Origin of the sequence: Pseudomonas sp. R4-35-07 (assembly GCF_003852235.1) — a bacterium.
In the GTDB taxonomy this organism is placed as follows: domain Bacteria; phylum Pseudomonadota; class Gammaproteobacteria; order Pseudomonadales; family Pseudomonadaceae; genus Aquipseudomonas.
In genome coordinates, this window is record NZ_CP027732.1 from 2218882 (window position 1) to 2449567 (window position 230686).

General features: G+C 57.6%; 202 protein-coding genes and 8 pseudogenes (2 of these 210 running past the window's edge). 113 read left to right on the forward strand and 97 right to left on the reverse strand.

Annotated features, from left to right (window positions below):
* The 5 genes in view from C4J89_RS10320 to C4J89_RS10340 are tightly spaced (at most 58 nt apart) and all read left to right on the forward strand, a layout consistent with a single transcriptional unit that may run on beyond the window.
* Nucleotides 1-18, forward strand: partial view of a tyramine oxidase subunit B gene (locus C4J89_RS10320; protein WP_124403730.1) — the final stretch only. The gene continues 1122 nt to the left of window position 1, outside the view; the window shows 18 of its 1140 coding nt (coding positions 1123-1140); the start codon falls outside the window, past its left edge; the stop codon is at nt 16-18.
* Between the two features lie 33 nt (nt 19-51).
* On the forward strand, nt 52-474 hold the full coding sequence (locus C4J89_RS10325) for a RidA family protein (protein WP_124362241.1): 423 nt from the start codon (nt 52-54) through the stop codon (nt 472-474).
* 58 nt (nt 475-532) lie between these two features.
* Nucleotides 533-1825, forward strand: a complete 1293-nt coding sequence (locus C4J89_RS10330) for an FAD-binding oxidoreductase (RefSeq protein WP_124362242.1) — start codon at nt 533-535, stop codon at nt 1823-1825.
* Nucleotides 1826-1859: 34 nt separating this feature from the next.
* Nucleotides 1860-2705, forward strand: coding sequence for an alpha/beta fold hydrolase (locus tag C4J89_RS10335; RefSeq protein ID WP_124362243.1), 846 nt, complete (start codon nt 1860-1862; stop codon nt 2703-2705).
* Entirely contained in the window at nt 2702-3982 is a 1281-nt protein-coding gene (locus C4J89_RS10340) for a multidrug effflux MFS transporter (protein ID WP_124362244.1), read from the forward strand. Before C4J89_RS10335 ends, C4J89_RS10340 begins: the two co-directional genes overlap by 4 nt.
* Nucleotides 3983-4070: 88 nt before the next feature.
* Here C4J89_RS10340 and C4J89_RS10345 read toward each other — a convergent pair.
* Together C4J89_RS10345 and C4J89_RS10350 are read right to left on the reverse strand one after the other, a co-directional pair.
* Nucleotides 4071-4922: pseudogene (locus C4J89_RS10345) on the reverse strand (MFS transporter); the annotation flags it as partial.
* A gap of 44 nt (nt 4923-4966) precedes the next feature.
* Entirely contained in the window at nt 4967-5887 is a 921-nt protein-coding gene (locus C4J89_RS10350) for an SMP-30/gluconolactonase/LRE family protein (RefSeq protein ID WP_124403731.1), read from the reverse strand.
* 228 nt (nt 5888-6115) lie between these two features.
* On the opposite strand from C4J89_RS10350, the gene C4J89_RS10355 reads away from it, so the two are divergent.
* The 6 genes from C4J89_RS10355 (at nt 6116) to C4J89_RS10380 (ending at nt 12315) form a co-directional block, all read left to right on the forward strand.
* A complete protein-coding gene (locus tag C4J89_RS10355; protein ID WP_164487526.1) occupies nt 6116-7147 on the forward strand; it encodes an ABC transporter substrate-binding protein in 1032 nt (343 codons plus the stop codon).
* A gap of 1 nt (nt 7148) precedes the next feature.
* A complete protein-coding gene (locus C4J89_RS10360; RefSeq protein ID WP_124403733.1) occupies nt 7149-7961 on the forward strand; it encodes an ABC transporter ATP-binding protein in 813 nt (270 codons plus the stop codon).
* Nucleotides 7954-8826: an ABC transporter permease gene (locus tag C4J89_RS10365; RefSeq protein ID WP_124403734.1), complete on the forward strand. Its 873-nt coding sequence runs from the start codon at nt 7954-7956 to the stop codon at nt 8824-8826. The genes C4J89_RS10360 and C4J89_RS10365 overlap by 8 nt, the downstream gene beginning before the upstream one ends.
* A 91-nt stretch (nt 8827-8917) precedes the next feature.
* Complete coding sequence (locus C4J89_RS10370) at nt 8918-10207, forward strand: OprD family porin (RefSeq protein ID WP_372237496.1); 1290 nt, start codon at nt 8918-8920, stop codon at nt 10205-10207.
* A 21-nt stretch (nt 10208-10228) separates the two neighbouring features.
* A complete protein-coding gene (locus C4J89_RS10375; RefSeq protein WP_124403736.1) occupies nt 10229-11254 on the forward strand; it encodes an amidohydrolase in 1026 nt (341 codons plus the stop codon).
* Between the two features lie 329 nt (nt 11255-11583).
* Nucleotides 11584-12315, forward strand: a complete 732-nt coding sequence (locus C4J89_RS10380; RefSeq protein ID WP_124406848.1) for an IclR family transcriptional regulator — start codon at nt 11584-11586, stop codon at nt 12313-12315.
* Here C4J89_RS10380 and C4J89_RS10385 read toward each other — a convergent pair.
* The 3 genes from C4J89_RS10385 to C4J89_RS10395 form a co-directional block, all read right to left on the reverse strand.
* Nucleotides 12298-13215 (reverse strand): amidohydrolase family protein, encoded by a 918-nt coding sequence (locus C4J89_RS10385; RefSeq protein WP_124403737.1) that lies wholly within the window; start codon nt 13213-13215, stop codon nt 12298-12300. The two genes, C4J89_RS10380 and C4J89_RS10385, sit on opposite strands and share 18 nt — an antisense overlap.
* A gap of 87 nt (nt 13216-13302) precedes the next feature.
* Entirely contained in the window at nt 13303-14631 is a 1329-nt protein-coding gene (locus C4J89_RS10390) for an MFS transporter (protein ID WP_124403738.1), read from the reverse strand.
* Nucleotides 14632-14710: 79 nt separating this feature from the next.
* On the reverse strand, nt 14711-15703 hold the full coding sequence (locus C4J89_RS10395; protein WP_124403739.1) for a hydroxyacid dehydrogenase: 993 nt from the start codon (nt 15701-15703) through the stop codon (nt 14711-14713).
* Between the two features lie 244 nt (nt 15704-15947).
* On the opposite strand from C4J89_RS10395, the gene C4J89_RS10400 reads away from it, so the two are divergent.
* The 3 genes and pseudogenes from C4J89_RS10400 to C4J89_RS10410 form a co-directional block, all read left to right on the forward strand.
* Complete coding sequence (locus C4J89_RS10400; RefSeq protein ID WP_124406849.1) at nt 15948-16622, forward strand: RraA family protein; 675 nt, start codon at nt 15948-15950, stop codon at nt 16620-16622.
* Nucleotides 16623-16681: 59 nt separating this feature from the next.
* Nucleotides 16682-17905 carry an MFS transporter gene (locus C4J89_RS10405; protein ID WP_256657472.1) on the forward strand — a complete coding sequence of 408 codons (1224 nt, stop codon included), beginning with the start codon at nt 16682-16684 and terminating at the stop codon, nt 17903-17905.
* A gap of 26 nt (nt 17906-17931) precedes the next feature.
* Nucleotides 17932-18664 (forward strand): annotated as a pseudogene (locus C4J89_RS10410) (LysR substrate-binding domain-containing protein); the annotation flags it as partial.
* Nucleotides 18665-19320: 656 nt separating this feature from the next.
* On the opposite strand, the pseudogene C4J89_RS10415 reads toward C4J89_RS10410, so the two are convergent.
* The 8 genes and pseudogenes from C4J89_RS10415 to C4J89_RS10450 form a co-directional block, all read right to left on the reverse strand.
* A pseudogene (locus C4J89_RS10415) lies at nt 19321-20736 on the reverse strand (amino acid permease).
* 147 nt (nt 20737-20883) lie between these two features.
* Nucleotides 20884-21576, reverse strand: a pseudogene (locus tag C4J89_RS10420) (ornithine cyclodeaminase); the annotation flags it as partial.
* A 91-nt stretch (nt 21577-21667) separates the two neighbouring features.
* Nucleotides 21668-22519: a ParA family protein gene (locus C4J89_RS10425; protein WP_124406850.1), complete on the reverse strand. Its 852-nt coding sequence runs from the start codon at nt 22517-22519 to the stop codon at nt 21668-21670.
* A 12-nt stretch (nt 22520-22531) separates the two neighbouring features.
* Entirely contained in the window at nt 22532-22747 is a 216-nt protein-coding gene (locus C4J89_RS10430) for an AlpA family transcriptional regulator (RefSeq protein WP_124362248.1), read from the reverse strand.
* A gap of 114 nt (nt 22748-22861) precedes the next feature.
* On the reverse strand, nt 22862-23596 hold the full coding sequence (locus C4J89_RS10435) for a hypothetical protein (protein WP_124403742.1): 735 nt from the start codon (nt 23594-23596) through the stop codon (nt 22862-22864).
* Between the two features lie 519 nt (nt 23597-24115).
* Nucleotides 24116-24466, reverse strand: a complete 351-nt coding sequence (locus C4J89_RS10440) for a DUF3085 domain-containing protein (protein ID WP_124403743.1) — start codon at nt 24464-24466, stop codon at nt 24116-24118.
* A 232-nt stretch (nt 24467-24698) separates the two neighbouring features.
* Nucleotides 24699-24884, reverse strand: coding sequence for a hypothetical protein (locus C4J89_RS26900; RefSeq protein WP_124362251.1), 186 nt, complete (start codon nt 24882-24884; stop codon nt 24699-24701).
* A 1325-nt stretch (nt 24885-26209) separates the two neighbouring features.
* Entirely contained in the window at nt 26210-27349 is a 1140-nt protein-coding gene (locus tag C4J89_RS10450; protein WP_124406851.1) for a hypothetical protein, read from the reverse strand.
* Nucleotides 27350-28343: 994 nt separating this feature from the next.
* Between C4J89_RS10450 and C4J89_RS10455 the strand changes: the two genes are divergently transcribed.
* From C4J89_RS10455 to C4J89_RS10600, 30 genes are all read left to right on the forward strand, one after another.
* A complete protein-coding gene (locus tag C4J89_RS10455; RefSeq protein WP_164484526.1) occupies nt 28344-29111 on the forward strand; it encodes a helix-turn-helix domain-containing protein in 768 nt (255 codons plus the stop codon).
* 11 nt (nt 29112-29122) lie between these two features.
* Nucleotides 29123-30748 carry a type III secretion system outer membrane ring subunit SctC gene (sctC, locus tag C4J89_RS10460; protein ID WP_124362254.1) on the forward strand — a complete coding sequence of 542 codons (1626 nt, stop codon included), beginning with the start codon at nt 29123-29125 and terminating at the stop codon, nt 30746-30748.
* Entirely contained in the window at nt 30748-31881 is a 1134-nt protein-coding gene (sctW, locus tag C4J89_RS10465; RefSeq protein WP_256657473.1) for a type III secretion system gatekeeper subunit SctW, read from the forward strand. Before sctC ends, sctW begins: the two co-directional genes overlap by 1 nt.
* Nucleotides 31882-31901: 20 nt before the next feature.
* A complete protein-coding gene (locus C4J89_RS10470) occupies nt 31902-33956 on the forward strand; it encodes an EscV/YscV/HrcV family type III secretion system export apparatus protein (protein ID WP_124403747.1) in 2055 nt (684 codons plus the stop codon).
* A gap of 9 nt (nt 33957-33965) precedes the next feature.
* Nucleotides 33966-34370: a hypothetical protein gene (locus tag C4J89_RS10475; RefSeq protein WP_124403748.1), complete on the forward strand. Its 405-nt coding sequence runs from the start codon at nt 33966-33968 to the stop codon at nt 34368-34370.
* A complete protein-coding gene (gene sctN / locus C4J89_RS10480; RefSeq protein WP_124403749.1) occupies nt 34367-35659 on the forward strand; it encodes a type III secretion system ATPase SctN in 1293 nt (430 codons plus the stop codon). Before C4J89_RS10475 ends, sctN begins: the two co-directional genes overlap by 4 nt.
* Nucleotides 35660-35745: 86 nt before the next feature.
* On the forward strand, nt 35746-36201 hold the full coding sequence (locus C4J89_RS10485) for a hypothetical protein (RefSeq protein WP_124362258.1): 456 nt from the start codon (nt 35746-35748) through the stop codon (nt 36199-36201).
* The gene (locus tag C4J89_RS10490; protein ID WP_124406852.1) at nt 36189-37187 is read left to right on the forward strand and encodes a hypothetical protein; all 999 of its coding nucleotides are present in this window, start codon (nt 36189-36191) and stop codon (nt 37185-37187) included. Before C4J89_RS10485 ends, C4J89_RS10490 begins: the two co-directional genes overlap by 13 nt.
* Nucleotides 37184-38101 carry a FliM/FliN family flagellar motor switch protein gene (locus C4J89_RS10495; RefSeq protein ID WP_124403751.1) on the forward strand — a complete coding sequence of 306 codons (918 nt, stop codon included), beginning with the start codon at nt 37184-37186 and terminating at the stop codon, nt 38099-38101. The genes C4J89_RS10490 and C4J89_RS10495 overlap by 4 nt, the downstream gene beginning before the upstream one ends.
* Nucleotides 38091-38762, forward strand: coding sequence for an EscR/YscR/HrcR family type III secretion system export apparatus protein (locus C4J89_RS10500; RefSeq protein ID WP_124403752.1), 672 nt, complete (start codon nt 38091-38093; stop codon nt 38760-38762). The genes C4J89_RS10495 and C4J89_RS10500 overlap by 11 nt, the downstream gene beginning before the upstream one ends.
* An 11-nt stretch (nt 38763-38773) precedes the next feature.
* Entirely contained in the window at nt 38774-39037 is a 264-nt protein-coding gene (locus C4J89_RS10505) for an EscS/YscS/HrcS family type III secretion system export apparatus protein (protein WP_124362262.1), read from the forward strand.
* 3 nt (nt 39038-39040) lie between these two features.
* The gene (gene sctT, locus C4J89_RS10510) at nt 39041-39817 is read left to right on the forward strand and encodes a type III secretion system export apparatus subunit SctT (RefSeq protein ID WP_124403753.1); all 777 of its coding nucleotides are present in this window, start codon (nt 39041-39043) and stop codon (nt 39815-39817) included.
* Entirely contained in the window at nt 39818-40849 is a 1032-nt protein-coding gene (locus tag C4J89_RS10515; RefSeq protein WP_124403754.1) for an EscU/YscU/HrcU family type III secretion system export apparatus switch protein, read from the forward strand.
* A gap of 89 nt (nt 40850-40938) precedes the next feature.
* Nucleotides 40939-41430: a type III secretion system translocator chaperone SicA gene (sicA, locus tag C4J89_RS10520; protein ID WP_124403755.1), complete on the forward strand. Its 492-nt coding sequence runs from the start codon at nt 40939-40941 to the stop codon at nt 41428-41430.
* Nucleotides 41423-43210, forward strand: a complete 1788-nt coding sequence (gene sctE / locus C4J89_RS10525) for a type III secretion system translocon subunit SctE (RefSeq protein WP_164487527.1) — start codon at nt 41423-41425, stop codon at nt 43208-43210. The genes sicA and sctE overlap by 8 nt, the downstream gene beginning before the upstream one ends.
* A gap of 12 nt (nt 43211-43222) precedes the next feature.
* A complete protein-coding gene (locus tag C4J89_RS10530; protein WP_124403757.1) occupies nt 43223-44434 on the forward strand; it encodes an IpaC/SipC family type III secretion system effector in 1212 nt (403 codons plus the stop codon).
* 44 nt (nt 44435-44478) lie between these two features.
* Nucleotides 44479-45537: an IpaD/SipD/SspD family type III secretion system needle tip protein gene (locus C4J89_RS10535; protein ID WP_164487594.1), complete on the forward strand. Its 1059-nt coding sequence runs from the start codon at nt 44479-44481 to the stop codon at nt 45535-45537.
* A gap of 9 nt (nt 45538-45546) precedes the next feature.
* Nucleotides 45547-47238 carry a hypothetical protein gene (locus C4J89_RS10540; protein ID WP_124403759.1) on the forward strand — a complete coding sequence of 564 codons (1692 nt, stop codon included), beginning with the start codon at nt 45547-45549 and terminating at the stop codon, nt 47236-47238.
* Nucleotides 47239-47288: 50 nt separating this feature from the next.
* Nucleotides 47289-47549: a phosphopantetheine-binding protein gene (locus C4J89_RS10545; protein ID WP_124406854.1), complete on the forward strand. Its 261-nt coding sequence runs from the start codon at nt 47289-47291 to the stop codon at nt 47547-47549.
* Between the two features lie 236 nt (nt 47550-47785).
* Nucleotides 47786-48397 carry a winged helix-turn-helix domain-containing protein gene (locus C4J89_RS10550; RefSeq protein WP_256657474.1) on the forward strand — a complete coding sequence of 204 codons (612 nt, stop codon included), beginning with the start codon at nt 47786-47788 and terminating at the stop codon, nt 48395-48397.
* 148 nt (nt 48398-48545) lie between these two features.
* On the forward strand, nt 48546-49001 hold the full coding sequence (locus tag C4J89_RS10555) for a transglycosylase SLT domain-containing protein (RefSeq protein ID WP_124362271.1): 456 nt from the start codon (nt 48546-48548) through the stop codon (nt 48999-49001).
* Nucleotides 49002-49083: 82 nt separating this feature from the next.
* On the forward strand, nt 49084-50253 hold the full coding sequence (locus C4J89_RS10560) for a PrgH/EprH family type III secretion apparatus protein (protein ID WP_164487529.1): 1170 nt from the start codon (nt 49084-49086) through the stop codon (nt 50251-50253).
* Nucleotides 50254-50273: 20 nt separating this feature from the next.
* Entirely contained in the window at nt 50274-50537 is a 264-nt protein-coding gene (locus tag C4J89_RS10565) for a type III secretion system needle complex protein (protein WP_124406855.1), read from the forward strand.
* A 70-nt stretch (nt 50538-50607) separates the two neighbouring features.
* Nucleotides 50608-50910 (forward strand): type III secretion system inner rod subunit SctI, encoded by a 303-nt coding sequence (gene sctI / locus C4J89_RS10570; protein WP_124403762.1) that lies wholly within the window; start codon nt 50608-50610, stop codon nt 50908-50910.
* Nucleotides 50910-51632, forward strand: a complete 723-nt coding sequence (locus tag C4J89_RS10575) for an EscJ/YscJ/HrcJ family type III secretion inner membrane ring protein (RefSeq protein WP_124405789.1) — start codon at nt 50910-50912, stop codon at nt 51630-51632. Before sctI ends, C4J89_RS10575 begins: the two co-directional genes overlap by 1 nt.
* Entirely contained in the window at nt 51629-52192 is a 564-nt protein-coding gene (locus C4J89_RS10580; protein ID WP_124403763.1) for a secretion system protein, read from the forward strand. Before C4J89_RS10575 ends, C4J89_RS10580 begins: the two co-directional genes overlap by 4 nt.
* Complete coding sequence (locus tag C4J89_RS10585; protein WP_124403764.1) at nt 52164-52865, forward strand: hypothetical protein; 702 nt, start codon at nt 52164-52166, stop codon at nt 52863-52865. Before C4J89_RS10580 ends, C4J89_RS10585 begins: the two co-directional genes overlap by 29 nt.
* Entirely contained in the window at nt 52862-53287 is a 426-nt protein-coding gene (locus tag C4J89_RS10590; RefSeq protein ID WP_124403765.1) for a hypothetical protein, read from the forward strand. Before C4J89_RS10585 ends, C4J89_RS10590 begins: the two co-directional genes overlap by 4 nt.
* An 86-nt stretch (nt 53288-53373) precedes the next feature.
* Entirely contained in the window at nt 53374-54000 is a 627-nt protein-coding gene (locus C4J89_RS10595) for a response regulator transcription factor (protein WP_124362279.1), read from the forward strand.
* Nucleotides 54001-54112: 112 nt separating this feature from the next.
* Nucleotides 54113-55594 carry a hypothetical protein gene (locus C4J89_RS10600; protein ID WP_124406856.1) on the forward strand — a complete coding sequence of 494 codons (1482 nt, stop codon included), beginning with the start codon at nt 54113-54115 and terminating at the stop codon, nt 55592-55594.
* 99 nt (nt 55595-55693) lie between these two features.
* Here the strand turns inward: C4J89_RS10600 and C4J89_RS10605 are convergent, their stop codons facing one another.
* Complete coding sequence (locus C4J89_RS10605; RefSeq protein WP_124403768.1) at nt 55694-56122, reverse strand: response regulator; 429 nt, start codon at nt 56120-56122, stop codon at nt 55694-55696.
* Nucleotides 56123-56388: 266 nt separating this feature from the next.
* A complete protein-coding gene (locus C4J89_RS10610) occupies nt 56389-60066 on the reverse strand; it encodes an ATP-binding protein (protein WP_124414353.1) in 3678 nt (1225 codons plus the stop codon).
* 175 nt (nt 60067-60241) lie between these two features.
* Here C4J89_RS10610 and C4J89_RS10615 point away from each other — a divergent pair, with 175 nt between their 5' ends.
* The 13 genes from C4J89_RS10615 (at nt 60242) to C4J89_RS26905 (ending at nt 77305) form a co-directional block, all read left to right on the forward strand.
* Nucleotides 60242-61111 carry an alpha/beta hydrolase gene (locus C4J89_RS10615; protein ID WP_124406858.1) on the forward strand — a complete coding sequence of 290 codons (870 nt, stop codon included), beginning with the start codon at nt 60242-60244 and terminating at the stop codon, nt 61109-61111.
* Between the two features lie 27 nt (nt 61112-61138).
* On the forward strand, nt 61139-62221 hold the full coding sequence (locus C4J89_RS10620; protein ID WP_124403771.1) for a hypothetical protein: 1083 nt from the start codon (nt 61139-61141) through the stop codon (nt 62219-62221).
* 742 nt (nt 62222-62963) lie between these two features.
* Complete coding sequence (locus tag C4J89_RS27425; protein WP_370881259.1) at nt 62964-63824, forward strand: fimbrial protein; 861 nt, start codon at nt 62964-62966, stop codon at nt 63822-63824.
* 1807 nt (nt 63825-65631) lie between these two features.
* Entirely contained in the window at nt 65632-66165 is a 534-nt protein-coding gene (locus C4J89_RS10625; protein ID WP_124403773.1) for a fimbrial protein, read from the forward strand.
* 48 nt (nt 66166-66213) lie between these two features.
* Nucleotides 66214-66957, forward strand: a complete 744-nt coding sequence (locus tag C4J89_RS10630) for a molecular chaperone (RefSeq protein ID WP_218565847.1) — start codon at nt 66214-66216, stop codon at nt 66955-66957.
* Nucleotides 66958-67015: 58 nt separating this feature from the next.
* On the forward strand, nt 67016-69613 hold the full coding sequence (locus C4J89_RS10635) for a fimbria/pilus outer membrane usher protein (protein ID WP_124403774.1): 2598 nt from the start codon (nt 67016-67018) through the stop codon (nt 69611-69613).
* Nucleotides 69614-70109: 496 nt separating this feature from the next.
* Complete coding sequence (locus tag C4J89_RS10640; RefSeq protein ID WP_124403775.1) at nt 70110-70586, forward strand: fimbrial protein; 477 nt, start codon at nt 70110-70112, stop codon at nt 70584-70586.
* A gap of 98 nt (nt 70587-70684) precedes the next feature.
* The gene (locus tag C4J89_RS10645; protein WP_164485248.1) at nt 70685-71635 is read left to right on the forward strand and encodes a fimbrial protein; all 951 of its coding nucleotides are present in this window, start codon (nt 70685-70687) and stop codon (nt 71633-71635) included.
* Nucleotides 71636-71880: 245 nt separating this feature from the next.
* A complete protein-coding gene (locus C4J89_RS10650; RefSeq protein WP_124403777.1) occupies nt 71881-72465 on the forward strand; it encodes a fimbrial protein in 585 nt (194 codons plus the stop codon).
* 56 nt (nt 72466-72521) lie between these two features.
* Nucleotides 72522-73277 carry a molecular chaperone gene (locus tag C4J89_RS10655; RefSeq protein ID WP_124403778.1) on the forward strand — a complete coding sequence of 252 codons (756 nt, stop codon included), beginning with the start codon at nt 72522-72524 and terminating at the stop codon, nt 73275-73277.
* Nucleotides 73278-73331: 54 nt separating this feature from the next.
* Nucleotides 73332-75902: a fimbria/pilus outer membrane usher protein gene (locus C4J89_RS10660; RefSeq protein WP_124414354.1), complete on the forward strand. Its 2571-nt coding sequence runs from the start codon at nt 73332-73334 to the stop codon at nt 75900-75902.
* Nucleotides 75903-76186: 284 nt separating this feature from the next.
* Nucleotides 76187-77092 (forward strand): cation diffusion facilitator family transporter, encoded by a 906-nt coding sequence (locus C4J89_RS10665; protein WP_124403780.1) that lies wholly within the window; start codon nt 76187-76189, stop codon nt 77090-77092.
* A gap of 63 nt (nt 77093-77155) precedes the next feature.
* Nucleotides 77156-77305: a hypothetical protein gene (locus tag C4J89_RS26905; protein WP_164487595.1), complete on the forward strand. Its 150-nt coding sequence runs from the start codon at nt 77156-77158 to the stop codon at nt 77303-77305.
* A 744-nt stretch (nt 77306-78049) separates the two neighbouring features.
* Here the strand turns inward: C4J89_RS26905 and C4J89_RS10670 are convergent.
* A complete protein-coding gene (locus tag C4J89_RS10670) occupies nt 78050-78703 on the reverse strand; it encodes a beta/gamma crystallin domain-containing protein (RefSeq protein WP_124403781.1) in 654 nt (217 codons plus the stop codon).
* A gap of 49 nt (nt 78704-78752) precedes the next feature.
* Here C4J89_RS10670 and C4J89_RS10675 point away from each other — a divergent pair, with 49 nt between their 5' ends.
* The 4 genes and pseudogenes from C4J89_RS10675 to C4J89_RS10690 all read left to right on the forward strand — a co-directional run.
* Nucleotides 78753-79046 (forward strand): hypothetical protein, encoded by a 294-nt coding sequence (locus tag C4J89_RS10675; protein WP_124403782.1) that lies wholly within the window; start codon nt 78753-78755, stop codon nt 79044-79046.
* A gap of 131 nt (nt 79047-79177) precedes the next feature.
* Nucleotides 79178-80509, forward strand: a complete 1332-nt coding sequence (locus C4J89_RS10680) for an APC family permease (protein WP_256657896.1) — start codon at nt 79178-79180, stop codon at nt 80507-80509.
* Nucleotides 80510-80592: 83 nt separating this feature from the next.
* Nucleotides 80593-81042: pseudogene (locus C4J89_RS10685) on the forward strand (SDR family oxidoreductase); the annotation flags it as partial.
* A gap of 461 nt (nt 81043-81503) precedes the next feature.
* Nucleotides 81504-81764, forward strand: a pseudogene (locus tag C4J89_RS10690) (integrase); the annotation flags it as partial.
* A gap of 192 nt (nt 81765-81956) precedes the next feature.
* Here C4J89_RS10690 and C4J89_RS10695 read toward each other — a convergent pair.
* The 11 genes from C4J89_RS10695 to C4J89_RS10745 all read right to left on the reverse strand — a co-directional run bounded on the left by C4J89_RS10695 (nt 81957) and on the right by C4J89_RS10745 (nt 96151).
* Nucleotides 81957-87170: a dermonecrotic toxin domain-containing protein gene (locus C4J89_RS10695; RefSeq protein WP_124414355.1), complete on the reverse strand. Its 5214-nt coding sequence runs from the start codon at nt 87168-87170 to the stop codon at nt 81957-81959.
* A 2-nt stretch (nt 87171-87172) separates the two neighbouring features.
* Nucleotides 87173-87355, reverse strand: a complete 183-nt coding sequence (locus tag C4J89_RS10700; protein ID WP_124414356.1) for a hypothetical protein — start codon at nt 87353-87355, stop codon at nt 87173-87175.
* A gap of 171 nt (nt 87356-87526) precedes the next feature.
* A complete protein-coding gene (locus C4J89_RS10705) occupies nt 87527-88609 on the reverse strand; it encodes a chemotaxis response regulator protein-glutamate methylesterase (protein ID WP_124362297.1) in 1083 nt (360 codons plus the stop codon).
* On the reverse strand, nt 88572-89105 hold the full coding sequence (gene cheD / locus C4J89_RS10710; protein WP_124406860.1) for a chemoreceptor glutamine deamidase CheD: 534 nt from the start codon (nt 89103-89105) through the stop codon (nt 88572-88574). The genes C4J89_RS10705 and cheD overlap by 38 nt, the downstream gene beginning before the upstream one ends.
* The gene (locus C4J89_RS10715) at nt 89102-89911 is read right to left on the reverse strand and encodes a protein-glutamate O-methyltransferase CheR (protein WP_124362299.1); all 810 of its coding nucleotides are present in this window, start codon (nt 89909-89911) and stop codon (nt 89102-89104) included. The genes cheD and C4J89_RS10715 overlap by 4 nt, the downstream gene beginning before the upstream one ends.
* 9 nt (nt 89912-89920) lie before the next feature.
* Nucleotides 89921-90460, reverse strand: coding sequence for a chemotaxis protein CheW (locus C4J89_RS10720; protein WP_124366576.1), 540 nt, complete (start codon nt 90458-90460; stop codon nt 89921-89923).
* Nucleotides 90461-90496: 36 nt separating this feature from the next.
* A complete protein-coding gene (locus C4J89_RS10725; RefSeq protein ID WP_124414357.1) occupies nt 90497-92152 on the reverse strand; it encodes a methyl-accepting chemotaxis protein in 1656 nt (551 codons plus the stop codon).
* Between the two features lie 29 nt (nt 92153-92181).
* Nucleotides 92182-94212, reverse strand: a complete 2031-nt coding sequence (locus C4J89_RS10730) for a chemotaxis protein CheA (RefSeq protein WP_124414358.1) — start codon at nt 94210-94212, stop codon at nt 92182-92184.
* A gap of 41 nt (nt 94213-94253) precedes the next feature.
* On the reverse strand, nt 94254-94541 hold the full coding sequence (locus C4J89_RS10735) for a lipid asymmetry maintenance protein MlaB (protein WP_124414359.1): 288 nt from the start codon (nt 94539-94541) through the stop codon (nt 94254-94256).
* A gap of 16 nt (nt 94542-94557) precedes the next feature.
* Nucleotides 94558-94926: a response regulator gene (locus C4J89_RS10740; protein ID WP_124366580.1), complete on the reverse strand. Its 369-nt coding sequence runs from the start codon at nt 94924-94926 to the stop codon at nt 94558-94560.
* A 10-nt stretch (nt 94927-94936) separates the two neighbouring features.
* The gene (locus tag C4J89_RS10745; RefSeq protein WP_124414360.1) at nt 94937-96151 is read right to left on the reverse strand and encodes a methyl-accepting chemotaxis protein; all 1215 of its coding nucleotides are present in this window, start codon (nt 96149-96151) and stop codon (nt 94937-94939) included.
* A gap of 782 nt (nt 96152-96933) precedes the next feature.
* Between C4J89_RS10745 and C4J89_RS10750 the strand changes: the two genes are divergently transcribed.
* Nucleotides 96934-98235, forward strand: coding sequence for an Nramp family divalent metal transporter (locus tag C4J89_RS10750; protein WP_124414361.1), 1302 nt, complete (start codon nt 96934-96936; stop codon nt 98233-98235).
* Between the two features lie 36 nt (nt 98236-98271).
* Here the strand turns inward: C4J89_RS10750 and C4J89_RS10755 are convergent, their stop codons facing one another.
* Nucleotides 98272-99759 carry an FAD-dependent oxidoreductase gene (locus tag C4J89_RS10755; protein ID WP_124414362.1) on the reverse strand — a complete coding sequence of 496 codons (1488 nt, stop codon included), beginning with the start codon at nt 99757-99759 and terminating at the stop codon, nt 98272-98274.
* A gap of 48 nt (nt 99760-99807) precedes the next feature.
* Here C4J89_RS10755 and C4J89_RS10760 point away from each other — a divergent pair, with 48 nt between their 5' ends.
* Entirely contained in the window at nt 99808-100293 is a 486-nt protein-coding gene (locus C4J89_RS10760; protein WP_124414363.1) for a MarR family winged helix-turn-helix transcriptional regulator, read from the forward strand.
* 27 nt (nt 100294-100320) lie between these two features.
* Here C4J89_RS10760 and C4J89_RS10765 read toward each other — a convergent pair.
* The 3 genes and pseudogenes from C4J89_RS10765 to C4J89_RS10775 all read right to left on the reverse strand — a co-directional run bounded on the left by C4J89_RS10765 (nt 100321) and on the right by C4J89_RS10775 (nt 103806).
* Nucleotides 100321-101257, reverse strand: a pseudogene (locus tag C4J89_RS10765) (LysR family transcriptional regulator).
* Nucleotides 101258-101367: 110 nt separating this feature from the next.
* A complete protein-coding gene (locus C4J89_RS10770; protein WP_124414364.1) occupies nt 101368-102558 on the reverse strand; it encodes an MFS transporter in 1191 nt (396 codons plus the stop codon).
* A 117-nt stretch (nt 102559-102675) separates the two neighbouring features.
* Nucleotides 102676-103806, reverse strand: a complete 1131-nt coding sequence (locus tag C4J89_RS10775; RefSeq protein WP_372238982.1) for a serine hydrolase domain-containing protein — start codon at nt 103804-103806, stop codon at nt 102676-102678.
* Nucleotides 103807-103988: 182 nt separating this feature from the next.
* Here C4J89_RS10775 and C4J89_RS10780 point away from each other — a divergent pair, with 182 nt between their 5' ends.
* Together C4J89_RS10780 and C4J89_RS10785 are read left to right on the forward strand one after the other, a co-directional pair.
* Nucleotides 103989-104867, forward strand: coding sequence for a LysR family transcriptional regulator (locus tag C4J89_RS10780; RefSeq protein ID WP_124362324.1), 879 nt, complete (start codon nt 103989-103991; stop codon nt 104865-104867).
* Nucleotides 104868-105019: 152 nt separating this feature from the next.
* Complete coding sequence (locus C4J89_RS10785; protein WP_124414366.1) at nt 105020-106531, forward strand: serine protease; 1512 nt, start codon at nt 105020-105022, stop codon at nt 106529-106531.
* Nucleotides 106532-106641: 110 nt separating this feature from the next.
* Here the strand turns inward: C4J89_RS10785 and C4J89_RS10790 are convergent, their stop codons facing one another.
* A complete protein-coding gene (locus tag C4J89_RS10790) occupies nt 106642-107916 on the reverse strand; it encodes a glycoside hydrolase family 68 protein (RefSeq protein ID WP_124414367.1) in 1275 nt (424 codons plus the stop codon).
* A gap of 298 nt (nt 107917-108214) precedes the next feature.
* Here C4J89_RS10790 and gcvA point away from each other — a divergent pair, with 298 nt between their 5' ends.
* The 3 genes from gcvA (at nt 108215) to C4J89_RS10805 (ending at nt 110803) form a co-directional block, all read left to right on the forward strand.
* Nucleotides 108215-109108, forward strand: a complete 894-nt coding sequence (gene gcvA, locus C4J89_RS10795) for a transcriptional regulator GcvA (RefSeq protein ID WP_124414368.1) — start codon at nt 108215-108217, stop codon at nt 109106-109108.
* 77 nt (nt 109109-109185) lie between these two features.
* Nucleotides 109186-110013: a DMT family transporter gene (locus C4J89_RS10800; protein ID WP_124414369.1), complete on the forward strand. Its 828-nt coding sequence runs from the start codon at nt 109186-109188 to the stop codon at nt 110011-110013.
* A 28-nt stretch (nt 110014-110041) separates the two neighbouring features.
* On the forward strand, nt 110042-110803 hold the full coding sequence (locus C4J89_RS10805; protein ID WP_124414370.1) for an SDR family oxidoreductase: 762 nt from the start codon (nt 110042-110044) through the stop codon (nt 110801-110803).
* 231 nt (nt 110804-111034) lie between these two features.
* Here C4J89_RS10805 and C4J89_RS10810 read toward each other — a convergent pair whose 3' ends face one another.
* Nucleotides 111035-111217 carry a general stress protein gene (locus C4J89_RS10810; RefSeq protein ID WP_124366593.1) on the reverse strand — a complete coding sequence of 61 codons (183 nt, stop codon included), beginning with the start codon at nt 111215-111217 and terminating at the stop codon, nt 111035-111037.
* 299 nt (nt 111218-111516) lie between these two features.
* On the opposite strand from C4J89_RS10810, the gene C4J89_RS10815 reads away from it, so the two are divergent.
* The 4 genes from C4J89_RS10815 (at nt 111517) to C4J89_RS10830 (ending at nt 115091) form a co-directional block, all read left to right on the forward strand.
* Entirely contained in the window at nt 111517-111741 is a 225-nt protein-coding gene (locus C4J89_RS10815) for a hypothetical protein (protein WP_124362331.1), read from the forward strand.
* A 159-nt stretch (nt 111742-111900) separates the two neighbouring features.
* Nucleotides 111901-112785 carry a manganese catalase family protein gene (locus C4J89_RS10820; protein WP_124414371.1) on the forward strand — a complete coding sequence of 295 codons (885 nt, stop codon included), beginning with the start codon at nt 111901-111903 and terminating at the stop codon, nt 112783-112785.
* Nucleotides 112786-112848: 63 nt separating this feature from the next.
* Nucleotides 112849-113358, forward strand: coding sequence for a ferritin-like domain-containing protein (locus C4J89_RS10825; protein WP_124414372.1), 510 nt, complete (start codon nt 112849-112851; stop codon nt 113356-113358).
* Between the two features lie 107 nt (nt 113359-113465).
* Nucleotides 113466-115091 (forward strand): histidine kinase famiy protein, encoded by a 1626-nt coding sequence (locus C4J89_RS10830; protein WP_124414373.1) that lies wholly within the window; start codon nt 113466-113468, stop codon nt 115089-115091.
* On the opposite strand, the gene cyoE is transcribed toward C4J89_RS10830, so the two are convergent.
* The 5 genes from cyoE to cyoA are packed head-to-tail and all read right to left on the reverse strand — an operon-like array spanning nt 115063 to nt 119782.
* Nucleotides 115063-115959, reverse strand: coding sequence for a heme o synthase (gene cyoE / locus C4J89_RS10835; protein WP_124414374.1), 897 nt, complete (start codon nt 115957-115959; stop codon nt 115063-115065). The two genes, C4J89_RS10830 and cyoE, sit on opposite strands and share 29 nt — an antisense overlap.
* Complete coding sequence (gene cyoD / locus C4J89_RS10840; protein WP_124366599.1) at nt 115917-116255, reverse strand: cytochrome o ubiquinol oxidase subunit IV; 339 nt, start codon at nt 116253-116255, stop codon at nt 115917-115919. The genes cyoE and cyoD overlap by 43 nt, the downstream gene beginning before the upstream one ends.
* Before the next feature lies 1 nt (nt 116256).
* Entirely contained in the window at nt 116257-116871 is a 615-nt protein-coding gene (gene cyoC, locus C4J89_RS10845) for a cytochrome o ubiquinol oxidase subunit III (protein WP_124414375.1), read from the reverse strand.
* 5 nt (nt 116872-116876) lie between these two features.
* Nucleotides 116877-118856, reverse strand: a complete 1980-nt coding sequence (gene cyoB, locus C4J89_RS10850; protein ID WP_124362338.1) for a cytochrome o ubiquinol oxidase subunit I — start codon at nt 118854-118856, stop codon at nt 116877-116879.
* 2 nt (nt 118857-118858) lie between these two features.
* Nucleotides 118859-119782, reverse strand: a complete 924-nt coding sequence (gene cyoA, locus C4J89_RS10855) for a ubiquinol oxidase subunit II (protein ID WP_124414376.1) — start codon at nt 119780-119782, stop codon at nt 118859-118861.
* A 225-nt stretch (nt 119783-120007) separates the two neighbouring features.
* Here cyoA and C4J89_RS10860 point away from each other — a divergent pair, with 225 nt between their 5' ends.
* Nucleotides 120008-120322, forward strand: a complete 315-nt coding sequence (locus C4J89_RS10860; RefSeq protein ID WP_124362340.1) for a hypothetical protein — start codon at nt 120008-120010, stop codon at nt 120320-120322.
* Nucleotides 120323-120454: 132 nt separating this feature from the next.
* On the forward strand, nt 120455-121795 hold the full coding sequence (locus C4J89_RS10865; RefSeq protein WP_256681676.1) for an APC family permease: 1341 nt from the start codon (nt 120455-120457) through the stop codon (nt 121793-121795).
* Nucleotides 121796-121887: 92 nt separating this feature from the next.
* Here C4J89_RS10865 and C4J89_RS10870 read toward each other — a convergent pair whose 3' ends face one another.
* Both C4J89_RS10870 and C4J89_RS10875 read right to left on the reverse strand, forming a co-directional pair.
* Nucleotides 121888-123057, reverse strand: a complete 1170-nt coding sequence (locus tag C4J89_RS10870) for a zinc-dependent alcohol dehydrogenase (protein ID WP_124414377.1) — start codon at nt 123055-123057, stop codon at nt 121888-121890.
* Nucleotides 123057-123890 (reverse strand): SRPBCC family protein, encoded by an 834-nt coding sequence (locus C4J89_RS10875; RefSeq protein WP_124414378.1) that lies wholly within the window; start codon nt 123888-123890, stop codon nt 123057-123059. Before C4J89_RS10875 ends, C4J89_RS10870 begins: the two co-directional genes overlap by 1 nt.
* A 544-nt stretch (nt 123891-124434) precedes the next feature.
* Between C4J89_RS10875 and C4J89_RS10880 the strand changes: the two genes are divergently transcribed.
* The gene (locus C4J89_RS10880; RefSeq protein WP_124362343.1) at nt 124435-124704 is read left to right on the forward strand and encodes a DUF6555 family protein; all 270 of its coding nucleotides are present in this window, start codon (nt 124435-124437) and stop codon (nt 124702-124704) included.
* A gap of 397 nt (nt 124705-125101) precedes the next feature.
* Here C4J89_RS10880 and C4J89_RS10890 read toward each other — a convergent pair whose 3' ends face one another.
* From C4J89_RS10890 to C4J89_RS10900, 3 genes are all read right to left on the reverse strand, one after another.
* Nucleotides 125102-125653 (reverse strand): ATP-dependent Clp protease proteolytic subunit, encoded by a 552-nt coding sequence (locus C4J89_RS10890; RefSeq protein ID WP_124362345.1) that lies wholly within the window; start codon nt 125651-125653, stop codon nt 125102-125104.
* A 53-nt stretch (nt 125654-125706) separates the two neighbouring features.
* Nucleotides 125707-126057, reverse strand: coding sequence for a general stress protein (locus C4J89_RS10895; RefSeq protein ID WP_124362346.1), 351 nt, complete (start codon nt 126055-126057; stop codon nt 125707-125709).
* Nucleotides 126058-126346: 289 nt separating this feature from the next.
* Complete coding sequence (locus C4J89_RS10900; RefSeq protein ID WP_076954923.1) at nt 126347-126523, reverse strand: general stress protein; 177 nt, start codon at nt 126521-126523, stop codon at nt 126347-126349.
* 447 nt (nt 126524-126970) lie between these two features.
* Here C4J89_RS10900 and C4J89_RS10905 point away from each other — a divergent pair, with 447 nt between their 5' ends.
* Nucleotides 126971-128470: a sensor domain-containing diguanylate cyclase gene (locus tag C4J89_RS10905; RefSeq protein ID WP_124414379.1), complete on the forward strand. Its 1500-nt coding sequence runs from the start codon at nt 126971-126973 to the stop codon at nt 128468-128470.
* Between the two features lie 136 nt (nt 128471-128606).
* Here the strand turns inward: C4J89_RS10905 and C4J89_RS10910 are convergent, their stop codons facing one another.
* Nucleotides 128607-128825 carry a hypothetical protein gene (locus C4J89_RS10910; RefSeq protein WP_124414380.1) on the reverse strand — a complete coding sequence of 73 codons (219 nt, stop codon included), beginning with the start codon at nt 128823-128825 and terminating at the stop codon, nt 128607-128609.
* Nucleotides 128826-129038: 213 nt separating this feature from the next.
* Between C4J89_RS10910 and C4J89_RS10915 the strand changes: the two genes are divergently transcribed.
* The 3 genes from C4J89_RS10915 to C4J89_RS10925 are packed head-to-tail and all read left to right on the forward strand — an operon-like array spanning nt 129039 to nt 130242.
* Entirely contained in the window at nt 129039-129260 is a 222-nt protein-coding gene (locus C4J89_RS10915; protein ID WP_124362349.1) for a PLDc N-terminal domain-containing protein, read from the forward strand.
* Between the two features lie 13 nt (nt 129261-129273).
* On the forward strand, nt 129274-129789 hold the full coding sequence (locus tag C4J89_RS10920) for a hypothetical protein (RefSeq protein WP_124414381.1): 516 nt from the start codon (nt 129274-129276) through the stop codon (nt 129787-129789).
* A 9-nt stretch (nt 129790-129798) separates the two neighbouring features.
* The gene (locus tag C4J89_RS10925; RefSeq protein WP_124362351.1) at nt 129799-130242 is read left to right on the forward strand and encodes a DUF421 domain-containing protein; all 444 of its coding nucleotides are present in this window, start codon (nt 129799-129801) and stop codon (nt 130240-130242) included.
* A gap of 6 nt (nt 130243-130248) precedes the next feature.
* Here C4J89_RS10925 and C4J89_RS10930 read toward each other — a convergent pair whose 3' ends face one another.
* Nucleotides 130249-134394: a CheR family methyltransferase gene (locus C4J89_RS10930; RefSeq protein WP_124414382.1), complete on the reverse strand. Its 4146-nt coding sequence runs from the start codon at nt 134392-134394 to the stop codon at nt 130249-130251.
* Nucleotides 134395-134681: 287 nt separating this feature from the next.
* Here C4J89_RS10930 and C4J89_RS10935 point away from each other — a divergent pair, with 287 nt between their 5' ends.
* Nucleotides 134682-135539, forward strand: coding sequence for an SDR family oxidoreductase (locus C4J89_RS10935; protein ID WP_124362353.1), 858 nt, complete (start codon nt 134682-134684; stop codon nt 135537-135539).
* 183 nt (nt 135540-135722) lie between these two features.
* Here C4J89_RS10935 and C4J89_RS10940 read toward each other — a convergent pair whose 3' ends face one another.
* The 4 genes from C4J89_RS10940 to C4J89_RS10955 form a co-directional block, all read right to left on the reverse strand.
* Nucleotides 135723-135968, reverse strand: coding sequence for a hypothetical protein (locus C4J89_RS10940; protein WP_124362354.1), 246 nt, complete (start codon nt 135966-135968; stop codon nt 135723-135725).
* The gene (locus tag C4J89_RS10945) at nt 135965-136222 is read right to left on the reverse strand and encodes a DUF6555 family protein (RefSeq protein ID WP_124362355.1); all 258 of its coding nucleotides are present in this window, start codon (nt 136220-136222) and stop codon (nt 135965-135967) included. Before C4J89_RS10945 ends, C4J89_RS10940 begins: the two co-directional genes overlap by 4 nt.
* 90 nt (nt 136223-136312) lie before the next feature.
* A complete protein-coding gene (locus C4J89_RS10950; RefSeq protein WP_124414383.1) occupies nt 136313-136594 on the reverse strand; it encodes a hypothetical protein in 282 nt (93 codons plus the stop codon).
* 97 nt (nt 136595-136691) lie between these two features.
* Nucleotides 136692-137456: an OBAP family protein gene (locus C4J89_RS10955; RefSeq protein WP_124414384.1), complete on the reverse strand. Its 765-nt coding sequence runs from the start codon at nt 137454-137456 to the stop codon at nt 136692-136694.
* A gap of 163 nt (nt 137457-137619) precedes the next feature.
* Between C4J89_RS10955 and C4J89_RS10960 the strand changes: the two genes are divergently transcribed.
* Nucleotides 137620-138696: a M42 family peptidase gene (locus tag C4J89_RS10960; RefSeq protein ID WP_124362358.1), complete on the forward strand. Its 1077-nt coding sequence runs from the start codon at nt 137620-137622 to the stop codon at nt 138694-138696.
* An 18-nt stretch (nt 138697-138714) separates the two neighbouring features.
* A complete protein-coding gene (locus tag C4J89_RS10965) occupies nt 138715-139215 on the forward strand; it encodes a CinA family protein (protein WP_124414385.1) in 501 nt (166 codons plus the stop codon).
* Here the strand turns inward: C4J89_RS10965 and C4J89_RS10970 are convergent.
* Both C4J89_RS10970 and C4J89_RS10975 read right to left on the reverse strand, forming a co-directional pair.
* Nucleotides 139212-139514, reverse strand: a complete 303-nt coding sequence (locus tag C4J89_RS10970) for a hypothetical protein (RefSeq protein WP_124414386.1) — start codon at nt 139512-139514, stop codon at nt 139212-139214. The two genes, C4J89_RS10965 and C4J89_RS10970, sit on opposite strands and share 4 nt — an antisense overlap.
* A gap of 29 nt (nt 139515-139543) precedes the next feature.
* Complete coding sequence (locus C4J89_RS10975) at nt 139544-139798, reverse strand: hypothetical protein (RefSeq protein WP_124414387.1); 255 nt, start codon at nt 139796-139798, stop codon at nt 139544-139546.
* Nucleotides 139799-139975: 177 nt separating this feature from the next.
* Between C4J89_RS10975 and C4J89_RS26910 the strand changes: the two genes are divergently transcribed.
* Entirely contained in the window at nt 139976-140125 is a 150-nt protein-coding gene (locus tag C4J89_RS26910) for a hypothetical protein (protein WP_164484531.1), read from the forward strand.
* Nucleotides 140126-140265: 140 nt separating this feature from the next.
* On the opposite strand, the gene C4J89_RS10980 is transcribed toward C4J89_RS26910, so the two are convergent.
* From C4J89_RS10980 to C4J89_RS10995, 4 genes are all read right to left on the reverse strand, one after another.
* Nucleotides 140266-141612: a cytochrome c gene (locus C4J89_RS10980; protein WP_124414388.1), complete on the reverse strand. Its 1347-nt coding sequence runs from the start codon at nt 141610-141612 to the stop codon at nt 140266-140268.
* Between the two features lie 16 nt (nt 141613-141628).
* Nucleotides 141629-143866 carry a molybdopterin cofactor-binding domain-containing protein gene (locus C4J89_RS10985; protein ID WP_124414389.1) on the reverse strand — a complete coding sequence of 746 codons (2238 nt, stop codon included), beginning with the start codon at nt 143864-143866 and terminating at the stop codon, nt 141629-141631.
* A complete protein-coding gene (locus tag C4J89_RS10990; protein ID WP_124366618.1) occupies nt 143866-144324 on the reverse strand; it encodes a (2Fe-2S)-binding protein in 459 nt (152 codons plus the stop codon). The genes C4J89_RS10985 and C4J89_RS10990 overlap by 1 nt, the downstream gene beginning before the upstream one ends.
* Nucleotides 144325-144492: 168 nt before the next feature.
* A complete protein-coding gene (locus C4J89_RS10995; RefSeq protein WP_124414390.1) occupies nt 144493-145401 on the reverse strand; it encodes a LysR family transcriptional regulator in 909 nt (302 codons plus the stop codon).
* A gap of 122 nt (nt 145402-145523) precedes the next feature.
* Here C4J89_RS10995 and C4J89_RS11000 point away from each other — a divergent pair, with 122 nt between their 5' ends.
* Nucleotides 145524-146885 carry an MFS transporter gene (locus C4J89_RS11000; protein ID WP_124414391.1) on the forward strand — a complete coding sequence of 454 codons (1362 nt, stop codon included), beginning with the start codon at nt 145524-145526 and terminating at the stop codon, nt 146883-146885.
* Nucleotides 146882-148156, forward strand: a complete 1275-nt coding sequence (locus C4J89_RS11005) for a glucarate dehydratase family protein (protein ID WP_124414392.1) — start codon at nt 146882-146884, stop codon at nt 148154-148156. The genes C4J89_RS11000 and C4J89_RS11005 overlap by 4 nt, the downstream gene beginning before the upstream one ends.
* Before the next feature lie 66 nt (nt 148157-148222).
* Here C4J89_RS11005 and C4J89_RS11010 read toward each other — a convergent pair whose 3' ends face one another.
* The gene (locus C4J89_RS11010) at nt 148223-149161 is read right to left on the reverse strand and encodes a LysR family transcriptional regulator (RefSeq protein ID WP_124414393.1); all 939 of its coding nucleotides are present in this window, start codon (nt 149159-149161) and stop codon (nt 148223-148225) included.
* A 108-nt stretch (nt 149162-149269) separates the two neighbouring features.
* Between C4J89_RS11010 and C4J89_RS11015 the strand changes: the two genes are divergently transcribed.
* A complete protein-coding gene (locus C4J89_RS11015) occupies nt 149270-150769 on the forward strand; it encodes a CoA-acylating methylmalonate-semialdehyde dehydrogenase (protein ID WP_124414394.1) in 1500 nt (499 codons plus the stop codon).
* A gap of 67 nt (nt 150770-150836) precedes the next feature.
* Here the strand turns inward: C4J89_RS11015 and C4J89_RS11020 are convergent, their stop codons facing one another.
* On the reverse strand, nt 150837-152081 hold the full coding sequence (locus C4J89_RS11020; RefSeq protein ID WP_124414395.1) for a saccharopine dehydrogenase family protein: 1245 nt from the start codon (nt 152079-152081) through the stop codon (nt 150837-150839).
* A gap of 28 nt (nt 152082-152109) precedes the next feature.
* On the reverse strand, nt 152110-153207 hold the full coding sequence (locus C4J89_RS11025; RefSeq protein WP_124409552.1) for a carboxynorspermidine decarboxylase: 1098 nt from the start codon (nt 153205-153207) through the stop codon (nt 152110-152112).
* 352 nt (nt 153208-153559) lie between these two features.
* Here C4J89_RS11025 and C4J89_RS11030 point away from each other — a divergent pair, with 352 nt between their 5' ends.
* The 9 genes from C4J89_RS11030 (at nt 153560) to C4J89_RS11070 (ending at nt 163269) form a co-directional block, all read left to right on the forward strand.
* Nucleotides 153560-154579 carry a LacI family DNA-binding transcriptional regulator gene (locus tag C4J89_RS11030; RefSeq protein WP_124362372.1) on the forward strand — a complete coding sequence of 340 codons (1020 nt, stop codon included), beginning with the start codon at nt 153560-153562 and terminating at the stop codon, nt 154577-154579.
* Nucleotides 154563-155567, forward strand: a complete 1005-nt coding sequence (locus C4J89_RS11035; RefSeq protein WP_124414396.1) for an ABC transporter substrate-binding protein — start codon at nt 154563-154565, stop codon at nt 155565-155567. The genes C4J89_RS11030 and C4J89_RS11035 overlap by 17 nt, the downstream gene beginning before the upstream one ends.
* Nucleotides 155568-156386, forward strand: a complete 819-nt coding sequence (locus C4J89_RS11040) for an iron ABC transporter permease (RefSeq protein WP_124414397.1) — start codon at nt 155568-155570, stop codon at nt 156384-156386.
* A complete protein-coding gene (locus tag C4J89_RS11045; RefSeq protein ID WP_124414398.1) occupies nt 156383-157177 on the forward strand; it encodes an ABC transporter permease in 795 nt (264 codons plus the stop codon). The genes C4J89_RS11040 and C4J89_RS11045 overlap by 4 nt, the downstream gene beginning before the upstream one ends.
* The gene (locus C4J89_RS11050; protein WP_124414399.1) at nt 157174-158205 is read left to right on the forward strand and encodes an ABC transporter ATP-binding protein; all 1032 of its coding nucleotides are present in this window, start codon (nt 157174-157176) and stop codon (nt 158203-158205) included. Before C4J89_RS11045 ends, C4J89_RS11050 begins: the two co-directional genes overlap by 4 nt.
* A 10-nt stretch (nt 158206-158215) precedes the next feature.
* On the forward strand, nt 158216-159049 hold the full coding sequence (locus C4J89_RS11055) for a phosphodiesterase (protein ID WP_124362377.1): 834 nt from the start codon (nt 158216-158218) through the stop codon (nt 159047-159049).
* A 132-nt stretch (nt 159050-159181) separates the two neighbouring features.
* On the forward strand, nt 159182-161470 hold the full coding sequence (gene metE, locus C4J89_RS11060) for a 5-methyltetrahydropteroyltriglutamate--homocysteine S-methyltransferase (RefSeq protein WP_124414400.1): 2289 nt from the start codon (nt 159182-159184) through the stop codon (nt 161468-161470).
* 50 nt (nt 161471-161520) lie between these two features.
* A complete protein-coding gene (gene zapE / locus C4J89_RS11065; RefSeq protein ID WP_124362379.1) occupies nt 161521-162630 on the forward strand; it encodes a cell division protein ZapE in 1110 nt (369 codons plus the stop codon).
* A gap of 147 nt (nt 162631-162777) precedes the next feature.
* Nucleotides 162778-163269 carry a GNAT family N-acetyltransferase gene (locus C4J89_RS11070; RefSeq protein WP_124362380.1) on the forward strand — a complete coding sequence of 164 codons (492 nt, stop codon included), beginning with the start codon at nt 162778-162780 and terminating at the stop codon, nt 163267-163269.
* Between the two features lie 101 nt (nt 163270-163370).
* Here C4J89_RS11070 and C4J89_RS11075 read toward each other — a convergent pair whose 3' ends face one another.
* The 4 genes from C4J89_RS11075 to C4J89_RS26915 all read right to left on the reverse strand — a co-directional run bounded on the left by C4J89_RS11075 (nt 163371) and on the right by C4J89_RS26915 (nt 168148).
* Nucleotides 163371-163583, reverse strand: coding sequence for a hypothetical protein (locus C4J89_RS11075; protein WP_124362381.1), 213 nt, complete (start codon nt 163581-163583; stop codon nt 163371-163373).
* A 140-nt stretch (nt 163584-163723) separates the two neighbouring features.
* Complete coding sequence (locus tag C4J89_RS11080) at nt 163724-165961, reverse strand: TonB-dependent siderophore receptor (RefSeq protein WP_124414401.1); 2238 nt, start codon at nt 165959-165961, stop codon at nt 163724-163726.
* A gap of 128 nt (nt 165962-166089) precedes the next feature.
* Nucleotides 166090-167832: a phosphoethanolamine transferase CptA gene (locus C4J89_RS11085; protein WP_124414402.1), complete on the reverse strand. Its 1743-nt coding sequence runs from the start codon at nt 167830-167832 to the stop codon at nt 166090-166092.
* A 154-nt stretch (nt 167833-167986) separates the two neighbouring features.
* Nucleotides 167987-168148: a DUF6026 family protein gene (locus tag C4J89_RS26915; protein ID WP_163001709.1), complete on the reverse strand. Its 162-nt coding sequence runs from the start codon at nt 168146-168148 to the stop codon at nt 167987-167989.
* 272 nt (nt 168149-168420) lie between these two features.
* Here C4J89_RS26915 and gnd point away from each other — a divergent pair, with 272 nt between their 5' ends.
* The 3 genes from gnd to C4J89_RS11100 are packed head-to-tail and all read left to right on the forward strand — an operon-like array spanning nt 168421 to nt 171745.
* Entirely contained in the window at nt 168421-169404 is a 984-nt protein-coding gene (gene gnd, locus C4J89_RS11090) for a phosphogluconate dehydrogenase (NAD(+)-dependent, decarboxylating) (RefSeq protein WP_124362384.1), read from the forward strand.
* Nucleotides 169401-170924, forward strand: coding sequence for a glucose-6-phosphate dehydrogenase (zwf, locus tag C4J89_RS11095; protein WP_124414403.1), 1524 nt, complete (start codon nt 169401-169403; stop codon nt 170922-170924). Before gnd ends, zwf begins: the two co-directional genes overlap by 4 nt.
* Nucleotides 170921-171745, forward strand: a complete 825-nt coding sequence (locus C4J89_RS11100) for an HAD family hydrolase (protein WP_124362386.1) — start codon at nt 170921-170923, stop codon at nt 171743-171745. Before zwf ends, C4J89_RS11100 begins: the two co-directional genes overlap by 4 nt.
* A 54-nt stretch (nt 171746-171799) precedes the next feature.
* Here C4J89_RS11100 and C4J89_RS11105 read toward each other — a convergent pair whose 3' ends face one another.
* Nucleotides 171800-172060 carry a hypothetical protein gene (locus C4J89_RS11105; protein ID WP_124362387.1) on the reverse strand — a complete coding sequence of 87 codons (261 nt, stop codon included), beginning with the start codon at nt 172058-172060 and terminating at the stop codon, nt 171800-171802.
* Nucleotides 172061-172382: 322 nt separating this feature from the next.
* Between C4J89_RS11105 and C4J89_RS11110 the strand changes: the two genes are divergently transcribed.
* Nucleotides 172383-173708 (forward strand): sigma-54 dependent transcriptional regulator, encoded by a 1326-nt coding sequence (locus tag C4J89_RS11110; RefSeq protein WP_124414404.1) that lies wholly within the window; start codon nt 172383-172385, stop codon nt 173706-173708.
* Nucleotides 173709-174422: 714 nt separating this feature from the next.
* On the opposite strand, the gene C4J89_RS11115 is transcribed toward C4J89_RS11110, so the two are convergent.
* The 8 genes from C4J89_RS11115 to C4J89_RS11150 form a co-directional block, all read right to left on the reverse strand.
* Complete coding sequence (locus C4J89_RS11115; protein ID WP_124414405.1) at nt 174423-175724, reverse strand: autotransporter outer membrane beta-barrel domain-containing protein; 1302 nt, start codon at nt 175722-175724, stop codon at nt 174423-174425.
* 48 nt (nt 175725-175772) lie between these two features.
* Nucleotides 175773-176519, reverse strand: coding sequence for a hypothetical protein (locus C4J89_RS11120; protein WP_124362390.1), 747 nt, complete (start codon nt 176517-176519; stop codon nt 175773-175775).
* Between the two features lie 37 nt (nt 176520-176556).
* Nucleotides 176557-177237 (reverse strand): C39 family peptidase, encoded by a 681-nt coding sequence (locus C4J89_RS11125; protein WP_124366640.1) that lies wholly within the window; start codon nt 177235-177237, stop codon nt 176557-176559.
* Nucleotides 177238-177298: 61 nt separating this feature from the next.
* Entirely contained in the window at nt 177299-178036 is a 738-nt protein-coding gene (locus C4J89_RS11130; protein WP_124362392.1) for a hypothetical protein, read from the reverse strand.
* Nucleotides 178037-178104: 68 nt separating this feature from the next.
* Entirely contained in the window at nt 178105-178653 is a 549-nt protein-coding gene (locus tag C4J89_RS11135) for an adhesin (protein WP_124362393.1), read from the reverse strand.
* Nucleotides 178653-179102: a hypothetical protein gene (locus C4J89_RS11140; protein ID WP_124414406.1), complete on the reverse strand. Its 450-nt coding sequence runs from the start codon at nt 179100-179102 to the stop codon at nt 178653-178655. The genes C4J89_RS11135 and C4J89_RS11140 overlap by 1 nt, the downstream gene beginning before the upstream one ends.
* Before the next feature lie 292 nt (nt 179103-179394).
* Complete coding sequence (locus C4J89_RS11145) at nt 179395-180390, reverse strand: FecR family protein (RefSeq protein WP_124414407.1); 996 nt, start codon at nt 180388-180390, stop codon at nt 179395-179397.
* A gap of 130 nt (nt 180391-180520) precedes the next feature.
* Nucleotides 180521-185680, reverse strand: coding sequence for a dermonecrotic toxin domain-containing protein (locus C4J89_RS11150; protein ID WP_124414408.1), 5160 nt, complete (start codon nt 185678-185680; stop codon nt 180521-180523).
* Between the two features lie 177 nt (nt 185681-185857).
* On the opposite strand from C4J89_RS11150, the gene C4J89_RS11155 reads away from it, so the two are divergent.
* The gene (locus tag C4J89_RS11155; RefSeq protein ID WP_124414409.1) at nt 185858-186895 is read left to right on the forward strand and encodes an Ldh family oxidoreductase; all 1038 of its coding nucleotides are present in this window, start codon (nt 185858-185860) and stop codon (nt 186893-186895) included.
* 32 nt (nt 186896-186927) lie between these two features.
* Here the strand turns inward: C4J89_RS11155 and C4J89_RS11160 are convergent, their stop codons facing one another.
* Nucleotides 186928-187248 carry a YqjD family protein gene (locus C4J89_RS11160; RefSeq protein WP_124362397.1) on the reverse strand — a complete coding sequence of 107 codons (321 nt, stop codon included), beginning with the start codon at nt 187246-187248 and terminating at the stop codon, nt 186928-186930.
* Nucleotides 187249-187409: 161 nt separating this feature from the next.
* Here C4J89_RS11160 and C4J89_RS11165 point away from each other — a divergent pair, with 161 nt between their 5' ends.
* Nucleotides 187410-187664 carry a hypothetical protein gene (locus C4J89_RS11165; protein WP_003190904.1) on the forward strand — a complete coding sequence of 85 codons (255 nt, stop codon included), beginning with the start codon at nt 187410-187412 and terminating at the stop codon, nt 187662-187664.
* Here C4J89_RS11165 and C4J89_RS11170 read toward each other — a convergent pair.
* Entirely contained in the window at nt 187657-188556 is a 900-nt protein-coding gene (locus C4J89_RS11170; protein ID WP_124416014.1) for a LysR family transcriptional regulator, read from the reverse strand. The genes C4J89_RS11165 and C4J89_RS11170 overlap by 8 nt on opposite strands.
* A 93-nt stretch (nt 188557-188649) precedes the next feature.
* Here C4J89_RS11170 and C4J89_RS11175 point away from each other — a divergent pair.
* A pseudogene (locus C4J89_RS11175) lies at nt 188650-189577 on the forward strand (carbon-nitrogen hydrolase family protein).
* A 111-nt stretch (nt 189578-189688) separates the two neighbouring features.
* Here the strand turns inward: C4J89_RS11175 and C4J89_RS11180 are convergent.
* From C4J89_RS11180 to C4J89_RS11190, 3 genes are read right to left on the reverse strand one after another with little or no spacing between them, the layout of a single operon-like run.
* Entirely contained in the window at nt 189689-190240 is a 552-nt protein-coding gene (locus C4J89_RS11180) for a GNAT family N-acetyltransferase (protein ID WP_124414410.1), read from the reverse strand.
* A 5-nt stretch (nt 190241-190245) separates the two neighbouring features.
* Nucleotides 190246-190707: an LEA type 2 family protein gene (locus C4J89_RS11185; protein ID WP_124362399.1), complete on the reverse strand. Its 462-nt coding sequence runs from the start codon at nt 190705-190707 to the stop codon at nt 190246-190248.
* A gap of 12 nt (nt 190708-190719) precedes the next feature.
* The gene (locus tag C4J89_RS11190; RefSeq protein ID WP_124366648.1) at nt 190720-192150 is read right to left on the reverse strand and encodes a nucleobase:cation symporter-2 family protein; all 1431 of its coding nucleotides are present in this window, start codon (nt 192148-192150) and stop codon (nt 190720-190722) included.
* 233 nt (nt 192151-192383) lie between these two features.
* Between C4J89_RS11190 and C4J89_RS11195 the strand changes: the two genes are divergently transcribed.
* Nucleotides 192384-194009 (forward strand): methyl-accepting chemotaxis protein, encoded by a 1626-nt coding sequence (locus C4J89_RS11195; RefSeq protein WP_124414411.1) that lies wholly within the window; start codon nt 192384-192386, stop codon nt 194007-194009.
* Nucleotides 194010-194174: 165 nt separating this feature from the next.
* Here the strand turns inward: C4J89_RS11195 and C4J89_RS11200 are convergent, their stop codons facing one another.
* From C4J89_RS11200 to C4J89_RS11220, 5 genes are all read right to left on the reverse strand, one after another.
* Nucleotides 194175-195149, reverse strand: coding sequence for an NAD(P)-dependent oxidoreductase (locus tag C4J89_RS11200; protein ID WP_124414412.1), 975 nt, complete (start codon nt 195147-195149; stop codon nt 194175-194177).
* A complete protein-coding gene (locus C4J89_RS11205; protein ID WP_124362403.1) occupies nt 195149-196444 on the reverse strand; it encodes an MFS transporter in 1296 nt (431 codons plus the stop codon). The genes C4J89_RS11200 and C4J89_RS11205 overlap by 1 nt, the downstream gene beginning before the upstream one ends.
* 54 nt (nt 196445-196498) lie before the next feature.
* Nucleotides 196499-197440 (reverse strand): sugar kinase, encoded by a 942-nt coding sequence (locus C4J89_RS11210; protein ID WP_124406913.1) that lies wholly within the window; start codon nt 197438-197440, stop codon nt 196499-196501.
* A complete protein-coding gene (locus tag C4J89_RS11215) occupies nt 197433-198215 on the reverse strand; it encodes a sugar phosphate isomerase/epimerase (protein ID WP_124414413.1) in 783 nt (260 codons plus the stop codon). The genes C4J89_RS11210 and C4J89_RS11215 overlap by 8 nt, the downstream gene beginning before the upstream one ends.
* A 90-nt stretch (nt 198216-198305) precedes the next feature.
* Nucleotides 198306-199361, reverse strand: coding sequence for a LacI family DNA-binding transcriptional regulator (locus C4J89_RS11220; protein WP_124414414.1), 1056 nt, complete (start codon nt 199359-199361; stop codon nt 198306-198308).
* Between the two features lie 262 nt (nt 199362-199623).
* On the opposite strand from C4J89_RS11220, the gene C4J89_RS11225 reads away from it, so the two are divergent.
* From C4J89_RS11225 to C4J89_RS11235, 3 genes are all read left to right on the forward strand, one after another.
* Nucleotides 199624-201612 carry a hypothetical protein gene (locus C4J89_RS11225; protein ID WP_124414415.1) on the forward strand — a complete coding sequence of 663 codons (1989 nt, stop codon included), beginning with the start codon at nt 199624-199626 and terminating at the stop codon, nt 201610-201612.
* A 138-nt stretch (nt 201613-201750) separates the two neighbouring features.
* Nucleotides 201751-203787 carry a hypothetical protein gene (locus C4J89_RS11230; RefSeq protein WP_256681793.1) on the forward strand — a complete coding sequence of 679 codons (2037 nt, stop codon included), beginning with the start codon at nt 201751-201753 and terminating at the stop codon, nt 203785-203787.
* 243 nt (nt 203788-204030) lie between these two features.
* Nucleotides 204031-206286: an autotransporter outer membrane beta-barrel domain-containing protein gene (locus C4J89_RS11235; protein WP_124414416.1), complete on the forward strand. Its 2256-nt coding sequence runs from the start codon at nt 204031-204033 to the stop codon at nt 206284-206286.
* Nucleotides 206287-206337: 51 nt separating this feature from the next.
* Here the strand turns inward: C4J89_RS11235 and C4J89_RS11240 are convergent, their stop codons facing one another.
* The 5 genes from C4J89_RS11240 to C4J89_RS11260 all read right to left on the reverse strand — a co-directional run bounded on the left by C4J89_RS11240 (nt 206338) and on the right by C4J89_RS11260 (nt 212920).
* Complete coding sequence (locus C4J89_RS11240; protein WP_124362410.1) at nt 206338-206925, reverse strand: LysE family translocator; 588 nt, start codon at nt 206923-206925, stop codon at nt 206338-206340.
* Between the two features lie 54 nt (nt 206926-206979).
* Nucleotides 206980-207819 (reverse strand): AraC family transcriptional regulator, encoded by an 840-nt coding sequence (locus C4J89_RS11245; protein ID WP_124362411.1) that lies wholly within the window; start codon nt 207817-207819, stop codon nt 206980-206982.
* A 73-nt stretch (nt 207820-207892) separates the two neighbouring features.
* On the reverse strand, nt 207893-208534 hold the full coding sequence (locus tag C4J89_RS11250; RefSeq protein ID WP_124362412.1) for a DUF1345 domain-containing protein: 642 nt from the start codon (nt 208532-208534) through the stop codon (nt 207893-207895).
* A gap of 138 nt (nt 208535-208672) precedes the next feature.
* The gene (locus tag C4J89_RS11255) at nt 208673-211771 is read right to left on the reverse strand and encodes an efflux RND transporter permease subunit (RefSeq protein ID WP_124414417.1); all 3099 of its coding nucleotides are present in this window, start codon (nt 211769-211771) and stop codon (nt 208673-208675) included.
* Between the two features lie 6 nt (nt 211772-211777).
* Nucleotides 211778-212920, reverse strand: coding sequence for an efflux RND transporter periplasmic adaptor subunit (locus C4J89_RS11260; RefSeq protein ID WP_124414418.1), 1143 nt, complete (start codon nt 212918-212920; stop codon nt 211778-211780).
* Between the two features lie 288 nt (nt 212921-213208).
* Between C4J89_RS11260 and C4J89_RS11265 the strand changes: the two genes are divergently transcribed.
* From C4J89_RS11265 to C4J89_RS11280, 4 genes are all read left to right on the forward strand, one after another.
* On the forward strand, nt 213209-213910 hold the full coding sequence (locus C4J89_RS11265; RefSeq protein ID WP_124362415.1) for a response regulator transcription factor: 702 nt from the start codon (nt 213209-213211) through the stop codon (nt 213908-213910).
* A 3-nt stretch (nt 213911-213913) separates the two neighbouring features.
* On the forward strand, nt 213914-215230 hold the full coding sequence (locus tag C4J89_RS11270; RefSeq protein ID WP_124414419.1) for an ATP-binding protein: 1317 nt from the start codon (nt 213914-213916) through the stop codon (nt 215228-215230).
* Nucleotides 215231-215282: 52 nt separating this feature from the next.
* On the forward strand, nt 215283-216062 hold the full coding sequence (locus C4J89_RS11275; protein WP_124414420.1) for a class I SAM-dependent methyltransferase: 780 nt from the start codon (nt 215283-215285) through the stop codon (nt 216060-216062).
* 82 nt (nt 216063-216144) lie between these two features.
* Entirely contained in the window at nt 216145-216930 is a 786-nt protein-coding gene (locus C4J89_RS11280; protein WP_124362418.1) for a sulfite exporter TauE/SafE family protein, read from the forward strand.
* A 202-nt stretch (nt 216931-217132) separates the two neighbouring features.
* Here the strand turns inward: C4J89_RS11280 and C4J89_RS11285 are convergent, their stop codons facing one another.
* Nucleotides 217133-218371, reverse strand: coding sequence for an acyl-CoA dehydrogenase family protein (locus C4J89_RS11285; RefSeq protein WP_124414421.1), 1239 nt, complete (start codon nt 218369-218371; stop codon nt 217133-217135).
* Nucleotides 218372-218639: 268 nt separating this feature from the next.
* Between C4J89_RS11285 and sfnG the strand changes: the two genes are divergently transcribed.
* Complete coding sequence (gene sfnG, locus C4J89_RS11290; RefSeq protein WP_124414422.1) at nt 218640-219725, forward strand: dimethylsulfone monooxygenase SfnG; 1086 nt, start codon at nt 218640-218642, stop codon at nt 219723-219725.
* Nucleotides 219726-219728: 3 nt separating this feature from the next.
* On the opposite strand, the gene map is transcribed toward sfnG, so the two are convergent.
* On the reverse strand, nt 219729-220484 hold the full coding sequence (gene map, locus C4J89_RS11295; protein WP_124414423.1) for a type I methionyl aminopeptidase: 756 nt from the start codon (nt 220482-220484) through the stop codon (nt 219729-219731).
* A complete protein-coding gene (locus tag C4J89_RS11300; protein WP_124362422.1) occupies nt 220481-220684 on the reverse strand; it encodes a ParD-like family protein in 204 nt (67 codons plus the stop codon). Before C4J89_RS11300 ends, map begins: the two co-directional genes overlap by 4 nt.
* A 358-nt stretch (nt 220685-221042) precedes the next feature.
* Here C4J89_RS11300 and C4J89_RS11305 point away from each other — a divergent pair, with 358 nt between their 5' ends.
* Nucleotides 221043-221309 carry a DUF1652 domain-containing protein gene (locus C4J89_RS11305; protein ID WP_124414424.1) on the forward strand — a complete coding sequence of 89 codons (267 nt, stop codon included), beginning with the start codon at nt 221043-221045 and terminating at the stop codon, nt 221307-221309.
* A gap of 213 nt (nt 221310-221522) precedes the next feature.
* Here the strand turns inward: C4J89_RS11305 and C4J89_RS11310 are convergent, their stop codons facing one another.
* From C4J89_RS11310 to C4J89_RS11340, 7 genes are all read right to left on the reverse strand, one after another.
* Nucleotides 221523-222461 (reverse strand): carbohydrate kinase, encoded by a 939-nt coding sequence (locus C4J89_RS11310; RefSeq protein WP_124414425.1) that lies wholly within the window; start codon nt 222459-222461, stop codon nt 221523-221525.
* A gap of 12 nt (nt 222462-222473) precedes the next feature.
* The gene (xylB, locus tag C4J89_RS11315; protein ID WP_124362425.1) at nt 222474-223955 is read right to left on the reverse strand and encodes a xylulokinase; all 1482 of its coding nucleotides are present in this window, start codon (nt 223953-223955) and stop codon (nt 222474-222476) included.
* 138 nt (nt 223956-224093) lie between these two features.
* Entirely contained in the window at nt 224094-225575 is a 1482-nt protein-coding gene (locus tag C4J89_RS11320) for a mannitol dehydrogenase family protein (protein ID WP_124414426.1), read from the reverse strand.
* A gap of 18 nt (nt 225576-225593) precedes the next feature.
* Entirely contained in the window at nt 225594-226697 is a 1104-nt protein-coding gene (locus tag C4J89_RS11325; protein ID WP_124414427.1) for an ABC transporter ATP-binding protein, read from the reverse strand.
* A 23-nt stretch (nt 226698-226720) separates the two neighbouring features.
* Nucleotides 226721-227551 (reverse strand): carbohydrate ABC transporter permease, encoded by an 831-nt coding sequence (locus C4J89_RS11330; RefSeq protein WP_124414428.1) that lies wholly within the window; start codon nt 227549-227551, stop codon nt 226721-226723.
* 10 nt (nt 227552-227561) lie between these two features.
* Nucleotides 227562-228452, reverse strand: a complete 891-nt coding sequence (locus C4J89_RS11335) for a carbohydrate ABC transporter permease (protein ID WP_065952553.1) — start codon at nt 228450-228452, stop codon at nt 227562-227564.
* Nucleotides 228453-228601: 149 nt separating this feature from the next.
* Nucleotides 228602-229885 (reverse strand): sugar ABC transporter substrate-binding protein, encoded by a 1284-nt coding sequence (locus C4J89_RS11340; RefSeq protein ID WP_372237497.1) that lies wholly within the window; start codon nt 229883-229885, stop codon nt 228602-228604.
* Nucleotides 229886-230264: 379 nt separating this feature from the next.
* Here C4J89_RS11340 and C4J89_RS27430 point away from each other — a divergent pair, with 379 nt between their 5' ends.
* Nucleotides 230265-230474 carry a chitin binding peritrophin-A domain-containing protein gene (locus C4J89_RS27430; protein ID WP_372238983.1) on the forward strand — a complete coding sequence of 70 codons (210 nt, stop codon included), beginning with the start codon at nt 230265-230267 and terminating at the stop codon, nt 230472-230474.
* Nucleotides 230475-230558: 84 nt separating this feature from the next.
* Here the strand turns inward: C4J89_RS27430 and C4J89_RS11350 are convergent, their stop codons facing one another.
* On the reverse strand, nt 230559-230686 hold the 3' portion of the coding sequence (locus tag C4J89_RS11350) for a hypothetical protein (RefSeq protein ID WP_124414430.1). 3646 nt of this gene lie beyond the right edge of the window; 128 of the gene's 3774 nt are visible here — the last part of the coding sequence; its start codon lies off the right edge, out of view; the stop codon is at nt 230559-230561.

Here is a 230686-nt window from a genome sequence, read left to right on the forward strand (position 1 = left end):
ACCCCGGAGCTGCGCTGAGCCATTTCCTATACAACTGAAGAGACCTTCGACATGACAAAAATCATCAAGCTCAAGACCGGTTCCCCGTTTGAAGACCAAGCCAGCTATTCGCGCCTGGTGGTGGTGGACAACTGGATCTATGTTTCCAACACCGCCGGCCGTAACCCTCAAACCAAATTGATCCCGGAAGACGTCCTCGAGCAGGCGCACCAGGTCTTCGCCAACATCGAAACCGCGCTGGCCGCCGTCGATGCCAGCCTGGCCGATGTGGTGTGCTCGCGCGTGTTCATCCAAGACCCCAAGGATGTGCCGGCGGTGATGGCCTTGATCGGCGAGAAGTTTCGCGGCGTCGATCCGGCCAGCACCGTTACGTGCCCGCCGCTGGGCTCGACGGTCTACAAGGTGGAATTGGAAGTGACGGCTTATCGCAACGCTTCCAAGGCGCAAGTCGACGTCATTCGCCTGTCGCAGTAACCCGTTACGTGGCTGTGCGCGTGCGCGGCTGACCTTAATTGCTTATCGAGTCTTGATCATGGCCCCGACGATTGCGCCCGTGGATACGTCCACCGTGTTTCCCACTGCGACCTGCGTCGTCATTATCGGCGGCGGCATCATCGGCTTGACGGCTGCACTGACGCTGGCCGAACGCAATATTCCGGTGGTGGTGCTGGAAAAAGGCCGTATTGCCGGCGAGCAGTCCTCGCGAAACCTGGGCTGGGTGCGCAAGACCAGCCGGCACGCGCACGATATACCGCTGGCCCTGGCCGCAGACCGCTTGTGGGCGCAAATGCCCGAGCGGGTGGGCGCGGATGTGGGCTATCGGCAAGAAGGCATCATGTTTGTCGCCCGCAACGACACGCAAATGGCCATGCATGAAGGTTGGCTCAAGTCGGTCGAGCATCTGTCCCTTGATTCTCGATTGCTGAGCAAACGCGAGATCGAACAATTGGTGCCGGGCGGCGAGGGCGACTGGGCCGGCGGGATCTACACGCCGTCCGACGCGCGTGCGGAGCCGACCCTGGCCAGCAGTGCGATTGCCAAGGCGGCCATGGCCCTGGGCGTGGTGATCATCGAGCAATGTGCGGTGCGTACGCTGCAGATGTCTGCCGGCAAAGTCAGTGGCGTGGTTACTGAAAAAGGCGAGATCCGCTGCGATCAGGTATTGCTCGCCGGCGGTATGTGGTCGCGGCGTTTTTTGGGCAACCTCGGTGTGTCCTTGCCGACGCTGGCCTTGACCTGCTCGGTGTTGCGTACCCATCCGATGCAGGGCCCTACTGAAATTGCCGTGGGCGCGCCGGACTTTTCGTTTCGCAAACACAAGGACGGCGGCTTCATCATTACCCAGCGTGGCAAGCTGGACGCCTTCCTGACCCTCGATCACCTGTTGCTTGCCAAGCAATACATGCCGCAATTTCGTGCGCAGCGCAGCGTGTTGAACGTGTCGCTGGGCAAGTATTTTTTCAACGACCTGGCGCTGCCCCGGCGTTGGTCGGCCGACAGCATCAGCCCGTTCGAGCGTGTACGCACGCAAGACCCCGCCGCCAACCCGCGGCTGAACAATGATGCGATGAACAACCTCAAGGCGGCCTGGCCGGTATTCGAGCAAGCCCGGATCGCTCAAGCCTGGGCAGGCACCATCGATGTGACCCCGGATTCCAACCCGGTAATAGGCCCGGTCGCGCAAATTCCCGGCCTGACCGTGGCCACCGGTTTTTCCGGGCACGGCTTTGGTACTTCACCGGCGGCGGGTCACCTGGCGGCGGATATTGTCAGCGGGCACGCGCCCATCATCGATCCCAGCCCTTATCGCTTCGATCGTTTCTAAGTCGATCCAGGCCCTGCACTCACGGAGCAAAATCATGTCCCCAGACAGCCGCTTTTTCACCAATCGCGCCGGCTTGCGTTTGCATTTTTTACGTTGGGGCGACCCGAGCGGCGTGCCGCTGGTGCTGTTGCATGGCTTGCGCGCCTATGCACAGACCTGGGAGTCGTTGGTCGAGGCGTTGGGGGGTGGTTATTGCATCTACGCCCTCGACCAGCGCGGTCGCGGGCTGAGTGACTGGGCCCCGGCCGCGAGCTACCACACGCAGTCTTATGTTGAGGATCTTGAGGACCTGATCGCCCATGTGGATCTGCAGCGTTTTGTCTTGCTGGGGCACTCATTGGGTGGGGCTAACGCTCTCGAGTATGCGCGGCAACATCCGGGTCGTTTGGATGGCTTAATCATCGAGGACATTGGCCCCGGCTCCTCAAGCCAAGGCGATGGCGCTGCGCGTATTCGCCGCGAGATGGGCCAGACGCCGTTGCACTTCGACAGTTGGGAGGCGGCCCGCGCATTCTGGAAGGCTTCACGCCCGGGCTTATCGGAGCAGGGCCTAGCGTCGAGGCTGACATATTCGATGCAAAAGTGTGACGGCGTGATTGCCTGGCGCCATGATCAGCAGGGGATCGCCGAGGCACGGCTGAGTATCGAACCGACGGATTTGTGGCCAGCGGTGCGCGCGCTGGATTGCCCAAGCTTGTTCATTCGCGGCAGCTGCTCGGACTTTCTGCCCCCCACGGCGCTGCAGGCGATGAGGGCCAGCAACTCGCACGTGCGGACGGTGGAGGTCGCCGACGCCAGTCACTATGTTCACGACGATCAAGGTGCTGTATTCAATGCGCTAGTTGCAGACTTTCTTGCAAGCCTTGCGCGCTCCGAATGAAGCCCACTTTGCGCTTGGTTGCTCTGCTGGCCTCGCTGACGGCCTTCGTGCCTTTTTCTATCGATACCTACCTGCCCAGCCTGCCGCGGATTGCTGTTGAACTGTCGAGCAGCACTGCTCACGTGCAATATACGATTAGCATTTTCCTCGCTGGCTTGTGCCTGGGCATGTTGTTTTATGGTCCGCTGTCGGACCGCTATGGGCGGCGCCCGTTGCTGCTGGGAAGCCTGGTGCTGTACGGTCTGGCGACGCTGGGTTGCCTGTTTGCTGCAAACATCGAGCAACTCATCGCCTGGCGCTTTATCCAGGCGCTTGGCGGGGCCGGTGCAATGGTGCTGGCCAGGACTGTGGCCAGAGATCTGTACGGCCTGGCGCAGGCCGCGAAGGTGCTGTCCTGGATGCAAATGCTGACGATGATGGCGACGCTGGTCGCACCAATGGTCGGCACCTGGCTGGTACTGATCGATGGTTGGCGCACCATATTCGCCGTGCTATTCCTACTATGTGGGCTGTGCCTGCTGATGGTCAGCGTGGGCTTAGAAGAGAGCCTGTCGCCGCAGGCTCGAAGCACCTCTGTGAAAGCGGCGTTTGCGGCCTATCCGAGTATTCTCCGTCAACCCCGGGCAGTGGCATTGATCCTATGTATGTCACTGACGTTTGGCGGTGTGTTCGCCTTTATCACCGCTTCGCCCTTTGTGTACGTGGAGTACTTCGGTGTGTCGCCGCGCACGTTCAGTGCGCTGTTTGGCCTAAATATTTTAGGCATCATCATGGTGAGCTTTATCAATGCCCACTGGGTCAATCGCCTGGGGCCACCACGTATGCTGGGGTTTGGCGCAGTTGTGGCGGGTGGAGCGGGGCTAGCGTTAATGGTCGCGGGATACACGCAGTGGGTCGGCCTGACCAGTATCGTGTTGTGCCTAATGCTGTACATGGGTGTCACCGGGTTGCTGGGGGCCAATTGCACGGCAAGCCTGATGAATATGTTCCCGACGCAGGCGGGGGCAAGCGTCGCACTGGGGATCTCAATGCAGTTCGCCTTCGGGGGGCTGGCGAGCCTGTGGGTCAGCCGCATAGCGGACGGCACGCCATGGCCGATGTGCCTGGTGGTGGGCTGTTGCGGGCTTGGCTGCCTTTTGGCATACGGCATTGCGCGGTGCGCGCCGGCGATGCCTGCTGACGCCGCATACCCGTTATCTGATCGTTATTGCCGAGATTGCACGGACGAAACCCGGTGCGTTGCTCATCAACACCGCGCACGTCCCGTTGGTGAATGACAACGCGGTGTCCGACGGCCTTGCAGCTGCCAGCGATTGCGCCTACCACGTAGGGCAGGGCGACGACAAAACCCAGAGCTCCACTGGAGATGCCCAGGCTTTTGATGATTTGCGGGAGCCAGATACCGATACCGACCGAGCCCACGATGCAGCAGAAGTTAATGGCCGCGAGCGTGAATACTTTCGGATTGGTCAGGGCTGCCCGCAACGTGTTGCCATGGGAGGCGCCAATTGCTTTTTGCTCTTCAGACAGGCGATTGTTGAGCCAGGTTTTTTCGCGATCCGATAACCACCGAGCCTTCAAGGGAGTGTCTACCAGCAAAAAGAGGCACGCGATGCCCAGAAGTACAGCGGGCAGCGCTTCGGTAATGAGCAGTAGCTGCCAGTTCTGTAACCCCAAAACGCCGTGTTGTTCGAGCAACCAACCCGACAGCGGTGAACCGACGATGTTCGCCACTGGTATGCCGAGCAGGAATGCGGCGGTCGCCTTGGCGCGCCACTTACCCGGGAACCAGTAGGTGAAGTACAGATAAACCCCTGGGGTGAATCCGGCCTCGGCAACCCCCAGCAGGAAGCGTGCAATGCTGAAGCTGATTGGGCCGGTAGCGAACGCCGTAGCCATGGAAATGAGGCCCCAGGTAATCATGATGCGAGCAATCCATATCCGCGCGCCAAAGCGTTGCATCAGGAGGTTGCTGGGGATTTCAAAAATGAAATAGCCAAAGAAGAATAGACCGGCGGCCCATCCAAACATCGTTGCGGTCAGCCCTAGATCCTTGTTCATGCTGATCGCCGCGAACCCTACGTTTGTGCGGTCGAGATAGCTGATGACATAGCAGATAAAAATGAACGGAACGACGCGCCACAGGATGCGGCGCATCAGGCGCTCACCCTCGGCGTCATCAAGCGGCGCAGAGTTGCTCTGATTGTCGTAAGTCATGTTGTCACGTCTCTTATAGTTGTTGTGTGAACTGCACTGCGGATTCAGGCATGGGAGTACATCGGCAATCCGGGTGCGGCGGTTTCGACTTGCAGAATGCTCCCGGTTTCGGACTCGACAATGAACAGCGTCTGACCGTCCTCGCCACCAAACGCCAGGTTGGTATTGCTGATGCCCGCGCAAGAAACGATGCGTTGCAGCGGTTCTGCCACTTTCGAAAGTTTCCAGACGGAACCGAAGCCCGTGTGCGCAATGTAGAGATTGCTTTCTGCATCAAGCGCCAGCCCATCGGGGCCGCCGAGGCCTCCGTGCAACTGGGCGAAGCCCCCGACCTTGCCAACGATTGATCCGTTGCCAAGCGGGATACGCCAAATCTGTTGGGCGCGAGTGACTGCAATCAGCAGGTGATTCAGGTTGGGGTCGTAGACGATGCCGTTGGGGCTCGGGACGGTATTGAGCAGGCAAGTCAGGTTGCCATTGATGTCGAGTTTGTAAACCCGACCGCTCGCATCCTGCAGGCCGGTTTGGCCTTGATCGGTGAAGTACAGGTCACCATTCGGCGCGAAGACGAGGTCATTCACGCCCTTGAACCCTTCGGACCCCGCCGACGCCAGAAATGGCTGAATATCGCCGGTTGTCGGATCGAGCACCATGATCCCGTGCTTGTAATCCGTGATGAAGATGCGCCCGTCCTGGTGGATTTTCAGGCCGTTCGGCCACCCGTCATAAGTGCATACCAGTTCCCATTCGCCGAGAGGGGAAACCCTGAAGATGCGCCCGTTGGGGATATCGGTCACATACAGGCGACCTTCTCGATCAAACGACGGCCCTTCCAGAAACGAATCTATTGCTCGACCTTGGCGGTTGGCATTCGCCCAGGCCGAGGGACGTGCGTTGCGAAAGTGGTCCGGCAGACGCGTGAACACGCTGGTCTGGAGGGTCGGTGGGGCGGCAAAAAAACTCATTTTCGCTCCTGGCGGCGGGATGGGCGTGGTCGCCCATGAATTGTTATTAATCTTGTTTAATGCAATGTCGTTTCAAAATAAAACAATTTCTGACGAAAGGCGATCTGTCTATGTCTAAAAAATAGAATTTAGATCAGGTAAATCCACGAGCTTGACGACGAGTTCGCTTTGTGTGCCATATAAAAAGAAATGGCATTTCAAAAAAACAAAAATAATGAGGTCGTCCGTATGCTCCGTTCGTTCCGGAAAAAGGGTTGTCGCCCTGCGTTATCCGCTTGCTTCGCCTCCATCACTTGCGCGCTTTTAGCTGGCCCCGCATGCGCTCAAACCGAGCAGGATAAAGTCACGCTCGCCATCCAGTACGGCTATGCCTACCTCCCGGTCACGGTCGCCGACAAGCTGGGTATGTTCCAGGCCCATGCCAAAGCCCATGGTCAAGCGCAAACCACCTTTGAAATCAAACGCATCAGCGGTTCGCCAGCTATCAATGATGCCTTGCTCAGCGGCAATGTGGACATCGGAGGTTATGGCCTTTCAGGGACTCTGGTGGCTTGGAGCAAGACCCGTACTTCACTGGATGTCCGCGTGCTCTGTGGCCTTGTGGCGGGTGACAACGGTCTTTTCGTCAATGATCCTTCTATCAAGTCCATTGCGGACTTCAAGCCCGACGACAAGATCGCGGTCAGCTCTCCAAGCGGTCAGCAGGCACTGTTGCTGCAAATGGCTGCGGAGCGCCAATTCGGCCCCGATGGGGTGCACCGATTGGACAACCTCATGGTAAGTCTGCCGCATCCCGATGCGACCTCGAGCTTGCTTAATAGAACAGGGGTCAAGGCTTACATCGGGCCAAACCCTTATAGCTATCAGCTTTCCCAGGACCCGCGTGTCAGCAAGCTTTTCGACTTTTCCACCGAACTGAACCTGCAAATGACCAGTGGCGTGCTGACCAGCACCGGGCGTTTCGTCAAGAAAAACCCAGAGCTTAGCGCTGCGGTAGTGGCCGCCATCAGCGAGGCCAACGATTACATCCGTAAAGAGCCGCGTAAGGCCGCAGAACTGTTTTTAGCCAGTGAGTCTTCAAGTCTTTCAGTTGACCAAGTGGAGGCGATGCTGCGTCAAGTGAGTGGCGAGTGGTCGGTGCAACCTCACGGCGTCATGGCGCTGGCAGACTTCATGGTGCGTTCGGGGGCGCTCAAAACCGCTCCAAGTGACTGGCGACAGGTGTTCTTCGCGCCAGTATCCGAAGGGGAGGGTAGCTGATATGGGGGCTCTCTCATCCCTTTCTCGTCCTGAGGTCGCGACCCGCGCGCTGCTCACCGTCGAGAACGTAACGTTGCAGTACAAGACGCGCGAACAGTTGATCACGGCTACTCATGGGGTATCTTTTAATGTGCAGCGCAATGATCGTTTTGTGCTGCTGGGACCGTCGGGTTGCGGTAAGTCGAGCCTGCTCAAGAGTGTGGGTGGGTTCATCGAGCCCGCCGCCGGGCAGATCTGCCTGGAGGGACAGGTTGTGCGCGAACCCGGTCCGGATCGGATGATGGTGTTTCAAGAGTTCGATCAACTGATGCCATGGAAGACCGTTCTTGACAACATCATGTTCCCGCTTCGGGTATCCGGCCGCTTTCCACGCAATGAGATTGTCGAGCGCGCCACGCGTGCAGCCATAAAGGTGGGGCTTGAAAAATTCAAGGATGCCTACCCGCATCAGCTCTCCGGAGGCATGAAGCAGCGTGTGGCTATTGCCCGAGCCCTGGCGATGGAGCCCGCCGTCTTGTTGATGGACGAGCCGTTTGCAGCGCTTGATGCGCTCACTCGACGGCGCATGCAGGAGGAACTCTTGGCGTTATGGGAGCAGGCGCCCTTCACGCTGATGTTCGTTACCCATTCCATTGACGAGGCCATCGTGCTGGGTTCGCGGATTCTAGTGCTGACCCCGCATCCCGGACAGGTGCGTGCCGAGCTCGACGCAAGTGCATTCGGCTTTGCCGAGCAGGGGTCGCCAGCCTTCGGGGCATTTCAGCAGCGTATCAATCGAATGCTCTTTGGTCACAGCGAGACTGCTCATGAATAAGCAAGTGATTCAAGCACGTCCAGATATCGAGTATGCCCCTGTCAGAACCGGACAGGTCGGTGATATTGCCCGTCGCCTGGGGCTGGTGGAGCGTCTTTACGCCAATGCTGGCGTGCGACGATCACTGGTATTGGTGGTGCTGGCGTTGATTTGGGAGGTCTATGCACGCTACCTGGGTAATTCCCTCATGTTTCCTACATTCAGCGAGACCGCTGTCGCAATGGCGCAGGATTTGGCCAGTGGGGTGTTGCCCTTGGCGGTGGCCAGTTCGCTCAAAGTACTGTTGATCAGCTACGCATTGGCTATTGCGCTGGCTGCTGTGCTCACCACATTGGCGGTCTCGACTCGGCTGGGTACTGACGTGCTGGCGACATTGACGGCCATGTTCAACCCTTTGCCAGCCATCGCCATTCTTCCATTGGCCATGCTGTGGTTTGGCCTGGGGATTCAAAGCTTGATGTTGGTGATCGTCCACTCCGTTCTCTGGGCCGTCTCACTCAATACGTATTCGGGGTTTCAGTCGGTGAGTCAAACGCAGCGCATGGCTGGGCGAAATTACGGTCTGCGTGGTCTGGGCCTTGTCCTCAGGATTCTGATTCCCGCGGCCGTACCTTCAATCCTTGCAGGCTTGAAGATTGGTTGGGCGTTTGCCTGGCGTACGCTGATTGCCGCGGAATTGGTGTTTGGTGTGTCGGGCAATTCAGGCGGGTTGGGCTGGTATGTTTTCCAGCATCGCAATGCATTGGAAACCCCCAACGTATTCGCGGGTTTACTGATGGTGATTGTCATCGGCCTAGTGGTTGAAGGGTTGGTGTTCCGCAGTATCGAAGTCCTCACCGTGCGTCGTTGGGGCATGCAGGGCTAATCAACAATAACGCCATAATAATTAACTCCGGGCGTCCACCAGGCGCTCGTTGGGAGCATTTGCCTTGAAAACCGTAATCACCTTCTCTCGACTGACGGTAGCCTTGTGTTGGGGTCTTGTTGGCGTGCATGCACATGCTGACTTTCTTAGAGATAGTCACGCCGATATGTCAATGCGTAACTTTTACTTCAACAGCGACAACCGGGACGGACCGGCCAAGCCTTCCATGATTGAGGAATGGGCCCAGGGCTTTCTGCTTGACTATCGCTCCGGTTACACACCTGGCGTTGTAGGGTTCGGTGTGGATGCCATGGGTATGCTCGGCATTACATTGGATAGCGGGCGTGGGCGTCATCCGGGCAGTTCGATGATTCCGTCCGATGGCGACGGGGCTGTAAATGAGTGGAGTCGGTTTGGCGCGACGGCCAAGTTGAAAATGAGCGAAACCGAGCTTCGGTATGGTCAGTTGATGCCAAAGATTCCGGTCCTTGTGGCGTCGGACGGCCGTCTGTTGCCGCAAACGTTCCAGGGCGTACAGATACAGTCCAGGGAGCTCAAGGACTTCACATTGATGGGTGGCGCGCTGGATCGTGCAACGGGGCGAGCCCCTACTGACCGCACCGGGCTGGCTGTGAGTGGGGGTACCCAGCAAAGCAACCGTTTTTACTTCGCCGGGGTCGATTATCGCGTTGATAAATCGCTCACGCTCCAGTACTACACCGGGCAGCTCGAGGACTATTACACGCAGAATTTTCTGGGGCTCAACCACAGTTGGAGTCTTGGCGATGTGGGTTCCCTGGCCACTGACCTGCGCTATTTCCGTACTCGCTCCGACGGGGCCAATGGCACCGCTGCCGGCCGCTCTCAAGGCTACGTGACCAGTGGCTACACGGCGGATGGGGACGGCGAGGTTGATAACAGTTTGTGGAGCGCGGCACTCACCTATCGCCTGGGTGGCCACGCTGTAACGCTGGGCTATCAGGATGTATCCGATAACAGCAATTTCGTTCAGATAAACCAGGGTTCCATCGATAAAGGCGCGGGAGGCAGCAGCCTGTATCTGTGGACCGACAAAATGCTGCTCAGTTTTACGCGTGCGGGTGAGCGCACCGGATTTGCGCAATACGCTTACGACTTTGCGGCTGCTGGTGTTCCAGGACTTAAAGCCTCTGTGATGTACCTCAAGGGGGACCATATTCAAACCGGAAGTGGAGCGGAGCAGTCAGAGTGGGAGCGAGACGTGTCGCTGGACTATGTTGTACAGACGGGCACCTTCAAAGGGGTCGGGTTCGCCTGGCGCAACGGTATGGCGCGCAGCGAGGCCGCGCGTAATGGTGATCAGAATCGCCTGATCGTCAACTACACACTGCCGTTATTCTAAACGTCCAGTCCTGGAGTGATCATGCAATCTCCCCATGCACCTGTACGACCGGATTGGCTTGCGCGGGTGCAAGAACCTATCCTCGACCCTGCTCGTTCTATTGTCGATGCGCACCATCATTTGTGGGAACGACCTGGGCAGCGATACTTGGCCGAAGACTATTTGGCCGATGTAACCGGCGGACATCGAGTGGTTGCGTCGGTTTACATTCAGTGTCGTTCGATGCTGTCCGTCGATGACGCTGAACCTGTTCAGACTTTGGGTGAGGTCGAGTACGCCAATGGCGTTGCGGCGCACAGTGCGAGTGGGCTGATGGGGGATTTACGCATGTGTGCAGCCATTGTCGGCGGTGCAAATCTTTTATTGGGTGATGATGTCGCGCCAGTCCTGGAGCTGATGCGGCACAGAGCAGGAAATCGATTCCGGGGTATACGCAATACCACCGCCTGGCATGCTGATCAGCGGCTTGTATCGAACCCGAAACCTGCGCCTCCCGGCTTGCTGCAAGTGCCGGCGTTTCGGCGGGGAGCCGCTCATTTGGCGCGACACGGTCTCAGCCTCGATGTATGGGCTTATCACACTCAGTTGGACGAGGTCGTAGAGTTGGCGAAGGCTTTCCCTGAACTCATCATTGTTGTGGATCACTTGGGCGGGCCGTTGGGCGCGGGCCCCTATGCTGGAAGACGGGATGAGGTCTTTGTTCATTGGGCTTCTATGCTGGTGCGGCTGGCGCGGTATCCGAACATAAGGATGAAACTCGGCGGTCTGGGCATGAGAGTGGCAGGTTTCGATCTGGATGCGCAGCTTGATCCTCCTGGCTCCTCTGAGCTTGCCCAACTCTGGAGACCCTACCTGATGCATGCGATCGAAACGTTCGGTGTCGAGCGCTGCATGTTCGAAAGCAATTTTCCGGTGGATAAAGGGATGTTCAGCTACCTTGTGTTGTGGAATGCCTTTAAGCGAGTGGTTTTCGACTTCACTGACGACCAGAAGGACAGGTTGTTCAGTGGAACGGCTGGCGAGGTGTACCTGGGGGAGGGCAACTGACGGCGGTATTCCAACTAAACGCTCGGTCATGCGTCCGCGACGCTTCACCATCGCACCGATGACGAAGATCAACCTGGCCCACGCATCACGGCATAGGTATTTACACAGCGTTCAAAGGCTGGAAAATCCCTCTGTGGTCAGCGGAAGGCCCCGCAGAAGTGCGGTGATCAGCAGCAGGGTGTTCTCCCCAAACGACTATTCCAGTACGACCAAACCCACCCTTGGCTACGCAATAGTCACGGGGATGGCGAGGAGACTATCGTTGTAAGATAATGGATTTTCCTGCCCTGACAGTTTTTCAGACGGGCCCAGCAATAGAGGTATATTCGATGGTAAAGGCGCGGCCGCGTCCAGCGGTGAACGGTGTGGCTTCGGCTGACCGAGTCTTGACCGTTCTGTCTGCATTTCGAATCGGCGATTCTGCGTTGAGTCTGGTTGAGCTGGTGGCACGAACGGGGCTCATCAAGAGCACGATCATGCGCTTGATGGTTTCGCTTGAAAACCAAGGCTACATCACGCGGATGACCGACGGGCGTTATCAGTTGGCCAGCGAGGTCATGAGGCTTAACGCGGTGTATCAGGAGTCGCTTGATCTTGAGCGTCATGTGATGCCGCGACTGCTGCACCTCTCCGGTCAAACGGGTGAGACCGTTTCTTTCTATGTTCGCCATGGCGCCTATCGGATGTGTCAGTACCGCGTGAATTCTTCACATCGCCTGCGACTCAATATGCAGCCTGGCGATATGCGTCCCATGGACGAGGCAGCTGGAGCCCAGGCGTTGCGGGCACCTTTTCATGTCGGCATTGCACTGGAAAAGCCTTACTATTCTCGCGGTGCGACGGATCCGCATGCGTCCTCTATCGCGCTGCCGATCTACGGGGGGCAGCAAGAGTTGATGGGCGCGCTCGTCATATCAGGGCCTGCCAGCCGACTGACAGAGGAGTGCGCCGATAACTTGAAGGACATTTTCTTCGAGGCTGCGCGCGACCTGATGCGCAGCCTGGGGCTAAAGCCGGCGGACGGCCAAACCGCCGGAGTGGAGTCAGAAGCCGTAAAGTGAGGTGGGGTTGTCGCGCAGAATCAATTCGCGTGTACCTGCGTCCGGAGCCCAGAACGCCAACAGATCCAGGATATTAGCGTCATCAGGTTTCTGGTCTATTGCAAGTGTCGGGTGGGGCCAGTCGCTCCCCCACAGCATACGTTCGGCGTTATGCTTGATCAGCGCGCTGGCTACCTTGCTGACGTCTTCATACCTCGGCGCCCCTGTCTTTGAACGCAAGTAAGGGGCGGACAGTTTGACCCAGGTTTTTTCATTATTCAGCAGCCGGGTGATCGAGGCGAAGGCGGCAGAGTTCAGTCCATCCGGTTGTGGCACATGTCCCATGTGATCGATGACCACCTTTGCCGCAAGCTTCGCCAATCGGGGCTCCAGATCGACCAGAAGCGGGCCGGGTGCAATCTGAACGTTCCAGCCCAGTTCATTCACGCGCAAGGCAAGCGATTCCAGGTCATTAAGTGCCGCACCGCCAACACTAAGATTAAACCGTATGCCGCGCACGCCGGCGCTGTCCAGGCGCGCCAACTCCCTGTCGGTGATTGAGCCATCGACAACCGCGACCCCGCGTGCATCGCCGCGGCTGCGAAGCAACCCATCGAGCAAAATGCGGTTGTCGGTGCCATACGTGGATGGCGTTACGATAACCATCCTTTTCATGCCCAGGCGTTTTTGCAGTTGACGATAATCTTCCAGTGAAGCATCGGGCGGGAACAAGGTTGCATTGGGTGCAGTGGGATAGTGGCCGTCATACAGGTGCATGTGGCAATCCACGCTGCCGGCCGGTGGCGTAAGCTTCGGCCTTTCATCCCCTTGGCTGAAAGGAACGTTTGCAAAAGCGCCCATGGACGCAGCAGCGCCCAGTGCACTGCCTGCTTGCAGAAAGCGGCGACGAGATAGAAGCATCGCAAAACCTCTTGTTATTATTTTTACATCGCGATACCAACGCTCCGATAGGGAAGCGCTGGCATCGTAGCCTTGATTAAGAAGTATCTACTTGGCGATCATGGACGCGCCCAGCTCGGCTTGTTCGCGCTGACGCTTGCGACCGACCACCAAAACCATGACTCCGGCCAATGTGCAGAGGGCTGCCAGCGGCATGAGCGCCAGGGCATAACTGCCGGTTGCATCGTGGATCGCACCGTAGGCATTCACCATCAGGCCGCCACCGATCAGGTTGGCCATCGCGCCGACTGCCGCGAGCCCTGCGGCGGCGGTGGAGGATGACAGCCAGCCGGAAACCAGTGCCCAGAATGGGCCTTTCATTGAGTATGCCCCGACCAGAACCATGGTGAGCATAATGACGGTCGCGATCAGCGAGGAGGTGAACAGCGTCATGAGCAACCCAGCCGCGATCAGCAACAAGGTCGTTGCCGTGTGCCAGCGACGTTCCCCGGTGCGATCGGAACTGCGTCCCCAAAAGATCATGAGTACCGAGGCGATGCCATAGGGAATGGCGTTCACCAGGCCAATCTCCAGGGAACTCAACCCGAAGGTCTTGAGCAGCTGAGGGGCCCATACGCTCATGGTGCTGCCAGCGGCGGACGCGCCCGAGTAAATCAGTGCGAGCACCCAGATGTCTTTATGGCGCAGCAGCTTCCACAAGGAGATATGCCCGATTGCAGTTTTTTTCGAGGCTTCTTCAGCCAGGCGTTTAGCCAACCAGCTACGCTGTTCATCAGTGAGCCACTTGGCTTGCTCGGGGCGATCCGTCAGCACAAACAGGCAGGCAAGTCCCAGCAATACAGCGGGTATGCCTTCTAGAATGAATAGCCAGTGCCACTCGCGCATCCCCATCCAGCCATCCAGGCTGAGCAAAAGGCCGGACAGTGGCGAGCCAATGAAGTTGGCCGCAGGAATAGCCACCATGAAGATCGCGACCATCCGTGCACGATAAGCGGAGGGCAGCCAGTAGGTGAGGTAAAGAAGTACGCCAGGGAAGAAGCCCGCCTCGGCGGCGCCGAGCAGAAATCGCATCACATACAGCGAATGGGCGCCCTGCACGAACGCTGTACCCGCAGAGATGAGCCCCCACGTGATCATGATCCTGGCGATCCAGATACGCGCGCCATATTTTTGCATGGCCAGGTTACTGGGTACTTCGAGGAGGAAATAAGCAACGAAGAACAAGCTGCTCGCGAAACCAAAAACTTTCGCCGTCAGGCCCAGGTCTCCGTTCATCTGCAGCGAAGCCATGCCGATATTGCCGCGGTCTATGATCGCGATCAAATAGCAGATGATCAGGAAGGGCAGGATTCGCCAGGCGACCCTGTGCATCGTACTGCGCTCTAGCTCGCTTATGGGGGACGTTGCTGTAGTCATGAGGCTCTCCGATTGTTATTTTTTCTGGAGTGTCGCGTTTCATTTTGAGGTTCCCGTTTTTCAGGGAAGACAGTGGGGATCACTCCACAGCTGAACAGACATCGAATAGGTGTCGGTTGACAACGCAGCGAGGATCCAGAGCCTTGCCCGCCCACACATCGAAAATCTGTTGAAGCGCAACGAGGCCTACGCGGTCGCGTGCCTCGGAGGTATTTGCGCCGACGTGTGGCGTGGCCACGAGTGTCGGCAGGCCCCAGAGTGGGCTGTCGGCAGGGGGCGGCTCCGGATTGAAGGTGTCCAGGCCGGCGCCGGCTATCTTGCGTTCGCTCAATGCCTTGACCAGTGCCCCGGTATCAATCAACTCGCCCCGGGCGGTGTTGATCAGGATGCTGCCCGGGCGCATGCGCGCCAGCTGTGCAGCCCCGATCAGATTGTGGCTGGAGTCGGTCAGAGGGCAATGCAGGCTGATGATATCGCTCTCGGCCAGGAGTCGATCGAAATCGTCCTCGCGCTCCACGTGAGCGCGTTGCGGTAGTTGCTTCAAGTAGGGGTCGTAGACCTTTACCTTCATGTTCAAAGGGGCAACCAGGTCCATCAGGATGCTGCCAATCGAGCCCAAGCCAACCAGTCCGAGCGTCTTGCCAAACAATTCAATGCCGTTCGCCGAGGACTTATCCCAGTGACCGTCGCGCATGCGTGCGTCCAGCAATGCGGTCTGGCGCGCCACGCTGAACATCAGCGCGAAGGCGAGTTCGGCCACGGACTGCGCGTTGGCGCCGGCAGCGATGCTGACCGGAATGCGATGGTCTGCGGCCGCCTGAATATCAATGGTGTTGTAACCCACGCCGTGCTTAGCAATAGATTTGAGGTTGGAGGACGCCTCAATCATGGCGCGGGTCAATTGCCCTTGGCGGACAATGATTGCATCGGGTTGCTCCGCACGGATTATCGCTTCCAGCTCTTCAGAAGAAAGGTAGGGTGTTGTGGGGATTACCCTGACGCCTTGGCTCGCGGCCAGGTTCATGGCGTCAGTGGCGAGTTCGGGCCCGGTAAGCAGGATGGTTCGGGTCATGACAGGTACCTTGTTTTTATGGTTGTGGCTGACGGTCGAAAATGATGCATTGCAGTGAGTCAACACTACCATAATGAAATGACGTTGCAATATTGATGATGAAAATACGAAGATGTGCAGATTGCTGGTGCGAATTTGATGTTGATTTTGAATAAATGAAATGTAATTCTGAAATTAAGGTTTGGCTGCTTGGCCAACGACTGCGAATAAATTCAATAAAACAACGTCAATAGAGGTAGGTCGCATGAGCATTGGATTCAGGGTTTTGGAACGTGCGCGCAAGGTCGATGCCGAGTGGGTCGCACGTTACCGGGAAGTTCCAGTGGCGAATGTCAGCGACTCAATGAACCGCATGACCGCCGGTGGCGCCAAGCTTCGTCCTATGCATCGTGCCGGTGTGCTGGCTGGCCCGGCGCTCACGGTCAAAGCCCGTCCGGGCGACAACCTCATGCTGCATTACGCACTGGATATAGCGGAGCCGGGTGATGTGGTGGTCGTCGATGCTGGGGGCGATCTATCCAATGCCTTGATCGGCGAAATGATGGTTGCTTACGCCATCAAGCGCGGTGTCGCGGGTATCGTTATCAATGGCGCGATTCGAGATTCGGCAGTCATCGGCGCGGATGATTTTCCCTTGTTCGCGGCAGGCATTTCACATCGCGGCCCTTACAAGGATGGTCCGGGTGAGATCAACGTGCCCATTGCGATCGATGGTATGGTGATTGAGCCCGGCGATCTGATTATTGGCGATGATGACGGCCTCTTGTGTGTGCCATTCGATCAAGTCGGCGAAGTCTATGAGTGGGCGGCTGCCAAGCATGCCGCCGAGAGCAAGCAGATGGAGCAGATTGCTATAGGCACCAACGACCGTACCTGGGTACTGGAATCGCTGAAGAAAAAAGGTTGCCTGCTGCCGTAATCTGCCATTGATGCGTGCGGGGCGGGCATTACTGTTACTTGTCAATCAGGAGCAATGACTTGCCTGACCCCCACACCACGCACCGTAGTCAGTGGCCTGCATCCGTGAGGGCGCTGGCACATCGCAATTTTCAAATCTATTTTGCAGGGCAAGCCGTTTCCACCCTAGGCAAGTGGGTTCAACAAGTCGCGTTGTCGTGGTTGACCTATCACCTGACAGGCTCGGCGGTGCTGCTCGGCGCTATTACCTTCCTCAGTCTGGCGCCACAGCTGCTGATTGGCCCTTTGGCAGGCGCCTGGACGGATAGGCACGACAAGCGTCGCCTGCTGATTATCGTGCAGACCGTCCTCGCTCTACAGTCCTTGGCACTGGCGATTCTCGCCTATGGGCAATGGATGAACGGCCTGACTATTGCGCTCATGGCTTTGCTGCTCGGATTGCTCAATGCCGTGGAGACTCCGCTCCGTCAGGCGTTGATCACAAGCTTTGTTCCTGATCCGGCCGACCTGCCCAATGCCCTCGTACTTAACGCCATGTTAATCAATGCGGCTCGCTTTGTCGGGCCACCCTTGGCCGGTGCCTTGATTGCCTTGGCGGGGGAGGCAGGCTGCTTTTTACTGACTGCCCTGGCGTTTCTGTGTCTGCTGATCGGGCTCATGAAAGTGCGCGTGACGCCAAGCCCAAGAGCCAGTGGCTCAACAGGTGAAGTGTTTCGAGAAGGGGTGCGTTATCTCTGGAGAACGCTTGAAGTTCGGCGGTTGATGGTCAGTGTCGTGATTATCAACCTCCTCGCGTCCTGCTATACCGCGTTGCTGCCCATTTTAGCCAAGACAGTTTATGAGGGGGATGCTCGCACGCTTGGGTGGCTATGGGGCGCTGCAGGTGCCGGCGCTTTCCTGGCGACCGTCGTGTTAGCGGTAAGCGGTTCAGCGTCGAGGTTGCAGCATTTTATATTGGCTGGAGCGGTGTTATGCGCAATGGGCTTGCTTGGGCTGGCTGTGCCTGGCCATCTACTGCTGGCGTTAGTGTGTTTGGCAGTCCTCGGGTTTGGGATCACCGTGAGTAATGTGAGCAGTAATATGCAACTGCAAAGTGGCGCGCCCAGCGCACTTCGCGGACGAGTCATTGCGTTTTACATCGCATTGCGTTTCGGTTTCGAGGCCATTGGGGGGCTGTTTGCGGGACTAATTGCGGCCCACCTGGGGGCGCCTTTGACGCTTGGCATAGCTGGTGGACTGTTGTTAATGATCGTTATTGGTCGTGAAATCGCCAATCGTGGGTAACGTGCCCTAGGGGCAGTCTGAAATAGAAGCTGGAGCGGGTCTGCGATGACACCCGGCGTATTGCTCAGGGGCAACGGCGCTGGTTGGGGATCGGATTCGCGCCGTCGACGCTGTACGGCGCGCTACCTGAGCTTATCCGACGCCTGCGCAGCGATGGCGGTATCGAGCTGGGCCTGTCGGAAATGGTCATGTTGCAGCAGGTCGAAGCCCTGAAAAGTGGGCGTATCGATATCGGTTTCGGGCGCATCCACATCGACGCCGCCGTGGTGCAAAAAAGTTATACATCAGGATCCCCTGGTCGTGGCGCTGCCCGCCGGGCACCACTTGCTGGGCGCGACGGTAAGCATGGAGCAATTGGCCCTCGAACCCTTTGTACTCTATCCTGGCAATATTCGCCCCAGCTATGCCGATCATGTGCTGCGGCTATCTGCCCGGCATGACTTGAAGGTCCGTGTGGCGCAAATGACCAATGAACTGCAGACCGCCATCGGGCTAGTAGCGGCGGGTATTGGCATTTCCCTGGTACCGGCTTCGGTGCAGCGTTTGCACCGCGACGATATTGGCTACTCGCCCTTGTTGGAACCTTTGGCGACTTCGCCGATTATTGTCAGTTACAGGGCAGGGGATGAGTCGGCGTTGCTGCAGCAGTGCCTGACGTGGATCGCCAAATTAGCTGCATCGATGTCGCTCGCCGCTGAAGTTCAACAGGAGACATCTTCGAGGCACCGGGATGTTGCGCATCAAACATCGGACCTGTAAGAGCGATCTGGAAGTTGGAACGACTTTCATCTGGACTCACATGGAGCGCATGTTCCAGCTCGGGTGCGCTGCTTCTTGGATTACCTTGTCGAACCCTTCCGATACTGAGACAGCGTTGGTTAAGGGGAACTGTTTACAGTGACAGCTAATGAGTACACAATTCAGGCCATAAAGAAACTGTTACATTCTGAAACCCTAAGACTTTCAAGAATTTGGAGGGTGAGTAATGGTCCCGTCCGCTGCGCCATATTTAGCTTCGAGGCCCTTGAACTCCTTGAAGCGAAAGAAAGCGACCTTAACAGGTCGCTTTTTTTGCTCTTTTTTCAGGTGCGGTACCACGGAAATAGCATCCGTGAGCCGCTTTTTTCGTTTTCCGAATTCCACTGAAATCCATCTCCAGCCACGGTTTTCAAGTACGTATTCAAGTACACCGCTGGCACAGCCCTTTACGATTCCTTGTGCATCAACTTTCGGATGGGTCCTTCTACCGCTGGGTTGTATTCCCTTGCTTGATGCGGCCAGGAGTGTTCGGGATTGCGGTGTGTCGCTCAGTCTATCTATTGACCGACACACCGCAATGCTGGGCAAGCAGGCTTATCTGCATTGTCAGTTCGGCGGGTGCTGTTCAGGATTGGCGCAGAGGCCTCGTTAGCAGCTCAACCGAATTGACTTGCCGATTCAACTGCGGTTTTTGGCTTCCTGCTACGTGTCAGCTGATAAGCAATTGCCAGCCATATGAACCACCCCGGCATGACCATCAAGGCAACGCGGGTGTCAGGTCTTAGTGCCAGCAGGCACAGAACGAAGCCCAAAAAAGCCAGTGAGAACCATGCCATCGGGACGCCGCCCGGCATCTTGTAAGACGACTTGGCGTGAAGCTCAGGATGCTTTTTGCGATAGGCAATGTGGGACGCGAGGATGGTCGACCACGTGAAGATCACCAGAATCGCTGACACGGTGGAAACGATGGTGAATGCCGTCATGACTTCCGGAACGATGAACAGCACGAGTACACCCGCCAGCATCAACAGGGTGGTGAAGGCCAGGCTCAGCAGCGGCACACTGTTGCCCGACAGTCGCCGAAAAATACCCGGGGCGTTGTCCTGATTCGCCAGCCCGAACAGCATACGGCTGGAGGAGAATAAGCCACTGTTGGCCGATGACGCGGCGGATGTCAGGACCACGAAGTTAACGATGCCGGCTGCTGCGGGAAAGCCGGCGACGAGGAAAAGTTCGACAAAAGGACTTTTTACAGGTGACACCTGTTGCCAGGACGTCACGGCAATAATGCAGCCCAATGCCAACACGTAGAACAGGATGATTCATAGCGGAATCGAGTTGATTGCCTTGGGTAGGGTCCGCTCCGGAGACCGGGTTTCTGCCGCAGCGGTGCCGATCAGTTCGGTGCGGGCAAAGGAAAATATCGCCATCTGGAAGCCGGCAAAGAAACCCAGCACGCCATGAGGGAATGCAGCCTGCTTATCCACCAGGTGGCCCAGGGACGCGGTAACGCCACTGGGGGATACGAACGAGCTGGCAATCAGCACGATGCTCACGCCGATAAGCGTCACCACGGCGATGATCTTGATGATCGCGAACCAGAATTCGACTTCACCGAAAAGCCTGACCGTCAGCACGTTCAGGGCGAACAGTGTCGCGAGCATCCCGATAGCCGGTATCCAGGCGGGCAGGTGGGGGAACCAGTACTGGAAAAAGCCTCCCACCACGACGGCATCGCCGATCACCGCAACGCTCCAGCTCAGCCAATACGACCAGCCGAGAAAAAATGCGGCGCGGGGCCCCAGGTAGGCGCCGGCGAAATCCGCAAAGGTCTTGAAATTCAAGTTGGAAAGCAGCATTTCGCCCATGGCACGCATGACGAAGTAAACGAACAGGCCAATGATCATGTAGATAAGGATGATCGAGGTGCCGGAGAGGGCGATGATCTTTCCGGAGCTCATGAACAAGCCCGTGCCAATGGCGCCGCCCATGGCCATTAACTGGATGTGACGATTGCTGAGCGTGCGCTGCAGCGCAGGCTGCTCAGCCCGCTCTGATGAATTCGATTTCATTTCAAAACCTCTTGATCTTATGTTTTTGAGTTTTGGCAGAAAAGTGGATATCCAGCGCCATTGTCAGGAGGCAATGGCGGGTGACGGTGTTGTTTTATGTGGACAGTGACGGCCCCCAGTTCAAATGCCGGGGGCGTCACTCGCAGGTCAACTGGCCGTGCGCAGATGGGCGGCTTTGGCCGGCTGCTGATCCGGCATCTGGAACAGGTTCTTTATATTTTCAGGCGTGGGGACCAGGTGGATGTGCCGACCGACCTGATGTTCGTGCGCCATCGCCTGCAGGTAGCGAAGCGACGAGAAATCCTCAAGGGCAAAGCCCACGGAATCGAAGACCGTCACCTGTTCATCGTTCTCGCGTCCCTGGACGTCGCCTTGCACGATTTGGAAAAACTCGACGACGGGCGAGTCAGCCTCCAGTTGCTGAATATCACCTTCAATCCGCGTTTGAGGTTCAAATTCCACGATGACCCGGGCGTTGCGCAGGATGTCGGCGTGCAGTTCGGTCTTGCCCGGGCAGTCGCCGCCGACGGCATTGATATGCATGCCGGGCTCGATCATCTCGGGCGTCAGGATCGTTGCGTAGGCCTTGTCGGCGGTCACGGTGGTGACAATGTGCGCGCCCTTGACCGCCTCCTGTATGGAGTCGACGTGAATCACGTTGATCGTCGGGAAAGCCGCCAGGTTACGCAGCAGCTTGAGTGAGGCATCGCGATCAATATCGAAGATGCGGATTTCGCTGATGCCCAGCATTTCATGGAAGGCAAGCGCCTGAAACTCGCTCTGAGCGCCATTGCCAATGAGCGCGGGTGCCGGTGTGGATCGGCGGGAGGCCGGGCTTGCGCAAGGTCAGTTGCAGGTCGGGGCTGATCCGCACCCACCAGCCCTCGCGCAGCGCCATCAGATCAAGCGGCGCAGGCGGCGCGGCAAACGATTAATGTCCATGCGGGCGTCCTCCACGACCAGTGACCGTGGCGAAACGCTCCATCCAGGCCGGGAACAGTTCACCCGCCAATGCGCGCATTGTTTCCAAAGCAGCGGGGGCAGCGCGGCCTGACGGCTTACGGTATTCGACCCGATGCACCGGCCACTGCTGGGTAGCGGCGCGCGGATAGGCATCAATCGCCGGCACCGCCGTGTGCAGCACCTGGACCCCGCCGCTATGGCCGAACACCTGGCGCAGTGCCCGTTGAATTTGCCGCGCATCGGCCGAGACCGGGTGCACACGGTTGATCAACAACCGCAGCGGCGGCGGCTGGATGCCCAAGTGACGGTAGGGCGCAATATCGTCCAGCAACTGCAAGGTGCCCCGGCGCAGTGCGCGCGCTGCGAGGATCTCCGGGGTCACCGACGACAGCGCCAGGTCTGCCGCCAGCACCGCCATCTCCAGCAGCACACTGCGCGCGCCCTGGGTGTCGATCAGCAGCAGATCGTAATACGCTTCAAAAGTCGGCAACAGGTTGCGCAACCGCAAGCGCCCATCGGGGGCATGCAACAGCAAGGTGCCGAGCTGCCCCAATTCGTCGTTGGAGAGGATCAGATCCAGGCCGGGAATGCTGGTGCGCGACACCAACCGCTGCAGGTCATGCTCGTTCAAGGCCAGCAACTCATAAGCGCCGGCACATGCTTGGCGAGTCAGGGCAAAGTAGCTGGACAGGGTCGGCTGCACATCCAGATCCAGCAGCAACACGCGCAAGCCGGCGTCGGCGACAAAGCCGCCGAGATTAGCCGCCGTGGTGGTCTTGCCGACACCGCCTTTGGTGGAAATCAGGGACACAACACGCATGGTCATCTCCCCTCAGTTGCGCTCGGCGCGGCGTTCGGCGATCCACTGTTCAACCTCCAGCGAATCCCAGCCCACCGCACGGATGCCCAGTGGAATGCTTTTAGGGAAGCGCCCGGTACGCATCAGAGCGTACAAGTGAGCGCGCTTGAGGCCGGTTTTATGCTCGACATCCACCCGGCGCAGTACCCGGCGCTCGGCGTGGGAGGCTATGGAGGTGTTATCAGTCATGGTGATCACTCCGGAAGGCTTGTATAGGGTGATCGGTATTCAATAGCCTGCCTCAGCCGACGGCTACCGCAACTACGGCGCGTCCCACCGCAAGTGCGGCACCGGCCAGCAGGCTCAAGCGGCCAAGCTGCGGCGAGCGGCCGCGAAATGCTTTTGCATCGTGCGCTCGGTAATACTCACCCGCCCGCCGTGGTAGGTCATGACTGTCTGGATGATCGCCGCGTCACTGTCGAACTGGCTGTAACGCTGGCCACCGGGCGAGCTGCCGCGCAGCGCCGTCAGCAGGCCGTCGATGATGTTCAACAGTGCGGAGCGGCCGCGATCACTGAGTTCCTCGCCGGGCGGCGGCAAGCGCCGGATCTCGGCTAAACTACGTTTGAGCAGGGTATTGCGTTCCTTCAACTGCGCGGTTTTATCAGCGCACATGTCGAGCTGCACTTTCAGTGCCGTGTGATTAGCGGACATCTCCTGCAATGCCGCCCAACTCAGGCCACGGCGTTCGGCCGGGCCATACAGGAAACGCGGTTTTTCTTCCGGGTAGTTTTGCTGCATCCACGCCTTCAGATGCACCTCGCATACGCACAGGCCCGGGTCATCGAGTAGGCTCACGTCCCGGCAAATGACGCCGTGTTTGCCGAAGGGCAGATCACCGTTGTGCAGCCCGCAATAAAGCCGCTCGCTATTCAAATACAGGGTTGGCCAGCGTGGAAAGTCGTCCTGGGTCGGGCGCAGACGGTTACCGAGTTGGGCCAGGATCAAGGGTTCGAAGCGGTGCAGGTTGCTCCAGCGGATCGCCGCTTCAATCGGGTGGTAATAGGCTTTGATTAACGGAGTAGGTAGTTTTCGCATGATCAATACCTTGCATGAAAAGTGAAGTCATCAATCAATTCCTAGTTTGGGCGGCCATGCTGACAATGAAATAAACGAGGCGTGTGCCAGCAGCCGTCGCGGGTAGCATCTAACGAAACGGTGGAGTTTGGGGGGCGAAATACCGGCCAACGCCAAATACGCGCCCGGTAGACATGCTCGAAGAGCCGATACCCCTGGCGGCATCTGGAAGTGCAGGTTTTCCACACGGCAGCGCATGGAAAAGTTGCCGTAGGACCACACCGACGCCAACCGCGAATCCGCGCCGATGCGTGTCAGCGGCCGGTCACCTGGCTCGCCACAGCTATCATCCTGCGGGCGTGGCGGTGGCCAGGACGCAACATCGTCTGACGGGGCGCACGGGAATGGGGCAAGAGAATAGGGTGATGACTCCATTCGGCACCCTAGGAGTAGGACGAAAACGGGCGCGGTGCCTGGCTGAACCGCAGCGCCCCCCGTCAGGCAGGGGCTCAAGGTCTGGAGGGACAATCGGTTGTCCGATTAGGGCGTGACGGACCACAGCATCAGGCGGGTCGCTGTTGCGGTCAGTTCAAGATCGTCCTCACCGTTGAGGATGCGTGTGAACGCCCCCCACTGAGGGTCGAAATATTCCCCGAAATCGTCGCCGCCGAGCTCGTTGCGGGCCAACGCCCACCAGTCGTCGAACGCGTCGATATCGGGATTGCAGCCGACCGCGTAGGCAATCACTTTTTGGCGTCCATCGGCTTGGCGCTCGCCCCGCTCGGCGAGCCAGTAGACACCTTGGTCCTTGACCAAAATGATGCAGCATTGATTGGCGATGGCCTCTACCAGCACCGGCTTCAGATCGCTGCCTTTGAAGAACAATGACATGGAGGTCTCCTTGCAACAGCGGGACCTCCTACCGCAAGGGTGGGCGTCCCTTGGGTTGACGGAAGGATGAAGGTATGAGGCGGCCGATACGCCATTGACGCACCGCGGTCTTGAAGGCTTTGACCGCCTGGGACGTTGCTGGCGATGCCAGCGAACATGGCGGCAGCGTGGTCGGGGTGAGTGGCAGCCGGCATCCGTTAAACCGCATGAGGGACGTACCGGTTTATGGCGGTCAGTACTCATCTAGCAGGAACACTTCGGTAAAGTTCCGGGCTGATTCGGTGAAGATACGGAGGTCGAATCCATCGCCGACGGCGTAGGACGACAGCAGGTAGCCGCCGAGGGCCACGGCCGCACCGTTGTAGCGTCGATGCTCTTCGCGCACATCGTCCCAATCACCGCAGATATGTCGGCGCACATAGGGTAGCGGGTCGAGCCGGTCCTGTCGGATCAGGGCGTCCACAGAGCTGGAAAAGCTCAGGCCGTCCAAGGAAAAACGGGGCTTGGGGGAGCGCACATGGCGCTGCGCAAACACTCCGTGGTGCTGGGTCTCGGTACTTTAGCAGGGCAAATATCCCGACGCGGCGGTCAGCGTCACACTCGCGCCGGGGGAGGCCGGCTCTCCGCACGTATCCAATCCAATGGGGACACTTTGTTCGTTGAAGGTAACTGCGCCACTCCTGCTGCGTTGTGCGTTCGGAACGGTTGGTTTCCTTGACCGCAAATAGCAGGTAGCGCACCGCTTCAGGATAACGACGTATTTGGCATGGCGTTTGTTCTTCATGAGGTGCGTGTTGGAACCGTGAGGCTTTTGCCAAAATTATCTAATACATAGCGTTTATCGATGAGGTGATAGCTGCGAAGGCCAACGCTATTTCATCGCGGTCGTGTCTATCAATGCGATACGGCGTGCCGGTAATCGCTTTCAGCGCCGAGAGGACCATTGGCATATTCCGGCATATGCTCGGGTCATCTGCAAATGTCTCAGGCGGGTGAGGATGGCCGTAGGATGTCTGCAACCATGGGGATCCCCTGGGCGCATTGATATCGCCCTTGCTGGCGAATATTGGATCTATGGGCAACGCAGTGGTGCGAGCGATTGCCTGTGGCGATGTAATTATTGTGCGCTACATGCCATGTACGTGCTGGCGAGTTTCCTAGTGCTCTTTTTGGGACTGTCTCGCCGTCAAGACGATTGGTTCAGGGGCTGATCACTGCTGGGGATATATGTCCTAGCGATAATCAGGTTTGTGCATCTGCTTGAGCAGGAGGTAGAACGGCCGGTACGAAAAATCACAGCTCCCGTTATCGTAGATGATCAGGTCCCTTTTATTGTTTGGCTAGGGCAAATGCCTGATGTGAGGCTTTGTTTTAGCCTGGCCCGTACCGAATTGAATCTGCTTCAGCAGTTTTTATCCATTGACCTGTTGCAAATATCTCTAAGCTTAAGTCGAGCGGGGAGAGAAGAATATTTGATTTCAGGTGTGTGATTTCCTGACGGGTAGGAGCATTTTTATACATGACGTCTAGTTAGTTGGCCAGCCGTTCTCAGTTGAGATATTTTGCCTTCAATCTGAGTCCGGCCTGCCGCAGGAGCGTAATGGGTGAGCGCGAACCAGGCTGACGCTAAACGATCTTAATCCTGTGGTATACAGAGCTCAGACTGCTCAGACCTCGACGTGCAATCATTCGGTTTTGTGAGTGAAGAAGATATGCCTCTTCAACTCCAATTCTAGCGAAGGCTTAACTGGCTAGTTCAGCTCGTTTTTTAATTAGATTGCTTGAGGTCGTGTCAGGTTTGTGATTTGGCACGTTCGGTAAGCTCAGCGCTTCTTGTGAGAATACATTAAATTTGTCGCTTGATTTAATGCCGGAAATGGCGATATTTATTTCTTTAGCCTTAGCAAGCTGCGCCTGCATAGTGTTTTCAATATTTGATTTTAATTTTAGAATTTTATTGTTTGTGAGTTCTAGGATCGTATTGGTATCGGTGATAACTTTATTTGTCATATGTAACAGCTGTATATGATCGATTCTATCAGCGAGTTCGACCGCATTCTCACGTTGGTTTTGTAGTTCAATAATACTCTTTTCAATAAGATTGGCTTTATATGGAATAGACTGCAGCTCCGAAAAATTTGATTTATATGAGTTTACCAGTGGCTGGGTATTGTCACTAACGAGATCTTTCCTGCGTTCGGCAACCGTAATAACTGAGAGCGCTAAAACTTCTCGGTGATCTAGCAGGCTACTTTCCAGAGTCTTGATTTCGGTATTTTTCCTTGACATCTTCCCCTCAAGCGCTGAAATGCTTCTATCGGCATTACCCCAGGCTGGCGACAGTGAGCCCCGCTCACCATACATGTCGATTATGTTGCTTTTAGTTTTTTGATGCGAAGCTATTTTTTGCTTAATAGCATATTTATCCCCATTCAAGTTATTGATTTTTTCTTCTAGTTTAAGGATGTTGGAAAAACCACTACCCAACTCATTCAAAACCCCCCCAACTTCAGCTCTGAATTCAATACCTATATTGTTGTGAAGAATAGAATTTGAAATTTTCTGCACATGCTCATGGTGCCCATTCATCATTTTCTGCAGTCCAGTCAGTTCATTTTTCGCTTGGGTTATTCCTTTGTTGTATATTTCTACAGCGCTAAGTGCATGCGTCTTCGCAAGATTTGTATTGACCTCTTGAGGCATAAACTGCTTCAGTTCAGGGTGCTTTCCAACTTTCCTCGAAAGTAACTTTACGATTTTTTCGGGAATGTTTTGTGTTTCTTTCAGGCCCTCAGCAATACGTAACGTTCTGCCTGAAGAAATGTTGCCTCCCGTTATATTGTGAAACTTGATGCTGATACGATCTGTGACACTTAGCGACATAAATTCCCACTTGTTCGATTCGTTAATTGATGAGCCAGGCAAGTACTAAACTATTTAAATTTCTCCAATATTTCAGTAATAGAGTTAAGTCCATATGCTTGGCTGTGGCGAAGCAGCATTAAATTGTGTTTTGGGGCCTGGGTAGAGTATAAAATCGCATAGGTCAGTAAATTCCGTCAGGTATTTTCTATTGTGTCAGCCAAAAAACTTAAAGTTGCATAAAGCGATTCAGCTAGCATTGCTCTTGCGTCTAGTTAAACCTCGGTTTTTAATACCTGCATGAATGATGCGTATGAATGAAATCATCCTTGAGGATGTGGGATTTCTAACGCGGTTCAATTTTTGAGTAGTGCCTTCGCTAAGAGTATGAGACGCTTCTCGATTCAGCAAGGAAATTTCTATATAGTGCATGGAGGTTTCTGTGGGCTCGCATGTTCATAGCAGCACAGGTCTGTGCATAATCACACTTTGGAAAATATGACATCTAACTCCTCGTAACATGTGTCCATTCTAATTTTTTATTCGTGTGCGGAAGGGGTGCGATTGTTCTATTGGTGGAATACGTCCGCTGCAGTTGCAGTTGTGATAACTGCTCCCCTGAGACGTCTGCGTTGAAATTTCTCATGGGGCAAGGGAAATTTCCGAAGCGATTATAGGGGTTTCTCGATAGAGCGGCAGGTATTTGCATGCAATAATTAATGAGCTGGCCGATGGTGTATTGTTAACGTTGCTTATGGCCGCCGTCAGGAGCAACAAGGTGAAAGCTGCCTCTACGGTTAGAGAGCGGTCGAGCAATGATTTAGTAATCTCTTAATTATGTGTTCAGGTTCCCCGGGGAAGAATTGTTTCGTATCTTGCGGATGGGTGGGGGCAGGTTTCAGTGATGGACGAGCTGGGTAGATCATCATACTTTTTTGGTGCCATCATAATCTACTCAAGTTTTATTGCTGATTAATAAGTATGCTTATGTTTGCTTAGGTTGATGGGTATCAATATGTCTATATATGAAGGTTCTTCCGTACGTACGGGAAGCTCATGGCCTACAGATTTCGCATCGGTCAAAGATGGGCTTTTTGCTTGGCGTTTGACTGTCGGGACTGAAGACATATCCCTAATCAATGTTTCATCTGAGGACGCATGCCAAGAGCACTACGATTTTTCCGCCGGGTGGCACGGCTTGCTGGTCGGCACCGGGTTTGAGGTGATTTGCGGTGCAGGCCATGTGCAGTCTGTGAGCCTCGCTACGTTGGCTCGATTGCAGTTGTTCATTGATCAGTCGGGAGTGCTGCCTGGCGAAGATGTAATTACATCGCAGTCGTTTAATTCTATTGCCCTGGAAATTACCAACTGGCAATCAGATATTGAGTCTTGGTACCTAGAGCAAGGTTGGTGTGCTTCGCACAGTTATTTGCGGTTGGCGGCCTACCTGCGCCGAACGGAGGCCTATGGGTTGGTCAGCTTTTTATGGGGTAGTGGCACCGGTGCCGAAAAGTTGCACAGTTTGGCCAAGCGTTATGGGGTGTCAGTGCCTCATTTTCGCCGCTTATGCCGTCGAGTTATTGGGAAAACCACCAAAACCCAATTGCGTGATTGGCGTCTTGCCCGTGCATTAATGGATTTGACAGAAGGTAAACATACGCTTGTCGAGATTGCTTTGAATCACGGCTTTTCTTCTTCCGCACATTTTTCTCGGGAAATGAGTGAGCTGCTTGGGGTGTCACCGCGAGGCTTGTCTGATATCACCAAGTTGGCAGCTAAATGAACAGTGTTATAATGAAGTTACATACTAGATTAGGCTTGGGGTTTTTGTTTTTTCTAACCTCGGTTACCAGTGTATATGCCGCTGACGGGTACGTTGCGCGGCAAGATAATTTGCGAACCTTTTTTGAGGCCTTCTCAGGCGAGCTGGGGAAGCCGGTGGTCGTGAGTAAAGGCGCTGCACGCCGAACAATTACCGGAGAGTTCGTATTCAAGCAGCCTGAGGTTTTGCTAGGAAAGCTGTCTCGACAAATGGGCTTGATCTGGTATGACGATGGTCAATCGATCTATTTGTATGAGGCCTCTGAGGCAAAGAGAGCGGTTGTTTCCTTGCATAATATAACAGTGACGAAGCTCAATGCTTTTCTGCGACGTTCTGGCCTGGATGATGCGCGGTTCCCTTTACGCAGCGATGGCCTACGTACTTTTTATATTTCCGGGCCACCCATTTACGTAGATTTGATTAGCCAAGCTGCCAAGCTGATGGATGAGAACAGCTCGGATCTTGAACTGGGGCGACAGCGTATTGGCGTGATTCGTCTGCAGAATACATTCGTCGGCGACCGCTCGTATGCGCTGCGTGACAACAATGTGGTTATTCCCGGTATGGCAACCGTTATTGAGGGTTTGTTGCGTAATGAACAGCGGGCGGTTGAGGGGGTGGATTCGACCCGACCGGGCTCAACAAAGCTGTCGGATTTTACGCTGAAGGAGCTGGCAGAGAAAGCTCCGCAAGACGCGAGCGAACTGCCCCGTATTATTCCAAGGGAACTAGCGGCCGGGAATATTCGTGTCATGGCTTATCCAGATAATAACAGCCTTTTGGTCAAGGGCTTGCCTGAACAAGTGCGCTTTATAGAAAATCTTGTAGGGGCCCTAGATGAAGAGAAACGCCATGTTGAACTTGCGTTGTGGATTATTGATCTGCAAAAAGAAGATCTTGATCAGTTAGGCGTGAGCTGGCAGGGCTCGGCAAACTTAGGTGGGAATATCTCTGTTTCCCTAAATGGAGGTTCTCTCAGTACCCTAGATGGTCAGAGCTTCGTCGCATCGGTGCTTGCACTGGAGCGAAAAGACCGGGCTCGTGTGGTTTCACGTCCCGTGTTACTTACCCAGGAAAATACGCCGGCCATCTTTGATAATAATCGTACGTTCTATACGCAGCTGATCGGTGAACGCAGTGTGGAGCTGCAGCACATAACGTACGGTACCTTGGTCAGCGTGTTGCCACGGTTCTCTGCTGATAATCAGATCGAAATGTCGTTGAGTATTGAAGACGGCAATGAAGTTAAGCAGGCAGAAAACGGAACCCAAGGTGCTATTTTACCTACAGTAGGGCGCACCCATATCAGTACAGTGGCGCGTGTGCCTGCTGGTAAAAGCCTGTTGGTGGGTGGTTACACTCGAGACGAGAGCGGTGAGCAAATAGGGCGGATCCCTGTGCTCGGTTCTATTCCGTTTATTGGGCGCTTGTTTAGTTATCGGCAGTCCCGGCAAACGAATACTGTTCGGGTCTTTTTGATCGAACCGAAGGAAATCACTTCCCCTCTTGAATCACATGGAGATGTGCTGACTGGGACAGCGAACTCCGGGCGTTGGGGTGCAGAGGATGCCAAGCTTCTGAAGGCGTTAGGCCGCTGATGGTTACCTCTATACCCTCGGCCGGGCGCTCTCCTCAGCATCAACAGCAACTGCATATCAAGCGAGAAAGCCGAGAAGCGAAAGCGCAACAGTCTCAGGCAGCGGCCGAGAATGGAGCTGATTCCCAGATTGAGGACACCTCGCCAGGCGCGCAACTGCAAAAATTTATGCAGAGCGTTGATGAGCTTTCAACAGGGATGCGCAGTTTGTTGAATCGTCGTCGCTTTGAGAGCAAAGGAGAAAGTCTTAGCGATAGTTTTGAGCGTGTACTCGAAGAAGACCTTCTTCCGAGGGTCCAACAGATTTTAAGTATTGCCAAATCGGGCGGGCAGTCGCTTGAACTATTGCTTCAAAAAGCACGTAGCCTGTTCGCTGATGACAGCGACCTGGCGCTGGTTCTGAGTGAATTATTGCGGCGTCGAAATCTGGATAAGGCTCAGCGCAAACAGCTTGAGCAGATGCTGGAAACATTGGTGGTCCAAGCGCCGCCCAAGCGTCTGCGGGCGGGTATCAATTGCGCGTTGAAGGCAAAACTGTTTGGCAAGGCAATGGCTCTCAAGCCGGGTTTTTTGCGCCAAAGCTACCGTGAGTTTCTTGAAAATGAACATGGGCCAGTCTTGGACTATGAAAATTGGATCGCGCTGTATGGTTATACGCAGCGTACCGTCGTGCTGGATTTTATCGAGGCGGCGCTGTTAACCGATATAGATGCTCAGGAACCGAGCTGTTCTAAAACTGAGTTTGGCGAGCTACTGAAGAAGCTGAATCAACTCAAATGCCTACGCTCGGCTGATCTTCTATTCGTGGGACGGATGCTCGGAGACGAAATAACCAGGCGTTACAACGGCTGCGAGTCTGACTGGTTGCTGTTCCTTATTGGCTTGTTGCAGGCGCCCGAAGAGTTGGACGAATTGCTGTATGGAGTGCTAGGGGAGGCGGTGATTCTGGCTGAACCGCATCAACGCGCGGCTTTACTGGGGGCGGTGCGACGCGGATGTTCTCTTTTGCCGCCAGCTTTATACGAGGATGACGAGATACCTGGTTTGCTGCAAGAGCGGTTTGAGGTCTTGATGAGCATCGCTTTTGAAACGGAAGTTTTAGCCCGGCGGCGCTGCTGCCCCGACAGTTTATAACGTGGAAGCACTACGCTCTTATGCTTAATTCTTTGCTACGCAATATTCAGTCGCGTCCGGAATTGTTGATCCTGACATTGATGATCATGATCATCGCCATGTTGATCATTCCATTGCCAACACCGTTGGTGGACTTTCTAATTGGCTTGAATATCGTCATTTCCATTTTGGTGTTCATGGGTTCTTTCTATATTGAGAGGATTCTTAATTACTCGACATTCCCTTCGTTGCTGTTGATTACAACCTTGTTTCGCTTGGCGTTGTCCATCAGCACCAGTCGCTTGATTCTCACGCAGGCTGACGCAGGCGATATCGTTGCGTCGTTCGGCCAGTTTGTGATTGGCGACAGCCTAGTGGTGGGGTTCGTCATTTTCTCAATTGTGACGGTGGTGCAGTTCATCGTCATTACAAAGGGTTCGGAGCGGGTTGCAGAGGTTGCAGCGCGGTTTTCCCTTGATGCGATGCCTGGCAAGCAAATGAGTATCGACGGCGATCTTAAGGCCGGGGCAATCACCTCTGACGAGGCGAGCGAACGAAGAAGTGTGCTGGAGCGTGAAAGTCAGCTGTATGGCTCATTTGACGGCGCCATGAAGTTTATCAAAGGCGATGCTATCGCCGGGATAATCATCATTTTCGTCAACTTCATCGGCGGTATCGCCGTCGGTATGGCGCAGCTGGGGATGGACCTTTCAACCGCGCTTTCGACATTCACCATGCTGACCATCGGCGATGGATTAGTCGCCCAAATACCGGCTTTGCTCATCGCTATCAGCGCTGGCTTTATTGTGACCCGCGTCAATGGTGATGATGCGAATCTAGGCCGAAACATTGTTGCCCAGGTACTTGGCCATCCATTTGTGATCGGCGTAACTGCGGTGTTGGCCCTGGCTGTAGGCTTGCTTCCTGGTTTCCCTACACTGACATTTGCCGTACTGGCACTGGCGCTGGGGTTATTACTTTTTTTCCGTCACAGGGCTACGCTCAAGGCGCAGACCGGTACCTCATCCGATTCGGGTACGGCAGAGGGTAGTGCCAGAGAGGAAGGTGCACTGGGTTTGATCGAAGATTTGGAAGCCACTGCGAGTGAAACCGTTCCTCTTATTCTCTTGGTCGCACCGACGCAAATAGAAGACTTGCGCGTGCACCGCCTTGGAGAGCGCATACGTAGCCAGTTCTTTATCGATTATGGAGTGCGTATCCCCGACTTGAGCCTGCGAAGTGTCGAAAATATGCCCGTTGACCAAGTATGTGTACTGATCAACGAGGTGCGCGCAGATCAGTTCGATATTCATTTTGAGCGGTTGCGCGTCCTTAACCATTCTGATGAGCTTGAAGGTCTGGGGCTGGACCTTACGGTGGGTCAGGACAGTAATAAGCAGGTCTCGATTTGGGCGGGGATGGAAGACAAGACACGTCTCGTCGCGCTGGGTTACGACCTGAGGCCTGCCTACGATGAAACCTATCATTGCCTGGTTGCGCTTTTGGCGCGCAACGTCAACGAGTTCTTTGGCGTGCAGGAAACCAAGACATTACTTGACCAGTTAGAGGCTAAATATCCCGACTTGCTCAAGGAAGTCTATCGGCATGCCAGCGTGCAGAAAATCGCTGAAATCCTACAGCGTTTGCTCTCTGAGCGTATTTCAGTACGCAATATGAAGCTCATTTTGGAAAGCATCGCCCACTGGGCCTCTCGAGAAAAAGATGTATTGACGTTAGTGGAACACGTACGTGGGGCATTGGCGCGTTACATCAGTAATAAATTTACCGTGCAGGGTAAGTTGCGGGCCCTGATGTTATCGGCAGACTTTGAGGATGTAGTGCGTAAGGGCATTCGGCAAACGTCAAATGGTTCTTTCCTAAACTTGGAGCCCACCGACAGTGATGGATTGTTGGATCGCCTTGTGCTGTCCATGGATCGAGTTAAAATTCCGCACAAGGATATGGTGATTCTCTGTTCTGTCGACGTGCGTCGCTATATTAAGCGTCTCGTTGAAGCGCGTTATCGGGAATTAGATGTTATGTCCTTTGGTGAAATTTCCGATAGTGTGTCGGTTGATGTTCTACAACAGATATAAGGATAAGTCATGAATTTAGATATTGGTGTGCTCGTACGAGGAGCATTGGAACATAGTGGCTGTACTGGGGGCCAGATCGGTAATTTTGATGGTTACTCTACTATTGCCTTGGAGCTGGACGGGCTGCCGAGCGTTTATATTGGTTCAGAAAATAATGACTTTTGGATCTGGTCTGAACTGGGTGAGTTTTCTGCTTCCCAGATATCCTACTGTTCGGATGCGCTGCTGACTGAGTTGATGCGTCCTTGCGACTATGCGCGTCCTCGGCAGGCACAGCTGCTGAATCTTGATGGTGTGTTGGAACTGCGAGTATTGCTCGGTGAGATGGCATTGGGCGATCCCCAACATATGGCCGCGGCGCTCGATCAATTCCTAGAAAGTCTTACAAATTGCAGTGAAGCTCTTCGTCAGTGAAGCGTAGGACAATACTGCGCTGCGGCGCTCATCCACAACGAGCCGCGGGGCCGATCCTAGAGGCGCGTTTACGCAATGTGGTTATTGGCGAGCTCTGTGAGGTGCGGCGACACTGGTTGGATGAGACGTCCGTCGCTAAGGCGCAAGTCATAGGCTTTCGCGCGGATACGGTTTTACTGAGCCTGTTGGGTGAAGCGCGAGGTTTATCCCGCGAATCCATCTTATTGCCCACGGGAGGGGGCGCCCAGCTCAATTGCAGCGCGCAATTATTGGGCACGGTCATTGACGCCAGTGGTCAAGTTGTCGAACGTCTGTCGGAGCCGGCAAGCGGCAGGGAGAGCGTGCTTCTACCACTGGATGCTGACCCTCCGCCTTACTTTCAGCGCCGATCAGTGCGTGAACCGCTGATAACCGGCATACGCACGATCGATGGCGTTTTAACCTGCGGTGTCGGGCAACGCGTGGGCATTTTTGCATCCGCCGGTTCGGGTAAGACTTCCTTGATGAATATGTTAATTGAACATTGTCAGGCGGATGTCTTCGTCATCGGTTTGATCGGCGAGCGAGGTCGTGAAGTGACGGAGTTTGTCGAGGCATTGCGCCTTTCACCCAAGCGCAGTCGCTGCATAGTCGTTTATGCAACCTCTGATCAAGCATCCGTTGATCGCTGTAATGCTGCGCTGCTGGCAACCACCGTTGCCGAATACTTTCGCGATCAAGGGGGGAGGGTAGTGTTGTTCCAAGACTCCATGACACGTTATGCCAGGGCTAGGCGAGACCTGGCACTGGCGGCGGGTGAGGCACCCGCTCGGCGGGGTTATCCAGCCTCTGTATTCGATTGTTTACCGCGCCTGCTGGAACGGCCAGGCGTAACAGAGAGCGGTAGCATCACGGCCTTTTGCACGGTACTGCTGGAAAGCGATGACGAACCTGATCCTATTGCTGAGGAGATCCGCTCTATCCTCGACGGTCATATCTACCTCAGCCGTACACTTGCGGAAAAAGGCCAGTACCCCGCGATCGATTTATTACGCAGTGCCAGTCGGGTTGCGGCTCAAGTTACTGATACCGACCATCAGCGCTTGGCAGCGAAATTGCGGGAGATGCTCGGGCGTCTTGACGATCTGCAGATACTGATCGATCTAGGCGAGTACAAGCCTGGGCTCGATGCTAAAAATGATTTCGTCATGGACCGTTCGGAGGCAATACGCGAATGGTTGTCCCAACCTATGGCTGAAGAGTGTGCGTGGAGCGAGACACTGGATAGTTTGCAACGCTTGGTGAGTTGATGTTCCCCAATCAATATCCAATCAAGACTTAAAGCGGCTTGACCCCCCAGTATTAGCTGCCGAGAAAGGCGGATACAGGAGCAGCTGTGAGCCATATTCATGGTATGACCCGCTTGCTGCGAGGTGTGGCGCAGCGCCAACGGCGCCACGAGGCCAACATGGCTCGGATTAGTGAGCGCATAACGCGTCTTTCAAGGCAAGTAGATGAAATGGATGAGCGTGTATGTAGTTTGAAGGCGTTATTAGCTTCTCATGATCCGAGCTCAAAACGGCTGGACAGGGGAGAGCTGTTCGAGGTCCAGCGCCGCCAAGCAGTTATTCGTCGCCAGATGCATGTGCTCGCCTTAGAGCGTTCTCGGTTGCTGGCCGATAAGCAGATAGTAGAACCGGAACTGGCCAACGCCCGTGAAGCGTACCTAGTGTGTGTGAAAAAGCAGCAGAAATACCAACATCGGCTGGTGCAACTTAAGCGTGCGCGTAGGCTCGCCGCATTGTGCCGTGATGAACTAGAACAGGAGGAGCTAACCCCATGGGCGAAGTAAATATCCCCCCGTCCCTCAGCATTAAAGTGGTCCCACTGTCTGTTGAGGATGACGCTATTGCGGATCAGCTCGACCAAGCTCTAGAGTTCGCAGTTAGGGAGGATGACTTGATAAAAGACCAAGTTGATCAACTGCCGGAAACATTGAGAGCGCTGTTGGCGCATGTCCCTGTTGTCTTCGCGGGCGGCGACCAAAATATGCTGGATAAGGCGCAAAAAGTACAGGTGAGTGTCGATGTACAAAAGAGTCCATTGAGCTCGATAAAAGCACCGGCAAATACGCAAGCACTGGAATCAGATGTTCACCACTCAAAGTTCGCAGTAGATTCGTTCCAACAGGTGGAGAGCCCAGCGCCGCGCTTGAAGTTTCATCGGCCAGCGCTTGAAGGTTTTGTAGAGGCGGGCGCTGCCGCCTCTAAGGTGAAAAGGATCGCCGTGGAAAAGCCAGTACATGAGCGAGTTTCGGCAGCGATACCAGTAATGAATGGCCCGGTGGAACGGGCATCGGGTGACCAGGTGGTTATTCACCAAGGCCTCGACGTCTGGAGCTTAGCCACAGCGCAAACCGCGACTAATGACACCCCATCACAACCTGAGCTTGTCCAGTCGATCCCTGCTGCGCGGTCAGGCGCTTACTTGAGTATTGGAAGTACTCCCTCCGAAATCGTCGGGCCTCAGCCGCGTACGCAGCTCCCAGGGGAGCAGCGCATACAAACGGAAGCTGCACCGATCGAAGGGGGGAGCAAACTCGTTTATGAGTTCAACTCTCCAAAAGCGTTTGGCCAAGTGGTGGTGCAACGACAGGAGCATGATTCCGGCATGCGGCTACAGATCAGTAGCAATGATCCAGGGCTTCATCGTGAGCTATTACACCACTTTCCGGCGGCGCGTGAGCCCTCCTGGCGATTGACTCAGGATCAAGGCCAGGGCGGAGGAAACGGGCATCGCTACGAAGAAGAAGAGTCGGCCGAGGAGCAAAGCGGATGAGACAATTGTCCTTGCGTCGTTACGATCCGAAAGAGCGCAACGACGAGCGTCTACTTGCACTTTGGGGTTCTGCTGGTAATGAGTTGAAGGCCGCTTCACTGTGCTCTGCTACGCAGTATTTGCATTTCGAGGCCGAGGCGCTGCAAGGCCGCTGGCGTGGTCTGTTGGAACCCCGTGAATGGCTGGCTGCGGCAGTACCTGGCCTCGCAGGCTATGCGCCGCAGGGGGTAACTAACGAACGTATTGTTGAATTATTTGCTGCATCGCCCCAACCGCTGGACTTGCCGTTTAATGAGTTGGCGATTAAACGTGTTATTTCGTGCGAGATACAAAGAGGAGCGGACTACGGCGTTAAAAAATTACCCAGTATACAGACCCCATTTGGTCAACTTTGGTTATCGGCCTTGCCTGAGATATTCACACCGATGAATAACTCGCTTGAGCGCAGACTAACGAAATTATCTTTTCCTATAAGTGTGGTACTTGGCTATACCGACGTGAGTATGCCCATCCTGCGTCGATTGGCTAAGGGCGGCGTACTGTTACTGGCCGATAAGGCGCAATACTTCACCATGGCGGGCCGTCGCCTTGGCCACTTTGATCTAACCGGAGAGGGAATACACGTGCACACGCTCGAAAAGACACATGAAAAAAACAGGCTTAATTCGGTCGTTGATCTGGGGCATTTACCGGTGCGCCTGGAGTTTGTGCTGCAAGAAAGCGTACTTGACCTCAGCGAGCTGAAAGCACTGAACGAAGGAGGGATTCTGCCCCTCGTGCCAGGTGCTGAGCGGAGTGTTGAGCTGCGAGCCAATGGCCTTCGCTTGGCGCGAGGAGAATTAGTTCAACTCGATGGCAGCCTGGGCGTTGAGTTAATGGAGTTGTTTATTGAAGGTAACGAGCATGTCGAATGACATCTCAATGATTGCACTGCTGTCGTTCGCGACACTGTTGCCATTTCTGATTGCGTCAGGAACCTGCTATATAAAGTTTTCGATCGTTTTCGTCATGCTGCGTAACGCCTTAGGGTTGCAACAAGTACCCTCAAATATGACATTGAACGGCGTCGCGTTGCTGCTCTCGTTTTTCGTAATGATGCCAGTGGTGCATTCAGCTTATAGCTATTACCAGGAGCACCCGGTTAGTTTCAACAGCGTCGACGCAGTCGTCGAGTTCACCGATACCGGTCTGCAGGAATACCGTGTCTATTTGGAAAAACACACCGATCCTGAGTTAACGCAATTTTTTGAACGCGCCCAGCTTGAGCGAGAGGATCGAGTAGAGAGAGAGCAAGGTTATGCCGACGCCGAGGCGCCGCGTGCCTCTTTATTTTCGTTGTTGCCAGCTTATGCGCTAAGCGAAATAAAAAGTGCCTTTAAAATCGGATTTTATTTGTATCTTCCCTTTGTCATTGTTGATCTTGTAATTTCAAGTATCTTGCTGGCATTGGGGATGATGATGATGAGTCCGGTAATTATATCGGTCCCGATAAAGCTCATTCTATTCGTTGCATTGGATGGCTGGACCCTGCTTTCCACAGGGCTAATTGGTCAATATCTTGAATTGACTTTTTAGGGAGACGCCCAATGAACGATTTGGTATTTGTCGGGAACAAAACGCTTTATTTGATCCTCATGCTTTCTGCCCCTCCCGTGATTGCCGCGACGGTGGTGGGGTTGCTGGTTGGTTTGTTCCAGACAGTGACCCAGTTGCAAGAACAGACGCTCCCCTTCGGTTTCAAATTGCTGACGGTCAGTTTATGTATGTTTATGTTGTCTGGCTGGTACGGGCAAACGTTGCTCAACTTTTCTCGTGAAGCGTTCCGCTTGGCGTTGCGCCATACAGGTTAATGTATGGTATTGCCCTTATTCTTCGATTTACATCTCTGGTTGGCCGGGGCGGCCCTTGGGTTTGCACGATTGGCCCCGGTGTTTTTCATGCTGCCATTCCTCAATAGCGGTGTGCTATCCGGTGTGGCTCGTAACGCTGTAATTGTGCTGGTGGCATTTGCGCTTTGGCCGTATTCCGCTGCTGAGTTGCCGGCCATGGATAGCTTGCACTACATGGGGTTGATGCTGCGTGAGGCAGGCGTCGGCGTGCTCCTCGGCTGCTTGCTTTGCTGGCCGTTCTGGGCATTGCATGCCCTCGGTTGTCTGATTGATAACCAGCGCGGGGCCATGCTGAGCAGTACTGTAGACCCCGCTAATGGTGTGGATACCTCAGAACTGGCGAACTTCTTCAATTTATTTGCAGCGGCGGTTTACCTTGAAGGTGGCGGCTTGCTGCTGATGGTTGAAACGTTGAAAGCAAGTTATCAGCTCTGCGATCCTTTGGGGGCATGCCTGCCTGGCCTCCCGCCTGTATTAGGAATGCTTGACGGCTTGGTCACCCGTAGCCTGTTATTGAGTGCACCCGTCGTAACCGTACTATTGCTCAGTGAAGTCGTGCTCGGCTTGTTGTCGCGTTTTGCACCTCAGATGAACGCTTTCTCAGTGTCGCTGACGATTAAAGGCAGTATCGCACTATTGATGGTTCTGTTGTATTTCGGTGCTTACTTGCCAGATGAAATTCTCCGACTCGCTCATAATTCACTTGGGTTTGCTTCTTGGATAGACGCGGGAGTCGATTAAATGTCTGCGTCTTCAAAAACCGAGAAGCCCACAGCAAAACGCCTACGGGACGCGGCAAAGCGCGGCCAGACATTTAAGTCCAAAGACTTGGTGACTACCTGTTTGATGCTGTGCGGCATTGCCTTTTTAGTGGGCAGCGTATCGTTGCTGGAATTAATGGCGCTCTACCGGCGCTATATTCAAAGCGGTTTCAGCCTGGACCCATCGGTCTATATAATGGGGCTTGCTTTACACGCGTTTAAAGTTGTGGCGCCTATCATACTGGTTTGCTTGCTTGCATCCGGCCTGCCGAGTTTATTGCTCAGCGGGTTCCAGTTAGCCTCCGAAGCGCTGAAGTTGAACCTGGGGGCCCTCAACCCAGTAAATGGTTTTAAAAAGCTATTCAGCCTGCGTACCGTCAAGGAAGCGATTAAATCGCTGTTATACCTCATCAGCTTTGTTGTCGCGGTAAGCGTTACTTGGCAGGTTGTACGTGATCGGATTTTTTCGCTCGTCTATGCGCCTATCGGTGGGCTATTTGCCGTATGGGGTAGTCTCTTACTCTCGTTGATGCTGATATGGCTCGCCTGCATTCTGCTGATCGTACTGTTGGATATGCTGATCGAATATTTCCTGTTCATCAAGGAACATCGAATGGATAAGCAGTCGGTAAAAAATGAGCATAAGGAGCAAGAAGGCAGCCCTGAAACGAAAGGTCGGCGCCGGGAACTGCATCGAGAGTTACTGTCCGAGCAGATCAAGTCAGATATACGCAACTCCAAGGTAGTCATTGCTAACCCTACCCATATTGCGGTGGGTATTTATATGAACCCAGAAGTACTGCCCATTCCTTTTATCTCCGTGATGGAAACCAATCAGCGAGCCTTGGCGGTGCGTGGTTATGCTGAAAAAGTGGGGGTGCCAGTGGTGGCTGATGTGGCGTTGGCGCGGCGTATCTTCAAAACGCACACGCGTTACAGCCTGATCAAACTGGACGAGGTCGAGCAAGTGCTGCGGCTGTTGCTGTGGCTTGAGCAGGTGGAAAACGCCTGAGCCCTACGTATGAGTGATTTGTGAATGAACCAAAAGCTAGAGCTTGGCTTAATGAACCTGTCCGGCGAACCGGCAAAGGAGTTACGTAAATGAGTTCGCAGATGTCAGATGATGACGAAGTAGCAGCGGATGTAATGCAAGCCGTTCTGGAGGGCGCAACCCTGCAGGACCTGCATGGTATTTCAGAAGGGCAAATGGAGAGCCTCTACGGCTATGCCTATGATTTTTACTGTCAGGGACGATTGGAAGACGCGGAAAAGTTTTTCCGGTTCCTGTGCATTTATAACTTTAACAATACCGATTACTGGATGGGGCTCGCCGCTGTATACCAAATGCAGAAGCGCTTCGAAAAAGCCTTGGATATGTACACGGTAGTGTTTGCACAAAGCAAAGCTGATTACAGCTCGATGCTGCATGCAGGGCAATGTCAACTTTCCTTGAGAAGAGTGGGCAAGGCTCGACGATGTTTTGAACTGGTCATTGAGCGAGGAACCGCTGAGTTGTGCGCAAAGGCACAGATCTATCTGGACGCGATGCGCCAGGCTGCAGCTACCAGCGCTAACGAGGACGATGATGAATAATATCAATGCGGTGAGAGATACGCGGGTTTTGGGTGCATACCTGAATCAGGAGCAGCGTGTGGACACCGAGAAAGCAAGTTTCGCCAGTCCGGACTTTGTCCGGCGGGCGCAAGACTCGGCGCAGCAATTGGCGACTGTGGTCTTGGGCCAGTCCACGGAGCAAGGCCGATTTGATCCGTCTGCACCGATGCTGCGTATGCCGGTACAAAATGAAAAAAAAGAAGGCATGAGTTCCCAGGAGCATTTCATGCTCGTGCTCGCGGCTGTCATGGAGCTTGTCGAGGGGGTCACCACGGCTACCCTTAAGCGCAATCTGGAAATCCTGCGATCGTTCGCCGCCGCGCACGCAGAAAGTAGCACCAAGCGTTCCGAGGAGTTTCAAGGCGCCGTGGACGCTGCGTCCGAAGCAATAACGGATGCCGAACAAACTGAAAAAAACCTGAACAGCGCACTCGGCGCTCAGAAAACGGCCCAGGGTGCGCTGGATCATGCGCAAGCCGAATTGGATGCAATGGATCCGGATGATCCGCTGTATGCAGCGGCGCAGGCCAAGCGTGATAACGCAGCCAAGCAACTGAGCCAGGCAAGCGGTCAAGTTAAAGCGGCTACCTCTGCGCACAACGATGCTTTGGTGAAGGCAAATGCCAAGCAGGCTGAAGCTGAAGCACTGAAAGAGCAACTGAAAGGAAAGCAAAGCCTGACAGGGCCAGACAGTGCCAACGCTGAAAAAACCTTAAATAATACCGGGCTCTTGCTTAAGTTGATGTTGAGCGTTGCGCAAATCATGTCGGAGGCGATCGAGGCGGACAACCAGGCGCAGTTTGAACTTAACAAATCAATGAGCAAGGCACGCCAAGCCTATCTGGAGAAAAAGTCCGACGAGTACCTGGAAGAGGTACGCAAGGCCGAAGAAATGCAAAAGGCCATGGGGTGCCTGGGGAAAGTCTTGGGTGGGATCCTTACGGCAATTAGTGTCGTGGGCGCGGTATTCACAGGTGGCGCGAGTCTGGCAGTCGCAGCTGTAGGGCTCGCACTCATGGCCGGCGATATGGTGAGCAAGGCACTGTTTGACTTCTCCTTTATGGAGGCCGCACTCAATCCAATCATGGAGCATGTGTTCAACCCTATCGTTCAAGCGTTGGGCAAAGGTATCACCGAGTTATTAAAAGCTGTGGGTGTGGATTCGGCGGCAGCCGAGATGATCGGCATGATTACCGGCGCCATTCTCGCTGCGGCAGCAATGGTGGGCGCTGTCGTCCTGGGCGGCGCTGCTGCCGGCAAAGTAGGGGCGAAGATAGCCCAGAGCAGCATCAAGAAGAGCATTGAGCAAGCCCTTGGCAAATTGATGGATAAGCTGGTACCGGACCTAGTCAAGCAATTCGCGCGTGGGGCCGGGCGTGGCATGGGCCACGCTGTAAGTAAGGTCGGCACCCAGGCGCGTGAGTTTTTTGGGCTCAAGAGTGATGCGGCTTCAATACAGCGATATTCGAAAATACTTGATGGTATGAGCACGGGCGTTCAAACCGTAGGCGCGACCTCTACGGCATCAATGAATGTCGTCAAGGGGCACAGTGAAATGAAGGCTGCTGAAGCCTTGTCTGAAGTTGAGTTGAGTCGCGCGGATATTGAGCAACTTCAACAGATGCTGACTAAATTGATCCAAATGATCCACGAGGCTGTCCAGGACGTGCAGCGTCAGTTTATGAAAGCGATCGATAATCTGGAAAATCAGTTCGCAGTGGCGCACTCAGTCGTTAATAAAATTAACCGTTCGGTTTAATGAGGTTTGTCTATGTCTATTAATATTGGATCCGCCTCTCAAGGGCCCATTGTAAACACCAAAGCGGTTGATGCGAGCCGACATAACGAAAGCCGTCTTGCGATCGCTGAGACGCTTTCTTCCGATGCAGTAGTCTCTGGTGCACAGGTAACTGTCGAAAATCCGCAAATAGAAAAAATACTGAACTTCATCAAGGAAGCCGGACTCGCTGAGCTACCCACACTGGCTGAGCAACAAAAGCTCAGGATTGCATTGTATGAGATGGTGCCTGAGGCTTTACGACTGGCCGACAAGCTCGGCCCTAAAACCGGGAATGTCGGGGAAATCAGCCAGGCAACCGAGGTATCCATCGAGAGCAATTTTGCAGAAGCCGTTCGCGCCGCAACTGAGAAACCGGAAAAAACTGAGGCGTTCCTTGACCCGCTGACGCTGACGGGGCGACAAGCGCTGCTGTATCAACTGTTATTGTTTGTCGAGTTCGAGGCGAGGGCCGCAAAAGGTAAACAAAAATCAGCCTATGCGATCATGTCTTTCGAACAGATGCTGTCAAAGGCAGCGGCCAAAGTTCAAGAAGGTAAACAACTGTTTCATGCCGCCATTGCCAACAGTGCAACGTCGCTTTCGATGACGGTGGGTGGTGCTGTCGCTTCTGCTAAAGCCATTCATACAGAAAGTGTCACACTGAAAAAGAATAAAATGCCCGCGAATGACCTGGGGCTGAAGATTCAAAATAAGAATCTGACCATTGATTCCGGCGGACTTCAAATTAATCCCCAAGATAATCTTAAATCATTAACTCGTCACAAAGGAGCGGGCACCGAAGAAATGCAACTCGCGCCGAGCGGGCACCAGACGACAACGGAAGAGCGAGCAATCATGAAGCGCGACCTGCTGGATGATCAGGCGCGTGTTAATGAACTGGAGCAGATGCACCAGCAAGTCATGCTCAAAGCGGAAAAGCTAAAGCTGGTAGCGCAAACGCTGATGAGTAGTGGGCAAGTGCTGGGTATGACTATGAACAGCGCACTACAGATTGAAGCCATGGCCCTGCAGGCAGATCAGATGATTAAAGAAGCGGCCAGTTCGGTGATGAGCTCGCTGTCGCAGTCGTCTGGTACGGAAGAAGGCTATAGCCGCGATCTGATCAAGAAATTACTTGAACTTTATGACAGTTATCGTAAAGCAGATGTGGCGGCTTTGAATCATATTGCTAGCAAAATCTAAATTTAATTTCGCTATCGGCCGGTATGGTCAAAATTAGGATACGTATGTTTGGTATAGCCGTTGTTACGGGGGCTTCGATACGCCCTTCGAGTGTGTATGGGTTAAGTGAGTCAGGTTCAGTGCGAGAGGATACGGTCAGCGCCAAATTAACGACGGGTGTGGAAAAAGACCGGACTGAGAAGAATCGACACGACCTTCTGCGCAGTGTTCAGCTATGGTCGAATAGCGTCGAAGCACTTCAGCTCAAACTTAGAATGGTCGATATCAATAAGGGCGATGGTTCTCGAAAGCTAAGGGAATTGCTGGAGGAGGCGCTTGTGTCTAAAACCAGCGCGTTGTTAGACGTAAAGAAGGCGTTGTTTTCTGGTGCTTTTGATTTGGTGAGGCTTGAGGGGTGTCTAAGGCCAATAAATACAGCGTTGCAGTTAAATTCTACGGTACCGCCAGATATGAGGCGGAGCGGGGAGGTTGAGAAAAGTTTAGAAGATAAAATTGTAGAACTCATTGAGCAGTTAGATAAAGAATATCAAGCGTCTTATTTTTTTGTTGTTGAGCAATATGCCGCCTTGTATTCCGATTTTAATAAGAATATCACTGCGGAAATGTCTGGTTGGATCGATGCTGATGACAAAACAGTTTATGTCTGGGTTGGTGAGATTGAGGCAGCATTGGAGGACATACTCGCTAAGTACAAGCGCCATCCTACAGGTGTTTTGTATCCGCCTCAGGAAGATGGTCATGTGAGTGTGGTAAGCCGCGAAGAAGCGGAGAAATGGGTCCAAGAACTTGGCTCCGGTGTTATCGTTGAGAATGACGATGGGGGCTGCATCATAATGATGGATTTAAGCCCTATACAAAAAATGATAGACACGTTGCCAGATGATACCGCAGGAAGTGACTACGCCTTTTTGGATCACGCGAAGTATTCAGCTTGGCAAACAGGTTTTGGTAGCCAAGAGGAAGAGCTAAAAAACACGCTTCAACAGTTCACAAACAAACTGGACTCTGCAGCAAGCTTGGTGAGAAGCTTTATTCAAACGTTGTCATCAAGCATTAGCGCAATTGAGCAGACCAATAATCAGATTATGAATAATTTGAAGTAGGCAGCTGATATGAGATCAACTTCTCCTTCAAATATTGCCATACCGTTTCGCAGGGCTAATTCTCTTATCCGAAATCATTTGGATGGAAAGGTGGTTAAAGGAGGTAATGCAGACAAGCAAGTACAATTTTTATCAAGGGCTGACACTGCGGCGCGTCAACATTATTTAAGAAATGCAGTGGGTGCTGGATCATTGGACTCATTACTTGGAAAGCACAATAGTTTGAAGGGTGCTTTGGATGAGTTGGCATCGAACTATAGGGAAGCACATTTTTCCTCCAGAGCCAATAGTTGTTACCAAGAACTTAGCGCTTCGCAATTGCGTGAAATTAATGATTTGCAGCGGGTGGTAATTGTGAGTGCTGCCAATATGCCATCGATCGCCGTGACGTTGTTTGGCGAGCTTAATACCTTTTTGGAGGATAATGCAGGTAAACTAAAAGAAGGAATTTCGCTTATCGCGTCTGACTCAAAGTCTGCCTCGCTGGTTAAAAGTTTTGACGCTTTAAAACAGTCTGTGGCGAAGCAGGTACGTTATGAAGAAGCCTACGGGTTTTATGCTGATGTTAACAAAAATTTTGGTAAGCCTGCTATCTCCGCATATTTGAAAAATAGGGAGGTTTCCATTCCTACTGGTTCCGTATTGCCTGAAGGTAAAATCATGAGCCAGTCGGCCGCTGAGACGATGGCTGATCTGAGAAGAACGAATACAGAGGGTAAAACAGGCGGTGTGCTGGATTTCGTTTCACTTTCTGAGGTGGTAAAGTTCGTAATGACCGAAGTGGATCTTCGCCGTCCACTGATTGAGAAATCGCCGAAAGAGCTGGTGGGCGACGGTGGCTCTGGGACCGATCGCTCGACCTCCGCGCCCGAAAGAAGAGGCCGAAATGCGCCAGGCACACCAGGAATCACGAACTCAAATGTGCAGAACATTAATATTAGCGCAGATTTATTGAGAGCTCTGGCAGGCGCGGCAAATAGCCATGAGCCAACTGCCATAAATAAAAAAACTTCAGAGCAGAGCGTGCCTGATGAATCAATACCTGCTGGAACTGATGCGCTAGACATGCCGCAGGACGTTAACGATAAGTCGAATGTTGCAGAGCTGAATTCGCTACCGCCGCCGCCGCCGCCGTCACAGTCGCCGTTGAATCGTCAAAGTTCAGTTAGTGCGCTGATTAAAAAGTTTGACGGAGATCGAAATGATACCCTTGATCGGGAGACTCTCAACAGCCCTGAACACGATAAAAAAAATGATGATGTTGAACTCCGACATAAACTCAATCCAAACTCGCCAGCGAGTGTATTGAGTTTTGGAAATGTAACATACGTACCTTGGACTGATCGGGACTTTAGTAAACGCGGCAGCATTATGCTCGATGCGCGCGAGAGCCTGGCTGCAATACTCAAGGCTGTGAGTTACTCTTTGCAGGTTTCTAGTGCTGACACGAAGAATCAACGGCATGCTGTTAACCTGCTTAAGCGAGATTTGAGTAATTTTGACGATACCCAAAGTCTTTCCAGTGCCAGTTTTGAGACGTTAAGTCAAATGCTGAACAGCGGCCGCATGAATAAATTTGCATTGGATCTGAAAAGTGGATTGAAGTCATTTGAAAATAACAATATTAAAATGCGACGTAACTATGAAAACGTGAGGCAAACAATGGAAAAACTGCAAGCATTATTCGCGTTCATTGAGTGATCAACTTCACGGCTTGTTCAAGCGCAGTAATATGAGGTGGAGGGCGTGGGGTGAATGAAATTGATCCAGAATTTAGTATGCTACGAGCACTATTAGCCTATCACTTCAGGCTTGCTCAAGAAAAGATAACTAGCAAGACACTAATTATTGAGCAGCTTATGGCGGATTCGTTAGACTTGATTGATATAGGCTTGCAGTTGAATGAGGTATTTAATATTGATTTGAATGTGTCGCTGGTAGCGACTAGTCATAGCGTGGAGGATATGTATTTGCACGTTAGAACAGCGCTCGCGCTGAACGAAAATACGTAAAGTAATGCCGTAAAGCGTCCTAAAAAAATAAAAAATCCAATTATGCAACTTAAGCATCAATCATTCTATGAGCCTGTGCGCTACTAGCGCGTCAGAAATTTCTTGTGTCGTGCTGGATGTTTCCGGCGCTATTGTGGTCGTTTCTTATCCACCCGGCGCCTTTCTTGCCTCTAGTATAGCTCCATCGATTTTGGGTAGTCGTTTTGGCGGCGCATTATACTGGCGAGGTTAGAAAAGTGACTGACATAGTTAATCCTTCTTTTACTGAAGATGTGGCATTTGGAAAGTGGGTTTGGAGAAAAAACAGAGGTCTTTGGTTAGGCAGTGAGTGTGTGCATTTGCCTCCTAAAGAATCCAGGCTCCTTGAACTATTGCTTGCCTCTGAGGGGCGGGAGCTGAGCAAGGATAGGTTGCTGGATAGTATCTGGCCACATCAGGCGGTGGGGGAGGAGTCTCTTAGCCGTTGTATTTATATCTTGCGCAAAATACTGCGCTCTTCAGATAGCAAAAGTTATATCGCAACCATCTATGGCAAAGGCTATCGGTTTGTTCGGCCTGTTATATCCATACCTGAAACCACGCACTCGATCGCGATTGCGCACTCTGTGAAGTTAACCCCGAATGGTGCCAGTAGTGGTCGTTCAGATTCCGCTCACGCGCCGTCTAGTGTCACCGCACTTATCTGCGACACTCAAATGCTGGATGAGCTGGGTGGATTGCAGAACGGTCGACGTATGTGTTTAGAGCTGGTCAACCAATGCGGCACCTTGACACTGCGCCGATTGAATCCCTCCGCTCCAGAGCCTATTGAACGGTTCACTTCTGGGGCGAGTCGGAGTGCTGCCTAAGCATGAGAATATATAAAAAAGTTGAACTTGCAGTCCATTCGAGCGCCGCACCATTGTCCGGTGGATCCAGGTTTTTTGAAGAGTGTCCTGTTTGTCTTGTCAGCCAAAGACGCCTGCGAGAGTCGGCCAGGTTCGCGGGGAGGCTGCTTTGACCCGATATCTCTTGGTCGGCCTGCTACTGTTGACAAGGCCTTCTTGGGCGGATGCTTTCTGCTGGGAACAGGTGGGAGCGTCCTACGATATTGAACCAGAGCTTCTTTTTGCTATAGCACAAGTCGAGTCTTCGCTGCGAACAGATGCGCTGAATCATAACCATGATGGTTCGCGGGATATTGGTTTAATGCAAATCAATAGTCGCCATCTACCGTGGCTCAGTGAGATGGGTATCGACGAAGGCCGACTATTAAATGACCCCTGCTTGAGCATCGCTGTGGGTGCCTCAATACTGAAAGAGTTTATTGGGCGCTTTGGCTATAGCTGGGAAGCTGTCGGCGCTTACAACGCTGGAGGTTCTGCTTCTAGGGCAACGTCACGGCAGCGTTATGCCAAGCGTGTCCAGGAGCGTTATCACATGATGCGCAGTGATTTGAATCTTGATGGATAATACTTCTATCCATCAAGATTTAATATCGAGTTGGCATTAATCTATGTCCATATCGCGCGATGTAAAACGGTGGAAGGGCAATATGTTGTTAGGCGAAAAAGAGCAAGGCACCACGAACTTCGGTTGCGTGCTACGTGTTCTGGATGGGCCGCTGTGCGGCTGTGAGTATGAGTTGCGTGATAAACAAAACCTGTTCGTCGTCGGTATGGAAAGAGAATTTTTCAACGATGAATCAGCCGTTTCCTTTCCTGAGCACTCATTTTATATACCGCTGGAGGGCAGTAGTAGTAATTTTGAAGTGCTTGTTGAAGAAACTGCACAGTCTGGCGTCATGGTGCGTATATTCGGTGAGGAAGTAGTAGAGCGATCTTTAACTTATCAAGTCATTCACCGTGTAGGTAGTTTGCGTATTGCTTTACGTCCGATGGATGCAGACTGGGTTGACGGTTTGTTTGACGAGCCTGCGCCCGAAACGTTTGCACGGACAATTTCTAATAGGCTCTCGGTGAAGAGCGTAATAGCGATGCTACTAAGTGGCGTAGTATTGATCGCCTGCTTCTGGTGGGAAAGCCGGCCAACGCCAGTGGTGAGTGTGAAGTCTGTCGTTGGCGGGGTCAGCAGCCCTTACAGAATTATTAAAGGCCGCGATGACAAGATTTACATGTTTGCTTCAAGCGAGCGCGAGCTGAGCTGGGGGCGACAGGTCATGATGCGAAACAATAGTACTGGCATCGATGTGAGGTCGATACGCGAGGAAGCAAAGCGTGTTGAAGGCGAGTTGCTTCGTCATTACACCGGTTTAGCATTCCATCGACTCGATCTGAATAATCCTGAATTTCCCCGTCTGGTTCTGAGTAAGGAGCGTGCTCACTTAGACCTGGCCGCTGGCGAGGCGCTTAGGACTTTCTTGTTAAAGGACATGCCTTATGTGCAGTCAGTAAAAATCGAGCGACGCAGCGACCTGGAGCTAGAGGCACTGGCAAAAGATGGTTTGCAGCGCTTGGCTGTTCCATTTGAACGAATGCATCACCCGGCTGGCGTCACGTTTAAGGTTAGAGGTGCGTTGAATGACGGTGAACTAAATAACGTACGCGAGCTGGTTGAGTCGTTTTATCAGCAATGGGGAGGACGTTATGTTTCATTTGCGCTAGAACTCGATGACGATTGGTTGAAAGGCAAGTCCTATCAGCTAGGTTCACAAGGTTATATAAAAATGAGTCCGTCTTCTTGGTATTTTCCCGCACCGACTTAATAAATTTGAGGTAATAAAACATGGCAAACACTAATAGCCCTAAACCGGCAGCGCCTAGTGGCTGGTTGACCGAAGTTTCACAAGATTTCGATGAGTCGGTGACGGATCTTAAAAAGGAATTGGATGCTTCATTGGATAAGCTAAAGGGTGATGCTTCAGATCCCTCCCTACTTGCTGATTATCAAGCTCGGTTGTCGGAGTATAATTTGTTTCGTAACGCACAATCGAACACCGTAAAGGTATTCAAAGATATTGATGCTGCGATTATTCAAAACTTCCGTTAGTGCTTAATTGATCTCCTTTTTTCACATCTTGGGGCCCCGTACCGGGGCTGGTTAAGTTTAGAGTGTATTTATGTCCGGCTTAGAACTAATCGCTTCTCCTAGCGCACAGGTGAGCTTTTTAAACAACCCCGCCAGTGATGCGTCAGAATCTTTGGAGGGCCGGCTTATCCAGGCCTTTTCTGAAAAAAGCGTGGAAGCAGAACACTATGTATCCGCAATCAACTCAATTTTGTCGCGTCCGGGAATGCTCAGCGACCCAGAGGTTCTCTTCGAACTGCAACAGCAAACCGCGAATTATAATCTCGATATCTCCATGGTCAGTACACTTACACGTAAGGCCGTGGGGGCCGTTGAGGCATTGATGCGCTCATGATGCTGCGGTGGCTATTACTCGGATTGGTGTTCTTGGGGTTGGTAGGCTGTCGTCAGGCGGATCTGCTGGACGGATTAGATCAGCACCAGATAAATGCTGTTATCGCTGTACTGCAGCGTAACAATATTGAGGCGGTCAAAGTCGATCAGGGCAAGAATGGTTATAGCGTCCACGTCCGCCAGTTGGATTTTACCGCTGCAGTTGACTTGTTACAATTGCATGACCTGCCACCCAAGCCTCGGCTTGAGGTTGCACAAATGTTCCCACAGGATTCGCTGGTTGCTTCGCCCCGAGCAGAGAAAGCCAGATTGTTCTCAGCCTTGGAGCAACGCCTGGAACAAACATTGGCCACACTGGAAAAGATTGTCCGGGCCAGGGTGCACGTCAGTTATGACCTAGATGCCGGGGAAGGAGGCCGTAAGGCTTCGCCCATACATCTTTCTGCCCTGATCGTGCATGAGCGGGGTGTAGACTCACAACTATTGATCGGTGATATCAAGCGGTTTTTGAAAAACAGTTTTTCGGATGTCAGTTACGACGATATTTCAGTTGTGCTTTCACCTAAAAGCGAAATTCAGCACTTTGCGCCTTCAGCGGCACCCACGAATCATAATAAGAATTACCTGCTGGGCGGTCTGATTCTGATGGTCTTATTAGGCGGCCTATCGAGTGCTTATTGGTATTGGTCAGTAAAGCGGCGCCAAACTAAGGCGGACCTATGATGGATTTTGCCCCGCGGTTGAGACATATCATGTTTGATCCTTTGGCCTACCTACATCCAAGTCGTCTGAGCAGGACAATCAATCTTAGTTCTGCGCGGCAACGGAGCGCGCTTAATGGGATTTTTCTTGACGCACTACCCAATGCGATGCCGGCTACGCCGGAGGTTGATTCTGTGTATGCGCATTGGGTGAGATATTGGCACCGCCTGCCTCATATTGCTCTGGCTCTGGGGGCGCAGCAATTGCGTCAATACCTGGCGCAAGGAGGGACTTGGTTATGCCTGCCTGAGCAAGCCCAGGCCTTCGCAGCCTATAAGCTTCGTGAAGCCCGCGAAGAGGAAAAAACGTCTTTGGTGTCTGTGGCCCAAGTCCAGGCATGTGGGCTTTCCGCATTGCTGGCGTGGAGAGAGTGGGTGCCTGAGGCACTGGTAGCACGGCTGCCGCTACTCTTCCCTGAGAAAATAGTCGAGCTGCAGGGAACCCAGCCGATACCTTCTGCTGATCTATTAATTTTTAAATTGGCTCTACAAAATGATCAGAATTATTCCCATTCACGATAACCTTCTGATTGAGGATAGCGTCTGGGTCGCCTCAGTGCATCTGCAGAAGCAAACGCAGGCCGTCGACATTCTTGACCAGGCGATTGCTCAAGCCAATAGCCGTATCCACGCGGCTCAGTGCGAAGCGGATGCAATTCATCAGCATGCTTTTCGCCAAGGGTATGACAAGGGCGTCTGCGTCCTGGCGCAAGATGTCGTGCATGCAGTGGGCCAAGCAAGTGCTCTTCAGAAGCGTCTAGAGGTGATCTTGCATCGTACTGCTGTTGATTTAGTCGCGGACTTGCTGGGCCGGCCTGAGTGTTTGGAGGCCATGTTTGCCAGATGGCTGAAAGAGAGCAGAGCCGACGCCAGCTCGGACCAAGCTATGACCGTGGTATTGCCTCAACGCTTGGATGCGTGTGGTGAGGAGTTTGTGGCTCGTCTACGCTTGCATTGGAGTGGCACAATGAATGTCGAATTCGTCGACGGGGAATATTACCGATTTCGTTGTGACCAACAATTTGCCGAGCTGAATGGTCGGGCTATCGGCGAAGAACTGGCCCCGGAATTGATGGTGAAATTAGGCCTATTGACGGAGCAGTGCGGGCGGATTTCTGGCGAGGTCCGGTCTGCTATTTTGCGGTTTACCGGGTTGGATGAGTCGATTTGTTTGAATAAAGGGATCATGGAATGAACATTGGTGCCATTCGCCCCGCTGGTAGCCAAGCCGTGCTCGCCGCTCAAGAAGCGATCCTTGATCTGGATCAGCGTGTGCTTGAAGTTGGTGCGCTATCCAAAACCTCTTTGGATGATCCTAATTTCGAAGCGTTCTACCAGAGGTTATTGGCTATAGCAGACGATGGTTTGAGCGGCGCAACAGTTTATGAGTGCTTACGCGCGTTTGAGGCTGATGGAGCGCATCCTTATCGCACCACTGAAACCCAGGCTGCAGTTTTGGCCTTGACCCTGCAGCGCCTAAAAGAGGATAGTCTTCAAGATACAGCGCTATATAAGAGTGTCACAGAGGCTCAATCTCGTGTTTTTTCGGCGAAATTTATGGTTCAGGAATATATGCAGCAAATATTCATGGTGGCTGAAGAGCTGCCCGAATGGTGAGCTCACAATGTGGACGACATCGCGCCTGATCACTTCAGAGGTCGCGGGCGCAGTCAATCTTTTAATACCATTATCAGGTGTAGACAGTGGGAAAAATACTGATTGTTGATGATCATCCGATACTACGATTAGCTGTTCGTTTGTTGTTGGAGCGTGACGGGCACGAGGTGGTGGGGGAGGCGGACAATGGGGTCGATGGTGTCAGTTTAGCTCGAGAGCTGAATCCTGGCCTGGTGCTGCTTGATATAGGTATTCCGAACCTCGATGGGTTGGAGGTAATCGCTCGTATCCAGACATTGGCAACGCCGCCAAAAGTCCTGGTACTAAGTGCACAGGAACCTGCTTACCTTGCCCACAGGTGCATGCGGGCTGGGGCTGCCGGTTTTGTGTTTAAGCAGGAGGATCCAGCGGAGCTACTCGCTGGTGTGCGTGCAGTGTTGTCGGGCTACAGTTTTTTTCCTAGCCAAACGCTCAATGACGTTCGCAATGACGCAGGGAAATCTGACGAGGCTACATTGCTAAGTACGCTGACCGATCGAGAGCTCACCGTTCTTCGTTATCTGGCGTTGGGATACACGAATAAACAAATAGCTGATGAGTTACTGATCAGCAACAAAACGATCAGCTCTTATAAAATACGCTTGCTTGAAAAATTGAACGCCTCTAGCCTTGTAAGCTTGGCTGAACTGGCGAAAAGAAATTCACTGGTATGAACGTTTAAACAACCGCTTGCGGTAGAGCACTCTGTCATGAGCGCTATTTGAAAGCCTGCTTCAGACGCTATTGATACTTTCGGGTCTCATTTGGCGTCTTGAGGCAAAATAAATGAATGTTAAAAACGTTGGCGCCGGGTCAGCGCCAGTAGGCGTGTTTCCCAGAACGACTTCAGATCTGCCAGTGCGAACATCGTGCAGTATTCGTAATGTACTAGGGATTTCCAGCCGCCAGCTAGATGAGTTTTGTTCCGAACATTTTGGAAATATTCTTACGTTGTGTGCATCGTATAGGCAAGCATCAGCGATCATGGCGGGCCACTTAGAGAACTTACTGGAACAAGTACGCGAAGTCACGCCCGACCAATGTGATAAACATAAAATTGTCAGCAGCCTCACAAATAATTTGCTGGCCAGTCTGACTCATATCGACTTGGAACAAGCGCAGCGCGCTATAGAAAAAATCCAAAGTCATTTCGATCAGAGCGCATTAGATGGCGCTCTGAATGCGTTGCGTCTGTCTTATCACAAAGCTACCCATTCAAGCGGTCGAATGGCGCACGCACAAGAAATGCAGAGTGACGTACTGCATTTTTTCCAAGGGCATTCTTTCGAGCGTCTAGCCGGTTTTCTCGCATATTTTCATGATCACGTTCAAATACTACAAAAAGATGGCACTGGCATTGGCAATCAACAGCATTGGGGGCTGAATGAGATAGCCACGGCTGCGGCCTTGGGGACCTTGGCCGAAGAGGCAACGGTCGACGTTACGGGGCAAGAAAGTCTTTGCCGGGTTGCGGCTGCGGTTATTCCCAGCGGCACAGCTTTCGATTTTATGCCAAATATAGGTAGAGACGGAAAACCCGGGCTTGGTACTGTCATTGAAGGCCTGTTGAGAAGTGGTGCACTTTCAATTCCGGATAATGCAGCATGCGAGGATATCGTGGCGATGGCGTACACTCTTGCCATTTGCGATACACAGCGTAACAACCTATCCGGTCTCGCTAGGCCCACGAATAAAATTGTGTACACAGTGGCGCCTGCAGTTTATAGGCTGTTGATGGAGTGCGCACAAGAAGATCCCCTGAAATTCGGTACTCTATTTTTTGACAACGGGCGGCTTAGCGAGGCCGGCCTTGCTCTGTGCAGCAAATTGACAACTACGGTTGAAGTGTTTGAAGAGTTTGCGCCTTATACGGATGCCACAGCTAAGAATGAGAAAGGGGGGCCTAACAATCCGCTCAGCGTGATTTATACCGAGGGGACTCTGACTGCGCACGAAAAACAGCGTGCAGTACTTGAACTTTTAGGTGGAAATGGTTTCTTTGGTTCCGCCAATGTGGCAGAGGATATTGAGGGGTTCTCAAAAACATTCCGTCATCCCGTCCTAGAAAAAATAAGAAGACGTTCCATAATGCCCGATCCGCGAGAAAGTTATATATATGGGTACGCAAAGCTCTCAGAAAAGCTTGGAGCTGAATGTCATGCAGGAAGAGTTAAACTGGATGCTGTGCTTGGGGAAATCAAGGCTATGGGCGGGTCTGTGTTAGACCGAGAAAAAACAACTGAGAATATCCTATGCTTGCCCTGCTGATGTAGTCCAAGCAATCCATTACATAATTTCTCGCGTACCTTGTCTTCATGGCATGGGGCGCGAGTAATACCCATCCAGCTCTGTCAACTGAACTCTAGATTATTTCGTTGCTGGGGTTGGACCAAGCTTGACGCTGCCATAATATGGAAAATAATCGTAACCGGCGAAGATTGCTTCGATTGCGTTAAGGAAGTCGCGTATGCCTGCGCGCTTACTGACAAAACCGGAGGCGCCGGCCCGTAAACAATATTCTGCGCAAGGCACTGCGGGATATGTACAAAAAATTAACATGCTAGGAGCATTCGATAACGAAGACATTTGTTTGATAATTGCTAACCCCTCTGTTTGATTTTGGCCAATATCAAAAGTTACAAGATCGGGATGATACAGGTTCGCAAGTCTTAGACCGTCTACTCCGTCGCTGATGTCGGCCAGAACTTTAATGCCTCGTCTTTCTAACACCGCTCTGATTGCCAGTCGCACGATCGGGTGTTTATCAATAATTATCACACTGTTCGAGTCTATCATGCGTCTACACCTTAGTTGGAATAAGAATTCTACAAGAACTCGTAAGACTTAACCATGGCGGAAGGGGCTGAAAGACAGTAGGAAAATTCTAGGCGCGCTAATTGTGTCGCGCGGCGGAAAGATAATAGCGCCAGTTGTAGGCAGGGTTTATACAACGTTTAAGGTGCCTTTAAGCGGTAAGGCGGGCAAACAATTGGCCGCCTATATCCAAGGATCGGCGTTACGGCCGTAATGAGTACATCGCGGGAGAGGGTGCTTCAGTCCACCTACTCAAAGTGTTTTTTTCTCTGGCGAATCAGATCGCGTTCTAATCCTACCATTGCCTGATCAAGGGCTAGGACCACGGCCGGTAAATTAGAATCTGACGGGTCAAGGTGACAGGAAGCTTCCAAAGCTTCACAGTGCTTGATCAGACTGCGAACCTTAACAACGCGAGCACTGCCCTTGATTTTATGAGCAAGCTCGGATAAGCCACGCAGATTGTCGTTTTTATTAAGCCGTCGTAATTCCTCTAAATCATCGGTGATACTATTAATTAATCCATCCAGCACACGCTTTAATATGTTGAGGTCTCCACCGGTAAGGTGCTCAAGGGTATTCAAGTCAAATTTATTGGATTCAGAATAATTAATTTCGTCATGAATGGCTATTGCGGAGCGTTTGATGAAACGCTCTAAGGTATCCAGCTCCACTGGTTTAAATAGGCAGTCATCCATGCCAGCCGATATGCACCGCTCGCGCTCCTCACGTTGAGCATTAGCAGTAAATCCTAAAATGATAGAGCGCACCCGGTTTTGAGCGCTCTCAATCACGCGTATTGCTTTCGCAAGCTCATATCCGCTCATCACTGGCATATTGCAGTCGGTAATGATGACGTCAAATATTTTCTGTTTCCATAATGCAAGGCCTTCAGCACCATTTTCAGCAAGATGCACGGAGTGCCCCAAGTATATTAGCTGTTCACTCAACAGCAATCGATTGGCGTAGTTGTCGTCAACCACTAATACACCTAAAATTGGAGCCGGGTTGGCTGCGGAGCTGTTTAATACTTCGGCCTTCTTTTCCTGCCGTGGTTCGAGCACGTTCAGTGTCAGTCGGCCAATGGCTTGTGTGCCCTGATCGATTTCGCTGTCGAGCTCCAATTGGCCTCCCATCATTTCACATAGATTACGGGAAATCATTAATCCTAATCCTGTACCAGAGCGGGCGTGCTGTCTCGTTCCACCTATCTGGGTAAATGGCTGGAATAAGCGCGCTATATCGTTAGCAGATATACCAATACCGGTGTCATTGACCGAAAATTCGACCTGTAATTGATCATCTGCTAATAAGCAAGAATGAACAACCACATCGACCCCGCCGTTTTCGGTAAACTTAATCGCATTACTGATTAAGTTGGAAAGTACTTGTTTAAAGCGCAGCGGGTCAACCAATACGTCGTAATTTATACTTTCGTTAATGTCTAACTTTAGAGTTAGGTTCTTTTGCTTGGCCAGTCCACTGAATACTCGAATAACAGATTCTACTAGGTCCTTTAGGTTGGCCCGCTCTTGATTCAGACTAAGGTGACCTGTCTCTATACGGGCAATGTCGAGTATATCACCAATTAAATCAAGCAAGCCGCGGGCGGAATGATAGGCGACTTCTATTGATGAGCGGTCATATTTTTCTTTATCGCGTTTCAAGCTTAATTCCAGCAATCCTATGATCGCATTCATAGGTGTTCTGATTTCATGGCTCATAGTCGCAAGGAATGTAGTTTTGGTCCGATTAGCCTCATCAGCATCATTTTTGGCTTGTTTGAGCTCCTCCAGAAGCAAGTGCCGCTCAGTTATATCTATCCAACCTCCGATTAAGCCTTGATTGGCACCTTCAGAGTTAGAGAAAGGTAGCATCCAGTGATAGATAGTTTGATGACGTCCAGCAATGTAAACTTCTCGATCACGCAAAAGAGGTTGGCCTGTCTGCAATACAGTTTGGCAATCCTTTTCATAGGCCGCCGACCTTTCCAATGAGGTTTTTGCTGAACTTAAACCACGAGCAATATCACCCTCGTTTGAAAGCGATTTTACGTAACTGTCATTGCAAATTAATAGGCGATTTTCTAAATCCCGCACGTAAATTGGATGCGGCGTGCCGTTTATCAGGGCTTCCATAAAGTGAAGCTGATTGCTGAGTTCTCTTTCGGCTGCTCTGCGTTGCATGATTTGCCGACGTAAGTAAATTCCCCAACCCAATGCGATAGTCAATAGTGTGATAGTGCTAACTACGGATTTAAATATAATCTGACGATAGTCGCGCCATGATGGGGGCGCAATAACTGCGTTTGTGCGCCACCGGTTGGTAACAGAATCAATAACATCTGGCGGGATGCTTCTTATGGTTTTATCGAGAATTGCGTAAAGCTGACCTTGCCCCTTAAGTACACTGAGCGACGCTGTCGCAGGTGCAGAGTTTATAATCGATGCAATTTTCAGTGAGTTATCGCGGCTACGCAAATTGTAGCTGGCAATAGGTGCAGGTAGGATTGTTGCATCTACTGAGCCATCCTCTACCCAAGCAAGGGCCTCAAAATTATTCTCTGCGTTCTTTAAACGAATGAGCGGGTAATGTTCGCGTAACATCGGCAGAAGCGCATGGCCTGGCGCAACGCTTAACGTCCTGCCTGCCAGAGCCTCCAGCGTATCTGGGTATGCACTTTGATTGCGTACTACAAGTGCATAAGGTGCGATTAAATAAGGACGTCCAAATAAAAAAGATTGCATGTTTTCCTGGTTTTTAGGCAGGTCCGTTGCGATTTGCACTCTTCCCGCTTTTAAGCTTTCCTGCATTTCTCTAATGTTGGGGTGAGGTTGTATGTTGAATTTTAAGCCCGTTTTTCTCTCAATTAACTTAAGCAAGTCTCGTGTAATACCAAAATAATTACCATGGATGTCGAAATATGAAACGGGTGCCAGGTACCGGCTCACTGCTATATTTACCACAGGGTTTTTCTTGATCCAATCTTTCTCGTCTGCACTTAAATCCAGTGGCTGGAGCGTGAATAAGAGTTTTTCGCTCCAGCGTGTTTGTATTTCAGTTTTTACCTGTTCTGGCACGGCCCCTAGGGCGGTATTGATAAGGTTCAGCAAACGCGGGTTATCAGCGTTAATGGCAAAGCTGAAGCCTTCTTGTGCCGGGGGGGCGATATCCAAAATATCGAGATGGCTGGAATAATTTCGCGAAATAAGGTATTGAGAGGATATAGCATCCCCTAAAAATGCATCAGCTTGTCCAAAGGCGACTGCCGCGATAGCATTTTCTGTCGATGTGAACACTTCTATGTTTGCTTGAGGAAACATCCGCCGAGCCGCAGCCTCACTAATATAGTCGGAGTCAATTGCCAAGCGAATACGCGCGACTTTATCGTCGAAAGACAGGCTAATGCCTATGCGGCCGATTAGAGCGAGTCGATCATCGAGGTAGTTGTTGCTCAGTGCCAAATCTATTCTATTTTTTTCTCTTCGATTAGCGCTGCCCAATAAATCTATTTCGCCAGTTTTCAGTGCTTCCACGGCTTCCATATGAGTAGCGTAACGGCGAACGTCCACGGTTACACCAAGATAACCAGAAATTATCTGCATGTAATCTGCTGTGATACCCTCATAGTCACGATTGGAACTTGATATGTCCAACGGCGGATAATCAGGAAGCGACGTACCCAGTACCAAAGTCTTCTTTTTCTTTAGCCAGCGCCAACCGTTGTAGTCTAAATTTAACTTCTGGTGATCTTCATTGGTGTGGCTGAAGAGTTCTAAATTGTCCACACGACTAGCATGGGCTTCTGGCCCGGCGAATAGCGCGATCCAAAGCGCCGCACAGATATTGAGCGACAGCGTCTTCCTGAATATGTATTTTGGTGTTGGTTTTTTTTTAATTTGCACGCTTAGGTGAATCGATTTCATGGTAACCCCTCTACAAATGTAGAACAGTACTTGAATATTTGGATGGTTGAGGCTTTGTTGCAGGATCGCTTTTTGAAATACTACTATAGCCTATTGCTGTAGGTTTTGTGTGTATAGCGATGCCTTTCTTTTGAATTGGGAATTGTAACTTGGCCAGTATTTGAGGAGTAGTGTAATGAGTGGTTTTGAGAGCGTTAGTGTTAGTAGCAGCGGGGAACAATTGGCGGTGCGAATTTATCCTAGCACATCAGTGATCCCGGCACCTGTTCTGGTGCTGTGCCATGGGTTTTGTGGCATCCAGAACGTTGTTCTGCCTGAGTTTGCTTTCGCTTTTGCTCAGGCTGGCTACAATGTCATTACCTTTGACTATCGAGGTTTCGGTGAAAGTGGAGGTGAGCGCGGCAGGCTTCAGACCAAAATGCAGATAGAAGATATTCATGCCGTTGTTAACTGGGTAAGCCAGCAACCGTCATTTGATACGTCACGCATTGGTCTGTGGGGAACATCACTAGGTGGCTGTCATGTCATTACGGTTGGGGCGCAGAACCCGCTGGTCAAATGCATCATCAGCCAAACAGCCTTTGCTGACGGGGAAATATTAATCACTAGCGCAATGAGTATTAAAGAGGAAAGTAAGCTATTTTCGACATTAAATCGGATGCAGGAGAAGAAAGAATCAAGCGGTAGGGAGTTATTTGTGCCTCCGTTAATGGTGCTGGATGATGAGCAGTCTCGAGTGTTTTTCGAAAAGCATCAAAAGTTTAATCCTCAGCTAAATACAAAAATACCCTTTTTAACCGTCCGGGAAATCATAAACTACAAACCGGTTATCATGGCCATGAGCGTTCGTCAGCCTGTATTGGTTGTCGCTGCCGAACACGACATTGTTAATCCCCCGGATCAAGCAGTCCGATTGTATGAAGCGCTGCATGCTGAAAAGACAATCATTATGCTTGAAGGTGCTGGGCATTATGATGTCTATGAAGGTGACACTCATTTTAAAGTTTTAAGACATCAAATTAACTGGCTGGGAATGTATCTTTAACCGCCACACCTACAGCAAGGAAGAACTATGGAACCTGTGGCTGCAATTAATGAGATTTTACTGAGTAACGAGCGGACTGTGATTGGGCGTGAAGATACTCGTAGATTTTTGCGTCTTGTAAGCGATGTGCATAATACCACTGCCGAATTAGTTTTTTCTGGTAAGACGCCGACCGTTGGTGCTACGATTTTTCGATTAGTTACTTTAGCGCTATCCTCAATATCGTTATCAGCAGGCTCTTGGTTAGGTCCGCCCGGAGCGCTTGCCACGCCATTATCGAACCCATTGTCAGACGATTTATTCAAAACACATATCGAATCTTTTGGGTTTGATGTTGTGTCAAAAGGCTTCGAGAGTCTAGAAGGGGCTAAGCGGGAATTTCTCACGCGAACTATTAATAACGGGATCTCTGTGGTTACTTCAGTAATAGAGTCTCTAAAAGGTATTGATGATCCGACATTTGATGCCAAGCTTACTGAGTGGGGAGTGGATCCCAGTATACGTCCGAGACTGTTGGAGAATTACAGAGCGATGCAGTCAATGTTGCTTTGGATGACGGAAGAGGGCGGGCAAGATATTTATCTTGTGGAACCGTATGACAATTCCGATCCCACTGCCGCCATTAACTTGGTTCAAGACGGCGAGCAAAGGATTGCGTTTTCTCTACAATTCTTTAAGAAATGCGCCATTCCCGCTGTTAATGCGCTTTTGCATGAGGTGGCGCATCTCTGCTGTAATAAATTTGATTTCTATTATTTTTCTCGTGAAAAGTCTTGCTTGGATGATCAGTATGCTGAACTGCCTTTGCATAGACAGATAAAAGATTTCGCCAGAGGTTTTGAGCAATCCTCCAAGCTTGTGGCAGAGCATATTGAAGGTGAGGAATTTCTTTCCGCTATTGCTCCCAAAGATAACACAAAGACGCTCACGCAACTTTATAATGAAGATGCTGACACCAAAGTAATGGTGAACTTTATGAATGCCGATTCGGTTAGCGCGTTGGCGATCGTTATTGCAGACTATAATTTACACCATGATGGCAATGTCCCTTTAAAGGAAACGTCATCCTTTAAATCTCCACCGGAAGCGGGTCTATATGTGGAGAGTTGAGATTCGTTTCAATCATTGATTTGTAGGATCTCGCACTGTTTCGTAAGCAGTGCGAGCTGGTTTTGTTGCGGGTGGTACTAAGGATAACGAAGAGTCCGTAATACATCGGAGGTTTGGCTTAAAATAGCATCCGCTTATAGCGAGATATAAAAGTGGCGCCGAATTCCAAACGTCATACAGTTGCAGAGTTTGTATCGGTAGTTATTGTCATACCGCAATAGCTGCATGTGTAACTGGTTATCGAACCATAAAGGGCAAAAAATAGTTTTTTTTCGTGCAGAATCTCAGAGGTAAGAAAGTTCCTCGTCCGACGAGGAAGATTCTTGCCGCTGCATTGAGCGGTCTGATGTTGTGGTGCATCTCGATGTGAAAAAATTATAGACAGTTGGAACGAGCCCGTAGGCTAAAAGTGTGATCCAACCTATTTCTCATCGTGACTGCGTGGTTGTCCCTAACTTTGCCGCCGGAGCAGGTCTGGTTCCGGTTGGAGTAAAGCGTCGGGTAGCTCCCATGTGCCTTCCAGTCATTTAGTGCGTTCTTTAAGGGCATAAAGGAGCAATGCCTGTTTAAAAAGGCGCCCTGAATAATTCAGTAAGAAAATTTACTGTTGATATCTGCCGTTAGTAGTGAGAGAGCACATCAAGCATGTTTTACGAGAGCAATATTATGTGTTGCGATGATATGTTAAGGCTCGGCGATTTTGAGTTTTATAATGGTACATTAAAAGAGGTTTGTTGTGGTGATGCGTTCGATAGTATTAGCAGCGTTGATTTTTTTCTCACATCAGGCCTTAGCAACCTGTAGCATAAGTGGTGCAGGCGAATTTAAACTTGGAAAGGATATAGCGCTTTCGAGTAATGTTCCTGTAGGTACTGTACTAAGTAGTCATCGTCAGGTTATTACATACGGGGGGTGTCGGGCGGACGGGGTTGCATATTTGGAGGTGCCTCAAAAGCTACAAGTCGGAAGTGGACTATCAGTTGTTTTTTATTACGACGAGAAGCCAATAAATGGGACTACTGCAAGGCTGGGATTTTTCAATTCTCGCACCGCTAATCACTACTTTGTGTCTTTTGATTTGGTCCGCAGCGCGGGTCCTGTAGCGGCTGGTGATTTACATGCCGGCGGGATTCGGGCTAAACAGCTAGATTCTGATGGTGTCTCGCTAGGACCAGACCAACCAGGCGCAGTAATTGGTAGTGCTATTCTCGGAACGTGCGTTGTTACAACCCCAAATATACTTGTTCCTTTGCCGGCGGTAACCAGCTCTGAACTTTCTAGCATAGGCGCAACATTTGGTGAGGTATTCTTCACTATGGCTGTCAGCTGTAACAGCTCGAGTAAGGTATACGCCGAATTCACTGACTCGAACAATGTATCTAACAGTGGTGAGTCTTTGGAATTAGGAGCGGGCTCGACGGCAAAAGGGATTAGGTTTCAGATGTTGCTTGACGGCTCTTTGGTAAGGTATAAGCAAAGAAGGGGCTTGGGCGATATTCAGTCGGATGGCCTAATTCCCATGTCAGTTCGTTATATTCGAGACGGTAATCTCATTCCGGGTAGGGCTGTTGCGCAGTCTACTTATATAATCAGTTATGATTAAATTCTTGACTAAGCCATCTTTTTTTCTCCAGGTGTTTCGAGAAAACCGCTGTCGAACAATAATAGAGCCGTTGAATGTGCTCTTTGAATGCGATACTCAGTTGTGGTTGATGATTAAAATTGTAATGCCCCCTACACTCGTGCCTACTGCGATTTGTCAGTAAGCAATGGTGTTGGCGAGCCAATTAAAATTCATATATAAACTAAGCCGCGCTCTTTATTCTGCACTCTGTGTTGCTGCTGCAGTCAGCAAGGATGTTCATGGGGTGTTAGGAGGCGGATTGTAGGAGGGGCATAGGGTTGCTGCCCCGCTGAAATAGTTTCTGCCATGGCGACGGCGGCAACCAGCTTTGGTGGTTAGATGCTTGGCTCCGATCGTTTATTGGGTGAGAGGGCCAAAGGCCCTCTCACCTTGTCCTATTTCCGGCGCTTTGATTTGGATAAATGAAATGGTATCTGCCTCCAATAATACCAGTCCACTTCCTTGCGCGCTAAAGTCTGCTACATTATCCGGACAAGTCATTTCCTTTTGGGGTGAAGTAAGGATAAAGGCGTTCGATATTTCACGAAGTTGTCCATCTGATTCAGCCTAATATACTGCTATTCGAAGCCGGATGCAGCGGTTCTTCAATCCCAGCGGGTCGTCGATTTTAGTGCTGCTGGCATTGATTCGACTGGCGCTCTTGGAATGGGCGGGGCGGGGTAAATAAAATCTAACGGGCTCATTTTGGGTCCATGTTCGCTCGTGTCATTAGGTGTGGGGTTCAGTCTTTCTCGAGTGAGCTTTATATCCTTATCATAAAAAATGCTCTTAGCATGATCATCTTCTCTCATACAGCGTTTGTTCACAGCGCTGTCGTTGGCGGGCAGGGTTTCGATTGCTGGCTTGGATAGTGCCTTTACAGGTTGCTCAGGCCTAGCGCACTTGGAGTGTATAGTATTGTGGTGGTAAACATAATTTTTCTGACCTCTTGCTTGAAGCGCTGACCAGCTGTATTCCCGTTTGAATTTCATCCCTATTAAACAGCTTGTATAATCGGCTGATTTTTCTGCTGGAGTCCGCATCGTTAATGTTTCTAAATCCTTGAGTAGTTCGGTTTTCCTCCTCAATGCCTTAGAATTTTGTGTATAAAGGATTTCGCGGATGTGTTTGACAAATTCTCTTGCTTCGTTTTTTTTCGCGGAGTTGTATAGCTTTATATGGCTGTTCCGTACTATTTTAATGGTTTTTTTTAAGTCCCCGCTTTTGACTCTTTGATTAACTATTGTTTTGGCTGTTAAGCTCGATATTGCATGATGCTGATTTTTCGGATATTTTCATAGAACGTCAAATAGTGATGGTTGTAGTTTGGTTTTCCGTATTTTGGCGTGAGAAAGTTTAGAGTTGCAATTTTCAGGTGTTTTAGGCCTTACAGGTGCGCTCAGTGGACCTTAGTATTGGGCTTGATACTAAATATACAATTTATGTAGGGGGCTTAATTTCAAAAAACGCTCTCAGGGTCTACGCATTTAGGGCCGGCACCGGTCGCCGGCTACCAGGCAATGTGGCCTACAAAACCTTAGAAGCCAGAGCAATTCGGACGGAGAGGGCATGCAGATTTTGGTGGGGAGCTAGAAGCAATTCATCCCGCTCCGAGAAAATTCTGGTCTAGGGCGAGCGAATTCTGACTTGAAATGAGAGCGTGCTGATGTGACGGGCTTACGGCCGAGTTTAAGATTTTCTGCCCTGTCAGGTATCGCAGCACCTAAATATCTGAAGGCTAAAAAACTCAGTTTATTCTAACTTGGCTATTGCGAGACCCGCATAAATGAACTTCAAAGTGTTTTCTGTTGCTGTCTGTTTTGTCAGCCTAAATCTGCCCGTCCTTGCTCTCGCCGCCCAGACTGGACAGATCAACATCACTGGCAGAATTATCGAAACGAGTTGCGTACTTGATGCTTCTTCCACCAATGTCAACGTTGTACTGCCGACCGTGGACAAAAGTCAGCTCGCTGGCGCTCAGAGCGCTACCGGTCGTACCGGCTTCACGCTGCAGGTGACCGACTGCCCGGAGGATGCCAAGGTTTCTGCTGCATTTCTGCCTGATTCCAATGTTAATCCCTACGGCAACTTGGTAAACAACGCTGTAAACAAAGCCTCCAACGTCGAGGTTCAACTGCTCGATCAAAATCATACCGTCATCAATATCAATACCGATGACAATGCTTCCCAGGCTTCACGTGCCGTGGATATCAACGGAAAAGGCAGCTTGCAGTACTTCGCGCAGTACTTCTCCCAAGAGGGGAGCGCGGGTGGCGGTGATGTTTCCGTCATGGCCAATTTCATGCTGACCTACGAGTAATCGACTCGCCCGGGGTGTTCACCTCGGGCACCACTGAGGTACCCCCTGATGTCACCTGTCTCCGCTCGACACTTGCCCTCTTTGATGGCAGGGCTGTTCCTTGCTGCATGCTCGATGTCCAGTGCTGTTGCCGGTGTCATGATCGATGGCACCCGTGTGATCTATTCCGCGAAGGAACGAGAAGTCACCGTAAAGCTGACCAACAAGGGCCAGAGCCCCGGGCTCCTGCAAGTCTGGATTGATCGTGGCGACGCCCAGAGCCGACTTCAAGATGCAGACGCGCCCTTTCTCGTTACGCCACCCATTTTCAGGTTGGACCCACAAAAAGGCCAGAGTGTACGCATTGTGTTCACCGGTGAAACGCTGCCTCAGGACAGGGAAAGCTTGTTTTGGTTCAACGCCCTGGAAATCCCACCTATTCCTCAAGGTGCCAGTGCTGGGGCGAACATGATGCAAATCGCTGTGCGTTCACGCCTGAAGATGTTCTATCGCCCGGTCGCTCTGTCCGGCGATGTTCGTAGCTCCGTGAGTCGGATGAAGTGGTCTGTGCAGCGAGTCGATAAGGGCTATGTCCTGCGCGGTGATAACCCGACGCCTTATCACCTGTCGTTTGGTGAGCTGTCAGTGAAGCAGGGCGACAAACGCTACGAAACCGGCGGCGGCATGATTGCTCCCTTCAGTCAGCAGGATTTTTCTCTCGCCGGTCATACCGGCAGTACTGGTGGCCAGGTGCTCTACCGCTGGATCGGTGATTTTGGCACCACCGCCGAACAGAGCATCACACTGAACTGAAATTGACGAGCTGATGTGCCGACAGGTATCACCTCGATACGCGTGCTCAGGTAATCCCATGTTTTTGACGACTCATGCACCGCATTATGCCGGCCGTTTTTTTGCTGCCCGGCATTGGCTATTTGTTACGACGCTCGGCGCGGTTCTGCCCGACAACCTCGCACAAGCCGAGGAAAGCAATGCTGCTCTCGCGTTGTTTAATCCGGCCTTTCTACAAGGCCAGGAAAGAAGTCTGGATATGTCGCGCTTCGAACGCGGGAACGGGGCCATGCCAGGCTCATATCGCCTCGATGTCTACGTCAACCAGCAGTGGATGGGACGCCAGGACATTCGGGTGCGTGACGGCGGCGATGGGAAACCGTCGCGAATTTGCTTTACTCCCGCGCAGGTCTCCAGCCTGGGCATTGACCTCAAGCGCCTGCCTGAAAGCCACGCCCTTGAAAGCGATGACTGCGCGGATATCGGCCTCTGGGTCCCTGATGCCCATATCGACATGGACCTGGGGGCATTGCGCCTGGACTTGAGCATTGCCCAGACTTACCTGAACCGCGCAGCACGAGGCTACGTTGATCCAGGTGACTGGGACCGGGGCGTGACTGCTGCGTTCGTTGACTACAACAGCAATGCCTTTCATAACGATTCACGCGGCTCCAACAGCACAGAGTTCTACACGGGTATCAATAGCGGTTTGAACCTGGGGGACTGGCGTCTGCGCCACAACGCAAGCTACAACCGCAGCAGTAGTGTTGGCGAATCCCGGAGTAAGTACAGCGCGCTGAGCACCTATGCACAGCGCGACCTGACCACGCTCAAATCACAAATTACCCTGGGGGATTACTACACGCCATCCGAGCTGTTCGACAGCGTATCTTTCACCGGTGTGCAAGTGGCGTCCGATGATCGCATGCTGCCTGATTCCCAGCGTGGATTTGCGCCCTCCATCCGAGGCATGGCGCAAAGCAACTCTCGAGTGACCGTGCGTCAAGCTGGCAACATACTTTACGAAACCAGCGTGGCGCCCGGCCCGTTTGTCATCGACGACCTCTACAGTACTGGCTATTCCGGTGACCTAGATGTCACGGTGACCGAGGCTGACGGCCGTATCCACAGCTTCATTGTGCCCTTTGCTTCGGTGGCACAATTGCTGCGCCCAGGGACCTCGCGCTACAGCGTCTCTGCCGGTCAATACCGTGATGACCGCTTGCGCAAAGTGCCAACATTCGTCCAGGCAACCTATCAGCGTGGCATTTCCAACCAGGCGACGGCCTACACTGGCAGCGTCGTCGCCGACCAGTATCTGGCGGTACAGGGCGGTATGGCGTTGAGTACTTCGGTGGGAGCGTTCGCGTTCGATGTCACACAGTCCAACGCTTCTGGTCTGCAGTCAAGCGATGAGGGTACTGACCCACTCGATAGCACCGCTAGCGGAAGGAGTTATCGACTGAGCTACAGCAAGCTCGTCGATAGCACCAAGACTAACTTCGTCGTGGCAGCTTACCGTTTCTCCAGCGAGGGCTACCTGTCCTTTAGCGATTATGCCCGAGCGCAAGACCTGACTGGTCCGGCACCTAACCGCCAGCGCAGTCGGCTTCAAGTGAACATCAACCAGCCATTGCCTGGCGATGCCGGCAGCCTGTACCTGAGCGGGTCGTCGCAGAATCACTGGAATAACGCCAAGAGCCGCGATACCAGCTTCCAGGCCGGGTATTCCAATAGCTATAGCTGGGGAAACCTGAGTCTTTCAGCCAGCCGTACCCAGGGTAGCAATAACAAGGACGATACCCAGTACATGCTGACGCTCTCGATGCCACTTGGCAGAGATCGCCATACCTCATACCTCACCAGCTCCACGACTTATTCGGGTAAAGGTGATGTGGGGACTCAGGTTGGGCTGTCTGGCTCTGTGGGGGAGCAGAGCGAACTTAGTTATGGGGTGTATGGCTCGCATGATCGTGCCTTCGGAGCCAGCAATAGCTCTACGGGGGCCAATGCCCAATACCGTATGGCCAAGACCAATCTATCGGGAAGTATTGGACAGGGGGAAGAGTACAAGCAAGTCGGTATCGGCCTTTCCGGCAGCATCGTGGCCCATCCTGGCGGCGTGACCTTCAGTCAGTCCAAAGGTGAAACGCGTGTCATTGTGGAGGCCAGGGGGGCACAAGGCGCGAGTCTGCTCAACAGCAATGGAGGCGCAATCAGCAGCAGCGGGTATGGAGTGGTGAGCGGCCTGATACCTTATCGTCATAATGAAGTTGTCATCGACCCGAAAGGTATGGCGGCGGACGTTGAGCTGGAAATGAGTTCGCAGAATATCGCACCGCGTCATGGCGCAATCGTGATGCTGAAATATCCAACCACTCAGGGGGCGCCGGTTCTGCTTAACCTGCGTGACGAGGCGGGTAATGCGTTGCCGACGGGGGCCGAAGTACTGGACGCTGAGGGCAATAGCCTGACCTTGGTTGGGCAAATGAGCCGAGCATTCATTCGTGCAGCGGAGCCGAAAGGTGAGCTGATAGTGCGTTGGGGAGACACGCTCGACGGTCAATGTCGCGTTTTGTACACCCTGTCAGCTGCAGCACGCAAAGATAAAGTGGATTTCGAAAAAGTCGACGCGTTGTGCACTAAACAATCAAGCACTTCCGTGGCGCTTAGGTAATGGCTACCGTTGAACTATAAGGTTAAATATGAGTCGCTGTCTGCTTGTTTTCTATTTCGTCAATTTCCAAGGCCGATGTCGGCATCCCGCTCACAGCGCAATTTTTGCACGGGATAAGGCGATTGGTTCTACCACTAACTGGAAAGAAAACACAAACTCTCAGCGCGTAGGGATGCTATGCCAGTACATGGGCGGGCGTAATGTCGGCATAGTGAATGGCACGCTTGTATCTGGATACTCAGATGCCTATCAGCCCAGTAATCCCGGTATAGGTATCCGTTTCAGAGCAACTACTTGGTATTCAGCTTCACAGCAAAGAGCGCTTCCATTTGATATTCCTGGGAATGGGCCCTCCGACTGCTAACCTTGCGTCACCATAATAAAAAATATGAGGGCTTCTGCACAGCTCGTCGTGGTGGGGCAGGTCTGTGCAGGCATTATTATGTCATTTCCAACCGCCCGCATCAGCTATTATGATTCTTAAGAGAGGGGGCCAATGAACGTGAAAATCAGCACGTTTCCAAGTATTATAGAAGCATCGTCCTGTAACGTAGATGGCGACATTATTGCCACAATGCCCAGGATTGAAATAAATCGACTCCCAAGCGTCGGAGCGGTCGCTGAAAGGACGCCTTTCACTATTGGAATGAATTGCGATTCTTCGATTGCTGTTCATATGGTCATCACTGATGCACTTAATCCGGGTAACATTGGGAATGTGCTGACGCTCAGTTCCGACTCGGAGGCAATGGGTGTGGGGTATCAGATTCTACGCGACAACAGCCCGATCAATTTCGGTCATGCCTCGTCTATTGCGGGCGCTTTAAATCAATTCAAGATTGTAAGTTCTACAGGTGGCACCGGGGGCCGGTTCCTGATTCCGTTTGATATCCAATATCAACGAACGGCGTCTTCGAGGCCGAAAACAGGCACGGCCAATGCCGTTGCGGTGTTTACCATGTCTTATCAGTAGTATTCAAATCGCACAATTAAGCGTCAGTACTGTGCGGTGAAAAGGAATGAATTGACTGAAGTTTCGCTCTAGCGAGGCAAAACCTAAAAGGTTGAATGATGAATCTTTATATACTCCCGCTGGTATTTTTGGGGGCTTTCTCGTCTCTATCAATTGCCGCTGTAAATATTCCCCTCGATAGCGCTGTTTTCGCGCGCGATAGGGAAGTCGGCTCGACCACCAACTGGAAAGCCAGTACTGGTTCTCAGGGCGTATGGGCGAAGTGTTCATACGAGGTGCGCAGCATAGGAACGGTTAATGGCCCTCTTGTTCCAGGCTTTTCGGATGTTTATCAGACTAATAATCCTGGCATTGGCGTGCGTTTTCGGGCGACGTCGTGGGATGCAGTTTCAGTACAGCGTACTCTTCCGTTCGATGTTTCTGGTGTTGGAGCTAGCTGTAAACCCAATCAGGATGTATTAAAACACATGAAAGCGACTGCGCAACTCGTGATAGTCGGCCCCGTCAGCTCTGGAACGATAACTGCATTTCCGTCCGCCAATGTGACCTATATTGATAAGGTTAAGAGAGGCGTAATGGATATCAAGATTAGCACTGCTCCAACCATAAAGGCGTCGACCTGTGATGTTGATGGCAATATTGATGTCAAGATGCCAAACATTGGGCTAAATCGCCTTCTGGAAGTTGGATCGGTTGCCGGCAGAACGCCTTTTAATATTGGAATGAATTGCGATCCTTCGATTTCTGTTCATATGGTTATGACCGACGCACAGAACCCGGGAAACACTAGCAATGTGCTGTCGCTCAGTCCCGGCTCGGATGCAACGGGTGTAGGGTATCAAATTTTACGCGACAACAGCCCAATCAATTTAGGTCCTGCCTCGTCTATCGCGGGCGCTTTAAATCAATTCAAGGTTTTAAGTTCCACAGGCAGCGCCGGAGGTAGGTATCTCATTCCGTTTTATATTCAATATCAACGCACAGCGTCTTCCAAACCGGGATCCGGTACGGCCAATGCAAATGCAGTGTTCACGATGTCTTATCAGTAGCCTCCAGAGTGGTTAGTCCAGACCTCCTAGTCTATTGCGAAACCCCAGGTAAAAAATTAGCCAATTTCTAATCAATCGAGGCCGGCCTGAAATTTCCCAAGGTGCATGGGAAATTTCCAGGGTGATCGCAGGGCTTTCCAATAGGCTCGCACTCGTTCGCGTGTAAAAATTTACATGCTGGCCGGCTGGATGCGGATAACGCTATTTGGTTGATATCAGTCTTATTGGATGCGAGGATCGAAGCTATGAAATTTCTTTGGGGTGTATCTGCGTTAACTTGCGTTCTACTTGGTGGGGTGGGTGTGGCGCATGCAGCAAGTAGTGGAAAAATTGAATTCTCTGGCGAGCTGATTGCGGCAAGCTGTACGGTCGCACCGGGTGCTGGTTCGTCAGGTAGCAATGGCAATATTAACGTAGATCTTGGGAAGGTTTCACTCAGTGATGTTGGTGATCCCGGTGTGGGCGTCACTGCAGCTACTCATATCAACTTGGACATTGATTGTTCATCGGGTGTGGGTGGCTTGAGTACAGTAAAAGTAAAGTTTGACCCGCTTTCTGGCTCTGGAATTGATAGTGCTGACGGTCGCCTGCTTAAACTGCAAAGTAGTGAAAAGGCGGCAAAAGGTGTCGCCATTGCAATTCTCAATGACAACAATCAAGTTCTAAACCTGAGTGCCAACGAAACGATCGATGCAGCGCTGAAGGTTGACGAGGGGAAAGCTACCGCTAACCTGAGCATGCGCGCTGCTTATGCGCTTAATGGGGCATCAGATGATGTTAAAGCTGGTGTTGGGAATGCGACCCTGCCTTTTACCCTGACTTACGAATAAAAAATTGCGATGGGGAGGATGATCTCCCCATTTGTAGCTTCGTGGAGGCGAATCAGGTGTTTAATAAGGCGCTATTTAGTTTTTCATTATTTCTATTAACCTTCTTTGTCAATCATTCGCAGGCAGCCATCTCATTGGGTGCCACTCGAGTGATTTTCGACGCTAAGCATCAAGAAGCTTCGTTGTCTGTGCTAAATCAAGGTGGTGAGGATGTACTGGTCCAGTCTTGGCTAGAGTCTGACTCAGCAGATTTTAACATTTCATCCTTTGCGGTCACTCCACCGTTATCCCGCCTATCGAAAGAGGGTCGTCAACAACTAAGGATACTTTACAGTGGAGAGGGAGTTCCATTGGATCGAGAGTCAATTGCTTGGCTGAACGTACAGGAAATCCCACAAAAAGTTAATGGGGAAAGTGTTCTGCAGCTTGCGGTACGCCAGCGGATTAAAGTGTTTTTTCGACCGCCTGGGTTGCCGGGTAGTGCGGTAGAGGCACCGACTCAGCTTAAATGGACGTTAAATAAACGTTCTCAGACTGCCGTACTGAAGGTTGAGAACCCAAGTCGATTTCATGTGTCGTTGACTGGATTGAGTTTGAGAGGCGCTGGTTACAATGATTTTCTAATGGGGGAGGGGCGTATGGTCGCCCCTAGTGAGAATGTAGAAATACCAGTCAATCCAATGGCTTCGGCTGCCAGTCTCAAATTGAATTTCAACGTCATTAATGATTACGGCGGACAGAACTCATATACGGCTGATCTATATATAGATAAAGTCAGTTCCGCTACGCCGAATACATTGGCTGACAAATAATTTTTATTCGCCAAGTTCTGTTGTACTGTCGAAAGGTTTGTTCTTGTGTTTTTTATGAAAAAAATCAGTGCTGAAAATCGCTCGGGTCTGTCCGCGCGCGTGCAGGAAAGCACGGCGGCACCTCACGACTTGGCGGATAAAGGTTTTAGACTTCGTAAGCTCGCTCTTGCAGTTGCCTTAGCGTTACCGGGGGCGGCCTATGCTAATTCCACGGGGAGCGAAGCAAATATTCCAGAGTTCGACCTTGCCTTTATTCAGGGCGGAGGCGAACAGCTTGACCTAGCCGAGTTTCTCAGGCAGGACAATGTTGCGCCTGGAACCTATCGTGTTGATATTTATGTGAACCGAGCTCTGACTGGGCGCAGAGATATTCGTTTTGATATCATTGATAAGTCAGGTAGGACTAAACCCTGTTTGACTCTGGAAGTGCTCGAAAAACTTGGCGTGGATGTGGAAAAGCTTAAGCGTAATGGTGTGATTGACACGGGCCTGCCGGACCGCTGTTATGACGCGAGTGAGTTAATCGACAAAGCCAGCGTTGAATACGATGCTGCTCGACTTCAACTGCATATTGGCATACCTCAAGCGGCTATGCTGCGAAGTGCCAGGGGCTATGTTGATCCTGCCCTTTGGGACTATGGTGTCAATGCTGGCTTCGTAAACTATCAATTCAGTGGACGTCGCAGTGAAAACTCAGGTAGCACGAGTGACTATTACAGTTTGGGATTGCGTAATGGCTTAAATATCGGTCAGTGGCGTCTGCGTAACGAGTCATCTTTGTCGGATGGCAGTGGAAATAAACGGCGCTTTACCAGCAACCGTATTTTTGCCGAGCGCGACATCACGTCGTTGAAAAGCCAATTGACACTGGGGGAAACTTACACCAGCTCTCAAACATTTGACAGTGTGCGTTTTCTCGGCATCCAACTGAGTTCAGACGAAGCCATGCTTCCCGATAGCCAACGGGGCTATGCGCCCGTTATCCACGGGACTGCGCAAACCAACGCGACCGTTGAAGTGAGCCAGAATGGTTACTTGCTATATAGCACTACGGTTTCCCCCGGGCCATTCGAAATTAGTGATATCTATCCCAGCGGATCAAATGGAGATCTTGAAATCACCGTGATCGAGGCGGATGGGAGTCGCAGTAGTTTCACCCAGGTTTACGCATCTCTACCACAGATGGTACGACGCGGAATGCTGCGCTATAACGCTGCCGCTGGCGAGTATGCGAGTAACAATCCTGATGACGCAGCGCCTTCACTGGCGACCTTAGGGTTTGCCTACGGCCTGACCAACGCCACAACCCTTGTGGGGGGCGTGCAGTGGGCTGAGGACTACAGGGCAACGAATGTTGGCGTCACACAGAACACGCCTCTTGGCGCCTTCGCGATAGATGTCACCCAATCAAATAGTGAAACCCGACAGCAGCGAAACCGAGGGCAAAGCCTCAGGTTGAACTATGCGAAAACACTCGCCGCTACCAATACGACTTTTACCCTAGCTACTTACCGTTATTCGACTGAAGACTATCGGACATTGGGCGACCATGTCACCGACCTGCGATTCATGGACGGTAACCACAGAGGGCGTGCGAAAAACCGTTTTGATATAACGATAAATCAGAGTTTGGGCTCGAGGGGAGGATCGTTTTATCTGAATGGCACTGAACAGCGTTACTGGAATTTACCCGGCAGTTCTCAGCAACTTCGCGTCGGCTATAGCAATAACTGGGGCTCGATCAATTATAATATTGACACCTCCTTTAGCCGTAACGATGCCTCTAATTATAAAAATGATAAAAAGCAGGTTGCTCTGTCGATCTCTATGCCTTTGGGAAGTTCACAGCGATCGTCGCGTGTCAGCTCCAATCTGAATTATGACAATCAAGGGCGTCATTCAACACAGATGGGGCTTAATGGCAATCTTCCGGGGCAAGATGATGCTTATTACAACCTCCAGGCAGGGCATGACAGCAGCGGGGGGGGCTCAGGGTCCGCAAGCCTGAGTGCGGTCACCTCAGTGGCTCGGGTGAATGCTGGTTACAGTCAAGGTCGTGATTATCAGACTTTTAGTGCTGGCGCTTCCGGTTCGGTAGTAGCGCATGCCGGAGGAATTAATCTAGGTCAACCCGTGGGCGACACATTTACCCTTGCAGAGGTGTCTGGGGTATCTAATGCAAAATTTTCCAGCCACGCCGGGGTTATCACCGGAAGGAACGGCTACGCGGTAGTACCCAGCGCTCAGATATATCGGACCAACTGGCTTACTCTGGATGCCCGTGACCTCGGGGCGGATACTGAGCTGCTGACCACCGCCCAACAACTGGTTCCCCGTCGCGGTTCCATAACACTAGCTAGCTTCGCGGCGGAAAGTGGGCGCCGAGTACAATTTGAGTTTCGAAGCGTAGACGGTAGCCCTATACCCTTTGGGGCTAGTGTTCAGGATGAAAATGGCAAAGTGCTAGGCGTTCTAGATCCAAAAGGTATGGCGCTTGCCTTAGTTGACCAGGAAGAATCGACTCTGATTGTAAAATGGAAAAGCGATAGTTGCCAGGCACATTATATTCTAGCACCACGAAAGCTCGATACAAGATTTGATAAAGTTCAGTTAGCATGCAAATGAGGGGAGTAAATTTAGGCGTTATTGCCAGTCTCTATTTTTGTTGAAGGTGTTAATCAGTCATCTCGACAGATATTAAATGTTTAGGGGGTTAATATGGGAAGCGAAATTATCGGTTGCTTAATTTGTGGTGCTATTATTTTGATCGGAGTGCTTATGCACTTCGCAAAGTGGAAGGTATAAGGCACGCCGCTTTATCAGCTCATCTGTCAGGTCGCAGCTAGTTATCAGACTATTGAGCGGTAATCGCAGTCAGCAGTTAATTGGTATTTTACAGAGAGAGTTACTTGAATAACCGAAGTGAGCAGTCGTTGCTCCAACAATCTACCGTCATGATGTTAGCAGTAGCGATCGCTGGGATTGCTACTGGTTTCGTTACGGGCGCTCAATCCGTCCTGTTCGATGGTTTTTTCTCGTTGATTGCAACCTTTATCAAAGTATTAATGCTGATTACAGCCAAACTGATCGCCAAGGAAAGTAATCACCGGTTCCAGTTTGGCTTCTGGCATTTGGAACCCATGGTGTTACTGATCGAAGGCAGCTTTCTGTTTTTGATCGCAATCTATGCATTTCTTAACGGAGTGTCTGGATTCATCAACGGCGGTCGTGAGATTGAATTAGGGATGCTGATCATCTATGCGGCAGTGTTTACAGTCGTCGAGTTCGCCTATTTTTTCTACATCCGTTATCGAAACCGTGAGCTTAAATCAACGCTGATTCAGTTCGATAACATTAGCTGGTTGGTAGATGCGATGTTATCGGTAGGACTGCTTGTCAGCTTTCTCACTGCGTTGTTGCTCACGTCACGGGGCTATGGTCATTTGGCCGTATATGCCGATCCGCTGATTTTGATCTTGCTGGCACTGAGTATATTGCCTCCCGCTTTCAATATACTACGTCCGGCCTTGCGTGATGTGTTGGGCATGGCGCCAGACCAATTGGACAACAAAGTGCGACAGGTGATGGACGCGATTAAAATCGAGTACGGCTTCGAGCATTACGTTTCTTATGTACAGAAGCATGGGCGAGCGCGATTTATCGAGATCCATATTGTGCTCTCGACTGATTATCACGTGGAAGCGGTCGGGAACCTGGATACGTTACGTGACGAAATCTCGGCGAGATTGGGCCACGCAGATTCGGCACGGTGGCTGACGATTTGTTTTACGGGGGACCGGAAGTGGATTGTTTGATCTCTACGTGGTCGTCACTGAAGTGGGCAAGTTGCAAGGTGGACGTAATCAGCGGGAATGCGAGTGAGTTTGAGCGATAGTGCGTTTACCTTCTACGATGTTGCTGGTGACCGGGTCCGCACGGGCAAGCTGTGGTCGGTGCTGTCCGACAAGTTCGATCTGGAGCGGCGGTTATGGGTCATACCGGCGGAGGTGATGAACAACTCCAGTTAGTGGTACGAAAACCAGGTAACTCCCTTTCTGAAGATCTGCGAGGTGCAGGTCATCAGGTGGGGCGTTCCATGGCTCTGAGCTTGATGAAGAAGGTCGGGATCGCCAGCCGCCAACGCAGGCCCCACAAGTCTTCAGACGTCGAGTCTTTGGTGGCTGAGCAGAGCTGGAGCGTGAGGTTTACGTAGCTAATACCGTTCGCGGACGTCACCTATATCCAGCTCGGTAAGCGCTGGATCCGCGCTCGGTAGTTTTGGATCCGTTTGCGGCCGAATGGCGGGATGGGCGTATTCATTGGGCGCCGATGCGGCACTGGCAAATGAGGCGGAGGGCTGTTGAATTGATAGGGCGGCCTGAGGGCGTGCCGTTTCATTCTCACCAAGGCTGTCAGTACAATAGTCAAATAATTCAGGGCTGAACTGCAAGCACATAAGCTGAAGCAGCGCATGTGTCGAAAAGGGCAGTGTTGGGATAACGCATGATTGAGCTTTTTTGGCAGTTTGAAGTCCGAATGGGTACCCTAGAGAGGTTATAGCCCGGAGTATAAGGCCCCGGTAGACATCAACCTATATGTGGTGCACTGCAACAGCGCAAGGCGCTACGGTTACAAGAGCTATCGCTCGCCGATGGTGGCGGAAGAGCTAGCGGTGTGAGAACCGAAAAAACTATCTGCAATTACTGGATCAGTCCAATGCGACAAACCCCTTAATCCGCTGCTCTCTTGCGGGGGATTAAGGGGATTAAGGTTTAACGGACAAATGCGACGCCGTTACTGCTCTCCTTGATATTCTCGATGATAAGTTCGAAGCGATAGTCCTTTCGTTTGACCAGCTTCCAGCCTGCCGGGAAAGTTTCAGGATAAGTGATGAAATTTAGAGAATCTGTCGGCGCATCATACATAAAATAGGCTGCGCCAATTTCCATCGGAACCTTGTTTTTATCAAACAGGATGACAGACGTGACATACATTCTTCCATCATTGGGGATAAGCCCGACAATCTGGAAATCATCATTTACAAGAATATTTACCGGATTATCGATGGTATATGTCTGGACGAAAACATAATCTAGCGCTGTGTTTTCTGAACTGTTCGTTAGTTTAATCGACAGAAGTTGCGTATTTTTCGGTGCCACAACAAATTTGGAAAGTCCCTGAATTTCAGTGATGTCCGATGTGGACTCTGTCCATACTTTATAAATTTGATCAGCTTGTGAGTCCCGAAAGTGTCGCCATCCATGAACCAGACTTTGTTTGCCAATTTTAACAGAGAGAAAAGTATCATTCAGTTCCGATGGAAGCTCATAAACTACTTCCCTTTCTTTATACTCATGCGGCGTACCACTGAAATTTTTTTGTTGATAAAATGTGGCGCCGATTGAGCTATTTTTTTGATCCTTCATATAACGCTCCTTTTTGAGTAAATCTTCCAGATATTAACCTAGCAGGGAATTGGATAAAGCGCAAGAAAAGGCACTGGAAGAAGAGTGCTTTACCCAGGAAGTGGAAAACGGTTGCCATATCGAAGTCAGGGCCCGGGAGCGCGAAGACGCCGATATCGAAGTGTTGGTCAGCGTCTATACCGCGACGGGGCAATGCGTGGTCGAACGCACAAGGCAACTGCCCGGCGCCGAATGGACCGTGCACGACGGGCTCAAACGCGGCATCGATCAGGCGGAACGGATTGCCGGCGGGGAATCGGGACGCTTGCCCTGCGCTGACGCGCATTTGCACGACGACGATTGACGGAGGCGCTGCGCTGGTCTCCCAGCGGAAAACGGAACTTTGGCGGCGCGGGCATTTCCCATTGTAGATAGCCCTGCGTCAGCCGGCCCGCGCCGGATGATCGCTCATTGCAACCCACGCCAGAGCCGCCCATGCCCGTATCCAGCCTGACCCAAGGCGCACCCTCCAAACCGTCCTTGCGCCGCGCCGTGACGGGGCCGATGTTGTTTCTGTTCATCCTCGGCGATGTGCTCGGCGCCGGTGTGTATGCACTGGCCGGCACCATCGCCGGCGAGGTGGGTGGGGCGATCTGGGTGCCGTTGCTGGTGGCGTTGTTTTTTGCCATGCTCACGGCAGGCTCGTACGCGGAACTGGTGACCAAGTACCCCCATGCTGGCGCCGCTTCGGTGTTCGCCGAGAGGGCATTCAAGTCACCGCTGATTTCATTCCTGGTCGGCTTCAGCATGCTTGCGGCCGCCGTCACCAGCGCAGCGGGGCTGTCCCTGGCGTTTGCCGGCGACTACCTGGCGGCGTTCATCGAGGTGTCACCGCACCTGGCCGCGCTGATATTCCTGGCAGTGATAGCGCTTCTGAATGCGCGCGGTATCAAGGAGTCGCTGGGCGCCAACATGGTCATGACCTGCGTCGAACTGTCCGGGCTGCTGTTGGTGGTGGTGGCCGCGGCCTGGTGCATACAGTCCGGCGAAGCCAACCTCGGCCGCGCGCTGGAGTTCAAGGCCGGAGTCAACCCGATGCTTGCCGTACTGGGCGCGGCATTGCTGGCGTTCTATTCGTTCGTCGGTTTTGAAACGTCGGCCAACCTGGCCGAAGAAATACGCGGCGTGCGCAAAGTGTATCCGCGTGCGCTGTTTGCTGCGCTGGTGACGGCGGGCGTCGTATATATGGCGGTCGGTGTCGCCGCTTCGGTGGTGCTGCCGATGGACAAGCTGACGGCCACATCCGCGCCGTTGCTCGAAGTGGTGCGTGCCTCGGGCTTGAGCATCCCGCCCCAGCTCTTCGCCTTCATCGCGCTGGTGGCGGTCGCCAACGGTGCGCTGCTGACCATGGTAATGGCCAGCCGCCTGGCCTATGGCATGGCCCGCATGGGCCTGTTGCCGGAGCCACTTTCGCACGTGCTGCCCAAGCGGCGTACGCCTTGGGTCGCGATCATCGCCAGCACCCTGGTGGCCATCGCCCTGACCTTGACGGGTACCCTCGCGGCGCTGGCCGAGACGGTCGTGCTGTTGCTGCTCTTCGTGTTCCTCAGCACCAACCTGGCGGTGCTGGTACTGCGCCGCGACACCATCACCGAACAGCATTTTCGCGTGCCGACCTGGGTGCCGGTGCTGGCAATTGTTTCGTGCTTGATCCTGCTCAGCCAGCAAAGCCTGGACACCTGGCTGCGCGGTGGCGCGCTGATGCTGCTGGGCATGGCGCTGTACGCATGCAACCGCTTGGCGACACCGGCTGTAGGCCCAGGCTAACCACTCATCTGATCTATATCCCCGGCTGAAAAATCCCTGTAGTGCCCTTAGGGCTTGAACACCGCCAGCAGGCAATTATCGGCCTGGAAGACATCCCTGACGAGGATTGGCTAAAGACCTTTAACGTTAACGTCACTGCGATGTTTCGCATCTGCAAGGCCGCGCTGCCGCACATGGTCCAAGGCAGTTCGATCATCAACACCAGCTCGGTCAATTCCGATGCGCCCAACCCCACGCTGTTGCCGTATGCGGCGACCAAAGGCGCGATCGCCAACTTCACTGCGGGCCTAGCGCAGATGCTCGGCAAGCGCGGTATTCGCGTCAACAGTGTGGCGCCCGGGCCAATCTGGACGCGATTGATCGTATCGACGATGACCGAGGACTCCGTGAAGAGTTTTGGTGGCAATACGCCGCTGGGGCGCCCCGGCCAGCCAGCCGAAGTCTCGCCCATCTATGTGCTGCTGGCGTCGGATGAGGGCAGTTATATCTCCGGTGAACGTTACGGCGTGACAGGTGGCAAGCCTATTCTTTAAATGAAGCGAGGCATTCGATAACGACGACGTAGGCGACTTTCTGGTTGAGCGGCTCAGCCAACGGGGGGGGGCGATGCCGCAGAGGCACTAGCAGCGCTGTTACCGTTGTCCATCACACCATGTACCGTCCGCTTGCTGGTCAGCTTGGATGCTGTCCGCCTGATGGCGATGGACAGGATGAAACGGCACAGCCGGGATCCTGCTTTCTAGGCCTTGATACTCCCAGAAAACAAGTCCAGAATTAAGTCTTTTCCTGCCCAGGAAAGAAAAGAAACCCCTTAGATTTCAATGAGTCGGACGCCAGATACGAGTCTCGTTTCCCGCTCCAAATATCGATCTACAGAGTTCCATGGAATTCTGTAAGTCATTAAAAATAGACGCTTAGGCGTCTTTTTTTGTTCCGCCAAAATCCATCGAAAGCCACGGATATCTGATCTTGAGCGAGGGCTGTGGGCCATTCCGTGCCCCTGTCGACCCAGGCGGTGGAGGTGGTGCGCCAATTATTGAAGAAGGTGCGTCCCGCTCAACGCCACTTGTTGTCCCATCGCAGTAACCTGGGCCAGCGGATCAGTGAAAACACCCTCAATGGCGCCCTGCGTCGGATGGGCTGTATCGATCAACTGACGGGCCACGTATCCGGTGCCACGCTGTCTACCGCGTTGCATGACATTGGCTACCCCAAGCCTTGGATTGACGCCCAGTTGTCCCATGCGGATCCGGACAATCCCTATTCAGAGTTTTCAGCCCAAGTTGCTCTTCGGGTGGAAGGCAAAGCCAGCCAAGAGAAACTTGCGCAGTCCTTTGCGTAGCACACTCTTACGGTCATCATTGAAAAAGACAGCAATATGGTTACTCGCGAGCCGTCGATAAAATTGGCACAACTTGCCATCCGTGCATGCTCTAAAATTTTGGTGCTATGGGGCTGCGTTGCCTTCCAGCGCCCATTCCAAGCTTCCAGTTGGGCTGGGTGGGGTATCCAGCTGGCGACCCAAGCGACTGATCAATAACGCTGTGGAATCGGCATTGCTCAAGATACTGATCACCCTTCGCAGTGGATCAGTGCTAAAAATCTGCCGGGCATCGTCAAGGGTCTGTCCGCCGGTGACCCTTAAAATGTGATGTAGAAGCGAGCCTTCGGGGTCTATCAGGGTCGAGGCTGTTGAGTCGAGGACCTGAAACAACTCATTCGGCGGTGTGTTGCTGGACAGGGGCGCGTTCTGACTCCGCTCCACGAACGCCTTAGCAATTCGGCCTTGTGGCGTGTGGGTATCAATCAGATCTGGATAGGGGTGTACCGACTCTAGATAAGCGATGTCGTGGGTTCCGCTGACATGGTGGGTGAGTTCATGAATGAGGGTGACCGCACGCGCATGGACGTTGACGTAAAACGGTTCTCTCAGCAAGTTGTTGTAATTGAGTGTCGGTTTGAAAAACGCTGCGGTCAGGTAGATGATGTTATGAGTGTCTGGAACCAACGTAAACGCCAACACCTGTTCGGTTCCAGGAGGGGGAGTCATGCGTGACTCCCCCATGACAAAACGGATTGACTGGGCGTTAGTCAATGATGGCTCTGTGAGAGCGTTGTAGATCAGATCAACAGCAAACTGTATGCGTATCAGGTGATCGGTTTCAACCGTCTGGAGTCCGAAGAATTTCTTGATGTGCGTGAGCGAGCGTGTCAGCGCTTGGGGAGCATTGGCCAATAGACGTAAGTTGTCTCTGGCGTTTTTTGCATAGTAGGTGGCCAACGTCAGGGCTTCAGTGATCATCAGCGCTTGTACAGGGTAAAGCGTTCGGATGGCCTGCATGCCGGAGGCCTGGATGTTCATGCTTTGTCGTGCAAAGGGCGATGAGTAGAACCGGTTACTCAGGCGTGATAACGCTCGGCGTGCAGAGCGCAACGGTACCGGGCTGCTGAGCATCCACTGTTCTCGGGTGTTTTTGTACACGTAAGGGCCGATCTCGCGGCCATGACTGATCCGCCACCGTTCACCCTGTTTGGTGACTTGGACGACCTTACCCTCGACGGGAGCGTAATAGTGATTCTGCTCGGATTGGTAGAGTCCAAGGCGGTCAATCTTATTCAGGTCTTGCAGGGCCCTGTCGGTCAATGCATAAGCTTGCAACTCTGTTCGTTCGGGGGCGGTAATATCAAGGGCAGGCCATTTCGCCACAGCTTCGCTTGCGGTGCTTTTGGGGGGAGTGGACAGGATTGTTTCTGGCGAAGAACGGGAAACCTGTTCGCCGGTTTCAGGCATCGATTGGCGCAGCATGGCCAGCTCTGCCACACCACTGATGAAATTATCCATCGCTTCACGCCAATGATGGCCCTGCAAATTCTCGGCAGAAGCCATGAACAGTTTGAAGCTCTGCCAGACGATCCAGGGGTAGGCCAGTTTTCCGGCAAGAAACAGAACCCCTTGGTAAATTGCGCTTTTGAAGATGTCTATTACCCAGTTCCAGTGCGCGTGCGCATTGGTAATAAATTGACAGCCCAATAACATCGTAAGCACTTCAAGATTATCGGTAAACAGGCGGTTGAACAGTGGGCCGGTGATGGGGTTGGAAGTCAAACGCAAAGTGCTTGCTGTATTGGCCGACTGAACGAAAAAGCTAGTCAGCGTCGTTTGGTGTGCGTCCCCAAGCAGCCTGAAAATCCAAGTTTGCAGTTCGCCAGGCCGACTCAGCTCAGTCAGCAGACTCGCTTCGTCCAGGTACTCTTTAAAGTCATGGCTTTGACTGTAGGGGGCATACAGAATATGCGGTCCCTGGCCGGTTGTTGGGCTGATCAGATAGACGCCCGTCACTTTAATCGCAGTACTGGCGGCAGAGGTCAGAAATTCCAGTGGCCGAATAGTAGCGTTGGTATCAATCACGGCGGCACGGGCGATCGCATCCGGCATGTCGAAGACCTGCTGAATAAACCCGAAGGCGGTTTCACTGAGGTTCTTTTGGAGCATTTGCGCATGAGCGTATTGTAAAAGTTGCCAAGGCAGTTGCCTTGCAAATAGTTGCTGGCGTTCTGCTTGTCCTGGAGTTCCGGCGCCCAGCATTGTCTTCAAGTAGGTTTGATAGTCACTACCCAGTGTCAGCGCCTGGAGCTGAATGTTCAGTGTTCTCCCGTCGACCATTGTGGAAAAGAGTTGTGCGCCAGTCGACGTGAAACGTGGGGGAACGATGGCCCTTTGGTCGCGATGGAGCAACGCATAGTTAACTAATGTCACCGTTCGTTGGGCGCCGGCGTTGGAAGTCGTGAACGTTACGTTGATCTGATCAGGGGTCAAGGCGCTTTGAGGGGCGATGCTCCGTAACAGGGTGGAGAGTTTTTTCCGAGTAAAGCTTTGGATGGATTCGATGCCGTGCAGATAATCCTGATTGTCCTGCACATTGTTTCGGTACTGCTCCAGGAGTTCGACGTGGAGCTGTTGGTCTCGCTCAGGGGCCATACCAAGCCATTGAGGCAATGATTGTTGAAAAATCAGGGCTTTGGCAATCGCCATGGCGCGCTTGAGATTGTTCGCCGGTACGCTCTGCGTGATGTGGACTTGCCAAATATTGCGCAGTTGTTGGCTGGACAGTGTTGAACCCAGTATTTGGTTTTGTTCCCATCTCTTTTGATCGGCCCAAGTTTGCTGGTGATGTGCGCCGAGGTTATCTTCAATGAGTTGGAGCGCGCCGAGTGTATAACGATGGCTGGGGAGCTGTAGCGATGGTGCCAGATGCTCTATCAATGCCAAGCGTTCATCAGCGTCAGCCAGGCGTTCAGTCAACTCGGTCTTGGCATGGGCCAATGAGTCGAATGTTTCCAGCCCCAGGGCCGATGTCCACAGGATGGCGCGGCCGGAATACAACACGTCTTGTCCGCCTCGTTCTGTCAGCAAGAAGCAGCCAGTTAATGTCACGGGGGCTGTCAGCTCTTGGCTGTTCAGCGTCAAGGCAAATGCGTCAGGTCTAAAGCCGTTCAGACTGCGGCGCATGTCGCGCTTGTAACTATTCAGAACCTCGAGTATGACCGCCTGGTCAACGGGCAGCAGCGATTGGTTCAGCCCCCTGAGTAGGACTTCCCCCCTCAATCCGCCAGTCAGCGCTGTTTCAAACAGGGTCGAGAGGTCAGGGAAGATATTATGGATGCGCCGCAGATAGTCTGGAAACTGCTTTAAGGCGCTGTCGATCAGTGCGTTAAAGGTTCGTATGTCCAGATTGGAGAGCTTTGTGGCCACACCTGCGGAGATTGCTGTAAATAGCCCGTAATGAGGGGTATTGGGTGCAACCTCCGCCTCTGCACAAAGTCGTTGAAGAAAATACTCCACCATGCTGATGGAAGTCGTCGGTGAGCGCCCCTCAATCTCACTTGGCGGGCCAGGGTACTGGTTTAGAAAAATATTCGAGGCGTGCAGATTACCTCGTTGTGCGTTTGCCATTAGCGAATTGAGCAAGGCTGCGGCGCATTGTTGCAACGTTGGACGGGTTGCGACTTTGCTGTTCACTTCGTTGTCGATACGTTCGAGTTTTTGTAGTTCAGCCTGAGCGGCTGGCAGAACCGAGGGGGGCGGTGACGGGTGCCATGAGGCTGACAATTGAGTGCTCCAGCGACCTTGGGCGTCGAGCTCCAGCAATTGGCGATCAATCATGGCGCGCACATCAAGAAGATTATCGATTGTAGCGTTGATGTCGATTGTGCCCTTGCTTTGGCGGTACAGGTCGAGAGCGAACTCCAGGTTCTGAGCCTGCTTTTCGATGATGCTCTGCGCTAGGCCAGGAAATAGGGCTTCGGTGGTGGGTGCGGTGATGATGGACAATCGGACGAAGTCAATGATGGAGTAGCGTTGTGGTCGAGAGAGGTAGCCCATCCATAGATCCGGCTTTCTCACTGTATTCAACATGTTCAACAAATAAGATTTGAGTCGCGTAAGGTCGTTGAACGTCTGGAAACCCTGGGATTGTGTGTAGAGAAGAATGGCCTGTGGGTTGGAAGTGCTTTCTTGCTGGCTGAACACCAAGGTGCCCGCGAGCTCGACATAGGTCATATCCGAGGACCCCAGCAACGTTTTTTCGATCTTGATGGTAGGCGAGGATGTCATTTTTTCTGTAAGAGGGAGCGCTTGCAGCGCAAGGCGTTGCTGGGGCGACAGATAGTTTTGCTGCTGTTGGTCGAGTAACGCAGCCCGAAATTTGTCGGCCATGGCAATAGCTATCAGGTTCAGCCGTGATAAGCCCGTTTGGCTCTCAGACTTCCAGAATGTGCTGAGTTGTTGGGTGATATGGTATTTCAAGCCGTGGGCAAGTTCTTGTACGGCTCTCTCCCAGTGAAGTTGGTCGTCGGTATGGCTAGCGGTTTGTTCTGTGGAGGTGGGCCATTCTGGATGGCTGTACTGCCTGGTTTCACCCACGGGCCAACTGTTGGCCACAAAATAATCAAGGACAGTCACGCTTAGTGAGCGGCTCGCAATGGGCCGTTTGGTCGATGTCAGCGTGCCGTCCCGAGCCCGTGTGGTTTCGGTGGCGAAGCTGTTTACGCGGGTTTTGCGCTGATCCAGATCTGGAAATCGTATGCGCAATGCTTCGGTTAAATACTGGTCGAGCATTGAAGTAAAACTGGGCAGCATGCCCAGTTCATCGAGCACTTGCTGTGCATTGTCGACCTGATTGTATGCAATGGTACGGTGCAGTGCTTCGAAGACAGCGCCCACGATGGGATGGACGGTGATTGTCAACGCATCATTATTTTTCAGAGTTTGCCGCTGCGCGATGGATAAGTAGCCCGCCAATGCTTCTTGCTGCTCGGAGGGCTTCAACCAGGTACTCAGTTGCGCGAGGACTGTGGCTCGACTCTCAAACTTCTCTAATCCCCGACTAGGCGTGTACAGGAAAACACTGCCATCAGGAGAAGGACTCAACAGACATGCACCTGCGAGCTCAATCGGTGGGGCCCCGAAAGGGGTCACGGCGATAGCTTCGACGTGCATCGGCTGCGGCTGGCCAATACGAGCCGCGTCGTCGGCAAGATAGGCATTGTCAAGCCAGGCCAAGTCCTCCAGCGTAAATTTTCGCGCCCGCTGGCGTTCGGTCAGGTGTTCTCTTGTAGCTAGCGTTTCAGTGAAGAAGTACGGTAAATCGTTGTCGTCCATGGTCATTGGCTCAAAGCAGTAAGGGGCGCGGCTCTTGAACCGTTTCCGTTCGGATGAGCGAGAGATTGTCCACACAACTTTGCGAGCCTGAGCAGTACATATTTAGTCCGAAAACCATAGCGACGGCGTTGACCGGACTGGTCTTCCACCCCCAGATCGGTGATCAGCTTGCCGATGCCGATCATGACCGGGTTTCTGCAAGGTCTTTATCGCCTCGACAATCGGTTGCACGCGCAGCCCAACGGCGGTGCGACAATTCGACAAGCCCGCTCGCCACAATAGCCCTATCTGCCGGGCGTTCAGCGTTCAACCTTGAGCCAAAGTTGTAAAGACACCTATACCTTTGGTGCTCAGGCTCACTTATACAAAATCGCCTGATGAATATTCTCCAACGCCATGATGCGCTGGGCGGCGTTGAGCTTGATGGCTTCCTTGGGCATGCCGAACACCACGCAACTGGCTTCGTCCTGGGCTACCGTGGCGGCGCCGGCTTCGAGCATTTCCTTTAGCCCGCGTGCGCCGTCGTCGCCCATGCCGGTCATGATGATGCCGGTGGCGTTCTTGCCGGCGAATTTGGCTACCGAGCGGAACAGCACGTCCACCGACGGGCGATGGCGGTTGACCAGTGGGCCGTCGATGACCTGGGCGTGATAATAGGCGCCGCTGCGGGTCACCATCAGGTGTTTGCCGCCGGGAGCGATCAGGGCGAGGCCGGGCAGGATGCGGTCGTTGTTGCGCGCCTCGCGCACTTCGATCTGGCACACGCTGTTGAGGCGCTCGGCAAAGGAGGCGGTGAATTTTTCGGGCATGTGCTGCACGATCACCATGCCAGGGCACACCCTCGGTAGAGCAGTCAACACGGCCTCCAAGGCCTGGGTTCCGCCGGTGGAGGTGCCGATGGCGACGATGCGTTCGGTGGTCTGGGCCATGGCGTGGCCGTTGGCGGCGGGCAGGATTGCGTCTGCGCTGAGCTTGCCGGGTGGCGCGAGGGCGGGTGTTGGTTGGACGGTTCGTTTGCCCAGGTTCTTGACGTTGGAGTTCGCCGCCGCGCGGATGGCCGCGACCAGCTCGGCCGCCGATTCGATCAGGAAGTTCTTCAGCCCGGTGGTGGGTTTGGTGATGATTTCCACTGCTCCGGCCGACAATGCCTGCAGGGAGGTTTCGGCGCCTTTCTGGGTCAGCGAGGAACAGATCACCACCGGTGTCGGCCGCTCGCTCATGATTTTGCGCAGGAAGGTGATGCCGTCCATACGCGGCATTTCGACATCCAGCACGATCACGTCTGGCCATTCCCGAGCCAGTTTATCCATGGCGAAAATCGGGTCGGACGCGGCGCCCATCACATGGATGTCCGGCGTGTCGTTGAAGATCGCCAGCAGCACTTGCCGTACTACGGCCGAATCATCGACCAACAGCACGCTGATTTTTTTGGTAGGCATTTTTTTTGAATGTTCCCATTGGTTGGTGCCGGACCCAGACGTTGCCGTTCCACAGGTCGAACACAATAGTGCGATAGCCGGTACTGCCCATGTCCTGAGCGGTCAGGTGTAGGTGATGGCGCTCGGCCAGGGCCAGCGCTGCGCGAATATTTAGGCTGGCCACGTCCTGCGCCGGGAGGGGGCGCGGCTGTTCGGGGAACATCTCGCCGCCGCCGAACAGCTTGACCTGATAGTCCTGGGCCTGCGTGCCGTTGGCATGAGCGTGGCGCAGCAGCAATTCGAGCGCCTCGTCGGCATATTTGCCATCCAGGGGCTGACCTTTGCGCGAGCGCGCCGGCAACATGAAATGGCACATGCCGCCGATCAGCCGTTGCGGATGCCAGAAGGTGATCGCCACACAGGACCCGAGCAAGGTACGCAAGCGTGTCGGCCGCGTCGCAAAACTGACTTGGCCCGGCGCCAGCACCACTTCGACCACATCGGCAGGCTTTTTCATGGCTTGCGATAAATCGATGGCGCGACCAGCTTCAACGTGTCGTTGACGCCGTTGAGGCTTTCGGAGTGGCTGATGATGAAGTAACCGCCGGATTTGAGCAGCGGCAGCAGCCTGGCGACCACCTGGCTTTTGGTCTGCTGGTCGAAATAGATCATCACGTTGCGCAAGAAGATCACATCGAACTCGCCCAGGCCGGGCAGCGGTTCGTTCAGGTTGACCTGGATAAAGTTGACCCGGTTGCGCAGGGCCTTTTCGATCAGGAAAGTCCCGTGCTGGCGCCCTGTTCCCTTGAGGCAATATTTGACCAGCAGCGGCTGGGCCAGGGTGCCGGCGCGCTCCATGGAGTAATGCCCGTTGCGTGCCTTGGCCAGCACCTGGGTGCTGATGTCCGAACCGATGACTTCCCAGGGCGTGGTGCCCAGGTTCTCCGCCAGCGTCATCGCCAGGCTGTAGGGCTCTTCGCCCGAAGAGCTGGCCGCGCTCCACACGCGAAACAGTTTTCCCGGCGGCGCCTTGGGCAGCACCTGCTGGCGCAGGAAGTCGAAGTGCTTGGGCTCGCGGAAAAAGTAGGTCTCGTTGGTGGTCAGCAGGTCCAGCGCAACTTGCAGCTCGCCCTTGCGCTGGTCGCTCATGATCAGCTTGAAGTACTCGCCGTAGCTCTGCAGTTCGTAGTGTTTGAGGCGTTTGAACAGCCGCCCGGCCACCAGGGCTTTCTTGGCGGGCGACAGGTTGATGCCGGCCGCGCGGTACAGCCAGGACTGGAACTGGCCGAATTCACGATCATCGAGTGGGCTGGTGTCTGGCATGATCGAGCCTCAACGCGCGTCGAGGTCGAGAGCCAGCGCCTGGCCAGTCTCGGCCAGGCTGGACATCTCGTCGATGGACAGCACTTTGTCCACCTCAAGCACAATCACGAACTTGCCATCGACCTTGGCCATGCCGCTGATGAAATCCGCGCGGATGCGTGCGCCGAAGTTGGGTGGCGGTTCGATCTGTGTCGCCGGGATTTCCTGCACGGCGGAAACGGTGTCGACCAACAGCCCGATATCCTGCGGCTGGCCGTCTTCGGTGATGGCCTCGATGATGATCACGCACGAACGCCGGGTGATCGACGAGTTCGGCCGGCCAAAGCGCGCCGACAGATCGACCACCGGCACCACGGCGCCGCGCAGGTTGATCACGCCGCGCACGAAGGCGGGCATCATCGGCACCACGGTCAGGCTGCCGTATTCGATAATTTCCTTGATGCCCAGAATGCCGATGGCGAACATCTCGCCACCGAGCATAAAGGTCAGGTATTGCGCATCCTCGCCTGCCGCGACGGCGGTATGGCGGGTAGTCATCACTGCGCCCATGTCATTCTCCCTGTGAGCCCGCATCGATTCTTGCGATCAGAAACGGGTGAATTCCGATTCGTCCGGGGCACTGGCCACGTTATAGGCGAAGGCTTTGCGCGGTGCCTGCTGCTCCGCGCGTGGCGGTTGGCGGTCAGGCTTGCCGGCGCTGTCCACGCCGCGGCCTTGAACCGCGGCCTTGGGGCTGGAGTCCAGCACGAAAAAGCTCATGGCCTGTTGCAGTTGTTCGGCCTGGCTGCTCATTTCTTCGGCGGTGGCGGCCAGTTCCTCGCTGCTCGAGGCATTTTGCTGGGTCACCTGGTTGAGCTGGGTCATTGCGGTGTTGATCTGCGCGACACCGGCGGCCTGTTCCTCGGACGCGGCACTGATTTCCTGCACCAGGTCGGAAGTTTTATTGATGGAGGGCACCATTTCGTCGAGCAACTTGCCGGCTTTCTCGGCCATGTCCACGCTGCTGGAGGACAGTTCGCCGATTTCCTGAGCGGCTACCTGGCTGCGCTCGGCCAGCTTGCGCACCTCGGCGGCCACCACGGCAAACCCCTTGCCGTGCTCGCCGGCCCGGGCGGCCTCGATGGCGGCGTTGAGGGCCAGCAGATTGGTCTGGTAGGCGATGTCATCGATGATGCTGATGCGCTGGGCGATTTTCTTCATCGCCACCACCGTCTGCTGTACCGATTCGCCGCCTTCGGTGGCTTCCTTGGCGGCCTTGCTGGCCATGCCATCGGTGACCTTGGCGTTTTCGGTGTTCTGGTTGATGCTGGCGCTCATCTGTTCGACCGACGCACTGGTTTCCTCGACGCTTGCGGCCTGTTCGCTGGTGGCCTGGCTCATCGATTGCGCGGTGGCGCTGACTTGCTCGGAAGCACTGGCCAGGTTATCGGCGGCGTTGCGCACCTCACCGATGATATGCGCCAGCTTGCCGACCATGTTGCGCATGGCGTTGAGCACCATGCCGGTTTCATCCTTGGCACCCGGTTCGATGTGCGCGTTGAGGTTGCCTTCGGCTAATTGCCCGGCGGCGGTGGCGGCTTGTCGCAACGGGCGGGAAATGATCCGCGCGATGAACAGGGCCAGGCCAATGCCGATCAACAGGGCGACGACCAGCGCCGCAATGATCGACAAGCGTGCGTTTTCATACAGCGACGCGCCCTTGTCACCGGCGACGGTGGCGCCGGCGTCATTGAGTTCGACCATCTTCTGCAGGCGGCTGGTCACCTCATCGAAATGCGTCTTGGACTCCCCCCTGAGCAAACCGCGAGCCTGGGCTTCCTGGTTCTGCCGGGAAAATTCCAGCACCTGCTTGCTGGCTCCCAGGTAGGCGGTCCAGGCACTGTTCACGCTGGCCAGGAGCTGGCGGTCCTCATCATTGGACAGCAATTTTTCGTAGGTGCCCATGCGGGTTTCGAACTGCTGGCGCGCATCGTCGGCTTCCCGTTCGGCCTGCGCCTTCTCCTCGGCGATCTCGGTGCCGATGTGGCGGTTTTCCTTCAAGCGATAGTTGGCGGCAAAAAAGCGCATGCCGGCGGCTGCGCGCATGGAGGGCATCCAGTTGCCCTTGATGTCCTGGGCCGCCTGATTGACTGCACCGAGCTGGTGAATGGCGAAGCCGCCCATGGCCGCGGTAAGCGCCAGGACCACCAGGAATGAGCTGATCAGCTTGGTGGAAATTTTCAAATCGTAGAACCATTTCATCGGGGAACCTCCATGGAATTGCAAATACGTCAGCGAGCAGCGACCGGGGGCGACTGAGGCGCCTGGGCCGTGCGAGCTTCCAGTTGTACGATTTGGTTGAGCAGTGCCGGTATATCCAGGATCAGGGCCACTGCGCCGCTGCCCAAGATGGTCGAACCGCTGATGCCGCGCAGTGCGCCGAACAGCTTGCCCAGGGGTTTGATCACGGTCTGGAACTCACCGAGCAGGTCATCCACCACCAGCCCGGCCTTGTGCTCGGCGTAACGCACCACCACCACATTCTGGCGGCGGGCGGCCGGGCCTTCGTGGCTGAAGTGATGGCGCAGGTCCACCAGCGGCAACACTTCGCCACGCAGGTCCAGATACCCCTGGTCGCGGCTGGAATGGCGCTGGTGATCATCCAGTTCGATGCATTCCTGAACCATGTCCAGCGGAATCACGTAGGTGGATTGGTCGATGCCGACCAAAAAGCCATTGATGATCGCCAGGGTCAGCGGCAAGCGAATGCGCACCACGGTGCCCTGGCCGGGACGGCTGTCCAGGTCGACGGTGCCGCGCAACAACGTGATATTGCGCTTGACCACGTCCATGCCAACACCACGCCCGGACAGATTGGTCACCGCCTCGGCGGTCGAGAAACCGGCTTCGAAGATCAGGTTGTAGATCTCCTGGTCGGTGAGCACCGCGCCGCTGGCCACCAGCCCGCGTTCCTGGGCCTTTGCCAGGATACGTTCGCGGTTGAGCCCGGCGCCGTCGTCGGCGATTTCGATGACGATGCTGCCCGAGTCATGATAGGCATTGAGGCTCAGGTGGCCTCTGGTCAACTTGCCGGCCGCGCGCCGCGCCTCGGCGCTTTCGATACCATGGTCCATGGCGTTGCGCAGCAGGTGCATCAGCGGGTCGCCGATCTTCTCGACCACCGTCTTGTCCAGTTCGGTTTCCGCGCCGCTGATGATCAGGTCGATGTCCTTGCCCAATTCCTGGCTGACATCGCGCACCACGCGGCGAAAGCGGTTGAACGTGTCGCCGATGGGGATCATGCGCAAGTGCAGGGCGCCATCGAGTATCTCTTCCACCAGCCCCGATACCGTCGAGGTGGCCTCTTGCAGCGGGTCGTTATTACAGGAGCGGGCCAGCAGGCTCGCGCCGGCGCTGGCGATAACCAGCTCGCCGACCAGGTTGATCAGTTCGTCGAGCTTGTCGGCGTTGACCCGCACGTAATTGCCATCCCGGTTTTTTTCGCCGGCCGCCGCCACGCGCTGCTGCGCGGGCGGGGCAAATTCAGCGCGGGGGGCCACCTCGGTCGCGGGGCAGGCAGGGGTGTCGACGGGGTCGTCGACGGCGCTGATGCTGACTTCACAGTCGTCACGCACAAAGTCGAACACTTCGTTGAGGGTGGCGTGGCTGGCCGTCGAGCGCAGGTCGATTTCGAACCCCAGGTAGCAGCTTTCCGGGTCCCAGCTGTCCACGGCCGGAATGCCGTCGGTCAGGGTGGTGACCTGCAACAGCGTGCCCAGGGTGTCGAGGTAGCGCAGGAAGGACAACGGGTCCATGCCGTTGCGAAAGACATCCACGCCGAAGCGCAGGGAAATATGCCAAAGCACTGCGTCCGCCGTGGCGTCGTCCACCGCCGCGGTTTCGACGCGGGCAGTCGCGGTCTGCAGCGGCTGATAGGCACTCAGCGCCTCGCGCAATACCTCACCGCGCTCCAGCGCGGCAGGCGTGGGCGCCTCACCGCGGCTGGCGACCACATCGATCAGTTCGAGCATGTGGTCGCCGCACTTGAGCAGCAGCGCGATCAATGCGGAGTCCACCGCTACACTGCCGTCGCGCAGGCGGTCGAGCACATCTTCGACGATATGCGTGAACCCCACGATTGACGCCAGACCGAACAGGCCCGCCGACCCCTTGATGGTGTGCGCGGCGCGGAATATCGCGCCGATGGCATCCTGATCGCCGGGCTCGCTTTCCAGTTGCAGCAGGGATTGCTCCATGGCCTGCAACAGTTCGCGTGCCTCGACGATGAATGTCTGCTGTGCCTGATCGAGATTGATGCTCACCTGGACCTTCCTTGTCGATCAATGAGAGTGGGCAGCGCTGGCTACAACGCGGCGTTGCGACACAGTTCAAGCGCCTGGGTGACCGCCTGGCTCTGGCCGGTCACGCTCAAGGCGGTGCCGGCAATGCCGGCTTCACGCTGGATGACCGCGAGCAACTGCAAGCCGGCGCCATCCATCTCGGTGACCTGTGACAGGTCCAGCTCCAGGCGAGGCGTCGCGCCCGTTTGCGGCAGCAACGCGCTCGCCAGTTCGGCCACGGTGTAAATCGTGAGTTCGCCGTCAACGCCCACGCGGGCGGTGTCGTCGAGTGTTTCGCACGTTATCGGCATGGGGGCCTCCCGGGTGTCAGGGCAGGATCAGTTTGGATACAGCTGCCAGCATTTGCGCCGGCTGGAACGGCTTGACCACCCACGCCTTGGCGCCAGCAGCCTGGCCTTCGGCCTTTTTCGATTCCTGGGACTCGGTGGTCAACATGATGATCGGGGTGAACTTATAGTTGGCCAGCTTCTTGACCTCCTTGACGAAGGTGATGCCGTCCATGTTGGGCATGTTCACGTCGCTGATGATCAGGTGCACTTTCTGCCCGTTGAGCTTGCTCAGGGCATCCCTGCCGTCGCTGGCCTCGATCACGTCGTAACCGGCGCTTTTCAAGGCAATGCCGACCACTTGCCGCACGCTGCTGGAGTCGTCGACCACTAGTACATTCTTCGCCATGAGGGGCTCCTTAAAAAAACGTGATGTCTTGAGAATTCTGTTGCACGGACGCCGCGCCATGGTGCGTGCGCCGTTGTTCATCGGTGGCGTAGGTCGCTTCCATGCGCGCCAGCCACTGCCGGGCGTCGACGGCCACGGCCTGGTCCGGGGACTGGCGGGTCTGCATAAGGTGCTCATGCAAGGCGTGCATGTTGTCTCGCACGTGGCTGAGGATCTGGCTGACCCGGTCCTGGAATTGCAGGTTGACCAGTACTTCGGTCATCTCATCACGAATGCCGTGGCTTTCCTGCTTGAGCAGGTCGGCGGAGTCGGCCAGGCGCCCGGTGATGTTCTGGAAGCGTTCGAGCACCAATTGAATGCTGTTTTCAGAGGCGGCCACCGAGTTGCTGTCCTGGTCGGCACTGCTGGAGGCGGCCTGCACCAACTGGGTGATGGCGTTATTGATGATGTCGACCTTGGCCGACATCTGCTGGCCGGTTTCGCTGGATTTGCTCGACAGGCTGCGCACCGCATCGGCCACCACCGCGAAGCCGCGACCGGCTTCACCGGCCCGCGCCGCCTCGATGGCCGCATTGAGCGCCAGCAGGTTGGTTTGTGCGGCAATCGCGGCCACATCGGCGGCCATGGTGCGCAGTTCGCCGGTATAGGCGGTCAGGCTGCGTACTTGGGCGAGCGTCTGGTCACGGCTGGTTTGAGTGGCCTTGAGTGAGTTGATCACCTGGCTCAGCTCGCTGTCGCTGCGCGCCAGCACCTCCAGCGCGCCGTCGGCGGCCTTGCCGTCCAGTTCGCCGGCAGCCTGCTGCGAGGCTTGTACCGTGTCCTGCAATCGCGCGGCTATCCCGGTAAAACGGTTGGCGAGGCTCACAATTGCGTCTTCGGTCTGCTGGCGCGAGCTTTCCACCTGCTTGGCCCAGATCGGCATGGCGCCCAGCAACACTTCATCGAGCTGTGCCCGCGAGTCCATGCCGCTATGCGCCGCTTGCGCGCCTGACTGATCCGCCAGCGCCCACGCGGTGGCTCGCAGCACTGCGTCACGCTGCGAACCGGCGCTCCAGGCGCACGCACCGAGGCCGATCAGCACCACTACCGCGCAGGCCGCCAGGCTGGCCACAGAGGTTGACTGCAATAGGATCCATATAACGGCGGGCGCCACCGGGATGAAAGCGAACCAAAGAAAGCGCGGATGACCAGGAAGGGGGATGTGGCTGGATTGACGCTGGGCCATGAGTTCGTTCCTTGAACAGTCTTGCGGATATAAACAACATAGGGGTTATCTGCTGTATATAGAATAGCTTTAGCCTGCCGCTGTACCGTCCGTCCGATTGATGATAATTATGTTACTTACTTAGAGAGATATTGGTGGTAGTAAGTAGAAGGAGATGGGTAGGGTTTTAGTGTCCGCGTACGTCTTGATGTTTATCGATTAATCGGGCAGGCAGATTCAAAGTGACAATTTAGTTGAATCGTCGGAAAGTTCGTACCAAAGCGGCCTTATATTTATTGCATTTATTATTATCGCATCGGTTATTGCTACCGTTATTCTCGCGGTGCTGTTGACCAAGAGTATTGTTCGGCCTCTCTCTTAGTTGATTCTTTTACAAATGAACCTACATTGAACGAATTGATTCGAGAGACGAATCCAGTATTGCTCAAGTCGTTGAATGACTCACTGATTGCTTTCTGCCAGTGGTGCTTTGGGGCAGCGGCCAAGAGGGCGGGGGTCTCACAGGTGATTTCTTATTTTTGTGATCGTGGTAGGTCATCCTATGACTGTGCCTGAACGACAGCAATAGCTGCTTTTCTCAGGATTGAAACATATGCCGTGGCTCAGGCGCAGCGTTTGCGTGAATTTGACCCGGTTCAATATCATTTCTACAGCCCGACGCCTCCGCTTTCTGCTGCTGAAACATTTATAAACACTCTCGTTTAAGAATTGTTGTACGACGTCGTATCTATCGTGTTCGACTGCGCTCGTTCTCACAAAAAAAATAAATGGAGATACCCTCTATGACGAGCATTCGTTCCGTCGAAGGCCAGGCTGCGGCGCCCGCGCAAAATCGATTTTCCCGAATACTCAAACTGCTGGGCCCCGGAATCATCGCGGTACTGTCATGGCTGGGCGCAGGTGACCTGATCACGTCGTCCGTGGCCGGTGCCAATTACGGTTACGCCATGATGTGGGTACTGGCGGTCTCGCTGCTCCTGAGATACCTGATCGTAAACATCATCGCGCGCTTCCAGTTGTGCAATAACCAGGGCATGACCATTCTGCAGGGCTATGCCCAACTGAATCCCTTTTTTGCCTGGTTCATGCTCGTGTACGCCCTGTTGATGGGGCACTTGATGAACGCCTACATGATCAAAGGGGCGGGTGAGTCGCTGGCAATGCTGTTCAAAAGCGACCAGCCACTGCTGTGTTCATTGGCGGTGGTACTCGCGGTGTGGATGCTGGTGGGGCGTAATATCTATTCGATGATCGAAGGCGTGATGAAAGTGCTGTTGGCGATCATGACCCTGGCCTTCATTGCCTTGGCCGTGATGTCCGGTCCTGATGTGGTCGGCATCGTCAAGGGCACCATCGGCTTCAGCATCCCGCCGGACGAAGGCGTGCATGGCGCGCTGCTGGTGGCGGTATCGGTTATCGGCGCGGTTGCAGGCTCCATCGCCAACTTCGTGCATCCGTATGTCATGCGCCAAAAGGGCTGGGTCGGGCCGCAGCACAAGCGTGTTCAACGCAACGATCTGCTGTTTGCAGTGTTCGTCGGGATCGTCATCAACCTGGCCATCTGGATCGTCGGCGCGGAAATCCTGCGGCCCAACGGCATCGAGGTGAAGACCTTGAGCGATCTGGGCAAGGCCCTGGAAATGTTCTTCGGCCCGGTGGGTTGGTATGTGTTCTTCATCGGCGTGTTCGCCACCTTGTTTGCCAGCATTTCCGGCAAGACCACCGCGTTCCCGATGCTGATTACCGATGCCTTCCAGCACGTTCGTCCTGAACGTCGCGAAAAGTTCGGCAAGGAGTTTCATCATGACCCGATGCATAAGTGGTTCATGCTGTTCATCCTGGTGACGCCGTTGATCTGGTCGCTGCCAGGCATGCCGGATTTCGTGACCCTGACCATTGGCGTCAGCGCGTTGAACATCATTGGCTTGCCGGTTATTTCCCTGGGCCTGCTGATCATGTCCAACCAGAAGTCGCTGCTGGACAAGCAATATCGCAACAACCTGTTTGAAAACATCGCGTTGCTCTTCGCTACAGGCCTTGCGCTGTGGGTTGCCTTCCAGTTGAGCGTCGATCTGTTTACCTGACAACGCGCCACCGGGGGACGCAATGTCTCTCGGTGGCTAACCTGGGCGCGCATGTGTGTAGCGAACCAGGTAGCTACCCAGCGCAGCCGCCTGATCTTTGCTAAAGAACCCTGCCAGATAGCCATCCGGCCTGACCAACACGGCGCAGCCTTCACCGAGGCCGTAGAACCGGGCGAACTGACCCAGGTGATCTTCGATCTCCAACCCGGGCCCGACGCTGTGAATGTGCAAGCCAGCCCTTGGCGCGAAGTTCGAGGGGCCATTGACCAGCAAGGTCCAATGGGTGCCTTGGAACAGGTTGAACAAACGCGTTGGGCTGCCGCTTGCGCCTCGCACGATGGCATCAGGTGCACGATCGCCTGGCTTGAGCTTGCTGTCGGCAGCTTGCGGGGGGAGCGACAACGTTGAGTGCGGATAGCCGATATCCAGCTGCTGTGTTTCACGGGGCCGTCTGTTATCACCGGTCTTGAAGCCTGCAAGCAGGCGGGTGGACAGGCCGAGCACCTCCGCAGCCACCGGCCGGCGCTCAGCTTCGTAGGTGTCGAGTAGCGTCTCTGGTGCGCCGGCCAATACGGCGGCCAGCTTCCAGCCCAGGTTGTAGGCGTCCTGGATGCTGGTGTTGAGCCCTTGGCCGCCCGTTGGCGGATGGACATGCGCCGCATCGCCGACCAGGAACACCGGCCCCTCCCGGTAACGCTCGGCGAGCCTGGCATTCATGCTGTAGGTGGAGGACCAGGCGACTGAACGGACCGTGATGTCTGTACGTCCGGTGTGCAGGGCAACGCGTTCGGTCAGCGCCGCCGCGCAGAGGTCAACCTCGCCCTCCAGGGGAACAGGTGCCTGGATCTGGAACAGGTCGGTACCGGCCAACGGACAGATCGCCAATGGGCCTGAGCCCCCATCCCCAAACTGGTGCCACACGTCGCGCGACAGTCCAGCCAATTCCACATCGGCCACGATCGCTCGCACGCCCAGGGTCTTGCCCGCAAAGCCAATCCCCAAGGTACTGCGTACGAAGCTGCGCCCACCATCGGCGCCCACCAGGTATCGGGCCTGGAGTGTCTGCTCGCCATCCGGGGCTGCGAGTACGGCGTTGACCCCATCGGTCCCGACCACCATTGCGGTCAGCTCGACCCCAAACGCTGGGGCATGCCCCAGTTCAATCAAGCGCTCGCGCAAGATCGCTTCGGTCTTGAACTGGGGAATCATCAACGCAAGGCGGTACGGCTCTGCAGGTGTGGCCTCGGCAACGCTCGTTACCGGCTGGTCAGCGTGACTGCCATCGGGCGCGTATTTGCGAATAGCCGGATAGATACCCCCTGCGGCCCTGACCCGGTCCAGGATCCCGAGATCTTCGAAAACCTCCTGGGTGCGAGGCTGTATGCCTTTGCCGCGCGAGCCCGAAAAGGGGGAGGGGCGCTTTTCGATGAGGGCAAAGTTCACCCCGCGCCGGGCCAAGTCGATTGCCAGGGTCAGGCCAGCGGCACCGGCACCACAAATCAGGACGTCAACAGAGTCACGCATTTCACTTCCCCTAAGAATGTGTAAGATGCACATAACAGGGAGCAGCTTATGACTACGAAAAATAAAGTGCAAGATACACATATATCGGTGCAGATGAAGGATCTGCACCGGTCCTTGATCTCGATCTTGAGCGTGATGAACCGGCCTCGCAATGACGAGCGGCTGATCGCGGAAGCGGGCGTCCATCTGGATCAGGCGCTCTTTCGCCTGCTGGTGGTCATCGAGCGGGTAGGACCGATTGGCGTTGTGGATCTGGCAGGTCGCCTTGGCCGGGACTACACGACCATCAGCCGCCAGGTCTCCAAGCTTGAACGCATGGAGTTGGTAATTCGGCATGAGAACTCTGAAGATCGCCGGATGCGCGAGGCGGTGGTGTCTGAGAAAGGCAAGGCAGTCACCGACAAGATCGACCAGGCGCGTGAGCGCCTGGCCCGGGAAATTTTTCAGGACTGGGCTGCCGAAGACATCACCTCCCTGGTGCGCCTGATGCGTCAATTCGCGCAGGCCCTGGAGCAGGGCACAGAAGTTGGCTAGCGTCGGCAGCTTACGACGTGCGTTGCCTCATGCGCTGCCGATCTCACACGGCGGCGCTTCATCCTGATGTGAAATCGGCAGTGCCGCCAGGTGCGGTGATTCGCCGAAGTACTCGATCAGCAGTTCGGTGAGCACGCGTATTTTGCGGGCGGGATGCGCGCCTGGCGGGCGGATGAGGTAAGCACCGGCCGGGGGCGGGGGATGGTGGGTCATGATCGGCACCAGTGCGCCGGTTGCGATGTGTTCATGGGTGAGGCAATCGGGCAGGTAGGCGATGCCAAGGCCTGCAGTCGCGGCGGCGGCAAGGGCGGTGCCGTTGTCGGCCTTGAAGCGCCCTTGCGGGCGAACCGTGATGATCGTGTCACCGTCCATGAATTGCCAGGCTTCGGTGCCCTGCATGAGTGCCTGATGGGTGTGCAGTTCGTCTGGCGTCTCGGGGGCACCGTGCGCCTGGATGTAGTCCGGGCTCGCGACGAGCTTGGTATAGACCGGGCCAATACGCCTTGCGATCAAGTTGGAGTCCTGGAGATAACCCACCCGGATTGCACAATCGTACCCTTCAGCGATGAGGTCAACGAAGCGATCGCTGTAGCAGGTCTGCAGGTGAAGCTGAGGATGACGGCGCGCCATTTCCGCCAGTACCGGTGCAAAGTGAGTCGGACCGAACGACAGTGGGACCGCGACGCGCAAACGGCCGCGAAGGGCGCCGGCGGGCAGGATCGTCTCCCTGGCGATGTCGATCTCGGTGCAGACTCTGGCGGCGTAGTCCCGGAACGTTGCGCCGGCCTCGGTGAGTGACGCCCCGCGCGTGGAGCGTGCCAGCAGCTGCACGCCCAGTTCGGTTTCAAGCCGAACCAGACGCCGGCTGACGATCGACTTCGACACGCCGAGCCGCAGCGCCGCCTGTGAAATACCCCCCCACATCAGCCACTTCCACGAACGTCTGCAGCTCTTCGATATCCATAGGTGCGTTCCCCTTTGCGCGACACAGCTCGCCTCGGGATGCTACTAATGCATCATTTTTAGCGCGCTTAAAGGGCAGCAATGCGCCGTGACACGGTCCCGTGAATGACTCTAATGCACAATCGCTTGGACTTCCGGCGCAAGTTCCGGTTGCCTTGCTCCATATATCAGTACCTTGGCCATTATCACCACCGCTGCCAGCGCGCAGAAAACCAGGCCACTGACGATGGTTCCCTCCATGCCCATGCGCGCGAGGAACCATCCGCCCGCCGTTGCCCCGAGCGTTACGCCCAGATTGATGAATGAAATATAGAGACCGGTGACAAACTCTGGCGCTTCCGGGGCCTCGGAGGTCAGCCAAACCTGGGTCACGATCAGTCCACTGGTATGGGTTGCACCCCACAGAACCACGATCAGAACCATTGGCAAAATGGCCGGGCTGGCAAAGAAGTGGAGGATCAGGTACGACGCTCCCAGCATGATCGGGTGCATCAGCGTGGTCACTGTCTTGTTCTTTGACAGCAGGCGACCTGCCAGCAAATTACCGGCCACACCGCCTACACCGAACAGGATCAACATGGCGCTGATCACTTCACCGCTCATGCCGACTTCGCGCGACAGGTACTCGGCGCTGTAGGAGTACACCGAAAACATCGCACCGAATATCAGCGTCGAAGCCAGTATGTTAAGCCACAGCGTAGGCTTGCGCAGGATGGCCAGTTGTTCACCGTAAGGCGTCCGCTGGCCGGCGAAGGTATCGGGTAACCGGGCAATGATGCCCAGGCCGGCGATGACGTTGACGGCGGTGCAGAACAGGAACGCCGCTTCGTAGGAAAAACGTGCCGCGATCCAGGTGGTGATAGGGACGCCGAGTACCATGCCCATGCTGGTGCCGACAAACGCCTTGGCCGTGGCCTGCGTGGCTTGCTCTTTGGGATAGAGGGAGACCACCGCGACAAACGCCAGCGAGAAATACACCGGATGGAAGAACGCGGGAATGATCCGCAGGATCGCGAGTGTTCCGTAGGTGGGCGCATAAGCCGACAAGGCGCTGGCGCCGGCAAAAATGAACAGCGAGAGGGTCAGGATCCGCTTGCGGTTGTAGCGCGAGAACAGCAGCACCATGAAGGGACCGAATACCGCGATGATCAGAGCGAACAAACCTACCAGGTAACCCGCCTCGGACGCGCTGACGCTGTAGCGTTCGATGATCACCGGCAAAATACCGATCACGCCGAATTCGATGGTATAGACGCCGAACAGGCCCAAGGCAATGAAAAACAACGGGTTGAACAGTTTCATGGTCGGTCCTCCAGGGTCACGATGACTTTGCCCAATTGCTTACCGGCTTCCAGGTATTGCATCCACGCCCTCCCGGGGGTGTCAGGATGTCGGATCAGCATCGCCGCCGGCACCCTATCAAACGCCATAGACGGCGTTGCACAGATCAACGGTGAATTGGCCGAACATGCCTTCGAAGGCGGTATTGGTGAACGCCACCACGGACAGCTGCTGTGCCGGGTCGACGAACCAGGAATGACCAAACGCTCCTCCCAGGCGCCAGGTGCCCGCTGACTCCGGCACCTGCGCTGCTTGCGGATCGGTCAGTACGGTGAACCCCAGGCCGAAACCGCGTCCTGGCCAATTGGCCAGTTCCAAATCGCCGGTCTGGACGGTCCCCATTTCCTTGGCCAGGTTCGCTGGCATAAGCGCGCCACCCCCCTGGCGCAGGGTTTCGAGCAGCTTCAGGAATTCCCCGGCGGAGCCGATCATGCCGGAGCCGCCTGAAGGGTAGGCGCTGTCGTCAAGGGCACGGTCCGCGTCCATGCGGATGCCCGCGGTGTTCTCGAAAACCTCGATCACTTCAACGCCCTTCATGCGTCGTGGGGCAGGATCCGCATTGAGATAGGCGGCCGTCAGGCGAGACGTGTCGACCACGTTGAAACGGGTATCGGACAGGCCGAGCGGCTCGCACACCAATTGGTTGATCGCGTCGGCCAGGCTGCTGTCACACACCCTGGCAATGAGTGCGCCCAACACATCGGTGGCTATCGAATACCCCCAGTCGGCGCCAGGACGGTACAGCAGCGGCGCGGTCGCCAGTCGCCGGATGTTTTCTTCCAGCGTCAGCGGCGCGTTTTCCAGCCCGTCACACACACCAGCACGCGCATAGGCGCCGCCACCTTTGGCTTCGAGGAAGCCGTAACCCAGGCCGGCTGTATGGCTGAGCAAATGGCGTACGGTGATCGACGCGCGGGAACCGTCCACCAGGGATGGCTGAAATTCCGGTAGCCAGCGGGCGACGGGGTCGTCCAGGCCAATGCGGCCTTGGGCAACCAAGGCCAGCGCGGCGGCGGAGGTAATCGGTTTGGTGACTGAGGAGAGACGGAACAAGGCGTCGGTGCGCATTGGTAAACCGGCCTCTCGATCAGCCAGCCCCACGGTGTTGCGATAGGTGATTTCGCCGCGACGGGCGACCAGCACGACGGCCCCCACCAGGCGCTTGTCTTCGATGGCGCTGTGCAGTGCCGCGTCGATTCGCGCCTGCATGGGGTCGGTGGCGATAGCGCTGGATAATTGAATGGTTTCTTTGGCGGTCATGTTCGCGATTCCCTGCTGGTAGTAGACGTCGCCATGCTAGGGCGCAGACGGCAGGGGAAACAGAGGCTAGAATTCCGGACACATCGGACGTTTCGTTCCGCAATTCAAGGCGCAGAACTCAAGGAGAGTGCGTGGACAACCTCAGCGGAATCTCGGTTTTCGTGCAGGTTGCCGAAACTCGCAGCTTTGTAGCCGCGGGCCGGCAATTGGGCGTGTCATCGTCGGCGATTGGCAAAAGCATCGCGCGCCTGGAACAGCGCCTGGGCGTCAGGCTGTTTCATCGCAGCACCCGCAGCATCAACCTGACGGCGGAGGGCATGCTGTTCCTGAACCGCTGCCGGCGCGTGCTCAATGAGCTGGAGGCGGCGGAACTTGAGCTGTCGAACACCAGCAGCGAGCCACGTGGCACGCTGCGCGTGAGCCTGCCCTTGGCCGGGCAGTTCTTGTTCACGTTGTTATCCAGCTTTGCCAAGCGATACCCGGACATTCATCTGGAACTGGATTTCAGCGACCGACTGGTGGATGTCGTGGAGGAGGGCTTTGATGCGGTGGTCAGGACCGGTGAGTTGAATGACTCCCGTCTAGTGGCGCGACGCTTGGGTGCTTTCCGTTTCCTGCTGGTGGGCGCCCCGACCTATTTCCAGAACCAGGGTGCGCCCCTGGATGCCGGCGACTTGAGCAACCATGACTGTTTGCTGTACCGGGTGCCATCCACCGGCAAGCTCGAGCGCTGGCCGCTACCGGACAAAGCTCACAACGGCGCGCAGGACCTGCGGGCCGTGCTGATCAGCAACAACATCGACATGCTCTTCAACGCCGCCATGGAGGGGCGAGGCATTGCATGCCTGCCGGAATTTGCCGTGAAGGATGCTCTGGAGGCTGGAGCATTGCAGGCCGTACTGACTGAAGAGGTCACCCGCACCATTCACTTCAGCGTGCTGTGGCCGCCAAACCGCTTCATCACGCCCAAGCTGCGCTGTTTTGTGGATTTCATCTCCTTGCATATGTGAGTGTGCGAGTGGCGTCGAATGCGGGCGGGCGCATTGATGAAGTCGCCGGCGTATTTTCTCGGTCGCTCACTGTAGCAACCCGATAGGGCACAGCAGTTCGAAGTGCTGGGTAAAGTCGACACACACATCTGTCGCTATACGCCGAGGCCTTCATGCTGACCCGTTGTTTTATCCCTCTTCTATTACTTGTTGCACCCTTTATTGCCGGACAATCCCATGGCAGAGATCTGGCGCAAGGACTGACCGATCAGGGCCCGTCCGCAGCCTTGCAGAACCACGACCAGCGGTATGGGCTGTGGTCCGGAATTGGCCTGATGAAAAATGCAATCGGCCAAAGTTGCAATGCGGTACTCCTGGACACCCGTGACCGGCAGAATAAAGCCGTCGGCCCTGCTTATGTATTGACGAGTGGGCATTGCGTGTATTTCAGCTATGGCACGGCCGCGATCAACCAAGCCATAGAGGCGAACATCACGTTCAATTATTTCCACGACACGCCCGCACAACACCGCAGTTTTCTGATTAAAAAGGCGCATTGGAGCAGTATGGTCGGTACTGATCTGGCGATTCTTGAACTCGATACCTCACTGGCCGCGCTCGTTGCAAAAGGCATCGTGCCACTCAAGCTCGCAGCTCATCAGCAGGCAGGAGAACGAGAGGTAATAAATGTCGGATCCCCGAGCGGGTTTCGCGAAAAAGGCTTGCGTATGAGTGCGTGCAAGGAAACGGCAACCAACAGCTTTGTCGAACATCCCGGTGTATTTCCTGGCGCCACCAAAAATCGTTGCCAGGATCTTCAGTACGGGAGTTCCGGGAGCCCGATGCTGGACCGGCGTACCAACGAAATCACCGGTATTGTCAGTAAGGTCGCGGCTGTCATCAAAAAGGACATCCTCAGCAATTGTCAGAATACCTCCGCGTGTGAAGCGGCCAAATTCAACTACAGCTATCCAGCCAACGACCTTCATCATTGTTTTGTCGATGGCCGGTTCTTGAATAACACGCTGAACTGCCAGCTAAAATCCGTCGAACTTGTCCTTGAAGAACCCTGGAAGCTCAATCCCTATGTGCATTTGCAGCAGGGCGCCACGGGGCTGAGTGTTCGACCCACCTGGAATATCAGGTTCTCGATCCTTGATCCCTTCTATCGATTCAAGTCCGTGCGCGACGTCAAGGAGTGCCGATTCCCCAACGGCTATTACAGCGCCGTCGCCTCGGCAGAGGGTTACATCAATCAAGAAATCGGACCGGCGTTGGGTCCCCATGTGTTGTGCATCATCGGGATACAAAGCCGCAGCGAACCGCTGACGCCGGCGCTGCTTCACAATGTTTTCACACACGCCGTCTTCTTGACCGCCCCAACGCCCGCACCTCAGATCAGCCTGAACTACAACGTCAACTGGGACGACCAACACACAGACTTCACCCAACATTACTTCTATGTCGATACTTCCCAAGGGGCTTTGTGCCAAGACATTGATGATGTCCGCTATGCATTTGCCAACGGCAGCGCTACTTATGAAATATCACAGCTTCCCATTACGTTGTGCAGCTACGCACGCAATTCTGCTGGCCAACCGTCCGCCGTGCGTACGGATGTGATCGAAATATCAAGGTATCTTCCTACCACGCAAATGCTGGAGCCGTCAGCGTCGCTGCGATAAGACCTCATCCGAACCGGCTACATTCCTGTCGCCAGTTCGCAATGAGGCAGGCGTATCAGCAACGGGTTCTCATCGAACTCAAACCCGTTGCCTCAAAGCCCTGTAGCGCTTTACTTGAGGGTGACGTCAAGCATCGGTGGGATGTAACCGTAGTCATATTCGGCGACTACGAATGTTTGCTGCCCCTTGATCTTGATGCCCACCGTTGGTGCCTCGGTGCCGCCGATACGCATCGTTGTCCCGCTTTCGCCGGTAGGTACGCTGTCGATAAAGGAAGTCACCAGGCCGTTGGGCATCACGCAGTGGGAGTAGGTCTGGAAGGGCTGGGACGACGGGTTGCCCAGCACCAGGCCGGAACCGTTCAAGGGCACGTAAGGGCCGAACAGCGAGTCTGCGACAAAACCGTACACCCCGTCTGGCCCGGTTACCCCGTCGGCATAGGTGAAGGTGTGGCTGATGGTGAACAGGTAGTACTTGCCGTCCTGGAACACGAAGTGCGGACGTTCGGTCTGGTCATTGACGCCGACTGCGGTCAGCAGCGGCGGCAGCATTTCCCAGTCGTCTCCATCCTCATCACGGGCCACAGCGATACCGACACAAGCCGTCTGGAAGCGCGAGTTGCCGACGTCTTCATAGCCCGGCGGCACATCGCCGATTTCCGCCTTACCCACTGTGTGCGAGCCACGCTCGCCAGCCACGTTGCCCTCGAACAGCATGTACAGCTTGCCGTCCTTCGGGTCGCGGAACGGCCACGGATCGCGGAACCCCCAGAACGCATTCTGCGCTTCGGTCTGGTACATCTTGCCGTCGGCCTCGAACAGCGGCTTGACCTTCTCGAAGCCCACCAGGCTGACGCCATGCTCGGTGGTCACCACGCGGCCACGCACCTTGACGATGGTCGCGCCTGGCGTGACTGCGGTGTAGTACAGGTCCACTTCACCTTGCTTATTCAACAGGATCGGCGTGCCAGCCCATTCACGAACGGTGGGCGAAACCCCTTCAGCCATGACCCGGCCGCCGAGTTTCCAGTCCTTGCCGGTGCGGGAAAACCAGTAGTACATCTTTGCCCGACCATGGCGATCGTTCCAGTCGCGGGTGATGTCGTAGTTGCCATTCTGATCGAGGTATTGCGGGTCGGTCGGGTGGCGGTCTGCGGTCAGGGTGAAGATCACCGACCAACCATCGACGGAGGTGATGTTGCCGTCGATATCACGCAGCGGCATGGTGTCCCAGATAAACACCTTGTCGCTCAGTACCGGGAAGTCGGCACTCACCAGTGGCTGGGTGGTGGTGGGGTCGTCTGCGCGGACTTTCAGCGCATCGGCGCGGGTCCACAGGCTGGGTTGATGGGGCGTTTTGCCAAATTTCTCGGTGATGCTTTTCATAAGGTAAACCTCGTCCATGAAGGTAGATAAATACTGTATTCATATACAGTGATTTGACTTTAGAAGACTCTATCCTTCGGGTCAAGGACAAAAATGCATTTATGCATAATTAAGGTTTTTCGGTGAGCTGATACGTTTCATCTTGAGGCTTTTACGGAAGTTCGGCGCTGTGCAGACGCGTTCTGCGCTTCACCGACCCTCGGTTTGAATGGACGACGGTGATAAGCGCTGCACTTGCCACTCACATGAGCCAACGCTCATGCTCAGCGTTTTCCAATCACTCGCCGGACACCCACCCATGAGAGACCTGCCGCCGACCGCCACACTGCGCGCGTTTGAAGTTGCGACCCGGCACCCGACCTTTACGGCAGCCGCGCAGGAACTGCATGTCACCCAGAGCGCGGTCAGCCATCAGCTCAGGCATCTGGAGGCGTTGTGGGGGCTGCAGTTGTTCGAACGCGGCAAGGCATTACGCCTCACGGCGGCAGGGGCCACGCTGGCGCCTATCGTGCGGGAGTTCTTCATGAGCCTGGAGGCGACCCTCGGCGATCTGCGCGAGCAAAAAGGCAGGGTGCGCCTGAGTGTCAGCACCACCTACTCCTTCGCGTTGAAATGGCTGCTGCCACGCTTGCCGAACCTCGCTCGCCAGCACCCCGAGCTGTTGGTGTCGCTGCACACCACGGACGACATCATCCACTTCTCCGGCAACCAGGCCGATGTTGCGATCCGCCTGGGCAAGGGCAATTACCCGGGCCTGCATACAGAGTTTCTGTTTGGCGAGCAGGTGTTTCCGGTGGCCAGCCCCGAATTGCTGCGTCGTATGGGGACACCGCGCAGCCCGGAAGAACTGTTGCAGTTTCCGCTGCTGATCCGCGACGGCGCCGAGCTGGCGCCGAAATGGGAGGTCTGGTTTGAAAGTGTCGGGCTGGCCTTTTCGCCGCTCAAGGAAAGCGTCAGGTTTGGCGACACCAACATGACGGTCGAGGCCGCCTTGCTCGGCCACGGCGTGGCGTTGGTGCGCAGTCGGCATGTGGAGAACGAAATCAGCGATGGTCGCCTGGTGCGGCTGTTCGATGTGCCGTTCCCATCGCCGCTGGCCTACTATTTCGTGTGCCCCAAGGGCATCGAAGCGCAGCCGCATATCGTCAACTTCCGCCGTTGGTTGAGCAGTGAGGCGCTGAAAGTGCAATGAGCCGGGTCTGAAGATTTGCTCATGCTGCGATGAAGAGACTTCGCTGAAGGCAGGGCGTTGGATTGCTAGGATGGCGCATGCCTATTCATTTGATCTGCCTGGTGCTTTTCGCCGCGCTGCTGCATGCCAGTTGGAATGCACTGCTGCGTGGCGGTGTCGATCGACTCTGGTCTATGACGGTGATGTGCATCGCCATCGCCATCACCTGCGTCGTCGCCGCTGCGTTCCTGGTGCCGCCCGCCATTGAGAGCTGGGGCTATGCGCTGCTGTCGGCATTGCTGCATGTGGGCTACAACCTGTTTCTGGTGCGCAGTTACCGGGTCGGTGACCTCGGGCAGATCTACCCGATATCCCGTGGCTCGTCGCCGGTGCTGATCACGCTTGGAGCTGCCGTCTTCGCCGGCGAAAGCATCACCCCCGGCGAGTTGCTCGGTATTGCGCTGGTATCCGGCGGGATTATTTCCCTGGCGTTCCGAGGCCGCAGGCTGTCGGTGCCCAGCTTGCCCTATGCGCTGGGCACTGGCTGCTTCATCGCCGCCTATAGCGTGGTTGACGGCATTGGCGCCAGGCTCTCCGGCGCGCCGCTCGGCTACACGGTGTGGATGTGCGCGTTGTGGGGCGTGCTGATGCCATTGGTGTACATCGGCTTGCGCGACGCCCGCAGCTTGTTCCGCGTACGGTCCGGCACACTGGCCGCTGTGGTCGGCGGGCTGGTCTCGTTGCTCGCCTATGGGATTGTCATCTACGCCATGAACGAAGCGCCGTTGGGCGCGGTGTCGGCATTGCGCGAAACCAGCGTGTTGTTCGCGGCGTTGATTGGTTACCTGTTCCTCGGCGAGACGCTCACGGCACGGCGGGTCCTGGCGTGCGCAGTGATCGCCAGCGGCATCCTCATTATCGGTTGACAGGGCTGACGGCTCAGGAGGTATTTCAATGGTTAACGTCTCACAGGCACCGCTTATTCTGATAACCGGTGGCAGTCGCGGAGTGGGCGCAGCCACCGCCCGGCTGGCTGCCGCAAGAGGCTACGATGTCGCGATCAGCTACGTGGCCAACCAGCCTGCGGCCCTCGCAGTGGTGGCGCAGGTCGAAGCATTCGGGCGCCGAGCCTTGGCCATGCAGGCCGACAGTGCCGACCCGGCACAGGTCGCCGAGTTGTTCAGCGCCATCGACCGTACGTTCGGGCGAATCGATGTGCTGGTCAATAACGCCGGGGTACTGGCGACTCAGTCACGCCTGGAAGACCTGGGTTTCGAACGCATGCAGCGCATCTTTGCGGTCAATGCCATAGGGCCGATCCTCTGTGCCCAGCAGGCGGTGAAGCGCATGGCTTACCGGCATAACGGTCCGGGCGGCGTGGTGATCAATGTTTCTTCGGCATCGGCGCGCCTCGGCAGCCCCGGCGAGTACGTGGACTATGCGGCGTCAAAGGGCGCCCTGGAGACGTTTACCATCGGCTTGGCCAAGGAGGTCGCGCGGGAGGGCATACGCGTTAACGGTGTTCGCCCAGGGCATATCTATACCGACATGCACGCCAGCGGCGGCGAGCCGGGACGGGTCGATCGCGTCAAGGATTCGATTCCCATGGGCCGTGGCGGTCAGCCGGAGGAAGTGGCACAGGCCATTCTATGGCTGGCCAGCGCTGAGGCATCGTTCGTTACGGGTACATTCCTTGATGTGACGGGGGGTAAATAAAAAAGCCTGCCTATGTTTTTTTCGCACTTTCCTGAGTTGCAGCAACACGCCAGCACAACAACTAGTCAGTGACAGTTGTTAATTAAATTAGTGTGCGCAGACGAACTAACGATGCCTGGCCTGACATACGGATCGTTGTGTACGCGCCGACAGGGAAGTTCAAACGATCGGCGCAATGAACGGCAATTGCGTGAATTGAAGGGGCAGCGAGGCCGCCCCTTCCACTCTCACTCAAGAGCCCGACTTCCGGCCGCCGCCATGGCTGTTCTGCCCGCCTTTACGGCCCGCCTCGGACGCTTTGTCACGGTCATTGGCGAAGTTGCCGCCCGACGATTGGCCGCCTTTTTTCCCTGCTTCGGATGCTTTTTCGCGATCGTTGGCAAAGTTGCCTGGGTTTTTATTGCCTGTAGTCATGACAGTTCTCCAGTCGCTAAGTTAGCGTTTCGTTAGTTGCCCGTTATGGCAGCGGGCATCTATTCCGATAGCGACGCCAGCAGAAATGTTTTACTGATTTTTATAACAGGCGACGAACGGCAGATAAGCCGGGAAAGTTGTACAAGTTCGCCGTCTTAACGCCGCTTCGTATAAGTTTTTCCCGTTGCTGCGTGCCGGCAATAACAGCGTTCACGCCATTCGTCTTTTTCGTTGCACTTGAACTCCATGGGCCGGCTCAAACGAGGTTCCCCCTCTTTGTGAACTGGAGATTTTTTGCCATGAACCATGACCCATCCAACTCACAGCACCGACCAGTTGAACCGCTCGATAAGCCGAATGACGATGGTTGCGTGATCGGCACCGCCGGACGTGACGAAGACCCAAACGCAACCACTGACTGGGACCACCCCGACAGCCATGCGACCGCTGTCGAGGCCACCGTGACGCCGCCTAACGGCACGCCCGGGATCGACACCGTTCCAGAAGCGGATGATGCCAGCTGAGCAGCAGCGCCGCCGTTTCGCTTGTTGTACAACGGTTAACCGCTCGTCGTGATGCGCAAATTAATTTTGAAATTTTTCACGCGCCGCTCGCTTCCCATGAAAGGTAGGCGCGCATTCCCAAGATGCCGCCACTTTCAGTAAGCCTGAGGAGATTTGTTGATGTTCCTACATAACAAGCGACTTCAATACACCGTACGTGTGGCCGAGCCCAACCCGGGTCTGGCGAACCTTTTGCTCGAGCAATTTGGCGGAGCTCAAGGTGAGTTGGCGGCCGCATCCCGTTATTTCACCCAGGCCTTGGCTGAGGACGATCCAGGGCGCAAAGACCTGTTGATGGACATCGCCACCGAAGAACTCAGCCACCTGGAGATCGTCGGCTCGATCATTGTGATGCTCAACAAGGGCGCCAAGGGCCGAATGGCCGAAGGCGTGGAGGAGGAGGGCGAGTTGTATCGCTCACTCAACGGCGCCGGCAATGATTCCCACATCACCAGCCTGTTGTACGGTGCGGGGGCGCCGCTGATCAACTCGGCCGGGGTGCCCTGGACAGCGGCTTACATCGACACCATCGGTGAGCCCACGGCGGATATGCGCTCCAATATCGCCGCCGAAGCACGCGCCAAAATCGTTTATGAACGGCTGATGAACGTCACCGACGATCCAGGCGTGAAAGATGCCCTCGGGTTCCTGATGACCCGTGAAATTGCGCATCAGATGTCCTTTGAAAAGGCTCTGCATTCAATTCAACCGAATTTCCCCCAAGGCAAGTTGCCAGGCAAGCCGGAGTTCACTCAGGTGTACTACAACATGTCCCAGGGCGCGGAAGACCTGCGTGGCCCTTGGAACCAGGGCGAGGAATGGGAGTTCGTGGAGAGTCCGCAACCTGCGGTCGATGGCGGTGATGGCATGGCCAGCGTGCAGTTGGACGCCGACGACGAAGCGCTGCTGAGCGCGATGAAAATCCGCACCGCCTCCGACCCTACCAGCGACCCCACCACCGGCGCTGACCTGGGCGCGGGCCTTCAGCCCAAGCCTGAACTTTGATGCGCGCCAGCCGCACGCCCAGAGGCGTGCGGCTTTTTTATTGGCTTGAAGAGGAGTAACAAGATGGCGACCCCACAGGAAAACCTGCTCGACTGGCTACGCGATGCCCATGCCATGGAGCAACAGGCCGAGAAAATGCTCAAGGCACAATCGGAGCGACTGGAACATTACCCGAAGCTCAAAGCCCGGATCGACGAGCATATTCAGGAAACCCTCGGCCAGCAGGCGCTCATTGATGAATGCCTGGCGCGCCTGGGCGGCAGCGCGTCGACCTTGAAAGACATGGGCGGCAAATTGATGGCGTTCGGGCAGGCGGTTGGTGGCTCACTGATGAGTGACGAGGTGATCAAGGGCGCGATGGCCGGCTATGTGTTCGAAAATATGGAGATTGCCAGCTACACGGCGCTCATAGCGGCCGCGAAAGTAGCCGGAGACGCCGAGACACAAGCGGCCTGCGAAAAGATCCTGCCCCAGGAAATTGCAATGGCCGAGTGGCTCCTCGAGCATCTGCCCGAGCTCACCCAGGCATTTCTGGAGCGCTCTGCAGCCCCCGATACACAGGCCAAACGCTGAGATTGCACGCGGCGCCCCGCCGGCGCCGCGCGTGATTGGGCGCAGCCTCGCACTCCGCTGCATTTTCACGGTCAATGGATCACGCACCACTTATCTGGAGGTGAACCGTGGACACAAAGAAAAAGCCCACAGTCGGCGGTGAGGCGTTGGCAGTGCTGTCTTCCGACCGTAAAGACCTGTTCTTCGCCGCCATGCAAGCCAGCCACAGCGCGATGATCGTGACTGACCCCGCGCAGCCCGACAACCCGATCATCTTTGCCAACCCGGCGTTTCTTGCGCTGACCGGGTTTGAGCATGACGAGGTCATCGGACGCAATTGCCGGTTGCTGCAAGGGCCAGAAACCGACAAGAGTGCCCTGCGGCAGGTGCAGCGTGCGCTTGAGGGCCACCATGAGGCCTGTGTCGAGGTGCTTAATTACCGCAAGGACGGCTCGACCTTCTGGAATGAGATATTCATCTCGCCGTTGTTCAACGAGCGCGGCCAACTGGTGTACTTTTTTGCCTCCCAGCTGGACGTGAGCCGGCGGCACGACGCGGAACTGCGCGTGCGCCGCGTCCAGGACCTTGAAGCGCTGGGGCAACTGACGGGTGGCATCGCTCATGACTTCAATAACCTGCTGCAGGTGATGGTCGGGTACCTGGAGCTGATCCAGCAGAGCGCCAAGCGCCCCGGCAGCGACCCGCAGCGCATCGTCAACAGTGCCAGCCGTGCCCGGGCGGCCGCTGAAAAAGCGCAAACCCTGACCCAGCAATTGCTGGCGTTTTCGCGCAAGCAGCGGCTCGACAGCCGTGTGATCAATCTGAACAGCGTGTTGAGTCGGCCCGACTTCAGGAGCGTACTGCATGACGTCGAGCTGCACATAGAACTCGCCGACGATCTGTGGAACTGCTGCATTGACCCTGCCCAGGCAGAGCTGGCGGTGCGGCACTTGCTGTCGAATGCCCAGGATGCATTGCAAGGGTGCAGCGAGCCAGCAGTGACGGTTAAAACCCGCAACGTCCAAGTGCCGGGCGAGGTCGGTGCTGAACGTGATGGCCTGGCTGAGGGCCGCTACGTCAGCATCTCGGTGTCGGATAATGGCAGCGGCATCGCCGAGGGTATTCAGGATAAAGTCATGCAGCCGTTCTTCACCACCAAGGAAGAAGGCAAGGGCTCGGGTCTGGGACTGTCGATGGTGTATGGCTTCGTCAAGCAATCGGGCGGCACGGCGCGGATCCATTCCTATCCCGGTGTCGGTACCACCATACGTCTGTACTTTCCGGCCGATGATAGTCAGCCCTGGGTCGAGCAAACATCCGCCACCGCCTCACTGCAGGGCCACGAGAACATCCTGATCGTGGAGGACCGGCCCGACGTGGCCGAGTTGGCCCAAGTGATCCTGTCTGACTACGGTTACCGGACCGGCATCGCGCACACCGCCGCCGAAGCATTGAGCATGCTCCAGAGCGTCCCGTATGACCTGGTGTTCAGTGACTTGATCATGCCGGGCGCGATGAATGGGGCGGTACTCGCCCGTGAAGTATCGCGCTTGTATCCGCACATCAGGATCCTGCTCACGACCGGCTATGCAAAAGACGCATTGGAGCGCGCGGAAATACAGGTGCATGAATTCGAGCTGATTCAAAAGCCCTATCAACCCACGGACCTGCCTCGAAAAATCCGCGCGGTGCTGGATGCCGGATCTACGGGGACAGCCGACACGGTCAGCGGAGTACTGCCAGCGACAGGTTGAGTACCAGCACCAGCAGAATCGAGCATCCAAATACCCTGCGCGCCCAGGCGGGCGGGTCCGTCAGGCGCGTGGCGCTGGCAGCGAGCGCCATCCAGTAACCGCAGAACCCGAGCATCAGCGCGAAGTACACGGCGTTCATCTGCGCAACCACGCCCAGCGCCATGGTGCTGGCGAGGAATGCCAGCATGTACGCGTGTATCTGTCGGTGGGCCTCGGGCAGGCTCAGCAGGGGCAGGCGCGCGGCGCGAAAGTCCTCGCGACGCATCACGGTGATGGCATGGGAGTGAGGCATCTGCCAACAGCAGAACACCAGCACCAGCAGCATCGCCGTGGCGTCGAACCGACCGCTTACCGCGCAATACCCGATCACCGGCGGCATTGCCCCGGAAAGGCTGCCAATCAGGGTTGCCCAGTGGGAGCGCCGCTTCAGCCAGTAGGTATAAACGCCTGCATAAACGACCAGCCCAACCAGTGCCAGGGTGCAGGCCAGCATGTTGCTGCCAGCCCACAGCAAACCGAAGCCGATGACACCCAGGGCGATGGCGTAGCTGACGGCGGCGGGCACGCTGATGGCGCGCAGTGCCAGCGCGCGGTGGCACGTACGCACCATGCGTCGGTCGATATCCCGGTCGGCACAATTGTTGATGACACAGCCGCAGCCGATCACCAGTGCGGTGCCAAGCAGGGTGGCCAGCAAGTGGGCGGAATTCGCCAGATGGCCGCTGCCCGCGAGGAAGTAGCCCCCCAGCACCGACGCGAGATTGCCGAAAATAATCCCCGGCTTGGTCAGTTGAACCCCTACATTGAACAGCCCCAGCCAGTGTTTCAGTGCGCCAGCATGTTGTGATGAATACTGTTCATGATCCATAGCGAAAGTCCTACCAGCAGAAGGATGATGACCGCCGAGAAAATCAGCGCAATCAGGTTCCAGCGTTGCTCCTCGGCGGTATCCAGATGCAGGAAGAACTTCAAGTGGACCACGATTTGTATCGCGCCCAGCGCCACCACCAGCCAGGCGGTGGTGGTGCGTGGCAGTGACGGGAACATCACCATGGCGAACGGGATCAGGGTGAGCAGCACCGACACCAGGAAGCCGACCAGGTAGGAGCGGCTGCTGCCATGGCTGCTACCTGCGCTGCTGTGAACCGAACTTTGTTTGTACATGTCACACCACCCCCAACAGATAGACCACGGTAAAGACGCAGATCCACACCACGTCCAGGAAATGCCAGAACAGGCTCAGGCAACTGAGCCGGGTGGCGTTGGTGCTGGTCAGGCCACGCTGGTGCACCTGCACCATCAGCACCGCCATCCACACCAACCCCGTCAGGACGTGCGCGCCGTGGGTGCCGACGAGGGTGAAGAACGCGGTCAGGAAGCCACTGCGGTCCGGCCCATGGCCCTCTGCAATCAACTGATGGAATTCGTTGATTTCCATAGCGATAAACCCGGCGCCCAGCACGAAAGTGAGCCCCAGCCAGCGCAGAACCTGGGGCTGCTGGCCACGGTTCATCGCCAGCATCGCGTAGCCGTAGGTGATGCTGCTGAGCAACAGCAGCATGGTTTCAGCCAGCACATAGGGCAGCTCGAAAATGTCCGCACTGGAAGGGCCGCCCGCGACACTGTCGCGCAACACCGCATAGCCGGCGAACAAGGTCGCGAACAGGATGCAGTCGGTCATCAAGTAGATCCAGAACCCGAACAGGCTCAGGGAACCGGCGTCTTCATGCCCTTGTTCGTGGGTGTGGGCGATGTCTTTTTCGATCACGATATTGGACATAAGAGTCAAGCCTCTGCCAGGTCTTTGAGACGGGCCGTTTCGATGCGCGCCACCTCTTCTGCGGGCACGAAGTAGTCAGTGTCTTCGTCGTAACTGCGCACCACGAACGCAACCACCGACGCCACCAGACCGAACGCCGCCAACCACCAGATATGCCACACCAGGGCGAAGCTGCAGATCAGCGCGAACACACTGATAACCAGGCCCGACGCGGTGTTGCGCGGCATATGGATGCTGCGATAGTCGGTGTGGCTCAGGGTGCTCACGCCGCGCTCCTTCATGCCCCAATAGGCGTCCAGGTCGTCGACCTTGGGTTGCTCGGCGAAGTTGTACACCGGCGGCGGAGAGGAGGTGGCCCACTCCAGCGTGCGCCCGTCCCACGGATCGCCGGTGAGGTCGCGATACTGGGGGCTGTGGCGGTTGCGGATGCTGACGAACAGTTGCAGTGCCTGAGCGGCCACGCCGCAGAGGATGATCGCCACCCCGACCAACTCCAGCAGCAACCAGGGCCGCCATTCCGGGTTGTCGAAGTGGTTGAGGCGCCGGGTCATGCCCATGAAGCCCAGCACGTACGACGGCATAAAGGCGAAGTAGAAGCCGATCAACCAGCACCAGAACGCGATGCGTCCCAGCTTGTCGTTCAAGCGGAAGCCGAAGGCCTTGGGGAACCAGTAGGTCAGGCCCGCCATGTAGCCGAAGACCGCGCCGCCGATGATCACGTTGTGAAAGTGCGCGATCAGGAACAGGCTGTTGTGCAGCAGAAAGTCGGCGCCGGGAACTGCCAGCAGTACCCCGGTCATCCCGCCGATGCTGAAGGTCACGATAAAGCCCATGGTCCATAGCATCGGGGTTTCAAAGCGCACTCGGCCACGGTACATGGTGAACAGCCAGGTGAAGATCTTCACCCCGGTCGGCACGGCGATGATCATCGTCATGATGCCGAAGAACGCGTTGACGTTGGCCCCCGCGCCCATGGTGAAGAAATGGTGCAGCCACACGATGAACGACAACACGGTAATCGCGATCGTTGCCCATACCAGCGACACATAGCCGAACAGCCGTTTACTGCTGAACGTGGCGGCAACCTCCGAAAACACCCCGAACGCCGGCAGGATCAGGATGTACACCTCCGGATGCCCCCAGGCCCAGATCAGGTTGACGTACATCATCGGGTTGCCGCCGGCTTCGTTGGTAAAGAAATGCATGCCCAGGTAACGATCCAGGCTCAGCATCAGCAGGGTGGCGGTCAGGATCGGAAACGACGCCAGGATCAACACCGAAGTGCAGAGCGCATTCCAGGTGAACACCGGCATCTTGAACAGGGTCATGCCTTGGGTACGCATCTTCAAAATCGTGACGAAGAAATTCACCCCCGTCAGGAGCGTGCCTATGCCGGATATCTGCAAGGACCAGATGTAGTAATCCACCCCCACACCGGGGCTGTACGCTAACCCGGATAACGGCGGGTAGGCGACCCAACCGGTTCGCGCAAACTCACCGATCCCCAGTGAGACGTTGACCAACGCGGCACCGGCCACGAACAGCCAGAAGCTCAGCGCGTTGAGAAACGGGTAGGCCACATCGCGTGCGCCGATCTGCAACGGCACCACAACGTTCATCAAGCCGACCACGAAGGGCATGGCCACGAAAAAAATCATGATCACGCCGTGGGCAGTGAAAATCTGGTCGTAATGCTCCGGCGGCAGGTAGCCCGGCCCGCCACTGGCGGCCATGGCTTGCTGGGTGCGCATCATGATCGCGTCGGAAAAACCGCGCAGCAGCATCACCAGTGCCACGATGATGTACATGCAGCCGATCTTTTTATGGTCCACCGAGGTGAACCACTCGCGCCACAAATAGCCCCATTTGCGCTTCCAGGTAATGGTCCCCACCATCGCCACACCGATCAGGCCGATAATGGCCAAGGTGTACATCACGATGGGTTCAGTGGTTGGAATCGCGTCCCACGACAGTTTTCCGAACATTGTTACCGCTCCTCAGCCAGCAGACTCGGGTGTTGATCGGCGCGCGTTTCAACGCCGCTCACGGGTGCGCGCTTGGGTTTATTGGCCTTGTTCATGCCTTCGTATTTATTGACGATGTCCAGGAACAGCCGCTCCTGAACCGCCGAGTAGTAGGTCACCGGGTGCTTGATGGTGGGCTTAGCCAATTGCGCATAGCTCGTCTGGTCCAGCGGCGTTGCCGCGCCCTTGACCTTGCTCACCCAGCTTTGGAAGTCGGCGGGGCTCAGCGACAGGGTAGAGAAATGCATGTCGGAAAAACCGGGGCCGTTGTAGTTGGCGGCGATGCCCTTGAATTCGCCGGTTTCGTTGGCGATCAGGTGCAGCTTGGTCTGCATGCCGGCCATGGCGTAGATCTGCCCGCCCAACGCCGGGATGAAGAAGGAGGTCATGGCCGCGTCGGAGGTGATGGTGAAGCTCACCGGCGTGTGCACCGGCAGGGCCAGTTCGTTGACGCTGGCGATACCCAGGTCGGGGTAGATGAACAGCCACTTCCAGTCAGTGGCCACCACTTGCACATTGATCGGCGGCGTGTCCGAGTCGAGCGGGCGATAGGGGTCGAGGGCGTGGGTGGTTTTCCAGGTCACCCAGCCCAAGGCGATGATGATCAGCAGCGGCACGCCCCACACCACCGCTTCGATCTTGTGGGAGCTGGCCCAGCGTGGCGAGTAACGCGCCTTTTTATTGGTGGCACGGTAGCGGTAGGCGAATACGAACATCAGCACGATCACCGGCACCACCACCAATAACATCAGGCCTGTGGCGAGGATAATCAGGTCGCGTTCATCGGTTGCAACCTGCCCCTTGGGATTGAACACCACGAGGTTGCAGCCGGTTAATAAGAAAGTGCTGGCGAGATAGGCCAGGCAATAACTCATCGTTCGTTTCATGCCTTGCTCCTGTCGTGAAAACATCCGTGATTGCGCTGTCGAACAATTTGAATGGGGCCCTCAGGGGTTGGTTTAACAAAATGTTACGTCGCCTGACGAACGGTTTAACAAGCGAAACGCTAATGAGGCTTCTATAAAGTTCGCCTTGGAAAAAACACGGAATCCCTGCTAAAGAGTTCAGGTCTTAGTTGAAAGACCAACCCTTAACGGTCTTGGAGAACAGCTATGTTCATTCGCGGCAATACCTATAACGCCTGGGCCGCAAAAGCACTGGACGAAGAGTGCTTTACCCAGGAAGTGGAAAACGGCTGCCATATCGAAGTCAGGGCCCGCGAGCGGGAGGATGCCGATATCGAAGTGCTGCTGTGCGTTTACACCGCTACGGGCCAATGTGTCGCTGAGCGCACCAAGCAGTTACCGGGCGCGGAGTGGACAGTGCATGACGCGCTCAAGCGTGGTATCGACCAGGCCGAAAGGATTGCCGGGGGCGAATCCGGTCGATTGCCCTGCGCCGACGCACACGGTCACGACGACGACTGACGAGGCGCCTGCGCTGGATTCGCACGAATAAAGGAACTTTGGTGACGCGGGCATTTTCCATTGTAGATAGCCCTGCCTCAGCCGGCCCGTGCCGGCTGATCGCTGAACGCAAACCGCCGCCAGAGCCGCCCCATGACCGAATCCACTCTCAGCCACGCCGAACCTTCCAAGCCGTCCTTGCGCCGCGCCGTCACCGGCCCGATGTTGTTCCTGTTCATCCTGGGCGATGTGCTCGGCGCAGGCGTGTATGCGCTGGCCGGCACCATCGCCGGCCAGGTGGGCGGGGCGATCTGGGTGCCGCTGCTGGTGGCGCTGTTCTTCGCCATGCTCACGGCCGGCTCCTACGCGGAACTGGTGACCAAGTACCCGCACGCCGGCGCCGCCTCGGTGTTCGCCGAGAAGGCGTTCAAGTCACCGCTGGTCTCGTTCCTGGTGGGCTTTTGCATGCTCGCAGCGGCCGTGACCAGTGCGGCCGGTTTGTCACTGGCGTTTGCCGGGGACTACCTGGCGGCGTTTATCGACGTCTCCCCCCATGTGGCGGCGCTGGTCTTCCTGGTGGTGATTGCGCTGTTGAATGCCCGCGGGATCAAGGAGTCGCTGGGTGCCAATATGGTCATGACGTGCGTGGAACTGTCCGGGCTGTTGTTGGTGGTGGTCGCTGCGGCGTGGTGCTTCCAGGCCGGTGAAGCCAACCTGGGGCGGGCGTTTGAATTCAAGCCTGGCGTCAATCCAATGCTGGCTGTGCTGGCGGCTGCGTTATTGGCGTTCTATTCGTTTGTCGGCTTTGAGACGTCGGCTAACCTGGCGGAAGAAATCCGTGGTGTGCGCAAGATTTACCCGCGTGCGTTGTTCGCTGCGTTGATCACGGCCGGTATCGTGTATATGGCGGTCGGTGTCGCTGCATCGGTGGTGTTGCCGATGGACAAGTTGACGGCCACTTCGGCGCCGTTGCTCGAAGTTGTGCGCGCGTCGGGCTTGAACATTCCACCCCAGCTGTTTGCCTTCATTGCCTTGGTGGCGGTGGCTAACGGCGCTTTGCTGACGATGGTCATGGCCAGTCGCCTGACCTACGGCATGGCGCGCATGGGCCTGTTGCCGGAGCCTTTGTCGCGGGTGCTGTCCAAGCGCCGCACGCCTTGGGTTGCGATCATCGCCAGCACAGCCGTGGCGATTGCGCTGACCTTGACCGGCACGCTGGCGGCGTTGGCTGAGACGGTGGTGTTGTTGCTGCTGTTTGTGTTTCTCAGTACCAACCTGGCGGTCTTGGTGCTGCGCCGTGACCGGGTCGAAGAGCGGCATTTTCGTGTGCCGAGTTGGGTGCCGGTGTTGGCGATTGTGTCGTGTCTGATCCTGCTTAGTCAGCAGAGTCTGGATACTTGGCTGCGGGGTGGGGCGTTGATGGTGCTGGGGGTGGTGTTGTATGGGTGCAATCGGTTGGTGGCGCCTGCTGTTCAGGAGCCAAAGCCTCTCTAACTGACGCGCCGCGTTCCAATGATGCTGGATCAGAACGAGTCCATATCCGTTGCTGCGGTAACGGATATGGACTCAGTCAACCCCAACTCTCATCAGGGCCTGAACACTACCCGCATACACGCATCCGACTTTTCCTTGAACATCGCGTACCCCTGCGCGCCATCTTCCAGACTCATCGGATGGGTCAACAGATAAGCAGGATCCAACTCGCCTTTCTGAATATGCTCAAACAACCTCGTCGCATAACGCTGCCCCGGCTGCTGCCCGGCTTTCAACGTCAGGGCCTTGTTGACGATCGCTCCCATGGGAAACTTATCGAGCAGCCCCCCATACACCCCGACTACCGACACCGTGCCGCCTTTACGGCAAGCACGTATGGCCTGCCTGAGCACGCTGCCGCGTTCGGTGTGCAGCCTGAGCAATTGCTTGGCCTTGTCATAGGCATAGTCGATCTCGGTACCGTGCGCCTCCATGCCCACGCAGTCGATGCAGCGGTCCGGCCCACGGCCACCGGTCAGTTCCAGTAAGGCGTCATGCACATTGGTGTGCTCGTAGTTGAGCGGGATCGCCTTGCCGCGCTCTTGTGCCAGGCGCAGCCGGTCGGGGTAACGGTCGATCGCGATGACCCGTTCTGCGCCCAACAGATAGGCGCTGCAAATAGCCATCTGACCCACGCCGCCGCAGCCCCACACCGCCACGGTATCGCCGGGCTGGATGCCGGCATTGTCCGCCGCAAAGTAACCGGTCGGCGCTGCATCCGACACGAACAGCGCCTGCTCGTCGCTGACCCCGTCGGGCACCTTGAACAGGTTGACGTCGGCGAACGGCACCCGCACGTAGGTGGCGTGGCTGCCGGGGTAGCCACCGAAGGCATGGCTGTAGCCGAGGATGCCGCAGCACGGCTGGCCGTACATAAGGTCCGTCGCCGAAGGGTTGGGGTTGGAGTTATCGCAACAGGAGAAATCGCTGCGTTGGCACGGTTCGCAATTGCCGCAGCCGATGATCGAAATGGTGACCACTTTGTCACCCTGGCGCAGGTCCGTGATGCCTTTGCCCACCTCGACGACTTCCCCCATGAATTCGTGGCCGATGATATCCCCGGGCTTCATGGCCGGTACGTAGCCGCCGAGCAAATGCAGGTCGGAACCGCATACGGAAGACAGCGTGACGCGAATGATTGCGTCACGCGGGTTGAGGATCGTCGGGTCGGGAACGTTGTCGACTTGCAGCGTATTCGGTGCTTGCCAAGTGAGTGCGCGCATCAGTGATTTCCCCCTTCAATGGCGACGCCGGTTTTGACTGCCGGGTGATCGGTGGTCACCTGGTCGTCGGCGGCGTGTACGTAAAAAAAGTCGTCGTCCTGTTCCGGTCTGAGGCGGTTGTTGCTGACCTCGCCGGTTTCCAGTTGCTGTTTCACCGCCTGCAATGCATTGAGCAAGGCCTTGTCACTGAACAGGCTGATTGCACGAGCGAGGCCATAGCCCAACTTGCCCATGGCCGGCTTGCAGACCACCACCGCTTTGACTTGCGTGCCACGGCCGGCGGGAGCGGGGGTCAGTGAGACGGTAATGTCGTGTGCCCAGCGCGCATCGCCTGGGGTTTTCCAATGCAACACGGCCGGCTCCTGGTTTTGGGTTTGGATCAGCGTGCACTGCACGCGTTTGCCGACGGGAGCGCGGAGCGTCCAGCGTGTGGTATCCGGCGCCAGTTGCTCGATGCTGTCGACCCAGCGCAGCAGCGGGCCAATCTGCTCGGGCCGGGCGAGGAAAGCAGACACCTCTTCGAGCGGGCGACCTATTGTGATACTGCGCGTGATCGCCTCGCTGATCGGCCAGTGATGCTCGCGACTGAACTGCTGTTCGAAGGGGGTTGGCGTCAGTGCCTGCTTCAGTGTGCAATGGCCGGCGGTACCGCGAACCAAGGCGTAGGCGCCTGCCGCGGTCTGCAATGCGCCGCCCAATCCGCCGGTGCGCCAGCCGTTCAGCAGCAAGGCAGCGCCGGCCGTCAGCGAAAGTGTGCGTTCGGCCTTGGTCAGCGTGCCGCGTCGGTGGGTGTCTTCAGAGGTATGGTTCGCTATCAGTGGATGCTCAGTCATGTTGCAGTCCTCCAACGGGTGTGTGTGCGGTAGAAAATCCGCCGCCGTTTGAGGTTCCAAAGCATTTTGCGTAGGGGGATGAAAGGTGTCAGCGCCTAGGGAGGGTTCAGAAACCCGCAAGGCGGCATGCGGCGACGCGCGAAGTCGTCCCAGCGCTCAGGCTCACGCTGTTCGCCACAGCGCATGCACGCATATACATCCGGTTCTAGGCCCAGATAGTAGCCCTTGCGTATATAAGGATGATCGCACGCAACTGGCCGATAGCCTTGGCCCGTCCGACTACACTGCTTAGTCATATAAACTGCCCTGAAAAAAAGCCCGCACTAAGTACGGGCAAGACAGGAGTTTTTACCAAGAGCCTGGAGTGAACAGACTCACTATTGAGAATCCAAAAAAGCCGACGCGGTTTTATTTTTTTTCGTAACTGCCGACGAATGGTCGTTGGCCTATACAAACAAGAAAACTGTGCAGGCTGGTCAGTTAGCCAAGAAAAATTCTGAACCTTCGTTCTGATCAAACAACAAAAAGATCAGAAGGAGCGGCTATGAAAAATTCTTTATATATCATTGAGTACGACTACCACCATGAGCCGAAGTCTTTCATTATAAGAGCGGAGGTCATGAACAATACGGAGGCATGGCATTGGGCATGTTGCGATGCAGGGATCGGCATTATTCCAAGGTCGCGCAATGAAAAGATCAAACGAATGAGCAAGCCACTCGCCGAGCGTTACGGCATTGAACATGTAAGGTGGCGTCCGTCCGGCAGTGTTCCGTTTATTGCACAGCCCTACGTCCCACCTCCGCCTGAATAAAGGCGAGTTTAATGGGGCATCCAGTCGCCCTTTGTTCAGAACTTACTGGTTTTCTCGGCGAGTTTGCAGGGCATATAACTTTTGCACACTGCGTTGAAGTGCATCTTTCATAAGTTCGGCCGCGTACAGTTGCCTGCACGTCGGGCAGAGCATTTCAGAGGCTGTCGCCACCAGGTACTCAGGTTCGTCCGTGGTCGGTTCATAGGTGGTCTTGCATTGAACACAACGGCGGTTCGCTTGTAGATGGGGCACATCGATTCCTCCCTGAATGGAGTGCCACCATTCATCATCGGGCGGATGTTTTCAACCGCTAAACGGGAAAATTTCAAACAAGCGATTAGTTGATATTTTAATGCCAGTATCCTGAGTCGACAGCGCATCGTGTCCGGGCGAAAGGCTAGGAGTGGATGAAGCTGCTCACGAACTCCGCCTTGATGACCGGCAGTTCGATGCCGTGGATCAAGCCGGCGGCCAGCGCCTGGTGAGGGTCGAGAATGCGCGGTGCGGCGATTAGGTACTTTTCCGTTTCCAACGGTTCGCTGGCAGCGGCGGTGCGTTCGGCCACGATGCGTGCATACAGTTGCAAGTCGTAATCGAGGCTCATCGCGTATTCGGACATGCGCGAATGGTCGACCGCGCCTTGCATGTGCCAATGAAACGGGTGGAACAGGAATTTGCTGTGGGTGCAGGCGGTGCGGCGTTCACCGGCAAGAAAAATGATATTGCCCATCGATTCCACCGTGCCCAGGTTATGGGTATGCACCGGGATCGGCAGCGACATCAGGAAGTTGTACATCGTAAAACCATAGCTGCATTCGCCGCCCATGGTCGCGATGTTCAATACTAGGCCCGAAGCATCTTGCTGCACGGCCAACGAGGCTTTTTCGATCAGTTGGCTGCAGGTCGAGGCGGTGACAGGGCCGGTAAAATTAATAATGTGTAAAGGCATGGTGTCCCTCATCAATGAAAGCAGGGGAGCACTGCTCCCCTGCGTCAAGCACGTTAACTATTGCGGCCGCCACCATGGCTGTTTTCGCCGCCTTTACGTCCGGCTTCCGAGGCTTTCTCCCGGTCGTTGGCGAAATTCCCGCCACTGTTCTGGCCGCCTTTGCTACCGGCTTCAGCGGCGCGCTCGGGATCATTCTTGAAGTTGCCGCCGCTGTTCTGACCGCCTTTGCTACCGGCTTCAGCGGCGCGTTCAGGATCGTTCTTGAAATTCCCGCCACTGTTTTGGCCGCCCTTGCTGCCGATCTCTTGATAGAACTCTTTATCATGAGAAGCAGACGTGGCTTCGCCACCTTTTTTACCGGCTTCGTTGACACTCATTTGGCCTTTTTTGTCTTGAGTACTCATGTTCAGTTACCTCGTCGTTATGTCGGTTATACAACGTTCATTTCGATCTTGCAGGGAACTTGCACTCAGTCTGCGAGTGCGCTGGCTATAAGTTTCTCTCGCACAACGGTGGTGTTTGCGTCGCGCCGACAGTTGCTTCGGCTAGTTCGGAAACTTGCCGGCGTTCGTAACAGGGAGTCGTGCTTGAACGCGCAACGGTCTTTGCCTCAGTTCGCACTTCCATCACCGGCTGGCGATGGAGCTCGCCACGCTGATAATCAATTGACGCTCGCATGATTGATGCCCTTCGTTATGACTTGCGTCCACCACCATGGCTGTTCTGGCCGCCTTTACGACCGGCTTCCGAGGCTTTCTCGCGGTCGTTGGCAAAGTTGCCCCCCGACGACTGGCCGCCTTTCTTTCCCGCTTCCGAAGCTTTTTCGCGGTCGTTAGCGAAGTTGCCAGGATTTTTATTACTCGTGGTCATAACAATACTCCAAGTTAAATTGTCGTTTCGCTAGTTGCCCATTTATGCAACGGACATCTACTCCGATAAGAGCAAGCGGGCAGTGGTTTTGAAATTTTTTAGAAACGCCGATGAACGGTAGTGAGTAGCCAGAAACTTATACAAATCGTCGCTTGGCAAGCCGCTTCGTATAACTTTTCAGAGGGTGGTTGATATTAAAATAATAGCGTTGCTGACCATTCGGCTTAGTTTCAACTGTGTGTCTGAAGGAGAAATAAGCGTGGCTGATCTTTGTCGGCGTTACTCCTTGCTTGGCGCCGCCTGCAGCTAATGCGGGCCTTTTCACACGCTATTGCTGCAGCCCCGCCAGACTGCTTGTATGCTTGCGCCCCGGAACCGGTGGCCGCTGTGAGTACCGACGTTCGATTGATGGCTGGAATGGAACCGGACTTCCTTTAAGGTGCTGACGTGAAGCGTGATACCCGCCTCGTGATGCTTTTGCTGTTGGTGATCAGCTGTTCCCTGACTTCGTTGACGATCTGGAAAGTCCTGTCTTCCCGTGAGCGCGCGCTGGCGGAAGTGAACGTGCATGGCTTGAACCTCACCCAGGCGCTCACGACCTACACCGAAGGTATCGTGCGCCAAAGCGCGCTGCTGTTGCTGGGCCTGGTCGAGCGTCTGGAAACCGAAGGCAGTGGCCCGGCGCAGATCGAGCGCATCAGCGCGTTGATACGTCGCCAGCAGCCGGTGATGCCGCAACTCAGCGGCATCACCGTCTATGACCGGCAGGGTGGCTGGCTGATGTCGTCCAACCGCGTGATTCCGGCGGGCGCCAACAGCAGCGCACGCGCCTATTTCATCCATCACCGCGACGATCCGAGCCGTGAGCCCTTCATCGGCCCGCCGATTCAGAGCCACACCACCCAGGAATGGGTGGTTACCATCAGCCGCCGCTTCGATGACGCGGCCGGCAACTTTGCCGGGGTGGTGGCCGTGACCCTGGGCGTGGAGAACTTTCTGCGCGTGTTCGGCACACTCGACGTCGGCCAGGACGGCGCGATCGGTTTGTCGTATACCGATGGCACCTTGCTGGTGCGCTATCCCTTCCGCGAGCAGGACATGGGCCGCAACTTTTCCACCTCGCCGATCTATTCCCACTATCTGGTCGACCGCTCCGTCGGCACCGCTGCATACACCTCCAGCCTGGATGGGGTAGAGCGGCTGTATGCCTTCCGCAAAAGCGAGAGCCTGCCGCTGATTACCACCGTCGCCCTGGGCAAGCACGAAGCGCTTGCGGCCTGGCGCATTGAAGCCGCGTTGTCGGCTGTGGTGGTGACGGGGCTGCTGGGGCTGACCGGTTTGATCGGTTGGTTTCTGATCCTTGATATCCGCCGGCGAACCGAGGCCGAAGAGGCGCTGCGTATCGCCCAGCAGCAGTTGCTCGACTCTAATCGGCAGCTTGAATTACTGGCGATGAAGGACGCGCTGACCGGCCTGGCCAACCGACGCTGTTTTGATGAGACCCTGGCCCTGGAAGCGCGCCGGGCGCAACGCGACGGCACGACGCTGGCCTTGCTGATGATCGACGTCGACTATTTCAAACGTTACAACGACGCCCTCGGTCATGTCGCGGGCGATGCCTGCCTGCAGAGGATCAGCGCACTGTTGGAGACATGCGTGCGGCGCCCTTCGGACCTGGTGGCGCGTTACGGCGGCGAAGAAATAGCGATCATCATGCCCGCGACCGACGGCGAAGGCGCTGCAGTGGTGGCGCAATTGATCCTGGATCGACTGCTGCACGCCGATATCGCTCATCCGGGCAGCCCATTCGGGCGTGTGAGTGTGAGTATCGGGGTGGCGGCGGGTGCAGGTGCTGAGCTGGAGCCTGCGCTCGGCTTGATCGAGGCGGCGGACAAAGCGCTGTATAACGCGAAGTCTGCAGGGCGTAATGGATTTGCGCTGCGCTGAGGAGCCGGACGCGAATTAACTGCCTGATCGCGTCCCAAATGTGAGAGGGGCTTGCTCCCGATAGCGGTGTATCAGATGACCTTGAGCTGAATGACACTCCGCCATCGGGGGCAAGCCCCCTCCCACATGGATGACTTCAATCGGCACCTACCAAGGTGGGCCGACGACCGCCGAGTTTGCGCAGGTGCTCCACCGGTGTATTCGCTATTGCCTCCTCATGCAATGCAGTTTCCAGCGCTTCCAGATGCCGCGAAAGGATCTTCACCGAGCCGCTCGGGTTGGCAGGGTCGAACGGGATCTTGCCATTGGCGACCAAAACCATGGCCAGTTCCCAGGCCCGCTGCGAGTTGTTCATTACGCCACCTCCTTTTTTCAACAGGTTCAGATAAGGCTGTGACCCGCCTGCAAGGAGACGGTATCAATTTGGTTGCTTCTGAAATATTGATCAATTCAACGATTCAGTTCCGTCGGAACTATCGTTTATTTAGATTCGGCGCCTGTCAGCGCAAAAATTCTGAACCCTGCCGCCGCCCCGCCAACCTAATGCTGCATAACCGGGAGGTGCACCATGGAACTGACGTATTTCTGGATTGGCCTGATGATCATCCTGTTGCTGCTCGACCTGTGGGTCCTCAACAGCGTGTGGCGTAGCGAAAACTCTTCGGGGAGCAAGGCAGGGTGGACCGCCGTGGTCGTCTTGCTGCCGTTGCTGGGCGCGGTGATATGGGCGGTATACGGCCCGCGCGGCGTGACCAAGGGTCCGTCCTCGCCGGAGCACAGCAAGGGCTGAAAGAGGGCTGGCGATGCGCGAGTCAAAGCCTGATGACCTGCACAGCCGCGACTATCCGGTACGCGAAGACATGCCTTTGCAACGCAAAGTCTGGCGCTTCGAGCGGCTGGGCTGGTACGGGCTGGTCGTGCTGATTGTACTGACGCTGGCGGGGCTGTTTTCCAAGGGGCCATTGAGCACCACCGAGGCACGTAGCGCCGACGGGCAGCTACGCGTCGAATACCAGCGCTTCCTGCGCAATGGTTCATCCGATGCATTGGTGATCCACCTGCAAGGCGCCGCACGCAAGCCCTTGGAAGTCGAAATCAACGGTGAGCTGTTGCAGGGCTTCAATGTGGAAATGCTCCAGCCCCAGCCCCTCAAGGCCAGCGCGGCGGGAGAGGGCGTAAAGCTGTGGATGCTGAGCGACGATCAAGGGCGGGCCACGCTGTACCTGAGCTTGCTCAGTGACGGCGTCGGCAATTTCGACACCCGGGTATCGCTGGCCAATGGCGCCACTGTGGACGTTTCCCAGTTCATTTATCCCTAGGGGGCAAGCATGGACTCCGTCTTGCGGGCAGCCGCGATTTACCTGGTATTGATGATCCTGTTCAAGGTCGCCGGCCGGCGCTCCCTCGCCGAACTCAACACCTTCGACCTGGTGCTGCTGATGGTGATCGGCGAGGCCACTCAGCAGGCCCTGCTGGGGGATGATTTCTCGCTGACCAATGCGGTGCTGGTCATCGTCACGCTGATCGCTATCGACATCGGCCTGTCATTGCTCAAGCAACGTTCGCTGTGGTTTTCACGGGTGCTCGATGGCGGGCCGACAGTGGTGGTCGAAGAGGGCCGAGTCCTGCACGAACGCCTCAAGCGTGCCCGCCTGGATGAAGACGATATCCTTGAGGCGGCCCGGTCGGCCCAGGGCATCCTGGAGATCAAGCACATCCGCTTCGCGATCCTCGAGCGCAACGGCAAGATCTCGGTGATTCCTTACCAATAACCGCGCCTAGCGCCGTGCGCGGCACAGGCTCTGGATTAAGCTGATCAACGCATCATGGGTGACGGGTTTGCTCACATGGGTGCTGAAGCCCGAGTCGGTGGCCTTCTTCTGGTCACTGCTGGCACCGTAACCCGTCAACGCGATGGCGGGCACCTGCTGGAGGTGGCTGATCTGGCGCAAGTGCTGCATCAGCTCATGGCCGTTCATGTTCGGCATGCCAATGTCCGAGACAATCAGGTCGAAAGGCGTGTCGCCGGCCACTTGCAGTGCAGCGAGCGGGTCATCGAACGCACTCACCTCGGCGCCTTCCATCTCCAGCAGCATATTCAGCACTTCCAGCACATCGGCCGAGTCGTCCACCAGCAGCACTTTGACTCCGCTCAAGCGCTCGTCCGAAGCGTCCGCAGCATTGGCGCGGGGCAGGCGGTCCTGTTGCTTGGAAAGTGGCAGCGCTATCGAGAAGGTGCTGCCAAAGCCAAGCCCCTCGGAGTGAACGCTGACCGTGCCACCGTGAGCTTCCACCAGTTGCCGCACCAGAGACAGGCCGATACCCAGGCCTTCGCGCTGATGGGTCTGGTGTTGGTTTTCCGCCTGGCCGAACAGGTCGAAAATCTTCTCCAGGCTGTCTTCGGCGAGCCCGGCGCCGCTGTCGATCACGTCCAGCCGCGCGTACCCCTCGGTACGGCTGACCTCCAACTGTACGCGGCCGTCGCTGGGGGTGAATTTCAGCGCGTTGTTGACCAGGTTCCAGATCACCTGTTCGAGGCGCGTAGGGTCGGCATCGACGAACAAGGCTGCCGGAGTCGTCGGTTTTTGCAGGGTCACCTGGCACCGATGGCCATCGGCGAGCACCACCGCGTAGATATCCTCAAGCGTGCGGATCAGGTCGATCGGTTGCTTCTTCAGCTTGAGCTTGCCGGTGCGCACCCTGGCCACATCCAGCAGGTCGTCGATGATGCGCGCCTGGCTCGAAACCGCTTCGCAGATGGTGTTCACGGCCTTGACCGCCTGGCCGGTGGCCTTGGTCGCCGGCAGGCGTCGCAGCAATTCGGCATTCAGTTGAATCAGGTTCAACGGGTGCTTGAGTTCGTGGGACATCACCGCGAAGAACTCATCCTTGAGGTGACTGTTGGTCTGGGTCTCCATCAAGCGTTGACTCTGCTCATCCTGGGTGCGCTTATGGCCGGTGAGGTCACGGGCGATCTTGACGTAGCCCTGCAGGTTATTGCTGGTCAGCAGGGTGACTTCGCCACTGCAATAAAACCGGCTGCCGTCCTTGCGTACGTGCCAGCGTTCGTCTTCGCCGCGCCCGTGTTCGCGGGCGGCGCGCAGCTCGTTTTCGGGGATGCCGGCGGTGCGGTCTTCAGGGGAGAAGATCAAGTCGTAATAGGCGCCAAGCACCTCGTCCTTGGTATAGCCGAAGATCAACTCGGCGCCGGTGTTCCAGTCGGTGATGGCGCCATGGTCATCCAGAATGATGATGGCAAAATCATGGGTGCTGTCCGCGACCAGGCGCATGCGCTCTTCGCCCAGGCGCAGTTCTTCTTCGGCCTGGCGCCGCTTGGTGATATCGATAAAGGTCAGCACCGTGCCATCGATATGGTCTTCGCTGGAGCGGTACGGCAGCAGGCGTGCGATGTACCAGCGGTCGTCCTTGCTGCTGATTTCGCGTTCGATCATGCTCAACGATTCGAACACTGTGGTGGCGTCTTCGGTCATTTCCGGGTAGTTGAGCCGGTGGGTGATGTCCATCAACGAGCGCCCGGTGTCCACCGGCAGCATGCTGAAAATATCCGTGGCCCGTGGCGTGAACCAGCGGATGCGCATGTTGCGGTCGACGAAGACCGTGGCGATATCGGTGGAGGCGATCAGGTTGGTCAGGTAGTCATTGACCTTGTCGGTCTCTTCAACCTTGGTCTTGAGTTCGAAATTGACCGTCAGCAGTTCTTCGTTGATCGACTGCAACTCTTCCTTGCTGGTTTCCAGCTCTTCGGTGGCCGAGCGCAACTCTTCGTTGACCGCCTGCATTTCTTCGTTGGACGCCTTGAGTTCTTCGCTGGAGACCTCGGCCTGCTCGATGGTGTCCTGCAGGTGCAACTTGGTCCGCTGCAGTTCGCGCTCCAGGTTGCTCATCATCTGGTTTTCGGCTTGGCTGATGGCGGTTTCTTCGGCGTGCCGGGGGTCGACTTCAGTTTCCTGGAAAATCACCAGGACATAATCGCTCTCGGTGAGATCGTCCTGGTAGGGCAGGGCGGTGACATCGACCACGTAGGGCACATGATCGCGCTCGATGCGCACTTTGCGCGACGTCACCGCAAGGCCCGACTGCTGGGCCTGGAACAGCGTCGTACGAATATCCAGGCGCAGGTCCGGGTGCACCAGGGCCAGCAGGTTGCGCGTCATCTCCCCGGCCACATGGCGCAGGAAGCGCGCCGCGCCTTCACTCATGTGCAGGATGTCGGCGTGTATATCCACGATGACACTGGGCGGCGCGGCCTTTTCCAGCGCGCGCAGGTGAATGTCGGCGAACGAGACCTTGTTCGGTACCTTGACCTGGGCGGCAGCGGTGGTGGCGCTGGGCCGCAGGTAGCCACCACGCGGCATGCTGGGCGCGCGGCGCATGGCCGCTGAACCGGCCCGCACGCGGAAAATGCGGTTGCGCTTGTCCACCGGCACGAACAGGTCCAGGCAGCCGTCGGCCGACTCCGAGGAGCCCAGGAACAGGTAGCCGCCGGGGCGCAGCGCAAAGTGGAACATCTGCAGGATGTCGCGCTGCACCTCGCGGTCCAGGTAGATCAACAGGTTGCGACAGACGATCAGGTCGATCTGCGAGAAGGGCGGGTCGCTCAGCAGGCTGTGCTTGGCGAACAGGACTTTTTCACGGATCTCCTTGCGCACCCGATAGTGCTGGTTTTTTTCCTTGGCAAAGTGCTGGCGCAGGCGTGAGGGCGGCACGTCGGTAATGATCGCTTCCGGGTAAACGCCGTTACGCCCATGGTTGATCGCGCGCTCGTCGATATCGGTGGCGAACACCTGCATTTTTGCATCGCTGCCATCTACCGCCAGTTGCTCGGCGACCAGCATGCCCAGGCTATAGGCCTCTTCGCCGGTGGAGCAGCCGGCCGACCAGATGCGCACCTCTTCGCGTTTGGGCACGCTGTCTTCCAGTGACTTCACCAGGTTGGGCACCACATCGCGCTCGAGCGCTTCGAAGGCCTCGCGGTCACGGAAAAAGTTGGTCACGCCGATCAGCATGTCGCCGAGCAATGCCTTGGTTTCTTCCGGGTGCGCCTGGAGATATTCGTAGTAGCTGGCCAGATCCGGTTGGGCGGTGACCTGCAGGCGGCGTTCGATGCGGCGCAGTACGGTAGCGCGCTTGTAGTGCTTGAAGTCGTGGCCGGTGGTGAGCCGCAGTTGTATCAGGATATCCAGCAGCAACTGTTCGGCGACCGCCGCGTCACGTTCAGTTGCAGGCGGCGTGGTTTTGATCGCGGGGTCATTGGCGGTAGGCAGGGTGATGGAGCGGGCGTTGCGCCATAGCTCCAGCAATTTTTGCGGCATCTCCACCACGGGCAACACCAGGTCGACCATCTGGGTTTCGATGGCCGCCAGTGGCATGCCGTCGAATTCCGCGTCTTCCGGGGTTTGCACCAGGGTGACGCCGCCCTGTTCCTTGATGCGCGAAAGCCCCACCGCGCCGTCCGAACCGGTGCCGGACAATACCAGGCAAAACGCGTGCTCTTTATGGGCATCTGCCAGGTCGCGAAAGAACAGGTCGATGGCAATATGCGAGCCGCCTTCGCGCGCCGACGGCGAGACGGCCAGGTAGCCATCATTCATTGCCAAGTGCTGCGCCGGCGAAATCACGTACACCCGGTTCTTCTCGATGGTCGTCGTCTCGGTGACCTGCAGCACCGGCAGCCGGGTCGACTCCTGGATGATCCTGTCCGCGACGCTTTGATGGTCGGGGGACAGGTGCAGGATCACCACAAAAGCCATGCCGCAGTCTTGGGGCATGTGTTCGAAAAATGCCTTCACCGCCTGCAACCCGCCCGCCGACGCGCCGATACCCACCACTGGAAAATTCAGGGTGCTGGGGATCAGATCCTTGCGTTGCGGGACATTGGGTGACCGCGGGGGGGCAGACTTCATAAACACCAACCTTGGTTAACTGCGCAGGGCAAGAATTCGAAACGGGATGAGGGATAAACGAATAGCGGAATATAGCTGAAAAGCGACCTGTAACAGAACGCTTCGACACCACTCGATACCCCAACGGGCGTTCACCCTTCGGTTGAGAGGCGTACTTTGCAAAGGTTTATTCCATCGGACGAGCGGCGCAGCCGTGCGGGTACGGTCATCCGGTTTTCTGAAAATTGCTCTGAACTATCGGGCGCGGCCGACCCTCGCAACACTAACCACACACAGGAGGGAATCCGATGAGTAACTACCCAAAACCACCCTTCAAGCCACAGCAGCAGCCTGTACCCGGCGACCAGCGCAAGATGGAGCCGATGCCCGATTGCGGTGAGCAGACCTACAAAGGCTCGGGCCGGCTCGCCAACAAGATTGCCTTGATTACCGGCGCCGACAGCGGCATCGGGCGTGCGGTGGCGATCGCCTTTGCCCGCGAAGGCGCGGACGTTGCCGTGTCGTATCTGGACGAGCATGAGGACGCCAAGGAGACCCAGCGCTGGGTCGAGGCAGCGGGGCGCCAGTGCCTGCTGTTGCCCGGTGACCTGGGCGACGCGGCGCAGTGCACAGCCATTGTCAACGACACGGTGAAGGAGTTCGGGCGTATCGACGTGCTGGTCAACAACGCCGCGTTCCAGATGACCTACAAATCCCTGGAAGACATTCCTGACGAGGACTGGGTCAAGACCTTCAACATCAACATCACCGCTATGTTCAGGATCTGCAAGGCGGCGCTGCCGCACATGGCCGAGGGCAGTTCGATCATCAACACGACGTCGGTCAATTCCGACATGCCCAACCCGTCGCTGTTGCCTTATGCGGCCACCAAGGGCGCAATCGCCAACTTCACCGCCGGCCTGGCACAGATGCTGGGTGAGCGCGGGATTCGCGTGAACAGCGTGGCGCCGGGGCCGATCTGGACGCCGTTGATCGTGTCGACGATGACTGACGACATGGTGGAGAGCTTCGGTGGCAACACGCCGCTGGGGCGTCCTGGCCAGCCGGTGGAAGTGGCGCCTATCTATGTGCTGCTGGCGTCGGATGAAGGCAGTTATATCTCTGGCGAGCGCTACGGCGTGACGGGGGGTAAACCGATCCTCTGAACAGACGCATGCCCCTGATATTCAGGGGCATGCTTCATAACTCAGGGGCATGCCTCATAACCATGTAGGAGCGAGCTTGCTCGCGAAGAACTCAGGCTCCCCGCGCTTATCCAGAATGAACGCGTCGCCTGGACATTCTTCGCGAGCAAGCTCGCTCCTACAAATGCCTCAACTGACCTGCCGTTAAGCTTTATTTTTTCTGGCGCGGTGAATGCGCATCCACTCTTGATAAGCGGCGGTCCGTTGCGCGTCCGCCAGCTTCTTCGCCTCGGTGAAGCGCGCCCAGGTCGCGGTATCGCCGCTGTAGTGTTCGATGATCTTATAGGCCTGGGCATCCAATCGGTCCGCTTCGTAGAACATCTGGGTGTTCTGCGCGACTTCGTCGTCCGACGTTTGCCTGGCTGTGTAATCCAGCACCTGACTGTTCATGATGTAATGCCCTCTGCCCACTGAATCGCTGCCGCGCCGCACCAGCGCACATCCGTAATGCCGTATTTTTCCGCCATCGGCTTGGAGACGCGCTTGAGGTTGTTTTGCCCGAACCTGGGGATGACCGCCACGCCGGCATCGCAACTGGCCCAGTGCCAGGCTTCAGCGTTATTCATGCGCGCCGCACGCACGATGAACGACCTGGGCTCGCCGTGAAGTTGATACTTGATGGTGAATAACTCGTTGTTTTTCATGAGGACTCCCTATGCTCATGAAGTACAGATATTTGACGTCAAAAATAATTCAAATAAGTTGTCGGACAATGCGATGGCCTGCTCGCAGGCTCAATCGTCCACCGTAAAGGTGACCCAACCTGACCCGTCAGCCGGGCGTTCCAAGGCCACGATCACACCGCTGACAGACGTGCCGTCGGGCACGTTGACGGTGACGAAGTTGGGGTTGCCGGGCCAGGTCAGCGGGGTATCGAAATCCAGGCGAACGATGGTGGGCTTGCCGCTGCTGGTCATTTTTATGTTGGCGTTTTCGTTCAGGCATTCATCGTCTTCGGTGCCCAGATGGCGGGAAGCGGTAATGACGCTGGCAGGGCCTTGATGGTCGTAAGACATAGTTGAACTCCTCATGCGCGGGGCAGCTGATGCGCCCCTTTCCTATGTGGCAAGCGCCGGCAAATAATCGTTCAATCCAAATGAGCAGCTGCCGCTGTCAGTGCTGGTGGGCTGCCTGGGTGGGGTCTTCGATCTGGATGACAGTGCCCTGGCGCCAGGCGTCCGCGCCGGGTGCTATGGCCGGAGCGGGGATGTCGGCGCGCGCCTGCTTTTTCCTGGCGCTGTCGACGCCCAGCCGCTGGTCCCGTTCGGCGACCATCTTCGGATCGGCTTGGCCATCGGCGGTAAAGCCCATCATCAATTGCGGAACACCCAGCGGCAGGCGCTTGTTGAGGTCGGTGTGCCAGGTGTGCCAGGTCTTGCCGTAGGTATGCACCAGTTTTTCCATCAAGGCATGCTCGGCCACCGCAGGAATACCGGGAGCTACCAGCTGGCCCGACTTCACCTCATGCACATGGCTGTGCCACAACGCCTTCTCGGGCGCAGGCAGGCTGTTGAACAGCTGTTCGCTGATGATGTACTCCACGCCCATCAACTTGGCGTCCTTGCGGTTGCCGTCGTAGATCACACACTGGATCACTTCCTCATTAAGAATCGCGCAATAGTGATGGGCTTCCATTTGCACGTCGGGATGGCCGTTGTAGAAGTGGAAGCCGTCCAGGTAGGCATTGAGCGCATCGATGGGCGGGCGCGATTGCAGCAGGGCGGCGCCGGTGTCGAGAGTGCGCGTGGTGGGTGATTTGGCCTCACCGGGCGCGACGACGTTGGAGGCTGAGTCGTTGCCGGCGCAGGCGGTCAGCGCGGCCATCGACATCGCCAGGCACAGCGAAGGCAAGGCGGGTTGCAGGCTGTTGATGTTCATTGGGGACTCCCTCCGTGGGGTGGTGTTGGAACACATCTAGAAAGCCTGCCGCAGTGGGTGTTCAACCGGATTTCAGTGCACGACCAAGAAGATTTGTGGAACAACCGTTCGGCGTGCCAGGTCATTTTTCATAAGTGTTCAATAGCGCGAATGGAGACCCCGGATGCAACCCCAGCCAAACGATGCCCGACCCGATGTCCCTCAGTTGCTTCACCAACTGTTGCTCGCCCGTGGCCCTGGCGGCCAGGAGGATGAGGTGCGCGCCATTTGCCTGGAGCATTTGCGGCCACTGTGTGACGACACCTGGGTGGACCCGGCCGGCAATGTCATCGGCCTGGTCAAAGGCGCGCAGGGCGATAGCGAGCCCCGCCGCGCGGTGCGGGTCATGGCGCATATGGATGAGATCGCCATGGTGGTCAAGCATGTGGACGCCGACGGCACGTTGCGCGTGACCGCGTTGGGCGGTGCCAACCCGGTGAATTTCGGCATGTGCCCGGTGGACATACTCGGTGATCACCAATTCATTCCGGGGGTGCTGTCCTTTGGTTCGATGCATGCCACCGCCAACGCGCCCCAGGGTGCCGATGTGTTGTCAGGGGACGTGCACTGGAATGACGTGCATGTGATCACCCGGTGCTCCGTCGAGACCTTGCGTGACTACGGCGTACGCCCCGGCAGCCGCGTCACGCTGAGCCGCCATTGGCGTGCGCCGTTCCAGGTGGGGGATGCGATTGCCGCGCACTTCCTGGATGACCGCGCGCCCATCGCTGCGGTACTTCATAGCGTGCAGCGCCTGCACCAACGCCGACAGGAGTTGGCGTGCGATGTGTATTTTGTCTTCACCACCCTGGAAGAAGAGTGCAACGCCGGGGCGATGTATGCGGCGCAGACACTGCCGGGCGATACCACTATTGCGGTGGAAGTCGGCCCGGTGATGAGTGAGTACGGCACTCGCCTGAGCGTCGATCCGATCGTCAATACCGGTGACCTCAAAGGCTATTACACACGTTCCGTGGTCACCGGCCTGGCAGACGCCGCACAGCGCTGCGGTTATGCGCCTCAATATGCGCTGTTGGTGGATTTTGCCTCGGATGCCAGTGCCGTCATGAGTAACGGCACTTCGGCGCGCGGCGGTTGCCTGGCGATTCCGACGGAAAACACCCACGGCTACGAGCTGATTGTGGACGGCGCAATTGAGGCCTGTGCGCTGACATTGGCCGACTACCTTGCAACCTTTTGAACGCGGGAGATTGTCATCATGGATATAGCCGCAGCCACTATCGATTACCTGAAACACCACCAGCTCACTCTCACCAGCGCCGAGTCGTGTACGGCAGGCAAGATCATTACTTTGCTGTCGGAGGTCAGGGGCGGCGGGTCATGTATTGAAAGTGGTTATGTCGTGTACTCGCCCGAGGCCAAACAGCGCTTGCTGGGCGTACGCGCGTATACGATCGACACCTTCAACCTCACCAGTTGTGAAGTCGCTCGCGAGATGGCCGAAGGTGCGTTGCGTGACAGCCCGGCACAGGTCGCCGTCGCCACCACCGGCCTGCTTGGCCCGGATGACATGGACGGCATTCCGGCCGGGACCATTTGTTTTGCCTGGGCTTATCGAATCGAAAACCGGCTGAGTATCTTCAGTCGAAAGGAGCGCTTCATGGGCTCCCGTGAGCAGGTGCAGCTGGATGCGACGCTGCATGCCTTGAAGTGGCTGGCGCATTTTCACCAGCGTGCGTTGGCGGGTGAGCGGGGTTAACGATCAGTTGCGCCCGGCCGTTCCGGCTGAAGTTGAATGTTCAACACCAACTCATCGGTGCCCGATGCCTGGGCATCCACGAGCACGCCATGATAAGTGCGGTTCTCAACCTTGATCGATACGGTATGTGCCTTCGGCAGCTCCTTCGGCCACGGCCCTGGGATGTGCAGCGATAGGCGCTCGCCGGCCTGGGTAATCCGCGCCATGCATGCATGGGAGAGCGGGTTGACGCCGAGCAGTGTGTCTTGAAGGTAATCGATGGTGCAGCGTTGCGACGGTGCAGCGGTGGAATCCGGCATGGAAAGCCTCGTTCTGTTTTTAAGCGTATTTACCCCACGGATGAAAGGCGGGAGGTTTTTCGGGAAACCACCATGTCTTCCATGATTTCCCGTACGAGCCGGTTGATACCTGACTCGCCGTGGTAGCGGGCGCGGTTGATATTGGCGATGGTGAACTGATTGGCGTCAGGCGCGAGCACCGTGACGGACAGGCTGCTGTCTGCATTGATCGTGCAAGAGACACGGCAATTGCGCAGTCGCTGTGCAAGAGCATGCTCGATTTGCGCTTTGGTCAACGTGTCCATGGGATCACCGGCTAACAGGCTTTAACGGGTCAAGGTTAGCCCAAATATGCCGTACGTAAATGCTAGCTAATTAATGGCAAACCATTCGTCAGCCTCACGGCCTGTGCAGGGAACGTTCGTGTCCGGAAACTGGCCACATGCAGCACAGGCTGATGAATAGGTTTAACAGGAGATCTTATGAAAAAGCTGTCTATGTGCTTGGGTTTTTGCAGCGTATTCCTGCTGCACGGCTGTTTCGACAACTCCGATAACACGACCAAAGACAACACCAGCGGCAGCAAGTCATCGGTGCAGATGCAGGAGGGCAAGGCTGACGAGAGCAAGTAGGTCCAACTTGGCCAAATGTGGGAGGGGGCTTGCCCCCGATGGCGGTGTGTCAATGAATGCATGTGTAACTGACACACCGAATCGGGGGCAAGCCCCCTCCCACATGTGATCACCTATATCAAAGAGACCGCGTTCCGGCCTCACCGCATATGCAAAATGATCGGGCTGCTGCTGGCCGGGTCGGTATGCCCGCGCAGTTTGCCCACTGCCTGTGCGTCCACTGCACCACCTTGGTTGCCCCAGGTACTGCGCACGTAGGTCAGCACCTGGGCGATGTCCTGATCGGACAATTGCTCACGGAACGCCGGCATACGGTAGGCATCCGGTATGCCGGCGGCCACCACCCGTTGCGAGCCGTTGAGGGTGATGTTGATCGCCGAGGCGCTTTCCTTGGCCAGTGCCGAGGTGGCGCCGGCCAGTGGCGGCATCCACTCCGGCTGGCCCTTGCCGTCCAGGCCATGGCAGGAGGCGCAGCGGGTAGCGTAGGTATGGGCACCGGGGGCATCCGCACGCGCGTCGGCGGCCACGGCCTGATACTGCCAAGGCGTGCCATCGCGCTGTGAGTCGCCGGGCAGGGACTTGAGGTAACGGGCGATGGCGGCCAGGTCGTCGTCAGCCATGAACTGTGTGGAGTTGTTGAACGCTTCGGTCATCGAACCGTAGACCACCGCATGCTGGTTGCGCCCGGTCTTGAGGAACTGCACGATCTGCGCCTCGCTCCAGCGGCCCAGGCCGGTGTTGGGGTCTTGGCGCAGGCTCGGCGCGTACCAGCCGTCGAGCAGCGCACCGGCCAGGAACGGCGCGCCGGATTGGTCTAGGGCTTTCTCGTTGAAGGCCAGGCCGCGCGGCGTATGGCAGCTGCCGCAGTGGCCAGGGCCTTGCACGATATAAGCGCCACGGTTCCACAGGGCGTCCTGGCTGGGGTTGGCGGCGTAGGCGGCGGTGGGCGCAAATACACCATTCCACAGGGCGATGGGCCAGCGCAGATTCAGCGGCCAGGGAATATCACTGGGGATGTTCGGCTGGTTGGCCGGCTGCACGCCCTTCATGAAGAACGCATACAGCGCCTTGATGTCGTCGTCGCTGAGTTTCACGTAAGACGGGTAGGGCATCGCCGGGTACAGCCGCCGCCCACCCGGCGCCACGCCGTGGCGTACGGCGCGGTCGAAGTCGGCAAGGCTGTAATTGCCAATGCCATGCTCGCGGTCGGGGGTGATGTTGGTGGCATGAATCGCCCCCAGCGGCGTGGCCATTTCCAGGCCACCGGCAAACGGCGCCTTGCCTGCTAGGCTGTGGCAGGCCACGCAGTCGCTCAGACGCGCGACATACTCGCCGCGACTGACCAGTGCCGGGTCAAAGCTGGCGGTTTTTTCCTGTTCGAACGGCGAGGCGGGCTCGCGGGTGACGTACCAGGCCAGCAGGCCTGCGACGACCAGGCAGGGCAGCGCCAGCCAGCCTGCGGTTCTTGCGAATCGGCGGTTGTTCATGGGCATTCCCTGTGCATTAACTGAAGGTGTAGCGGCTCAATGGCAAGCTGCGGATACGCTGGCCGGTCAACTGTGCCACCGCGTTGGCCACGGCTGGCGCCACGGCGGGCAACGGTGGTTCGCCGATACCGCCCATTTTTTCGCCGCTCTCGACGATCTTCACGTGTACCCGCGCCATCCGCGAGGGCGGCAGGATCGGATACAGGTCGTAGTTGCGCGCTCGCGGCTTACCGTCCACGTAGACCGCTTCCTCCAGCAAGGTTTGCGACAAGCCCAAGGCCACGGCGCCGTTGACCTGGGCTTCAATGATCGCCGGGTTGACGATGCTGCCCGGGTCGATGGCCTGCCAGATGTCATGCACCTTGACTTGGCCGTTGTCGATCGACACTTCGGCGATCACCGCCGCATGAGAGCCAAACGGTGAAGCCATGGCCACGCCTCGGGCTCGTCGGCTACCGTCTTCGGCGGTGAACGGCCCGCGCTTCCACCCGCCGGACAGTTCGCCCACCGCTTGCAGCAGAGTGGTCAGCCGCGCATTGTCGCGCAGCAGGTGCAGGCGCAGTTCGTACGGGTCATGGCCGCCCTTGTCGGCCAGTTCATCGAGGAACGCTTCATAGAAGAAGTCGTTCAACGAATTGCCCACCGAACGCCAGTAACCGAGCATGGCCGGGCCCTTGACGTAAATCTGGGCGATGCGCTTGTTGGGGATCGCATAACTTTTTCCGGATAAGCCTTCCAGCGCCGTGGGGTCGAGGGCGTCGCCTTGCTTGCCGGCAATCGCTTCGGTGGGGCCTTCGGTGGCGCTCACCGCTTCGATGGCCAGCGGCAGGCCTTTGTCATCCAGCGCGGCGCGGAACTTGACCACCGCGACCGGGCGCAGCACATCGCGCACGAACTCTTCCTCACGGCTCCAGATCAGCTTGATCGGCCGGCCGACGGCCTTGGCCAGGGCGATAGCCTGCGGGTAGGGATTGGCCGAGTCATACAAAAAATGTCGCCCGAAAAAACCGCCCAGCAACGGCGAGTGCAGGGTGATTTGCTCAACGGCCAGGCCGGTGCGCTTGGCGATGTCGGCGCGGAACATATCCGGCGCCTGGTTCGGCAGCCATACCTCCAGCGTGCCGTCGGGGTTATAGCGCGCCAGCGCCGAGGGCGGCTCCAGCTGGGCATGGTTGAGGTACTGGTTATGATAGGTGGCGTCGACGCGGGTCTTGGCGCTGGCCAGCGCGGCGGCCACGTCGCCCTGGTTTTCGTCGTCGCGGGCCGGGCCTTGCTGGGCGGCGAGAAAGTCGCGGTATTTATCGCTGGAAAAATCCGCCGGCATCGCGCGCACGCTGGAGTCGGCGGCGGCTTCGAGCCATTCCACCTGGATTGCTTCCACGGCCCGCTTGGCGTGCCACCAGCGTTCGGCAACCACCGCCACGGCGCCGGGCAGAGTGTGCACCGAATGCACGCCCTTCATGGCCTCGACCTGAGCCTGGTTGCGCAGGCTGCCCACCGTCATGCCCAGGCGCGGTGCGTGCTGCACGGCGGCGTGGAGCATGCCGTCGACTTTGAGGTCGATGCTGTACTGCGCCTTGCCGGTGGATTTGTCATAGGCATCCAGGCGTTTGACCGGCTTGCCGATCCAGCGGAACTGGCTCGGGTCGCGCAAGGTGATACTGGCGGGGTCGGGCACGGGCATGTCTAGGGCGCGGCCGGCCAACTCGCCGTAACCCAGCGAGCGGCCCGACGCCGCATGCACCACCCGGCCGGGTTGCGTGGTCAGTTGCGCCACCGGCACACCGAGCTGTTCGGCACCTGCCTGCATCAGCATGGCGCGGGCGAGGGCGCCGAGGCGGCGCATGGTCGGGTAGCTCATGCGCACCGACATGCTGCCGCCGGTGATACGCAGGCCATTTTCCATGACCACATAGGCTTCACCGGGCGGTGCGGCTTCGACCACGAAAGTGGCAGGGTCGGCGTCCAGCTCCTCGCCGATGATCTGTGCCATGGCGGTGTGCGTGCCCTGGCCGCCTTCCATGAAGGGGCTGAGCAGGCGCACGCTGCCGTCCGGGCGAATCTCCAGGAAGGCCGGCACTTGGGTGCCGCGTTCAGCGGCGGCGCCCGTGGCAGCCTGCACCCTGGACGCGCCGAGGGGCAGGCCGAAGCCGATGACCAATGCACCGACGGCGGTGCTCGCCAGAAAGCGCCGGCGCGACAGGTTGATCGGTGCGTCCAGGGTCACGCCGGGCAGGATCTCGGACATCTTCATCAAACGCTCTCCTTGCCGGCGGCCAAGTCATCCATGGCGGCGTAGATGGCATTGTAGGTGCCGCAGCGGCACAGGTTGATCATGGCCGCGTTGATCTGCTCTTTCGACGGTGCAGGGGTGTGCTTGAGCAGCGCCGTGGCCGCCATCACCTGCCCGGACTGGCAGTAACCGCATTGCGCCACCTGGCGCTCGACCCAGGCCGCGACCACGCGCTTGCCCACGTCATCGGCTTCAATCGCCTCGATGGTGGTGATCTCGCGGCCGACCAGCGCCGCCACCGGCGTGACGCACGAGCGCACCACGTTGCCGTCCACCAGCACCGAACACGCGCCGCACTGGGCCAGGCCGCAGCCGTACTTGGTGCCGGTCAGGCCCAGGTCGTCGCGGATCACCCACAGCAACGGCGTGTCGGCGTCGGCATCGACCTGATAGGCCTGTTGGTTAATACGTAATTCCATGGCGGCTCACCTGCTGATCATCGGTTGGTGGTGCTGAGTTCTTAGAGTTCTTATAGGAGAGGTGCGACCGCAGGTCGCCCATCGTCGAACTCTAGACCAGCGCGCAAGGGCCATCTATGCAATAGCCCACAAGTTCAGAGGATCAGGCAAGTATTCAACAGGATTGGGTCAATGGGGCGCCAGCAAGCTCGCTCCCGCAGCGCTGCGGATACCTTCGAGCAGCATGGTGAACGCCGGGTTGTCGTTGTGCTCGCGCCAGATCAGGTGCAGCTCGCTCTGCGCGCCTTCGCCCAGGTCGATATCGCGGAACACCACGTTCTTGAACACCACGCTGCTGGCGCAACGCGGCACCAGGGCCAGGCCCATGCCGGCGTTGACCAGGGCGAGGATGGTCAGGGACGAGCCGAGCCACTGCACATACTCCGGCGCGACACGGGCCGAGCGCAGCAAACCAGTGAGCAACTCGTTGAACGGCGGGTAGGCGGAATGGGCGTACATCAGGAACGGCTGCGCATCCAGGTCTTGCACGCTGACGGTCTCTGCCTGAGCCAGCCGATGACTGCTCGGCACCGCCAGCACAAACGGCTCGCGCACCAGGCATTCGGTGGTGTAGCCGGGCTCCAGCAGCGGCGCGCGGACGATGCCCAGGTCGATGCGTCGGGCGCGCAGGGCTTCGTATTGCTGGTAGGTGTTCATTTCGGACAGGTCGATCTTGACGTGGGGCTGCTTGAGGCGCGCCTCGGCAATCACTTTGGGTAAAAACTCATACACCGCGCTGCCGACGAAGCTGATATTGACCGTGCCGATATCGCCCTCGGCAAAGCGTCGCGCGGTGACGGCCGCTTGCTGGGCACGCTCGAGCAGGTTCTGCGCCTCGATGAAAAAAGCCCGGCCGGCGGCGGTCAGGGCGACGCTGCGGGTGGTGCGGGTAAACAGCTCCACGCCCAGGTGATGCTCGAGCAACTGGATCTGCCGGCTAAGGGGCGGCTGCGTCATGTTCAGCCGTTCAGCCGCCCGGCGAAAATTCAGTTCGATGGCCACGGTGGTGAAGCAGCGCAGTTGGGTCAGTTCGAACATTGATCTAATTCCGGTATCAATCGAATGCCAGGTTAGATTAGACGGGAACAATTCCCGGCGTCCATCATCGGTCTGCCCCTAGAAAAAACAATCCCTAAAAAAACAATGACTGGGAGTTGCCCGTGGATACCCTTCACAATCCGCCAGACCCGAGCGTGCTTGCCCGCGCTGCCGCCAAGGTCAAGCGCCATGTCCTGCCGCTGTTCGTGGTGATGTTCATCGTCAACTACATCGACCGGGTCAATATCGGCTTCGTGCGCAGCCATATGGAAACCGACCTGGGCATTGGCGCGGCGGCCTATGGCTTGGGCGCCGGGCTGTTCTTCATCGGCTATGCGATTTTCGAAGTGCCATCCAATTTGCTGCTGCAACGCTACGGCGCGCGGGCCTGGCTGACGCGCATCATGTTCACCTGGGGCGCGGCCGCGATGGGCATGGCCTTTGTGCAGGGAGAAACCAGTTTCTACGTGTTGCGCTTTGTGCTCGGCGCCGCCGAAGCCGGGTTCTTTCCCGGCATCATCTACTACTTCACGCAGTGGCTGCCGGCCAGCGAGCGCGGCAAGGCCATGGCGGTTTTCCTCAGCGGTTCGGCCATTGCCTCGGTGATCTCCGGGCCGGTGTCGGGCGCGCTGCTGAATGTCAGCGGGTTCAGCCTGCATGGCTGGCAATGGATGTTCCTGATCGAAGGCTTCGCCTCCATCGTGCTCTGCGGGTTTGTGTGGTTCTGGTTGCAGTCCCATCCCCATCAGGCCAAGTGGCTCAGTGACGAGGAAAAACACGCGCTGGTCAGTGCCATTGCGCTGGAGCAGCAGGCGCGCGAGGCGAGCCAGTGCGTGCGGCCGTCGATGTTCAAGCTGTTGGCCGACAAACAGATCGCGCTGTTCTGCTTTATCTACTTTTCCATCGCCCTGACCATCTACGGCGCCACCTTCTGGCTGCCGAGCATGATCAAGAAAATGGGCAACCTGGGTGACTTCCAGGTGGGCTTGTTCAATGCCATTCCGTGGTTGATTTCCATCGTCGCCATGTACGGCTTCGCGGCGCTGGCCAGCAAGTGGAAGCACCAGCAAGCCTGGGTGTCGCTGATGCTGGTGATCGCGGCGTTCGGCATGTTCATGTCTACCCTGGGCGGGCCGGTGTTTGCGTTCGTCGCCATCTGTTTTGCCGCGATTGGCTTCAAGGCCGCGTCGGCGCTGTTCTGGCCGATTCCCCAGGGCTACCTGGATGCGCGCATCGCGGCGGCGGTGATTGCCTTGATCAATTCGGTGGGCAACCTGGGCGGGTTCGTCGCGCCTACTACCTTCGGTTTGCTGGAGCAGACCACCGGGTCCATCGAGGGCGGGCTCTACGGCCTGGCCGCCACTTCGCTGGTGGCGGCGGTGGTGGTGTTCTTTGCCCGCACCGCACCGCGTGGCGGTACACCGTCCAACCCATCCACCGCGCCTCACCCTTTGTCTTTAGATCCACAGGGAGCCGTCTCTTGAAAATTATCCGCGTCACCGTCACCCCGATTGCCTTTCGCGACCCGCCGCTGTTGAACGCCAGCGGCATCCACGAGCCTTTCGCGCTGCGCTCGATCATCGAGATTGAAAGCGACACCGGCTACATCGGCCTCGGCGAAAGCTATGGTGATGCCCCGGCGCTGGCGATCCAGCAGCAGGTGCAGCAACAGCTGATCGGCCTGGACCCGTTCAACCTCAATGGCCTGCGCGCTATCGTGCAGGCCACCGTGGCCGCTCATAAACCGCTGAGCGTGGCCGGTGCGGAACTGGCGCCGGGCTCCCATGCCAGCAAAGCCGTGAGCAATGCCTATTCGGCGTTCGAAGTGGCGTTTCTCGACCTGCAGGCGCATTCGCTGAATGTACCGCTGGTGGACCTGCTCGGCGGCGCGATCCGTGACCAGATCCCGTTCAGCGCCTACCTGTTTTTCAAATACGCCGAACACATCGATTCGCCCTACAAGCCCGACAGCTGGGGCGAAGCCCTGACTGAAGCGCAGATCGTCGACCAGGCTCGGCGCATGCTCGAGACCTACGGTTTCAAAAGCATCAAGCTCAAGGCCGGCGCACTGGAACCCGAGCATGAAGTGCGCTGCATCAAGGCGCTGAAAAAGGCCTTTCCCGGTGTGCCGCTGCGCATCGACCCGAACGCTAACTGGTCTCTGGCCACCTCGATTCGCATGGCCGAACTGCTCGGCGACGACCTGCAATATTACGAAGACCCGACCCCCGGCCTGGACGGCATGGCCGAGCTGCACACACGCACCGGCTTGCCTCTGGCGACCAATATGGTGGTCACCGATTTTGACGAGTTCCGCCGCAGCGTGGCGTTGAACAGCGTGCAGATCGTGCTGGCCGACCATCATTACTGGGGTGGCCTGCGCGACACCCAGGTGCTGGCGAAAATGTGCCACACCTTCGGCTTGGGCGTGTCGATGCACTCCAACTCACACCTGGGCATCAGCCTGATGGCCATGGCCCACGTCGCGGCGTCGGTGCCCAACCTCGACTATGCCTGCGATACGCATTACCCCTGGCAGGAGCCAGACGAAGAAGTGATCAAGGGCGGCAAGCTGCCCATCGTCGACGGCTGCGTGAGCATCACCCGCGCGCCGGGGCTGGGCCTGGAGCTGGACCACGATCAGTTGGGCAAGCTGCATGACCAATACCTCAGTTGCGGTATCCGCCAGCGTGACGATGTGAAACAGATGCAGCGCTATCAACCGCAGTGGAAAACCGTCAAACCACGTTTCTGAAGCCGGTCGCTTGCTTTGCCCGGTGCCGTACTCGCGTGCGTCGCCGGGCCTTTTTTATGCGCTGCCTCAGCCCTCGAATCGAAACCCTCCCGCCAGCTGCGCCTTTAAAAAACCTACCAGCGCGTTCACTGCCTTCGGCACATGGGGCGAGTAGGGGCGGATCAGGTAGATTTCATCGGCAAATGCGCCCTTGAGCGTCCACCCCTTCAATACCTGCACCAGCTTGCCCTCGGCCAGCGCCGCATGGGCGCTGAAATCCGGCAGCAGGGCGATGCCCAAGTGATTGAGCGCCGCGTCGCGCAGGGCTTCGCTGTTGTTGGTGGCGAAGCTGCCGGCGATGGGCACGGTCAGGCGTTCGAGGTGTTTGCTGCCGCGCTCGAAGGTCCAGGCCGGCTGGTCGGCGCCCCGTGGGTAAAACAGACAGTTGTGCGCCGACAGGTTGCTCGGCTCGCGGGGTTCGCCATGGCGCTGCAGGTAATCGCGGGTGGCGACCAGCACCGAGGCGGTGTCGCAGAGCTTCCAGGCCACATGGGTCTCGGGTATCTGGAAACCATGGCGCACGGCCAGGTCGTAACCTTCGGCGGCCAGCGAACTCAAGGCGTCGGACACGTCCAGCTGGATGCGCACCTGTGGGTATTGCTGCAGGAATTGCGGCAGATGCGGCACCAGCTGTTGTCGGGCGAACGCCACCGGCGCGGTCAGCCGCACCAGGCCACGCACTTCGCCGGCCAGGTCACGCACCGCAGAGAAACTGCGGGCGATGTGTTCATAGGCGCTGCGCACCTCGCGGGTCAACGACAGCCCCGCATCGGTCAGCCGTACGCTGCGCGTGGTGCGCGTCACCAGGCGGGTGCCGGTGGCTTTTTCCAGGTCGGAAATCCGCTGGCTCACCGCCGACTTGCTCACCCCAAGGCGCGCGGCAGCGGCGGTGTAGGTGCCGTGTTCTTCCAGCACTGAAAGCCAATGGATGTGGGTCCACAGCCCTTCGATCTCTGCTTTTTCCATGGGGGTATTGTTCGCCAGAATGCACAATAAGTTCAGGATTCTGCTCTGGTTAGGAACAAAGCGAAAGCCTAAGGTGTGTACCAACGCCAACCACCTGGATCGCCTGCCATGCCGATTACCCTTGAGCACTACATCAACGACCAGCGCGTGAGCCGCGATGATCGCTATCAGGACGTCTACAACCCGGCCACCGGCGCAGTCACCGCGCGCGTGGCCCTGGCCAGCCGCCAGACCGTGGCTGAAGCCGTCGCCGCCGCCCAGGCCGCCTTTGCCGGTTGGGCCGACACCCCGCCGATCCGCCGCGCCCGTGTGCTGTTCGAATACCTGCACCTGCTGCGTGAACGCAAGGATGACCTGGCACGCATCATCGTCGCTGAGCACGGCAAGGTGTTTACCGATGCCCAGGGCGAAGTCGACCGTGGCATCGACATCCTCGAGTTCGCCTGTGGCATTCCCAACCTGCTCAAGGGCGAACATTCCGACCAGGTTTCCCGTGGCATGGACAACTGGACAATGCGCCAGCCGCTGGGCGTGGTGGCCGGCGTCACGCCGTTCAACTTCCCGGTGATGGTGCCGATGTGGATGTACCCGATCGCGATTGCGGCGGGTAATACCTTCATTCTCAAGCCCAGCCCCACCGACCCGAGCGCCTCGTTGTTCATGGCCGAGCTGCTGCGCGAAGCGGGCCTGCCCAAGGGCGTGTTCAATGTGGTGCAGGGCGACAAGGAAGCGGTGGACGCGCTGATCGAACACCCGGACGTCAAGGCCGTGAGCTTTGTCGGTTCCACGCCGATTGCCCAGTACATCTACGAAAGCGGTGCGCGTAACGGCAAACGCGTGCAAGGCCTGGGCGGCGCGAAAAACCATATGGTGGTGATGCCCGACGCGGATATCGAGCGCACCGTCGACGCCCTGATGGGCGCCGCCTACGGCAGTGCTGGCGAGCGTTGCATGGCAATCTCGGTGGCGGTGCTGGTGGGCGATGTGGGTGACAAGGTCATCGCTGCCTTGACCGAACGCGCCAAGCAACTGCGCATTACCGATGGCCGCGATCTCAAGGCCGAAATGGGCCCGATCGTGTCCCGCGCTGCCCTGGAGCGGATCAGCGGCTATATCGAGCAAGGCGTGCAAGCCGGCGCGCAACTGCTGCTTGATGGTCGCGACTACGTGCCCACCGAAGCGGGTTTGGAAAACGGCTTCTGGCTTGGCGCGACGCTGTTCGACCACGTCACCAAGGAAATGAGTATCTACCGCGAAGAAATCTTCGGCCCGGTGCTGGCCTGCGTGCGCGTGGATGATTTCGCCGCCGCAGTGAAGCTGGTCAACGACCACGAGTTCGGCAACGGCGTCAGCTGCTTCACCCGCGACGGCAACATCGCCCGCGAATTTGCGCGGCGCATCGAAGTGGGCATGGTCGGCATCAACGTTCCGATTCCGGTGCCAATGGCCTGGCATGGGTTTGGTGGCTGGAAAAAAAGCCTGTTTGGCGACATGCATGCCTATGGCACCGAGGGCGTGCGTTTTTACACCAAGCAGAAATCGATCATGCAGCGTTGGTCGGAGAGCATCGAGCAGGGCGCGGAGTTTGCGATGCCGGTGTCGAGGTAAGGTTTACCCTGCTCCAAAAAAAATGCGCCCAATCGGGCGCATTTTTTTTTCGGTCAGCTATCGCCGGTCAGGCAATCGCATCCCAGGCCCGATCACCGTGCTCGTCTTTGATCCGAGTCGGCAAGCCCATCACGTCCAGCGCTTTGAGGAACGGCTCAGCCGGCAGTTCCTCGACGTTGGCCATGTGTTTGACATCCCACTCGCCGCGCGCCACCAGCAGCGCAGCGGCTACCGGTGGGACGCCTGCGGTGTAGGAGATGCCTTGGCTGTCGGTCTCGGCAAAGGCTTCTTCGTGATCAGCCACGTTGTAGATGAACATCTCGCGCGGCTGGCCGTTTTGGGTGCCTTTGACCAGGTCACCAATGCAGGTTTTGCCGGTATAGCCCGGTGCGAGCGATGACGGGTCGGGCAGTACCGCCTTGACCACTTTCAACGGCACCACTTCCAGGCCTTCAGCGGTTTTGACGGGCTTCTCGGAAAGCAGGCCGAGGTTTTTCAGTACGGTGAATACGTTGATGTAGTGTTCACCGAAGCTCATCCAGAAACGCACATTGGGCACGTCGAGGTTTTTCGACAGCGAGTGCACTTCATCGTGGCCGGTGAGGTAGAGGTTCTGCGAACCGACTACCGGCAGGTCGTCGGTGCGTTTGACTTCGAACATGGTGTTGCTGGTCCACTGGCTGTTCTGCCAGCTCCACACCTGTCCGGTGAACTCGCGGAAGTTGATTTCCGGGTCGAAATTGGTGGCGAAGTATTTGCCGTGGGAGCCGGCATTGACGTCGAGAATGTCGATCGAATCAATGCGGTCGAAATGCTGTTGCTGCGCCAGCGCGGCGTACGCGTTGACGACACCCGGGTCGAAGCCCACGCCAAGGATGGCCGTGATGTTCTTCTGTTTGCATTCTTCCAGGTGGTTCCATTCGTAGTTGCCGTACCACGGCGGGGTCTCGCAGACCTTGCCCGGCTCTTCGTGGATGGCGGTGTCGAGGTAAGCCACGCCCGTATCGATGCAGGCACGCAGCACCGACATGTTGAGAAACGCGGAACCCACGTTGATGACGATCTGCGAGTCGGTCTCGCGGATCAGGGCTTTGGTCGCTTCCACGTCCAGAGCGTTCAGCGCGAAGGCCTGGATGTCGGCGGGTACCTTGAGGCTACCCTTGGCCTTGACGCTGTCGATGATGGCCTGGCATTTGGAGATGTTGCGCGACGCGATAGCAATACGACCGAGTTCGTCGTTGTGCTGCGCGCACTTGTGGGCCACCACCTTGGCGACACCTCCTGCACCAATGATAAGAACGTTCTTTTTCAATTGCTTTATTTCTCCTATATCCGCCAGCTTACGAAAGGCTGGACAGGTAGTCGTCGTAACCAAATTCACGAACCACTTCGACTGTACCGTCGAGTTGTTTCACTACGATGGACGGCATTTTCAGGCCGTTGAACCAGTTTTTCTTGACCATGGTGTAACCAGCGGTGTCGATGAACGACAGCCGATCGCCGATGGCCAGCGGACGATCAAATTGATACTCGCCGAAGATGTCGCCGGCCAGGCAGGATTTGCCGCACACCATATAGGTATGCTCACCCTCGCTCGGCGCCAGCTTGGCGTTAAGGCGGTAGATCAGCAGGTCCAGCAGGTGGGCTTCGATGGAGCTGTCGACCACGGCGAGGTTTTTACCGTTGTAGAGCGTGTCGAGCACGGTGACTTCCAGGGACGCGCTGTTGGTGATCGCCGCTTCGCCGGGCTCCAGGTACACCTGCACGCCGTACTTCTCGGAGAATGCCTTCAACCGTGCGCAAAACGCATCCAACGCATAGCCTTCACCGGTGAAATGGATGCCGCCGCCGAGGCTGACCCACTTGACCTTGTGCAGCAGCGCGCCGAAGCGTTCTTCGATGGTGCCGAGCATGCTGTCGAACAGGCTGAAATCGCCGTTCTCGCAGTTGTTGTGGAACATGAAACCGGAGATTTGATCGATCACGCCGTCGATCTTCACCGGGTCCCACTCGCCCAGGCGGCTGAACGGACGCGCCGGGTCGGCCAGCAGGTAATCGGAGCTGCTTACCTGTGGGTTGACGCGCAGGCCACGGGTCTTGCCTTCGGAACGTTCGGCAAAACGCTGCAGTTGGCTGATGGAGTTGAAGATGATCTTGTCGCAGTTATCCAGCATCTCTTCGATTTCATCGTCGGCCCAGGCCACGCTGTAGGCGTGCGCTTCACCGTCGAACTTCTGGCGGCCGAGCTTCAACTCATACAGCGACGACGAGGTGGTGCCGTCCATATATTGCTGCATCAGGTCGAACACCGACCAGGTGGCAAAGCACTTGAGCGCCAGCAGAGCCTTGGCGCCGGACTGCTCGCGCACGTAGGCAATCTTCTGCATGTTGACCAGAAGCTTCTGTTTATCGATGAGGTAATACGGCGTTTTGATCATTTTTGAGAGCCTGCGGCGGTGCCTGCCAAAAAAGGACACGCATTGTGCCCGCACTTGGATCAGATCGAAAGGTTAGCCGGCGGATTTTGCTGTGCCGGTTTTACGATCTTAACCACTGAGTATGACTACTGATCGTTCCCACGCTCTGCGTGGGAATGCATCCCATGACGCTCCGCGTCACCTCACAAGCGGGACGCAGAGCGTCCAGGCGGCGTTCCCACGCAGAGCGTGGGAACGATCAACGCTGTGTAGCCAGGCTTCACTGACATCAAACCGTCATCTCCCCACCACCTTCCTGCCACATTCCCCCGTTACTGTCCTCGCCAATGAGATCGATCTCAAGCGAGTGACAATGACTGACCTGAAAGACGTTGCGCAGCTGGCTGGCGTATCCCGCGCCACTGCCGCCCGCACCTTTGCCTCCCCCGACCAGGTGCGCCCGGCCACTCGCGAGCAGGTGTTTGCCGCTGCCCGTGAGTTGGGCTTTCGGCCCAACTTGCTCGGTCGCCAACTGCGCCTGCAAACCACCCGGTTGATTGGCGTGGTGGTGCCCAACTTGCTCAATCCGGTGTTCGCCGAACAGTTCCAGGCCATGGAACGTGCGGCGCGGTTGCGCGGCTACAGCCTGGTGTTGGCGACCACCGACTACAGCGCTGAACGCGAAAGCATGGTGGTGGAAGAACTGCTGCGCCAACGTGTCGACGGCCTGGTACTGACGGTCACCGATGCCGAGAGCAACAGCGTGCTCAACAGCCTTGCCAGCGAACAGACCCCGTTCGTGCTGGCCTACCACCAACCGAGCAACCCCAGCTACAGCGCCGTGTCGGTCGACAACCGCGCCGGCATGGCCATGGCCACCCGATATCTGCTGGAAGCAGGGCACCGGCGCATCAGCATGGTTGCGGGCCCCGCGTTGCAGTCCGACCGTGCGCGCCTGCGTTACGCCGGTTACTGCGACGCGATGCAAGCCTACGGCCTCAAGAGCCGCCCGGTGATCGAAATGCCCGCGCACACCCAGGCTGAATTCGTCGCCATCGAGCCGTACCTCGAAGGCCCCGAGGCGCCCACGGCACTGGTGTGTTCCAACGACTTCCTCGCCATCAGCCTGATCGCCGAACTGCGTCGCAACGCCTGGCACGTACCCGAGCAACTCTCGGTGATGGGCTTTGACGGCATTGACCTCGGCACCCAGATGCACCCAACCCTGTGCAGCGTGGTGCAGCCCATCGCGCTGCTCGCCAGCACAGTGATTGACCAATTGCTGGCGCAGATCGCCGGCAACGCCCCGATTTCCCATTGCCTGCCTTGCCATATCCGGCCGGGCGAAAGCACTCAACCCCACGAGGAATCCCTTGATGCGCGCATTGCGTAAAACCCTGGCCGCCGTGCTGCTGTGTGGTATGGCCAGCCTGGTCCAGGCCGCCGACACCGCAATTTGCTACAACTGCCCGCCGGACTGGGCCGACTGGGGTACCCAGCTCAAGGCCATTGCCGCCAGCACCGGTGTGCAAGTGCCGCTGGATAACAAGAACTCCGGCCAGTCGCTGGCGCAACTGGTGGCCGAAAAGGCCGCACCCGTCGCCGACGTGGTGTACTACGGGGTGACCTTTGGCCTGCAGGCGCAAAAAGCCGGCGTGGTCGACGGCTACAAACCCAAGGGCTGGGAGCAGATCCCCGCCGGCCTGAAAGACCCGGCGGGCCAGTGGTTCGCAATTCACTCCGGCACCTTGGGCATCATGGTCAACGTCGATGCATTGGGTGGCCTGCCGGTGCCGCAAAGCTGGGCCGACCTGCTCAAGCCGCAATACAAAGGCATGGTCGGCTACCTGGACCCGTCCAGCGCCTTCGTCGGTTACGTCTCTGCTGTGGCGATCAACCGCGCGATGGGCGGCGACTTGGACAACTTCGCCCCGGCCATCGACTACTTCCAGAAACTGGCGAAAAACGCGCCCATCGTGCCCAAGCAGACCGCCTATGCGCGGGTGCTGTCCGGCGAATTGCCGATCCTGGTGGACTACGACTTCAACGCCTACCGCGCCCGCTATAAGGACAACGCCAACGTCGCCTTCGTGATCCCCAAAGAGGGCAGCATCAGCGTGCCCTACGTGATGAGCCTGGTGGCCAATGCGCCGCACCGCGCCAATGGCGAAAAGGTGCTGGACTTCGTGCTGTCGGACGAAGGCCAGGCACTCTGGGCCAACGCTTACTTGCGTCCGGTACGCCCGGTGCAGATGCCGGCTGAGGTCGCCGCGCAGTTCCTGCCCGACAGCGACTATGCGCGCGCCGGAGTGGTGGACTACCAGAAAATGGCCGCCGTGCAGGAAGCCTTCGCGGCCCGTTATCTGAACGAGGTCAAGTAAGTGGCCACATCGGCAACACGTGCGGCCTGGGCGCTGGCCCCGGCCTTTGCGGTGCTGTTCGCATTCTGGCTGCTGCCGCTGGCGCACTTGATCGTGCTCGGTGGCGAAAGCCGCGACAGCCACGGCAGCGGCTATTGGCAGGTGCTCAGCAGCGCGCAGTACCTGGGCAGCCTGGCGCAGACCTGTGTGCTGGCCATTGTCGTGACGTTTACGGCGTTGTTGATTGGCGGCATCAGCGGCGTGTTTCTCGCGCGCCAGCGGTTTTTTGGGCGCTCGGCGTTGGTGGCCTTGCTCACGTTTCCCCTGGCGTTTCCCGGGGTGGTGGTGGGCTTCCTGGTCATCCTGTTGGCCGGGCGCCAGGGGCTGCTGGCGTCGCTCGGCCTGCAGTTGGCCGGTGAACGCTGGATCTTTGCCTATTCGCTGGCCGGGTTGTTTGTCGGCTACCTGTATTTCTCGATTCCACGCGTAATCCTCACGGTGATGGCGGCCTGCGAAAGCCTCGACCGTAGCCTGGAAGAAGCCGCGCATTCGCTGGGCGCCGGGCATTGGCGCGTGGTCTGCGACGTGATCGTGCCGGGCCTGGCGCCGGCGCTTGCGTCGTGCGGGGCGATCTGTTTTGCCACGTCCATGGGCGCCTTCGGCACGGCCTTTACCTTGGGCACGCGGCTGAACGTCACCCCGGTGGCGATCTACAACGTGTTCACCAACTACGCCAACTTTGCCGTCGCCGCCGCGTTGTCGGTGGTGCTTGGCGCGGTGACCTGGGTGGTGTTGTTGTTCACGCGACGCCTGGTGAAAAATGCGGGGACTGTCCTGTGAGGCGCTCATCGCTGTTTGTGATTCAACTGCTGTTCACCTTGCTGGTGTGTGCATTCATGTTGGTGCCGGTGTTGATGTCGTTGCTGGCGGGACTCACGCGCAATTTCTTCGTCGGCGTGTCCAGTGGCCTGACCTTCGATTGGCTGGTGCAGGTATGGCAGGTATATTCGCCGACCGTGTGGCTGTCGCTGCAACTGGCCCTGGCCTGCGCGATGTGCGTCTGCGTGATCGGCGTGCCGGCGGCCTACGCCCTGGTGCGCATGAACAACCGCTTCAGCCGCGCCTTCGAGGAACTGATGGTGCTGCCGGTGGCGATGCCGGGCCTGGCCAGTGCGCTGGCCTTGCTGCTTACCTACGGCCAGTTCGGCACGTTTCGCAGCAGTTGGTTGTTCATCCTGGTGGGTCATGTGCTGTTCACCTTGCCGTTCCTGGTGCGCCCGGTGATGGCGGTGATGCAGCGCCAGCATTTGCCGGTGCTGGAAGAGGCGGCGGCCAGCCTTGGCGCCGGGCCCATCAAACGCTTTTTCAGCGTGGTGGTGCCTAACAGCCGGGCAGGGATTCTGGCGGGTGTGCTGATGGTGGTCACCTTGTCCCTGGGTGAGTTCAACCTGACCTGGATGCTGCACACGCCGATGACCAAGACCTTGCCGGTCGGCCTGGCCGACAGCTACGCCTCGGCGCGCCTGGAAATCGCCAGCGCCTATACCCTTATCTTTTTGCTGATGATCGTGCCGCTGCTGATTGCATTGCAGGCCATCAGTGCCCGTTTATCCCGTGGAGAGCGTCGATGACCGCTATCACTATCCGCCTGCAAGGCTGTCGCAAGGCATTCGCCGACGGCACCGTGGCCGTGCATGACCTGGGCCTGACCGTCGGAGGCGGCGAAACCCTGGCGATTCTTGGTCCATCGGGCTGTGGCAAAACCACCACCTTGCGCCTGATCGCCGGGCTGGAGCGCCCGGATGTGGGCCAGGTGTTTTTCGGCAACGACGACGTCACGCGCCTGCCCATCGAGCGTCGCGACGTGGGCATGGTGTTCCAGAATTACGCGCTGTTTCCCAACCTGGATGTGGCCGGCAATATCGTCTACGGCTTGAAGATTCGCGGGATGTCGGTGCTTGCGCGCAACAAGCGCTGCGACGAATTGCTGGAGCTGGTGGGCCTGCAACAGCATGGCAAGCGCAGCATCCACGAATTGTCCGGTGGCCAGCGTCAACGCGTGGCCCTGGCCCGTGCCCTGGCGCCGCGCCCGAAGGTCCTGTTGCTGGATGAACCGCTGGCAGCCCTCGACGCGCAACTGCGTGAGCGCCTGCGCAGTGAGCTGAATGAACTGCTGCGTGGCCTGGGCATCACCTCGGTGTTCGTCACCCACGACCAGGGCGAAGCCATGGCCCTGGGTGATCGCATCCTGGTGATGGAGCACGGCCGCGTCGCGCAACTGGCCAGCCCGCGGGACATTTACCAGAAACCGGCGAATGCGTTTGTCGCCGGTTTTGTCGGCAACCTCAATGCGTTTGTTGTTACCTCGCGAACAGCCCATGGCCTGAAAGTCTGCGGCGGCGAGTTGCCGTGGCAGGCCGCCGACGTGCCCACCACGGTGTACTGCCGCCCCGAACACCTGCGGGTCATGGACGGCGAAGGGCACTTGCACGGCCATCTGCTCGCACAGTTTTTCCAGGGCGCGCAAAGCCGCTTGCTGGTGGACGTGGGCGGCCCGCAACCGCTGCTGGTGGACAGCAGCGACAACCACCTGTACGCCGTCGGCGCGCCGATTGCCCTGGCAATCGCGCCGCACATGTTGTTCACCCTGAATGCGTGAGGGTCTGCTTGTGAATCGTCCGTTTCTTGTCGCACAGATCAGCGACCTGCACCTTAAAGCCGGCGAGCGCCTCACCTATGGCGTCGTCGATACCCTGGGCGCGCTGCGTCGTGCCGTCGACCACCTCAACGCCAGCCATCCACGGCCCGATATCGTGGTGGTCAGCGGCGACCTGGTGGACTTCGGTCGCCCGGATGAGTACGCCGTGCTGCACCCCGAACTCGCACGCCTGCACATGCCGTGCTACCTGGTGCCCGGCAACCACGACACACGCGGTCCGTTGCTCGAAGCATTCCGTGACCACGCCTATTTGCCGTCGTCGGCAGAGGGCCCGCTGGACTGGGTGGTGGACGAGCATCCGCTGCGTTTGATCGGCCTGGACTCGACCATCCCCGGTGGCCATGGCGGGCAATTGCTGGACAGCCAGTTGCAGTGGCTGGACGAGCAACTGGCGCGACGTCCCGATGCGCCGACCTTGCTGATTCTGCACCACCCGCCGTTTATCAGCGGCATCGGCCATATGGACCGCGAACCGTTTATCAATGCCGCCGCCCTGGAAACAGTCGTGGCGCGCCACCCGCAAGTTGAACGCCTGCTGTGCGGGCACCTGCACCGGCCGATGCAGCGACGTTTTGGTGGCAGCTTGAGCTGCGTGTGCCCCGGCACCTCTCATCAGATCGTGCTGGATTTGCAAGCCACCGCGCCCGCGCATTTCAACCTGGAACCGGCGGGATATCTGTTGCATCGCTGGGACGCGCAACAGGGGTTGCTCAGCCACAACGGCGTGTTCGGGGATTACCCCGGGCCGTATCCGTTCTATGACGTTCATGGGTTGATTGACTGATCCGATTGACTGATCAATCCCGGTCTAAACATGAGTGGAACTTGTGATCATCTAAAATAAAATGAGTTTGTCTCACTATCGGCATCTGCCGACAATGGCTGCCATTGAATACCTACAGTGGAGTTGTAAGTCATGGCAGTCGCTCATTCCCTCGGATTCCCGCGCATTGGACGCGACCGTGAACTGAAGAAAGCGCAGGAAGCGTTCTGGAAGGGCGAACTCGACGAAGCCGGCCTGCGTGCCGTGGGCCGTGACTTGCGCAAGGCCCACTGGGCGCTGCAAAAACAAGCGGGCATTGAGCTGCTGCCCGCCGGTGATTTCGCCTGGTACGACCAGGTGCTGACCCACTCGCTGATGTTTGGCGTAGTCCCCGAGCGTTTCCGCCCAGCCGATGGCCAAGCCACGTTGCAGACGTTGTTCGGCATGGCCCGTGGCGTCAGCGATAATTGCTGCGGTGATGCTCACGCCCAGGAAATGACCAAGTGGTTCGATACCAACTATCACTACCTGGTGCCGGAGTTCAGCGTCGACCAGCAATTCCACCTGGGGTGGGAACAGTTGTTCGAAGAAGTCCAGGAAGCGCGCGACCTCGGGCACAGCGTCAAGCCGGTCGTCATTGGCCCGCTGACCTACCTGTGGCTGGGCAAGGCCAAGGGCGGTGATTTTGACAAGCTCGAGCTGCTCGACCGCCTGCTGCCGCTGTATGGTCAGATTTTCCAGCGCCTCGCTGATCTGGGCGTGGAGTGGGTGCAGATCGACGAGCCGATCCTGGTGCTCGACCTGCCGCAGGCCTGGAAGAATGCCTTTGAGCGCGCCTATAACCTGATCCAGCGCGACCCGCTGAAAAAGCTGGTCGCCACCTATTTTGGCGGGCTGGAGGAAAACCTCGGCCTGGCCGCCAACCTGCCGGTCGATGGCCTGCACATCGATCTGGTGCGGGCGCCGGAGCAATACCCGACCATTCTCGATCGCCTGCCCGCGTATAAAGTGCTGTCCCTGGGCCTGGTCAATGGCCGCAACGTATGGCGCTGCGACTTGGAAAAAGCCCTGGCGACGGTGCAGCACGCCCATGAAAAACTGGGCGATCGCTTGTGGGTGGCGCCGTCCTGTTCACTGCTGCACAGCCCCGTGGATCTGGCGCGTGAAGACCAGTTGGACGCCGAGGTGAAAAGTTGGCTGGCCTTCGCCCTGCAAAAGTGCGCGGAAGTCGCGGTACTGGCCCAGGCCGTCGACCAACCCGAGGCGCCAAACGTGCTGGCAGCGCTGGCGGAAAGCCGCGCGGTACAGGCTGCGCGTGCCGCTTCGCCGCGTATTCACAAGCCTGCCGTGCAAGCACGCGTTGCCGCTATCAGCGCCCAGGACAGCCAGCGTCAATCGCCCTTTGCCCAGCGTATCGAGAAACAACGGGCCGGCCTCGACCTGCCGCTGTTTCCGACCACCACTATCGGTTCGTTCCCGCAAACCGCGTCGATCCGTCTGGCGCGTCAGTCGTACAAGGCCGGCAGGTTGAGCGAAGCCGACTACGTCGATGCGATGCACAGCGAGATCAGGCACGCCGTCGAGGTACAGGAAAACATTGGCCTGGATGTACTGGTGCACGGTGAAGCCGAGCGTAACGACATGGTCGAATACTTCGCCGAGCAATTGGACGGCTATGCGTTCACCCGTTTCGGTTGGGTGCAGAGCTACGGTTCGCGCTGTGTGAAACCGGCGCTGATTTATGGCGACTTGAGCCGTCCGAAGGCAATGACGGTGGAGTGGATTCGCTATGCCCAGGGCCTCACGCGCAAGGTGCTCAAGGGCATGCTGACCGGCCCGGTGACCCTGCTGATGTGGTCGTTCCCACGGGAAGACGTGAGCCGCGAAGTGCAGGCCCGGCAACTGGCCCTGGCGATCCGTGACGAAGTCGTCGACCTGGAAGCCGCCGGCATCAAGATCGTGCAGATCGACGAGGCCGCATTCCGCGAAGGCTTGCCATTGCGTCAGGCGCAATGGCAGCACTACCTGGACTGGGCCACCGAAGCGTTCCGCCTGTGCGCCTGCGGCGTGCGTGACGACACCCAGATCCACACCCACATGTGCTACAGCGAGTTCAACGATGTGATCGAATCCATCGCGGCAATGGACGCCGACGTGATCACCATCGAAACCTCGCGCTCGGACATGGCATTGCTGGACGCGTTCGAAGCCTTCGCTTACCCCAACGACATCGGCCCTGGCGTCTACGATATTCACTCGCCACGTGTGCCGGACGTTGCGCAGATGCTCGACTTGCTGCGCAAGGCGGCCAAGCGGATTCCGACGCAACGGTTGTGGGTAAATCCCGATTGTGGCCTGAAAACCCGTGGCTGGCCGGAGACGCAAGCGGCGTTGATTCACATGGTCACGGCGGCGCGTCAACTGCGTGCGGAACTGGGTTAACGGCAAAGATTGCGCGGCTGGCGTTTGCGTTGTCAGTCATACTGGCACCCATGACTTTCGACTCGCCGCTCGCCGCTTATCAAGATGCCATCGCCCAGCAGGGTTTCGTGCCCGACGACGCTCAGCGCCGTGCGGTGCAGGCCTTGCAAACCTGTCACCAGGCGTTGCACCAAGGCCGTTCGCCCATTGCCGGCGTTTACCTGTGGGGGCCGGTGGGGCGCGGCAAGACCTGGTTGATGGACCAGTTCTATCAAAGCCTGCGCGTGCCGGCGCGGCGTCAGCATTTTCATCACTTCATGGGCTGGGTACACCAGCGCTCGTTCCAGCTCAGCGGTATCAAGGACCCGCTGCAGGCGTTGGCGCGGGAACTGAGCCGGGACGTGCGCGTGCTGTGTTTCGATGAGTTGTTCGTCAATGACATTGGTGACGCGATCATTCTCGGTCGTCTGTTCCAGGTGATGTTCGAGGAGGGCGTGGTGATGGTCTGTACGTCCAATCAACCGCCTGAGCAGCTGTACGCCGAGGGTTTCAACCGTGAACGGTTCGTGCCGGGCATCGAGGCGATCAAGCAGCATATGCAGGTGGTGGCAGTGGACGGTGGCGAGGATCATCGCTTGCACGCCGGTGTGGGCCTGCAGCGCTACTGGGTGAATCAGCCCGAGGCACTGGCCACGGTGTTCAAGCAACTGAGCGCGGGGCAAACGGTCAGCGAGGGGAGGGTGGTGAACGTGGGCCATCGCACGATTACGGCGGTGCAGGCCAGTGACGCGGTACTGTGGTGCCGCTACGCCGAGCTCTGCGAGCAGCCGCTGGCCGCGATGGATTTCATGCTGCTGTGTGATCGCTTCAAGGCCATCCTGTTGGCGCAGGTGCCCAACCTCAGCGCACCGCAGCGCCCGGGGCGGATCGCCCGTGGTACCGAAGACGGGGCCGAGCGCGTTGTCGCAGGGGACCGTCAATTGCCGGAGCTGTCGGTGCACGACGACAGCGTGCGACGCTTTATCGCGCTGGTGGATGAATGTTACGACCGCAAGGTGCCGTTGTTCATCGAAGCCCAAGTGCCACTGGAACGTCTGTATACCGAAGGCTACCTGGCGTTTCCTTTTCGTCGCACCTTGAGCCGCTTGCGAGAAATGCAGCTGCAGCGCTTCGGCGCCTGACCTCGGCCAGGGCTTTGGATGCCTGCAACCTGGGCGTTTTCTGTCAGGCATTTGTCGTTAATCGCCTTCATCTGCTGCCGCATCCACGCTTACAATCACCCTTCTCAAAGGGAATCGATTCCCTGGTTGTCGTTATCGAGGACGGAAATGGACACCCCAGACATCCTGGTGCTGCAAGCCAGCTACACCAACGCCGTGCACGCGGATGCCATCGGCTCGCTGCTCAACCACTATGCTGAAGATCCAATGGGCGGCGGCCACACGTTGCAAGCCGACCTGTTGCAGCAATTGCCTGGGGAACTGGCCAAGCGCCCCTATGCGTTCAGTGTGCTGGCGTTCGTCGGGGGTGAGCCAGCCGGGCTGGTCAATTGCTTCGAGGGCTTCTCGACATTCGCTTGTCGACCCTTGGTCAACGTCCATGATGTGGTGGTGGCGAAACAGTTTCGTGGCTTGGGCTTGAGCCAGAAAATGCTGCAGAAGGTCGAGGAAATCGCCCGGCAGCGCGGGTGCTGCAAAATCACCCTGGAAGTGCTTGAAGGCAATGAGTTGGCACAGTCGGCGTATCGCAAGTTCGGTTTCGACGATTCGGTTTTTGATCCTGCCCATGGCCGTATGTTGTTCTGGAACAAGGCACTGTAATAAAAAAATTGCAAAAAAAAAGGCGCCATTGAATGGCGCCTGATAAACCTTTGCCAAGGGAGCGCAATGGCAGAGGGTGGTGCGGATTAACTCAGCATTAATTAACTATTGGGTTGTGCTGTTTCGGCAGTAGTGGCTTTAACCGGTTTACCATCGGCGGACGCAACTTGTTGTTCAGCCTTGCCGTGGGTTTTTTCCTGGATGAAGCTGAAGTTGTTGTAAAACTCCTTTGAGCGCTCTGAACCGCCTTCTGCAAAGGCGGCGGCGGAGGTCAGGGTCATCAGGCTGGCAAGCATCAAAGTCGAGAGTTTCAAGGCGGTATTCCCATTAGATTGATAGGTGATCGGTCACTCCCTGATCTGATCGTGGGGCGACTATGGCGTTATCCTATTAAGTGGGAATTAACGAAGTTCACCTGCGAAGTTAACAATTTTGTTAACTTTGCGAGGGGCCGTTATAGCCTCCAGTCAAGTGCCAGCGTGACCGAACGTGGATCGCCCCAATACACACCATTATAAAAGCCAACGCGTTCGTAATATTTCTTATCAAATAGATTGTTGACATTAACCGACGCCGTAACATGTTCATCGAACTGGTAGCGCGACATCAGGTTGACCACGGTGTAGCCCTGTTGCGTGATTTTCTCCCGCGTGGTTATCGGTCTGCCTTCGCTGTTGCGCGCCCCCGTGGGGCGGTCGCCGAAGTCATACATCTCGCTCTGCCAATTCACCGCGCCGCCCACGGTCAGATTGCGCCAGGCCCCCGGCAGACGATAAGCGCTGGATAACTTCAACAGGTTCAACGGCTGGCCGGTGTTGTTGCGCGTGCCTGCGCCGTTCACCGAATGAGTGTAGGTGTAGCCCGCAGTTAGGTTCCAGTCCGGTGTGATTTCCCCGGCCGCTTCCAGCTCGAACCCGTTCACCTTGTTGCCCTTGCCGCCGGACTTGTAGTACTCCTCACCGGTGGCCGGGTTGCGCGGCACCGAGTTGTCCCGTTCGGCGACATTGTCCTGGGTGCTCCAGAAATACGCGGCGGCCAGGTTCAGACGCTCGTCGAGTACGCTGCCCTTGAGCCCCACCTCATAGTTGCTGCCCACCACCGGTTCCAGGTATTTCTTGTTGGCATCACGCGCATCCTGCGGCTTGAAAATGTCGGTGTAACTCGCGTAGAGGGTGTATTGCGGCGTGATGTCGTAAAGCAGCCCGGCGTAGGGCGTCCACATGTCGTTATGGGTTTGTCCGGTTTTGCCGGACGCGGTCAGTTGATCGTTGGCGTCGTATTTGGGGGTAGCGCTTTGCAGTTCCCAACTGCCGTAGCGGCTGCCGAGTACGGCGTGCAGGCGGTCAGTCAGGCTCAGTCGAGTCGCGAGGTAACCGGCTTTCTGTTGTTTCTTGCTGTGCTCACCCTTGAGGTCGGTGACGTAATCGCTGAACTTGCCGATGCCGCCCATGTGTTTCCAGTCCTCGATGGAGTAGTAGCTGGAGGGCAGGTCGGTGCGCATGAAGGGCGAACTGTCCCGCTGCGCGGCCTCGCCATAACCCATCATCAGCGCGTGTTCACGGCCCAGCAACGCGTAGCTGCCGGCCAGGTTGAGATCGATGGCTTCCATTCTCGAGGTGCCGCGCATATGGCTGGCCCAGGCCGTCATGCCGCTGCGGTCGGCGTTGGGGAACCCCGCGCCGCCGTAATACACCTTGCCATCGGTATCGCTCTGGCGATGGGTGTAGGCCGCCTTCAGGTGCCAGTCGCCGCCCAACCGATGATCGAGGGTGGCGAAGGTGGTTTTGTCGGTCAATGGCCAGGAACTCCAGTGCGCCGCCATATTGGTGGAGCGCGACAGTCCGGCCTTGCCGCCCTGGCTGTTCCAGTACGGCACGGTGCCCCAGGAGGTGCCTTGTACCTGCTTGTCCTGGTAATCAAAGCCTACGGCCAGCACGGTGTCGTCGGAAAGGTCACCCTCGAGAATGCCGTAGCCGACCGCCCGCTGCAGGGCATAGTTGTCGCGAAAGGATTTGCTGTCGCGGTAGGCCAGGACGCTGCGCCCGCGCAGTTTGCCGTCGAAGGCCAGCGGGCCGCCGACGTCGAGGTAGCTGTAGTAGTTGTCATGGGTAGCGCCGCTGATCCCGGTTTTCGCCTGCCATTGGGCGGTAGGGCGCTTGCGTACCATGTTGACGGTGGCCGAGGGGTCACCCGCGCCCGTCGTCAGGCCGGTGGCGCCGCGAACCACTTCGATCCGGTCATAGATAATGGTGTCGGCGTCGCTCTTCATGTAGCCGAAGGTGTTGAGCATTCCGTCAATCTGGAAATTGCTGATGCCGTAACCACGGGCGGTATAGGACACGCGGTCCGAATCATTGTGCTGGACGTTGACACCGGTGGTCTGGCGCAACACATCGGTCAGGGTGTTGAGGTTGAAATCGTCCATCTGCTGGCGCGTGATCACCGAGATCGATTGCGGCGTTTCCTTGATCGACAGGTTCAGGCGAGTGGCGGTGTTCATGGAGCCAGTGGTGTAGGCGCCGGTGTGCTCGGTGGTCGCACCCAGGCCTTCGGCAGTGACCGTGGTGGCGCCCAGTTCGAGGGCGTTGGCGGGGGCATGTTCGGGATCGGTTTCGGCCAGCAGTTCAGGGCTCAGCACAAGGCTGAACAGGCCAAGGGTAAAGGTGATGGAACGGGTAAACGGCGCGAGCATCGCGGCAAACTCCTTGTCGTCTTTGAGACCGCCCCGGATGGGGTGGGCATGGCTCAAAGACGAAAGGAGGCGCGGAACTTTAGGCTTTAACGAGAATGATTGTTATCTTCTTGTTACAGGTTGCTGGGTTACTTGACCACCACGTCGGTGCTGTCGGCCTTTTTCGGCTTGATCAGACTGAAGTCAATCAAGGCCTTCTGCTTGGTCTCGTAAGGGTTGCCGATCAGCAAGGGGCGCGGCTTGAAGCTGTCGCTGACCAGGCTTTTGCTGTGGTCCAGTTCATCGAAACTCAAACCTGCCAGGTCCGCCCAGGTGTGGATCAACTGCGAACTGCTGTAAGGCCGTTGCAGGTCGCCGGCGAAGCTCCAATCGTGGCTTTCGCGCCACTTGGGCGAGGCGTAGGCCATGAAGGGAATGGTGTACATCGGCGCGGTCGGCTTGCCTTCGTTGCGGCCCAGGGTGTCATGGCCGGCCGAGTCGAACACGTCCTCGCCGTGGTCCGACAGATACAGCAGGAAGCCGTTGGGGTCGGTCTTGGCGTAGTCCTTGATCAGGCTCGACACCACGAAGTCGTTGTACAGCACCGCGTTGTCATAGCTGTTGTACGTTGGCAATTGTGCATCGCTGACACCGGGCGGCACGCCCTGGCGGTCGGTGAACTTGTCGAACGTCTGCGGATAACGGTACTGGTAGCTCATGTGCGTGCCCAACAGGTGCACCACGATGAACTTGCGCTCGGCGGTATCGGCCAGGGCCTTGGAAAACGGGGCCAGTACATCGCCGTCGTATTGGCGGGCGTTCTGGTTCCGGTTGTTGTTGAGGTACACCTGCTCGTCGGCCTGTTCGGAAAAGGTCGTGAGCATGGTGTTGCGCTTGGTCATGGTTTGCTGGTTGGTGATCCAGAAGGTCTTGTAGCCGGCCTGTTTCATCACGCTGACGATCGACGGCGTCTTGAGGTACAGGTCGGGGTTTTCTTCGTCGGCGAAGGTCAGTACCTGCTGCAGCGCTTCAATGGTGTACGGGCGCGGTGTAATGACGTTGTCGAACACCGCCAGTTGGTCGCGCAGCTTGTCCAGTTCCGGCGTGGTGTTACGCGGGTAACCATACAGGCTCATGCGCTGGCGGTTGGTGGATTCGCCGATCACCAGCACCAGGGTGGACGGCTGGCCGGCCATGCTGTCCTTCAGGTTCTTCAGCGGTGGGATCTGGCTGGCACTGGTCAGCATGCCTTGCATATTGTCCAGCTGTTCGGTGTAGCGGCGGTAGGCGACGATCATCTGCCATGGCACGGCCGGTTCGATCCGGGTTTCGAAGCGGTCGATGGCCAGTTCCATGGTTTCGCTGGTAGCGATCTGCTTGACCAGCGGGTAGCCGACCACGGCCAGTACAATGGCGATCGCCGCCACGATCGACTGGCCACGCGGCAAGTACACCGGGCGCAGGCGTGTCCACAGGAAAATCGCGAAGGCGGTGTGGGCGATGAACGCCAGCACGATCCACCAGGCAAAGTACTGGGTGGCGTACTCGCCCGCTTCAGAAATGTTCGACTCGAACATAATGAATATGACGCTCTGGGAAAATTCCTGCTGGTAAATGAAGAAATAACCCAGGCTGGCCATCGAACAGGCCCACAACACCACGCCGATCAAGGCAGCGAGCAGGCGTGTTTGCCGGGGGAACAGCAACATCGGCGCCAGCCACAGCGCACTCATGAAGAACGCCTGGCGGAAACCGCTGAAGCCGGACGTGCCGGTCAGTTGGATAAGAAGTTGGGTAATCCCGGAGAAATACCAGAAAAACAGGAATAACCAGCCAAGGCCGGCCCAATCAAAGCCTTTCGCAGTCGTCGTGCTGCGTTTGAACATCGCCATCCAGCGCCCCATCAGAAAATAATCGTCGCGCACAGGCGCGCGACATCGGGCCGCTCAGACAGTGAGCGGCATCGCGGGCGGGAGTATCGGGATAAGTGTGTGAAAACTTTGTGAGTTTTCTGTAGGTATGGCCTTACCGGCTCGCCAGGGCGGGTCAGCAGAGCGCGGGCTTGGCGCCGGACGGCAGTTCAAGCTGGGCCTGCAGATGTGAACGCAGACGCAGGACTTCCTGTTGCAACTGATCGCGCTCGTCCTTCAACTGGCGCAATTCATCGCGGCGGATGCTGACGTAGAGGGTCTGAGGCGGTCGGGTCATCTGTGCTGTGCTCATTGCTTACCTCGCAAATAGCGGTCAACGGCGCTGCCGAATCGGTTCGCGGCAACAGTCGGAGGTAAGTCTGAATTCTTTTTCACATCAAGGGAACTTTTTTATTTTTGGTGGTCGTGTGACTTTTACAGGGGTGATGGTGAAATGATGGCAACTTTTTTGCCATGAAACTACACGGATCCGCTCTGGACTAACCCTCATTAGCCTCATTGCGCTATAAACTATGTCACACATTTTTTTGCAGTTAGGAGCATCAGCACATGCAACTGGGGATTATCGGACTAGGCCGCATGGGCGGTAATATTGCGCGGCGCCTGATGCTCAATGGGCATTCCACCGTTGTTTATGACCGTAATGAAGCATTCGTAAAGGGCTTGAGCGAGGAGGGCGCCACCGGCGTCGCCGGCCTGGAGGCCCTGGTGGCCGGCCTGCAAAAGCCGCGCGCGGTATGGGTGATGCTGCCGGCGGGCGCGCCGACCGAAGACACCATCAATGAACTCAGTGAGCTGCTGGAAAGCGGTGACGTGATCATCGACGGCGGCAATACCAATTACAAGGACGACGTGCGTCGCGGCAAGGCCCTGGCGGAAAAGGGCCTGCACTATGTTGACGTCGGCACTTCCGGCGGTGTCTGGGGCCTGGAACGTGGCTACTGCATGATGATTGGCGGCGACGTGGAAACCGTGCAGCGCCTCGACCCGATCTTCAAGAGCCTCGCTCCCGGTATAGGCAGCATCCCTCGCACCAAGGACCGTTCGGCTTCTGCCGACCCACGTGCCGAGCAGGGTTATATCCATGCTGGCCCAGCGGGCTCCGGTCACTTCGTCAAGATGATCCATAACGGCATTGAGTACGGAATGATGCAGGCGTTTGCCGAAGGTTTTGACATCCTCAAGACCAAGAACTCGGAAAACCTGCCTGAAGATCAGCGCTTTGACCTGAACGTGGCCGACATCGCCGAAGTCTGGCGCCGTGGCAGCGTGGTGTCGTCGTGGCTGCTGGACCTGACCGCCGATGCGCTGGCCACCGACCCGAAACTCGACGGCTACTCCGGCTCCGTGGCCGACAGTGGCGAAGGCCGCTGGACCATCGAAGCGGCCATGGAGCAAGCGGTGCCGGTACCGGTGCTGTCTACCTCGCTGTTCGCCCGTTTCCGTTCGCGCCAGCAGAGCACCTACGGTGACAAAATGCTCTCGGCCATGCGCTTCGGCTTTGGCGGCCACGTGGAGACTTCCAAAAAATGACCGCCAACGGCAAGAAACCCAAGGCCGAACCCGCTCCACCCACTACATTGTTCCTGTTTGGCGCCCATGGCGACCTGGTCAAGCGCCTGCTGATGCCGGCGCTGTACAACCTGAGCCGCGACGGGTTGCTGGGCGATGGCCTGCGTATCGTGGGCGTTGATCACAACGCCGTCAGCGACGCGGACTTTGCCAAGAAGCTCGAGGATTTCATTCGCACCGAGGCGGCCAGCAAAGTCCGGGGAAATGCCGACAATGCGCTGGACCCACACCTGTGGGCCCAGTTGGCCAAAGGCATCAGCTACGTCGAGGGCGACTTCCTCGACGACAGCACCTACGCGGATATCGCGCAGAAAATTGCCGACAGCGGCACCGCCAATGCCGTGTTCTACCTCGCGACCGCGCCGCGCTTCTTCAGTGAAGTGGTGCAACGCCTGGGCAGCGCCGGGTTGCTCAATGAAACCGAGGAGGGCTTCCGCCGCGTGGTCATCGAGAAACCTTTCGGTTCCGACCTGGCCTCCGCCGAAGCCTTGAATGCGTGCCTGCTCAAGGTGATGAGCGAGAAACAGATCTATCGCATCGACCATTACCTGGGCAAGGAAACGGTGCAGAACATCCTGATCAGCCGTTTTTCCAACGTGCTGTTCGAAGCGTTCTGGAACAATCATTACATCGATCATGTGCAAATCACCGCTGCGGAAACGGTCGGCGTGGAAACCCGCGGCAGTTTCTTCGAAAAAACCGGCACCCTGCGGGACATGGTGCCCAACCACCTGTTCCAGTTGCTGGCCATGGTTGCCATGGAGCCGCCGGCAGCCTTCGGTGCCGACGCGGTGCGCGGGGAGAAGGCCAAGGTGGTGGGAGCAATCCGCCCCTGGTCCCTGGAGGATGCGCGGGCCAATTCCGTTCGCGGCCAGTACACCGCCGGTGAAATCGCCGGCAAGTCGCTGCCGGGCTACCGTGAAGAAGCCAATGTTGCACCCGACAGCAGCACCGAGACCTTCGTCGCGCTGAAGGTGATGATCGACAACTGGCGCTGGGTCGGCGTGCCGTTCTACTTGCGTACCGGCAAACGCATGAGCATCCGCGACACCGAGATCGTGATCTGCTTCAAGCAGGCGCCTTACGCGCAATTTCGCGACACCGAGGTCGATGAGCTCAAGCCCACCTACCTGAAAATCCAGATCCAGCCGAATGAAGGCATGTGGTTCGACCTGCTGGCGAAAAAGCCTGGGCCGGCCCTGGAGATGGCCAACATCGAACTGGGCTTTGACTACAAGGATTTCTTCGAGATGCAACCGTCGACGGGGTACGAGACGCTGATCTACGACTGCATGACCGGCGACCAGACTTTGTTCCAGCGCGCCGACAACATCGAGAACGGCTGGCGTGCCGTGCAGCCGTTCCTGGATGCCTGGAAAGAAGATGACGGTATCCAGACCTACAAGGCTGGCGAAGATGGCCCGGCGGCGGCCGACACCTTGCTGGCCCGTGATGGTCGCACCTGGCACAGCCTCGGATGAGTGATGCAGCGATTCATCCCATCCGCTTTATCCTCAGTGACGTGGACGGCACGTTGCTGCATCCGGATCACAGCCTGAGCCAGCGCACCGCCGATGCGGTGCGCGCGCTGCGTGAGGCCGGGGTGTTTTTCAGCCTGGCCAGCGGGCGACCACCCAAGGCCATGCTGCATTTGATCGAGACCTTTGGCATCGACGTGCCGGTGGCGGGTTTCAACGGCGGTACGTTGATCAACCCGGATGGCAGCATCCTGGTGGCCCACCATCTGCCGGCGGAAGCAGCCCTGGTGACGTTGGCGCTGTTTTCCGCCGAGCCGGACGTGGAAGTGTGGGTGTTCGCCGACGGCGATTGGCTGCGTCGTGACCCGCCAGGGCCGATGGTGCAGCGCGAAGCCGATGGCCTGGGGTACGGGCCGGTGGTGGTGGAGAGTTTCGAGCCGTACCTGGACCGGGTCGACAAGATCGTCGCCGCCAGCAACAACACGCAATTGCTGGTGGAGCTGGAGGCGCAATTGCAGCCCAAGGTACAGGGCTTGGCCCAGGTGTCGCGTTCGCAGCCGGTTTACCTGGATGTGACGGCGATGCTGGCCAATAAGGGCGAGGCCTTGAAGACCATTGCGGCGCACCTTGGGGTGCCGCTTGCGCAAACGGCGGCCATTGGTGACGGCGGCAACGACCCGGCGATGTTCCAGGTGGCCGGTTTATCGATCGCAATGGGCCAGGCGGAAGAAACCGTCAAGCGTCAGGCCAGCGTCGTCACCGGCAGTAATGTCGAAGACGGCGCTGCTGAAGCGTTCGAGCGATTTATGCTGACCGCGCGATAAGTAAGTCCAACTTCCGATCACGCGAGTGCAGTGATCGGAAGTTAACCTGCCGACTTACTTGGGCATTGCCCACTGTTGCAACTTGTAGCCATCTTTGTCGAGCTCGGCACGCGCCTGCAACAACAGGTTTTCCAGTTGCGCCGGGTCGGTGTAAGTGTTCGAGGACAGCTGTTTGCTGCCGATGCGGGTATTGGTGCGGTCGATGACGCTCAGGCTGAGGGCGCCATTGCCATCGTGCCAGGCCACGCACTGAAAGGGTTGGAAAGCGCGGTCTGCAATCAAAAGAGCTTCGTTGATGCGCAGCGGAGCGTTCATGTGGGTCGTCTCTCTCTATGCCCATTCAAGTGAGTACCGGCGGTTGGGCTGACCGTGCGGTGGGTTACTTGTACTGATGCGCGATGGTGGGGTACGGGTCACATGCTAGAGCAACAAATTTTAATGTTTCCTGACTAACGTCATGTAAGTCGCTGTTTTAAAAGCTCAACCCAGGCATTAACGGTTCAAGGATAGGTGGCTTTTTGCTCGCACTTATAGCGAATGGTTACAAAGGCTGCGTCAAGATTTTGTTAAGGTTCCTGTCAGTCAACACAAACTGTTGTTTCTAATAACGTTACTGTTCTGACGCCAAGGAATATTCATGATTGTGTCCCCCGTCCAACGCCGCTTGCTGGTGGTCGACCCGTGTGCGGATTGCCATGGGTTGCTACCGGGCTTACGCACGGTCGGATGGGACGTGGACAGCTGTGCCCTGGAAGCGGTGGGGGATAGGTCCTGCGATGTCGGTCTGCTGCGGTTGCAGCCGTGTCATCTGGAACGCCCCGAAGCGGTCAAGGAACTGATTGGCCGAAGCGGCACCGAGTGGATCGCGGTACTCAGCCAGGATGTATTGCGTCTGCAGAACGTCGGCGATTTCGTCTGCGAATGGTTCTTTGACTTCCACACCTTGCCGTTCGACGTGTCGCGGGTGCAGGTCACCCTGGGACGCGCCTTCGGCATGGCGCGTCTGCGCGGCAAAGGCAACCCCCCGGTGGGTGGGCCTGGGCATGAGCTGCTGGGCGACAGCCGGCCCATTCGTGAACTGCGCAAGTTGTTGTCGAAGTTGGCGCCCACTGAATCCCCGGTACTGATTCGGGGCGACAGCGGCACCGGCAAGGAACTGGTGGCCAAAACCCTGCACCGGCAATCGCAGCGGCACGCCAAGCCGTTTGTGGCGATCAACTGTGGGGCGATTCCGGAACACCTGATCCAATCCGAACTCTTCGGCCATGAAAAGGGGGCGTTCACTGGTGCGCACCAGCGCAAGGTCGGACGCATCGAGGCCGCCCACGGTGGCACACTGTTCCTCGATGAAATCGGCGACCTGCCGATGGAACTGCAAGCCAACCTGTTGCGGTTTCTCCAGGAGAAACAGATCGAGCGCGTCGGCGGCAGCCAGCCTATCCCGGTGGATGTGCGGGTGCTGGCGGCTACCCACGTAGACCTTGAGGCCGCTGTCGAGAAGGGCACTTTCCGCGAAGACCTGTATTACCGCCTGAACGTCCTGCAAGTGGTCACGGCCCCCTTGCGTGAGCGCCATGGTGACGTGGCGATGCTGGCCAATCACTTTTCGCGCTTCTATAGCCAGGAAACCGGCCGCCGCCCGCGCAGCTTCAGCGAAGGTGCATTGGTGGCGATGGGGCAGCACCTGTGGCCAGGCAATGTACGTGAGTTGGCCAACCGCGTGCGCCGTGGCCTGGTGTTGGCCGAAGGGCGCCAGATCGAAGCGGTGGATCTGGGACTGCAAGGCGAGCAGGCGGCTTCACTGCCGATGGCGACACTGGAAGATTACAAACACCGCGCCGAACGTCAGGCGTTGTGTGATGTGCTCCATCGGCACAGCGATAACCTCAGCGTCGCCGCCCGCGTGCTGGGCATTTCGCGGCCGACGTTCTACCGGTTGCTGCATAAGCACCAGATTCGCTAGGGCGGTTGTGGGAGGGGCTTGCCCCCGATGGCATTGTTTCAGCCAGCCAGTCTGTTACTGATACACCGCCATCGGGAGCAAGCCCCCTCCCACAAGGAATATTGGTTGTCCATGAAATAGCTGACGAAACCGAATCAAAATGTGGGAGGGGGCTTGCCCCCGATAGCCATAGGTATCTACACAACTTTGTAGCAGCCTACGGTAACCACGATGCGAAGCGAGTTGCTCTTGATCTTGCTTTTGATCTAGGCGCCCCGTTAAACCACGCTGGCCGTAATCCGATAGTGATTTGGGGGGTAAACCGGCAGGGATGCCGGTTTAGCCGCCCCGCGCCATGGATGGCGCGTGGCGGCGGCCCCCCAAATCACTGTCGGATTCCGGGCACACCGAGCCTAGGCGAGGTGCCGAGTGGTGGGGCAAGAGCGTTTTGCTTACTTTTGCGCTTTTCCAAAGTGAGCCGCCGTAAGGGCGGAACCCTAAGCCGCCGTTACCGCAGCAACGGATATGTACTCGCCTTGATCCAACATCCTGGTCGGCTGTCAGGCCGCCATCGGGAGCAAGCCCCCTCCCACAAGGAATATTGGTTGTCCATGAAATAGCTGACGAAACCGAATCAAAATGTGGGAGGGGGCTTGCCCCCGATAGCGGTATGTCAGTTGACACAGCAGGTCACTGACCCTGCACCATCAACATTTAACAGCGTTCGCCCCTCAATCAGAAGTAATACGGGAATTTCAGGCTGAAGGTAAAGTCCGGCGCATCATCGGTCATCCCGATCGCCAGGTTCGGCACGATGGTCAGGTTATCCGATGCGGCAATCGTCATGCCCACGTTGAAGTAGCCGGCGTTGGCATCGCTGGAGACCACCGACTGCCAGTCGCCGCCGTCGGGCTTGAGTTTGCTTTTGCGCTGTATCAAGTCTGATACCGAGAACGACATACTCATCTTCTCGTTAAGCGCAAAGGCTACGCCGACGCCGAGCTGGAAGCTGTCACCCAGGCGCACTTTGCCGCCGACCTTTTGATTGACTTCACTGCTGATGTCATCGAACGAGTCTTCGAAGTTGTGGGTGTACGACAGCGAGCCGAACAGCACGGCAGGGTCGAAGGTTTTGACCAGGGAAATGCCCGGCGTGATCGACCAGACTCCGTTGCCCGTCGGCAGGCTTTCCGGCAAGTAAAGGTTGTCGTTGTTGGGCTGCTTGACCAGTTTGATGCCAAACGGCTCTTTACCCGTCGGCGCCTTCACCCGTACCGATACCACCGCATCCGGCAAGGTGGGGGTTTCATCGAGGAATTTGTACGCCACGCCGAAGTTGACGTCGCCGATGGTCGGGTCGCGGGTGACGGAACCTTCCGAGGTGGCCGTGGCATCGTTGCCGGCGCCGCCGGACTGATAGGTCGAGTCGCGGTAGACCACCGGCACGTTCAGGTCGAACTGCCAGCGATTGTCGACGTTGTAGCGCCCGGTCAGGTCCAGGGTCCAACTGTCGGATTTGATCCGGTCCAGGTTGATGTTGCCGAGAAAGATCGAGTCCAGCGCGAGGAAGCCGTTGAGGGTCAGCTGGCGGGCGTCATAACGGGCATAGGTGACACCGGTTTCGAGGCTGAACTTGCCATTGCCGAAAAAGCCGCTGGCCTCATTGTAGAGGTTGCTCACGCTTTGCGCGGGGGCGGAATCGTCCTTGAGTGACTGGCCGTAGGAGCTGCCGCCACCGCCGGCACCACCCGATGCCGCAGCCGCGCCCGTGCCAGCGACGGTGGTAGCGCCCTTCTTGAAGTCGGCGGGGGATTTGGCCAGGCGCCTGGGCGCAGGCGTCTGCGGTTGATCTTCCACCTGGCGCACGCGTTGCTCCAGCACGGCCAGGGCCTTTTGCTGCACGTCGTAGCGTTGCTTGAGTTCCAGGAGTTCCCGCTTGAGGGTTTCGATATCGGCATCCGGTGCGGCATACAGCACGGAGGCGGGCAAGAGCGTACTTAAACAGATCACCGCGCGGAGCGATATCGATCGATGCATGAAATAAGCCGTCCTTTTTGATGCGTAAGTGTCGAGGGTCAGCGTAGTTCAATAACCGAGCGTGCGTAGGCCTTTGAGTTGATCCAGGTTGCAGTTCAACGCGCCGTTGTTCAAACCGTTATTGTTCATCACGACGTTGAGTTGGGTCATGTTGTTGACGAAGTTGCTATTGCCGGTCAGAACCGTCCCTTGCAGCACATTCCCGCCGCCGATCTGCTGCAGGCTGTTGCCTTGGTTGTGGTTGGCCTGGATCGCCATCTGCAAGCCGCCATGGTTGGCCGACACGCTGACATGACCTGCCGGGCTGTCGCCGCTGACGGTGCCGCCGGCCACCAATACCTGCCCGGACTGCACAATATTGGCAGGGGCAAAGCCGTCCTGGGTGACGTTGATGCCCACCGTGTTGTGGGCGGTGTTGCCATCGCCAGCGGTGCGCACGCTCTGGATCACACCCTGGCCACTGCCAAGGCCCGCGCCGCCGACCACATTGCCGGCGCCGATGTCCTGGTTGCTCCCAGCCCCCGCCGCGCCGGTGGTTTGTACGTAGAACTGCGGGGTGATGGTGGCCTTGTCGAGCTGCAGGCTGGCCTTGCCGGTGATGCTGTCGCCCACCGCATTGGTCCAGGTGCTGCTCATGACAATGCCAAAGCTGATGATTCGCCCCGGCATCACATAGCGGCCGCGCAGCTCGGCCATTTCCGAATCCTTGAGTTCGATCGGTTTGAAACCCGATGAAGCATAAGCGGGCATCGAGGCTGCCAGACACAAAACCGTCAGCCAACGGGAAGTGTTCATCTTTTGCTCCTGGAGCGTCCTGCTCCTTATTGCGCTTCTAGAAGAAGTCGCTCTGGATAAAACCGAAATCCATCAGCTCGGCGTCGCCTACGGGCCGGAACTCGTTCAACTGGTTCTTGGCGGTCAGCGGCGCAGGCGGGTCGAGCAACACGTTGGTCTTGTCGTAGCCTTCGCCCAATACGGCGAACACGATGCCATTCCAACCCTTGACGAAGTCATCCCGCGAATAGCGCTTATGGCCCAGCACCGGGTCGCCGATATACACCCAGTCCTTATCGGCCCGCTGCATCACCACGAAGTGCTTGTAGCCACGAATTTCCAGCAACACCACCACCGGGATTTTCACGGTTATCAGGGTGTCTGGCGCGATCTTGTAGCCCCGGGCACGCATGCCGATGCTTTCGAGGTAGCGCTTCATGTCCAGCATGGAAAAACCCTGGGTACGCACCAGGTCCTGATCGGCAGTGAGCAGCATGCCTTTGATGAGGTGATCTTCGTCGACGTCCAGCCAATAGGCCTGGCGCAGGATGGTGGCGAGTGCCGCGGCACCGCAGCTGAAATCGGTTTTCTGTTCCACCAGGTTGGCGAACCGGCGTTCACGGATGCTCTCGACCTTCTTGAAAATCACCGCACCGCCAGGCATGGCGGAGATCGCCATGGTGCCTGCCCACGCGGGGCCGGTGAGTAACATCAGGAGGGTGAGGGTCGCGAGGCGCATGATCGAATGACCTGTTGGACACTGGAATAAAAAGGGGCCTTGTTGCCAAGGCCCCGTTGGATCAGAAGCGCACGCCACTGGCGCAGACGCTGCAACCTTGGCCGATCGACAGGCTGTTGCTGCCTTGGTTGCCGGCGCCGGATTGCAGGTTCACACCCACGTTGCCGGAGTTGCGGTTAACCGAATTGTCGAGGCTGGCATTGTTGGACACGTATTGCGGTTTGCCATAGCCATGACTGCTGGTGGCGCTATTGAGGTAGCTGTTGTTGAGCGAGTTCTGCTCGGTGTTGGAAGCCGCTGCGATGTTCTTGCCGTCAGCGGTGGTGATCGCCAGGTTGTTTTTACCCTGGTTGCCTTGCCCGGCCTGGCCGTTGTAACCCACGTTACCGGAGTTGCCGTTCACCGAGCTGTCCAGTGAAGCGTTGTTTTGCGTGCCTTTGTTGACGAAATTGTTGTTGCTGCTGCCTTGATCCACATCGATCACCGCGAACACCGTGGCAAAGTCGCCTTTGGCACTGGAGATGGCACCGGCGTTGTCAGCCTGGTTGCCGGAACCCGACTGCACGTTCACGCCCACGTTACCGCTGTTGCCGGTGACCGAACCGTCGGCAGAGGCGTTGTTTTCGGTGTTGGTGTCGTCGAATTTGTTGTGCTGGCTTTTTTGCACATCAGTGACCACAGCGGCAACAGTACCGCTAGGTTGAGGCGCCGGATGCCAGCCACCCCCTGCTTGAGCGGCGGCAGCCATGAGCGCGGCGAGAGCGAAAACCAATGGTTTCAGAGCCATTTGAGGTTTCATGGTGTTTCTCCTTGCTTCTAATTAGTTGGGTTAAGTGTTGGTACGGTCCAGCCAGTGCTACCAAGCGTTCACTTGATAGTGATACCCAGGGTGTTAGCCACTCGGTTCCCCACCCCGGCACTCTGGTTCACCTGAATCACTCCTCGGCTGCCGGTGAAGGCCTGGTCGCTGGTCACGACCTGGCGGCTGCCAGTGGTGGGGGTGAGCCCTGAGTCGGTCAACTGCGTCGTGTTCTGTTGCAACAGGACGCTGTCATCGATGCTTTGCGGGCCAGGATTGAGACTGATCCGCACGGCATTGATCGATTGGTTATTGGCCCCGGCCGACTGGTTGATGCCCAGCACGCCGTTGCCGTTGCTGAAAGAGGTGCCCAGGATCGCCGCCTTGGCGTTCAAGGACGGGTCGACGTTGCCGTCGAGTTTCTGGATGTTGAGGTTGGTGGCCTGGCCGCCGAGGACAATGGCGCGGCTGTTGGACATCTGTTGCTGGTTACCGGCCGCCTGGTTGATCGACAGCACGCCTTCGTACTGGTTACCGCTGCCTTGGATCACGGCGGTGTTGTCGGCCATCGTCGACGCGCTGCCCAGCAGCGCCACCATCAGCACGAGGCGCTTCATCACTTGCCCCCCATCATGCTGCCGAGGTTATTCAAGGGGGTCATGCCGCGCTGGATCGAATCACTGATCTGCCCACCCATGCCGCTGCCCGCGCCGTGGCCGGCGGCTGCGCCGGTGCCCAGGGTCGACATGCCGTTTTGCGTGGCGCTCAAGCCCGCCTGATTACCGCTGGGCTGGAGGGAACGCGCAAGGCTCGAACCGCTGCGAATACCGTCGATGTCCACATCGCTGAGTTCGCCGGAAATGGCGCTGTTCACTTCTTTGCTGGGGTTGGCGTTGGCGGTGCTGGGGTAGGGGTCGGGAAGCGAGGTGCGCCCGTACATATGACCTTGCACGGTGCGCCCTGTCACGATCACGCCATCACCCGCCTGGCTCGGCAGGCTGATGCCAGCGCTGAGCACGCAACTGATCAGCAGTGCGTTTATCGAGGCATGAGTGAGTGCGTTCACGGCGGCAGTCCTTGTTATTCACGCTGACCCTAAACAGCGCTGTCAGGGAAAGAGCAGAAGGCGTGCCGCTTTTTATTTTTCTTCAGGATTCAGTGTGTTGCGAGTTGCGCTGGAGGATTGATCGGCTAGGGTGTTTCACGCGTGAGACAGTCGCCCTGCGGCGCGATATGCTCCGCCGCTCGCGCCAGTTGTATCACTGATGAAACAGTGCCCATGACAAAACCATGAATCCGCAGCCACTGGGCGATTCAGCGCAGTTGGGTGTTTCAAAAATGGACAGGTGGCCGCAGGCTCAGCCTTTGGGCGTTTTACGCGGAATGGAGTTGAGTACAGGGTTGCCATCCTGGTTCTGGGTCAGGTAGACCGGCAGCACCTTGGGCAGGGAAGGGATGAGGTTGTTGACCTCACTGAGGTTATAGATACCGCCAATGCGAATGGTCCCGGTGCCCGCGTCCGCCAGCATCGCGGGTTTGTCCAGGTAGCGGTTGATCAGCGGCAGGGCGTCGGCCAGGGCCAGGTTATCGAGCACCAGCTTGCCCGTGCGCCACGCCAGCGCGCTGTCATTGGAGTTGAAGGCCTGAACCTCGGGCGTGGTGTCGCCCTGATGATAGCTGGCCTGCATGCCAGGGCTCAGTTGCACGCCGGGGTGCAGGTTGTCACTGGAGATCTGTACGGAGCCTTCGAGCAGCATCACCCGGACCTTGTCTTCGTATTTCCAGACGTTGAACTGAGTCCCGGTCACCCGCACCTGGCCTTCCCCTGCGCGCACGATGAAGGGGTGGGCGCTGTCATGGCTGACCTTGAAAAACGCTTCACCCTTTTTCAGCGTAACGCGCCGCTGGTCCTTGTATTGGCTGTAGACCAGTTCAGTGCCCAGGTTCAACTCCACCTGGCTGCCATCGCCGAGGGTAATGTTGCGCAAACCGTTGACCGCTTCGAAACGCTTATAGGAACTGGGCAACCAGCCGGCTTCCCAGCCAGTGAACGCGGCCAGGGGTAGCGCGGCGAGGCAAATCGCGGCTGCGACCGCGTAGGTGCGCCAGCGCGAACGTGGCTTGAACGGTAGCACCAGGGGCGGCGCCGGGCTGCGGGGCAGGTGGTCGGCCACTTCCCAGATTTCCAGCATGGCGGCGTATTCGAAAGCATGCAGCGGGTGCGCATCGTGCCATTGGGTAAAGGCTTGACGCTCCGCCGCCGTGCAGTCGCCCGCATGCATGCGCATGCACCAATGCGCGGCGGCGTCGGTGATGGCGTCATACTCGGCTTCTGAAATCGGCTTGTCGGTCATTTACGCATCCTGATTTGGGCCATTCTAACCTCCCAGGCAGGACCGCGAGAACCGCCATCGTGGCAAATGCGCATCAATGAGAATGAATCTCTCTGAAGCGCATTGCGCTCGGGTCGGGGGTGGTGGCTTGTCAGGCCCCCGGATCCAACTCCCGGCCCAGATGGCTGATCAGGTAGGCGACCGAGTCGGCGTTGGTCAGGATCGTGTCGATGCGCTTGTTGGCGTCGCTCATGAAGATGGACCGGGCATCGGCCAGGGTTCGGGCACCGGTGGTTTTCAAGACCTTGTCCTTGAGGGGGCCAGTACCCTCTTCGCTGTCAAAGTCGTTCCATTGCTGGGTGAACTCGTCCAGGGTCTTGAACAACCGCATGGCCGGCGTCATGACCGACAGGGCGGTTTCACGCAGTTGGGTCAGGTCGGTCTTCATCAGAGCGCCGCCCTGGATCTGCACATTGATCAGGTCCGGGAACGGCCGCATGCTGTCGAGGTAAACCAAGTCTTCGGTCAAGGATCTCAGGTGCGTTATCTCGTGGATCAACACGGTCGCCCGCGCATGGGCCGAAATGTCGAACGGCAGAGTCAATCGATTTTGATAGGCGTCCATTTTGGGATCGAAGAACCGATCCAGCAGGTAGATTTTCTTGTCCGCGTCATCTGGCAGTACAAAGGCAAAGGTATCGATTTCGCCAGGGTGGTGGGTACCGCTGACGAACCGCATCGAGTCGGGGTTGATCAGTGTGGGGTTGACCAATTCGTTGAGTACCTCGTCGACCCTGGTTTCGATTCTTCGCACCTGCTCGGCCGAAAGCGCGAAGACGCCGAACATTTCCGTGAAAAAACGCCCGAGGCGGCTGTTGGGATCGCGCAGGGCTCCAAAATGTACGAGGTTGCGTTTGCACGTCACCGCGTAGTACGTCGCCACGTTAAGTGCTTCGTTGATGCACTGCGCCTTCCAACTGGACAGCGCGGCAATAGCCGTCATGCCCACTGCCTCGATATTGATGGATTGGCGCTCGGCCGCGCGGGTGTATGACCTGTGGATATATTTGGAGAGGGTCTTGCCGTAAAGCGGGTGGTGCAGGTTTAGGTCCAGCACCCATTCGCCACGGGCATTGCGCTGCACGTAGGGGCCGTGCTGGTCGCCCACGCTCATGCGCCAGTGCTGACCGGCTTTCTTCACTGGATAGACCTTGCCGGCCACCGGAATGAAATGGCGGTTTTTGGCCTCATCCTCGTAAACGTGGGTCAAAGGGCTCTGTTTCAAGTCCTCAAGATTGACCCGCGTGTCTTCGTACACGCGCAGGCGGGTACGCAGAGGCGCGGTCATATCCAGGGTGGCCAGGGTCATTGCCGGTGGCGCAGGGGTGGCAAGCCATTCTTCCACGGTGGTGGAGGGCGGGGGCGTCGCCGTGTCGGGCAACAGCCCGTCCAGTTTCTTGCGCAAGGTGGCCATTTCGGCAACGCCAGCAATAAACGTTTTTAGCGCGTGTTGCCAGCGGTGTTGCTGCAGGTCTTCGGCCGAGCCCTTGAACAGCTCGAAGCTGCGCCATACCACCAGTGGATACGCCAATTTGCCGGCTATGAATTGGAGAGCGTTGGGGATGCCCTCGCTCAGCAGGTTCTTGACCACCTCCCACTGCGCCTCGGCGCCCCGGCTGAATTGGCAGGCAAGCATCTGGGACAACTGAGTGAGGTTGTCGGCGAACAGGCGTGTCAGCAGGTTGCCGGAGATGGGCGTGTAGCCGAGACGAATGTCCGATAAATCGCGAAGCGTTTGCTGGCCCAGCAGGTTGCGATAGGTCGCCTGATGAGGGGCTTGCAGACGACTGACCAGCCAGTCCTGCAACGCCCCTGGGCTGGTGAATTCAGTGAGCAGGGCCGATTCGCTGGGGTACTCCTTGAGCAGATGCCTGGGGCTGTAGGGCGCATACAGCAGCGTGGGGCCAGTAGCGCCAGCCTTGGGACCGATCAGGTAGCAGCCCAGGACGTTGGCTGCGGTGGCGCCCGCTGTAGCGATCAGCTCGAGGGGGCGTACGACCGCCGTCACCCCGTCAATCATGGCGCGGGCCAGGGCATCGGGCATGTCGAAGACCTGCTGGACCACGCTCCACGCCGCGGCCGACAGCTGTTCATCGAGCCTCTGTTGATGGGCGTACTGCAGCATTTGCCACGGCAACTGCCGACAGAACAGATCACGGCGCTTGAGGGCGTCATTGCTCTGGCCGCCCAGATGGGCGGTCAGGTGCGCCTGATACAACCCGTTGAGGTCCAATTGGCGCACCAGTTGCACCACGGCGCTGCCGTCCAGCGCAGGCGGCAGTGGTTGGGCGGTACGCGAAGAGGGGCGGATGTCTTCGGCGCGCAGCTCGGGCCAGTGGCGCATGGCAAAGTCCGTCAGGGTCTGGGTATGCCCCTTGAGGTCGGTGCGCAGGGTGATCAGCACATTGTCCGGATTCACCACCTGGCCCGGAAAACGCAGTGTGAGCAGGTCGTAAAGCCTCAGCGCCGCCTGCACGCGCATCGGCATGATGCCGTGAAGGTAGTCACGCTGCTGCGGCGCGCTGAGGCGGTATTGTTCCAGCAGCTCGGCATGCAGGATCTGTTCGTGAGGGGGCGCCAAGCCCAGCCACACCGGCAGCCCTTGCTGGTGGAGCATCGCTTGGGCGACAGCGATGCCGCGATGCAGGCCCGATGGCGGCGCGCGTCGCATCAGGGCGTCCAGCCAGTTCTGCAGCGCCTGTGGGTTCAAGTTCATCAGTAGCACATGCTCGATTTCGGCACGCATGAGTTGGTTGTAACTGCCCAGGCGGTTGTTCAGCAGGTGGTCATCGATACGTTGCAGGGGGCCGAGCCTGTAGGTTTGATGGGGCTTGCGCAGGGAGATGGGCAAGTTTTCCAACAACAGCAGCCTTAGCGTGGGATCGGCCAGGCGTTGCGTCAGGGCATTGAGCAGAGTGGCGATCGAGGCAAAGGCCTCATAGCCATCGCGGGGCGACCACAGCACAGCAATGCCGGAATGGACCGGGTCGAGTCCGCCCCGTTCGCTCAAGACAAAGCAGCTTGCCAGGGGCGCGGGCGCGGTATTGGCGCCGACGTAGAGGCTCAGGCCGAAGGCGTCCGGGATGAAACCGTTGAGGCCGTGGCGCTTCAGGCGCGTCATGCTGTCGCCCGTGAGTACGCTGTCCAGCAGTGCCAGTGCGGGGGCCGGGAGGTTTTTTTCCAACTGGCGCAGTTGCATTTCACCGCTCAGCCCCTGCAGCAGGCCACGGCTCAGGGGGGGCCGCTCATTGTCCAGGAACACGCCGGGCAGTGCAGGCAGATCATGTTGCGCAAAGGTCGTGAGGACCCGCTCGATCATTTGATTGAAGAGGGGCACCGTCAGGCTGTTCAGCTTGTCAGCGGCGCCCGCAACGCGCTTGCCGTAAAACCCCGCCAGGGGCGATGGCGACAGTGCTTGCGTTTGCCTGGCCAGGCGTGCGATCAGGTGTTCGACCATACTTGCCGAGGTCAGGGGTGTACGCCGTTCACGCGCTTGAGGCGACGTGGCGTAGGTATTGATGAACACTCCTTCGGCTTGCACTTCCAGATGGTTGCTCTTGAACTGCGCGTCCAGCGCCTGCGCCGCCAGGCTGTGCAGGGTCGGATGCTTGCTGAGCCTGAGTGCGAGCGCCGTCTGCACGGCCTCCAGCCGCTGTAAATGTTGCCTGGTCTGTTGCGCCTTGACGGTGGTGGGGCCGCCGTCGCCGCCAGTGACGGGGTGCATGCTCCAGCGCCCATCGGCCGATAACGCGAGCAAACGGCTGTCAAGCATAAACCGGATATCCAGGGCGCTGTCGAGCCGCGCTCCCAGGTCGATGGTGCCGCCGCTGCGTCGGAAAAGCCTCAGCGCATGCTCCATGTTGTCGAATTGTTTGATGATAATGTCCTCGACCATTTCCTGAAACAGGTCGTCGGCCACAGGCAGGCCGGTGACCTGTATCTGATCCATGCCGATAAATACATTCTGTTCATCCACGGATAGAAAGTTGAGCAACTCATCTTCATGGCCGCGAGCCTTGAGCATCGCCAGCAGGGTGGCGTGGAGGTCGTCCAGGTCCTTCAGCACCTGCAGGCCACGGGTCTGGGTATACAGGTAAGCGTCGGCGTTGCTGATCATCAGGGTGCTGGCCAGTTCAACCTGATGTTGATAGAGCGCGTGAACACGCACTTTCTCTATGCGCATTGGGCGGGCCGAGGCGACGCGCACCGCCCGGGTCGGTAGCAGCAGCGCCCGCAGCGCAAGGCTTTGCTCGGTGGAAAGGATGGAACTCTGGTGCTTGAACAGCAGGTCCGCACGGAATTTGTCGCTGATGACCCGGGCAAAAAACGCCAGGCGAGACTGACCGCTGACGGCGTCTTCGTTCCAGTAGGTTTGCAATAGACTGCCCAGCAGTTTCGACAGGATGCCGCTGGTTTGCGCGACGACATTGTCCCAGCGCTGCACGTCCTGGTCCTGTTGCGCCTGGGTAAAGGCGCTGGTGTCATGACGCGGGTTCACGTAACGGTGCGTTTGCTCGGCAGGCCAACCCTGCCTGGCATAAAACTGCAGCAACGCCTCGCGCAGGGGGAGGGAGGCGACCCAGCGGCTGTCCGATTCCGTGCCGGCCTGGCTAAAGAAATTAACCCGCGTGTCGCCTTGGTTCAGGCCCGGAAAGGCGGTGCGGGCCATAATGCCGAGCAGCGTGTCGAGCATGTCGTACAGGTTGGGCAATTGGCGCAATTGGTCGAGCATCGCCTCGACGTTGCTGTGCTGGTTGTCCAGGATCACCTGTTGCTGGTGTTCCATGACCGCGCCAGGGATGACCGTGCTGATCAGCATCAACGGCGCATCGGCCGGTAACGAATTACGCTGGCTGATCGACAGAAACCGCAGCAGCTCCGTGCGCTGGCTGGGCTGTTTCAAGCGCTCCTGCACTTCGGTGAGCAGAGCAGCATGGCTGTCGAACAGCTCCATTCCGCCATAGGGCGTGTACAGCACTGCTTTATGGGTGTCTGGCGCCGGGCTCAGCACAAACGCGCCGGCCAGGGGGATCTTGGGGGCGCCGATGAGGTTGATCTGCAAGCTTTCCGCCAGCATGGGGTCTTTGAGCTTGGTGTCTCGTCGAGCGGCATCGTTGGCGTAGTAAAGCGTGTGCAGCCAATCGAGTTCCTTCACCGTGAATCCCAGCTCACGCTCGCGATCAGTTGGGGTATTGCGTTTGACGGGGCGCAGGAACTCTTCAAAAAAATAAGCTGGATCCAGGGTTGGCATGGCGTGCTGTCCATCAGGTCAGGGTCAAAGCCCACACTAGCGACGGGGCGAGCGCCGGTGGCGGTAGATAACTGGGTAAACCGTTCAAGTGCACATTGACAGCAGGCATGGGCAGCGTTGTTTAATCGGCGGTCTGGATTCTTGTTGCCTCTACCAATTATAAAATCGGAGCTACAGATGTCTGCCCAGTCCCCGGTAGTTGATCGTGCCAGCGCGTTCATCGGTTTCACTGAGCTGGTGGCCTTGCTGCAAACAGTGTTTGTAAAGCACGGCACTTCGCCCGAGGTCGCGGCGATTCTGGCGAACAATTGCGCCAGCGCCGAGCGCGACGGCGCTCATAGTCACGGCATCTTTCGCATGCCCGGCTACCTCAGCACGCTCGCCAGCGGTTGGGTGAACGGCCAGGCGCTGCCGGTGGTGACGGACGTCGCCAGCGGTTTCGTGCGGGTAGACGCCTGCAATGGGTTTGCCCAACCCGCCCTGGCTGCCGCTCGGCCATTGCTGGTGGCCAAGGCCCGCAGCGCCGGGATCGCGTTGCTGGCGATCCACAACTCCCACCATTTCGCCGCGCTGTGGCCGGACGTTGAGCCTTTTGCCGACGAGGGCCTGGTGGCCTTGAGCGTGGTCAACAGCATGACCTGCGTGGTGCCCCACGGTGCCGACCGCCCGTTGTTCGGCACCAACCCCATTGCCTTTGCCGCGCCGCGCGCCGACGGCCCGCCGATCGTGTTCGACCTGGCCACCAGCGCCATCGCCCATGGCGACGTGCAGATCGCTGCGCGCAAGGGCGAACGCTTGCCTCCGGGCATGGGCGTGGACAGCCTGGGCCAGCCAACTCAGGACCCTAAAGCCATTCTGGAAGGCGGCGCGCTGTTGCCGTTTGGCGGGCACAAGGGCTCGGCGCTGTCGATGATGGTCGAGTTGCTGGCGGCCGCGTTAACGGGCGGTCATTTTTCGTTCGAATTCAGTTGGGCTGATCATCCGGGGGCGCGTACACCGTGGACAGGCCAGCTGCTGATCGTGATCGACCCGAGCAAGACCGCCGGGCAAAGCTTTGCTGTGCGCAGCCAGGAACTGGTGCGGCAGATGCATGCGGCGGGGTTGCGGCGCTTGCCGGGCGATCGGCGGCATCGCGCACGGGCAAAGTCGCAGGAAACGGGGATTGAACTTGAGGTACAGGACCTGCAGCAGTTGCAAGCGTTGGCTGCGATTTGAAGGGGCTGCGCCCTGGGCGCAGCCCCTACTTATCAGTGACGGCGACCGAGCAGCAGGCCTACCACCAGGCCAAAGCCTGCGGAAATCGCCACGGTCTGCCAGGGGTGACCACCGATATAAGTCTCGGTGGCATCGACTACCGGCTTGCTGCGCTCACGGACGTTGGACACTGAGTCCAGGGCTTGCTTGAGTTTGATGGCGACCTGCTCGCGCAGGGTTTCGCCTTCCTCACCCACCAGTGATGCACTGCTCTTGAGCAGTTTGTCGGATTCTTCAATCAGCGAAGTCAGTTCGCTGAAGGCTTGATCCTTGATTTGATCTTCGACGGATTGAGCGGCGGTTTTGCGGGCCATGTGTGACTCCTTGCAAGTGTAGGTGACAGTGAACAATGGAGTATCGGGCGCTGGCAAAAGTTGCAGTTATTTTGCGGGCTGCCCATTTGCGGCAAAATCGAAATCGGGTCTTTTCGACCTACAGTGTAAGATGTCACCTATTTGTGCAGCAGGTAATCAACATGAGCTTCAATCTCGCCAACAAGACCCTCGCCGAACGCGCCGAGCTGGAAGATGAAAAGTCCCGTCTCTACGACCTGTGGCAAACCAACCTGGGCAAGGCCAAGGGCGAAGCCGCGCGCTTGTTCGGCGAGCGCGCCAAGCGCAAGGGCAAATGGGCTGAGTGGGTGCGTGCGGAACTGGATGGCATGTCGCCGCCGGAGTTTTCCAATATGGTGCGCAGCGAAGTCAACAAGCTGATGGCGGCGGCTAAATAAAGCACGCCTCGATCGCCTCGCGAACCTTCAACAGCAAGGGGTCGAGCTGGGCCTGGGTGCGCCAGCCCAGCTCGACCGGATAACGGGGCAATGCCAGTGGGCAGGGCAGTACGCGCAAGCTGGTCAGGCGGGCGATGGCCTCAGCGGCATGCCCAGGGATCGTCGCCACCGCCGCGCTGCCCTTGAGCAGAAACGCCAAGGCGGCAAAGTGGCTGGTGGACGCGCACACCTGGCGGCTCAAGCCGTGCGCCGCCAAGCCTTCATCGGTAATGCCGATAAACCCACCCGACGACACAAGCACATGTTCGCGCGCGACGAACTCCGTCAGGTCGAGCTGTTGCTGGCCGGGCGCCAGGCTGTCCGGATCCACCAGGCAGCGATAGTCACCTTCCCCGAGCACTTGCCGACTCAGGCGCCGCTCGGCAAACCCGCCGGCGGTGATCGCCAGGTCCAGGCTGCGGTCGAGCAGGGCGTCGGCGACGATCTGGCTGTGGGTCTGGCGGAAGATCACCCGCAGCTTCGGCAGACGCTGTGCGACGCTGTCCATCAGGCGACGGCCATAGGCAATCTCAAAGTCATCCGACAGGCCCAGCACCACGGAACGGCCCTGATAGTTCGGGCTCTGTGGATCGATCATCGCCAGGCTTTGCCGACAACGGTCCAGCGCTTCGCTGATCACCGGTTTCAATTGGTTGGCGCGCACGGTCGGCGCCAGTCCACGCCCGGTCCGCACAAACAACTGATCGCCGTACAACTCGCGCAGACGCCGCAAACCGGCGCTGATGGCCGATTGCGTAACCCCCAGGCGCAACGCCGCGCGGCTGGCGCTGGATTCGTCGTGCAGGGCTTCGAAGGTTTTGAGCAGGTTCAGGTCGACCTGGGCGATATTGATTTGGCTCATATCATTCAGCACTGAGGTGGGCTTTATTCATGATCCTGCTTGGCCGGAGAATGGGCAACCCCCCACTGACTTGGAGTGACCCTGATGCCTGTTTCTACCGTGGCTGCCTTACAAATGGGTTCGTTGCCGGGCGGCAAGGCCGAAACCCTCGAACAGATACTCGCCTATGAAGACGAAATTCGGCGCAGCGGCGCGCAACTGGTGGTGATGCCCGAGGCCTTGTTGGGCGGCTATCCGAAAGGCGAAGGGTTTGGCACGCAATTGGGTTACCGCCTGCCGCAAGGGCGCGAAGCCTTCGCCCGCTACTTTGCCAATGCCATTGATGTGCCGGGCGCCGAGACCGATGCGCTGGCCGGGTTGTCCACGCGCACGGGTGCCAGCCTGGTAGTCGGTGTGATCGAGCGCAGTGGCAGCACCTTGTATTGCACCGTGTTGTATTTTGAGCCCATGGGCGGGCTTGTGGCCAAGCACCGCAAGCTGATGCCCACCGGCACCGAACGGCTGATCTGGGGCAAGGGCGACGGCTCGACGTTACCGGTGATCGACACCGCAGTCGGGCGGATTGGCGGCGCGGTGTGCTGGGAAAACATGATGCCGCTGCTGCGCACCGCGATGTACGCCAAGGGGTGTACAGGTGTGGTGCGCGCCGACCGTGGATGAACGCGAGATGTGGCAAGTAAGCATGCGCCACGTGGCTCATGAAGGGCGTTGCTTTGTGGTGAGCGCCTGCCAGGTACAGGCATCGCCCGCGGCGTTGGGCGTGGAGGTCGCCAACTGGCCGGCGGATCGACCGTTGATTGCCGGAGGCAGCGTGATTGTCGGGCCGATGGGAGACATTCTGGCCGGGCCGCTGGTGGGTGAGGCGGGCCTGCTGACAGCGCGGATCGATACCGATGAGTTGGTGCGGGCCAGGTATGACTATGACGTGGTGGGGCATTATGCCCGGCCGGATATATTCGAATTGGTGGTCGATGAGCGCGCCAGGCCGGGTGTGCGCTATATCACTGACTAAACGCGATTAAAAATGTGGGAGGGGGCTTGCCCCCGATGGCGGTGGTTCAGTCACCTGCCCCAGTGACTGACAGGCTGCTATCGGGAGCAAGCCCCCTCCCACATTTGATCTTTATCGTTTGAGAGATTTGGATTCCAACCACTCTTTACGAGTCATTTCCCAAATGTCCCGTGGGAAAGTGCCTGCAACAAATTCGCCCTCATCCGTCTTGATCAAACGCATGCCGGTGCGCTCTGAAATCCGCCGTGACCCCAAGTTCGGCGCAGCCTTGGGCACCCGTAACACGGGGCGCTGGAGCACGCCAAACCAATAGTCGGTCACGGCGGCACTGGCTTCGGGCATCAACCCTTGCCGATGCCACTGCGGTCCCAGCCAGAATCCGCGATTGTTGTCCGCTTCATCCATCAGGCTGACATTGCCAATCAACTGTTCAGGCGCGGTTTTAAGACGGATCGACCAGTGCCATTCCTCACCCCGGAGCATGGCGGGCAGGGCCACGTGTTGCAGATAGGTGCGTGCGCCATCCGCCGGATAAGGCCATGGCACCTGCGCGTTGAGGTAGCGCACCACCTCCCAGTGGGGAAATTGCTGCTGGATCGCCTCGGCATCTTCAAGCACCAGCGGGCGCAGAATCAGGCGTTTGGTGAAGAGTGTCGGTTGCATGCCCTTCACCAGGTCGCCGTATTCGGTAAATCCAAGGTGCCCCGCTCGACAAAGCGCATCGTCCCGAACAGTCCACCCGCCAGTTTGCCGCGCAGTACATAGGGCAGGTTATTCAAGCTCTGGGTCTGGCTCAGGCCCAAAGTCTGGCGCAATACGGTGAACGCCGAAACGCTGACCGGCACCATCAGCACGGCTTCGGAGAATCGCGGGATGCTGCCGGCCTGGTCGCTGACGCCCGAGGCCAATGGGCGGCCGTTGACCTCCAGGTCCAGGGCCACGCCGTTGTAGTCGATTGGCGTTTCATTGGGGTTCTGCACCCGCAGCTTCACGGCGAAGCGTACTTCCAGGTCCTGGCTTTGCAGGGGTTCGATGCCGACCACGTTGATGTTGACCGGATCGCGATGGGGGAACAGCGCGCAGGCGCTCAAGGTCAGTAGCAACAGCGATAGAACCATGAGCTTGCGCATATAAAGGTGCTCCTAGTGTTTGGTGACGTCCGGGTCCTGCATGACCTTGAGGGTAGAGGACTCCGGATCGAATTCGTCTTCTTGCAGCTCTATGAACTCTTCCGGCAGGAAAATGTTCAGCAAGATTGCACAGAACGCCCCTACGGTGATCGGTGATTCGAAAATGTTGTGCAGCGCCTTGGGCAGGTCGCGCAGCACTTCCGGCACGGCGGCCACGCCCAGGCCCATGCCTAGGGAAATCGCCACGATCAGCACATTGCGTCGGTGCAGCCCGGCTTCTGCGAGGATCTTGATGCCGGCCACGGCCACGGTGCCGAACATGATCAGGGTCGCGCCGCCCAGCACCGGCTTGGGCATCAATTGCAGCACCGCGCCGATCATCGGGAACAGACCCAGCAGCACCAGCAGGCCGGCGATGAAGTACGCCACGTAGCGGCTGGCGACGCCGGTCAGTTGGATCACGCCGTTGTTCTGGGCGAACGTTACCATCGGCAGGCTGTTGAAGGTGGCCGCCATGGCCGAGTTGAGCCCATCGGCCAACAGGCCGGATTTGATGCGCTTGATGTACAGCGGGCCCTTGACCGGCTGCTGGGAAATCATCGAGTTGGCCGTCAGATCCCCGGCGGCCTCCAGCGGCGAAATCAGGAAGATCACCGCCACCGGGATAAACGCCACCCAGTCGAACGAAAACCCGTACTTGAACGGCACCGGCACGCTGATCAAGGGCACCTGGGGCAGGGCGGTCATGTCCACCCGGCCCAGCCACCACGCCACCACAAAGCCCAGGGTCAGGCCGATCACGATCGAGCCCAGGCGCAGGAACGGGTTGTCGAAGCGATTGAGCACCACGATGGTCAGCAGCACCAGCGCCGCCAGGCCCATGTTACTGGCGGCGCCCAAGTCGCCCGCACCAAAGCCGCCGGCCATGTCGGTCACCGCGACCTTGATCAGCGACAAGCCCATCAAGGTGATGATGGTGCCGGTGACCACCGGGGTAATCAGCTTGCGCAGCTTGCCGATGAACTGACTGAGCACCACTTCGATGAAGGCTGCAAAAAAACAGATGCCAAAGATCGTCGAAAGAATCTCATCAGTGCCGCCGCCGCGGGCCTTGACCATGAAGCCGGCACTCAGGATCACGCTGATAAAGGAAAAACTGGTGCCTTGCAGGCATAACAGCCCGGAGCCGATGGGGCCGAAGGTACGTGCCTGCACGAAGGTGCCGAGCCCCGAGACAAACAGCGCCATGCTCACCAGATAAGGCACTTCGCTTTCCAGGCCAAGCACGCCACCGACGATCAGGGTCGGCGTGATAATGCCGACGAAGCTCGCCAGCACATGCTGCAAGGCGGCAAATATCGCCGCCGTGAAGTGCGGACGGTCTTCCAGGCCGTAGATCAGGTCGGATTTATAGCGCGGGCGGGGGGCTTGAGCGTCAGACAAAATGAGGGCTCGGGTCAGAAAAGGGAGGCGCAGGATGCCAGAAACGGCCAGTCGTCAGAAGTGTAATAAATTATTTATAAAGCGCCTGCATAAAACGTCGACATCAGCCGATACCCCGTATAGGCCCACCTATCCATTACACCAGGGGGTGGCCAAGGTCTGGGTAGCGCGTTGGCGCTGACGGATCGATTCGCGGCAGGCCGCTGGCGAACATCACTTCTGAGAGCCCCCTTATGTCCCTGCGTCATCTGAATATCGCCCCTCGCGCATTTCTCGGGTTTGCCTTCATTGCAGTCCTGGTGGTCATTTTGGGAGTATTTGCGGTCAACCGCATGACCCTGATGCGCCAGGCTTCGCTGGACATGAGCACCAATCAGCTGCCCAGTGTGACGTACCTGGGGCATATGACGGAAAACGTGTTGCGCATGCGCATCCTGTCCTTTCGCGTGCTGGTCAACCGTGAGCCGGCGGCCCTGCAGGAAGCTGAAGCCCGCATCGGTGTGTTGGTGGACAAGGTCAGGGTCGCGCAGACCCATTACGCCGCGTTGCCGGCAGATGCCGAGGAGGCGGTGCTGTATAAGGCATTCGCCACTACCTTGGACAACTACGTCAAAGCCCAGGCCGACATGATTGCCCTGTCCAGGCAAGACAAGGTCGATGAAATGCGCGCCCTGATCAACAGCCGTATCAAGGAAGGCACCGACCAGATGGGCGAGCAGTTGAACAAACTGATCGCCCTCAACGCCGCCGGCGCCAAGGCTGCCGATACCCAGGCAGAGCACAGTTACGAAGGCGCCATTACCGGCGTCATCGTGGTGTCGGTCGCCGCTGCGTTGCTGACGGTGTTGCTGGCCTGGCTGCTGACCCGCAGCATCGTCACGCCGTTGCGCAAGGCCGTGCAAGCGGCTGAAAGCATCGCCGGCGGCAACCTGACGACAACCATCGAGGACGACGGCAAGGACGAACCGGCGCGCCTGATCAGTGCCTTGTCGACCATGCAGGCCAACCTGCGCCAGACCATCCAGCACATTGCAGGCTCGGCCACGCAGCTTGGGTCGGCTGCCGAAGAACTGAGCGCAGTCACCGAAGAAGCCTCCCGTGGCTTGCAACAGCAGAACAATGAAATCGACCAGGCGGCCACGGCGGTCAATGAGATGACTGCAGCCGTGGAAGAGGTGGCGCGCAATGCGGTGTCCACCTCCGAAGCGTCCGGCCAGTCCAACCAGGCGGCGCGGGAAGGGCGCGACCGGGTGGTGGAGACGGTCGGGGCAATCCAGACCATGACCCAGGATGTGCAGAACACGGCGGCGATGATCGAAGGGCTGGCAGCGCAAGGACGTGACATCGGTAAGGTACTGGACGTGATCCGTGCGATTGCCGAGCAGACCAACCTGTTGGCGCTCAACGCCGCGATCGAAGCGGCGCGTGCCGGTGAAGCCGGGCGTGGCTTCGCGGTGGTGGCCGACGAAGTGCGGGCGCTGGCCCATCGCACCGCGCAGTCCACCCAGGAAATCGAGAAAATGGTCGCCGGCATCCAGAACGGCACCGGTGAAGCCGTGCAATCCATGCAGCAGAGCAACCAGCGCACCCAACACACCCTGGAACTGGCCCGCGCCGCTGGCGTTGCGCTGGAGCAGATCACCCAGTCGATCAGCCTGATCAACGAACGCAACCTGGTGATCGCCAGCGCCTCGGAAGAGCAGGCTCAGGTGTCGCGCGAAGTGGACCGCAATCTGGTGAACATCCGTGACCTGGCGACGCAGTCGGCAGCGGGCGCCAACCAGACCAGCGCGGCCAGCCATGAGCTGTCGCGGTTGGCGGTGGATTTGAATGGAATGGTGGCCAAGTTCGTTATCTGACCATTTGAAATGCAGGCAAAAAGTGGGAGGGGGCTTGCCCTGATGCCATTGTAGGAGCGAGCTTGCTCGCGAAGAACTCAGGGGCCCCGCGTTCATTCAGAATGAACGTGTTGCCTAGACGTTTTTCGCGAGCAAGCTCGCTCCTACAGTGATAGGGCTCGCCCCTTATTTCCAGGCGCCTGGGTTCACCAGGTTCTGCGGCCGCTCGCCGGATAACGCCTGCAGCAGATTATCCACCGCACATTTGGCCATCGCCTCGCGTGTCTCATGGGTCGCCGAGCCTATGTGCGGCGTCGCCACCACATTGTTCAACCGCAGCAGCGGCGATGCGTGGTCGAGCGGTTCTTTCTCGAACACATCCAACCCGGCCGCGCGAATGGTGCGCTGTTGCAAGGCTTCGACCAGCGCCGCTTCGTCCACCACCTTGCCCCGGGAAATGTTGATAAAGATCGTCTCCGGCCCCATCAACGCGAACTCTTCAGCGCCAATCAGCTTCTCGGTTTCAGCCGTCAGCGGCAAGGTCAGGCAGACAAAATCGGCCTCTTTGAGCAGTTCCGGCAAGCTGCGGTACTGCGCGCCAAAACGCGCCTCTACCGCAGGCTTGGGCGAATGGCTGTGGTAGATCACCGGCATGCCGAAGCCAAAATGCCCACGCTGGGCCAAGGCTTCGCCGATTCGACCCATGCCGATGATGCCCAGAGTCTTGCCGTGTACATCGCTGCCGAAGTGTGCCGGGCCGATGTTCTTGTTCCATTGGCCGGCGCGCACCATGTCGGCCAGTTCCACCACGCGTCGGGCAGTCGCCAGGATCAGCGCAAAGCCGGTGTCGGCGGTGGTTTCGGTGAGCACATCCGGGGTGTTGCTGAGCAAGATGCCGCGCTGGGTGAGGTAGTCGATGTCGTAGTTGTCCACCCCCACGGAAACGCTCGCCACTGCCGCAAGCTTCGGCGCCAGATCAAGCAGCCCGGCATCCAGGCGCAGGCTGGCGCCCAACAGCCCGTCGGCGTTGGGCAGGGCGCTGCGCAGTTGGGCCAGGCCAGCCTCGTCCAGTGAATCGATCAGGGTCACGTCGGCCTGCTCATGCAGGCGGGCCATCAGCGGCGCGGAGAGTTTCTTGTATAAAATCACGGATTTTTTCATCAGGAATTGGCCTTCATTTCGAGGGTAGCCACGGGCTCGCGTACGCGGTCGCTGGCGCCGGGCTTGAGGAAAATCGTCAGCACCACCGACAGCATCAACGCACCGCTCATCAACAGGTACGAAGCGCCCGGCGAACCGGTGCTGCTATTGAGGTAACCCACCAGGTACGAACCGCCGAACGAGCCCAGTGCGCCCATGCTGTTGATCAGCGCCATGGCGCCGCCGGCGACGTTGGCCGGAAGGATTTCCGGAACGATGGCGAAGAACGGACCATAAGGCGCGTACATGCACGCCCCGGCGATCACCAGCAGGGTGTAGGACCACCAGAAGTGTTCAGCCCCGAGCGCGTAGGAGGCATAGAACGCGATGGAGGCAACCAACAGCGGCGGCCAGACGAAGCGTTTACGCTTTTGCAGCTTGTCCGAACCCCAGGACACCACCAACATGCCGATCACCGCTGCGAGGTAAGGCAGGGCTGACAGCCAGCCGGCTTCGACCATGTCCATCTTCAGGCCGGCCTTGAGGATCGACGGCAGCCACAACACGAAGCCGTACACGCCAATGCTCCAGCAGAAGAACTGCAGCGCCAGGATGATCACCTTCGGCGAGCGAAAGGCCTCGGCGTAGTTCTTCACCGCCTTGATCCCGACTTGCTCGGCGGCCAGGGCAGTTTCCAGGCTGTGCTTTTCCGTGTCGCTCAGCCACTTGGCGTCCTTGGGACGCTCGTCGGCCAGCTTCCACCAGATAAATGCCCATAACACCGCCGGCAGGCCCTCGATGATAAACATCCAGCGCCAGCTGAAATGCTGCACCAGATAGCCCGAGACCACCGACATCCACAGCATGGTCACCGGGTTGCCGAGGATCAGGAAGGTGTTGGCCCGCGAGCGTTCCGCACGGGTGAACCAGTGGCACAGGTACACCAGCATCGCCGGCATCACCGCCGCCTCGACCACCCCGAGCATGAAGCGGATGACGATCAGCATGTAGGCGTTGGAGACCACCCCGGTCAGGGTAGCCAGGCCGCCCCACAGGATCAGGCTGACGAAAATCAGCTTTTTGACGCTGCGCTTCTGCGCGTAGATCGCCCCCGGCACCTGGAAGAAAAAGTAGCCAAGGAAAAACAGCGCGCCGAGCAGGGACGACATGCCCGGGGTGATCATCAGGTCTTCGGCCATCCCCGAGGCGGCGGCGAAGCCGTAGTTGGCGCGGTCCAGGTAGGCCAGGCTGTAGGTGATAAACACGATGGGCATGATGTACCACCAACGGCGGGTGGCGAGTTTCACGGTTTCCATAAGGTTGCTCCTGAGCTTGTTGTAGTTGTGGCAACAGGGAGAGTGGGTAATGGGTCAAGCAACGGATCGGCTGGGTAATTCGGCGCGGGTGGGCAGCCCTTCCATGTCGCCGCGGCTCTGCACGGCGCGGCTGCCGATCCAGTTGCCGCGTTGTACCGCCTCGGGAAAGCTGGCGTTTTCCAGCAGGGCGCTGATCATGCCCACGGCAAAACCATCGCCGGCGCCCACGGTGTCGACCACCTTGTCCACGCGCACGGCGGCGACAAAGCCCTGGTCCATCTGGGTGCGGTAATACGCGCCATCGGGCCCGAGTTTGATTGCCACCGCTTCGGCGCCCTGGTCGAGGTAGAACGCGGCAATATCCGCCGGGTCATCGAAGCCGGTGAGCAGCTGGCCTTCGCCCAGGCCGGGCAATACCCAGTCAGCCAGGCCGGCCAGGGCGTTGATTTCGCGGATCATCTGCGCCTGGCTGGCCCACAGCGAGGGGCGCAGGTTCGGGTCGAAGGACACGCTGCGCCCGGCCTTGCGCATCTGTGTCATCAACTCCACGGACAATTCGCGGGTGGCCTCGGACAACGCCGGCACAATCCCGGTGGCATGCAGGTGGCGGGCTTGCAACAGGGCCGGGCTGATGGCCGCAATCGACAGATGGCTGGCCGCCGAACCTTTGCGGAAGTACTCCACCTGAGGATCGGCGCCAGCTTCTTCGCGGGACTTGAGCTGAAAACCGGTGGGGTGCAGCGGGTCGATGGCCACGTGGCTGCAGTCCAGGCCTTCGTTGACCAGGGTATCGACCACGAAGCGCCCGAGGGAGTCGTTACCCACCCGGCTCAACCACGCGACATTGAAACCCAGGCGCGACAGGCCAATCGCGACATTGCTGTCGGCCCCGGCAATGCGCTTGTGAAACTGGCCGACCTGGGCCAGGTCGCCGGTCTGCTCGGCGACGAACATCGCCATGGTCTCGCCAAACGACAGGATATCGATCTCAGACATGGGCATTCTCCACGCGGGGTTGGCCAAGGCGGGCGAGGGTGGCGACCTGTTGCGCGGTGACCTGGATCAGGTCGTCGCCCTGCAGCGGAAATTCCACCGCCCGGGTAATACCTTGGGTCATGTGCGTGAGCAGTTGTTCCCACAGATGCAGGTCGGTCGCGCCAGGCGGCTGGGCTACCAGCTTGCCGTCCGGGCGACGGGCCACGGCCTTGCAGTGCAAGTAGTCCACGTGCCGGCCCAGCAGGCGCGCGGCGGTGAGCGCGGATTGGTCCTGCCATTGCCAGTTGCCGATGTCGAAGGTCATCCTGACCGGCAGGCCCAGGCGGTCGACCTCGGTGAAAAACCGTTGCATCGGCTCGATCCGCCCACCGTGCAGGGTCTGGTCATTTTCTACCAGCAGCTTGACCGCGTGGCGATTGAGCAGGGCGTGCAGGCTTTCGAGGTCGTTGGTGTCGGTGAAGTAACCCAGGGACACTTTCAGCCAGCGCGAGCCGAAGGCCTGGGCGCGGTCCAGGGTCGCGGCCAAGTCTGCATTGGGCTGGGCTCGGCCGGCAACCCAGAGTTCCAGGGGCGAGGAAAATACCGACTCCAGGCCTTGCTCGGCGGCGGCCTGGGCCAGGGTGCCAGGCGGTTCGGTGGTCAGCAGTTCTTCACGCCATTCGATGCGCCGGGCACCGGCGGCGTGCAGCAGCGCGACAAAACTCAATTGGCCCTGCTGGCGGACCAGATCGGCGCCGTAACTGGAAAGGCTGATGGAGACGGGATATTCATGCATTGTTGTTTACCTCTGAAACCGGTTTCATTTTTATGCGCAGAACAAAATGTGGGAGGGGGCTTGCCCCCGATAGCGTTGGGTCAGCTACAGCTAAGCTGACGGATATACCGCAATCGGGGGCAAGCCCCCTCCCACAGGGAGTTGGGTGGAGCCTCGGATGATCAGTTGGGGCAAAAAATCCAGGGTACGCGTGGGGGCTGTATCGCCACGCAAACGCTTGAGCAGGCAGTCGAACGCGCTGGCACCAATCGCCTCGGTCGGCTGGGCGAGCGCTGTGATGCCACTGCCCACCAGCGGATACCAGTCGAGGTCATCCAGGGCAATCAGGCCAATATCGTTGAACAGGTGGCAGCCCAACGCCTTGAGCGCACGGGTGCACGCCAGCGCCGCCACGCCGTTGGCGCAGAACAGCGCTTTGCGCGCAGGTTTGGCCAGGAAGACGCGCAGGTGATTTTCCAGCGCGTCGTTCAACTCGAGTACGGCGCCGTTCATGTCCGGGCGGTTGGCGACTTCAGTTTTGAAACTGTGCAGGCGTTCGAGCCGTGAACTGGTGCCGTCGGTCGCCTCGCTCACCAGCAGCACCTCGCGATAACCCTGCTGCTCAAGGTGTTCCAGCGCCATACGCACCGCCGCCGGGTTGTCCAGCCCCACCAGGTCGCTGTGCAGCGGCTCGACCTTGCGGTCCACCAGCACCAGGGGCATTTCCCGTTGCAGTTCCAGCAGTTGGTCGAGGTGATGGCCGAGGGTGTTCACGATCAACCCTTCGATGTTGTACGAACGCAGCGCCGCCAGATGCTGGCGCTCTTGTTCGTCATCGCGGTCGGTGTTGCATACCACCAGGCTATAGCCATGCTGGCGGCAGGCGGTTTCGACACCGTGCATCACCGCAATGGAATAGGGGTTGCGGATATCAGCCACCAGCATGCCGATCAGGCGCGTGCGCCCACGTTTGAGGCCACGCGCCATCTGGTTGGGGCGGTAGCCAAGTTCATCGATGGCTTGCTCGATGCGCAGGGCGATGGCATCGGAGAGCAGGGCGCGGTCATCGCCGATAAAACGCGACACGCTGGCCTTGGACACACCTGCGCGCTCGGCGACATCAAGCATGGTCACACGGCTGCGCTGGGCGGCGGAAAATGAAGTCACGGTGGCGGGCCTTTCTTATTGGAATAGAAAATTGTGGGTCAGGCTGAAACCGGTTTCAGGAGACACCACACCGTGCGAGTCGTCAAGAAAAAACCTAATGGATCTACGTTTGTGATCGGCTGGAATCCGACGAATGGATAGCTACACCTGTGAGTTCTGACAGTATCGAACGGGTGTGATTGAGGCTTTAATTTCTACAACCCCAGGCCGGCTTATACGGTGATCGCTGGTTATTCCCGGCTGCAATGTTGAGGAAATATTTATGTCCGATACCGACGAACCAGCTATCACCGACGACAGCTCCAGGCTGTATGACAACGGGCCTCTGGCATTGGCCCCGATGATTATTCCCGGGGTGGACCCGCTGGATCTGGAGGGCCTGATTCCGGCGGCGCTGATGCTTGCACCGCTTGAGGTGCTTATTCCCCAGTGGGGGCCGCCACCAGAACCACTGGATACACCCCATATCCTGACGCTGTATTGGGCACGGGGCGGTGCGGTGGTCTATCGCGACTTCCTGGAGATCAATGCGCCGCCCCCCCCGTTGCCGATCGAGCATCAGATGTTTGTCCCGGTGGTGGTACTGCGCGCTTTATCGGGCCCCGTTGAGCTCTATTACTCAGTCACGGACTCATTTGGCGGCGATACTGTGCTGGACCCCAAACGCACACTCACCGTGGATATGGATGAGCCGCAGTTGTTGGATCCTGCGGATCATCTGGAGTTTGTGGTGCCCCCTTCACCTGTGATGGACGAGGCTTATCTGCTCGCCAACCCTTTGGTGGCGTTTCATGTGCCGGCTTACAGGGGGCGCAGCGATGGCGACGTCCTTCACTTTTACACCTCCAATCTGGCCAACCCACCGGTCGCGCGTGAGGACGGCGTGTACGAGTGGGTATCGAGTGGCGAGCCCCTGATCGCGTATCTGCCCGCCGACGTATTTCGTCGTCTGGTCAATGGTGCCGCTTATATCTTTTTTCGCATTTTCGACAAGGCCGGCAATTTCAGTGATCGCAGTGCGGGCCTTCCGTTTCAACTGGGCCTGATCCCTTTGCCCTCTAATCCGCCGCTTCCCGAAATCTATCCTCCTGAGCTTTACACCGACTTGTTGATCAATCGCGAAGATGCCAGGGCCGGGATTTTTGTGCGGATCGGCAGCTATGACGGCTGGGCACCCGGGGATCAGGTTGTGGTGTATTGGAAAGGCAGGCCCACGTCGCTCCATCCCGTTGACGGCTTCCCCACCGATGTGCCGATTTCATGGCCGGTGTTACGCGGACCTCTGACGGATACGCTGGCGCCGGAAACGGTGCCGGTACGCTATGAGATTATTCGCGGCACGCTGCCCGCCTTTCCTTCGTTTGCCATTCGCGTGAATGTGAACCTGACCATCGCCGGGCAGGACCACGCCAATGCGCCGGCATTGCTGAATCCGGATTTACCCCTGGCAGAGGTCCGCGGGCTGGTGTCCAACCTCCCGAATGTGGTCAATCATGATGACAACCCTGCCGGCGCACGGGCCCGTGTCTTCCTGTATGAAAAGCCGGAGCAGGGGCAAGTCCTGCGGTTTTTCTGGAACGGTGTCGGGCCGGTCGCGTCCTACACGGTTCAAGCGGGGGATGTCGAAGGGCAGTTGGTGTTTTCCACGGTCATTCCCTGGGCGGTCATGGCGGGTTTTATTCATCCTGCCTTGCCCGTGTACTACACCACCAGTAATGGTGTGAATGAGCAACAGTCTGAAAACACCTTCGTCAATGTCAATACCGGCACGCTGATCTCATTTCCAGCGCCGATACTCAAACATACCCTGGTCGGCGGAGCCGGTTATTTAGCCTGTTGCTCAAAGCCCGAGGTGCTTTATGGCGTGCATTGGCATATAGCCAATGATCAACGCTTTGAACTTGATGATGTCGTGAGGTTTTTCTGGGCTGGATACGCCACGAATAATTGGGAGGGGCCGGTGATTGAAGACTCTCGCTATGCTGAAAGTAAATCCTTTGATAGCGAGTATGACTTGATCAATGGATTGGACTTTACGGTAGCACCCTATGAAGAGAAAGTTGTACCGATGCACGACTTTGGTTCCGCTCAAGTGTTTTATCAAGTCAGGCGACGTGGCCTATTGATCGGCGAGTCCGTGCCCAGAAGAATTCGTATCGATTTAAACTATTCTGCCGGCGGCTATTGTAAGGCGGGTGACATTATTAGCTGTTCAACGACGGGGCAAGCCACCCGCGTCTTGCCTGAATAAGTTAAAGCTACTGCAGTGTTTTATAGGTTGAAGTTTAGGCTGCTGTTATTGAGCGAGTGCTAGGCATTTTCGCAATGTTGTAGGGCGCGGATTCTCTCGCCTCGAAGTTACCCTTACCTGAAGAATCATGGAGATATCATGAAAAGGCAAACGTTGGACGCTATTCGCAATTTCCAAAATGAACGCAAAGCCAACCCGGACTTGTCGGTCTTGCCTGACGCCAGGCTGCAGGGGGAGGTGTCCGGGTTTCCCGGGTTGATCACCAAATCCGTCGCTCTGGCCGAAGACATGATGGTAAGCATTCCGCGGCCGGATGATTTCAGTACCAATCCGGCGGAACCTGATGTCTATAAGCTGTGGGTCCAGCCCAACGACCAGGCGGACTGGGCAAACCCTATCATCGTCCCGGAAGCGAATGTTCCGGCCACCGGGCTGGAAGTAAATGTTGTACGCGGGCGGCGCCCTGTCGGTATCAATAAGCTGAAATATAGTATAGATGTTTTCAGTGTCGGCAACAGTACCGAGTCCAACCCGCAATTGCTCATCATCGATCTTGAGCCGGCCTATGCAAGTTGGGTGGGTACCATCCCCAAGCCTATTCCCCCGGCTGATTTACCCAAAAGCGTAGATGCCGAATACTTCTTGCGCCAGCCCAATCACACGGCAATCTTCACATTCCCCGATTATGTGGGGCAAGGTAAAGCCCCAGGGGACAGGGCGCTGCTTTACTTTGCAAATTCGGATGACCCGTATTTGCCGGTAGTCGGTAACCCGGACCCGTTTTGGACGATCCCTGCAGACCTCAGTTTGCCTTTACCGCTGTCGGTGGTTCAAAACCATCCGGATGCCTTGCATAGTTTGCGCTATGTGATTGTGGATGCGGCGGGCAATGAGTCGAGGTTGTCTGGCGCGTTTAACCTGGATGTGAGCCTGTTTCCCAAACCCGGCAATTTTCGGGAGCCTACCATCGACTTGGCGGTTCCCGGCGATGGTTTGATCAACCGTGCTGATGCGGCGGCACTCAACGGCGCGATAGTGCGTATTCCCCAATACGATAATGTGCTGCGCGCGGACGATGAACTGATTATTACCCTCACCACCAGCCTGGGCACGCAAACCTTGCCCGGCTTTCCGGTTGGAAGCGCAATTTTTCCGATTCCCGTGCATGTCAATTACGCGACGCTGGTCGCGCTCTACGGGGCCACGCCAGGGTTGCTGGCATTGACGGTTTCTTATGCGGTCAGGCGCCGCTCGGTCCCTTACCCGGCGGGCTTGACAGCGACGACGGACCTGGACCTGTTTGTCGTAGGCCCAACCCCGGAGGGTCCCGATCCGATCAACACCAAGCTCAATCGGGTGCGTGTGATAGGTGTGCGGCTGGACGGCACTGAAGGGCCGGATGACGACCAATTGACTCCGGCGCATGCGTCCAGAGATGCCATCGCGCGAATCAGACTGTGGGATGAACCACCGACACCTGACGCCAGAGACTTTACGATCAAGCTTTTTTATAACGGAAATATGGTTGATTCCCGCTTGATAACCGGTGGGGTCGCTAACGACGATGTCGATATGGTTATTCCGTGGGTCGCCATCTTCGACGGTAAAAACGGTACCAACAAATTGGCGTATTACACGATTGAGTCGACAGGCACTACCAATTCGCAGCAGTCGCCTCTCACACCTGTCAATGTGACTGCGATCGTTATCTCGCTGGACGCACCGCGGGTGAGAAACCTCAACGCAGCCGGCTTCATCAATTGCGAAAGTTTCAGGCCTGTCGGGCCGCCCCCTGGCGACTTGGTGGTGTTTATTCCACCCAGCAATGAGTTTCGAATCAATATGGTGGTGACGCTGCATTCGCAGGGCTATAGCGATGACCTCGGAACAACGCCCGTTGGCGCTGCTGTTGGCCTGGCTACCAGGACCATCCTGACGGAAACTGATATAAACCTCGGGTTCGAAATGAATCTGGGACCTTACGCGACCATCTTCAAAACCATTCAACCAAACGCTGCTGCGCGCCTTATGGGTTCGATGAAACTCTGGTACAGCATCCCATTCTCTGGCGGTCCCTTGGACTCCGATGAGGCGCTCCATCGTGCCCGTGGTCACAGAGCTGGGGCACCAGGCACTGCGGGAACTTTCTGTGATGGAACTGCCGTACCCGCATAGCTAGTTGGGTGTAACGGTCCAGACCTAAGAGCGGCAGACCCGGCTCTTAGGTTTTTTTTTGACAAAGAAACTATGTGTTGACTCCGGGCCCAAACCCGCATTCATACGGCAGCTTAAGACTAATCCTACATAAAATGGTAAGCGCTCTGGATACCTTGGCACCGCTCGATCGGCTGGCTCCCGCGCACTTTGGAACCGGCCAGATTTTTTCCGTGAAGGAATGCCAACCCAGAGGTCCATTCAATGTCAACTGTATTCAACTTCAAGCCATCGCCTTTAAGCCTGGCGTTGAAAGTCAACGCTGTCACCTTGTTGATGCTTGTAGCACATGCCGCCGATGCCCGTGTCATCACCAAGCCTGACGATTTCGTCGTGCCTGGACCTACCCCGGACTCGTTTGAGTTAAGACCAGGCTCGGGCTTTACCGTCAAGGGTGCCGTCACCAAGAACATTACCAGTCAGTCCGCAACCTTGACACTTGAGCCGGGCAGTTCTACCCAGGACATTACTGCCTATGGGTCCACTGTTCGTATCGACGGTTCCGATGTCATTGCGCGTAGCACCGCGAATGCCGCCGTGCAGTCCAGCGACAGCAATGTGTTGGTCACCAACAGCAATATCCTCAACAAAAACGGCAGCGGGCTGGTCGCCGGCCGGCAAGACGGGTCCAAGGTGGGCTCTAAAATCAGAGTGGTTAACTCCACCATCACCGGCACGCAGCGCGGCGCCAGTGCCAGCGCCTACAGCGTACTTGACCTGGTCGATACCAAGGTTGAAGCCACCGGCGCGACCGGTGTGGGGATTGCCCTGTTCAGCGGTCAGGCCTATGCCACCAACAGCCAGATTGTCGGCGGGCAGAACGGTGTGCAAATGGGTATAGACGGCACCTCCGGCGTACTGGGCAACAGCCTGGTGCTGGACGGATCGAGCGTTGAAGGCAAAAGCGGCGCGGCCATTCTCACCCGGCAAGGCAGCAACGCCGACATCCAGGTGCGCAATGGTTCCAATCTGATCGGCGGCAATGGCAATCTCCTCGAAGTCACCGGTGGCTCCACGGCCAACCTGAACGTGGACAGCAGCTCGTTGTTCGGCGACGTGGTGGTCGAAGACGGCAGCCAGGCAAAAGTGCAACTCAATAACGGTGCCTTTCTGACCGGCCAGTTGAAGAACGTCGCCCAATTGAGCGTGAACGAAGCGTCTAGGTGGGTGCTGGTCGGCAACAGCAATGTTGACGCCTTGAAAATGGGCGGTGGCTCAGTGGAATTCGGCGCGCCGAACGAGTTTTACCAACTGGATGTGAAGAGCCTGGACGGTAACGGCACCTTCATCATGCACACCGACTTTTCCACCAACCAGACCGACTTCCTCAACGTGCAGGGCAAGGCCGAAGGTAACCACAGCCTGCTGTTGGCGGCCACCGGGTCCGAACTGGCCAAGGGCGAGCCGATCAAGGTGGTGCACACCGAAGGCGGTGATGCGCAGTTCGCCCTGGCGGGCGGCACCGTTGATATTGGCGCCTATGATTACGGCTTGAAGAAAGAAGGTACCGACTGGCTGCTCGACCCCTCCCGTCGCGGCACCAGTACTACCGCCCACTCGGTGCTGGCCTTGTTCAACAGCGCGCCGACCGTGCTGTATGGCGAGATGAGCATCCTGCGTACGCGCATGGGCGAATTGCGCTTCAGCGAAGGCGCGGGCAACGGTATGTGGATGCGCAGCTACGGCAACAAATTCGATGTGGCGGCCAACAAGAACGGTGCGGGCTACACGCAAAACCAGAAGGGCTTCACCATCGGTGCCGACGCGCCGTTGTCCGGAGGGGACGGCCAGTGGATCGCCGGTATGATGGCCGGTCACAGCGTCTCCGATCTAAGCCTGAACCGTGGCAGCAGCGGCGAGGTCAAGAGCTACTACGTGGGCGGTTATGCCACCTGGTTGGACGCTGAAAGCGGTCTGTACTTCGACGGTGTGGCCAAGCTCAACCGGTTGCACACTGAAAATGATGTGACTATGAGCGATGGCAAGAAAGCCAAAGGCAACTACGCGCAAAACGCCGTGGGCGCCTCGGCTGAGTTCGGTCGCCATATCAAGCTGGACGACGGCTTTTTCGTCGAGCCTTATGGGCAGTTGTCGGCCACCATCACCCAGGCGCAAAGCTACGACCTGACCAATGGGTTGCACGCCAAGGGTGATCGTTCCAGTTCGGTGGTCGGTAAGCTGGGTGTGACTGCGGGCAAGAACATCCAACTGGAGAGCGGCGGTATCCTGCAGCCTTACTTGCGTACTGCGGTCGCCCACGAGTTTGACCAGAGCAACAAGGTGTTCATCAACGACCAGAGCTTCAACAACGACCTGTCCGGCTCGCGCATCGAGCTGGCGGCCGGTGTAGCCATGGCCGTATCGGAGAACGTCAAGCTGCATGCCGACTTCGAAACCAGCCAAGGCAAGAAGATCGACCAGCCTTGGGGCGTCAACTTCGGCGTGCGGTACGACTTCTGAAGTTGTCGTTCGATTGAACAGGGGGAAGCTATGGCTTCCCCTTTTTTACATTCAGATCACTACACTCAGCCAGGTTGAACCCAGCAGAAGCAGGGCCATACAGCGGTTGAAGCGTTGCATGGCACTTGGCGAACGCAGGAACTGGCTTGAGCCCGCACCCAGCACGGCCCAGGTTGCCAGGCATGGCAAAGAAATCAGGAAAAAAACCATCGACAGGGTCATTACCTGGCTCTGGCGCTCTGCACCATTACCCGCAAATACACTGACCACTGCCAGCGCCATCATCCAGGTCTTGGGGTTGATCAATTGCAGGCTGGCGGCACCGCTGAAACCCAGTCGCTTTTGCGCTGACTGTACGTCCAAGGCCTCCACTGGCGCGCTGAAAATCTGCCAGGCGAGATAGCTCAGCCAGGCCACGCCGGCCCACTGCATCGCACTTTGTACCTTGGGCAAATGCACCAGTGACTGGCCCACACCGGAGCCCACCAATAGCACGATGCCTGCTGCACCCAGGCAGGCGCCGAGGATGATCGGCAGTGCGGCCTTAAAGCCATACCGTGCGCTGTTACTCAGCACCAGGATATTGGTAGGACCCGGGGTGATGGAGGCGACAAAGGCAAACAGGATAAACGGCAACATGGCGGGCGACTCCCAACAATCGATTGATGGAGTCGATCTTCACAGGCCTGAACGCTACCTGTCTGGAACATTTGAGCAACGCCTGCGGTACGCGGCGGGCGTGAGACCGTAGGCGCGCACAAACCAGCGGCCCAGGTGGCTCTGGTCGGCAAAACCCAGGGCAATCGCCACATCCGCCGGTTGCTCGCCCTTGCCCAGTAAATGCCGAGCGTGAGCCAGGCGCAGTTGCACCAGGTAGGCGTGAGGCGGCAGGCCGAATGCGCTCTTGAAGGCGCGACTGAGGCGGAAGCGGTCGACACCACAGGCCAGAGCCAGTTCGTCCATGCCGATGTCTGCGTGCAGATGGGCATGCAGGTATTCCCTGGCCTTGTGCGCCACCTGCGGCAATCGCGGGTCCTCGCGGTAGCGGATGCGCCAGCAGAGGTGGCCGGTGAGGCGCTCCAGCAATTGGTCCATGGCGCGTTGCCGCACAATGCGCAGCTCGCCGCTGTGCAAGGTTTGAAAGGCCTGGCTGGTGGCCAGGGCCAGGCGCGGATCGCCGGTCAAGGTGCTGGCGAAACTCAACTGGCTGTCCAGCGGCGCCTCTTCGAACACCGCGCTCACTTCACGCGCCAACCAGTGCGGGTCGAGGTACAGCATGTGATAGGTAAAGCCGTCCGGGGTGGGCGCGTCGCCGTCGTGCAATTCACCGGGTTCCACCAGGAACACTTGGCCCGGCACGCTGTTGTGGCGCGTGCGGCGGCAGTTGAATTGCTGTACGCCTTGCTCGGTGACGCCGATCAGGTAGCTGTCGTGCCAGTGGGGATCGTAGGCGTGGCCCTCGAAATGCGCGCGCAGGGTCTCGATGCCGGTGTCGGCGTCCTGGGACAGGTCGATCCAATTGTGCGCGGCCATAAAAACACCGAGGATGAATGTGTAATGCCATTAGCGCCCAAGGGCGGCCAGGCGTCTAGAAGGTTTGTGCAACTCAGCCAAACAGGCCTGCGGCGATATTGATCGAAAAGCCCAGAATCGCCGTGTTGAACAGAAAACCGATCAACGATTGCCCCAGCACCACCTTGCGCAAGCCACGGGTGGCGACGCCCACATCGGACGTCTGCACCGCCACGCCGATGGTGAAGGAGAAATACAGAAAGTCCCAATAGTTGGGCGTGAGCAAGCCTTCGGCAAAGCGCAGCGCCGGTTCCTTGCCGTTCCAGGTGTAATAGAGCCGGGCGTAGTGCACGCTGAAGATCACCCCGATCAGCAGCCAGGAGCCGATCACCGTCAGCCCGGTGAAGCCGTAGTGCAACAGACGTTCGGTGGGCGCCAGGTCTTTGCTGCCGACCAGTTCGAAGGTGATGGTTGCCAGGCTGGCGATCGCGGCGATGCACACCGTGAACAGCACCAGGCCGGCGTTTTCGTCCTCGACCTCGGCGATACGCTTGACGTCCTCTGCCTTGGCACGGCTGGTCAGCCACAGCATCAGCACCAGGTAGGTCCAGACCCCGGCGTTCCAGCCGATCAAAATTTTGCTGGCCAGCGTATCGGCGGGTACCAGGATGCCCACGGCGAGGCCGAGCACGGCGGCGGCTGAGAGGCGAGGGTGGGTACGGGCGAGGAAGGGCATGGTTGCTCACAACTGGTGATAGTTGAGCAGACTGTAACTGATCCTGTGGGAGGGGGCTTGCTCCCGATGGCGGTGTATCAGTGCCAAATATGCTGACTGACACACCGCCATCGGGAGCAAGCCCCCTCCCACATTGGATTAATCTTTGTTGTGACGCTTGCGCACCAGTTTCATCACCACCACAAAAAACACCGGCACGAACACCACCGCCAATGTCGCGGTGATCATCCCGCCAATCACCCCCGTACCAATCGCCTGCTGGCTCGCCGAGCTGGCACCGGTGGCAATCGCCAGCGGCACCACGCCGAGGATGAACGCCAGCGATGTCATGATGATCGGGCGCAGGCGCAGGCGCGCCGCCTTCAAGGTGGCGTCGATCAGGTCTTCACCCTGCTCGTACAGGTCCTTGGCGAACTCAATGATCAGAATCGCGTTCTTCGCTGATAAACCGATGATGGTGATCAAGCCGACCTTGAAGAACACATCGTTGGGCATGCCGCGCAGGCTCACGGCCACGACCGCGCCGAGCACGCCCAGCGGCACCACCAGCAACACCGAGGTCGGGATCGACCAGCTCTCATACAAGGCCGCCAGGCACAGGAACACGATCAGAAGCGACAGGCCCAGCAGCAATGGCGCCTGGGAACCGGACAAACGTTCCTGCAACGACAACCCCGTCCATTCCTGGCCCAGGCCCGCCGGCAACTGGCTGACCAGGCGCTGGATTTCGTCCATCGCCTCGCCGGTACTGTGCCCCGGCGCCGCTTCGCCGCTGATGGCGATGGCCGGGTAGCCGTTGTAGCGGGTCAATTGCGTCGGGCCTTGGGTCCATTTGGCTTCGACAAAGGCAGACAACGGCACCATCTTCCCGGCGTTGTTGCGCACGTTGATCTTCATCAAGTCCGCCACCTGGCTGCGCTGGTCGCCTTCAGCCTGCACCACCACACGCTGCATGCGGCCCTGGTTGGGGAAGTCATTGATGTAAGCCGAACCGATGGCCGACGACAGCACATTGCCCACATCGGCGAACGACACGCCCAGCGCATTGGCCTGCTTGCGGTCCACTTCCAGCTGCACCTGCGGCGCTTCGGCCAGGGCGCTTTCGCGCACGTTGGCCAGGACCGGGCTTTTACCGGCAGCCTCCAGCAGCTCGGTGCGCGCGGCCATCAACCCCGCATGGCCGACGCCGCCGCGGTCCTGCAGACGGAACTCGAAGCCGCTGGAGGTGCCCAGGCCGTCTACCGGCGGCGGCAGGATCGCAAAGGCAATCGCATCCTTGAGCCCGCTGAAGGCCATATTGGCGCGGTCGGCAATCGACGCCGCGGAGTCATCGCTGCCGCGTTCCGACCAGTCCTTGAGCGTGGTGAACGCCAGCGCCGCGTTCTGCCCGGAGCCGGAGAAACTGAAACCCATGATCATGGTGGTATCGCCCACGCCCGGCTCACCGGCGTTGTGCGCCTCGATCTGCTCGGCCACCTGCACCGTGCGGTTCTTGCTGGCACCCGGTGGCAGCTGGATATCGGTGATGGTGTAGCCCTGGTCTTCCACCGGCAGGAATGAGGAGGGCAGGCGACTGAACAGCAGCCCCAGGCCCACCAGCAATACCAGGTAGATCAGCAGGTAACGGCCGCTGCGCTTGAGCGCATAGGCCACCCAGCCTTCGTAGCGGTCGGTGAGCTGTTCAAAGCGTTTATTGAACCAGCCGAAAAAGCCACCCTTGGCATGGTGCTCGCCCTGGGCAATCGGCTTGAGCAAGGTGGCGCACAGCGCTGGCGTCAAGGTCAGGGCCAGGAAGGCCGAAAACAGGATCGAGGTGGCCATCGACAACGAGAACTGCTGGTAGATCACCCCCACGGAACCGGGCATGAACGCCATCGGCAGGAAGACCGCGACCAGCACCAGGGTGATACCGACAATGGCGCCGGTGATCTGGCCCATGGCCTTTTTCGTCGCCTCCTTGGGCGACAGGCCTTCAGTGGCCATGATCCGTTCGACGTTCTCCACCACCACAATCGCATCGTCCACAAGAATGCCGATCGCCAGCACCATGCCGAACATGGTCAGCACGTTGATTGAAAAACCCAGCAACAGCATGGTGGCAAAGGTGCCCATCAACGCAATCGGCACCACCAGCGTAGGGATCAGGGTGTAGCGCACGTTCTGCAGGAACAGGAACATCACCGCGAACACCAGCGCCATTGCCTCGAGCAAGGTGTAGACCACCTTGGTGATCGAGACTTTGACGAACGGCGAGGTGTCGTAGGGAATCTTGTATTCCACGTTGGCCGGGAAATAGCGCGACAGTTCGTCCATCTTCGCCCGCACCAGGGTCGCGGTGTTCAGCGCGTTGGCCCCCGGCGCCAGCTGCACGCTGACGGCGGTGGACGGTTTGCCGTTAAGGCGCGTGGAGAACTGGTATTCCTGGCTGCCGACTTCAACCCGCGCCACATCGCCGATGCGTACGGTGGAGCCGTCAGGGTTGGCCTTGAGCACGATGTCGGCGAACTCCGCCGGCGTCGACAGTTGGCCCTTGACCAGAATGGCGGCGGTGATTTCCTGGGTGTTGGTGCCCGGCAAGTCGCCGATGCTGCCCGCCGACACCTGGGCATTCTGCGCGCTGACGGCGGCATTCACGTCGGCCGGGGTGAGGTTGAAACCGATCAGCTTCTGCGGATCGATCCAGATGCGCATGGCGCGCTCGGCGCCATACAACTGGGCCTTGCCCACACCGTCCAGGCGCTTGAGTTCGTTCATCACGTTGCGCGCCAGGTAATCGCTGAGCGCCACATCATCGAGCTTGCCATCGCTGGACGTCAGCGTGACCAGCAGCAGGAAGCCGGCCGAGACTTTCTCCACCTGCAAGCCTTGTTGCGTCACCGCTTGCGGCAGGCGCGGCTCTACCGCCTTCAAGCGGTTCTGCACATCCACCTGGGCCATTTCCGGGTTGGTGCCCGGCTGGAACGTGGCGGTAATGGTCGCCGAGCCGAGGCTGCTCTGGGACTCGAAATACAGCAGGTGATCGGCGCCGTTGAGCTCCTGCTCGATCAGGCTGACCACGCTTTCGTCCAGGGTCTGGGCCGAAGCGCCAGGGTATACCGCGTAGATTTCTACCTTTGGCGGCGCCACGTTGGGGTATTGGGCCACCGGCAATTGCGGGATCGCCAGGAAGCCGGCCAGCAAGATGAACAGGGCCACCACCCAGGCGAAAATCGGGCGGTCGATAAAGAACTGCGGCATGGCGGGTTATTCCTTCACGAGCGGGCTGTCGTCCACTTCAACTTTTTCACCGGGGCGCGCATGTTGCAGGCCCTCGACGACAATGCGGTCACCGGGCTTGAGGCCGCTGCTGACCACCCAGCGATCGTCGATCACTGCGCCCAACTCCACCGGCTGCTGGCGCACGCTTTGCTCGCTGTCCAGCAACAGCACCATCGGGATGCCGGCGCTGTCGCGGGTGATGGCGCGCTGCGGCACGCTGAGGCCTTGCTGGTCGACGGCTTGTTCCAGGCGCACCCGCACGAAGCTGCCGGGCAGCAGGTCGAGGTCCGGGTTGGGAAATTCGCTGCGCAGAATGATCTGCCCGGTGCCCGGGTCGACACTGATCTCGGCGAACAGCAACTTGCCCGGCAACGGGTACAGGCTGCCGTCATCCTGGATCAGGGTGGCCTTGGCCTGGTCCTGGCCGACCTGCTGCAAGCGACCGGCGCGAAACGCGCGGCGCAGGTCATTCAGCTCGCGGGTCGACTGAGTGAGGTCGGCATGGATCGGGTCCAGTTGCTGGATGATCGCCAGCGGCGTGGCTTCGTTCTGGCCGACCAGGGCGCCTTCGGTCACCAGCGCACGGCCGATGCGCCCGGAAATCGGTGCAGTCACTGTGGCGTAACCCAGGTTCAACCGGGCCCGCTCGACGGCGGCCTTGTTGGCGGCGACCTCGGCGTTGGTCTGGCGCAGGGCAGCGCGGGCGTTGTCGTACTCCTGGCCGCTGATGGCGTTGCCTTCCACCAACTGGCTGTAGCGCTGCTCCTGCAGGCGCGCCTGGAACGCATTGGCCTCGGCTTTGCTCAGGTTGGCCTGGGCGCTGTCGAGGTCGGCCTTGAACGGGGCCGGGTCGATGCGAAACAGCACGTCGCCCTGTTTCACGTCATGGCCTTCGTTGAAGACGCGTTGCATCACCACCCCGGCCACCCGTGCGCGCACCTCGGCCATACGCGGCGCAGCGATGCGCCCGCTCAATTCGCTGGTGATGGACAGGGGCTTGGCCTGCAGCGTCTCAATACGCACTTTGGCCAGGGGCACGTGCGGCGCCTCGGCTGTGGAGTTGTCACACGCGCTCAACGCCAGGGTGAGCGCCAACAGGCAAAACGGCGCAAACAGATTCTTCGACATGCTCTTATCCCAATATTGACTGGCGCATCCTAAGGTCACCTGCGCCGTGGTGCTGTGAAGCTGTGTAGTGCGTCTGTGAAGAAATGTAAGGTACGGCGCGCAGGGCGTCGGGGGCGTATATCCTTGCACAACCTCGCTGACAACGAAGATCAAATGTGGGAGGGGGCTTGCCCCCGATGAGGGCGTGTCAGTCATACATCTGTGATTGAACCACCGTTATCGGGGGCAAGCCCCCTCCCACATTGGATTTGTGTACGGCACTTCACTGTATTTTCTGGAAACACCTTCATGCCCAACATCCTGCTGGTGGAAGACGACGCCGCGCTCTCCGAGCTGATTGCCAGCTACCTGGAACGCAATGGCTACCACGTCAGCGTGCTCAGCCGTGGCGACCAGGTGCGCGAACGCGCGCGCCTGAACCCGCCTGACCTGGTCATCCTCGACCTGATGTTGCCCGGCCTCGACGGCCTGCAGGTCTGCCGCCTGCTGCGCGCCGACTCGGCGGGCCTGCCGATCCTGATGCTTACCGCCCGCGACGACAGCCACGACCAGGTGCTGGGCCTGGAAATGGGCGCCGACGATTATGTGACCAAACCCTGCGAGCCACGGGTGCTGCTCGCCCGTGTGCGCACCTTGCTGCGCCGTAGCAGCCTGTCGGAACCCCAGGTGGCCAGCGACCGTATCATCATGGGCAACCTGTGCATCGACCTGTGCGAGCGTACCGTGACTTGGCGCGAGCAGGCGGTGGAGCTGTCCAGCGGCGAGTACAACCTGCTGGTGGTGTTGGCGCGACATGCCGGTGAAGTGCTCAGCCGCGACCAGATTCTGCAGCGCCTGCGCGGTATCGAGTTCAATGGCACCGACCGTTCGGTGGACGTGGCCATCTCCAAGCTGCGCCGCAAGTTCGATGACCACGCCGGTGAAGCGCGCAAGATCAAGACCGTGTGGGGCAAGGGCTACCTGTTCAGCCGTTCCGAGTGGGAATGCTGAGCCATGTTTCGTGTCCTGCTGCGCCTCTACCTGATCACCATCGTCACCTACAGCGCGGCGATCTACTTGATCCCCTCCCTGGTGATCCAGCTGTTCGAACACCGTTATATGAACTACAACATCGAGCAGACCCGCGGCCAGCAGAAGCTGATCGTCAAGCAATACGTGCGCGCACCGGTGGAGCGCTGGTCACAGGTCACCGAGCAGCTGGGCCACGATTTTGCGCCGTTGAAGGTGCAATTGCTGCTGCGCCAGGATGCGCGCTATACCCCGGCGGAAGAAAAACTGCTGGAACAGGGCAAATCGGTGGTGCGCCTGGGGGAATGGGGCTGGATGGAGGAAATCAGCTCGCCGATCAATGAGCAATTCGTGGTCAAGCTGACGGTACCGCCCGATCCGTTGGACATGAACGTGCTGTATTGGGCGATCAACGTGCTGATCGTCGCGGCGCTGCTCGCCTGCCTGCTGGTGTGGCTGCGCCCGCACTGGCGCGACCTGGAACGCTTGAAAAGCACCGCTGCGCAATTGGGACGGGGCAACCTGGCCGAGCGCACGCTGATCCCCGCCAGCTCCAGCATCGGCAGCCTCGCCTCGGTGTTCGATACCATGGCCGACGACATCGAACACCTGCTCAACCAGCAGCGCGACCTGCTCAACGCGGTGTCCCATGAACTGCGCACGCCGCTGACCCGCCTGGATTTCGGCCTGGCCCTGGCGCTGGCGGAGGACTTGCCTGCGGCCAGCCGGGAGCGCTTGCAAAGCCTGGTGGCGCATATTCGTGAGCTGGATGAGCTGGTGCTGGAGTTGCTTTCCTACAGCCGCCTGCAAAACCCGGCGCAGGAGCCGGAGCGCGTGGAGGTGGTGCTCGACGAATTCATCGACAGCGTATTGGGCAGTGTCGACGATGAACTGGAGAACCCCGAGATTGTTATCGACGTGGCGCTCGACTGCGCCGTGGAGCGCTTCAGCCTCGACCCGCGCCTCACCGCCCGCGCCCTGCAGAACCTGTTGCGCAACGCCACGCGTTACTGCGACAAGCGCATCCAGGTCGGCGTCAGGGTCTGCCCCAACGGCTGTGAAATCTTCGTGGAGGATGATGGCATCGGCATTCCGCCGGACCAGCGCGAGCGCATCTTCGAACCGTTCTACCGTCTGGACCGTAGCCGCGACCGCGCCACCGGTGGTTTCGGCCTGGGCCTGGCCATCAGCCGGCGGGCCCTGCAAGCCCAGGGCGGCAGCTTGACCGCCGAGGCTTCACCCTTGGGCGGCGCGCGGTTTCGTGTGTGGTTGCCTGCCGTCGATCCAGCGATTAGAAAATAACCGCGAGACGGCGCACACTGTGGCCCCCGCTTTACCCGAAGAGAGATTGGCAATGACTGGTGTCCACGCGTCCGCTCAGCAAGGTTTCTCTACCCAGGCCCGCACTTACGCGCAAGGCCGCCCGGGCTACCCGCGACAACTCACCGGCTGGCTGGCCGACGCGCTGGGCATCGATGCCCACTCGACCGTGATCGACCTGGGGGCCGGCACCGGCAAGTTCACGCGCCTGCTCAGCAGCCTGGCGCCGACGCTGATCGCCGTCGAACCGGTGGTGGAAATGGGCGCCCAGTTGGCCAAACTGCTGCCGGGCGTACGGCTGGTCAATGGCACGGCCGAGTCCATGCCTTTGGCGTCCGCGAGCGCCGACGCGGTGGTCTGCGCCCAGGCCTTCCACTGGTTTTCCAGTGAGGCGGCGCTGGCGCAGATCCACCGTGTACTCAAACCCGAAGGGCGTTTGGGGCTGGTGTGGAATGTGCGTGATGAGTCGGTGGACTGGATCGCTGCCATCACGGCCATCATTACTCCCTACGAGGGCGACACCCCGCGTTTTCATAGCGGACGTTGGCGCGAGGCTTTCACTGGTGAGTATTTTTCCGCCCCTGAACTGACCTGCTTTGCCTATCACCATGTCGGCAGCCCGAAGGAAGTGATCATGGACCGCATCCTGTCGGTCAGCTTTATCGCCGCATTGCCTGCGGCGGAAAAGGCCACGGTCACGGCGCAACTGCAGCAGCTGATCGACACTCATCCCGCCCTGAAGGGCCGTGACACCGTGGCATTTGCGTACCAAACCCAAGCGTATGCCTGCCAGCGATTAGCAGAAAAGGCATAAAGTCAGATCATATTGATATAAGTAGTTATAAGAAAAATCGCTATCCTGCCGCCAGAATTTTATAAGGCCGCAGGTAGCTGTAATGGATGTGGGTAATGTGGGTTTCGTGGTTGCCGGCCTGATCGTAGGATTTATCGTGGGCATGACCGGCGTGGGTGGCGGCTCCCTGATGACGCCGATCCTGTTGTGGTTCGGCATCAACCCGGCCACCGCCGTTGGCACGGACCTGTTGTATGCCGCCATTACCAAATCCGGTGGTGTGCTGGTGCACAGCAAGAACCGGAACATCGACTGGACCATTACCGGCTGGCTGACCCTGGGCAGTGTGCCTGCGGTGCTGCTGACCCTGTGGTTCCTCGCCAGCCTGCACACCGACCCCAGCGCCATGAACGCGGTGATCAAACAGGCACTGGGTGTGGTGTTGCTGCTGACGGCCCTGGCGATCCTGTTCAAGCAACGCTTGCTGGCGTTCGCCCAGCGCCATGCCGGCGACGACTATCACATGCGCCCGCGCAACCTGAATGCGCTGACCGTAGTGACGGGCGTCGTCCTCGGCACCATGGTGGCGCTGACCTCCATCGGTGCCGGCGCGCTGGGTACCGTGGCACTGTTCATCCTGTACCCGTTCCTCGCCACGCGCCGCCTGGTGGGCACCGAGATCGCCCATGCCGTGCCGCTGACCCTGGTGGCGGGCCTGGGCCATGCGAGCATGGGCAATATGGACTGGCACCTGCTGGGCTTTTTGCTGATGGGCTCGCTGCCGGGCATTTACCTGGGCAGCCACATGACCGGCAGGATCCCGGACGCGGTGCTGCGTCCGTGCCTGGCGGTGATGTTGATGGCGGTGGGCTACAAACTGGCGTTCTAAAAATGTGGGAGGGGGCAAGCCCCAATCTCCTGTAGGAGCGAGGCGGGCGGCTAGCCCTTGCTCGCGAAAAACGTCAACGATAACGCGTGCTTCCTGAATAAACGCGGTGCCTGTGAGTTTTTCGCGAGCAAGCTCGCTCCTACAAAAAGCCTTAACTGACTGGCATTAGGGCAAGCCCCATGCCACACATATGGAACCGGCCTCAGGCCTTGGCCGGGCCGTTGCCGATTTGCCAGACAAACGGCGGCTCAGTGCCGTTGATCACCCAGTCACCGACGATCCGTGCCTTGTAGATCAGCGGATTGTGCGACGCCACCGTCCGCGCATTGCGCCAGTGCCGGTCCAGGGCCTTGCCTTGGCGCACATCCGAGGCCCCCAACGCGTTGAACAATTGGCTGGTGGCACGCTGGATCAGTTCCGAGACCACCACCTGGGCCGTCGCCGATTCGATCTCGGCCGCCACGTTGGCCTCGCGCTCGGCGACCTCATCCCCACCAAATCGTGCCAGATAAGCCCGTTGCGCTGGCTGCGCGGCTTTCAACGCACTGGCCCGGGCTGCGTAAACCAGCGCGGCGACTTCCCCGACTACCTGTTGAACCTGCACGTCCTGGCTGACGTGCGGGGCATTGCCGTGGCTGTAGATGCGCTTGCGGCTGCGTACCTGCTGGGCCACGTCGTTGAGCGCGGCGTGGCCGATGCCGGCCAGGGTGGCCAGCAACACCAGTTGATAAAACGCGGTCTGGTATTTGAAGCGCTCGGCAAAGTCGATCACGTTGTGCGCTTCGACCACCGCATCGGTAAAGCGCGTGGTGCCGCTGCCGGTGGTGCGCTGGCCAAAGCCGTCCCAGTCATCGCTTTGCACCACGCCTGGCTGGCGCGTGCGGGTGGCGGCGATCACGTCGCCGCCGGTGTCGCTGCGCTGGGCGTACACGTCGATCCAGTCGGAAAACAGGCTGCCGGTGCTGTAGAACTTTTCGCCGTTGAGGGCCCAATCGTCACCGTTGGGGCTGACCTGGGTGACCACGTCGCCAATTGCGACAGTGCCGATTTCTGTCCAGGCGCAGCCGACGAGGTCGCCGTCGACGAAGCGCTTGAACCATAGGTCGCGCCCCGCGCTCGGCGGCGCGTTCAGGCGGTCTTCGGCAAACGCGAAATGCCCGCGCAGGGCCTGGGGCACGTTGGAATCGGCGGCGGCGAGTTCGATCAGCAGTTCGAACAGCTGCGGCAGGGACGCGCCGCCACCGCCATATTCCACCGGCACCCGCACCGCGCCAAAGCCGGCTTCCTTCAACCAACGGATCGGCTCATGGGGCAGGGTGCGGCTGTGCTCGCGTTCTACCGCACCGTCGGCGATGCGCTGGAAGATCGGACGGAAACGCTCGGCCAGGGTGGTGTAGTCGACGCCGACGGACAGCGGGTTGATGACGTGTTGCTCGGTCATGGGGGTGGGCTCCTGGGCAGTGATCAAGTCCCAGGGTGGTTGCACAGTCCGTGCCGGGCACGCCGGCCCGTATTTACGGCGCGGGGATGCCCGCCGCTGTTGCTCCAGCAACAGCATTTGGACAAAGCGTAGCGATCCATGACAGTCGCGGCACGTCACGCAAACCCCGGGTTTTGCGCCGCAACCCACACGGCCAGGGCGTTTAACCGTGACTGGCACGCTTGCTGCTCAAGCCCTGGGTACATCCCTGTGTGCGAGGAACCGTTCAATGAGTCAGCAAGCCGTAAAATTTGCCTATTGGGTGCCCAACGTCAGCGGTGGGTTGGTGGTCAGCAAGATCGAACAACGTACCCACTGGGGCATCGACTACAACCGTAAACTGGCGCAACTGGCCGAAGCCGCCGGCTTCGAGTATGGCCTGACCCAGATCCGCTTCACTGCCGGCTACGGCGCCGAAAACCAGCACGAATCAGTGGCCTTCAGCCACGCGCTGCTGGCGGCGACCACCACCCTCAAGGTGATTGCGGCGATCCTGCCGGGCCCGTGGCAACCGGCGCTGGCGGCCAAGCAACTGGCAACCATCGACCAGCTCACCAACGGCCGTATCGCGGTGAATATCGTCAGTGGCTGGTTCAAGGGCGAGTTCCAGGCCATCGGTGAACCCTGGCTGGAACACGATGAGCGCTATCGGCGCTCCGAAGAATTCATCCGCGCCTTGAAAGGCATCTGGACCCAGGACGATTTCACCTTCAAGGGCGACTTCTACCGCTTCAACAACTACACCCTCAAGCCTAAGCCGCTGGGCCAGCCCGAGGTGTTCCAGGGCGGCAGTTCGCGGGCGGCGCGGGACATGGCCGCGCGTGTGTCGGACTGGTACTTCACCAACGGTAATACCCCGGAAGGCATCAAGGCCCAGGTCGATGACATCCGCGCCAAGGCGGCGGCGAATAACCATTCGGTCAAAATCGGTGTCAACGCCTTCGTGATCGCCCGCGACACCGAGGAAGAAGCGCGTGCCGTGCTCGCCGAGATCATCGATAAAGCCGACCCGGAAGCGGTCAACGCCTTCGGTGACGCGGCCAAACAAGCCGGCAAGTCATCCCCGGAAGGCGAGGGCAACTGGGCCAAGTCCAGCTTTGAAGACCTGGTGCAGTACAACGACGGCTTCAAGACCAACCTGATCGGCACGCCGCAGCAGATCGCCGAACGCATCGTGGCGCTTAAAGCGGTGGGCGTGGACCTGGTGCTGGCCGCTTTCCTGCATTTCCAGGAAGAAGTGGAGTATTTCGGCAAACGCGTGTTGCCGCTGGTGCGTGAGCTGGAGGCCAAGGCCGGGATCAAGCAGGTGGCTTGAGGTTCAAGCGGACGCTTGCAGCGTCAATACCTCAAACCCATCGGCCGTCACCGCAACCGTGTGTTCCCATTGTGCCGATAGGCTGTTGTCCTTGGTCACCACCGTCCAGCCATCCTTGAGGCTGCGCACCTTCGCGCTGCCCTGGTTGAGCATCGGTTCAATGGTGAACACCATGCCTTCACGCAGCTCCAGCCCCGTGCCGGGACGGCCAAAGTGCAGGATTTGTGGCTCCTCGTGCATTTCCCGGCCAATGCCGTGGCCGCAGTATTCACGCACCACGCTATAGCCGTTGGTGTGTGCATGGTGCTGGATCGCATGGCCAATATCACCTAGGCGGGCACCGGGCCGCACTTGGCGGATGCCCGCCCACATGGCCTCGAAGGTCATCTCCACCAGGCGCCGCGCCTTGGGGGAGACAGTGCCGATCATGTACATCTTGCTGGAGTCGGCGATAAAGCCACCTTTTTCCAGGGTAATGTCGATGTTGATGATGTCGCCTTCCTTGAGCAATTGCGTGGCGCTGGGCATGCCGTGACACACCACTTCGTTGATCGAGGTATTGATGCAGAAGGGGTAGTCATATTGCCCGAGGCTGGCCGGGCGGGCTTTGAGCTCCTGGCGGATGAAGGTTTCGACGGCGCTGTCCAGCTCCAGGGTGGAGCGGCCGGCGACGACAAAGGTGTCGAGCATGCTGAACACCTGGGCCAGCAGGCGTCCGGCTTCGCGCATGACCACCAGCTGTTGTGGCGTCTTGATCATTGGCTGCGCCCTCGGATCAGGTCGGGTTTGTCCAGCAACAGCTTGTTGATCAGCTCGTTGTAGGGCAGGTGAGGATTGAGTTCAGCCAGCAGGCCGATCTTGATCCAGAACTCGGCCTGGGCGTTGATGGAACGGTCCATCGCGGCGCTGGCCAGGCGCAGTTGCTCGTGCAATTGGTCGGTGATCTTGACGATGCCCATAAGCTTCACTGTGTTGGGTTGATATACGAATCGTATATGTTTCGTATGGTTTGCGTAAGTCCCTCTCGACTCAACGGCGACAGGTGAATTGGTTGCCATATGTTGCTGGAAAAACCGGCCTGCGCACGCATCCTGTGGGTTAAACGTTTAATCGAAGTGGTTCGGCGAGGATGTAGACAGTCAGATTTTCCATATATAAGCGCCGCCAGCGCTTATGAAGAATGGTTACAACAGCAGGAGATTTTGCCGAGTAGGCTTATTTTTGTAGGCGTCTTCCAGGGCCGGCAAGACGTGGCAGGCAAGGGCCTGCCGGATACTTATAAAACCATTGGCAGTCTCAACAAAGGAGAGGTTAGCCATGCTTTCGGAACTAGAGCTTCGCAGCATTATTGAAGGAAGTTTCCTGCCTAAGCGGTGTGAGTGCACCAAAGCCGAAGACGCTTCACTGACAATCAAGGTGTACGACGACCGCGACCGTGATCGAGTGGACTTGGAGGTGAAAGGGATAAACGCCGACAAACTCGACAGCAGTCGCGCCATTTGCAACCTGATCGCTGAACTGCGTGAAGACCTCAAGCACAGCCACACGCCCTTGCTGCAACGAGCAGGAGGGCGCAGATCTTAAGGGTGTGCCTCGTTCAACGCTGACCTGTGGGCTTGGTATTGACCAGGCCCTCAAACCACACGGTCTTTCCAACTCATACGCACCCCCGGCGTTGCCGCTCACGCCCTCGCGCCAAAGGTGACACCGCCATTGAGGGTGCCGCTGTCGCAGACGTAGGTATCGTCGCCGGGGCCGGGGGTAAAGGCACACGCGGAATGCGCGGCCTATGGGCGCTCAGCCTAGCTGGCTGCGGTAAGGCAGGTCCGGCCCGGTGCGGGTGCAGGTCAGCGCCGCGGCGCGAATCGCAAAGCCGAGCATGGCGTCGATCTGTTCGCGGCTGAGCTGTTGCAGCCCCTCGACCGAGTCCAACCGGTGCTCGGTCAACCAGGCGATCAGCGCCGCCTGGAAGGTGTCGCCGGCACCCACCGTATCGGCCATCACGATATCGATTGCCGGTTGCGACCAGTTGCCATGGCGGCGGCTGAACACACTGGCGCCGTCGCCGCCACGGGTCAGAAATACCAACTGGCAGCGGTGTTGCAGCCACCCTTGCAGCACGCTTTCGGGGGATTGCTCGGGGTAGAGCAGGTGCAGGTCTTCATCGCTGACCTTGATCAAATCCGCATGCTTGACCAACTCCATCACACGGTCGCGCCACAGCTGGATATCCGGTTGCGGGTTCAGCCGTACGTTAGGGTCGAGGCTGATCAGGCGCTTGCCGCTTTCGCGCTTGACCAGCGCCAGCAGTGTGTCGCCAACCGGCTGTACCACCAGGGAAAACGAGCCCACATGCAGCCCGCGAATCTCATCACCCAAGGGCGGCAGGTGCGTCAACTGCAGTTGCCGGTCTGCACAGCCTTCGCCACGAAAGCTGTATTGCGGTGAACCATTGGCACCCACGGCCACCATGGCCAGGGTGGTCGGCGCGTCGAAGGGCACCAGGAAATCTTCACTCACCCCTTCGTCCTTGAGCACCTGTAGCAAGCGCCGGCCCAGGTAGTCATGGGAGATCCCGGCGAAGAACCCGGACTCGATCCCCAAACGGCGCAGGCCCACCGCCACGTTGAACGGCGAGCCACCGGCAATCGCCGTGTAATTGAGCTTGGCAGCCTGCCCGTCGGCATTCTCCTCGCTGAAAAAATCAAACAGCGCTTCACCACACACCAGATACATAGTCACTCGCTCTTAAAGGGTTGCCACAAGCTGTTGATAGCGCTCATAGGCCTGTTGATAGGCGCTCACGTTGGCCGGCACCGGCAGGGTGCGGCTGGCCGGGTCAAGGCTGACGCATTTGTCGCACAGGCTGGCCAGGGATTCGCCGGACTGGCACCACGCCGCCTGGATCGCCGCGCCCAGGGCCGCGGCCTCGCTCTGTTCGGTACAGACCACTTCGGTGTTCATGATATCGGCGACCATCTGCCGCCACAGCGGGCTTTTCGAACCGCCACCGATCAAGCGGATGCGCAGGCTTTGCAGGCCGGTCTGGCGCAGCAGGTCGAGGCCGTAGCGCAAGCCGAAGGTGGTGCCTTCGACCACCGCGCGGCACAGGTTGGCGCGGGTCAGGTTGGTCATGGTCAGGCCATGCAGGCTGCCGGTGGCCTGGGGCAGGGCGGGCACCCGTTCGCCGTTGAGGAACGGCAGCATGCTCACCCCGTCCGCGCCGATGGGGGCCTGCTCGACCAGGGCATTGAAGGCGTGCAGGTCGAGTTCGAACAGCTCGCGGATCACCCCGGTGGCGTTGGTCAGGTTCATGGTGCAGATCAGCGGCAACCAGCCGCCGCTGGACGAGCAGAAAGTGGCGACCGACGCCTGGGGGCTGACGTTGGGCTGGTCGGCAAAGGCGTAGACGGTGCCCGATGAGCCCAGGCTCATGGTGATCACCCCAGGGGCGATGTTGCCGGTGCCGATGGCGCCCATCATGTTATCGCCGCCGCCGCTGGCGACAACCGCGTTGGGGTTGATGCCCAGCCGCTCGGCGATGGCCGGCAGGATCGTGCCCACTGCTTGATCGGCTTCAATCAGCTCGGGCAGCGCCGCCTGCAGGCGCCCACTGGGGTCAATGTGCGCAAGCAGCGCCACGTCCCATTCACGGCGGCGCACGTTGAAATAGCCGGTGCCCGACGCATCGCCGTATTCGGCGACGGCGCGGCCGGTGAGCCAGTAATTGAGGTAGTCGTGGGGCAGCAGGATATGGGCGATGCGCGCAAACAGGTCCGGGTGCTGTTCACGGGTCCAGAGCAGTTTGGACACCGTGTAGCCCGGCGCAATGGCCACGCCCAGGCGCTCCAGCGAGCCGCTCTCGCCGCCCAGGTAGTGCAACAGGCGCTCATTTTCTGTGGCGGTTTCGGTGTCGCACCACAGCTTTGCCGGGCGCAGCACCTGACCCTGGGCATCGAGCAACACCAGGCCGTGTTGCTGGCCGGAAACACCAATGCCGAGGATGTCCTGGCCGTCCACCCCGGCCTGTTGCAGGGCGCGGTGGGTGGCTTCGGTGAAGGCGTCCAGCCATTCCTGGGTGTGTTGCTCGCGCCGGCCATTGGCGCCGCTGATCAGGGTGTGCGCGGCGGCGCCCAGGCCCAGCACCTTTCCGCTGGAAGCGTCGAGGACGATGGCTTTGGTGCCCTGGGTGCCGCAGTCGATGCCGAGGAACAGGTTTTGCTGGGTCATGATGATTTGCTCAGCAGTCTTATTGTTGGATTGGTAACACAGTCAAATGTGGGAGGGGGCTTGCTCCCGATAGCAGTGGTTCAGTTGATAAACCTGTGACTGATACACCGCTATCGGGAGCAAGCCCCCTCCCACATTTCAAGCCGGTTTCTGCAGGAGGTTCTGTAGGGTCGCGCTGACGCCGTTGTCACGCAGGCTCACATAACACCGCTCGAACGCTGCCACAAATGCAGCCGAGTTGGGAATAGCCGTGCCGAAAATCTCTTCAACCCCCAGCAGGCGCTGGCTGATCAACGCGTCATCACTCACCAGCGCCTGGCAGAACGCGGCACGCGGATCGGGAATCGTGTAGGCCACGCCATTTTCGTCGACACCCTTCAAATACAAGGCCCAGGCGGCCACCACCAGCGCCGCGCGCTCAGTCTCACGCCCATCGGCAATCAGGCGATTGATGGTCGGCACGGTGAACTTGGGAAACTTCGACGAACCGTCCGAGCACACCCGTTCCAACTGGTCGGCAATTGCCTGGTTGGAGAAGCGGTCGACCAGGGTCTGCTTGTACGCCGTCAGGTCGATGCCCGGCACCGGCGCCAGGTGTGGCGTGACGTCGAGGTCCATGTAGGCGCGCATGTAGGCGACGAACAGCGGGTCGTTCATGGTGTCGTGAACAAACCGGTAACCCTTGAGAAAACCCAGGTACGTCAGGGCCAGGTGACTGCCGTTGAGCAGGCCGATCTTCATTTCTTCGTAAGGCGTCACGTCATCGGTGAACTGCACGCCGACCTTTTCCCAGGCCGGGCGGCCGTTGACGAACTTGTCTTCCAGCACCCATTGCACAAAAGGTTCGCACACCACTGGCCATGCATCGTCGATGCCGTGCTCGTCATGCAGTTGCAGGCGGTGGGCGGTGCTGGTCATTGGCGTGATGCGGTCGACCATGGCGTTCGGAAAGCTCACATTGGCTTCGATCCAGTCATGCAGTTGCGCATCGTGCAGCGCGGCGAATGCGAGGAGGGCCTTGCGGGTGACGGCGCCGTTGTGCGGCAGGTTATCGCAGGACATCACGCTGAACGCCGGGGTGCCGGCGGCGCGGCGCTTGGTCAGCGCGGCGCAGATAAACCCGAACACGGTCTGCGGTGCGCCGGGGTGCGCCAGGTCATGCTGGATCTGCGGCAGGTGAGCCATGAATTGGCCGTTGCTGTCGTCGATGCAGTAGCCGCCTTCGGTGATGGTCAGCGACACGATACGGATAGCCGGTTCGGCCAGTTTATCGATCAGGGCCTGGGCGCCGTCTTCTGCCAGCAACATGTCACTGATGGCGCCGATCACGCGTACTTCGGTGTCGTCGGTGTCGCCCAGTTCATACAGGGTGAACAGATAATCCTGGCCGGCCAGGTCGTCGCGCGCCTTGCGGTCTTCGGCCCGCAGGCCAATGCCGCAGATGCTCCAGTCCAGGCCCTCGCCGGTGTTCATCAGGGCGTCGGTGTAAAACGCCTGGTGCGCGCGGTGGAAACCGCCGACACCGATATGCGCAATGCCCTGGGATGTACTGGCAATGGCATAGGCTGGCACTTTCACGTCGGGCGCCAACTGGGTGAGGTTCTGTTTATTCAGCTTCATAGCGTAATACTCGCGAAATCAGGCGGCAGCGCGCAGGGGACGGGCCACGGCCACGCCGTCGGTGTCGAACAGATGGCAGTGGGCCGGGTCGAGGTGCAGGTGCAGCGTCTCGCCGTACTGGCTGGCCATGTCGCCGCGAATGCGCATCGTCAACGGCTCACCGTTGGCGGTGATGACGTGGCAGAAGGTGTCGCTGCCCAGGCGTTCGCCGACGTCGGCGGTAACGGTCAGGGTGGTCTGGCCCGGCGTGGCGATTTCCAGGTGTTCCGGGCGAATGCCCAGGGTGACTGCGCTGCCCACGCTCAAGGTCGGGCCGCTGAGCGGCAGGCTGATCAGGGTGCCGGCGTCGAGCTGCACGTCACAGCCCTGGCCTTCGACACGCGTGACCTTGCCCTTGAGAAAACCCATTTTCGGCGTGCCGAGAAAGCCTGCCACAAACAGGTTGGCTGGCTGGTGGTACAGATCCAGCGGCGAGCCGACCTGTTCGATGCGCCCGCTGTTGAGCACCACGACTTTATCGGCCAGGGTCATGGCTTCGACCTGGTCATGGGTCACGTAGATCATGGTCGCTTGCAGTTCTTTATGCAGGCGTGCCAGTTCCAGGCGCATCTGCACGCGCAGGGCGGCGTCGAGGTTGGACAAGGGTTCGTCGAACAGGAAGATCTTCGGGTTACGCACAATCGCCCGGCCAATCGCCACGCGCTGACGCTGGCCGCCGGAGAGCTGCTTGGGCTTGCGCTCCAGCAGCGGGCCCAACTCCAGAATGCGCGCCGCTTCGTTGACCTTGCTATCTACCAGTTTTTTGTCGACGCCGGCCAGGTCCAGGGCAAACGACATGTTCTTGCGCACGCTCATGTGCGGGTACAAGGCGTAGGTCTGGAACACCATCGCCAGGTCACGCTTGGCCGGGGTCACTTCGGTGATGTCGCGCCCGTCCAGCTCGATGGTGCCTTCACTGACTTCCTCCAGGCCGGCGATCAGCCGCAGCAGCGTGGATTTACCACAGCCCGACGGGCCGACGAATACCACGAATTCCTTGTCGTTCACTTCCAGGTCGATGCCCTTGATGATGGAAAAACCTTCGAAGCCTTTCTGCAGATTCTTGATTTTCAGGTTGGCCATGATGGGCCCTCCGCTTGGAATTATTATTTAACGGCGCCAAAGGACAGGCCGCGCACCAGTTGTTTCTGGCTGATCCAGCCGAAAATCAGGATCGGCGCGCAGGCCAGGGTCGACACGGCGGACAATTTGGCCCAGAACAAGCCTTCGGGGCTCGAATAGGAGGCGATCAGCGCGGTCAGCGGCGCGGCGCTCGATGACGTCAGGTTCAACGACCAGAAGGCTTCGTTCCAGCACAGGATCAGCGACAGCAGCACGGTGGAGGCCAGGCCGCCCTTGGCGATCGGCAGCAGCACCCGCACCATTTCCTGCCACAGGGTGGCGCCATCCAAACGTGCGGCTTCGAGGATGTCCTTGGGAATGTCCTTGAAGTAGGTGTAAACCATCCACACCACAATCGGCAGGTTGATCAGGGTGTAGATAATGATCAGCGCGATGCGCGTATCGAGCAGGCCAAAGCTCTTGGCCAGCAGGTAGATCGGCATCAGCACGCCCACCGGCGGCAGCATCTTGGTGGACAGCATCCACAGTAGCGTGCCCTTGGTGCGCTTTGTCTCGTAGAAGGCCATGGAGTAGGCGGCCGGCACCGAAATCAGCAGGCACAGGGCGGTGGCGCTGAACGAGATCAGCACCGAGTTCCAGGCGTAGGCGAAGTAGTTGCTGCGCTCGTTGATGTGCAGGTAGTTCTCCAGCGTCGGCGTGAAGATAAGCTGCGGCGGCGTGGCGAACGCGTCGATTTCGGTCTTGAAGCTGGTCAGCACCATCCAGAAGATCGGGAAGAAAATCAGGATCGCGATGGCCCAGGCCAGGGTGCCGAGCAACAGGCTTTGCAGGCGGCGGGATTGTTGAAGCGTCATGGCGCGGCCCTCAAGGCTTGTCAGTCAGGTTTTTGCCGATCATCCGCACCAGGATGATCGCCGCGATGTTGGCGATGACCACGGCAATCAAGCCGCCGGCCGAGGCCATGCCCACGTCGAACTGCACCAGCGCCTGGTTGTAGATCAGGTAGGCGAGGTTGGTCGAGGCGTAGCCGGGGCCACCGTTGGTGGTGGTGAAGATTTCGGCGAACACCGAGAGCAAAAAGATGGTTTCAATCATCACCACCACGGCAATCGGACGGGCCAGGTGCGGCAGGGTCAGGTGCCAGAAAATCGCGATGGCGCCGGCACCGTCCAGGCGTGCGGCTTCCTTTTGTTCCTGGTCGAGGGACTGCATGGCGGTCATGAGCAGCAAAATGGCGAAGGGCAGCCACTGCCACGACACAATGATGATGATCGACAGCAGCGGGTAGTGCGCCAGCCAGTCCACGGGTTCTGCGCCGAAGAACTTCCACACCGCAGCGAGAATCCCCGACACCGGGTGGAAAATCAGGTTCTTCCATATCAACGCGCCGACGGTGGGCATGATGAAGAACGGCGAAATCAACAACACCCGCACCAGGCCGCGGCCGAAGAACTCACTGGCCTCCAGCAGCGCACTGATCAATACGCCGAACACCACGCTGATCAGCAGCACGCTGCCCACCAGCAACAGCGTGTTAGTGGCGCCGGGCAGGAAGCCCGAGTCGGTGACGAAGTAAGTGAAGTTCTCCAGCCCCACGAACTGGTTTTCGCCGGGGTAGAGCAGGTTGTAGCGGATCAAGGAGAAGTACAGGGTCATGCCCAGGGGCACGATCATCCACAGCAGCAACAAGGCCACCGAGGGGCTGACGAGGAACCAGCCGGGGTTGGCCAGGCGGTTTTTGGGCGTTGTATTCATGGTATTCGAGACCAGTCAGGTACATGCAAACGCGGTCAATGTGGGAGGGGGCTTGCTCCCGATAGCAGTGTGTCAGTCACACAATCTTCAACTGATAGAGTGCTATCGGGAGCAAGCCCCCTCCCACATTTGACGGTGGTGGGCCGGCTTTATTTGGGGTAACCGGCCCGCTTCATTTCCCGCTCGGTGGTGGTCTGTGCGGCCGTCAGTGCGGCATCGACCGTCTGCTGGCCGGTCAGCGCGCCGGAGAAGAACTTGCCGACCTGGGTACCGATCGCCTGGAATTCAGGAATGGTCACCAATTGAATACCGATATACGGCACCGGTTTTTCGGTGGGTTTGGTCGGGTCCGCCACTTTCAGCGATTCCAGGGTCACCTTGGCGAACGGCGCGGCCTTCATGTACGCGTCGCTGTAGGTGGATTGGCGGGTACCTGGGGGTACGTTGGCGACGCCGTCGGTCTTGGCGACCAATGCGCCATATTCCTTGGAGGTGGCCCAGGTGGTGAACACCTTGGCGGCGTCCTTGGCCTTGGAGCTGGTGGGGATCGCCAGGCTCCAGGAGTACAGCCACGAAGTGCCCTTGTCGGTCTTCTCGTGGGGCGCAAAGGTGAAGCCGACATGCTCGGCCACTTTGCTCTGGCTCTTGTCGGTGACAAACGAGCCGGCCACGCTGGCGTCCACCCAGATCGCGCACTTGCCGCTGTTGAACAGCGCCAGGTTCTCGTTGAAACCGTTGCTGGACGCACCCGGCGGGCCGGATTTTTTCATGTTGTCGACGTAGAAGTTCAGCGCGTCTTTCCACTCGGGGCCATTGAATTGCGGCTGCCACTTCTCATCGAACCAGCGTGCGCCGTAGCCGTTGGCCAAGGTGGTGATCAGCGCCATGTTTTCGCCCCAGCCGGCTTTACCGCGCAGGCACAGGCCGTATTGCTCTTTGCTCTTGTCGGTGAGTTTGGCCGCGTATTCGCCGATCTGGCTCCAGGTCGGATGCTCGGGCATGCTCAGCCCGGCGTCCTTGAACAGGTCGGTGCGGTAATAGGTGATCGAGCTTTCGGCATAGAACGGCAGGGCGTACAGCGAGCCTTTGACCGACAGGCCGTCGCGTACCGAAGGGAACACGTCATCAAGGTCGTAGGAAGCCGGCAGGTCCTTCATCGGCTCCAGCCAGCCCTTGGCGCCCCAGAGTGCGGCTTCGTACATGCCGATGGTCAACACGTCGAACTGGCCGCCCTGAGTGGCAATATCGGTGGTCAGGCGTTGGCGCAACACATTTTCTTCGAGCACCACCCAGTTCAGCTTGATCTCTGGATGCTCGGCCTCGAAGGTTTTCGAGAGCTTCTGCATGCGGATCATGTCGCTGTTATTGACGGTGGCAATCGTCAGGGTTTGCGCGCCGAGGCTGACGGCGCTGAGGGTCATGCAGGTCAACATGCAGGTAGAGACAAGCAGAGCTTTTGCTGTGAACTTCATCGCGCACTCCATTTCCGCGCCCAGGGGGCTACAGAAGGACGGTTATTGTTGTTGTGTCTTCCTACAGGAAGTCAGGAAGAGTGTGCGTTGATTACAGCCCTCAAACGCGCCGGTGACAAATCCTTGGGAACACTGGGACTGATACTTTTTTGCACTCCAGGGATAGCGAATCAATGCGCTATTGCGGACCGTGTACCTGTTAGTTCTGACAGTAGACGCCCTATAAGGACTGAGGATTAATGACCGAGCAAAATCCAATCAGGAGACGTTTATGAACCTTTTCCGCACAAGTTTCAAAAACAATACGCTCTATAAATTTGCACTGGGCGCGGTCGTCGCCATGGCTGTGAGTGCCTGTGCCACCGAGCCACCACTGGAGTCACGAGAACCGGCTTGCACGAGAGCCGGCTACTTCAAAAGCACCAATGTGGTGGGTGGTTACCATCGCTGTGTATTCAGCCAAAACATTAATCGGTGGATTCAATACCCGTTTAACTGCCCGGCCGGGTTGGAGTTCGATGAGTCCGTGGGTACCTGTGTAAGGCCCTGACGGGACTGCCTGTCGCCGACACTTTCAGCCGCAGCAAGCCATTGAAAAGGGATCGGTACCCAGGTACCGATCCCTTTTTCACCTCTACGTCACGGTCGGATACGGCGTCTGTGTGATACAGATATCATCGATGTCATACACCCCGCCGGTGGTCGGGTTTCTGACCGAAACGGAGGCCTCGAACGGTTTGCCGGGCAAATAACCGAGCGGCA

Coding starts and splice junctions, on each gene's coding strand:
- C4J89_RS10325 (WP_124362241.1), top strand. CDS start 52: ATGACAAAAATCATCAAGCTCAAGACCGGTTCCCCGTTTGAAGACCAA.
- C4J89_RS10330 (WP_124362242.1), top strand. CDS start 533: ATGGCCCCGACGATTGCGCCCGTGGATACGTCCACCGTGTTTCCCACT.
- C4J89_RS10335 (WP_124362243.1), top strand. CDS start 1,860: ATGTCCCCAGACAGCCGCTTTTTCACCAATCGCGCCGGCTTGCGTTTG.
- C4J89_RS10340 (WP_124362244.1), top strand. CDS start 2,702: ATGAAGCCCACTTTGCGCTTGGTTGCTCTGCTGGCCTCGCTGACGGCC.
- C4J89_RS10350 (WP_124403731.1), bottom strand. CDS start 5,887: ATGAGTTTTTTTGCCGCCCCACCGACCCTCCAGACCAGCGTGTTCACG.
- C4J89_RS10355 (WP_164487526.1), top strand. CDS start 6,116: ATGCTCCGTTCGTTCCGGAAAAAGGGTTGTCGCCCTGCGTTATCCGCT.
- C4J89_RS10360 (WP_124403733.1), top strand. CDS start 7,149: ATGGGGGCTCTCTCATCCCTTTCTCGTCCTGAGGTCGCGACCCGCGCG.
- C4J89_RS10365 (WP_124403734.1), top strand. CDS start 7,954: ATGAATAAGCAAGTGATTCAAGCACGTCCAGATATCGAGTATGCCCCT.
- C4J89_RS10375 (WP_124403736.1), top strand. CDS start 10,229: ATGCAATCTCCCCATGCACCTGTACGACCGGATTGGCTTGCGCGGGTG.
- C4J89_RS10380 (WP_124406848.1), top strand. CDS start 11,584: ATGGTAAAGGCGCGGCCGCGTCCAGCGGTGAACGGTGTGGCTTCGGCT.
- C4J89_RS10385 (WP_124403737.1), bottom strand. CDS start 13,215: ATGCTTCTATCTCGTCGCCGCTTTCTGCAAGCAGGCAGTGCACTGGGC.
- C4J89_RS10390 (WP_124403738.1), bottom strand. CDS start 14,631: ATGACTACAGCAACGTCCCCCATAAGCGAGCTAGAGCGCAGTACGATG.
- C4J89_RS10395 (WP_124403739.1), bottom strand. CDS start 15,703: ATGACCCGAACCATCCTGCTTACCGGGCCCGAACTCGCCACTGACGCC.
- C4J89_RS10400 (WP_124406849.1), top strand. CDS start 15,948: ATGAGCATTGGATTCAGGGTTTTGGAACGTGCGCGCAAGGTCGATGCC.
- C4J89_RS10425 (WP_124406850.1), bottom strand. CDS start 22,519: ATGCGTGTTGTGTCCCTGATTTCCACCAAAGGCGGTGTCGGCAAGACC.
- C4J89_RS10430 (WP_124362248.1), bottom strand. CDS start 22,747: ATGACTGATAACACCTCCATAGCCTCCCACGCCGAGCGCCGGGTACTG.
- C4J89_RS10435 (WP_124403742.1), bottom strand. CDS start 23,596: ATGCGAAAACTACCTACTCCGTTAATCAAAGCCTATTACCACCCGATT.
- C4J89_RS10440 (WP_124403743.1), bottom strand. CDS start 24,466: ATGTCATTGTTCTTCAAAGGCAGCGATCTGAAGCCGGTGCTGGTAGAG.
- C4J89_RS10450 (WP_124406851.1), bottom strand. CDS start 27,349: ATGTCGCTAAGTGTCACAGATCGTATCAGCATCAAGTTTCACAATATA.
- C4J89_RS10455 (WP_164484526.1), top strand. CDS start 28,344: ATGTCTATATATGAAGGTTCTTCCGTACGTACGGGAAGCTCATGGCCT.
- sctC (WP_124362254.1), top strand. CDS start 29,123: ATGAAGTTACATACTAGATTAGGCTTGGGGTTTTTGTTTTTTCTAACC.
- sctW (WP_256657473.1), top strand. CDS start 30,748: ATGGTTACCTCTATACCCTCGGCCGGGCGCTCTCCTCAGCATCAACAG.
- C4J89_RS10470 (WP_124403747.1), top strand. CDS start 31,902: ATGCTTAATTCTTTGCTACGCAATATTCAGTCGCGTCCGGAATTGTTG.
- C4J89_RS10475 (WP_124403748.1), top strand. CDS start 33,966: ATGAATTTAGATATTGGTGTGCTCGTACGAGGAGCATTGGAACATAGT.
- C4J89_RS10490 (WP_124406852.1), top strand. CDS start 36,189: ATGGGCGAAGTAAATATCCCCCCGTCCCTCAGCATTAAAGTGGTCCCA.
- C4J89_RS10495 (WP_124403751.1), top strand. CDS start 37,184: ATGAGACAATTGTCCTTGCGTCGTTACGATCCGAAAGAGCGCAACGAC.
- C4J89_RS10500 (WP_124403752.1), top strand. CDS start 38,091: ATGTCGAATGACATCTCAATGATTGCACTGCTGTCGTTCGCGACACTG.
- C4J89_RS10505 (WP_124362262.1), top strand. CDS start 38,774: ATGAACGATTTGGTATTTGTCGGGAACAAAACGCTTTATTTGATCCTC.
- sctT (WP_124403753.1), top strand. CDS start 39,041: ATGGTATTGCCCTTATTCTTCGATTTACATCTCTGGTTGGCCGGGGCG.
- C4J89_RS10515 (WP_124403754.1), top strand. CDS start 39,818: ATGTCTGCGTCTTCAAAAACCGAGAAGCCCACAGCAAAACGCCTACGG.
- sicA (WP_124403755.1), top strand. CDS start 40,939: ATGAGTTCGCAGATGTCAGATGATGACGAAGTAGCAGCGGATGTAATG.
- sctE (WP_164487527.1), top strand. CDS start 41,423: ATGAATAATATCAATGCGGTGAGAGATACGCGGGTTTTGGGTGCATAC.
- C4J89_RS10530 (WP_124403757.1), top strand. CDS start 43,223: ATGTCTATTAATATTGGATCCGCCTCTCAAGGGCCCATTGTAAACACC.
- C4J89_RS10535 (WP_164487594.1), top strand. CDS start 44,479: ATGTTTGGTATAGCCGTTGTTACGGGGGCTTCGATACGCCCTTCGAGT.
- C4J89_RS10540 (WP_124403759.1), top strand. CDS start 45,547: ATGAGATCAACTTCTCCTTCAAATATTGCCATACCGTTTCGCAGGGCT.
- C4J89_RS10560 (WP_164487529.1), top strand. CDS start 49,084: ATGTTGTTAGGCGAAAAAGAGCAAGGCACCACGAACTTCGGTTGCGTG.
- C4J89_RS10565 (WP_124406855.1), top strand. CDS start 50,274: ATGGCAAACACTAATAGCCCTAAACCGGCAGCGCCTAGTGGCTGGTTG.
- sctI (WP_124403762.1), top strand. CDS start 50,608: ATGTCCGGCTTAGAACTAATCGCTTCTCCTAGCGCACAGGTGAGCTTT.
- C4J89_RS10575 (WP_124405789.1), top strand. CDS start 50,910: ATGCTGCGGTGGCTATTACTCGGATTGGTGTTCTTGGGGTTGGTAGGC.
- C4J89_RS10580 (WP_124403763.1), top strand. CDS start 51,629: ATGATGGATTTTGCCCCGCGGTTGAGACATATCATGTTTGATCCTTTG.
- C4J89_RS10585 (WP_124403764.1), top strand. CDS start 52,164: ATGATCAGAATTATTCCCATTCACGATAACCTTCTGATTGAGGATAGC.
- C4J89_RS10590 (WP_124403765.1), top strand. CDS start 52,862: ATGAACATTGGTGCCATTCGCCCCGCTGGTAGCCAAGCCGTGCTCGCC.
- C4J89_RS10600 (WP_124406856.1), top strand. CDS start 54,113: ATGAATGTTAAAAACGTTGGCGCCGGGTCAGCGCCAGTAGGCGTGTTT.
- C4J89_RS10605 (WP_124403768.1), bottom strand. CDS start 56,122: ATGATAGACTCGAACAGTGTGATAATTATTGATAAACACCCGATCGTG.
- C4J89_RS10610 (WP_124414353.1), bottom strand. CDS start 60,066: ATGAAATCGATTCACCTAAGCGTGCAAATTAAAAAAAAACCAACACCA.
- C4J89_RS10615 (WP_124406858.1), top strand. CDS start 60,242: ATGAGTGGTTTTGAGAGCGTTAGTGTTAGTAGCAGCGGGGAACAATTG.
- C4J89_RS10620 (WP_124403771.1), top strand. CDS start 61,139: ATGGAACCTGTGGCTGCAATTAATGAGATTTTACTGAGTAACGAGCGG.
- C4J89_RS27425 (WP_370881259.1), top strand. CDS start 62,964: ATGCGTTCGATAGTATTAGCAGCGTTGATTTTTTTCTCACATCAGGCC.
- C4J89_RS10625 (WP_124403773.1), top strand. CDS start 65,632: ATGAACTTCAAAGTGTTTTCTGTTGCTGTCTGTTTTGTCAGCCTAAAT.
- C4J89_RS10630 (WP_218565847.1), top strand. CDS start 66,214: ATGTCACCTGTCTCCGCTCGACACTTGCCCTCTTTGATGGCAGGGCTG.
- C4J89_RS10635 (WP_124403774.1), top strand. CDS start 67,016: ATGTTTTTGACGACTCATGCACCGCATTATGCCGGCCGTTTTTTTGCT.
- C4J89_RS10640 (WP_124403775.1), top strand. CDS start 70,110: ATGAACGTGAAAATCAGCACGTTTCCAAGTATTATAGAAGCATCGTCC.
- C4J89_RS10645 (WP_164485248.1), top strand. CDS start 70,685: ATGAATCTTTATATACTCCCGCTGGTATTTTTGGGGGCTTTCTCGTCT.
- C4J89_RS10650 (WP_124403777.1), top strand. CDS start 71,881: ATGAAATTTCTTTGGGGTGTATCTGCGTTAACTTGCGTTCTACTTGGT.
- C4J89_RS10660 (WP_124414354.1), top strand. CDS start 73,332: ATGAAAAAAATCAGTGCTGAAAATCGCTCGGGTCTGTCCGCGCGCGTG.
- C4J89_RS10670 (WP_124403781.1), bottom strand. CDS start 78,703: ATGAAGGATCAAAAAAATAGCTCAATCGGCGCCACATTTTATCAACAA.
- C4J89_RS10680 (WP_256657896.1), top strand. CDS start 79,178: ATGCCCGTATCCAGCCTGACCCAAGGCGCACCCTCCAAACCGTCCTTG.
- C4J89_RS10695 (WP_124414355.1), bottom strand. CDS start 87,170: ATGGACGACAACGATTTACCGTACTTCTTCACTGAAACGCTAGCTACA.
- C4J89_RS10700 (WP_124414356.1), bottom strand. CDS start 87,355: ATGATCGGCATCGGCAAGCTGATCACCGATCTGGGGGTGGAAGACCAG.
- C4J89_RS10705 (WP_124362297.1), bottom strand. CDS start 88,609: ATGCCTACCAAAAAAATCAGCGTGCTGTTGGTCGATGATTCGGCCGTA.
- cheD (WP_124406860.1), bottom strand. CDS start 89,105: ATGAAAAAGCCTGCCGATGTGGTCGAAGTGGTGCTGGCGCCGGGCCAA.
- C4J89_RS10715 (WP_124362299.1), bottom strand. CDS start 89,911: ATGCCAGACACCAGCCCACTCGATGATCGTGAATTCGGCCAGTTCCAG.
- C4J89_RS10720 (WP_124366576.1), bottom strand. CDS start 90,460: ATGGGCGCAGTGATGACTACCCGCCATACCGCCGTCGCGGCAGGCGAG.
- C4J89_RS10725 (WP_124414357.1), bottom strand. CDS start 92,152: ATGAAATGGTTCTACGATTTGAAAATTTCCACCAAGCTGATCAGCTCA.
- C4J89_RS10735 (WP_124414359.1), bottom strand. CDS start 94,541: ATGCCGATAACGTGCGAAACACTCGACGACACCGCCCGCGTGGGCGTT.
- C4J89_RS10740 (WP_124366580.1), bottom strand. CDS start 94,926: ATGGCGAAGAATGTACTAGTGGTCGACGACTCCAGCAGCGTGCGGCAA.
- C4J89_RS10745 (WP_124414360.1), bottom strand. CDS start 96,151: ATGGCCCAGCGTCAATCCAGCCACATCCCCCTTCCTGGTCATCCGCGC.
- C4J89_RS10750 (WP_124414361.1), top strand. CDS start 96,934: ATGACGAGCATTCGTTCCGTCGAAGGCCAGGCTGCGGCGCCCGCGCAA.
- C4J89_RS10755 (WP_124414362.1), bottom strand. CDS start 99,759: ATGCGTGACTCTGTTGACGTCCTGATTTGTGGTGCCGGTGCCGCTGGC.
- C4J89_RS10760 (WP_124414363.1), top strand. CDS start 99,808: ATGACTACGAAAAATAAAGTGCAAGATACACATATATCGGTGCAGATG.
- C4J89_RS10770 (WP_124414364.1), bottom strand. CDS start 102,558: ATGAAACTGTTCAACCCGTTGTTTTTCATTGCCTTGGGCCTGTTCGGC.
- C4J89_RS10775 (WP_372238982.1), bottom strand. CDS start 103,806: ATGCAGGCGCGAATCGACGCGGCACTGCACAGCGCCATCGAAGACAAG.
- C4J89_RS10785 (WP_124414366.1), top strand. CDS start 105,020: ATGCTGACCCGTTGTTTTATCCCTCTTCTATTACTTGTTGCACCCTTT.
- C4J89_RS10790 (WP_124414367.1), bottom strand. CDS start 107,916: ATGAAAAGCATCACCGAGAAATTTGGCAAAACGCCCCATCAACCCAGC.
- gcvA (WP_124414368.1), top strand. CDS start 108,215: ATGAGAGACCTGCCGCCGACCGCCACACTGCGCGCGTTTGAAGTTGCG.
- C4J89_RS10800 (WP_124414369.1), top strand. CDS start 109,186: ATGCCTATTCATTTGATCTGCCTGGTGCTTTTCGCCGCGCTGCTGCAT.
- C4J89_RS10805 (WP_124414370.1), top strand. CDS start 110,042: ATGGTTAACGTCTCACAGGCACCGCTTATTCTGATAACCGGTGGCAGT.
- C4J89_RS10810 (WP_124366593.1), bottom strand. CDS start 111,217: ATGACTACAGGCAATAAAAACCCAGGCAACTTTGCCAACGATCGCGAA.
- C4J89_RS10815 (WP_124362331.1), top strand. CDS start 111,517: ATGAACCATGACCCATCCAACTCACAGCACCGACCAGTTGAACCGCTC.
- C4J89_RS10820 (WP_124414371.1), top strand. CDS start 111,901: ATGTTCCTACATAACAAGCGACTTCAATACACCGTACGTGTGGCCGAG.
- C4J89_RS10825 (WP_124414372.1), top strand. CDS start 112,849: ATGGCGACCCCACAGGAAAACCTGCTCGACTGGCTACGCGATGCCCAT.
- cyoE (WP_124414374.1), bottom strand. CDS start 115,959: ATGGATCATGAACAGTATTCATCACAACATGCTGGCGCACTGAAACAC.
- cyoD (WP_124366599.1), bottom strand. CDS start 116,255: ATGTACAAACAAAGTTCGGTTCACAGCAGCGCAGGTAGCAGCCATGGC.
- cyoC (WP_124414375.1), bottom strand. CDS start 116,871: ATGTCCAATATCGTGATCGAAAAAGACATCGCCCACACCCACGAACAA.
- cyoB (WP_124362338.1), bottom strand. CDS start 118,856: ATGTTCGGAAAACTGTCGTGGGACGCGATTCCAACCACTGAACCCATC.
- cyoA (WP_124414376.1), bottom strand. CDS start 119,782: ATGAAACGAACGATGAGTTATTGCCTGGCCTATCTCGCCAGCACTTTC.
- C4J89_RS10860 (WP_124362340.1), top strand. CDS start 120,008: ATGTTCATTCGCGGCAATACCTATAACGCCTGGGCCGCAAAAGCACTG.
- C4J89_RS10865 (WP_256681676.1), top strand. CDS start 120,455: ATGACCGAATCCACTCTCAGCCACGCCGAACCTTCCAAGCCGTCCTTG.
- C4J89_RS10870 (WP_124414377.1), bottom strand. CDS start 123,057: ATGCGCGCACTCACTTGGCAAGCACCGAATACGCTGCAAGTCGACAAC.
- C4J89_RS10875 (WP_124414378.1), bottom strand. CDS start 123,890: ATGACTGAGCATCCACTGATAGCGAACCATACCTCTGAAGACACCCAC.
- C4J89_RS10880 (WP_124362343.1), top strand. CDS start 124,435: ATGAAAAATTCTTTATATATCATTGAGTACGACTACCACCATGAGCCG.
- C4J89_RS10890 (WP_124362345.1), bottom strand. CDS start 125,653: ATGCCTTTACACATTATTAATTTTACCGGCCCTGTCACCGCCTCGACC.
- C4J89_RS10895 (WP_124362346.1), bottom strand. CDS start 126,057: ATGAGTACTCAAGACAAAAAAGGCCAAATGAGTGTCAACGAAGCCGGT.
- C4J89_RS10900 (WP_076954923.1), bottom strand. CDS start 126,523: ATGACCACGAGTAATAAAAATCCTGGCAACTTCGCTAACGACCGCGAA.
- C4J89_RS10910 (WP_124414380.1), bottom strand. CDS start 128,825: ATGAACAACTCGCAGCGGGCCTGGGAACTGGCCATGGTTTTGGTCGCC.
- C4J89_RS10915 (WP_124362349.1), top strand. CDS start 129,039: ATGGAACTGACGTATTTCTGGATTGGCCTGATGATCATCCTGTTGCTG.
- C4J89_RS10920 (WP_124414381.1), top strand. CDS start 129,274: ATGCGCGAGTCAAAGCCTGATGACCTGCACAGCCGCGACTATCCGGTA.
- C4J89_RS10925 (WP_124362351.1), top strand. CDS start 129,799: ATGGACTCCGTCTTGCGGGCAGCCGCGATTTACCTGGTATTGATGATC.
- C4J89_RS10930 (WP_124414382.1), bottom strand. CDS start 134,394: ATGAAGTCTGCCCCCCCGCGGTCACCCAATGTCCCGCAACGCAAGGAT.
- C4J89_RS10935 (WP_124362353.1), top strand. CDS start 134,682: ATGAGTAACTACCCAAAACCACCCTTCAAGCCACAGCAGCAGCCTGTA.
- C4J89_RS10940 (WP_124362354.1), bottom strand. CDS start 135,968: ATGAACAGTCAGGTGCTGGATTACACAGCCAGGCAAACGTCGGACGAC.
- C4J89_RS10945 (WP_124362355.1), bottom strand. CDS start 136,222: ATGAAAAACAACGAGTTATTCACCATCAAGTATCAACTTCACGGCGAG.
- C4J89_RS10950 (WP_124414383.1), bottom strand. CDS start 136,594: ATGTCTTACGACCATCAAGGCCCTGCCAGCGTCATTACCGCTTCCCGC.
- C4J89_RS10955 (WP_124414384.1), bottom strand. CDS start 137,456: ATGAACATCAACAGCCTGCAACCCGCCTTGCCTTCGCTGTGCCTGGCG.
- C4J89_RS10960 (WP_124362358.1), top strand. CDS start 137,620: ATGCAACCCCAGCCAAACGATGCCCGACCCGATGTCCCTCAGTTGCTT.
- C4J89_RS10965 (WP_124414385.1), top strand. CDS start 138,715: ATGGATATAGCCGCAGCCACTATCGATTACCTGAAACACCACCAGCTC.
- C4J89_RS10970 (WP_124414386.1), bottom strand. CDS start 139,514: ATGCCGGATTCCACCGCTGCACCGTCGCAACGCTGCACCATCGATTAC.
- C4J89_RS10975 (WP_124414387.1), bottom strand. CDS start 139,798: ATGGACACGTTGACCAAAGCGCAAATCGAGCATGCTCTTGCACAGCGA.
- C4J89_RS26910 (WP_164484531.1), top strand. CDS start 139,976: ATGAAAAAGCTGTCTATGTGCTTGGGTTTTTGCAGCGTATTCCTGCTG.
- C4J89_RS10980 (WP_124414388.1), bottom strand. CDS start 141,612: ATGAACAACCGCCGATTCGCAAGAACCGCAGGCTGGCTGGCGCTGCCC.
- C4J89_RS10985 (WP_124414389.1), bottom strand. CDS start 143,866: ATGAAGATGTCCGAGATCCTGCCCGGCGTGACCCTGGACGCACCGATC.
- C4J89_RS10990 (WP_124366618.1), bottom strand. CDS start 144,324: ATGGAATTACGTATTAACCAACAGGCCTATCAGGTCGATGCCGACGCC.
- C4J89_RS10995 (WP_124414390.1), bottom strand. CDS start 145,401: ATGTTCGAACTGACCCAACTGCGCTGCTTCACCACCGTGGCCATCGAA.
- C4J89_RS11010 (WP_124414393.1), bottom strand. CDS start 149,161: ATGGAAAAAGCAGAGATCGAAGGGCTGTGGACCCACATCCATTGGCTT.
- C4J89_RS11015 (WP_124414394.1), top strand. CDS start 149,270: ATGCCGATTACCCTTGAGCACTACATCAACGACCAGCGCGTGAGCCGC.
- C4J89_RS11025 (WP_124409552.1), bottom strand. CDS start 153,207: ATGATCAAAACGCCGTATTACCTCATCGATAAACAGAAGCTTCTGGTC.
- C4J89_RS11030 (WP_124362372.1), top strand. CDS start 153,560: ATGACTGACCTGAAAGACGTTGCGCAGCTGGCTGGCGTATCCCGCGCC.
- C4J89_RS11035 (WP_124414396.1), top strand. CDS start 154,563: ATGCGCGCATTGCGTAAAACCCTGGCCGCCGTGCTGCTGTGTGGTATG.
- C4J89_RS11050 (WP_124414399.1), top strand. CDS start 157,174: ATGACCGCTATCACTATCCGCCTGCAAGGCTGTCGCAAGGCATTCGCC.
- metE (WP_124414400.1), top strand. CDS start 159,182: ATGGCAGTCGCTCATTCCCTCGGATTCCCGCGCATTGGACGCGACCGT.
- zapE (WP_124362379.1), top strand. CDS start 161,521: ATGACTTTCGACTCGCCGCTCGCCGCTTATCAAGATGCCATCGCCCAG.
- C4J89_RS11070 (WP_124362380.1), top strand. CDS start 162,778: ATGGACACCCCAGACATCCTGGTGCTGCAAGCCAGCTACACCAACGCC.
- C4J89_RS11080 (WP_124414401.1), bottom strand. CDS start 165,961: ATGCTCGCGCCGTTTACCCGTTCCATCACCTTTACCCTTGGCCTGTTC.
- C4J89_RS11085 (WP_124414402.1), bottom strand. CDS start 167,832: ATGGCGATGTTCAAACGCAGCACGACGACTGCGAAAGGCTTTGATTGG.
- C4J89_RS26915 (WP_163001709.1), bottom strand. CDS start 168,148: ATGACCCGACCGCCTCAGACCCTCTACGTCAGCATCCGCCGCGATGAA.
- gnd (WP_124362384.1), top strand. CDS start 168,421: ATGCAACTGGGGATTATCGGACTAGGCCGCATGGGCGGTAATATTGCG.
- zwf (WP_124414403.1), top strand. CDS start 169,401: ATGACCGCCAACGGCAAGAAACCCAAGGCCGAACCCGCTCCACCCACT.
- C4J89_RS11100 (WP_124362386.1), top strand. CDS start 170,921: ATGAGTGATGCAGCGATTCATCCCATCCGCTTTATCCTCAGTGACGTG.
- C4J89_RS11105 (WP_124362387.1), bottom strand. CDS start 172,060: ATGAACGCTCCGCTGCGCATCAACGAAGCTCTTTTGATTGCAGACCGC.
- C4J89_RS11110 (WP_124414404.1), top strand. CDS start 172,383: ATGATTGTGTCCCCCGTCCAACGCCGCTTGCTGGTGGTCGACCCGTGT.
- C4J89_RS11115 (WP_124414405.1), bottom strand. CDS start 175,724: ATGCATCGATCGATATCGCTCCGCGCGGTGATCTGTTTAAGTACGCTC.
- C4J89_RS11120 (WP_124362390.1), bottom strand. CDS start 176,519: ATGAACACTTCCCGTTGGCTGACGGTTTTGTGTCTGGCAGCCTCGATG.
- C4J89_RS11125 (WP_124366640.1), bottom strand. CDS start 177,237: ATGCGCCTCGCGACCCTCACCCTCCTGATGTTACTCACCGGCCCCGCG.
- C4J89_RS11130 (WP_124362392.1), bottom strand. CDS start 178,036: ATGAAACCTCAAATGGCTCTGAAACCATTGGTTTTCGCTCTCGCCGCG.
- C4J89_RS11135 (WP_124362393.1), bottom strand. CDS start 178,653: ATGAAGCGCCTCGTGCTGATGGTGGCGCTGCTGGGCAGCGCGTCGACG.
- C4J89_RS11145 (WP_124414407.1), bottom strand. CDS start 180,390: ATGACCGACAAGCCGATTTCAGAAGCCGAGTATGACGCCATCACCGAC.
- C4J89_RS11150 (WP_124414408.1), bottom strand. CDS start 185,680: ATGCCAACCCTGGATCCAGCTTATTTTTTTGAAGAGTTCCTGCGCCCC.
- C4J89_RS11155 (WP_124414409.1), top strand. CDS start 185,858: ATGTCTGCCCAGTCCCCGGTAGTTGATCGTGCCAGCGCGTTCATCGGT.
- C4J89_RS11160 (WP_124362397.1), bottom strand. CDS start 187,248: ATGGCCCGCAAAACCGCCGCTCAATCCGTCGAAGATCAAATCAAGGAT.
- C4J89_RS11165 (WP_003190904.1), top strand. CDS start 187,410: ATGAGCTTCAATCTCGCCAACAAGACCCTCGCCGAACGCGCCGAGCTG.
- C4J89_RS11180 (WP_124414410.1), bottom strand. CDS start 190,240: ATGCAACCGACACTCTTCACCAAACGCCTGATTCTGCGCCCGCTGGTG.
- C4J89_RS11185 (WP_124362399.1), bottom strand. CDS start 190,707: ATGCGCAAGCTCATGGTTCTATCGCTGTTGCTACTGACCTTGAGCGCC.
- C4J89_RS11195 (WP_124414411.1), top strand. CDS start 192,384: ATGTCCCTGCGTCATCTGAATATCGCCCCTCGCGCATTTCTCGGGTTT.
- C4J89_RS11200 (WP_124414412.1), bottom strand. CDS start 195,149: ATGAAAAAATCCGTGATTTTATACAAGAAACTCTCCGCGCCGCTGATG.
- C4J89_RS11205 (WP_124362403.1), bottom strand. CDS start 196,444: ATGGAAACCGTGAAACTCGCCACCCGCCGTTGGTGGTACATCATGCCC.
- C4J89_RS11210 (WP_124406913.1), bottom strand. CDS start 197,440: ATGTCTGAGATCGATATCCTGTCGTTTGGCGAGACCATGGCGATGTTC.
- C4J89_RS11215 (WP_124414413.1), bottom strand. CDS start 198,215: ATGCATGAATATCCCGTCTCCATCAGCCTTTCCAGTTACGGCGCCGAT.
- C4J89_RS11225 (WP_124414415.1), top strand. CDS start 199,624: ATGTCCGATACCGACGAACCAGCTATCACCGACGACAGCTCCAGGCTG.
- C4J89_RS11230 (WP_256681793.1), top strand. CDS start 201,751: ATGAAAAGGCAAACGTTGGACGCTATTCGCAATTTCCAAAATGAACGC.
- C4J89_RS11235 (WP_124414416.1), top strand. CDS start 204,031: ATGTCAACTGTATTCAACTTCAAGCCATCGCCTTTAAGCCTGGCGTTG.
- C4J89_RS11240 (WP_124362410.1), bottom strand. CDS start 206,925: ATGTTGCCGTTTATCCTGTTTGCCTTTGTCGCCTCCATCACCCCGGGT.
- C4J89_RS11245 (WP_124362411.1), bottom strand. CDS start 207,819: ATGGCCGCGCACAATTGGATCGACCTGTCCCAGGACGCCGACACCGGC.
- C4J89_RS11250 (WP_124362412.1), bottom strand. CDS start 208,534: ATGCCCTTCCTCGCCCGTACCCACCCTCGCCTCTCAGCCGCCGCCGTG.
- C4J89_RS11255 (WP_124414417.1), bottom strand. CDS start 211,771: ATGCCGCAGTTCTTTATCGACCGCCCGATTTTCGCCTGGGTGGTGGCC.
- C4J89_RS11260 (WP_124414418.1), bottom strand. CDS start 212,920: ATGTCGAAGAATCTGTTTGCGCCGTTTTGCCTGTTGGCGCTCACCCTG.
- C4J89_RS11265 (WP_124362415.1), top strand. CDS start 213,209: ATGCCCAACATCCTGCTGGTGGAAGACGACGCCGCGCTCTCCGAGCTG.
- C4J89_RS11270 (WP_124414419.1), top strand. CDS start 213,914: ATGTTTCGTGTCCTGCTGCGCCTCTACCTGATCACCATCGTCACCTAC.
- C4J89_RS11275 (WP_124414420.1), top strand. CDS start 215,283: ATGACTGGTGTCCACGCGTCCGCTCAGCAAGGTTTCTCTACCCAGGCC.
- C4J89_RS11280 (WP_124362418.1), top strand. CDS start 216,145: ATGGATGTGGGTAATGTGGGTTTCGTGGTTGCCGGCCTGATCGTAGGA.
- C4J89_RS11285 (WP_124414421.1), bottom strand. CDS start 218,371: ATGACCGAGCAACACGTCATCAACCCGCTGTCCGTCGGCGTCGACTAC.
- sfnG (WP_124414422.1), top strand. CDS start 218,640: ATGAGTCAGCAAGCCGTAAAATTTGCCTATTGGGTGCCCAACGTCAGC.
- map (WP_124414423.1), bottom strand. CDS start 220,484: ATGATCAAGACGCCACAACAGCTGGTGGTCATGCGCGAAGCCGGACGC.
- C4J89_RS11300 (WP_124362422.1), bottom strand. CDS start 220,684: ATGGGCATCGTCAAGATCACCGACCAATTGCACGAGCAACTGCGCCTG.
- C4J89_RS11305 (WP_124414424.1), top strand. CDS start 221,043: ATGCTTTCGGAACTAGAGCTTCGCAGCATTATTGAAGGAAGTTTCCTG.
- C4J89_RS11310 (WP_124414425.1), bottom strand. CDS start 222,461: ATGTATCTGGTGTGTGGTGAAGCGCTGTTTGATTTTTTCAGCGAGGAG.
- xylB (WP_124362425.1), bottom strand. CDS start 223,955: ATGACCCAGCAAAACCTGTTCCTCGGCATCGACTGCGGCACCCAGGGC.
- C4J89_RS11320 (WP_124414426.1), bottom strand. CDS start 225,575: ATGAAGCTGAATAAACAGAACCTCACCCAGTTGGCGCCCGACGTGAAA.
- C4J89_RS11325 (WP_124414427.1), bottom strand. CDS start 226,697: ATGGCCAACCTGAAAATCAAGAATCTGCAGAAAGGCTTCGAAGGTTTT.
- C4J89_RS11330 (WP_124414428.1), bottom strand. CDS start 227,551: ATGACGCTTCAACAATCCCGCCGCCTGCAAAGCCTGTTGCTCGGCACC.
- C4J89_RS11335 (WP_065952553.1), bottom strand. CDS start 228,452: ATGAATACAACGCCCAAAAACCGCCTGGCCAACCCCGGCTGGTTCCTC.
- C4J89_RS11340 (WP_372237497.1), bottom strand. CDS start 229,885: ATGTTGACCTGCATGACCCTCAGCGCCGTCAGCCTCGGCGCGCAAACC.
- C4J89_RS27430 (WP_372238983.1), top strand. CDS start 230,265: ATGGCTGTGAGTGCCTGTGCCACCGAGCCACCACTGGAGTCACGAGAA.